General features: G+C 65.6%; 199 protein-coding genes, 1 rRNA gene and 4 pseudogenes (1 of these 204 running past the window's edge). 133 read left to right on the forward strand and 71 right to left on the reverse strand.

Annotated elements, in window-relative coordinates; genetic code table 11:
• Positions 1-214: ribosomal RNA gene (locus tag JFY56_RS11255) — 16S ribosomal RNA — on the reverse strand; the annotation flags it as partial.
• A 485-nt stretch (positions 215-699) separates the two neighbouring features.
• Positions 700-2,016, reverse strand: coding sequence for an MFS transporter (locus tag JFY56_RS11260; protein ID WP_208313760.1), 1,317 nt, complete (start codon positions 2,014-2,016; stop codon positions 700-702).
• Positions 2,017-2,271: 255 nt separating this feature from the next.
• Between JFY56_RS11260 and JFY56_RS11265 the strand changes: the two genes are divergently transcribed.
• On the forward strand, positions 2,272-2,676 hold the full coding sequence (locus JFY56_RS11265; protein WP_208313761.1) for an acyl-CoA thioesterase: 405 nt from the start codon (positions 2,272-2,274) through the stop codon (positions 2,674-2,676).
• 225 nt (positions 2,677-2,901) lie between these two features.
• On the opposite strand, the gene ahpF is transcribed toward JFY56_RS11265, so the two are convergent.
• Both ahpF and ahpC read right to left on the reverse strand, forming a co-directional pair.
• Complete coding sequence (gene ahpF, locus JFY56_RS11270) at positions 2,902-4,467, reverse strand: alkyl hydroperoxide reductase subunit F (protein ID WP_208313762.1); 1,566 nt, start codon at positions 4,465-4,467, stop codon at positions 2,902-2,904.
• A 144-nt stretch (positions 4,468-4,611) separates the two neighbouring features.
• Positions 4,612-5,175, reverse strand: a complete 564-nt coding sequence (ahpC, locus tag JFY56_RS11275) for an alkyl hydroperoxide reductase subunit C (protein ID WP_208313763.1) — start codon at positions 5,173-5,175, stop codon at positions 4,612-4,614.
• Between the two features lie 342 nt (positions 5,176-5,517).
• Here ahpC and phnC point away from each other — a divergent pair, with 342 nt between their 5' ends.
• From phnC to xdhC, 16 genes are all read left to right on the forward strand, one after another.
• On the forward strand, positions 5,518-6,327 hold the full coding sequence (phnC, locus tag JFY56_RS11280; protein WP_208313764.1) for a phosphonate ABC transporter ATP-binding protein: 810 nt from the start codon (positions 5,518-5,520) through the stop codon (positions 6,325-6,327).
• A 27-nt stretch (positions 6,328-6,354) separates the two neighbouring features.
• Positions 6,355-7,368 carry a phosphonate ABC transporter substrate-binding protein gene (gene phnD, locus JFY56_RS11285; RefSeq protein WP_208313765.1) on the forward strand — a complete coding sequence of 338 codons (1,014 nt, stop codon included), beginning with the start codon at positions 6,355-6,357 and terminating at the stop codon, positions 7,366-7,368.
• A gap of 10 nt (positions 7,369-7,378) precedes the next feature.
• The gene (gene phnE / locus JFY56_RS11290) at positions 7,379-8,176 is read left to right on the forward strand and encodes a phosphonate ABC transporter, permease protein PhnE (protein WP_208313766.1); all 798 of its coding nucleotides are present in this window, start codon (positions 7,379-7,381) and stop codon (positions 8,174-8,176) included.
• A 15-nt stretch (positions 8,177-8,191) separates the two neighbouring features.
• A complete protein-coding gene (phnF, locus tag JFY56_RS11295; protein WP_208313767.1) occupies positions 8,192-8,920 on the forward strand; it encodes a phosphonate metabolism transcriptional regulator PhnF in 729 nt (242 codons plus the stop codon).
• A complete protein-coding gene (phnG, locus tag JFY56_RS11300) occupies positions 8,917-9,351 on the forward strand; it encodes a phosphonate C-P lyase system protein PhnG (protein ID WP_208313768.1) in 435 nt (144 codons plus the stop codon). Before phnF ends, phnG begins: the two co-directional genes overlap by 4 nt.
• Positions 9,352-9,356: 5 nt before the next feature.
• The gene (gene phnH, locus JFY56_RS11305) at positions 9,357-9,962 is read left to right on the forward strand and encodes a phosphonate C-P lyase system protein PhnH (protein WP_208313769.1); all 606 of its coding nucleotides are present in this window, start codon (positions 9,357-9,359) and stop codon (positions 9,960-9,962) included.
• Positions 9,962-11,050, forward strand: coding sequence for a carbon-phosphorus lyase complex subunit PhnI (locus tag JFY56_RS11310; RefSeq protein ID WP_208313770.1), 1,089 nt, complete (start codon positions 9,962-9,964; stop codon positions 11,048-11,050). Before phnH ends, JFY56_RS11310 begins: the two co-directional genes overlap by 1 nt.
• Positions 11,047-11,886, forward strand: a complete 840-nt coding sequence (locus JFY56_RS11315) for an alpha-D-ribose 1-methylphosphonate 5-phosphate C-P-lyase PhnJ (RefSeq protein ID WP_208313771.1) — start codon at positions 11,047-11,049, stop codon at positions 11,884-11,886. Before JFY56_RS11310 ends, JFY56_RS11315 begins: the two co-directional genes overlap by 4 nt.
• A complete protein-coding gene (gene phnK, locus JFY56_RS11320; protein ID WP_208313772.1) occupies positions 11,883-12,674 on the forward strand; it encodes a phosphonate C-P lyase system protein PhnK in 792 nt (263 codons plus the stop codon). The genes JFY56_RS11315 and phnK overlap by 4 nt, the downstream gene beginning before the upstream one ends.
• 8 nt (positions 12,675-12,682) lie before the next feature.
• Positions 12,683-13,375 carry a phosphonate C-P lyase system protein PhnL gene (gene phnL, locus JFY56_RS11325; RefSeq protein WP_208313773.1) on the forward strand — a complete coding sequence of 231 codons (693 nt, stop codon included), beginning with the start codon at positions 12,683-12,685 and terminating at the stop codon, positions 13,373-13,375.
• Complete coding sequence (locus JFY56_RS11330; protein ID WP_208313774.1) at positions 13,372-14,514, forward strand: alpha-D-ribose 1-methylphosphonate 5-triphosphate diphosphatase; 1,143 nt, start codon at positions 13,372-13,374, stop codon at positions 14,512-14,514. The genes phnL and JFY56_RS11330 overlap by 4 nt, the downstream gene beginning before the upstream one ends.
• A 10-nt stretch (positions 14,515-14,524) precedes the next feature.
• A complete protein-coding gene (phnN, locus tag JFY56_RS11335; protein ID WP_208313775.1) occupies positions 14,525-15,091 on the forward strand; it encodes a ribose 1,5-bisphosphokinase in 567 nt (188 codons plus the stop codon).
• A complete protein-coding gene (gene phnP / locus JFY56_RS11340; RefSeq protein ID WP_208313776.1) occupies positions 15,088-15,852 on the forward strand; it encodes a phosphonate metabolism protein PhnP in 765 nt (254 codons plus the stop codon). The genes phnN and phnP overlap by 4 nt, the downstream gene beginning before the upstream one ends.
• 66 nt (positions 15,853-15,918) lie before the next feature.
• A complete protein-coding gene (gene xdhA / locus JFY56_RS11345; RefSeq protein WP_208313777.1) occupies positions 15,919-17,340 on the forward strand; it encodes a xanthine dehydrogenase small subunit in 1,422 nt (473 codons plus the stop codon).
• The gene (xdhB, locus tag JFY56_RS11350; RefSeq protein ID WP_236032552.1) at positions 17,333-19,966 is read left to right on the forward strand and encodes a xanthine dehydrogenase molybdopterin binding subunit; all 2,634 of its coding nucleotides are present in this window, start codon (positions 17,333-17,335) and stop codon (positions 19,964-19,966) included. Before xdhA ends, xdhB begins: the two co-directional genes overlap by 8 nt.
• Positions 19,963-20,829: a xanthine dehydrogenase accessory protein XdhC gene (xdhC, locus tag JFY56_RS11355; RefSeq protein WP_208313778.1), complete on the forward strand. Its 867-nt coding sequence runs from the start codon at positions 19,963-19,965 to the stop codon at positions 20,827-20,829. The genes xdhB and xdhC overlap by 4 nt, the downstream gene beginning before the upstream one ends.
• A gap of 514 nt (positions 20,830-21,343) precedes the next feature.
• On the opposite strand, the gene JFY56_RS11360 is transcribed toward xdhC, so the two are convergent.
• The 4 genes from JFY56_RS11360 to JFY56_RS11375 form a co-directional block, all read right to left on the reverse strand.
• Positions 21,344-21,934, reverse strand: coding sequence for an IMPACT family protein (locus JFY56_RS11360; RefSeq protein ID WP_208313779.1), 591 nt, complete (start codon positions 21,932-21,934; stop codon positions 21,344-21,346).
• A complete protein-coding gene (locus JFY56_RS11365; protein ID WP_236032610.1) occupies positions 21,931-22,584 on the reverse strand; it encodes a TetR/AcrR family transcriptional regulator in 654 nt (217 codons plus the stop codon). The genes JFY56_RS11360 and JFY56_RS11365 overlap by 4 nt, the downstream gene beginning before the upstream one ends.
• Before the next feature lie 226 nt (positions 22,585-22,810).
• On the reverse strand, positions 22,811-24,796 hold the full coding sequence (locus tag JFY56_RS11370; protein WP_208313781.1) for an alkyl/aryl-sulfatase: 1,986 nt from the start codon (positions 24,794-24,796) through the stop codon (positions 22,811-22,813).
• 136 nt (positions 24,797-24,932) lie between these two features.
• Positions 24,933-25,739, reverse strand: a complete 807-nt coding sequence (locus tag JFY56_RS11375; RefSeq protein WP_208313782.1) for an outer membrane protein OmpK — start codon at positions 25,737-25,739, stop codon at positions 24,933-24,935.
• Between the two features lie 474 nt (positions 25,740-26,213).
• On the opposite strand from JFY56_RS11375, the gene JFY56_RS11380 reads away from it, so the two are divergent.
• Positions 26,214-27,017, forward strand: a complete 804-nt coding sequence (locus JFY56_RS11380; RefSeq protein WP_208313783.1) for an AraC family transcriptional regulator — start codon at positions 26,214-26,216, stop codon at positions 27,015-27,017.
• Between the two features lie 284 nt (positions 27,018-27,301).
• Positions 27,302-28,660: an 8-oxoguanine deaminase gene (locus JFY56_RS11385; protein ID WP_208313784.1), complete on the forward strand. Its 1,359-nt coding sequence runs from the start codon at positions 27,302-27,304 to the stop codon at positions 28,658-28,660.
• Positions 28,661-28,783: 123 nt separating this feature from the next.
• On the opposite strand, the gene argE is transcribed toward JFY56_RS11385, so the two are convergent.
• From argE to prlC, 6 genes are all read right to left on the reverse strand, one after another.
• Positions 28,784-29,935: an acetylornithine deacetylase gene (argE, locus tag JFY56_RS11390; RefSeq protein WP_208313785.1), complete on the reverse strand. Its 1,152-nt coding sequence runs from the start codon at positions 29,933-29,935 to the stop codon at positions 28,784-28,786.
• Between the two features lie 229 nt (positions 29,936-30,164).
• The gene (locus JFY56_RS11395; protein WP_208313786.1) at positions 30,165-30,839 is read right to left on the reverse strand and encodes a DUF1028 domain-containing protein; all 675 of its coding nucleotides are present in this window, start codon (positions 30,837-30,839) and stop codon (positions 30,165-30,167) included.
• A gap of 9 nt (positions 30,840-30,848) precedes the next feature.
• The gene (locus JFY56_RS11400) at positions 30,849-31,271 is read right to left on the reverse strand and encodes a RidA family protein (RefSeq protein ID WP_208313787.1); all 423 of its coding nucleotides are present in this window, start codon (positions 31,269-31,271) and stop codon (positions 30,849-30,851) included.
• A 4-nt stretch (positions 31,272-31,275) separates the two neighbouring features.
• A complete protein-coding gene (locus JFY56_RS11405; protein WP_208313788.1) occupies positions 31,276-32,622 on the reverse strand; it encodes a flavin-containing monooxygenase in 1,347 nt (448 codons plus the stop codon).
• 398 nt (positions 32,623-33,020) lie between these two features.
• Positions 33,021-33,290, reverse strand: coding sequence for a YheV family putative zinc ribbon protein (locus JFY56_RS11410; protein ID WP_208313789.1), 270 nt, complete (start codon positions 33,288-33,290; stop codon positions 33,021-33,023).
• Positions 33,287-35,332 carry an oligopeptidase A gene (gene prlC, locus JFY56_RS11415; protein ID WP_208313790.1) on the reverse strand — a complete coding sequence of 682 codons (2,046 nt, stop codon included), beginning with the start codon at positions 35,330-35,332 and terminating at the stop codon, positions 33,287-33,289. The genes JFY56_RS11410 and prlC overlap by 4 nt, the downstream gene beginning before the upstream one ends.
• Before the next feature lie 77 nt (positions 35,333-35,409).
• On the opposite strand from prlC, the gene JFY56_RS11420 reads away from it, so the two are divergent.
• Complete coding sequence (locus tag JFY56_RS11420; RefSeq protein ID WP_208313791.1) at positions 35,410-35,946, forward strand: gamma carbonic anhydrase family protein; 537 nt, start codon at positions 35,410-35,412, stop codon at positions 35,944-35,946.
• A gap of 56 nt (positions 35,947-36,002) precedes the next feature.
• Here JFY56_RS11420 and JFY56_RS11425 read toward each other — a convergent pair whose 3' ends face one another.
• The gene (locus JFY56_RS11425) at positions 36,003-37,394 is read right to left on the reverse strand and encodes an alpha/beta hydrolase (protein ID WP_208313792.1); all 1,392 of its coding nucleotides are present in this window, start codon (positions 37,392-37,394) and stop codon (positions 36,003-36,005) included.
• Between the two features lie 560 nt (positions 37,395-37,954).
• On the opposite strand from JFY56_RS11425, the gene JFY56_RS11430 reads away from it, so the two are divergent.
• The 11 genes and pseudogenes from JFY56_RS11430 to JFY56_RS11480 all read left to right on the forward strand — a co-directional run bounded on the left by JFY56_RS11430 (position 37,955) and on the right by JFY56_RS11480 (position 49,451).
• Positions 37,955-41,359 carry an autotransporter outer membrane beta-barrel domain-containing protein gene (locus tag JFY56_RS11430; protein WP_208313793.1) on the forward strand — a complete coding sequence of 1,135 codons (3,405 nt, stop codon included), beginning with the start codon at positions 37,955-37,957 and terminating at the stop codon, positions 41,357-41,359.
• Positions 41,360-41,451: 92 nt separating this feature from the next.
• The gene (locus JFY56_RS11435) at positions 41,452-42,102 is read left to right on the forward strand and encodes an HAD family hydrolase (protein WP_208313794.1); all 651 of its coding nucleotides are present in this window, start codon (positions 41,452-41,454) and stop codon (positions 42,100-42,102) included.
• A 147-nt stretch (positions 42,103-42,249) separates the two neighbouring features.
• Positions 42,250-42,375 (forward strand): annotated as a pseudogene (locus JFY56_RS11440) (chemotaxis response regulator protein-glutamate methylesterase); the annotation flags it as partial.
• A 137-nt stretch (positions 42,376-42,512) separates the two neighbouring features.
• Positions 42,513-44,501 carry a biofilm regulation protein phosphatase SiaA gene (siaA, locus tag JFY56_RS11445; RefSeq protein WP_208313796.1) on the forward strand — a complete coding sequence of 663 codons (1,989 nt, stop codon included), beginning with the start codon at positions 42,513-42,515 and terminating at the stop codon, positions 44,499-44,501.
• A 9-nt stretch (positions 44,502-44,510) separates the two neighbouring features.
• Positions 44,511-45,053 carry a biofilm regulation protein kinase SiaB gene (gene siaB / locus JFY56_RS11450; RefSeq protein WP_208313801.1) on the forward strand — a complete coding sequence of 181 codons (543 nt, stop codon included), beginning with the start codon at positions 44,511-44,513 and terminating at the stop codon, positions 45,051-45,053.
• Positions 45,054-45,077: 24 nt separating this feature from the next.
• Positions 45,078-45,461 (forward strand): biofilm regulation phosphoprotein SiaC, encoded by a 384-nt coding sequence (gene siaC / locus JFY56_RS11455; protein WP_208313802.1) that lies wholly within the window; start codon positions 45,078-45,080, stop codon positions 45,459-45,461.
• Positions 45,458-46,261 carry a biofilm regulation diguanylate cyclase SiaD gene (siaD, locus tag JFY56_RS11460; protein WP_208313811.1) on the forward strand — a complete coding sequence of 268 codons (804 nt, stop codon included), beginning with the start codon at positions 45,458-45,460 and terminating at the stop codon, positions 46,259-46,261. Before siaC ends, siaD begins: the two co-directional genes overlap by 4 nt.
• 122 nt (positions 46,262-46,383) lie before the next feature.
• Positions 46,384-47,187, forward strand: a complete 804-nt coding sequence (locus tag JFY56_RS11465) for an NYN domain-containing protein (RefSeq protein ID WP_208313814.1) — start codon at positions 46,384-46,386, stop codon at positions 47,185-47,187.
• Between the two features lie 260 nt (positions 47,188-47,447).
• Positions 47,448-48,356 carry a 1,4-dihydroxy-2-naphthoate polyprenyltransferase gene (locus JFY56_RS11470; protein ID WP_208313815.1) on the forward strand — a complete coding sequence of 303 codons (909 nt, stop codon included), beginning with the start codon at positions 47,448-47,450 and terminating at the stop codon, positions 48,354-48,356.
• A 57-nt stretch (positions 48,357-48,413) separates the two neighbouring features.
• Positions 48,414-48,731, forward strand: coding sequence for a DUF2845 domain-containing protein (locus JFY56_RS11475; RefSeq protein ID WP_208313817.1), 318 nt, complete (start codon positions 48,414-48,416; stop codon positions 48,729-48,731).
• Between the two features lie 195 nt (positions 48,732-48,926).
• Complete coding sequence (locus tag JFY56_RS11480; protein ID WP_208313819.1) at positions 48,927-49,451, forward strand: REP-associated tyrosine transposase; 525 nt, start codon at positions 48,927-48,929, stop codon at positions 49,449-49,451.
• Positions 49,452-49,825: 374 nt separating this feature from the next.
• Here JFY56_RS11480 and JFY56_RS11485 read toward each other — a convergent pair whose 3' ends face one another.
• From JFY56_RS11485 to JFY56_RS11500, 4 genes are all read right to left on the reverse strand, one after another.
• On the reverse strand, positions 49,826-50,875 hold the full coding sequence (locus tag JFY56_RS11485; RefSeq protein ID WP_208313821.1) for an ABC transporter substrate-binding protein: 1,050 nt from the start codon (positions 50,873-50,875) through the stop codon (positions 49,826-49,828).
• Between the two features lie 197 nt (positions 50,876-51,072).
• A complete protein-coding gene (locus tag JFY56_RS11490; protein WP_208313822.1) occupies positions 51,073-52,569 on the reverse strand; it encodes a CoA-acylating methylmalonate-semialdehyde dehydrogenase in 1,497 nt (498 codons plus the stop codon).
• 115 nt (positions 52,570-52,684) lie between these two features.
• Entirely contained in the window at positions 52,685-52,972 is a 288-nt protein-coding gene (locus JFY56_RS11495; protein ID WP_208313824.1) for a cupin domain-containing protein, read from the reverse strand.
• Between the two features lies 1 nt (position 52,973).
• A complete protein-coding gene (locus tag JFY56_RS11500) occupies positions 52,974-54,320 on the reverse strand; it encodes an aspartate aminotransferase family protein (RefSeq protein WP_208313826.1) in 1,347 nt (448 codons plus the stop codon).
• Positions 54,321-54,451: 131 nt separating this feature from the next.
• On the opposite strand from JFY56_RS11500, the gene JFY56_RS11505 reads away from it, so the two are divergent.
• From JFY56_RS11505 to JFY56_RS11530, 6 genes are all read left to right on the forward strand, one after another.
• Positions 54,452-55,363: a LysR family transcriptional regulator gene (locus tag JFY56_RS11505; protein ID WP_208313828.1), complete on the forward strand. Its 912-nt coding sequence runs from the start codon at positions 54,452-54,454 to the stop codon at positions 55,361-55,363.
• Between the two features lie 193 nt (positions 55,364-55,556).
• The gene (locus tag JFY56_RS11510) at positions 55,557-57,152 is read left to right on the forward strand and encodes an inorganic phosphate transporter (RefSeq protein WP_408004406.1); all 1,596 of its coding nucleotides are present in this window, start codon (positions 55,557-55,559) and stop codon (positions 57,150-57,152) included.
• A 269-nt stretch (positions 57,153-57,421) separates the two neighbouring features.
• Positions 57,422-58,357 (forward strand): IS110 family RNA-guided transposase, encoded by a 936-nt coding sequence (locus tag JFY56_RS11515; protein ID WP_208313830.1) that lies wholly within the window; start codon positions 57,422-57,424, stop codon positions 58,355-58,357.
• Positions 58,358-58,558: 201 nt separating this feature from the next.
• Positions 58,559-59,617, forward strand: coding sequence for a PA0069 family radical SAM protein (locus JFY56_RS11520; protein WP_208313831.1), 1,059 nt, complete (start codon positions 58,559-58,561; stop codon positions 59,615-59,617).
• A 193-nt stretch (positions 59,618-59,810) separates the two neighbouring features.
• Positions 59,811-60,605, forward strand: coding sequence for an NUDIX hydrolase (locus JFY56_RS11525; protein WP_208313833.1), 795 nt, complete (start codon positions 59,811-59,813; stop codon positions 60,603-60,605).
• Between the two features lie 189 nt (positions 60,606-60,794).
• The gene (locus tag JFY56_RS11530) at positions 60,795-61,517 is read left to right on the forward strand and encodes a carbonic anhydrase (protein ID WP_208313835.1); all 723 of its coding nucleotides are present in this window, start codon (positions 60,795-60,797) and stop codon (positions 61,515-61,517) included.
• A gap of 159 nt (positions 61,518-61,676) precedes the next feature.
• Here JFY56_RS11530 and JFY56_RS11535 read toward each other — a convergent pair whose 3' ends face one another.
• The gene (locus JFY56_RS11535) at positions 61,677-62,315 is read right to left on the reverse strand and encodes a hypothetical protein (protein ID WP_208313837.1); all 639 of its coding nucleotides are present in this window, start codon (positions 62,313-62,315) and stop codon (positions 61,677-61,679) included.
• A 417-nt stretch (positions 62,316-62,732) separates the two neighbouring features.
• On the opposite strand from JFY56_RS11535, the gene coxB reads away from it, so the two are divergent.
• The 4 genes from coxB to JFY56_RS11555 all read left to right on the forward strand — a co-directional run bounded on the left by coxB (position 62,733) and on the right by JFY56_RS11555 (position 67,048).
• A complete protein-coding gene (coxB, locus tag JFY56_RS11540) occupies positions 62,733-63,857 on the forward strand; it encodes a cytochrome c oxidase subunit II (protein WP_208313839.1) in 1,125 nt (374 codons plus the stop codon).
• A gap of 10 nt (positions 63,858-63,867) precedes the next feature.
• Positions 63,868-65,469, forward strand: a complete 1,602-nt coding sequence (ctaD, locus tag JFY56_RS11545; protein ID WP_208313841.1) for a cytochrome c oxidase subunit I — start codon at positions 63,868-63,870, stop codon at positions 65,467-65,469.
• A gap of 99 nt (positions 65,470-65,568) precedes the next feature.
• On the forward strand, positions 65,569-66,123 hold the full coding sequence (locus tag JFY56_RS11550; RefSeq protein WP_208313843.1) for a cytochrome c oxidase assembly protein: 555 nt from the start codon (positions 65,569-65,571) through the stop codon (positions 66,121-66,123).
• A 31-nt stretch (positions 66,124-66,154) separates the two neighbouring features.
• Positions 66,155-67,048 carry a cytochrome c oxidase subunit 3 gene (locus JFY56_RS11555; RefSeq protein ID WP_208313845.1) on the forward strand — a complete coding sequence of 298 codons (894 nt, stop codon included), beginning with the start codon at positions 66,155-66,157 and terminating at the stop codon, positions 67,046-67,048.
• 158 nt (positions 67,049-67,206) lie between these two features.
• Here the strand turns inward: JFY56_RS11555 and JFY56_RS11560 are convergent, their stop codons facing one another.
• On the reverse strand, positions 67,207-67,416 hold the full coding sequence (locus JFY56_RS11560) for a twin transmembrane helix small protein (RefSeq protein WP_208313847.1): 210 nt from the start codon (positions 67,414-67,416) through the stop codon (positions 67,207-67,209).
• Positions 67,417-67,563: 147 nt separating this feature from the next.
• On the opposite strand from JFY56_RS11560, the gene JFY56_RS11565 reads away from it, so the two are divergent.
• The 15 genes from JFY56_RS11565 (at position 67,564) to JFY56_RS11635 (ending at position 81,356) form a co-directional block, all read left to right on the forward strand.
• The gene (locus tag JFY56_RS11565; protein ID WP_208313851.1) at positions 67,564-68,247 is read left to right on the forward strand and encodes an SURF1 family protein; all 684 of its coding nucleotides are present in this window, start codon (positions 67,564-67,566) and stop codon (positions 68,245-68,247) included.
• A complete protein-coding gene (locus JFY56_RS11570; protein ID WP_208313853.1) occupies positions 68,219-68,803 on the forward strand; it encodes a hypothetical protein in 585 nt (194 codons plus the stop codon). The genes JFY56_RS11565 and JFY56_RS11570 overlap by 29 nt, the downstream gene beginning before the upstream one ends.
• Before the next feature lie 103 nt (positions 68,804-68,906).
• A complete protein-coding gene (locus tag JFY56_RS11575) occupies positions 68,907-69,962 on the forward strand; it encodes a COX15/CtaA family protein (RefSeq protein ID WP_208313855.1) in 1,056 nt (351 codons plus the stop codon).
• Positions 69,963-70,018: 56 nt separating this feature from the next.
• Positions 70,019-70,921 (forward strand): heme o synthase, encoded by a 903-nt coding sequence (cyoE, locus tag JFY56_RS11580; protein WP_208313857.1) that lies wholly within the window; start codon positions 70,019-70,021, stop codon positions 70,919-70,921.
• Positions 70,922-71,083: 162 nt separating this feature from the next.
• Entirely contained in the window at positions 71,084-71,719 is a 636-nt protein-coding gene (locus JFY56_RS11585) for an SCO family protein (RefSeq protein ID WP_208313858.1), read from the forward strand.
• 624 nt (positions 71,720-72,343) lie between these two features.
• Entirely contained in the window at positions 72,344-73,462 is a 1,119-nt protein-coding gene (locus tag JFY56_RS11590) for a Re/Si-specific NAD(P)(+) transhydrogenase subunit alpha (protein ID WP_208313859.1), read from the forward strand.
• 68 nt (positions 73,463-73,530) lie between these two features.
• Positions 73,531-73,851 carry an NAD(P) transhydrogenase subunit alpha gene (locus JFY56_RS11595; protein ID WP_084311443.1) on the forward strand — a complete coding sequence of 107 codons (321 nt, stop codon included), beginning with the start codon at positions 73,531-73,533 and terminating at the stop codon, positions 73,849-73,851.
• Between the two features lies 1 nt (position 73,852).
• A complete protein-coding gene (locus JFY56_RS11600; RefSeq protein ID WP_208313861.1) occupies positions 73,853-75,304 on the forward strand; it encodes an NAD(P)(+) transhydrogenase (Re/Si-specific) subunit beta in 1,452 nt (483 codons plus the stop codon).
• A gap of 188 nt (positions 75,305-75,492) precedes the next feature.
• Complete coding sequence (locus JFY56_RS11605; RefSeq protein WP_208313863.1) at positions 75,493-76,989, forward strand: acetyl-CoA hydrolase/transferase family protein; 1,497 nt, start codon at positions 75,493-75,495, stop codon at positions 76,987-76,989.
• 489 nt (positions 76,990-77,478) lie between these two features.
• On the forward strand, positions 77,479-77,670 hold the full coding sequence (locus tag JFY56_RS11610; RefSeq protein WP_208313865.1) for a DUF1127 domain-containing protein: 192 nt from the start codon (positions 77,479-77,481) through the stop codon (positions 77,668-77,670).
• Between the two features lie 291 nt (positions 77,671-77,961).
• Entirely contained in the window at positions 77,962-78,171 is a 210-nt protein-coding gene (locus JFY56_RS11615) for a DUF1127 domain-containing protein (protein ID WP_208313867.1), read from the forward strand.
• An 89-nt stretch (positions 78,172-78,260) separates the two neighbouring features.
• The gene (locus JFY56_RS11620) at positions 78,261-78,578 is read left to right on the forward strand and encodes a DUF2388 domain-containing protein (RefSeq protein ID WP_208313868.1); all 318 of its coding nucleotides are present in this window, start codon (positions 78,261-78,263) and stop codon (positions 78,576-78,578) included.
• Positions 78,579-78,726: 148 nt separating this feature from the next.
• Complete coding sequence (locus JFY56_RS11625) at positions 78,727-79,029, forward strand: DUF2388 domain-containing protein (protein ID WP_208313870.1); 303 nt, start codon at positions 78,727-78,729, stop codon at positions 79,027-79,029.
• Between the two features lie 33 nt (positions 79,030-79,062).
• Positions 79,063-79,398, forward strand: coding sequence for a DUF2388 domain-containing protein (locus tag JFY56_RS11630; RefSeq protein ID WP_208313879.1), 336 nt, complete (start codon positions 79,063-79,065; stop codon positions 79,396-79,398).
• Positions 79,398-81,356, forward strand: a complete 1,959-nt coding sequence (locus tag JFY56_RS11635; protein WP_208314271.1) for a DUF7844 domain-containing protein — start codon at positions 79,398-79,400, stop codon at positions 81,354-81,356. The genes JFY56_RS11630 and JFY56_RS11635 overlap by 1 nt, the downstream gene beginning before the upstream one ends.
• A gap of 89 nt (positions 81,357-81,445) precedes the next feature.
• Here the strand turns inward: JFY56_RS11635 and JFY56_RS11640 are convergent, their stop codons facing one another.
• Positions 81,446-81,847 (reverse strand): GFA family protein, encoded by a 402-nt coding sequence (locus tag JFY56_RS11640; RefSeq protein WP_208313883.1) that lies wholly within the window; start codon positions 81,845-81,847, stop codon positions 81,446-81,448.
• 14 nt (positions 81,848-81,861) lie between these two features.
• Positions 81,862-82,620 carry a phytanoyl-CoA dioxygenase family protein gene (locus JFY56_RS11645; protein ID WP_208313885.1) on the reverse strand — a complete coding sequence of 253 codons (759 nt, stop codon included), beginning with the start codon at positions 82,618-82,620 and terminating at the stop codon, positions 81,862-81,864.
• 129 nt (positions 82,621-82,749) lie between these two features.
• On the opposite strand from JFY56_RS11645, the gene JFY56_RS11650 reads away from it, so the two are divergent.
• The 3 genes from JFY56_RS11650 to JFY56_RS11660 all read left to right on the forward strand — a co-directional run bounded on the left by JFY56_RS11650 (position 82,750) and on the right by JFY56_RS11660 (position 84,210).
• Positions 82,750-82,977 (forward strand): CopG family ribbon-helix-helix protein, encoded by a 228-nt coding sequence (locus JFY56_RS11650; protein WP_208313887.1) that lies wholly within the window; start codon positions 82,750-82,752, stop codon positions 82,975-82,977.
• On the forward strand, positions 82,974-83,255 hold the full coding sequence (locus tag JFY56_RS11655; protein WP_208313889.1) for a type II toxin-antitoxin system RelE/ParE family toxin: 282 nt from the start codon (positions 82,974-82,976) through the stop codon (positions 83,253-83,255). Before JFY56_RS11650 ends, JFY56_RS11655 begins: the two co-directional genes overlap by 4 nt.
• A gap of 280 nt (positions 83,256-83,535) precedes the next feature.
• Complete coding sequence (locus JFY56_RS11660) at positions 83,536-84,210, forward strand: RcnB family protein (RefSeq protein ID WP_208313891.1); 675 nt, start codon at positions 83,536-83,538, stop codon at positions 84,208-84,210.
• Positions 84,211-84,225: 15 nt separating this feature from the next.
• On the opposite strand, the gene JFY56_RS11665 is transcribed toward JFY56_RS11660, so the two are convergent.
• Complete coding sequence (locus JFY56_RS11665; protein ID WP_208313893.1) at positions 84,226-85,251, reverse strand: AraC family transcriptional regulator; 1,026 nt, start codon at positions 85,249-85,251, stop codon at positions 84,226-84,228.
• 122 nt (positions 85,252-85,373) lie between these two features.
• Between JFY56_RS11665 and JFY56_RS11670 the strand changes: the two genes are divergently transcribed.
• Positions 85,374-86,291, forward strand: a complete 918-nt coding sequence (locus JFY56_RS11670; RefSeq protein WP_208313895.1) for a LysR family transcriptional regulator — start codon at positions 85,374-85,376, stop codon at positions 86,289-86,291.
• A gap of 5 nt (positions 86,292-86,296) precedes the next feature.
• On the opposite strand, the gene JFY56_RS11675 is transcribed toward JFY56_RS11670, so the two are convergent.
• Positions 86,297-87,223 carry a LysR family transcriptional regulator gene (locus JFY56_RS11675; protein ID WP_208313897.1) on the reverse strand — a complete coding sequence of 309 codons (927 nt, stop codon included), beginning with the start codon at positions 87,221-87,223 and terminating at the stop codon, positions 86,297-86,299.
• A gap of 93 nt (positions 87,224-87,316) precedes the next feature.
• Between JFY56_RS11675 and JFY56_RS11680 the strand changes: the two genes are divergently transcribed.
• Complete coding sequence (locus JFY56_RS11680; protein ID WP_208313900.1) at positions 87,317-88,165, forward strand: AraC family transcriptional regulator; 849 nt, start codon at positions 87,317-87,319, stop codon at positions 88,163-88,165.
• A 90-nt stretch (positions 88,166-88,255) separates the two neighbouring features.
• Positions 88,256-89,800, forward strand: a complete 1,545-nt coding sequence (locus JFY56_RS11685) for a 3-hydroxyacyl-CoA dehydrogenase (RefSeq protein ID WP_208313901.1) — start codon at positions 88,256-88,258, stop codon at positions 89,798-89,800.
• A 125-nt stretch (positions 89,801-89,925) separates the two neighbouring features.
• Here JFY56_RS11685 and JFY56_RS11690 read toward each other — a convergent pair whose 3' ends face one another.
• The gene (locus JFY56_RS11690; protein ID WP_208313903.1) at positions 89,926-91,008 is read right to left on the reverse strand and encodes an aminopeptidase; all 1,083 of its coding nucleotides are present in this window, start codon (positions 91,006-91,008) and stop codon (positions 89,926-89,928) included.
• Positions 91,009-91,061: 53 nt separating this feature from the next.
• On the opposite strand from JFY56_RS11690, the pseudogene JFY56_RS11695 reads away from it, so the two are divergent.
• Positions 91,062-91,469: pseudogene (locus JFY56_RS11695) on the forward strand (PA0061/PA0062 family lipoprotein); the annotation flags it as partial.
• Positions 91,470-91,559: 90 nt separating this feature from the next.
• On the opposite strand, the gene JFY56_RS11700 reads toward JFY56_RS11695, so the two are convergent.
• The 5 genes from JFY56_RS11700 to JFY56_RS11720 form a co-directional block, all read right to left on the reverse strand.
• Positions 91,560-93,971, reverse strand: coding sequence for a spermine/spermidine synthase domain-containing protein (locus JFY56_RS11700; RefSeq protein WP_208313905.1), 2,412 nt, complete (start codon positions 93,969-93,971; stop codon positions 91,560-91,562).
• A 2-nt stretch (positions 93,972-93,973) separates the two neighbouring features.
• On the reverse strand, positions 93,974-94,717 hold the full coding sequence (locus JFY56_RS11705) for a protein-L-isoaspartate(D-aspartate) O-methyltransferase (RefSeq protein ID WP_208313907.1): 744 nt from the start codon (positions 94,715-94,717) through the stop codon (positions 93,974-93,976).
• A 173-nt stretch (positions 94,718-94,890) separates the two neighbouring features.
• Positions 94,891-96,216 (reverse strand): TolC family outer membrane protein, encoded by a 1,326-nt coding sequence (locus JFY56_RS11710; protein ID WP_208313909.1) that lies wholly within the window; start codon positions 96,214-96,216, stop codon positions 94,891-94,893.
• Position 96,217: 1 nt separating this feature from the next.
• Positions 96,218-97,555, reverse strand: a complete 1,338-nt coding sequence (locus tag JFY56_RS11715; protein WP_208313911.1) for an HlyD family type I secretion periplasmic adaptor subunit — start codon at positions 97,553-97,555, stop codon at positions 96,218-96,220.
• Between the two features lie 5 nt (positions 97,556-97,560).
• Complete coding sequence (locus tag JFY56_RS11720; RefSeq protein WP_328824864.1) at positions 97,561-99,309, reverse strand: type I secretion system permease/ATPase; 1,749 nt, start codon at positions 99,307-99,309, stop codon at positions 97,561-97,563.
• A gap of 705 nt (positions 99,310-100,014) precedes the next feature.
• Between JFY56_RS11720 and JFY56_RS11725 the strand changes: the two genes are divergently transcribed.
• Both JFY56_RS11725 and JFY56_RS11730 read left to right on the forward strand, forming a co-directional pair.
• Positions 100,015-110,598, forward strand: a complete 10,584-nt coding sequence (locus JFY56_RS11725) for a peroxidase family protein (protein WP_208313913.1) — start codon at positions 100,015-100,017, stop codon at positions 110,596-110,598.
• A gap of 114 nt (positions 110,599-110,712) precedes the next feature.
• Positions 110,713-111,156, forward strand: coding sequence for a PA0061/PA0062 family lipoprotein (locus JFY56_RS11730; protein WP_208313915.1), 444 nt, complete (start codon positions 110,713-110,715; stop codon positions 111,154-111,156).
• Positions 111,157-111,181: 25 nt separating this feature from the next.
• Here JFY56_RS11730 and JFY56_RS11735 read toward each other — a convergent pair whose 3' ends face one another.
• From JFY56_RS11735 to JFY56_RS11745, 3 genes are all read right to left on the reverse strand, one after another.
• Positions 111,182-111,415 carry a DUF1161 domain-containing protein gene (locus tag JFY56_RS11735; RefSeq protein ID WP_208313917.1) on the reverse strand — a complete coding sequence of 78 codons (234 nt, stop codon included), beginning with the start codon at positions 111,413-111,415 and terminating at the stop codon, positions 111,182-111,184.
• 138 nt (positions 111,416-111,553) lie between these two features.
• Complete coding sequence (locus JFY56_RS11740) at positions 111,554-111,769, reverse strand: dodecin (RefSeq protein WP_208313920.1); 216 nt, start codon at positions 111,767-111,769, stop codon at positions 111,554-111,556.
• Between the two features lie 86 nt (positions 111,770-111,855).
• Positions 111,856-112,743 (reverse strand): LysR family transcriptional regulator, encoded by an 888-nt coding sequence (locus tag JFY56_RS11745; RefSeq protein WP_208313922.1) that lies wholly within the window; start codon positions 112,741-112,743, stop codon positions 111,856-111,858.
• A 166-nt stretch (positions 112,744-112,909) separates the two neighbouring features.
• Here JFY56_RS11745 and trpB point away from each other — a divergent pair, with 166 nt between their 5' ends.
• From trpB to gloA2, 3 genes are all read left to right on the forward strand, one after another.
• Positions 112,910-114,118, forward strand: coding sequence for a tryptophan synthase subunit beta (gene trpB / locus JFY56_RS11750; RefSeq protein WP_208313924.1), 1,209 nt, complete (start codon positions 112,910-112,912; stop codon positions 114,116-114,118).
• Complete coding sequence (trpA, locus tag JFY56_RS11755) at positions 114,115-114,921, forward strand: tryptophan synthase subunit alpha (RefSeq protein ID WP_208313926.1); 807 nt, start codon at positions 114,115-114,117, stop codon at positions 114,919-114,921. Before trpB ends, trpA begins: the two co-directional genes overlap by 4 nt.
• Positions 114,922-115,011: 90 nt before the next feature.
• Entirely contained in the window at positions 115,012-115,395 is a 384-nt protein-coding gene (gene gloA2, locus JFY56_RS11760; protein ID WP_208313928.1) for an SMU1112c/YaeR family gloxylase I-like metalloprotein, read from the forward strand.
• Between the two features lie 84 nt (positions 115,396-115,479).
• Here the strand turns inward: gloA2 and JFY56_RS11765 are convergent, their stop codons facing one another.
• From JFY56_RS11765 to JFY56_RS11785, 5 genes are all read right to left on the reverse strand, one after another.
• Positions 115,480-117,852, reverse strand: coding sequence for a TonB-dependent siderophore receptor (locus tag JFY56_RS11765; protein ID WP_236032561.1), 2,373 nt, complete (start codon positions 117,850-117,852; stop codon positions 115,480-115,482).
• 169 nt (positions 117,853-118,021) lie between these two features.
• Positions 118,022-118,966 carry a FecR family protein gene (locus JFY56_RS11770; protein WP_208313933.1) on the reverse strand — a complete coding sequence of 315 codons (945 nt, stop codon included), beginning with the start codon at positions 118,964-118,966 and terminating at the stop codon, positions 118,022-118,024.
• Entirely contained in the window at positions 118,963-119,532 is a 570-nt protein-coding gene (locus tag JFY56_RS11775) for a sigma-70 family RNA polymerase sigma factor (protein ID WP_236032562.1), read from the reverse strand. Before JFY56_RS11775 ends, JFY56_RS11770 begins: the two co-directional genes overlap by 4 nt.
• Before the next feature lie 35 nt (positions 119,533-119,567).
• Entirely contained in the window at positions 119,568-119,930 is a 363-nt protein-coding gene (locus JFY56_RS11780) for a DOPA 4,5-dioxygenase family protein (RefSeq protein ID WP_208313935.1), read from the reverse strand.
• The gene (locus tag JFY56_RS11785; protein WP_208313937.1) at positions 119,927-120,841 is read right to left on the reverse strand and encodes a choline sulfate utilization transcriptional regulator; all 915 of its coding nucleotides are present in this window, start codon (positions 120,839-120,841) and stop codon (positions 119,927-119,929) included. Before JFY56_RS11785 ends, JFY56_RS11780 begins: the two co-directional genes overlap by 4 nt.
• A gap of 114 nt (positions 120,842-120,955) precedes the next feature.
• Between JFY56_RS11785 and betC the strand changes: the two genes are divergently transcribed.
• From betC to JFY56_RS11800, 3 genes are read left to right on the forward strand one after another with little or no spacing between them, the layout of a single operon-like run.
• Positions 120,956-122,464: a choline-sulfatase gene (betC, locus tag JFY56_RS11790; protein ID WP_208313939.1), complete on the forward strand. Its 1,509-nt coding sequence runs from the start codon at positions 120,956-120,958 to the stop codon at positions 122,462-122,464.
• Between the two features lie 24 nt (positions 122,465-122,488).
• Positions 122,489-123,412: a choline ABC transporter substrate-binding protein gene (locus JFY56_RS11795; protein ID WP_208313941.1), complete on the forward strand. Its 924-nt coding sequence runs from the start codon at positions 122,489-122,491 to the stop codon at positions 123,410-123,412.
• A 4-nt stretch (positions 123,413-123,416) separates the two neighbouring features.
• Positions 123,417-124,964 carry a SulP family inorganic anion transporter gene (locus JFY56_RS11800; protein WP_208313943.1) on the forward strand — a complete coding sequence of 516 codons (1,548 nt, stop codon included), beginning with the start codon at positions 123,417-123,419 and terminating at the stop codon, positions 124,962-124,964.
• Positions 124,965-125,023: 59 nt separating this feature from the next.
• Here JFY56_RS11800 and aroE read toward each other — a convergent pair whose 3' ends face one another.
• Positions 125,024-125,845, reverse strand: coding sequence for a shikimate dehydrogenase (gene aroE, locus JFY56_RS11805; RefSeq protein ID WP_208313944.1), 822 nt, complete (start codon positions 125,843-125,845; stop codon positions 125,024-125,026).
• Between the two features lie 124 nt (positions 125,846-125,969).
• Positions 125,970-126,884, reverse strand: a complete 915-nt coding sequence (hemF, locus tag JFY56_RS11810) for an oxygen-dependent coproporphyrinogen oxidase (protein ID WP_208313945.1) — start codon at positions 126,882-126,884, stop codon at positions 125,970-125,972.
• Between the two features lie 182 nt (positions 126,885-127,066).
• Here hemF and JFY56_RS11815 point away from each other — a divergent pair, with 182 nt between their 5' ends.
• Positions 127,067-128,044, forward strand: coding sequence for an NADPH:quinone reductase (locus tag JFY56_RS11815; RefSeq protein WP_208313946.1), 978 nt, complete (start codon positions 127,067-127,069; stop codon positions 128,042-128,044).
• Positions 128,045-128,200: 156 nt separating this feature from the next.
• Here the strand turns inward: JFY56_RS11815 and JFY56_RS11820 are convergent, their stop codons facing one another.
• The 3 genes from JFY56_RS11820 to JFY56_RS11830 all read right to left on the reverse strand — a co-directional run bounded on the left by JFY56_RS11820 (position 128,201) and on the right by JFY56_RS11830 (position 131,142).
• Positions 128,201-128,758 carry an L-threonylcarbamoyladenylate synthase gene (locus JFY56_RS11820; protein WP_208313948.1) on the reverse strand — a complete coding sequence of 186 codons (558 nt, stop codon included), beginning with the start codon at positions 128,756-128,758 and terminating at the stop codon, positions 128,201-128,203.
• Positions 128,759-128,800: 42 nt separating this feature from the next.
• Positions 128,801-129,892: a DNA-processing protein DprA gene (gene dprA, locus JFY56_RS11825; protein ID WP_208313949.1), complete on the reverse strand. Its 1,092-nt coding sequence runs from the start codon at positions 129,890-129,892 to the stop codon at positions 128,801-128,803.
• 224 nt (positions 129,893-130,116) lie between these two features.
• Positions 130,117-131,142, reverse strand: coding sequence for a LysM peptidoglycan-binding domain-containing protein (locus tag JFY56_RS11830; RefSeq protein WP_208313950.1), 1,026 nt, complete (start codon positions 131,140-131,142; stop codon positions 130,117-130,119).
• Positions 131,143-131,281: 139 nt separating this feature from the next.
• On the opposite strand from JFY56_RS11830, the gene def reads away from it, so the two are divergent.
• From def to JFY56_RS11855, 5 genes are all read left to right on the forward strand, one after another.
• Positions 131,282-131,788, forward strand: coding sequence for a peptide deformylase (gene def / locus JFY56_RS11835; protein ID WP_208313951.1), 507 nt, complete (start codon positions 131,282-131,284; stop codon positions 131,786-131,788).
• Between the two features lie 62 nt (positions 131,789-131,850).
• Positions 131,851-132,825: a methionyl-tRNA formyltransferase gene (fmt, locus tag JFY56_RS11840; protein WP_208313952.1), complete on the forward strand. Its 975-nt coding sequence runs from the start codon at positions 131,851-131,853 to the stop codon at positions 132,823-132,825.
• A complete protein-coding gene (gene rsmB, locus JFY56_RS11845; RefSeq protein WP_208313953.1) occupies positions 132,822-134,132 on the forward strand; it encodes a 16S rRNA (cytosine(967)-C(5))-methyltransferase RsmB in 1,311 nt (436 codons plus the stop codon). The genes fmt and rsmB overlap by 4 nt, the downstream gene beginning before the upstream one ends.
• A 54-nt stretch (positions 134,133-134,186) precedes the next feature.
• Positions 134,187-135,560 (forward strand): Trk system potassium transporter TrkA, encoded by a 1,374-nt coding sequence (gene trkA / locus JFY56_RS11850; protein ID WP_208313954.1) that lies wholly within the window; start codon positions 134,187-134,189, stop codon positions 135,558-135,560.
• Positions 135,561-135,684: 124 nt separating this feature from the next.
• Positions 135,685-135,999 (forward strand): tetratricopeptide repeat protein, encoded by a 315-nt coding sequence (locus JFY56_RS11855; protein ID WP_208313955.1) that lies wholly within the window; start codon positions 135,685-135,687, stop codon positions 135,997-135,999.
• 197 nt (positions 136,000-136,196) lie between these two features.
• Here JFY56_RS11855 and JFY56_RS11860 read toward each other — a convergent pair whose 3' ends face one another.
• From JFY56_RS11860 to JFY56_RS11890, 7 genes are all read right to left on the reverse strand, one after another.
• Entirely contained in the window at positions 136,197-136,847 is a 651-nt protein-coding gene (locus JFY56_RS11860) for a 7-cyano-7-deazaguanine/7-aminomethyl-7-deazaguanine transporter (protein ID WP_208313956.1), read from the reverse strand.
• A 268-nt stretch (positions 136,848-137,115) separates the two neighbouring features.
• The gene (locus tag JFY56_RS11865; RefSeq protein WP_208313957.1) at positions 137,116-139,587 is read right to left on the reverse strand and encodes a TonB-dependent siderophore receptor; all 2,472 of its coding nucleotides are present in this window, start codon (positions 139,585-139,587) and stop codon (positions 137,116-137,118) included.
• A 257-nt stretch (positions 139,588-139,844) separates the two neighbouring features.
• Positions 139,845-140,798: a FecR domain-containing protein gene (locus JFY56_RS11870; RefSeq protein WP_208313958.1), complete on the reverse strand. Its 954-nt coding sequence runs from the start codon at positions 140,796-140,798 to the stop codon at positions 139,845-139,847.
• A complete protein-coding gene (locus JFY56_RS11875) occupies positions 140,795-141,292 on the reverse strand; it encodes a sigma-70 family RNA polymerase sigma factor (protein ID WP_236032564.1) in 498 nt (165 codons plus the stop codon). The genes JFY56_RS11870 and JFY56_RS11875 overlap by 4 nt, the downstream gene beginning before the upstream one ends.
• A 110-nt stretch (positions 141,293-141,402) precedes the next feature.
• The gene (locus tag JFY56_RS11880; RefSeq protein ID WP_208313960.1) at positions 141,403-141,669 is read right to left on the reverse strand and encodes a PilZ domain-containing protein; all 267 of its coding nucleotides are present in this window, start codon (positions 141,667-141,669) and stop codon (positions 141,403-141,405) included.
• Between the two features lie 85 nt (positions 141,670-141,754).
• Complete coding sequence (locus tag JFY56_RS11885) at positions 141,755-142,642, reverse strand: lysophospholipid acyltransferase (protein WP_208313961.1); 888 nt, start codon at positions 142,640-142,642, stop codon at positions 141,755-141,757.
• A gap of 125 nt (positions 142,643-142,767) precedes the next feature.
• Positions 142,768-143,316, reverse strand: coding sequence for a DNA-3-methyladenine glycosylase I (locus JFY56_RS11890; protein ID WP_208313962.1), 549 nt, complete (start codon positions 143,314-143,316; stop codon positions 142,768-142,770).
• A 94-nt stretch (positions 143,317-143,410) separates the two neighbouring features.
• Between JFY56_RS11890 and glyQ the strand changes: the two genes are divergently transcribed.
• The 4 genes from glyQ to JFY56_RS11910 all read left to right on the forward strand — a co-directional run bounded on the left by glyQ (position 143,411) and on the right by JFY56_RS11910 (position 147,788).
• Positions 143,411-144,358, forward strand: a complete 948-nt coding sequence (glyQ, locus tag JFY56_RS11895; RefSeq protein WP_208313963.1) for a glycine--tRNA ligase subunit alpha — start codon at positions 143,411-143,413, stop codon at positions 144,356-144,358.
• Positions 144,358-146,412, forward strand: a complete 2,055-nt coding sequence (gene glyS / locus JFY56_RS11900) for a glycine--tRNA ligase subunit beta (RefSeq protein ID WP_208313964.1) — start codon at positions 144,358-144,360, stop codon at positions 146,410-146,412. The genes glyQ and glyS overlap by 1 nt, the downstream gene beginning before the upstream one ends.
• Positions 146,413-146,489: 77 nt before the next feature.
• Positions 146,490-147,020, forward strand: a complete 531-nt coding sequence (gmhB, locus tag JFY56_RS11905) for a D-glycero-beta-D-manno-heptose 1,7-bisphosphate 7-phosphatase (RefSeq protein WP_208313965.1) — start codon at positions 146,490-146,492, stop codon at positions 147,018-147,020.
• Positions 147,021-147,029: 9 nt separating this feature from the next.
• On the forward strand, positions 147,030-147,788 hold the full coding sequence (locus JFY56_RS11910; RefSeq protein WP_208313966.1) for a lysophospholipid acyltransferase family protein: 759 nt from the start codon (positions 147,030-147,032) through the stop codon (positions 147,786-147,788).
• A 791-nt stretch (positions 147,789-148,579) separates the two neighbouring features.
• Here JFY56_RS11910 and JFY56_RS11915 read toward each other — a convergent pair.
• The 7 genes and pseudogenes from JFY56_RS11915 to dnaA all read right to left on the reverse strand — a co-directional run.
• Positions 148,580-149,230, reverse strand: a pseudogene (locus tag JFY56_RS11915) (DEAD/DEAH box helicase); the annotation flags it as partial.
• Positions 149,231-149,263: 33 nt separating this feature from the next.
• Complete coding sequence (locus JFY56_RS11920; RefSeq protein ID WP_208313967.1) at positions 149,264-149,551, reverse strand: type II toxin-antitoxin system RelE family toxin; 288 nt, start codon at positions 149,549-149,551, stop codon at positions 149,264-149,266.
• Positions 149,541-149,780 carry a type II toxin-antitoxin system RelB/DinJ family antitoxin gene (locus tag JFY56_RS11925; protein ID WP_208313968.1) on the reverse strand — a complete coding sequence of 80 codons (240 nt, stop codon included), beginning with the start codon at positions 149,778-149,780 and terminating at the stop codon, positions 149,541-149,543. Before JFY56_RS11925 ends, JFY56_RS11920 begins: the two co-directional genes overlap by 11 nt.
• 422 nt (positions 149,781-150,202) lie before the next feature.
• Positions 150,203-152,623 carry a DNA topoisomerase (ATP-hydrolyzing) subunit B gene (gene gyrB / locus JFY56_RS11930; RefSeq protein ID WP_208313969.1) on the reverse strand — a complete coding sequence of 807 codons (2,421 nt, stop codon included), beginning with the start codon at positions 152,621-152,623 and terminating at the stop codon, positions 150,203-150,205.
• 3 nt (positions 152,624-152,626) lie between these two features.
• Positions 152,627-153,729: pseudogene (gene recF, locus JFY56_RS11935) on the reverse strand (DNA replication/repair protein RecF).
• Positions 153,730-153,739: 10 nt separating this feature from the next.
• Positions 153,740-154,846, reverse strand: a complete 1,107-nt coding sequence (gene dnaN, locus JFY56_RS11940; RefSeq protein WP_208313971.1) for a DNA polymerase III subunit beta — start codon at positions 154,844-154,846, stop codon at positions 153,740-153,742.
• Between the two features lie 37 nt (positions 154,847-154,883).
• The gene (gene dnaA, locus JFY56_RS11945) at positions 154,884-156,446 is read right to left on the reverse strand and encodes a chromosomal replication initiator protein DnaA (RefSeq protein WP_208313972.1); all 1,563 of its coding nucleotides are present in this window, start codon (positions 156,444-156,446) and stop codon (positions 154,884-154,886) included.
• 540 nt (positions 156,447-156,986) lie between these two features.
• Between dnaA and rpmH the strand changes: the two genes are divergently transcribed.
• From rpmH to JFY56_RS12050, 21 genes are all read left to right on the forward strand, one after another.
• Entirely contained in the window at positions 156,987-157,121 is a 135-nt protein-coding gene (gene rpmH / locus JFY56_RS11950; RefSeq protein ID WP_003100258.1) for a 50S ribosomal protein L34, read from the forward strand.
• 14 nt (positions 157,122-157,135) lie between these two features.
• Positions 157,136-157,543 (forward strand): ribonuclease P protein component, encoded by a 408-nt coding sequence (gene rnpA / locus JFY56_RS11955; protein ID WP_208313973.1) that lies wholly within the window; start codon positions 157,136-157,138, stop codon positions 157,541-157,543.
• Positions 157,536-157,784: a membrane protein insertion efficiency factor YidD gene (gene yidD / locus JFY56_RS11960; RefSeq protein ID WP_208313974.1), complete on the forward strand. Its 249-nt coding sequence runs from the start codon at positions 157,536-157,538 to the stop codon at positions 157,782-157,784. Before rnpA ends, yidD begins: the two co-directional genes overlap by 8 nt.
• 2 nt (positions 157,785-157,786) lie before the next feature.
• On the forward strand, positions 157,787-159,529 hold the full coding sequence (gene yidC, locus JFY56_RS11965; RefSeq protein WP_208313975.1) for a membrane protein insertase YidC: 1,743 nt from the start codon (positions 157,787-157,789) through the stop codon (positions 159,527-159,529).
• Between the two features lie 64 nt (positions 159,530-159,593).
• Positions 159,594-160,961 carry a tRNA uridine-5-carboxymethylaminomethyl(34) synthesis GTPase MnmE gene (gene mnmE, locus JFY56_RS11970; protein ID WP_208313976.1) on the forward strand — a complete coding sequence of 456 codons (1,368 nt, stop codon included), beginning with the start codon at positions 159,594-159,596 and terminating at the stop codon, positions 160,959-160,961.
• 561 nt (positions 160,962-161,522) lie between these two features.
• The gene (gene mnmG, locus JFY56_RS11975) at positions 161,523-163,415 is read left to right on the forward strand and encodes a tRNA uridine-5-carboxymethylaminomethyl(34) synthesis enzyme MnmG (RefSeq protein ID WP_208313977.1); all 1,893 of its coding nucleotides are present in this window, start codon (positions 161,523-161,525) and stop codon (positions 163,413-163,415) included.
• A complete protein-coding gene (gene rsmG, locus JFY56_RS11980; protein ID WP_208313978.1) occupies positions 163,415-164,065 on the forward strand; it encodes a 16S rRNA (guanine(527)-N(7))-methyltransferase RsmG in 651 nt (216 codons plus the stop codon). The genes mnmG and rsmG overlap by 1 nt, the downstream gene beginning before the upstream one ends.
• A gap of 18 nt (positions 164,066-164,083) precedes the next feature.
• The gene (locus JFY56_RS11985) at positions 164,084-164,872 is read left to right on the forward strand and encodes a ParA family protein (RefSeq protein ID WP_208313979.1); all 789 of its coding nucleotides are present in this window, start codon (positions 164,084-164,086) and stop codon (positions 164,870-164,872) included.
• Between the two features lie 17 nt (positions 164,873-164,889).
• Positions 164,890-165,762 carry a ParB/RepB/Spo0J family partition protein gene (locus JFY56_RS11990; RefSeq protein ID WP_208313980.1) on the forward strand — a complete coding sequence of 291 codons (873 nt, stop codon included), beginning with the start codon at positions 164,890-164,892 and terminating at the stop codon, positions 165,760-165,762.
• A gap of 150 nt (positions 165,763-165,912) precedes the next feature.
• Positions 165,913-166,320, forward strand: coding sequence for a F0F1 ATP synthase subunit I (locus tag JFY56_RS11995; protein WP_208313981.1), 408 nt, complete (start codon positions 165,913-165,915; stop codon positions 166,318-166,320).
• 16 nt (positions 166,321-166,336) lie between these two features.
• Positions 166,337-167,206, forward strand: a complete 870-nt coding sequence (gene atpB / locus JFY56_RS12000; RefSeq protein ID WP_208313982.1) for a F0F1 ATP synthase subunit A — start codon at positions 166,337-166,339, stop codon at positions 167,204-167,206.
• A 139-nt stretch (positions 167,207-167,345) separates the two neighbouring features.
• Positions 167,346-167,603 carry a F0F1 ATP synthase subunit C gene (gene atpE, locus JFY56_RS12005; RefSeq protein WP_003457994.1) on the forward strand — a complete coding sequence of 86 codons (258 nt, stop codon included), beginning with the start codon at positions 167,346-167,348 and terminating at the stop codon, positions 167,601-167,603.
• Between the two features lie 49 nt (positions 167,604-167,652).
• Positions 167,653-168,123 carry a F0F1 ATP synthase subunit B gene (locus tag JFY56_RS12010; protein ID WP_208313983.1) on the forward strand — a complete coding sequence of 157 codons (471 nt, stop codon included), beginning with the start codon at positions 167,653-167,655 and terminating at the stop codon, positions 168,121-168,123.
• An 11-nt stretch (positions 168,124-168,134) separates the two neighbouring features.
• On the forward strand, positions 168,135-168,671 hold the full coding sequence (locus JFY56_RS12015) for a F0F1 ATP synthase subunit delta (protein ID WP_208313984.1): 537 nt from the start codon (positions 168,135-168,137) through the stop codon (positions 168,669-168,671).
• 18 nt (positions 168,672-168,689) lie between these two features.
• Positions 168,690-170,234 (forward strand): F0F1 ATP synthase subunit alpha, encoded by a 1,545-nt coding sequence (gene atpA / locus JFY56_RS12020; protein WP_208313985.1) that lies wholly within the window; start codon positions 168,690-168,692, stop codon positions 170,232-170,234.
• A 52-nt stretch (positions 170,235-170,286) separates the two neighbouring features.
• Positions 170,287-171,147, forward strand: a complete 861-nt coding sequence (gene atpG, locus JFY56_RS12025; RefSeq protein ID WP_208313986.1) for a F0F1 ATP synthase subunit gamma — start codon at positions 170,287-170,289, stop codon at positions 171,145-171,147.
• A 30-nt stretch (positions 171,148-171,177) separates the two neighbouring features.
• Entirely contained in the window at positions 171,178-172,554 is a 1,377-nt protein-coding gene (gene atpD / locus JFY56_RS12030) for a F0F1 ATP synthase subunit beta (RefSeq protein WP_208313987.1), read from the forward strand.
• A gap of 81 nt (positions 172,555-172,635) precedes the next feature.
• Positions 172,636-173,052 carry a F0F1 ATP synthase subunit epsilon gene (locus tag JFY56_RS12035; protein WP_208313988.1) on the forward strand — a complete coding sequence of 139 codons (417 nt, stop codon included), beginning with the start codon at positions 172,636-172,638 and terminating at the stop codon, positions 173,050-173,052.
• A gap of 126 nt (positions 173,053-173,178) precedes the next feature.
• Complete coding sequence (glmU, locus tag JFY56_RS12040; protein WP_208313989.1) at positions 173,179-174,546, forward strand: bifunctional UDP-N-acetylglucosamine diphosphorylase/glucosamine-1-phosphate N-acetyltransferase GlmU; 1,368 nt, start codon at positions 173,179-173,181, stop codon at positions 174,544-174,546.
• Positions 174,547-174,735: 189 nt separating this feature from the next.
• Positions 174,736-175,320 (forward strand): MarC family protein, encoded by a 585-nt coding sequence (locus JFY56_RS12045; protein ID WP_208313990.1) that lies wholly within the window; start codon positions 174,736-174,738, stop codon positions 175,318-175,320.
• 15 nt (positions 175,321-175,335) lie between these two features.
• On the forward strand, positions 175,336-176,112 hold the full coding sequence (locus JFY56_RS12050; RefSeq protein WP_208313991.1) for an N-acetylmuramoyl-L-alanine amidase: 777 nt from the start codon (positions 175,336-175,338) through the stop codon (positions 176,110-176,112).
• Positions 176,113-176,117: 5 nt separating this feature from the next.
• Here the strand turns inward: JFY56_RS12050 and JFY56_RS12055 are convergent, their stop codons facing one another.
• Complete coding sequence (locus tag JFY56_RS12055; protein ID WP_236032640.1) at positions 176,118-177,908, reverse strand: ATP-binding protein; 1,791 nt, start codon at positions 177,906-177,908, stop codon at positions 176,118-176,120.
• Positions 177,909-177,910: 2 nt separating this feature from the next.
• Entirely contained in the window at positions 177,911-179,254 is a 1,344-nt protein-coding gene (gene algB / locus JFY56_RS12060) for a sigma-54-dependent response regulator transcription factor AlgB (protein WP_208313992.1), read from the reverse strand.
• Positions 179,255-179,547: 293 nt separating this feature from the next.
• On the opposite strand from algB, the gene JFY56_RS12065 reads away from it, so the two are divergent.
• Positions 179,548-179,709 (forward strand): DUF1328 domain-containing protein, encoded by a 162-nt coding sequence (locus JFY56_RS12065; RefSeq protein WP_208313993.1) that lies wholly within the window; start codon positions 179,548-179,550, stop codon positions 179,707-179,709.
• A gap of 405 nt (positions 179,710-180,114) precedes the next feature.
• Here the strand turns inward: JFY56_RS12065 and wrbA are convergent, their stop codons facing one another.
• A complete protein-coding gene (gene wrbA, locus JFY56_RS12070; protein WP_208313994.1) occupies positions 180,115-180,711 on the reverse strand; it encodes an NAD(P)H:quinone oxidoreductase in 597 nt (198 codons plus the stop codon).
• A gap of 304 nt (positions 180,712-181,015) precedes the next feature.
• On the opposite strand from wrbA, the gene gltP reads away from it, so the two are divergent.
• The 3 genes from gltP to JFY56_RS12085 all read left to right on the forward strand — a co-directional run bounded on the left by gltP (position 181,016) and on the right by JFY56_RS12085 (position 184,477).
• Positions 181,016-182,350, forward strand: coding sequence for a glutamate/aspartate:proton symporter GltP (gene gltP / locus JFY56_RS12075; protein WP_208313995.1), 1,335 nt, complete (start codon positions 181,016-181,018; stop codon positions 182,348-182,350).
• A gap of 200 nt (positions 182,351-182,550) precedes the next feature.
• Complete coding sequence (locus JFY56_RS12080; protein WP_208313996.1) at positions 182,551-183,780, forward strand: nucleoside recognition domain-containing protein; 1,230 nt, start codon at positions 182,551-182,553, stop codon at positions 183,778-183,780.
• A gap of 139 nt (positions 183,781-183,919) precedes the next feature.
• Entirely contained in the window at positions 183,920-184,477 is a 558-nt protein-coding gene (locus tag JFY56_RS12085; RefSeq protein WP_208313997.1) for a GNAT family N-acetyltransferase, read from the forward strand.
• 32 nt (positions 184,478-184,509) lie between these two features.
• Here the strand turns inward: JFY56_RS12085 and JFY56_RS12090 are convergent, their stop codons facing one another.
• From JFY56_RS12090 to JFY56_RS12105, 4 genes are all read right to left on the reverse strand, one after another.
• The gene (locus JFY56_RS12090; protein WP_208313998.1) at positions 184,510-185,880 is read right to left on the reverse strand and encodes a M16 family metallopeptidase; all 1,371 of its coding nucleotides are present in this window, start codon (positions 185,878-185,880) and stop codon (positions 184,510-184,512) included.
• A gap of 107 nt (positions 185,881-185,987) precedes the next feature.
• On the reverse strand, positions 185,988-187,754 hold the full coding sequence (locus JFY56_RS12095; protein ID WP_208313999.1) for a Na/Pi cotransporter family protein: 1,767 nt from the start codon (positions 187,752-187,754) through the stop codon (positions 185,988-185,990).
• A gap of 318 nt (positions 187,755-188,072) precedes the next feature.
• On the reverse strand, positions 188,073-188,834 hold the full coding sequence (locus tag JFY56_RS12100; RefSeq protein ID WP_208314000.1) for a TerC family protein: 762 nt from the start codon (positions 188,832-188,834) through the stop codon (positions 188,073-188,075).
• A gap of 15 nt (positions 188,835-188,849) precedes the next feature.
• Positions 188,850-190,154, reverse strand: coding sequence for a CitMHS family transporter (locus JFY56_RS12105; protein WP_208314001.1), 1,305 nt, complete (start codon positions 190,152-190,154; stop codon positions 188,850-188,852).
• 101 nt (positions 190,155-190,255) lie between these two features.
• Between JFY56_RS12105 and JFY56_RS12110 the strand changes: the two genes are divergently transcribed.
• A complete protein-coding gene (locus JFY56_RS12110; protein WP_208314002.1) occupies positions 190,256-190,573 on the forward strand; it encodes a hypothetical protein in 318 nt (105 codons plus the stop codon).
• A gap of 80 nt (positions 190,574-190,653) precedes the next feature.
• Here JFY56_RS12110 and JFY56_RS12115 read toward each other — a convergent pair whose 3' ends face one another.
• A complete protein-coding gene (locus JFY56_RS12115; protein WP_328824868.1) occupies positions 190,654-191,571 on the reverse strand; it encodes an AEC family transporter in 918 nt (305 codons plus the stop codon).
• Between the two features lie 644 nt (positions 191,572-192,215).
• On the opposite strand from JFY56_RS12115, the gene JFY56_RS12120 reads away from it, so the two are divergent.
• The 8 genes from JFY56_RS12120 to JFY56_RS12155 all read left to right on the forward strand — a co-directional run bounded on the left by JFY56_RS12120 (position 192,216) and on the right by JFY56_RS12155 (position 199,694).
• Positions 192,216-193,196, forward strand: a complete 981-nt coding sequence (locus JFY56_RS12120) for an ABC transporter substrate-binding protein (RefSeq protein WP_208314003.1) — start codon at positions 192,216-192,218, stop codon at positions 193,194-193,196.
• 12 nt (positions 193,197-193,208) lie between these two features.
• Positions 193,209-194,012 carry an ABC transporter permease gene (locus JFY56_RS12125; RefSeq protein ID WP_208314004.1) on the forward strand — a complete coding sequence of 268 codons (804 nt, stop codon included), beginning with the start codon at positions 193,209-193,211 and terminating at the stop codon, positions 194,010-194,012.
• Positions 194,000-194,830 (forward strand): ABC transporter ATP-binding protein, encoded by an 831-nt coding sequence (locus tag JFY56_RS12130; RefSeq protein ID WP_208314005.1) that lies wholly within the window; start codon positions 194,000-194,002, stop codon positions 194,828-194,830. Before JFY56_RS12125 ends, JFY56_RS12130 begins: the two co-directional genes overlap by 13 nt.
• Positions 194,831-195,043: 213 nt before the next feature.
• Positions 195,044-195,988 carry a choline ABC transporter substrate-binding protein gene (gene choX / locus JFY56_RS12135; RefSeq protein WP_208314006.1) on the forward strand — a complete coding sequence of 315 codons (945 nt, stop codon included), beginning with the start codon at positions 195,044-195,046 and terminating at the stop codon, positions 195,986-195,988.
• Between the two features lie 8 nt (positions 195,989-195,996).
• Positions 195,997-196,476, forward strand: coding sequence for a thioesterase family protein (locus tag JFY56_RS12140; protein WP_208314007.1), 480 nt, complete (start codon positions 195,997-195,999; stop codon positions 196,474-196,476).
• A 258-nt stretch (positions 196,477-196,734) separates the two neighbouring features.
• Entirely contained in the window at positions 196,735-196,983 is a 249-nt protein-coding gene (locus tag JFY56_RS12145) for a hypothetical protein (protein ID WP_208314008.1), read from the forward strand.
• A gap of 454 nt (positions 196,984-197,437) precedes the next feature.
• Positions 197,438-198,196, forward strand: coding sequence for a Slam-dependent surface lipoprotein (locus JFY56_RS12150; protein ID WP_208314009.1), 759 nt, complete (start codon positions 197,438-197,440; stop codon positions 198,194-198,196).
• Positions 198,197-198,278: 82 nt separating this feature from the next.
• Positions 198,279-199,694 carry a porin family protein gene (locus JFY56_RS12155; RefSeq protein ID WP_208314010.1) on the forward strand — a complete coding sequence of 472 codons (1,416 nt, stop codon included), beginning with the start codon at positions 198,279-198,281 and terminating at the stop codon, positions 199,692-199,694.
• Positions 199,695-199,768: 74 nt separating this feature from the next.
• Here the strand turns inward: JFY56_RS12155 and gbdR are convergent, their stop codons facing one another.
• Both gbdR and JFY56_RS12165 read right to left on the reverse strand, forming a co-directional pair.
• Positions 199,769-200,872: a choline metabolism transcriptional regulator GbdR gene (gene gbdR, locus JFY56_RS12160; protein ID WP_208314011.1), complete on the reverse strand. Its 1,104-nt coding sequence runs from the start codon at positions 200,870-200,872 to the stop codon at positions 199,769-199,771.
• A 388-nt stretch (positions 200,873-201,260) separates the two neighbouring features.
• Positions 201,261-202,637 carry an L-serine ammonia-lyase gene (locus JFY56_RS12165; RefSeq protein WP_208314012.1) on the reverse strand — a complete coding sequence of 459 codons (1,377 nt, stop codon included), beginning with the start codon at positions 202,635-202,637 and terminating at the stop codon, positions 201,261-201,263.
• A gap of 693 nt (positions 202,638-203,330) precedes the next feature.
• On the opposite strand from JFY56_RS12165, the gene JFY56_RS12170 reads away from it, so the two are divergent.
• From JFY56_RS12170 to choV, 3 genes are read left to right on the forward strand one after another with little or no spacing between them, the layout of a single operon-like run.
• A complete protein-coding gene (locus JFY56_RS12170) occupies positions 203,331-204,269 on the forward strand; it encodes a choline ABC transporter substrate-binding protein (protein ID WP_208314013.1) in 939 nt (312 codons plus the stop codon).
• A gap of 42 nt (positions 204,270-204,311) precedes the next feature.
• Positions 204,312-205,151 (forward strand): choline ABC transporter permease subunit, encoded by an 840-nt coding sequence (gene choW / locus JFY56_RS12175; RefSeq protein WP_208314014.1) that lies wholly within the window; start codon positions 204,312-204,314, stop codon positions 205,149-205,151.
• Between the two features lie 6 nt (positions 205,152-205,157).
• Positions 205,158-206,336 carry a choline ABC transporter ATP-binding protein gene (choV, locus tag JFY56_RS12180; protein ID WP_208314015.1) on the forward strand — a complete coding sequence of 393 codons (1,179 nt, stop codon included), beginning with the start codon at positions 205,158-205,160 and terminating at the stop codon, positions 206,334-206,336.
• A gap of 294 nt (positions 206,337-206,630) precedes the next feature.
• Here choV and JFY56_RS12185 read toward each other — a convergent pair whose 3' ends face one another.
• From JFY56_RS12185 to JFY56_RS12195, 3 genes are all read right to left on the reverse strand, one after another.
• Positions 206,631-207,473, reverse strand: a complete 843-nt coding sequence (locus JFY56_RS12185; protein ID WP_208314016.1) for a helix-turn-helix transcriptional regulator — start codon at positions 207,471-207,473, stop codon at positions 206,631-206,633.
• A 53-nt stretch (positions 207,474-207,526) separates the two neighbouring features.
• Positions 207,527-208,945, reverse strand: coding sequence for an aminotransferase (locus JFY56_RS12190; protein WP_208314017.1), 1,419 nt, complete (start codon positions 208,943-208,945; stop codon positions 207,527-207,529).
• Between the two features lie 174 nt (positions 208,946-209,119).
• Positions 209,120-210,214 (reverse strand): polyamine ABC transporter substrate-binding protein, encoded by a 1,095-nt coding sequence (locus JFY56_RS12195; protein WP_208314018.1) that lies wholly within the window; start codon positions 210,212-210,214, stop codon positions 209,120-209,122.
• 270 nt (positions 210,215-210,484) lie between these two features.
• Between JFY56_RS12195 and JFY56_RS12200 the strand changes: the two genes are divergently transcribed.
• The 15 genes from JFY56_RS12200 to JFY56_RS12270 form a co-directional block, all read left to right on the forward strand.
• Positions 210,485-211,132 carry a TetR family transcriptional regulator C-terminal domain-containing protein gene (locus JFY56_RS12200; protein WP_208314019.1) on the forward strand — a complete coding sequence of 216 codons (648 nt, stop codon included), beginning with the start codon at positions 210,485-210,487 and terminating at the stop codon, positions 211,130-211,132.
• Between the two features lie 93 nt (positions 211,133-211,225).
• Positions 211,226-211,963: a response regulator gene (locus JFY56_RS12205; RefSeq protein WP_208314020.1), complete on the forward strand. Its 738-nt coding sequence runs from the start codon at positions 211,226-211,228 to the stop codon at positions 211,961-211,963.
• A 2-nt stretch (positions 211,964-211,965) separates the two neighbouring features.
• Complete coding sequence (locus tag JFY56_RS12210) at positions 211,966-212,733, forward strand: substrate-binding periplasmic protein (protein ID WP_208314021.1); 768 nt, start codon at positions 211,966-211,968, stop codon at positions 212,731-212,733.
• Positions 212,730-214,967 carry an ATP-binding protein gene (locus JFY56_RS12215; RefSeq protein WP_208314022.1) on the forward strand — a complete coding sequence of 746 codons (2,238 nt, stop codon included), beginning with the start codon at positions 212,730-212,732 and terminating at the stop codon, positions 214,965-214,967. Before JFY56_RS12210 ends, JFY56_RS12215 begins: the two co-directional genes overlap by 4 nt.
• A gap of 265 nt (positions 214,968-215,232) precedes the next feature.
• Positions 215,233-216,636, forward strand: a complete 1,404-nt coding sequence (locus JFY56_RS12220; protein ID WP_208314023.1) for an amino acid permease — start codon at positions 215,233-215,235, stop codon at positions 216,634-216,636.
• A gap of 346 nt (positions 216,637-216,982) precedes the next feature.
• Complete coding sequence (locus tag JFY56_RS12225; protein WP_208314024.1) at positions 216,983-217,774, forward strand: enoyl-CoA hydratase/isomerase family protein; 792 nt, start codon at positions 216,983-216,985, stop codon at positions 217,772-217,774.
• Between the two features lie 4 nt (positions 217,775-217,778).
• Positions 217,779-218,939: an acyl-CoA dehydrogenase family protein gene (locus tag JFY56_RS12230; protein ID WP_208314025.1), complete on the forward strand. Its 1,161-nt coding sequence runs from the start codon at positions 217,779-217,781 to the stop codon at positions 218,937-218,939.
• Between the two features lie 146 nt (positions 218,940-219,085).
• Complete coding sequence (locus tag JFY56_RS12235) at positions 219,086-221,173, forward strand: acetate--CoA ligase family protein (protein ID WP_208314026.1); 2,088 nt, start codon at positions 219,086-219,088, stop codon at positions 221,171-221,173.
• A 111-nt stretch (positions 221,174-221,284) separates the two neighbouring features.
• Positions 221,285-222,988, forward strand: a complete 1,704-nt coding sequence (locus JFY56_RS12240) for a 5-guanidino-2-oxopentanoate decarboxylase (protein WP_408004401.1) — start codon at positions 221,285-221,287, stop codon at positions 222,986-222,988.
• An 88-nt stretch (positions 222,989-223,076) separates the two neighbouring features.
• Entirely contained in the window at positions 223,077-224,306 is a 1,230-nt protein-coding gene (gene alr / locus JFY56_RS12245; protein ID WP_208314028.1) for an alanine racemase, read from the forward strand.
• A 32-nt stretch (positions 224,307-224,338) separates the two neighbouring features.
• Positions 224,339-225,529: a pyridoxal phosphate-dependent aminotransferase gene (locus tag JFY56_RS12250; protein ID WP_208314029.1), complete on the forward strand. Its 1,191-nt coding sequence runs from the start codon at positions 224,339-224,341 to the stop codon at positions 225,527-225,529.
• Positions 225,522-226,940: an aldehyde dehydrogenase family protein gene (locus JFY56_RS12255; RefSeq protein ID WP_208314030.1), complete on the forward strand. Its 1,419-nt coding sequence runs from the start codon at positions 225,522-225,524 to the stop codon at positions 226,938-226,940. Before JFY56_RS12250 ends, JFY56_RS12255 begins: the two co-directional genes overlap by 8 nt.
• Positions 226,941-227,011: 71 nt before the next feature.
• A complete protein-coding gene (locus JFY56_RS12260) occupies positions 227,012-227,716 on the forward strand; it encodes an NAD(P)H-dependent oxidoreductase (protein ID WP_208314031.1) in 705 nt (234 codons plus the stop codon).
• Positions 227,717-228,209: 493 nt separating this feature from the next.
• On the forward strand, positions 228,210-229,145 hold the full coding sequence (locus tag JFY56_RS12265; protein ID WP_208314032.1) for a LysR family transcriptional regulator: 936 nt from the start codon (positions 228,210-228,212) through the stop codon (positions 229,143-229,145).
• A 214-nt stretch (positions 229,146-229,359) separates the two neighbouring features.
• Positions 229,360-229,388, forward strand: partial view of a hypothetical protein gene (locus tag JFY56_RS12270; protein WP_208314033.1) — the 5' end (the start) only. It continues 172 nt past the right edge of the window; 29 of the gene's 201 nt are visible here — the first part of the coding sequence; its start codon is at positions 229,360-229,362; its stop codon lies beyond the right edge, outside the window.

A 229,388-nucleotide genomic window follows, 5' to 3' on the forward strand; every position in this document is an offset into this window, starting at 1 on the left:
CGTGAGGTCCGAAGATCCCCCACTTTCTCCCGTAGGACGTATGCGGTATTAGCGTTCCTTTCGAAACGTTGTCCCCCACTACCAGGCAGATTCCTAGGCATTACTCACCCGTCCGCCGCTGAATCAGAGAGCAAGCTCCCTTCATCCGCTCGACTTGCATGTGTTAGGCCTGCCGCCAGCGTTCAATCTGAGCCATGATCAAACTCTTCAGTTCAATACTGCTTGGGTTTTGAGAAAACCCTAAACTTGGCTCAGCAATCGCAAAAAACTCTCGAATTCACGAGTGTTACTTGTGATGCTGATAATCTTGCGATCGATCAGTCTTAACTCACAAGCACCCACACGAATTGCTTGATTCAACTTGTTAAAGAGCAGTTGGTTGAGGCCTTCGCTTCAACCGAGGCGCGCATTCTACGCTAACCTCTTCGTCCGTCAAGCCTTATTTTTCGAAATTTTCGTTTCTACTCAATCGCTTGCGCCAAGGAGAAGATCGAAGCCTTCTCATCGGCGGGAGGCGCATTCTACAGCGGTCAATCTCGCTGTCAAGCCCCTCGCGGCACTTCACCCTCACTTCATTGCTGCTTAAGTGCTTGATTTTCAAGCTCTTTGCCGGCGTCGCCGTGAGAGTGGGGCGCATTATAGGGACTCAGAAAACTTCGTCAACGACTTTCTGAAGAATCCTGAAAATTATCCGATCGGTCAGCTTGCCATCGCATTGCGCAGCACACTTCTACGTTCCCGCCACAGCAGGTGAATGCCGATCAGCAGCCCCAGCAGGGACAGCGCAGCCACGTAGTAGGCCGGGCCCAGCGGGTCCTCCTTCATCAGCAGCGCCACCACCATGGGCGTAAGGCCGCCGAAGATGGCGTAGGCAAGGTTGTAGGAGAACGACAGGCCGCTGAAGCGCACCACCGCCGGGAAGGCATTCACCATGACGAAAGGCACCGCACCGACGATACCGACGCTCAGGCCGGTCAGCGCATACAGCGGGAACAGCCAGTCCGGATGAGCCTTCAGGCTGGTGTAGAAGGTCCAGGACATCACGCCCAGCAAGGTGCTGCCGATGATGAAGGTACGGCCGGCGCCAATGCGGTCGGCGATAAGCCCGGCAAGAATGCAGCCGCAGGTGAGGAAGACGATGGCCAGGCTGTTGGCCTTCAGGGAGGTGGCTGCATCGAAGCCATAGACGCTCTGCAGGACGGCCGGGGTCATGAGGATGACCACGACGATGGCGGCGGACAGCACCCACGTCAGCAGCATGGAAAGCACGATCGCCGGACGATGCTCGCGGAGCACCACGCCCAGCGGCACTTCCTCGGCGAGCTGCTTGCGCTGCTGCATCTCGGCGAACACCGGCGTCTCGTGCAGCCAGCGGCGCAGGTAGACGGAGAACAGGCCGAACACGCCACCGAGCAGGAACGGAATCCGCCAGGCATAGTCATGGACTTCTGCGGTAGAGAACAGACTGTTGATCGCCGTCGCCACCAGCGAGCCGATCAGGATGCCCGCCGTCAGGCCCGAGGTCAGGGTTCCACAGGCATACCCCACGTGACGCAACGGCACATGCTCGGCGACGAAGACCCAGGCGCCGGGAACCTCCCCGCCAATCGCCGCGCCCTGGACGATCCGCAGCACCAGCAGCAGCAATGGTGCCCAGATGCCGATCTGCGCGTAGGTCGGCAGCAGGCCCATGATCAGTGTCGGCACGGCCATGAGGAAGATGCTCAGGGTGAACATGCGCTTGCGGCCCAGCAGGTCGCCGAAGTGCGCCATGACGATGCCGCCCAGCGGGCGTGCCAGGTAGCCGGCGGCGAACAGGCCGAAGGTCTGCAGCTGGCGCAGCCATTCCGGCATGTCGGCGGGGAAGAACAGCTTGCCGACCACAGTGGCGAAGAATACGAAGATGATGAAGTCGTAGAACTCGAGCGCGCCGCCCAAGGCGGAAAGCGACAGGGTCTTGTAGTCGCTGCGGGTCAGCGGACGCGGCGACGCGGCGGGAGCATTCACGGAAGGCATGGCGGACGTTCTCGGCAGACTGTTGTTGTTCGGGCGGCCGGCGCCACAAGCAGCGGCCGCAAGTGCCGCACCATAGCAAACAGTGGGTCGAACCGGGAACGCTGGTGCACTCGGCGGTCGTCGCCTGCCGCGCACCTCTATATAATGTTGACTGCAACGTTAGAAAGCTGCCCCAAGGCATCGCGATGCCGACGTCTTGGGAGAGTTTTCCCATATAACGCTGCGAATACCTGTCAGGGCGAGAGGCCCTTCACCATGATCGATCTCGAACAAGAAGACCCCACCCCTCAGGGCGACCTGGCAATGCAGATGACTGCGCTGCCGCGAGAAACCAACGGCTTCGGCGACATCTTCGGCGGCTGGCTGGTTTCGCAGATGGACCTCGCCGGCACTGCCATGGCCAGCCGCATCGCCGGTGGCCGAGTGGCGACGGTGGCAGTCGACCGGATGGCATTCCTGGTCCCTGTCTCGGTCGGCGCGCAGCTTTCCTTCTATACGCAGACCAAGGAAGTCGGCCGCAGCTCGATCCGCATGCTGGTCGAGGTGTGGAGCGACGATCCGCTGTCCGCCGAATGGCGCAAGGTGACCGAGGCGCAGTTCGTGTTCGTTGCCATCGACGGCAGCGGACGGACCCGGCCGGTACCGCCGCGGCGGAGCTGAGCGCTCACGCCACTCAGCCCGGCGCAATGAAAAACGCCCGGCTCGCTTTTGCGGGCCGGGCGTTTTTGTTTGGTTCTGTTCGAAAAGTCGCCGAGCGAAGGTCAGGCTAGGCAAAAATCGGTGAGGAAGCGGAGTTTACGAGCTGTAAATGAGCATTCCGAACCGATTTTTAACGACGCATCACCGAGCGCAGGCAGTTTTCGTACAGAACCTAGCACAAGTTCATCAGGCTGGTGCGGAGGTGCGGATCAGGTGGTCGAAGGCGGAGAGCGACGCCTTGGCGCCTTCGCCGACCGCGATCACGATCTGCTTGTACGGTACGGTGGTCACGTCGCCGGCAGCGAACACGCCGGGGATGTTGGTCTGGCCCTTGGCATCGACGATGATCTCGCCGCGCGGGGTCAGCTCGACGGTGCCCTTGAGGAAGTCGCTGTTCGGCAGCAGGCCGATCTGCACGAAGATGCCTTCCAGATCGACGGTATGCAGCTCTTCGCTGTTGCGATCCCTGTAGACCAGGCCGTTGACCTTCTGCCCATCGCCCTTCACTTCGGTGGTCAGCGCGCTGGTGATCACCTTCACGTTCGGCATGCTGTGCAGCTTGCGTTGCAGCACGGCGTCGGCGCGCAGCTGGCTGTCGAACTCGATCAGCGTCACGTGGGCGACGATGCCGGCCAGGTCGATGGCCGCCTCGACGCCGGAGTTGCCGCCGCCGATCACCGCCACACGCTTGCCCTTGAACAGCGGACCGTCGCAGTGCGGGCAGAAGCACACGCCCTTGGCCTTGTATTCCTTCTCGCCCGGCACGCCCATTTCGCGCCAGCGGGCGCCGGTGGCAAGGATCACGGACTTGGCCTTCAGCGAGGCGCCGCTGGTGAATGTCACTTCGTGCAGCTCGCCGGGGTTCTTCGCCGGGATCAGCTTCTCGGCGGTCTGCAGGTTCATGATGTCGACTTCGTACTGCTTCACGTGCTCTTCGAGGGCACGGGCCAGTTTCGGGCCTTCGGTTTCCGGCACCGAGATGAAGTTCTCGATCGACATGGTGTCCAGCACCTGGCCGCCGAAACGCTCGACCGCAACGCCAGTGCGGATGCCTTTACGGGCTGCGTAGATAGCGGCGGAAGCGCCGGCCGGGCCACCGCCGACGACCAGTACGTCGAAGGCTGCCTTGGCACTCAGCTTCTCGGCGTCGCGGGCGGCGGCGCCGGTATCGATCTTGGCGAGGATCTCCTCCACGCCCATGCGGCCTGCACCGAACACTTCGCCGTTCAGGTAGATGCTCGGCACCGACATGACCTGGCGCTCTTCAACCTCTTTCTGGAACAGCGCGCCGTCGATGGCGACGTGGCGGATGTTCGGGTTGAGCACGGCCATCAGGTTCAGCGCCTGCACCACGTCCGGGCAGTTCTGGCAGGACAGCGAGAAATAGGTTTCGAACAGGAACTCGCCCCGGACACCCTTGATCTGCTCGATCACATCGGCGCCCAGCTTGGATGGGTGGCCGCCGACCTGCAGCAGCGCCAGCACCAGCGAGGTGAATTCGTGGCCCATGGGGATGCCGGCGAAACGCAGGCCGATATCCGCACCCGGGCGGTTCAGCGAGAAGGACGGGACGCGGGCGTCGCTGCCGTCTTCGCGCAGGGAAATCTTGTCGGTCAGACCGACGATGTCGTGCAGCAGTGCACTGAGTTCGCGGGATTTTGCGCCGTCATCGAGGGACGCAACGATCTCGAACGGCTGGGTGACCTTTTCGAGGTAGGCCTTCAACTGGGTCTTGAGATTGGCATCCAACATGATTCGCAGTTCCTTGAATTCAGACAAAGAGGTGCCCGCGGCGGCTGGAATCCAGCCGCCCTACACAAGTTCTCTACAAAAGAAAGTCGGGCTTTGTGTAGGGTGGATAGCCCCGCAGGGTTATCCACCGAGGAGGGGTGTTGCTTAGATCTTGCCTACGAGGTCCAGCGACGGGGCGATAGTCGCTTCGCCTTCCTTCCACTTGGCCGGGCAGACCTGACCCGGGTTGTTGGCAACGAACTGGGCAGCCTTCAGCTTGCGCAGGGTTTCGCTGACGTCACGGGCGATGGCGTTGTCGTGGATTTCGACGGTCTTGATCACGCCTTCCGGGTTGATCACGAAGGTGCCGCGCAGGGCCAGGCCTTCTTCCGGAATGTGCACGCCGAAGGCGTTGGTCAGTTGGTGGGTCGGGTCGCCGATCAGCGGGAACTGGGCCTTGCCAACGGCCGGCGAGGTTTCATGCCAGACCTTGTGGGAGAAGTGGGTATCGGTGGTCACGATGTAGACTTCGGCGCCCATCTTCTGGAATTCGGCGTAGTTGTCGGCGGCATCTTCAACTTCGGTCGGGCAGTTGAAGGTGAAAGCAGCCGGCATGAAGATCAGAACGGACCACTTGCCTTTCAGGTTCGCCTCGGTGACTTCGATGAACTCGCCGTTGTGGAAAGCAGCAGCCTTGAACGGTTGAACTTGAGTATTGATCAGGGACATCGGGTCGCTCCTAAGTGGGTTGATATCGAAGGGTTAGTAATCGACGGGGGCAACATTAACAACTATCAGCAATAAAGCCCCATTGATTTAAGGCATGACAGAAATTGCCTCCCTCTATCAGGCCGACAAGTGGCGTTAGAAATCCTGAATAACGATGACCGTTCGACGACAGAATCGCGACGGATGAGTTACAGCGGCCATCGCACCGCGAATCCACAGGGGCCGGAGCGCCGGTGGCCCGGCGCAGAGCGCATGGAGCGTCACGCAAACTTAATGGTCTAGACAATTCGGCGTCACAGGCGATGCCCAGACTCCTGCCCCAATGATTCGCAGGAGTACGCCATGTCCACCGTCATTCAGGTTTCCTCGCTGAGCAAAACATTCGGCAGCCGCCGCATGTTGCGCGACGTGACATTCAGCATCGGCGCCGGCGAGCGCGTCGCCCTGCTCGGCCCGTCCGGAGCCGGCAAGTCCACCCTGTTGCGCAGCCTGTCCGGGCTGACCGTGGCCGACCGCGGCAGCGATGTCCGGCTGCATGGCCGCACCGTGCAGCTGAACGGCCGCCTGCATGGCGCCTGCCGCGCCGAACGCTGCCGCACCGGCTACATCTTCCAGCAGTTCAACCTGGTCGGCCGCCTCAGCGTGCTGGGCAACGTGCTGCTCGGCTATCTCGGCCGCATCCCGCGCTGGCGGGCGCTGCTCGGCCAGTTCAGCGCCGAGGAGCGGCGCAAGGCGGAAGAGGCGCTGGAGCGCGTCGGCCTTTCCGGCTTCGGCGCGCAGCGCGCCAACACCCTCTCCGGCGGGCAGATGCAGCGCGTCGCCATCGCCCGCGCGCTGGTGCAGGAAGCCGACCTGATCCTCGCCGACGAACCCATTGCCTCCCTCGACCCGCACAGCGCCCGCGAAGTGATGGAGCTGCTGCAGCGCATCTGCGCCGAGGACGGCAAGACCCTGCTGGTCTCCCTGCATCAGGTCGACTACGCCCGCCGCTACTGCCAGCGCGCCCTCGCCCTGCGCGACGGCGAAGTGCTGTTCGACGGCCCCATCGCCGGCCTCGGCGATGCCTCGCTGGACGCCCTCTACAGCAAGCCCCGCGTCAGCACCCTGACTTTCCCCAACAGCGCACCGCTGGCGATTGCCGTCGGCGAATGAATCCAACGTTCCCTCAGGAGAACTTCCATGCGTAATTCTTGGCGCCCCCTGCTGCTCGCCGCCACCACCGTCATCGGCCTCGCCGGCGGCCCGCTGGCGCGGGCGAACGAAGCCCCGCTGAACTTCGGGATCATTTCCACCGAGGCCAGCCAGAACCAGGAAAGGCTCTGGAAACCCTTCCTCGCCGACATGTCCAAGGCCCTCGGCCGCGAAGTGAAGCCCTTCTACGCCACCGACTACGCCGGCGTGATCCAGGCCATGCGCTTCAACAAGGTGGATATCGCCTGGTACGGCAACAAGGCGGCGATGGAAGCGGTGGATCGCGCCGACGGTCAGGTGTTCGCCCAGACCGTGGCGGCCAATGGCGACCCGGGCTACTGGAGCCTGCTGCTGGTCAACAAGCAGAGCCCCTACCAGACCCTCGACGCCCTGCTCGCCGACGCCGGCAAGCTGACCTTCGGCAACGGCGACCCGAACTCCACCTCCGGCTACCTGGTGCCCGGCTACTACGTGTTCGCCCAGCGCAACCTCGACCCGAACAAGATCTTCAAGCGCACCCTCAACGCCAACCACGAAGCCAACGCCCTGTCGGTGGCCAACGGTCTGGTGGACGTCGCCACCTGCAACACCGAATCGCTGGAACGCCTGCAGATCACCCAGCCGGAGAAGGCCGCGAAGCTGCGCATCCTGTGGAAATCGCCGCTGATCCCGTCCGACCCGCTGGTCTGGCGCAAGGCCCTGCCGCAGGACCTGAAGCAGAAGGTGCAGGACTTCCTGTTCAGCTACGGCCGCGATGCCCACGAGAAGGAAGTGCTGAAGAACCTGCAGTGGTCGCGTCTGCAAGCCTCCGATGACGACCAGTTACTGCCGATCCGCCAGCTCGCGCTGTACCAGCAGCGCGGCAAGGTCGAAGGCGACGGCAGCCTGTCCGCCGCGGACAAGGCCCGCCAGCTGGAGGAAATCGACCAGCGCCTGAAGGCCATCGGCGAGCGCATGGAAACCCTCGGCAAGTCGGCGCCGCAAGCCGCCCAGGCCGGTTGAGGACGTGACGATGCAGAACGCCACTCCCCTCGACACTTCCCGCGAGCCGACCGGCAAGCCCGGCTGGCTCTCCCTGCTCGGCTGGGGCTCTGCCCTGGCCGTGCTCGGCTGGTCCTGGCAGGGCGCCGAAATCGCTCCGCTGACCCTGCTGAACAATGCCGGCAACATCGCCGAACTCGGCGCGGACTTCTTCCCGCCGAGCCTCGGCCACCTCGGCGACTACATACGACAGATGCTCGCGACCATCCAGTTGGCGATCTGGGGCACCCTGCTCGCCGTGCTGTTCGGCGTGCCCTGCGGCCTGCTCTGCGCGCAGAACATCGCGCCCTGGTGGATCAACCAGCCGGTGCGCCGGCTGATGGACGCCTGCCGGGCGATCAACGAACTGGTGTTCGCCATGCTGTTCGTCGTCGCCGTCGGCCTCGGTCCCTTCGCCGGCGTGCTGGCGCTGTTCATCCACACCACCGGGGTGCTGGCCAAACTGTTCTCCGAGCAGGTCGAGGCCATCGAGCCCGGCCCGGTGGAAGGCGTGCGCGCCACCGGCGCCGGCCGCCTGGAGGAAATCATCTACGGCGTACTGCCGCAGGTCCTGCCGCTGTGGATCTCGGTGAGCCTGTACCGCTTCGAGTCCAACCTGCGCTCGGCCACTGTGGTCGGCATGGTCGGCGCCGGCGGCATCGGCGTGGTGCTGTGGGAAACCATGCGCGCCTTCGACTACCGCGAGACCACCACCATCCTGCTGGTGATCATCGTCTCGGTCAGCGTTCTCGACCTGCTCTCGCAGCGCATCCGCAAACGTTTCATCTGATTTTCTGGAGCGCAAATGTCTAGACAAAACGGACCGCGGACGCGCTACCAGGAGCTGGCCGGCGTACTCGCCGACGAGGTGCGCCGCCACTACCGCCCCGGCGACCTGCTGCCGGCCGAGACGCGCCTGGCCTCGCGCTTCGCGGTGAACCGGCACACGGTGCGGCGGGCGATGGACGAGCTGGTCAACCTCGGCATGATCAGCCGCCATCCCGGTCGCGGCACCCAGGTCGTCGACCAGCGCCTGAGCTACGCCGTGCAAGCCACCAGCCAGGTGTCGAGCAACCTCGCCCAGCTCGGCCTGGCCAGCCGCACCGCATGCCTCGACCAGGGCCTGCAGCCGGCGCCGGCGGAGATCGCCGCCTGCTTCGGCCACGGCGAAGGCACGCCATTGCTGAAGGTCGACACCCTGCGCAGCAGCGACGACGAACCGCTGATCCTGCTGCGCCACTGGTTCGACCCGGCGCGCGTGCCGGACTGGACGCGCCACTACCAGGGCGGCTCCACCCGCGCCCTGCTGGAGTCGCGCTACGGCCTGGTGCTGCGCCGCCAGCGCGTGCGCATCCTCGCCTGCGAAGCCGGCCCGGACGAGGCCTATCGCCTGCGCTGCCCACGCGGCGCGGCCCTGCTGCAACTGCTCAGCGAGAACGTCGATGCCGCCGGCCGGCTGGTGGAAGTTTCCATCGGCCGCGCCCGCGGCGACCGCCTCACCTACCACTTCGAATTTCCCGAGGTACAGCCATGAATGACCGGCAACGCCGTCAGCGCGTGTTCGCCCTGACCCCGCGCGCCACCCTCGAACGGCACTGGCAGGCGCTCGCCCTGGACTGCCCGCACACCGCCCTGCGCGCGCCGGAGATCGGCCTGGCGATGCTGCGCGGACGCATCGGCGGCAACGGCCAGGCCTTCAACCTGGGCGAGATGACCATGGTCCGCGCCAGCGTCGCGCTGGCCGACGGCACCCTCGGCCACGGCTACGTCGCCGGCCGCGACCGCCGCCATGCCGAACTGATCGCCCTGCTCGATGCCTGCGCGCAGAAGCCCGAATGGGCGCCGCGCATCGAGCGGGAACTGCTGCAACCGCTGGAGGCCGAGCTGGCCGCGCGTCACGCCGAGGCGTCGCGCAAGGCCGCCGCCACCCGCGTGGACTTCTTCACCCTGGTCCGGGGGGACTGAACACCATGACCGACCTTTCACCCACGGCCTACTGGCCGGCCCTCGCCGATCCCGTGCTGGACGGCCAGCGCCTGTTCCGCCAACTGCTCGCCGCGCTCTCCGAGCCCGGCACCGTGCAGCAACTGGACGCCCCGCAACCGCCAGAAGACGGCTGCGGCGCAGCGCTCTGGGGCAGCCTGCTGGCGCTCTGCGATCCGGAAGTGAAGCTGTGCTTCGGCGAAGGGCTGGACTCGCCGAACCTGCGCGCCTCGCTGGCCTTCCACACTGGCGCGAAAAGCACCGCCGATTCGCGCCAGGCCGACTTCGCCGTGATCGACGCCGCCGCCCCCTTCGCCGCTGACGACTTCCGCCTCGGCGAGCCGATCGCCCCGGAACGCAGCACCACCCTGCTGGTGCGCGTCGAGCGACTGGACAGCGCGCCCGTCTGGCGCCTCAGCGGCCCCGGCATTCCCGGCGAACGCCATCTCGATATCGGCGCCTGTCATCCGAGCCTGCTCGCCGCCCTGCAAGCCAATAGCGACAGCTTCCCCTGCGGCCTGGACGTGTTCTTCGTCTGTGGCGACCGCGTGGTCGGCCTGCCGCGCTCAACCCGGATCGAGGAGGTGCGCTGATGTACGTCGCCGTCAAAGGGGGCGAAACGGCCATCGCCAACGCCCACCGCCTGCTCGCCGAACAACGCCGTGGCGACACCGAGCAGCCGCTGCTGAACGACGCCCAGGTGCGCGACCAGTTGCGTCTCGCCGTGGACCGGGTGATGAGCGAAGCCTCGCTGCACGATCCCGACCTCGCCGCCCTGGCCCTGCGCCAGGCCAGCGGCGACCTGGTGGAAGCCGCCTTCCTCCTGCGCGCCTACCGCACCACGCTGTCGCGGCTGGCCACCAGCCTGCCGCTGGATACCGCCAACATGCGCCTGGAGCGCCGCATCAGCGCGGTGTTCAAGGACATCCCCGGCGGCCAGGTGCTTGGCCCGACCTACGACTACAGCCACCGCCTGCTGGAATTCGCCCGCCTCGCCGAAGACCTGCCGCCGCCGGCGGAAGTCGCCGACCAGCCGCTGGAGCCCTGCCCGCCAATCCTCGAACTGCTGGATGCAGAGGGGCTGGTGGAACGCAACGCCGACGACGGCGCGGAGCCGTTCGACATCACCCTGGAGCCGCCGAGCTATCCGCCGCAGCGCGCCACCCGCCTGCAGATGCTGGCGCGCGCCGACGAGGGCTGGCTGCTCGCCCTCGGCTATTCCACCCAGCGCGGCTACGGACGCAACCACCCGTTCGCCGGCGAGATCCGCATGGGCGCGGTGGAAGTGGAGATCTACTCGGAAGAGCTGGGCATGCCGATCTGCATCGGCGAGGTCGAGCTGACCGAATGCCAGATGCTCAACCAGTTCGTCGGCAGCCGCGACCACGGCCCGCAGTTCACCCGCAGCTACGGCCTGACCTTCGGCCGCAACGAGCGCAAGAGCATGGCCATGGCGCTGGTCGACCGCTCGCTGCGCGCCGCCGAGTTGGGCGAGGAAATCGCCGGGCCGGCGCAGCAGCCGGAATTCGTCCTCGCCCACGCCGACAACATCGAGGCCTCCGGCTTCGTCTCCCACCTCAAGCTGCCGCACTACGTGGACTTCCAGGCCGAGCTCGACCTGCTGCGCCGTCTGCGCAGGGAGTTCCACACCGGCCGCGCCGCTGCCGAGGAGCAGCCATGACCGACTACAACTTCGCCTACCTCAACGAGCAGAGCAAACGCATGATCCGCCGCGCGCTGCTCAAGGCCGTGGCCATCCCCGGCTACCAGGTGCCCTTCGGCGGCCGCGAGATGCCCATGCCCTACGGCTGGGGCACCGGCGGCGTGCAGCTGACCGCCAGCCTGCTCGGCCCGGACGACGTGCTCAAGGTGATCGACCAGGGCGCCGACGACACCACCAACGCGGTCAGCATCCGCAACTTCTTCGCCCGCGTCGGCGACGGCATCGCCACCACCGAGAAGACCGCCGAGGCGACGCTGATCCAGACCCGCCACCGGATTCCGGAAACGCCGCTGCGCGCCGGGCAGATCCTGGTGTTCCAGGTGCCGATTCCCGAGCCGCTGCGCTTCATCGAGCCGCGCGACGAGGAAACCCGCGTGCTCCATGCGCTGGAGGAGTACGGAATCATGCACGTGAAGCTCTACGAGGACATCGCCCGCCACGGCCATATCGCCACCGCGTACGCCTACCCGGTGATCGTCGCCGGGCGCTACCTCACCGATCCCTCGCCGATTCCCAAGTTCGACAACCCGAAGCTGCACATGAACCCGGCGCTGCTGCTGTTCGGCGCCGGCCGCGAGAAGCGCCTGTACGCCATCCCGCCGTACACCGACGTGCGCAGCCTGGAGTTCGTCGACCACCCGTTCGAGATCCAGAGCTGGGAGGAACGCTGCGCGCTGTGCGGCAGCGACCACAGCTATCTCGACGAGGTGATCGTCGACGACGCCGGCGGGCGCATCCACGTCTGCTCCGATACCGACTACTGCCGTTCGCGCCACGAGGAAAGCCTGCAATGAAACTGCCCGACCTCGACTTCGCGCCGCTGCTCGAAGCGCGCGGCCTGACCCGCCTGTACGCGCCCGGCCAGGGCTGCGAGGCCATCGACTTCACCCTGCATGCCGGCGAAGTGCTGGGCATCGTCGGCGAATCCGGCTCCGGCAAGACCACCCTGCTGCGCCTGCTCGCCGGCCTGGAGCGTCCCGACGCCGGCCAGGTGGTCTACCACAGCGAGACGGAAGGCGAACTCGACCTGCACGCCCTGTCGGAAGCCCGCCGCCGCGCCCTGCTGCGCCTGGAATGGGGACTGGTGCGGCAGAACCCGCGCGACGGCCTGCGCCTGAACGTCTCCGCCGGCGGCAACATCGGCGAACGCCTGATGGCCCGCGGCGACCGCCATTACGGCGAGCTGCGCGAGACCGCCCAGCGCTGGATGCAGCAGGTGGAACTGGACCCGCAGCGCGTCGACGACGCCCCGGCGACCTTCTCCGGCGGCATGCAGCAGCGCCTGCAGATCGCCCGCACCCTGGTCACCCAGCCGCGCCTGGTGTTCATGGACGAGCCCACCGGCGGCCTCGACGTCTCGGTGCAGGCGCGCCTGCTCGACCTGATCCGCAATCTCGGCCGCGAGCTGAACCTGGCCGTGGTGCTGGTCACCCACGATCTCGCCGTCGCCCGCCTGCTCGCCCAGCGCCTGCTGGTGATGCGCCAGGGCCGGGTGATCGAGAGCGGCCTGACCGACCAGATCCTCGACGACCCGCAGCAGCCGTACACCCAGCTGCTGGTGTCTTCCGTCCTGACCCCGTGAGGTGCGCCGTGCCCCAACTCCGTCTCAGCGCCCACGCGCTGACCAAGAACTTCACCCTGCACGCCCAGGGCGGCCTGTGCATCGACGCCATGCCGCCGCTGTCCTTCGAACTGCACGCCGGCCAGTGCCAGGTGCTGCTCGGCCCCAGCGGCGCCGGCAAGAGCACCCTGCTCAAGCTGCTGCACGGCAACTACCGGCTCGAAGGCGGCAGCCTGACCCTGCACGCCGACAGCGGCAGCCTCGATCTCGCCACGCTGCCGGCGCACGCCTGGCCGCGCCTGCGCCGCGACTGCATCGGCTACGTCAGCCAGTTCCTCCGCGTGGTGCCGCGCGTATCCGCCCTCGAAGTGGTGATGGAGCCGCTGCTCGAACGCGGCGTCGATCCCGCCGAAGCCCATGCGCGGGCAATCGCCATGCTGCGCCGGCTGAACCTGCCGGAGCGCCTGTGGAGCCTGGCGCCGGGGACCTTCTCCGGCGGCGAGCAGCAGCGCGTCAACATCGCCCGCGGTTTCATCGCCGAGCTGCCGATCCTGCTGCTCGACGAACCCACCGCGTCCCTCGACGCCGCCAACCGCGAGGTGGTGATCGAGCTGATCGAGGCGGCCAAGGCCAGCGGCGCCGCCCTGCTCGGCATCTTCCACGACGAGGCGGTACGCGAGCGCGTCGCCGACGGCTACATCCTCCTGGAGTCCCGCACATGAAAGAGCAGATTCTCAGCAATGCCCGCCTGGTCCTCGACGAGCAGGTGGTGAACGGCAGCCTGGTGCTGCGCGACGGGCGCATCGCCGACATCGCCGAAGGCCCGAGCCGCCTGCCCGGCGCCGAGGACTGCGGCGGCGACTACCTGATGCCCGGCCTGATCGAACTGCATACCGACAACATGGAGAAGTACTTCCAGCCACGGCCGAAGGTCGCCTGGCCGCAGCGTTCGGCGGCCATGGCGCACGACGCGCAGATGGCCGCCAGCGGCATCACCACGGTGTTCGACGCGCTGTCCATCGGCGATATCGACGACAGCGGCATCCGCATCGAGATACTGCAACAGATGTGCGATGCGCTTACCGGCCTCGCCAGCCAGGGCCTGGCACGCATCGACCACCGCCTGCACCTGCGCTGCGAGCTGTGCCACCCGGACACCCTGACGCGCTTCCTGGCGCTGGCCGACCACCCGAAACTCGGACTGGTGTCGTTGATGGATCACGCGCCGGGGCAGCGCCAGTTCACCGACATCGCCCACTACCGCACCTACTACAAGGGCAAGTACCGCCTGAGCGACGAGGGCATCGAGGCATTCATCGTGCAGCGCCAGGCCGACAGCGCCCGCTACAGCGACAGCCATCGCCAGCGCATCGCCGAGGAAAGCCGCGTGCGCGGCCTGTCGCTGGCCAGCCATGACGACGCCACCGAGGCGCACATCGAGGAGAGCCACGCCCACGGCTGCCGCCTGGCGGAATTCCCGACCACCCTGGAAGCGGCCCGCGCGGCGCGGCGCAAGGGGCTGGCGGTGATCATGGGCGCGCCGAACATCATTCGCGGCGGCTCGCACTCCGGCAACGTCGCCGCCAGAGAACTGATGCGCGCAGGGCTGCTCGACGTGCTGTCCTCCGACTACTACCCGGCCAGCCTGCTCGACGCGGTGTTCGCCATCGCCCGCAGCGAGGGCGGCTACGACCTGCCGCGCGCCGTGGGCTGCGCCACCCACACTCCGGCCGAGGCGGTCGGCCTGCACGATCGCGGGCGCCTGGCCGCCGGCCTGCGCGGCGATCTGCTGCGGGTCGCGGAGGTCGACGGACAGCCGCTGCTGCGCCGGGTCTGGTCCGCCGGCAACGTGGTGCACTGAGGAGCGGCGCATGGGTTATCTGCTCTACCTGATGGGCGCCAGCGGGGTCGGCAAGGACAGCCTGCTGCGCGCCCTGCGCGAACGCGAACCCGGCTGGCCGGTGGCGCACCGCTACATCACCCGTTCCAGCGACCCCAGCGAGAACTGCGTGAGCCTGAGCGCGGCGGAATTCGCCTGGCGCCGCGAGGCCGGGCTGTTCAGCCTGCACTGGCAAGCGCACGGGCTGGACTACGGCATCGGCCGCGAAGTGGAGGGCTGGCTGGGCCACAGCGAACTGGTGATCTGCAACGGCAGTCGCCAACACCTGGCACAGGCGCGTCGACACTTCGGTGCGCGTCTGCTGCCATTGCTGGTGGAAGTCGATGCGGCAACGCTGCGCCAGCGCCTGTTGCAGCGCGGCCGCGAATCGACCGAACAGATCGAGGCACGCCTGGCCCGCCAGGCCGGCGAGCCGCTGGACGCGGGCCTGCTGCGCCATGACAACAGCGACGCGCTGGCCGAAAGCGCTGAGCGCCTGCACCAGCGGCTGCGCGGCTGGCTGGCCGAGGCGCGCGCCGAACGGGAGGAAACCGCATGAGCCAAGCGCCCAGCCTGCGCCTGCTCGGCACCGGCGATACCGCCCAGGTGCCGTGCTTCGGCTGCACCTGCCCGGCCTGCCAGCGCGCGCGCACGCTGGTCGGTTTTCGCCGCGAGGCCTGCAGTGCGGAGCTGGTCACCAGTGCCGGACGCTACCTGATCGACGCCGGCCGCCCGGACCTCACACAGCTGTACGACGGCGATCCACCGCAAGGCATCCTGCTCACCCACTACCACGTCGACCATGTGCAGGGCCTGTTCCACCTGCGCTGGGGCTTGGGTGAGAAGATCCCGGTGTTCGGCCCGAAGGACCCGCAAGGCTGCGCCGACCTGCACAAGCACCCCGGGCTGCTGCGCTTCGAGCCGGGGCTGAAGCCGTTCCAGAGCTTCGATCTGGGCGAAGTGCGCGTCACCCCCGTGCCGCTGCGGCACAGCCGGCCGACCCTCGGCTACTGCCTGGAAGGCCCCGGCCGGCGCATCGCCTATCTCACCGACACCCACGGCCTGCCGCCGGAAACCGAGCAGTTCCTGCGCCAGTGGAAGCCCCACGGCCTGCTGCTCGACGCCACCTTCGCGCCGGGCCAGGAGGCCTACAACCACAACGACGTGCCGCAGGCGCTGGAAATCATCGACCGCCTGCAACCCGCGCGCGCCTGGCTCACCCACGTCAGCCACGCGGTGGACGCCGCCGACATGGCCGGCAGCCTGGCACTGCCGCCGGGCGTGGAGCTGGCCCGGGACCTGCAAGTCATCTCGCTGTAGCACCACTGCATACGGCCGAGCGGGGCTACCCTTGAAGTAGACGGTCGCAACGGGATGACGCAGTAGATGATCCAGTTCCTGCTCGACGATGAATTGCACGAGGTCGATGGCCTGCCCCCGGAAACCAGCCTGCTCGACTACCTGCGCGGCCATCTCGGGCGCGTGGGCAGCAAGGAAGGCTGTGCCTCCGGCGATTGCGGCGCCTGCACGGTGGTGCTGGCCGAGCCTGACGGCGCGGGCCTGCGCTATCGGGCGGTGAACAGCTGCATCACCCTGCTCGGCGCGGCGCACGGGCGACAGGTGCTGACCGTGGAACACCTGGCCGGCGAGACGCTGCACCCGGTGCAGCAGGCGATGGTCGACTGCCACGGTTCGCAGTGCGGTTTCTGCACGCCGGGCATCGTCATGTCGCTGTTCGCCTGGCAGCACGCCGATCTGCCGCACGACCGCGAGACGGCGCTGACCGCGCTGTCCGGCAATCTCTGCCGCTGCACCGGCTACCGGCCGATCCTCGCCGCCGCCGAGCGGATCGCCTGCAGCGGCAAATCCGACCGCTTTACCGCCCATGAACGGGAAACCGCCGCCCGCCTGCACGCCCTGCCGGGTAGCGGCGCACTGGACTGCGGCGACCAGCACGCTTTCCTGCCCACGTCGCTGGACGAGCTGGACGCCCTGCTGGCGGCTTATCCACAGGCGCGGCTGATCGCCGGCGGCACCGACCTGGCGCTGGAGGCGACGCAGAACCTGCAGGGCTTCCCGCAACTGATCCACCTGGAACGCATCGCCGAACTGCAACGCCTGGAGCAGCACACCGACCACCTGCTGATCGGCGCCGCGCGGCCCTATGCCGACTGCCTGGAGGCGCTATCCGCCTATCCCACGGTCGCCACCCTGCTCGACCGCCTCGGCTCGCTGCAGATCCGCCAGCGCGGCACCCTCGGCGGCAATATCGCCAACGCCTCGCCCATCGGCGACATGCCGCCGCTGCTGCTGGCGCTGGATGCCACGTTGCTGTTGCGCCGCGCCGGACAGGTGCGGGAGGTCCCCATCGACGGCTTCTTCACCGGCTACCGGCGGAGCGTGCTGCAACCCCGCGAATACATCGAGGCGATCCGCATCCCGCGGCTGCGCGACGATCAGTTGCTGCGGGTGGACAAGATCAGCAAGCGCCGCGACGACGACATCTCCGCCGTCTGCATGGCGCTGCGCCTGGATCTCGACGACAACGGCACGGTGCGCGATGCGCGGCTGGCCTGCGGCGGCATGGCCGCCACGCCATTGCGCGGCCGGCGCACGGAAGCCGCACTGATTGGCCGGCCATTCGACAGCGCTGCCGTGGCTGCCGCCCAGGCCGCACTGGCGGAAGACTTCCAGCCCATCGACGACCTCCGCGCCAGCGCCGCCTATCGCCTGAAGGTGGCGCAGAACCTGCTGCGGCGTGCATTACTGGAATGGACTTCCCCCGCCGCGGAGGTACGCCATGCGTAGTCTTCCTCCCCTCGCCTCGAACGGCGGCGCCGTCGCCGCCCACAGCACCGGCGAAGCGCGTGCCCACGACAGCGCGGTGCTGCATGTCAGCGGCGCGGCGCGCTATGTGGACGACCTCGTCGAGCCGAGCGATGTGCTGTACGCGGCGGTCGGCCTGACCGGGATCGCCTGCGGCGCGATCCGCTCCCTCGACCTCGATGCGGTGAAGGCCGCGCCCGGCGTGGTCGCCGTGCTGACCCTCGACGATGTGCCCGGCCATACCGACATCGGCCCGGTATTTCCCGGCGATCCGCTGCTGGCCGGCGAGCGGGTGAAATACCACGGCCAGGCGCTGTTCGCCGTGGCCGCCGAATCGCAATTGCAGGCCCGCCGCGCCGCGCGGCTGGCGAAGGTGGAATACGCGGCGGAAACCCCGCTGCTCGACCCGTTGCAGGCCAAGGCGGAAGAACGCTTCGTGCGCCCGCCGCACCATATGCGCCGGGGCGATGCCGAAGCAGCCCTGAGCAATGCACCCCATGTGCTGGAAGCCAGCCAGCAGATCGGAGGGCAGGAACACTTCTACCTCGAAGGCCAGGTATCCATGGCCATCCCGCAGGAAGACGGCGGCATGCTGGTGCACACCTCCAGCCAGCATCCGAGCGAGGTGCAGAAGCTGGTGGCCGAGGTGCTGGCGATTCCGCTGGCGAAGGTCACCGTGGAAGTGCGGCGGATGGGCGGCGGCTTCGGCGGCAAGGAAACCCAGGCCGCGCCCTTCGCCTGCCTCGCCGCGCTGCTCGCACGCAAGACCGGCCGCGCGGTGAAGCTGCGCCTGCCGCGCGCCGACGACATGCGCCTGACCGGCAAGCGCCATCCGTTCTGCAATCGCTACCGGGTCGGCTTCGACGACGATGGCCGGCTGCTCGGCGCCGAGCTGGAAGTGGTCGGCAACTGCGGCCACTCGCCGGACCTCTCCGACGCCATCGTCGACCGCGCGATGTTCCACGCCGACAACGCCTACTTCATCCCCGACGTCGCCATCGCCGGTTACCGAAGCTTCACCAACTGCGTGTCGCACACCGCCTTCCGTGGCTTCGGCGGGCCGCAGGGGATGATGATCATCGAGCGCGCCATGGACGATATCGCCCGGGCTGTGGATAAAGACCCGCTGGATGTGCGCAAGCTCAATCTCTACGGCGGCCCGGGGCGCGACCTGACGCCCTATCACCAGCGCGTCGAACACAACCTGCTCGGCGAACTGATCGAGCGTCTGGAAACCAGCAGCGACTACCGCGCCCGACGCGAAGCGATCCGCACGTACAACGCCGCCAGCCCGGTGCTGAAGAAGGGGCTGGCGCTGACACCGGTGAAGTTCGGCATCAGCTTCACCGCCCAGCACCTTAACCAGGCCGGCGCGCTGATCCACCTGTACACCGACGGCAGCATCCAGCTGAACCACGGCGGCACGGAGATGGGCCAGGGCCTGTACATCAAGGTGGCGCAGGTGGTCGCCGAGGAATTCCAGGTGCCGCTGGAGCAGGTGACGATCACCGCCACGCGCACCGACAAGGTGCCAAACACCTCGCCCACCGCCGCCTCCAGCGGCACCGACCTGAACGGCATGGCCGCCCGCGACGCGGCGCGCACGCTGAAGCGGCGGCTGGCCGAGTTCCTTGCCGAGCGCGATGGCGTGCCGGTCGCCAGCGTGCGCTTCGAGCATGGCCAGGTGCGGGTCGGCGAGCACGCGCTGGGCTTCGCCGAGGCGATCCAGGCGGCCTATTTCGCCCGCATGCAGCTCTCCGCCACCGGCTTCTACCGCACCCCGAAAATCCACTACGACCGCGAGAAGGCCGAAGGCCGGCCGTTCTTCTATTTCGCCTTCGGCGCCGCGGTTTCCGAGGTGGAAGTGGACACCCTCACCGGCGAATACCGCCTGCTGCGCGCCGACATCCTGCATGACGTCGGCCGCAGCCTGAACCCCGCCATCGATATCGGCCAGATCGAGGGCGGCTTCATCCAGGGCATGGGCTGGCTGACCAGCGAGGAGCTGCGCTGGGATTCCGAGGGTCGCCTGCTTACCGTGGGCCCGGCGACCTACAAGATCCCGGCGGCCAGCGACGCACCGGAGGACTTCCGCGTGGCGCTGTTCGACCGGCCCAACGAGGAGGACAGCGTGTACCTGTCCAAGGCCGTCGGCGAGCCGCCGTTCATGCTCGCCATCTCGGTGTGGTCGGCGCTGCGCGATGCGATTGCCAGCCTGGCGGACTACCGGACGAGCCCGGACCTGGATACGCCGGCGACGCCGGAGAGGGTGTTCTGGGCGTGTGAGGCGGTGCGGGGGGCGTTCCCTCACCCTAACCCTCTCCCAGGGGGAGAGGGGACTGAGCGGAGCGGGAACGAAACGCCGCACTCCGCCGCCACCGCGGACAACTCCCTCTCCCTGCGGGAAAGGGCGGCTGCGGTACGGGCTCTCCCCTCTCACCCTAACCCTCTCCCACAGGGAGAGGGGACTGATCGGAGCAGGACTGAAACTCCGCACTCCGCCGCCATGCCAGACAACCCCCTCTCCCTCCGGGAGAGGGCAGGGGTGAGGGAACCGGCAGCTCCAGAACCACAATGTTCCACCAGCACCCCGGAGAACCCATCATGACCACCACCTGGATGGACGCCATCGCCCGCCTGCGCGACAGCGCCGAGCCCTACGTGCTGGTCACCGTGATCGGCGTGCAGGGCTCCACCCCGCGCGAGCCGGGCAGCAAGATGCTGGTCACTCCCGACACGACCTACGACACCATCGGCGGCGGCCATCTGGAGTTCGCCGCCATCGAACACGCCCGCCATTTGCTGCTGGCCGGCAAGGACGCGCAAAGCCTTGAGCACTTCCCCCTCGGCCCGCGTCTCGGCCAGTGCTGCGGCGGGCGCGCCAGCCTGTTGTTCGAATGCTTCGCCGCGCGCGGGCCGGAAGTGTTGCTGTTCGGCGCCGGCCATGTCGGCCGTGCGCTGGCGCCGCTGCTGGCCGGGCTGCCGCTGCGCCTGCAGTGGATCGACAGCCGCAGCGACGAATTCCCCGCGCAGATACCCGAAGGCGTGCGCATGCGCCTGCTCGACGAACCGCTGGAAGCCGTGGAAGACGCGGCACCGGGCAGCTACTTCCTGGTCATGACGCACAACCACCCGCTCGACTACGCCCTCGCCGAAGCGGTGCTCAAGCGCGGCGACGCCGGCTTCCTTGGCATGATCGGCTCGCGCACCAAGGCCGGGCGCTTCCGCATGCGCCTGGAACATCGCGGCTACCCGGCGGAAGCCATCGCGCAGATGCACTGCCCCATCGGCCTTTCCGAAGTGCCCGGCAAACGCCCGCTGGAAGTCGCCATCTCCATCGCCGGACAGGTGATCGCCCGCTACCACGCCGGCGCACCGCAGCGCGAAACGCGGGCCGGCGTGCAATGGCCGGCCTTGCGCAGCGAGCACGCCGACACGCTGGCGCTGCCTGCCATTCGTCGAGAAACCTGACCGAAAGGACAACAGTCCTGCCCTTTTTCACATGTCTATCAACAAACTTATCCACAGGAATGCAGGCCGGTTTTCTGGAAATTGGCCTGTATTCCGCCATTTTCATGGGGCAAAATGGCAACGCGATGGAATCCGTCCGAAGGCGCGCGCGGATATCTTTGGCCAACAGGATACCCACAGAATTTTCCTAAGCCGACAAGGGTGAAAAGCCGTAGCCTCCCCGGCTCCGGCAAAACACTCATAAACCGCTCAACGACGGTAGTTTCCGGCGTTTTTCAATTCGCCTTCATCAAAAAACCGACGCATACCTGCAACCCCGAATGTAGCTGGGTTACGGCCATTCACTCACAGACTTATCCACAAGCCGGAACGGCTATCCGGGGCGGCGCGTCAAGGCCCCGACAGGGTTCCACTGGCGAAAAATCAGCCAATTCGGCGCAATCGCGGTGGTTACTGGCGGAGCGCCAGGTGAGCACAGGTTATCCACAGATTGCTCAACAGCGGTCAGAGATCGTCAGTCGTCCAGCCGCTGCAGCACCGCGCGGCCACGGCTGAGGTCGGTGAGCAGGCGCTGCATCTCGTCCAGCCGGCTGGTGGGCAGGCTGAGCACCAGGCTTACGCCGTCGGCGCCGTAGACTTCCTCTTCGACGCTCGCCCCCAGCGCCAGCACCCGCGCCTTGAACAGCGCGTGTTCGGCGAAGGTGCAGGCGAAGGCGACGCGGCTGCTCGGCACCAGTTCGATGCGCGCGGCATCCTGCAGGCATTTCGCCGCGCAGCCGCCGTAGGCGCGGGCCAGGCCGCCGGTGCCGAGCTTGATGCCGCCGAACCAGCGACTGACCAGCACGGCCACGCGGTCCATGCCCTGCCCTTCGATGGCGGCGAGGATCGGCCGGCCGGCGGTGCCGCCGGGTTCGCCGTCGTCGCTGAAGCGGTATTGCGCGCCGAGCTTCCAGGCCCAGCAGTTGTGCCCGGCACTGGCGTCGCGGTGGGCGGCGAGGAAGGCGGCCGCCTCGGCCTCGCTGCCGATCGGCGCGGCAAGGCAGTGGAAGCGGCTCTTGCGGATTTCCTCCTGGTAGCCGGCGGGGCCGGCCAGGGTGAAGCTCATGGGCTGGCCGGCGGAGTCAGCCCGCAGCCCTTGAGAATGATGCGCACCAGGTTCTCGGTGGCGTCATCGAAGTCCTGTTTCGACATGCGCTTGCGGCCGGTCAGGAAGCCGATCTGGGTGGCGAAGTCGGCGTAGTGCTGCGTGCTGCCCCAGAGCATGAAGATCAGGTTGACCGGGTCCACCGGGTCCATCTTGCCGGCGGCGATCCAGGCTTCGAACACCCCGGCGCGGCCGCGGAACCAGCCGCGGTAGTCCTCGTTGAAGTGCGCGCTCAGGCATTCGCCGCCGCTGATGATCTCCATGGCGAAGATCCGCGAGGCCTGCGGCTGGCGGCGGGAGAATTCCATCTTGGCGCGGATGTAGGCGGCCAGCGCGGTGGCCGGGTCGTCGTCTGCGCTCAGGCTGTTGAAGGTGCTGTCCCAGAGTTCGAGGATGTTGGCCAGCACCGCGGTGTACAGGCCCAGCTTGCTGCTGAAGTAATAGTGCAGGTTGGCCTTGGGCAGGCCGACGCGCTGGGCGATGGTGTTCATGCTGGTGCCCTTGAAGCCGTGCTGGGCGAATTCCTGTTCGGCGGCTTCGAGGATCGCCTGCTCGTTCTTCTGGCGAATCCGTCCGGCGGGTTTGTCGAGGCTGTGCGCGGGCACCTGCAGTTTGCTCAAGGCGGGCGAACTCCTTATGTCAGTAGGCCTGCACTGATACCGCAAGTGGCGGGGGGCAGACAAGTCCGGCGCGGAGGGGGAGTACCCCCTCCCCCCGGCCACTCCCGTGAGAAACGTAGGATGGGTTGAGCTTGCGATACCCATGAATGCATCGAGACAGCATGGGTATCGCTTCGCTCAACCCATCCTACGTGTTACGTGCGCAGCCCTGCCTTGTTCAGGGTTCGACGATGTTGAACTGCGGGTTGAAGCTGTCGAGCAGGCCGAAGAATTCGCCGAGTTTCTTGCCGTCGCCGTCCAGCTTGACCGTGCCCTGCTTGATCGCGGTGGGCAGGTCGAGCTTGCGCGCGGCGATCTGGTCGAGGATGGGCTTGGTCAGCTTCACGGTGACATCGGCCTTCGGGTTGAGGCTGCCGACGCGCTGGGTCAGCACGCCGTTGCGCAGGGTCAGGGCGATGTCCTGCTTGAGGTCCTCGAACACCCAGTTGAGGGTCATGTCGTGGCCGACGGCCTTGTCGGTGTCCATGCGGATCGCCAGCAGTTCGAAGAACATCCCGGGAGTCAGCGCCCGGCCCATTTCCGATTTGCCGCGCGAGTCGTAGCTGGCCACGCCGTGGCGCAGCTCCATCGCCCCGGTCAGGTACATGTTGCGCCACAGGGCGTTCTCGGTCTGGTAGCCGAGCTGTTCCATGGCGTCCGCCTGCAGGGCGCGGGCGTCCTTGTTGGCCGGGTCGGCGAAGACCAGGTGGTTGCCCAGTTGCACGGCCCAGCGGTAGTCGCCCTTGTCGACGGCGGCGCGCATCTGCTTGAGCACGGCATCGGCGCCGCCCATGGCCTCGACGTAGCGCTTGCCGGTCTCGACCGGCGGGAACGGGTCGAGGTTGGCCGGGTTGCCGTCGTAGTAGCCGATGTAGCGCTGGTACACCGCGCGCAGGTTGGTCGCCAGCGAGCCGTAGTAGCTGCGGGTGTACCACTTGCTGTCGAGGTCGCCGGGCAGCTTCTCGACCTGCGCGGCGATTTCGTTCGGCGTCAGGCCCTTGTTCAGCAGGTTCAGCGCGCGGTTGTTGAGGAAGGCGTACATGTCGCGCTGGTCGGCCAGGTAGGTGCGCACCTTCTCGCCGCCCCAGACCGGCCAGTTGTGCTGCTGGATCAGCACGTCGGTGCGGTCGCCGTATTTCTCCAGGGCGGCATCGATGTAGCCGGCCCAGGCCTTGGCATCGCGCACTTCGGCGCCGCGCGGGGTGAGCAGGTTGTGCATCGCCGGCGGCGCATTGTCGGCGGTGTTCAAGACCTTGAACTGCGGCAGGTAGATGTTCATGTCCGAAGGCGCTTCGCTGCCCAGGGCGAGCTGGAATTCCAGTTCGACGCCGTCGACGGTGTGGCGCTCGAAGGTTTTTTCGATCACGACATTGGGCGCGACCAGGGTATTGGTGGCATTGGCCGTCCCGCTTTTCAGCAGACCGGCATCCACCTGGCCCTGGGCGTTGCGCGGCACGGGCGTGCCGGCCTGGTACTGTCCGCGGCGGGCCATCGCGGTGCCGGCGAAGATGTTTTCGCTGACGGCGTGTTCGAGGAAGCCGGACGGCGCGAAGACCTTCACCTTGCCGGACTTGACGTCGGCATCGTCGATGATGCCGCGCGCACCGCCGAAGTGGTCGATATGGCTGTGGCTGTAGACCACCGCGACGATCGGCTTCTTCGGCCGGTGCTGGTAGTACAGGTCGAGTGCCGCGCGGGCGGTTTCGGCGGTGGTCATCGTATCGATGAGCACCAGGCCGGTGTCGCCTTCAATGATGGTCATGTTCGCCGGATCGAGGCCGCGCACCTGGTAGAGCTTCGGCATGACCTCGAACAGGCCGGCGATGTTGTTCAGCTGGGCCTGACGCCACAGGCTGGGGTTGACCGTATCGGCGGCGTCCTTGTCGTTGAGGAACTGGTAGGCGCCCATGTCCCACACCACCTGGCCGTCGGCGTTCTTGATCTGGCCGGCGAACGGCGCGACCAGCCCGCGCTTGGCGGCTTCGAAGTCCTCGCGGTCGGCGAATGGCAGGCTCTTCAGCACTTCGGCGTTCTTCGCCGCGGTGACGGCGCTGGCCGGCTTGCTGTCCAGGCTCTCGGCGGCGAACAGCGGCTGGGCGAGGGTGGCGGCGATCAGGGTGGCGAGCAGCGTGCGACGCTGACTGGCGCGAATGAAGCGAGACATGGAGGACTCCTGTCGAATGTTCTTGTTGGTTGGCGTCGACCGATCAGCGTAGCTGGTGAGCGGTCGGCCCCGACAAGCTTCAGGAGTCAAAAAATGCGCAGGGATGGCCCCGCAGCACGCTGCGGGGCGGGAGCCGTCAGAAGTGGTACTTCACCAGGAGGCTCGCGGTGTTCTGGTCGGTGGTGAAGAACTGCGAATCCTGGATGCCGTACTTGTCCGACCAGTAGTCGTACTCGAAGCCGACGTACAGGTGCTTGGCCTCGTAGCCCATGGCCTTGCCGAGGTCGTACTTCACCTGCGGGTTGAAGTGCAGGTTGGCGTGGTAGTCGCTCTGGTTCGGGCGGCTGGAGCTGGCGTCCTTGTTGTTCACCACCCAGTCCATGAAGCCGTCGATGAGGATGTCGGAGTTGCCCATCGGGATGGTGTAGGACCACACCGGGGTGATCTGCCAGGCGCCGGACGGTACGCGGTTGCCGTCGGGCTTGCGGTAGTAGATGTTCAACTGGAAGAAGTCGAAGCCGGGAATCGCCAGGTCGAAGCCCGGGCCGAGCAGGTAGCTCTCGGTGTCGCCCTCGCCGAACTCGTAGGTGCCGGCCAGCAGCACGTCCTTGATCGGGCCGAAGGACAGGTCGGCGCCGCTGATCTTGCCGAAGCTCAGGCGCGGCTGGAACTCGCCGTAGTAGGTGTTCTTGCCGTTGAACGGGTCTTCCTCGCCGTTGTAGTTGATCTGGTCGAGGAAGAAGAACACATCGCCCCAGCTCCAGCCGCTCGCGCTCTCGAAGGTGAAGGTCTGCTGGATCGGCGGGTTGACCTTGAAGTTCTTGCCATACAGGTAGGTCAGGCTTTCGTTGTGCCACAGCAGCGGGCTGTCGGCCGCGGCACAGGCCTGGCCGGCGAATGCCAGCCCGCCGGCGAGCAGCAGGGGGGCGAGAGTGCGAGTCATGAATATCTCCTGGGATGCAGTGTTCTGTCTGGAACAGCAACCTGTCCGAAAAGTCAGGTTCGGCCAACAAAAGCAAGATCGGCGCCAACCATTGACCCGGAGGTCAGGTCTGCAGTTCTCGTATGTCTATTGCGCACAGGGCAACTGGCCGCCCCGCAAGCCTCGAAGGCTCTGGGGTGGCGATTTCCTGGACGATAGGACTGATCCTTATCCGGTCGGACAGGGCCGTCACGGTATAGCTACGGCAGGTCGCGCGGTCACACTGGATACACAATCAACTTGAGTTGATTAGAATCAACCTGTTTTGTGTATACAAATTATCTGTGAACTTTCTACACACCGCGAATCGCGGGTGCTGCGCGTTATTTCGGGCGCGCATGATGCCAGACTCAGGTTGCTTATTCACCTCCGCCGCAATTGAGCCGGGCCCCGGCGCCTGCCAGACTTTGCCGATCGACGACAACGACTCCCGACATGGCGATGAACGGACAGCCGCCCGAACTGCAACGCCTGATCCCGGCGCTGGAAAGCCTGCCACGGCCGGTCTATGCACGCGCCGAAAGCCTGCGCGCCGGCTCCTGGACCAGCCGTCACCATCACGCCTGGGTGCAGCTGTCCTATGCCATCAGCGGCGTGCTCGGCGTGCATACGGCCGAAGGCAGCTTCTTCGCCCCGCCGCAGCGGGCGATCTGGATACCCGCCTATCTCGACCATGAAGTGGTCACCTCGACCCGGGCGGAAATGCGCAGCCTCTACCTGCGCGACGACGCCTGCGCCTGGGCGCCGCAACGCTGCCGGGTGCTGGAAGTGACGCCGCTGGCCCGCGAGCTGATCAAGAGCTTCTGCGAGCTGCCGGTGGACTATCCGCAGGGCGACACGGCCGAAGAACGCCTGGTGCAGGTGCTGCTCGACCAGTTGCGCACCCTGCCGGAAGTCGCCTTCTCTCTGCCAATGCCACAGGAACCGCGCCTGCTGCAGCTGTGCCAGGCGCTGATCGACCAGCCCACCGCCAGCCTCACCCTCGGCGACTGGGCGCAACGCCTCGGCACCTCGGAAAAGACCCTGACCCGCCTGTTCCAGCGCGAAACCGGGATGAACTTCCGCCTCTGGCGGCAGCGCCAGCGGCTGCTCGCCTCGCTGGGCTCGCTGGAGTCCGGCGCCAGCGTTACCAGTGCGGCGCTGGATTGCGGGTACGACTCCACGTCGGCGTATATCGCGGCGTTCAAGGGGGTGTTCGGGTTTACGCCGGGGGAGTTGTTCAGGCAGCGGGCGGGGTGAACAGCTCCCTCACCCTAACCCTCTCCCGGAGGGAGAGGGGACTGTCCGGCGTCAGGCGAAACATTGTGCTCCCTAGCAAATCCATACGGCCCCCTCTCCCCCTGGGAGAGGGCTGGGGTGAGGGAATCCCTGACTACCCCAAAATCCGAACCACTGCTACGATGCCCCCACTTCGCCTCTCGCGAAGAACCTGGATCAGCAGACAGGGTGAACACTGAGCTGGCTCTCTCGATATCTGGAGCCGGCTCGCTCAAGTAGCGGCTCCGCCACTTGGAGGTTTCACCATGCCATCCCCCCGCCTCTGGCTGCGCAATCCCCTCGCCATCTTCACTGCCAACGGCCTCGACGCCCGTGGCGGCCTCGTCGTGCAGGACGGCCGCATCGTCGAACTGGTCGCCGCCGGCCAGCAGCCCGCAACTCCCTGCGAGCAGGTGTTCGACGCCAGCCAGCACGTGCTGACACCCGGCCTGATCAACACCCACCACCACTTCTACCAGACCCTCACCCGCGCCTGGGCGCCGGTGGTGAACCAGCCGCTGTTCCCCTGGCTGAAGACGCTCTATCCGGTGTGGGCACGCCTGACACCCGATCAGCTCGCCCTGGCCACCAAGGTCGCGCTGGCCGAGCTGCTGCTGTCCGGCTGCACCACGGCGGCGGACCATCACTACCTGTTCCCCGACGGCCTCGAACAGGCCATCGACGTGCAGGCCGGGGTGGTCGCCGAACTGGGCATGCGCGCCATGCTCACCCGTGGCTCGATGAGCCTCGGCGAAGCCGATGGCGGCCTGCCGCCGCAGCAGACCGTGCAGCGCGCCGAGACCATCCTCGACGACAGCGAAAGGCTGATCCGCGACTACCACCAGCGCGGCGACGGCGCCCAGGTGCAGATCGCCCTGGCGCCCTGCTCGCCGTTCTCGGTGACCCCGGAAATCATGCGCGCCAGCGCCGAACTCGCCGAACGCCACGACGTGCGCCTGCACACCCATCTGGCGGAAACCCTCGACGAGGAAGACTTCTGCCTGCAGCGCTTCGGCCAGCGCACCGTCGACTATCTCGACAGCGTCGGCTGGCTCGGCCCGCGCACGTGGCTGGCCCACGGCATCCACTTCAACGACGAGGAAATCCGCCGCCTCGGCGCCGCCGGCACCGGCATCAGCCACTGCCCCAGTTCGAACATGCGCCTGGCTTCCGGCATCTGCCCGACCCTGGCGCTGGAGAAAGCCGGCGCGCCGGTGGGCATCGGCGTGGACGGTTCGGCCTCGAACGACGCATCCAACATGATCCTGGAGGCGCGCCAGGCGCTGTACCTGCAGCGCCTGCGCTACGGCGCGGAAAAGGTCACCCCGGAAGTGGCGCTGGGCTGGGCGACCCGAGGCTCGGCGAAACTGCTCGGTCGCAGCGACATCGGCGAACTCGCCCCCGGCAAGCAGGCCGACCTGGCGCTGTTCAAGCTCGACGAACTGCGCTTCTCCGGCAGCCATGATCCGCTCTCCGCCCTGCTGCTGTGCGGCGCGGACAAAGCCGACCGGATTATGATCGGCGGCAAATGGCGGGTGGTGGATGGCGAGGTGGAAGGACTCGACCTCAAGGGATTGATCGCCGAGCACACCCAGGCGGCGCGCAAGCTGATCGGGACGTTGTGACGCACCGGCCCCGCGTAGGTTGGTGCTGAACGCAGTGAAGCCCAACGATGGCAATGTTGGGCTTCGCGTTGCTCAGCGCCAACCTACGGTGGGCACTGCAGCCCGTAGCGGCGGGCTCTGTGCTTAATCCCTCAGCCACTCCGCCAGCCGCGCCAGCATGGCGTCGCAGGCGGCGAGCTGTTCGAGGCTGACGAACTCGTCCGGCTTGTGGCCCTGGTCCATGCTGCCGGGGCCGCAGACCACGGTGGGGATGCCGGCCTGGTCGAACAGGCCGCCTTCGGTGCCGTAGGCCACGGTGCTGAAATCCCGCGAGCCGCTGAGCAGGGCGATCAATTCGGCGGCCTGGCTTTGCGGGCTGGTCGCCAGCCCCGGATAGGCGGACAGCGGGGTGAAGCGGATGTCGGTGTCGGCCTTGATCGCGCGCATCTTCGGCAGCAGTTCGGTTTCCGCGTAGTCGCGCAGTTCATCGGCGACCTGCTGCGGATCGTCGCTGGGCAGCGCGCGCACTTCGAAGTCGAACTGGCATTCGGCGGGCACGATGTTCAGCGCGCGTCCGCCGCCGATCACGCCGGTCTGCACCGTCGAATAGGGCGGATCGAAACGCGCATCGTGGCGCTCCGGCGCCGCCAGGCGCGTGCCGATTTCGCCGAGGCGGCCGATCAGTTTCGCCGCGTACTCGATGGCGTTCACGCCCTGCGGCGCGTAGGCCGAATGGCACGCAGCGCCATGCACCTGGCAGCGCATGGCGAGCTTGCCCTTGTGGCCGAGCACCGGCCTGAGTTCGGTGGGCTCGCCGATGATGCAGGCGATGGGTTTGTGTTCGCGATGCTCCAGCGCGGCGATCAGAGAACGCACGCCGAGGCAGCCGACCTCCTCGTCATAGGAGAACGCCAGGTGCACCGGCACCCGCAGCGGCTGGTCGAGGAACGCCGGCACCGCCGCCAGCACGCAGGCGATATAGCCCTTCATGTCCGCCGTGCCGCGACCGTAGAGGCGGCCGTCCTTTTCGGTCAGCTCGAAGGGCGGAACCGTCCATGCCTGACCGTCCACCGGCACCACGTCGGTATGCCCGGACAGGCACACGCCGCCGCGATCCTGCGGGCCGAGGGTGGCGAAGAGATTGGCCTTGCCGCCGTCGGTATCGAGGAACAGTTCGGCGTCCACGCCGAAGCCGGCGAGGTAGTCGCGGATGTATTCGATCAGCGCCAGGTTGGAGTTGCGGCTGACGGTGTCGAAGGCAATCAGGTGGGCGAGGATTTCGCGGCTGGTGGGCATGGATATCTCTCTCTAAGTGCCCGTAGGTTGGCGCTGAACGCAGTGAAGCCCAACATCGTCGCGGTGATGTTGGGCTTCGCAGGCTCAGCACCAACCTACGGGGCGTCGTCATCGTTCCCACGCTCCCGCGTGGGAATGCATCCATGGACGCTCCTGCGTCCGACACAGGTGACGCGGGAGCGTCACGGGCCGGGTTCCCACGAGGGAGCGTGGGAACCATGGCCTGACGTCACTCGTCGCCGGGCACGCCGTAGCTCGGTGCCTTGGTCGGATCGAGGGCGCGGGTGATGTAGTCCTGCATCTGCGGCTCGTAGTCGCGCCAGAGCTTGTCCAGCTCGCCGATGGGATCTTCCTCCGCCCAGTCGACGCGCAGGTCGACCACCGGCCAGACCAGATCGCCGACCACCTTCAGCGCCGCCGAATGCACCGGTCCGGCTTCGCCGCCGGCCGCCATGGCCGCGTGCATCGCCGCCAGCAGGCGATCCGCCAGGCAGCCGGAAGCGCTGTCGAAGGCAACGGTCATCGCCTCGATCACGCCCTGGGACGACAGCAGGTTACCCGCCGCCACGCAGTTCTCGCCGGCCACCGCATGGTTCACGCCGAGCGCTTCGCTGCCGGTGAACAGCGCGACGCCGCCGTTGTGGTCGATCACCGTGACCTGGCGGTACTGGCTGTAGCCATTGCTGGTCAGCGCCTTGTCCAGCGCGGCCAGCGGCGCCTGGCCGGCTTCCAGCAGGTCGAGGATCTGCGGACCGAGGGCCGGCAGGGTGACGTTCTGCGTGGCCACCGCGCCGACCCCGGCACGCAGCCAGGGACAGCGCGCACCGACGGCGATGCTGGACGAACTGATGGCGATACCGAGCTGGCCGGTTTCGGCGCAGCGGCCGACGATGGAGAAGGTCATGGGTGCTCCTTATTTATTCCAGTCGTCCGGAATAACGGCGATCACGTCAATTTCCATCAGCCACTGCGGCTGGCCGAGAGCCGATACCACCAGCCCGGTGGAGATCGGGAACACACCCTTCAGCCACTTGCCGACTTCCTGGTACACCGGCTCGCGGTAGCGCGGGTCGATCAGGTAGGTGGTGGTCTTGACGATATGCGACAGGTCGCTGCCGGCTTCTTCCAGCAGTTGCTTGACGTTCTTCATCGCCTGCTCGGCCTGCGCGCGCGGGTCGCCGAGGCCGACCAGCCGGCCTTCGAAATCGGTGCCGACCTGGCCGCGCACGTAGACGGTGTTGCCGGCGCGCACGGCCTGGCAGAGGTCGTTGTCCAGGGACTGGTTCGGGTAGGTGTCCTTGGTGTTGAACATGCGGATGCGGGTATGGGTAGGCATCGACTTACTCCCAGGATGCTGCTTTTTGAGTTTGCGATTCGGCGGCCTCGTCCTGGTGCTGCGAGGCGTCGCGGTAGGCGAGGTACTTGCGCTGCGTGGCGATATGGTCGGCAACGTGCTTGGCGTCGTGCCACACGCCCCAGATGAACGAGGAACCCCGGCGCGACAGCCACGGCAGGCCGACGAAGTACACGCCCGGTTCGCGGGACACGCCGCGCTGGTGCCTGGGCTTGCCCTTGTCGTCGAAGGCGTCGACCTGCAGCCAGCTGAAGTCGACGGCGTAGCCGGTCGCCCAGATGATCGAGGTGATGCCGGCCTCGGCCAGGTCCAGCTCGCGGATCGGATTGCGCACGCACTCCGCGTCCGGGTAGACCCTGCGCGCTTCCGGCTCTTCCGGCAGGTCCAGGCCGTTGCGGGCGATATAGGCATCGGCGGCATCGAGCAGCGCCAGGTAGTTTTCGTCGCCGAGCCTGAGGTTCTCGACCAGGTTGTCCTGGAAGGCGACCTTGCCGTCCGCGAATGCCTGGGTCAGGCCGACCAGGGTCATGCCCTCGTTGGCCAGCCGGCGGAAATCGATGGTCTCGCCGCCGCGCGCGCCGCTCACGGCGATGGTGACGTGCTCGCGGCCCGGCTGGACCTCTTCCGCATCCCACAGGCCGAGCACGCCCAGCCACCAGCAGAAGTCGCGGTTGCGGTAGGAGCGCGGCGGACGGTCATGGGCGCCGACCGAGAGGTAGACCTGCTTGCCGGCACGCATCAGTTCATCGGCGATCTGCACGCCGGACGAACCGGCCCCCACCACCAGCACGGCGCCTTCGGGCAGCTGCTGGGGGTTGTAGTAGTGGGCGGAGTGGATCTGGTAGAGCTTCTCGTCCTTCGGCGCGATCGCGGGGATCACCGGCTTCTGGAACGGGCCGGTGGCGGCGACCACGCGGTTGGCCTGGATCACGCCTTCGGAGGTTTCGATGGTGAAGCCCGGGCGGTCGGCATTGCGGACCACGCTCTTCACTTCCACGCCGGTACGTATGGGTGCGTCGAATTGTCTGGCATAGGTCTCGAAGTAGGCGGCTACCTGCTCTTTCGCCGGGAAGCCGTCCGGATCGATGTCGAATTCCATCCCCGGGAAGCGGTCGTGCCAGGCCGGGCCGTTGGCGACCAGCGAATCCCAGCGCCCGGTGCGCCAGGCTTCGGCGATGCGGTTGCGCTCCAGGACGAGGTGCGGAACCCCGAGCTTGGTCAGGTGCTCGCTCATGGCCACGCCGGCCTGACCGGCTCCGACGACAAGCGTATCTATTTCTTCGACGGTCCTGTCCGTGCGCTTCTGGAAGACGGTGCGATTCAGGTCGGTCATGGTTCGATTCCTCAGACTCTGATCATTGTTGTTCGGCTGTGGCGGCTAGCCATGAGGTGTTGGCCGCATTCTGTTCAGAGTCGGGAATTCGCGAAATTATGATTTTTGTAGTCGCTGGCTAGGGAAAAGCTGGTCGCCCGCAAAGCCCGCGGTTCGCGGGGCGGAAGGGGTGGGGTATAGGATTTTTGGTGGCAGGGGCGACAAATTGGATATGTCGCCGGGAGGGCATGGCGGGGATTTGTGTTGCCGCTGCCCTCACCCTAACCCTCTCCCGGTGGGAGAGGGGACTGTCTGGAGTTGGCGGTTGGCACCGCGTTCATCCCGATGCCGATCCGCCCCCTCTCCCTCCGGGAGAGGGCTGGGGTGAGGGAAAACGACGGCGGGGACTTTCAGGCCGCTTACTCCGTCGGCTTCTTCAACTTCGGATTGGGAAAGAACTGCACGCTCTGCACCTTCGGATCGGCCGGCTTCTTCAGGCCGCTGACGTTGACCCGCGTGGTCAGTTCCTTCGGCACCGACTGCCCCTGTGCATTCAGCGTGTCGGCGTAGCCGCAGGCCACGCACTGGCGGTGCGGCACGCCATCCTCGTCCCACATCTGGATCTTGTCCTGCTCGCTGCACGCCGGGCAGACCGCCCCGGCGATGAAGCGCTTCTTGCTGACGGTCATGCGGCCTCCTCCACCAGCCCGGAGTGGCGCAGCAGGGCGTCGATGGACGGTTCGCGACCGCGGAAGGCGACGAACAGCTGCATCGGTTCCTGCGAACCGCCGCGGGCCAGGATCGCCTCGCGGAAGGCCTTGCCGGTGGCCGGGTTGAACACGCCCTCTTCCTCGAAGCGCGAGAAGGCATCGGCGGACAGCACTTCGGCCCACTTGTAGCTGTAGTAACCGGCCGCGTAACCGCCGGCGAAGATGTGCGCGAAGCTGTTGGCGAAACGGTTGTAGGCCGGCGGACGCATCACCGCGACTTCATTGCGGATCGACTCCAGCACGTCCAGCACGCTGCGGCCGTCGCCGTGGGTGGCGTGCAGTTCGAAGTCGAACAGGGAGAACTCCAGCTGGCGGACCATCATCAGGCCGGACTGGAAGTTCTTCGCCGCCAGCATCTTCTCCAGGATGTCCTGCGGCAGCGGCGCGCCGGTCTCGTAATGGCCGGAGATCAGCGCCAGGCCTTCCGGCTCCCAGCACCAGTTCTCCATGAACTGGCTTGGCAGCTCCACCGCATCCCAGGCCACGCCGTTGATGCCGGAGGCGCCGGCCTGCTCGACGCGGGTCAGCAGGTGGTGCAGGCCGTGGCCGAATTCGTGGAACAGGGTGGTGACTTCGTCGTGGGTCAGCAGCGCCGGTTTGCCGCCGACCGCCGGGGTGAAGTTGCACACCAGGTAGGCGACCGGCGCCTGCAGGTTGCCGCTAACGGTGCGGCGACGGTCGCGGGCGCCGTCCATCCAGGCGCCGCCGCGCTTGTTGGCGCGGGCGTAGAGGTCGAAGTAGAAGCGGCCGACGTGCTGGCCGTTCTCCTGGATTTCGAACAGGCGCACTTCCGGGTTCCACGCCTCGAAATCGTTCAGTTCGCGAATCTGGATGCCGTAGAGCTTCTCGACGATGGCGAACAGGCCGCTGAGGACCTTATCCACCGGGAAATAGGCGCGCAGGGCTTCCTGCGACACGCTGTAGCGCGCTTCGCGCAGCTTCTCGCCGTAGAAACCGGAATCCCAGCTCGACAGGTCCGGGCAACCCTGTTCGACGGCGTAGGCCTTGAGCTGGTCGAGGTCCTGCTGGGCGAACGGCTTGCTGCGCACGGCGAGGTCGCGCAGGAAGTGCAGCACCTGCTCGGGCGTCTCGGCCATCTTGGTCGCCAGCGACAGTTCGGAGAAGCTGGAGTAGCCCAGCAGTTTCGCCAGCTCCTGGCGCAGGTCGAGAATTTCCTGCATCACCGGGCCGTTGTCGTTCTGCCCGGCATTCGGCCCCTGGTCGGAGGCGCGGGTGCAGTAGGCGGCGTAGACCTCTTCGCGCAGGGCGCGGTCTTCGGCGTAGGTCATCACCGCGAAGTAGCTGGGGAATTCCAGGGTGATCAGCCAGCCTTCCAGGCCCTTGGCTTCGGCGACGTGCTGCATCTGCGCCTTGGCCGAATCGGTCAGGCCGGCCAGCGCCGCTTCGTCGGTGACGTGCTTGGTCCACGCCTGGGTGGCGTCGAGCAACTGGTTGGAGAAGCGGCTGGACAGCTCGGACAGCCGCGCCTGGATTTCCGCATAACGCTTCTGCTGCTCCGCCGGCAGGTCGATGCCGGACAGGCGGAAGTCGCGCAGGGCGTGTTCGAGGATGGTCTTCTGCGCCACTTCGAAATTGGCGGCTGCGGGGCTGGCGGCCAGCGCCTCGTAGGCCTTGAACAGCTCGCGGTTCTGCCCCAGCTCGGTCCAGTAGGCGGACAGCAGCGGCAGGCAGCTTTCATAGGCTTCGCGCAGTTCGGCGCTGTTGCACACCGCGTTGAGGTGGCTCACCGGGCTCCAGGCCGCGCCGAGGCGATCATGCAGTTCGTCCATCGCCAGGACCAGACCGTCCCACGTAGGAGTTCCGTTCTGTTCGGCGAGGATGCGCGCAATTGCCGCGCGGTTGTCGGCAAGAATCTGCTCGATGGCCGGCTTCACATGTTCCGGACGGATGGCGGAGAAAGGCGGCAGATCGTACGACTGCAGAAGGGGATTCGCGCTCACGGTGACAACCTTGGCTGAGGAAACACGCGCTCATCTTAAATACAATCCGCGTCATCCGCAGCCTGAGAGAATCTATCGTGACCATTCGCACCTATAAGGGGAAAGCCCCGCAGCTCGGCGAACGTGTGTTCGTCGACCCCAGCGCCGTGCTGATCGGCGATATCGAGATCGGCGCCGACAGTTCGGTCTGGCCGCTGGTCACCATCCGCGGCGACATGCACCGCATCCGTATCGGCGCGCGCACCAGCATCCAGGACGGCAGCGTGCTGCACATCACCCACGCCGGCCCGTACAACCCGGACGGCTTCCCGCTGACCATCGGCGACGAGGTGACGGTCGGGCACAAGGTGCTGCTGCATGGCTGCACGCTGGGCAGCCGCATCCTGGTCGGCATGGGCAGCATCGTCATGGACGGCGCGGTGGTGGCGGACGAGGTGATCATCGGCGCCGGCAGCCTGGTGCCGCCGGGCAAGGTGCTGGAGAGCGGCTACCTGTACGTCGGCAGCCCGGTGAAGAAGGCCCGCCCGCTGACCGACAAGGAGCGCAGCTTCTTCAGCTATACGGCGGGGAACTACGTGAAGCTGAAGGACCAGCACATCGCCGAAGGCTACTGATCCTCCTGAAACGAAATTGCGCAGCCGAAGCTGCGCAATTCGTCAGGCGCTTGCCATCAGTCCAGACGGTTCCACTGTGGATAAGTCTGCCGTGCGCTGACCGGGTTGATGCGCTTGCTGATCCGCCGGCGCACCAGCGCGGTGGGCAGCGACCAGGGCGTCAACAGCACCTTGCAGGCCGAGGCCGCAGTCGGCGAGGCCATGCGCAGCAGGGTGTCGCGCCAGCCCACGGTGGCCCGCCAGACGGTCAGCGAGGCGGTTGCCACCTCTCCGACCGTGTGCAGAATCCTCCCGTTCTCGCCCGTCTCGTCGGCGATCTCGACGGTCCGGTCGACCTCCTCCTCCCCGCAGAATGCCATCGCCAGGGCGTCGCCGATGCGTTGCAGGGCGTCACGGCCGGCGCCGAGCACCGAGTCGAAGTTGAGGAAGCCGTGGAACTGCCCGGCATAGTGCAGCAACTCCACCGGCACACCGGCGTCGCGCAGGCGCACGGCATAGTCGATGCCCTGGTCGCGGATCGGGTCGAAACCGGCGGTGAGCACCACGGCCGGAGGCTGGCCGCTCAGGCCCTTGGCGCGGATCGGCGAGAAGCGCGGCTCGGAGAGGTCCAGCTCGTTCTTCGACTCTTCCAGCAGCGTGTCGATCATTTCCACGGCTTCGGCGGTCAGGAAGTAGCCGCCATTCACGTTCTCCTGGAACGAGGGATATTGCTCGATGGTATCCATCTTCAGATCGGTGGCCGGATAGACCAGCACCTGCATCTTCAGCGCGGTGCCACCGCGACGCACGTACTCCTGCGCCACCACCGCGGACAGGTTGCCGCCGGCGGAGTCGCCGCCCAGCGCCAGGCGGGTGGTATCGATGCCCAGCTCGCCGCCGTGCTCCTCCAACCAGAGCAGCGTGGCGAGGACATCCTCGCGGCTGGCGGTGAGGTCATGCTCCGGCGCCAGGCGGTAGCGCACCGCGACCACGATGCAGCCGGCGGCCAGGGCGACATTGCGGCAGATCGAATCGGCGGTGTCGAGGTCGCCGATGACGAAGCCGCCGCCGAAGCTCCAGAGGAAGGCCGGCAGGGGTTCTTCGAAGGTCTCGAACTGCGTGGCATGGGTCACGTCGACCGGGATGAAGACGCGCAGGGCGATCTTGCCGCCCGGGCCGTCGATCTCGCGCTCGATCACCGTCGGCACCACGGGTCTGCGGCCCAGCGACAGCGCGGCGGCGCGGAAGCCCTGGCGGACCATGTTCAGTTGCTTGGGAGTGACGCTGGTACTGGATGGACGCGGCGGCAGATTGAGGATTCGCAGGAATGCTCGTGCCTCGCGGTCGGGTTGTTCTGCGCGCAGCAGTTTTGGCAGACCGGCTGGATTGCGCAGGGGCTTGAGAGCAGGCACTGCGGCGATTTCCGGTTGTTCATTGTGGTTGGCTTTCTGGACGTTCTTATTATTCATTATTGGTATGTCCTTGATTTTAGAGCAGAAAATTCTTTCGAACTCAGCAACCAACGGTAGTTTGGCGGGTGGTTTGGCAATCCTCCTGACATCGCAGGTATCGATGTTTTTTCTGGGGCGGCGTTCTGCCGCAAACGGTCGATGGAGCAGGCACCATGGTGCCAATGTGTGAGCGGATTTGAACCGGCTGCGAGGTCAATCTGCCCACGAACTTTAGAAAGCGCTACCTAAAAAATGACTCGTCGCGGATTGTCGGGGAAAGCAGGCAGGGCGGGTGAAACCTGCCATGACGCTGCGGATTGACGGGCTGCACCCGCCCTCCAGACTGGTGACGGTTCCGCCCGCACCAATGCCTCGCCATCCCTGTGAAAGCGCCGGCCCACGCGGCGTCTACACTCCGAAGGTGGTTCGCGCGGGAGTTCGTCAACACCGTCCGGGAAAAGAATGCCGCGGTATGTGGCGCGACTCCGAAGGGGTGCTCGTCGGGATGTGGCGTGGCTATGCGAAATCGCTTTCCTTCCAGATTGCCAGGCATCGCACTGGCCCTCGGCGCCATGGCGATGACGCCCGCTGTCGTCCGCGCCGGCTGCGACAACCACGCCCCCGCCAGCGGCCAGACCGTCACCTGCAGCCCTGACGCGCCCAACCCCGATCCAGTACCCGTCCTGGCAGCTCCGGGCAGCAGCGATGTCACGGTCAACGTGCTGCCAGATGCGGCGATCAGCGTCGAAAACGACGACGGCATTCTGCTTCGCGAGCAGAGCCGCGCCAACAACGGCGGCACCATCACCACCCTGGGCGACGGCGCCATCGGGATGGAAGCGCTCGGCGACGCCAACGTGCTGAACAACTCGGGCACTATCGCGACAGCGGGCGACGCTGCACGCGGACTCAGCGTGTTCGGCGCAAACAACTCGCTGATCAATGCCGCTGGCGGGCGTATCACCACGCTCGGCGCCAACGCGAACGGCCTGCATGGCAACGGCGCCAGCAACACCCTGATCAACCACGGCAGCATCGACGTCTCGGGCGACAACGCCCACGGCATCACCGTCCTGGGAACCGTGGGCACGGTCAGCAACACCGGCACGATCACTTCGCACGACGGGCTCGGGGTCTTCACCTCCAGTGCCGTCAGCCTGTCCAACCGCGGCACGATCGTCAGCCAGCAGGCCACCGGCATCCTCGCCAACGGCGGCGCGACCATCGACAACGCCGGCTCGATCAGCGGGGGAAACATCGGCATCACCGTCGCCGGTGGCGGCGCCAGCATCGTCAACAGCGGCAGCATCGCCGGCCTGCGTGGCGCCGGGCTGGACCTGGACGATTTCGACAACAGCGTGGTCAATTCCGGGAACATCAGCAGCGGCAACGGCCGCACCGTGCAGTTCGGCCTCGGCAACGACCGCTTCACCATCACCGCCGGCAGCATCGACGGCAATGTGCTGATGGGCGACGGCAACGACTCCGTCACCCTGGCCGGCGGACAGATCAACGGCGATGTGGTGCTGGGCGCGGGGAACGACAGCGTGCGGCTGTTCACCGGGGCGATCCTCAACGGCACGCTCGACAGCAGCGGCGGCGGCATCGACAGCTTTGCCTTCGATGGCGACGGCAACGCCAGCTACGGCATCGCGCTGGGCGACTTCCAGAACATCGCCAAGGACGGCGCCGGCACCTGGGAGCTGACCGGCGCGACCGCGAGCGGCAGCGCACTGACGGTCTCGGCCGGCACGCTGATCCTGAGCGGCGCCACGCCCCACGTCGGCAGCACCACGATCAGCGGCGGCACCCTGCAGATCGGCAACGGCGGCACCACGGGCAGCGTGCCCGGCGACATCCTCAACGACGGCACGCTGGTGTTCGACCGCAGCGACGCCGTGACCTACGCCGGCACGATCAGCGGCAGCGGCTCGCTGACCAAGAACGGCGCGGGACTGCTGACGCTGACCGGCGACAACACCTACAGCGGGCTCACCACGATCAGCGGCGGAATCCTGCAACTCGGCGATGGCGGCACCAGCGGCAGCGTGGCCGGCGACATCGTCAACGACGCCGCGCTGGTGTTCGACCGCAGCGACGCCGTGACCTACGCCGGCGTGATCAGCGGCAGCGGCGCGCTGATCAAGAATGGCGCGGAACTGCTGGTGCTGGCCGGCAACAATACCTACAGCGGGCTCACCACGATCAACGGCGGAATCCTGCAACTCGGCGATGGCGGCGCCAGCGGCAGCGTGGCCGGGGACATCGCCAACGACGGCGCGCTGGTGTTCGACCGCAGCGACGCCGTGACCTATGCCGGCGCGATCGGCGGCAGCGGCTCGCTGACCAAGAACGGTGCTGGCGCCCTGACCCTGACCGGCGCCAGCACCTACAGCGGCACCACGACCGTGGCCAGCGGCGCGCTGATCGTCGACGGCAGCATCGCCGGCTCGGCGGTGACGGTGAACAGCGGCGCGCGCTTGGCCGGCGGCGGCACGCTGGGCGCCGCCTCGCTGGACTCGGGCAGCGTGATCGCCCCCGGCAATTCCATCGGCACGCTGACGGTGGCCGGCGATCTCTCCTTCGCTCCCGGCTCCCTCTACGAAGCGGAGATCGATCCGACCCTGCAGAGCGACCTGATCCGCGCTGGCGGCGCCGCGAGCATCGGCGGCGGCACGGTGCAGGCGCTGATGGCGCCCGGCCTCTACCCGCCGGGCAGGCGCTGGACCATCGTCGAGGCCGCCGGCGGCGTCGGCGGGACGTTCGACGCACTGACCGCTTCGCAGACCCTGCCCTTCGTCGACCTCACGCTGGCCTACGATCCGACCCACGTGTACATCGACTCGATACGCAACGATGCGCCCTTCGACAGCGTTGCCGACCCGGGCAACCAGGCCGCCGTCGCGGATGGCGTGGACAGCCTCGGCACCGGCAGCCCCGCCCACGATGCGGTGGCCGCTTCACCCGATGCCGCCAGCGCGCGGGTGGCCTTCGACGAGCTGTCCGGCGAGATACACGCCTCGACGAAAAGCGTGCTGATCGACACCAGCCGCTACCTGCGCGAGGCGACCACCCAGCGCATCCAGGCCACCCTCGGCGACCTCGGCACCACCCTGCCGCTCTCGCCCGACGGCCTGCAGGCGGCGGAACTGGCGACAGGCGACCGCGTGGCCGCCTGGCTCCAGGTGCTTGGCGCCTGGGGCAAACTGGACGACAACGATGCCGCCCGCACCAGGCACGACACCAGCGGCCTGCTGCTCGGAGTGGATGCGGCAGCCGGCGAAAACGGGCGGATCGGCGCGGTCAGCGGCTACAGCCGCATCGATTTCGACATCGACGACAAGGACTCCGACGGCCACAGCGACAATTACCATCTGGGATTCTACGGCGGCGCCCAGCTGGGGCCGTGGACCCTCAGCGGCGGCGCGGCCTACACCTGGCACGACGTGGAGACCCGGCGCAGCGTGTCGTTCCCGCTGATCGCCGAGCGCCTGTCCGCCGATTACGACGCCGCCACCGCGCAGATCTACGGCGAGGCCGCCTACCGCATCGACCGGGGCGACTACGCCCTCGAACCCTTCGCCAACCTCGCCTACGTCCATCTCGACAGCGACGCATTCAGCGAGAAAGGCGGCAGCGCCGCGCTTTCCGGCGACGACGCGACCAGCGAAGTCACCTACACCACCGCCGGCCTGCGCGCCGCCCGGCATATCGCCATGGGTCAGGCCGGCGCTCGCATCAGCGGCATGCTCGGCTGGCGGCATGCGTTTGGCGACGACACTCCCACCGCCGATCTGGCCTTCGCCGGAGGCCGCATCTTCGCCATCGACGGCGTGCCGGTCGCGAAGGATGCGCTGGCCCTGTCCGCCGGCCTGGATGTCGACGTTTCGGCCAACGCGACGCTCGGCGCCGCCTGGTCCGGACAGATCGCCGAGGATGCGCGGGATCATGCGCTGGCGGTGCGGTTGGCGATCCGGTTCTAGGCGTGTTGCCACATGCGTGCCATCGGGGTTCTGCGACTCCGCGCGGGCGAGCGGGTAGACTTGGGGCCTGCATTGATAGACGACCCCGCCTCATGAACTACCAGAACATCCTCTTCGACCTCGACGGCACCCTCACCGACCCGCGCGAAGGCATCACCCGCTCGATCCAGTACGCCCTCGGCAAGCTCGGCATCGACGAGCCGGACCTGGCGCAGCTGGAGCACTTCATCGGCCCGCCGCTGCTGCAGTGCTTCATGGCCACCTATGCCTTCGACGAGGCGCGTGCGTGGGAGGCGGTGAACCACTACCGCGAGCGCTTCAAGGACATCGGGTTGTACGAGAACCGCGTGTTCGAAGGCGTCGGCGAGCTGCTGGAACTGCTCGCCGGCCAGGGCCGCACTCTTTATATAGCGACCAGCAAACCGACCGTGTTCGCCATGGAGATCGCCCGCCACTTCGATTTCGGCCGGCACTTCAAGGTGATCTACGGCAGCGAACTGGACGGCACGCGCACCAACAAGGTCGATCTGCTCCGCCATCTGCTCGACGAGGAAGGCCTGGCGCCGGAACGCACGCTGATGATCGGCGACCGCAAGCACGACCTGATCGGCGCGCACCGCAATGGCCTGCGCGCGGCGGGTGTCGGCTACGGCTTCGGCAGCCGCGAGGAGCTGCTGGCGGAAAGCCCGGCGCACTACTTCGCCAGCCTGGGCGAGCTGCGTGAGGCGTTTGCCAACGGTTGAGCGGCATTTCGCGGGCTGCAATGCCCACCGTAGGTTGGCGCTGAGCAACGCGAAGCCCAACATCGCCATCGTTGGGCTTCACTGCGTTCAGCACCAACCTACGCGAATTCTGGCCCAGCCACGTAATTACGTAGGCCGCACGACAGTTGCTCCTACGGCATGCCGCGAGAGGCGGTGGAACTGGGGGCCGCCAGCGAGATTCTGCCGCTCGAACGGATAGCCGGCGCCCTACTTCATCAGGTACAACGTCGCGGCGGTGGAAATCGCGTCTAGAATAATGTCAACAAGATGGCGCCAAGATGCTGTCGTTTCGCCATCAAATTGCATTGCTTGCATAAAGATGCAACTGCACAATTGCGCTTTCGCCCAAAAAACCGGGACATTTCGGAAAAGGACTACGCGGGGAACGCATGGCGGCAAGATGGGGCTTGCGCGGTAAATCGGTAGTGGCACTTCTGCTCGCCTGCATTCTGGCGCTGGTGCCCGCGGTTCTGCTCGGATGGAAGGCGATGGAGGATATCCGTACCCACTTCGGCCTGGCCTACGCGAAGAACTTCACCCTGCTCAACCAGCAGAAGATTCTCGCGCCGGTCATCCGCGAACTGGCGCTGTCCCGGCGGCTGGCCGAGTCCGTGGTGACCCAGGACTGGTTGCTGGCGGAAAACGACCCGATGCGCCGCTCGCTGTTCTTCCGCGAGGCCGAGGGCTACCGCGCCGATCATCGCGAGTATTCCTACTTCGTCGTGGTCCACGCCTCCGGGCACTACTACTACAACGATTCCAGCGCGCCGCTGAGCAACATCCCGCGCTACACCCTGAGCCCCGACGACCCGCAGGATTCCTGGTACTTCGAGACGCTGAAGAGCGACCAGCCGTTCAACATCAACGTCAACTACGACGCCAAGCTGAAGGTCACCAAGGTCTGGTTCAACATGGTCGTGCGCGCCGGCAACGAGAAGATCGGCCTGGCCGGCGGCGCCCTCGACCTCACCGAATTCCTCGACCAGTTCATCTCCCGCCGCGAGGCCGGGGTGACCTCGATGATCATCGACGGCAGCGGCGCCATCCAGGCCCACCCGGACCCGAAGATGATCGCCTACAGCTCCGGCGCCAGCGGCAACGCCCAGCACAGCGTGTTCAACCTGCTCGGCAACGACCAGGAGCGCGACGAACTGCGTGCGGCCATGACCGGCGCCGGGGAGAAGCCCGGCGAAGTGCAGACCCTCTGGACCAGCATCGAGGGCAAGAAGCGCCTGCTGGCCATGGCCTACATCCCGCAGCTCGACTGGTACGTGCTCAGCGCCATCGACCTGCACGCCGCGCAGGTGCTCGACAGCCGCTGGCTGTGGGTGCTGATCGGCACCCTCGCCGGCCTGCTCGCGCTGCTCCTGCTCGGCTTCGCCTACACCGTCGACCTGCTGGTGCTGCGCCCGCTGCGTGGCCTCAAGCAGTCGGCCAAGGCGATCGCCGCCGGCCAGTACGACAACCCGCTGCCGTCGGCCAGCGGCGACGAGATCGGCGAGCTCTCGGCGGCCTTCTCCAGCATGGCCAACCAGATCCGCCGGCATACCGAGGACCTCGAAGACAAGGTGCGCCAGCGCACCCACGCGCTGGAGCAGGCCAACCGCGAGATGGCCGCCGCGCAGAAGAAGATCGGCGACTCCATCGACTACGCCAGCCTGATCCAGCGCGCCATCCTCCCCGACCGCCAGCTGCAGACCTCCCTTGGCGAGCACCATTTCGTCCTGTGGAAACCGCGCGACGTGGTCGGCGGCGACTTCTACATCTACCGCGAAGGCCGCCACGACAGCCTGATCGGCGTGGTCGACTGCGCCGGCCACGGCGTGCCCGGCGCGCTGATGACCATGCTCGCCCATGCGGCCATCGACCATGCCATCGACACCGTGCAGAGCCACGACCCGGCGGCGATCCTGCGCGAGACCGACCATGTGATGCGCGGCATGCTCAGCCAGGAGAGCGTCAGCCAGGCACTGGCGACCAACATGGATGCCGGCTTCGTCCGCGTCGACCACCAGGGCCAGCGCCTGCTGTTCTCCGGCGCGAAGATCTCGCTGTTCGCCAGCGACGGCGAGGAAGTCCGCGAATACAAGGGCGGCCGCCGCGCCATCGGCGACAAGCGCCAGGGCGACTACGAAGACATCGAGATCCCGCTGCAATCCGGCTGGACCTTCTACCTGTGCACCGACGGTTTCCTCGATCAGGCCGGCGGCGAGCATGGCTTCGGTTTCGGCAACAGCCGCTTCGCCGCCATGCTGCGCAATCACGCGCGCCTGCCGCTGGCCGAGCAGGCCCGGGTCTTCGCCGCGACACTCGCCGACTACCAGGGCGAACGGCCGCAGCGCGACGACATCACCATCCTGTCTTTCCGATTCGACTAGGGGTACTTCATGGAAACACCCGATCTGTTGGCCATGCGCGAGAGCTTCAATCGGCAACGCATCATGCTGTGCTTCAACGGCCCCATCTCGCGCAGCCTGATCGAGGAGATCGGCCACGCCCTGCGCAACTACATGCAGGCCGAACAGGCACACCCCAGCGAAGCGATGGACGTCTTCGCGGTGTACATCGAGATGACCCAGAACATCCGCCACTACGCCACCCAGCAGGGCTACAGCGACCACGACGCCTCCGCCACCGTGGCCATCTCGCGCAACGACGACGGCCACTACGTGGTCTCCGCCGGCAACCTGGTGGAACTCGCGGACGGCCAGCAACTGGTGCGCAGCATCGAAGGCATCGCCGGGCTCGACAAGGTCCAGCTCAAGGCCGCCTACAAGGAACAACTGCGCCGCCCGCGCGACGCCGAAGCCACCACCGGCGCCGGTCTCGGCCTGCTGGACATCGCCCGCAAGTCGAGCGCGCCGCTGCAGACCTCACTGAAAGAACAACCCGATGGCCGCGCATTCTTCAGCCTGCGCGCGGTGATCTGAACCAGGAATTCCAGGAACAACGTGATGAGCGAACTGACAATAACCGGTACCCAGTCCACCCCGTCGATCCATGGCGACTGGCAAGCCGGCATCCTCGCGATGCAAGGCGACTCGTATCCGGAGAACTCCTTCGAACTGTTCGGCCAGGTGATCGCCTGGGTGCAGCGCTACCTCGACGCCGACCGGCGTCCTCTGGAGCTCGACCTGCGCCTGCTGTACCTCAACACCAGTTCGATCAAGGCCATGATGGACATCTTCGACCTGCTCGAAGAGGCCCACCGCGCCGAGCGCAAGGTGCGCGTGACCTGGCACTACGACCGGCGCAACGAGCGCGTCGCCGAACTGGCCGAGGAGTTCCGCGAGGACTGCACCTTCCCCTTCATAATCCAGGCGTACGACGAGCCATGACCAATGACCGCGAGCTGGACCTGTTGATCGAGGAACTGCTGGCCGACCCGCAATACGAGGGTCACCCCCTGCGCGAGGCGCTGTACCTCAAGCACCAGCAATCCATGGACCAGCTCGCGCGCCTGGAACGCATCGCGCGCATCTCCGACGGCTACCAGTCGATGGCCCGCGAGCAGACCTACACCCTCTCCGAGCGCTATCACAAGCAACTGCGCCAGCTGGAAAAAGTCGCGCGGATCTCCGACCGCTACCAGGTCATGCTGCGCGACCTCAACGTCGCCCTGAAGGACGCCTCGACCCGCGACCCGCTGACCGGCATCGCCAACCGCCGCCTGCTGATGGAGCGCCTGCGCGAGGAAAGCGGACGCTCCCAGCGCAGCGGCGAAGGCTACGTGCTGGTGATGCTGGACATCGACTACTTCAAGCAGGTCAACGACACCTGGGGCCACGAGGTGGGCGACCGCCTGCTGGTGGAAATCGCCTGCGCCATGCAGGCCGCGCTGCGCCCGTACGACCTCTGCGGCCGCTGGGGCGGCGAGGAATTCCTCCTGCTGCTGCCGGGAACCGCCATGAACGACTCCCGCCAGGTCATCGACCGGGTGCGCGCCGACATCCGCGGCCTGAGCGTGCGCGTCGGCACCGAGATCCTCTCGGTCACCGCCAGCTTCGGCGTCGCCGAACACCAGCCCGGCGACAACTACTCGCAAACCCTCAACCGCGCCGACACCGCCCTGCTCGAAGCCAAGCGCAGCGGCCGCGACAAGTGCGTCTACAGCGAGCAGAGCACGGCGACGAAATAGGCCCGCGGCTGGGACTGACCGTAGGATGGGTCGAGCGCAGCGATACCCATCGCCAATTTCGCGGTATAGCGCCCCGGCACGATTCGCCTTAAGGTCAAGGCACAGCCCAGAAAGGACTTCCCATGGCCAGCAAACCATCCAGCTCCCGGCAACAGAAGCACCTCGCCGTGCTGATCGACGCCGACAACGCACCGGCGGCCATCGTCGAAGGCCTCTTCGAGGAAATCGCCAAGTACGGCATCGCCAGCGTCAAGCGCATCTACGGCGACTGGACCAAGCCCAACCTGGGCAAGTGGAAGCAGGTGCTGCTGGACCACTCGATCCAGCCGATGCAGCAGTTCGCCTACACCAGCGGCAAGAACGCCACCGACAGCGCGCTTATCATCGACGCCATGGACCTGCTCTACACCCGGCGTTTCGACGGCTTCTGCCTGGTCTCCAGCGACAGCGACTTCACCCGCCTGGCCGCGCGCCTGCGCGAGGAAGGGCTGACCGTCTACGGCTTCGGCGAGGAGAAGACGCCCAAGCCCTTCGTTTCGGCGTGCGACAAGTTCATCTACACCGAGATCCTCCGCGCGGTGGCGCCCGAGGCGCCGGTGGAACCGGTAGTCAACGACGGCAAGGCCGCCGCTGCCAACGAGCCCGCCAAGCCCGCCGGCAAACCCCGCCCGCAGAAGGTGCCGCTGGACTTCATCGCCCAGGTGCTGGACGACATCGCAGACGACGATGACGACTGGGTCCAGCTCGGCGTGCTCGGCCAGAACATCGGCAAACTGCGCCCAGCCTTCGACCCCCGGCTGTACGGCTTCAAGAAGCTCAGCGACCTGATCAAGGGCTACCCCAAACGCTTCGAACTGCAGGCCCGCGGCAGCAGCGCATCCGGCGGCAAGGATCTGTACGTGCGCAGCCTTTCCACCGCGAAGTAGCACGCAGAATGGGTTGAACACTGCGCTCAACCCATCCTACGGGCTGTACCTCAACACCAGAGATGATGGACATCTTCGACCTGCTCGAAACCAAGCGCAGCGGACGCGAAAAATGCGTGTTCAGCTACGACTGAAGCCCTCTGCTATGCATCGTTGGCGATAGCGGCCGCACCGGGAAACAGCCCCGATTGCCATCGGTCACTGGCTCCGCCGTGGCGCCGTGCAATCCTCCGCACCTCCCCCTTGCGGAGCTGAGCCTCATGCATACCGCTCGCATTCATCTCTGGCTGCAGAGCATACGCCCCGGCACCCTGCTGATGGCCTTCGCCACCGTGCTCGAAGGCACCGTACTGGCGGTCTGGCAGCAGGCGTTCGCGCCGTGGATCGCGTTGCTGGCCCTGCTCACCGCGACTTCGCTGCAAATCCTCACCAACCTGGCCAACGACTACGGTGACGTACTCAAGGGCTGTGACGCGGCGAAATCCATCGACATCCCGCGCGGCCTCCATACCGGGCAGATCACGCCCGCCCAGATGCGTCGCGCGCTATGGCTGTGTGCCGGACTCTGTGCGGCATTCGGTGGCGCCCTGGTAATCCTCGCCTGCCGCGAAGCCGACAGCATCCTCGGCTTCCTCCTGCTCGGCCTGTTGTCCATCGTCGCCGCGCTGACCTACACCCTTGGTCGCCATGCCTATGGCTACCTGGGGTTGGGCGACCTGTCGGTGCTGCTGTTCTTCGGCCATGTCGGCGTGATCGGCACCTGCTTCCTGCAATCCGGTCGCTTCGAAGCGGCCCTGCTGCTGCCGGCCACCGCCACCGGGCTGCTCGGCGTGGCACTGCTCAATGTGAACAACCTGCGCGACATCGAAAGCGACCCACTGAGCGGCAAGATCACTCTCGCCGTACGCCTGGGGCCAATGCTGGCTCGCTACTACCATGCGGCCGTACTGGCATGCGCCCTGCTCTGCCTAGGCCTGTTCGCCGCCTTCCACCTGCACGGCTGGGCGCGCTGGCTGTTCCTGCTCGCCGCGCCGATGCTCTATTCCCAGGCCCGCCACATCCTCCGCGAGCGCAGCGCCGACGCCATGCGGCCAATGCTGGGCAAGACCGTGCAGGCGGCGATGCTGACGCATATGCTGCTCGTCACGAGCGTCCTCCTCGGTGCCTGACCGTAAGAGCTCACCTTCATCCCAGCGCCTGCCAAACCCGAAACAGGTCGGATCAACATGCCCCGCATACTGCTCCTCAGCTTCACCATCCCGTTGTCGCTCACCCTCGTAGTCAGCGCCCAGGCCGGCACCATGCGTTGCGGCTCGCACCTGATCAACGAAGGCGACATGGCCGAGCAGGTCCTGGAAAAATGCGGCAATCCGGATGCTCGCGAAGTCCTCCCGGCGACGCCACCGCGCCGGGACAAGGACGGCAAGATCATCCCCGGCCGCGCCGAAATCCAGATCTGGACCTACGGCCCGCGCAACGGCGCCTACCGCGACCTGCGGTTTTTCGACGGCAAGCTGGGGGCGATCGGCATCCGCCGCAACTGAGACTGTAGGTTGGCGCTGAACGCAGTGAAGCCCAACATCTGCCGGATGTGGCACCGTTGGGCTTCGCTGCGCTCAGCGCCAACCTACGCATCGGAATGGCTCAGCCCCGTAGGATGGGTTGAGCACAGCGATCCCCATCACCCCCAACAACGCGGAACCACAGGACGTGGCTCCACTCATCGCAGGAAGCGACAAATGACCTCCTACCGCCGCGACCACACGCCCGGCGCCACCTGGTTCTTCACCCTCAACCTCGCCGACCGCCGCAGCCGGTTGCTGGCTGACCATATCGACCAGCTACGCGCCGCCTTCCGCTACACCATGGGCAGACATCCCTGGCGCATCGACGCCATCGTCATCCTGCCTGACCATATCCACGCCCTCTGCACACTGCCGGACAGCGACTACGCCCTGCGCTGGCGCCTGGTCAAAACCCATTTTTCCCGCAATTTGCCGTCTGGCGAACACGTATCCACCAGCCGCTTGCGCCGGGGCGAGCGCGGTATCTGGCAACGCCGCTACTGGGAACACCGCATCCGCGACGACGAGGACTTTGCCCGGCATGTGGACTACATCCACCACAATCCGCGCAAGCACGGATATGTCGAACGCGTGGCGGATTGGCCGTGGTCGTCGTTTCACCGTTATGTGCGGGAAGGGCTGTTGCTGGTGGATTGGGCGGGCGATGGCGATATGGGCGAGGCCGGGGAACGGCGGTGAGATTGTTGATGGGTATCGCTTCGCTCAACGCCATCCTACGGTGCAGCGGTTGATCTATTGCGGTGGATTGGGCGGGGGATGGAGATATGCGCGAGGCCGGGGAGCGGCGGTGAGATTGTCGATGGGTATCGCTGCGCTCAACGCCATCCTACGGTGCAGCGGTTGATCTATTGCGGTGGATTGGGCGGGCGATGGAGATATGCGCGAGACCGGGGAGCGGTGGTGAGATTGTCGATGGGTATCGCTTCGCTCAACGCCATCCTACGGGTACATAGAGCGACCTTGTAGGATGGGTCGGGACGCGCAGTCTGAGCGCAGCGATACCCATGCCGCGATAGGAAAAGGCCGGTCGCGAGACCGGCCTTCCCTTTGACTCAGCGCGCCGCCCAGGCGTTGAAGCGCTGTTCCAGTTGCTCGCCGTGGTCGGTCCAGAAGGCCACGTCCACGGGGATCTGCTGGGCGATGTTCTGCGGGGCGGTGGGGAGTTGGGCCACGCGTTTTTCGTCAAGCAGGTCCATGCCCTTGAGGTTGGCGGCGCCGTAGTCGATGCGCTGGGCGAAGCCTTTCTGCTGTGCGGGTTCGAGGGTGTAGCTGATGAACTGGCGGGTCAGGTCCTGTTGCGGCGCGCCCTTGGGGATGGCCCAGGAGTCGAATTCGTAGATGCCGCCGTTCCACACGATGTCCAGGCCGTACTGCTCGCGCTGCTGGGCGGAGAGGCGGCCGTTGTAGACGGAGCTCATGACCACGTCGCCGGCGGCGAGGAATTGCGGCGGCTGGGCGCCGGCCTCCCACCACTGGATGTACGGCTTGATCTGGTCGAGCTTGGCGAAGGCGCGGTCCTGGCCGGCCTGGGTGGCGAGCACCTGGTAGAGCTCTTCGTGCTTCACGCCGTCGGCGAGCAGGGCGAATTCCAGGGTGGACTTGGCCAGCTTGCGCAGGCCGCGCTTGCCGGGGAATTTCTCGACGTCCCAGAAATCGCTCCAGCCGGTGGGCGCGCTGGCAAGCTTGTTGCGGTTGTAGGCAAGCACCGTGGAGTAGACGAGGAAGCCAACGCCGCAGGGCTGGATGGCACCGGGAACGAAGTCCTCATCCTTCAGGCCGATCTGCGCCGGGTCGATCTCTTCGAACATGCCCTCGTCGCAGCCGCGGGCGAGCTCGGCGCCCTCCACCTCGACCACGTTCCAAGCAACGCTGCCGGTGCTCACCATGGCCTTGATCTTGGCCATCTCGCCATTGTACTCGCCGGATACCAGGCGGTTGCCGCTGCTTTGCTGCCAGGGGTTGTAGAAGGCCTGGACCTGGGCGTCCTTGTTGGCGCCGCCGAAGGAAATAACGGTGAGATCGGCCGCGAAGGCGGGGCTGGCGGCGGCCAGTGCGGTGGCCAGCCCGGAGGATAGTGCGGTGAGCTTGAGGATCTTGATCATTGTTGTTGTCTCCACGTTGCAGGTGTTGCTTCCATGAACTCGGGGTGCCGGCAAGGCCGGCGCTCGATGCATACGGTGGTTGGCCAGTTGACTGTCGAGGGCACGGCCAGGGCCCGTTCGGGTACGGTTCTCCGTCGATGTGCTGGTAAAAAGAAAAAAGGCATGGTCGGTAGCGACCATGCCTTTTTCAGTCAGCCTCAGCCGTTGCTGGGGAAGGCGAACTGCGCGGCTTCGTGTGTTGCGCGTTGTGGCCAGCGCTGGGTGATGGCCTTGCGCTTGGTGTAGAAGCGCACGCCGTCCGGGCCGTAGGCGTGGAGGTCGCCGAACAGCGAGCGCTTCCAGCCGCCGAAGCTGTGGTAGGCCACCGGGACCGGCAGCGGGACGTTGACGCCGACCATGCCGACTTCGATCTCGTCGCAGAACAGGCGGGCCGCTTCGCCGTCGCGGGTGAAGATGCAGGTGCCGTTGCCATATTCGTGGTCGTTGATCAGCTGCATGGCTTCTTCGAGGCTGTTCACGCGGACGATGCACAGCACCGGGCCGAAGATTTCTTCCTTGTAGATGCGCATGTCCGGGGTGACGCGGTCGAACAGGCAGCCGCCGAGGAAGAAGCCTTTCTCGTGGCCGTCGACCTTGAGGCCGCGGCCATCCACGACCAGTTGCGCGCCAGCGGCGACGCCGTCGTCGACGTAGCCGGTGACCTTCTGCTGGTGCGCCCTGGTGACCAGCGGGCCCATGTCCAGGCCGCAGGAGGTGCCGGCGCCGATCTTCAGGGCCTTGATCTGCGGAACGATCTTCGCCACCAGCGCATCGGCGATCTGGTCGCCCACGCAGACGGCCACGGAGATGGCCATGCAGCGCTCGCCGCAGGAGCCGTAGGCCGCGCCCATCAGCGCGCTGACGGCGTTGTCGAGGTCGGCGTCGGGCATCAGCACGGCGTGGTTCTTCGCGCCGCCCAGGGCCTGCACGCGCTTGCCGCGCCTGGTGCCTTCGGAATAGATGTACTCGGCGATCGGGGTCGAGCCGACGAAGCTCAGGGCCTTCACTTCCGGCGCCTCGATCAGCGCGTCCACGGCTTCCTTGTCGCCATGCACCACGTTCAGCACGCCCTTCGGCAGGCCGGCTTCCTGGAACAGTTCGGCGATCAGCAGGGTCGAGCTCGGGTCGCGCTCGGACGGCTTGAGGACGAAAGTGTTGCCGCAGGCGATGGCCAGCGGATACATCCACAGCGGGACCATCGCTGGGAAGTTGAACGGGGTGATGCCGGCGACCACGCCGATCGGCTGGAAGTCGCTCCAGGCGTCGATGTTCGGGCCGACGTTGCGGCTGTACTCGCCTTTCAGCAGTTCCGGCGCGGCGGTGGCGTACTCGACGTTCTCGATACCGCGCTTGAGCTCGCCGGCGGCGTCTTCGATGGTCTTGCCGTGCTCTTCGCTGATCAGTTTGACGATGCGTTGCTCATTGGCTTCGAGCAGTTGCTTGAAGCGGAACAGCACCTGCGCGCGCTTGGCCGGCGGGGTGTTGCGCCAGGCCGGGAAGGCGGCCTTGGCGGCATCGATGGCCTGCTGCACGGTCTCGCGGCTGGCCAGCGGGACCTGGTGGATGGCCTCGCCGGTGGACGGGTTGAAGACGTCGGTGGTGCGGCCGGTGTCGGCCAGCAGTTGGCCGTCGATCAGGTGCTTGATGGTGGTCATCGTTTGGATCTCGTCTCGCTGAATGGGGTTGGGGTGCGGGTTCGTTTGCCCTCACCCTAGCCCTCTCCCAGAGGGAGAGGGGACTGTCTGGTGTTGGGATTGGCTAAGTGCCGTCCTACTTGAGCTCGATCTCGATAAAGGCCACTTCGTGATCGCACGGGTTGATCACGTTGTGCTCGGTGCCGATCTGCCGCGTGTAGCTCTGGCCGAGGACCAGCGGCGCGCGCTTCTCGCCCTCGGGCGTTTCCAGCAGCAGTTCGCCGTTGGTCACCGGGACCACCACGTACTCCATTCCGTGGCGGTGCCAGCCGGTCTCGGCGCCGGGGGCGAAGCGCCACTCGGTGACCAGAACCTTGTCGTTGTCGATCTGTACCGTCGGTACGGCTTGCGGGCGCGCGCTCAACTCAGGCCACTCCGTTGAGGGCTTCGCCGACCGCGTCGAACAGGCGGTCCAGCTCTTCCGGCCTGGCGTTGAAGGTCGGGCCGAACTGCAGGGTGTCGCCGCCGAAGCGCACGTAGAAGCCGGCCTTCCACAGCGCCATGCCGGCCTCGAACGGACGCACGATGGCGTCGCCGTCGCGCGGGGCGATCTGCAGGGCGCCGGCCAGGCCGCAGTTGCGGATATCGACCACGTGTTTGGTGCCCTTCAGGCCGTGGATAGCCTTCTCGAAGTACGGCGCCAGCTCGGCGGACTGCTGCACCAGGTTGTCCTTCTCCAGGATGTCCAGGGCGGCGAGGCCGGCGGCGCAGGCGACCGGGTGCGCGGAGTAGGTGTAGCCGTGGGTGAACTCCACCGCGTACTCCGGCAGGTTCTGGTTCATGAAGGTGTCGTAGATTTCCTTGCTGGCGATCACCGCGCCCATCGGAATGGCGCCGTTGGTGACCTGCTTGGCGACGTTCATGATGTCCGGGGTGACGCCGAAGTATTCCGCGCCGGTGTTGCGACCCATGCGGCCGAAGGCGGTGATCACTTCGTCGAAGATCAGCAGGATGTTGTGCTGGTCGCAGATCTCGCGCAGACGTTGCAGATAGCCCTTCGGCGGCACCAGCACGCCGGCGGAACCGGACATCGGCTCGACGATCACCGCGGCGATGTTCGAGGCGTCATGCAGTTCGATCAGCTTGAGCAGTTCGTTGGCCAGCTCGACGCCGCCGGTCTCGGCCATGCCCTTGGTGAAGGCCATGCCTGGCTGCAGGGTGTGCGGCAGGTGGTCGACGTCCATCAGTTGGCCGAACATCTTGCGGTTGCCGCCGATACCGCCCAGCGCGGTGCCGGCGACGTTGACGCCGTGGTAGCCACGGGCGCGGCCGATCAGCTTGGTCTTCGCCGGCTGGCCTTTCAGGCGCCAGTAGGCGCGGGCCATCTTGATCGAGGTGTCGGCGCTCTCCGAGCCGGAGCCGGTGAAGAACACATGGTCGAGGGTGCCGGGAGTGAGCTGGGCGATCCTGTCGGCCAGTTGGAACGACAGCGGGTGGCCGTACTGGAAGCCCGGGGAGTAGTCGAGGGTGCCGAGCTGCCTGGCCACGGCTTCCTGGATTTCCTTGCGCGAGTGGCCGGCGCCGCAGGTCCACAGGCCGGAGAGGCTGTCGTAGATCCGGCGGCCCTGGTCGTCCACCAGCCAGCTGCCTTCGGCGGCGACGATGATCCGCGGGTCTTTCTGGAAGTTCCGGTTGGCGCTGAAGGGCATCCAGTGGGCGCGCAGGTTGAGTTCGCTGGCGACCGACGGGGTGACGTTGACGTGCTGGTTCATCGACAAGTCCTCGATGGCTTTCTTGTTGGGCTCCCGCGAGATGCGGCGAGGTGATGCGTCAAGATTGATCCTGAGTTAAGGTGAGTTAAAGCTCATTCTTCTCACGCTCAGTTTCGAATTGGTTAAACAAAATGGCGAAATCCCGTAGCCCCGGTCTGGGCCAGGTCAGCGACTTCGAAATCCGTCTGCTGCGCATCTTCAAGACCATCGTCGAGTGCGGCAGCTTCTCCGCCGCGGAAAGCACCCTGGGCATCAGCCGCTCGGCGATCAGCCTGCACATGGGCGATCTGGAAAAGCGCCTCGGCATGCGTCTGTGCCAGCGCGGCCGCGCCGGCTTCGCCCTGACCGACGAAGGGCGCGAGGTGTACCGCGCCACCCAGTCGCTGCTGGCGGCGCTGGAGGGCTTCCGCGCCGAGGTCAACGACCTGCACCGGCATCTGCGCGGCGAGCTGAACATCGGCATCATCAACAATCTGGTGACCCTGCCGCAGATGCGCATCACCCACGCCCTGCGCGCGCTCAAGGAGAGCGGGCCGGGGGTACGCATCAATATCGGCATGACCACGCCGAGCGAGATCGAGCTGGGCGTGCTCGACGGCCACCTGCACGTCGGCGTGGTGCCGCTGATCAGCCCGCTGTCCGGGCTGGAATATGCGCCGCTGTACGGCGAGCGCTCGCTGCTGTTCTGCAGCCGCGAGCATCCGCTGTTCGAGCGTGACGACGCGGACATCACGGTGGACGAGATTCTCGCCAGCGACGCGGTGGCGCCCAGCTACCGGCTGCCGGCCGAGGCACAGGATCGCCATCAGGAACTGAACAGCACCGCCGGCACCTCGGACCGCGAAGGGCTGGCCTTCCTTATTCTGACCGGGAGCTTCATCGGCTACCTGCCCGACCACTACGCCGCCGACTGGGTCGGCCAGGGGCGCATGCGCGCGCTGCAGCCGGAGCGCTTCCACTACGACATCCCGCTCACCGTGGTGACCCGCAAGGGGCGCCGGCCGAACCTGGTGCTGGAGCGCTTTCTCGAAGCGCTGGGGTGAGTCGATAGACCCTCTGGCAAGGTGGACTGTCGCAACGCCCGCGGGCAGCTAGGCTGTATGCATCGTTCAGGAGAACCGACCGTGACTGGACAGCCATTCCGCCAGCCCGCCCGCCGGACTTTGCCGATGATCCATTCACGCCAGCGCAGGGAGCCCGCCCACCGTGCTTGATCGATACGGCATGCTCGCGACGATGCGCGCCGCCCGCCTGACGCAGTTCCCGATCAGCCCGGTGCTGCGCGAGAAAGCCGGTCCCAAGGGCCGCGCCGTGTTCTTCCTGCTGCTCGGCGCCAGCCTGCTCTACGTCTTCGCCAGCCTGTTCGCCGACATGTTCGCCAGCGGCTCGGAAATCCGCCTCGGCCTGCCGCTGGTGGTGCTCAGCGTGGCGCTGCTGATCGCCCTCGGCTTCGAATTCATCAACGGCTTCCACGACACCGCCAACGCGGTGGCCACGGTGATCTACACCAACGCCCTGAAGCCGCGCATAGCGGTGGGCCTGTCCGGGTTCTTCAACTTCCTCGGCGTGCTGCTTTCCAGCGGCGCGGTGGCCTTCGCCATCGTCGCCCTGCTGCCGCTCGACCTGCTCCTGCAGGTCGACAGCAAGACCGGGCTGGCGATGATCTTCGCCCTGCTGATCGCCGCCATCCTGTGGAATCTCGGCACCTGGTGGCTGGGCCTGCCGGTTTCCTCGTCGCACACGCTGATCGGCTCGATCATCGGCATCAGCCTGGCGCACAGCGCCATGAACGGCCATTTCGGCATCAGCGGCGCGTCCTGGGCGCAACTGGTCAAGGTTGGCTACGCGCTGTTCCTCTCGCCGCTGGTGGGCTTCGCCGGCGCCGCCCTGCTGTTGCTGGCGCTGCGCCTGACGATCCGCAACCGCGCGCTGTACCGCGCCCCGGAAGGACGCACGCCGCCGCCCTGGTGGATTCGCGGGCTGCTGATCCTCACCTGCACCGGGGTGTCCTTTGCCCACGGTTCGAACGACGGGCAGAAGGGCATCGGCCTGATCATGCTGATCCTGATCGCCACCGCCCCGCTGGCCTTCGCCCTCGACCGTTCACAACCTGTGGAGCAGACCCGCCACCTGCTGGCCGTGGTGCGCGACGCCGAGCAGCAGCTGCGCCGCCTGGCCCCGCAGGCGCCGCCGGAAAATCCGGAAAGGGCGCTGCGCGACTACCAGCGCAGCGAAGTCGTCGCCCCCGAGCTGCTGCCGGCGCTGGTCGCGCAGTTGCACAGCATCGGCAAGCGCCTGGAGGAACACGGTAGCCTCGCGGAGGTGCCGGCGAAGGAAATTCAGGCGCTGCACAACGAGCTGTTCGTCAGCGTGGAAACCATCCGCCTGCTCGACCACACCGAGCAGCAGTTCGACGTGCACGCCTGGAGCGCCATGCAGGCGCTGCGCGACCAAGGCGAAACCGCCATCCGTTTCATTCCGCTGTGGGTCAAGGTCTCGGTGGCGCTGGCCCTCGGACTGGGCACCCTGGTGGGCTGGCGGCGCATCGTCACCACCGTCGGCGAAGGCATCGGCAAGCAGCCGATGAACTACGCCCAGGGCGCCTCCGCGCAGATGGTCGCCATGCTCACCATTGGCGCCGCCGACCTCTACGGCCTGCCGGTCTCGACCACCCAGGTGCTGTCCTCCGGCGTAGCCGGCAGCATGGTCGCCAACGGCAGCGGACTGCAGATGGCGACCATCCGCAACATGCTGGTGGCCTGGGTGCTGACCCTGCCGGCAGCCATCGGGCTGGCGGCGGGGTTGTTCTGGGTGTTCAGTTGGGTGTTGTAGATTGGGCCGGGCCCAAACGCTCTTCGTAGGAGCGCCCCATGGGCGCGATCGCGGGCATGGCCCGCTTGTGTCTGGAACCTTCGGTAGGATTCAAGGTGAGAGCGACGGGAGGCAAGCTGTAGGCCCGCGGTGTTCGCAGCACGTGTAGGAGCTCAAGCTGCCTCCCGCCGTCCTCTGACCAAAGCCCGAACAGTTGAACGAGTCATACCTCGAACCACAAGCGTGGGTAGTCAGAGTGCTCTCGCTGTGCAGTTTACGAGGGTTTGATCATGGCGTGTTGGGTGGGTATCGATGTGGCCAAGGACTCGCTAGCCGTGTGGCTGCGTCCACAAGGCAAGAGTTTCAGCGTTTCCAACAACGAACAAGGCTACCAGCAACTGCTGGCGCTTTTTGCCGAAGAGAAGCCCGGGCGTATTGTGCTGGAGGCTACCGGTGGCTATGAGCACGGCATCCTGTTCAGCCTGTCCCGTGCAGGCCACGTGGTATCTCGCCTGAATCCCACTCGGGTACGGGCTTTTGCTACGGCCATGGGCAAGCTGGCCAAGACCGACCCCATTGATGCGGCAGTACTGGCACATTTGGCTCAGACGCTGGAAGAAGCCCCCAGCACGGTGCCTTCGCCAGAGCGCGAGCGGCTGCGGGAACTGGTGCAACGCCGAGAGCAGTTGGTCAACCAGCGCGATGATGAACGCCGTCGTTTGCCTCAGGCCAGGGATCCCTTGGTTCGCCAATGCCTGGAAGACGCCATCAAGGCGCTGAAAGGAACGATCCGCAGCTATGACAAGGAAATCGCCAAGGCCATGAAGGCCGTGGATGCGGAACAGGCCCAGCAATTACGCCAAGTCAAAGGTGTAGGGCCGGTGACCGTGGCCGGGCTGTTGGCCTATCTGCCGGAGCTGGGACAACTGAACCGTCGCCAAATCGCCGCCTTGGTAGGCCTGGCGCCTTACAACAGCGATAGCGGCCAGAAGTCGGGGCAACGCCGAATCCGAGGAGGACGGGGCATGATCCGACGCATCCTGTACATGGCGACCTTATCGATCATCCGCTATCAGAAGGACTTCTCCCTTCGCTACCAAGGTCTGCGCCAGAGCGGCCGATGCGCCAAAGTCGCCCTGGTGGCCTGCATGCGTGTGCTCATCGTGCGGCTGAACGCCATGGTCAGGGACGGTACCTGCTGGAAAACAGATACCGTCCAACAGTGAAAGACAGTTGCTCCTACAGTCGGCCGGGGCAATGTCTTGTAGGAGCGAGCTCTGCTCGCGAACATCGGCACCGCAAAAGCTTCGCGAGCAGAGCTCCCTCCTACAGGGAAATCGCCATCGACCATCCGGCAGCTCCCTCTGGCTGTGGAAAACTCCGTGGATTACTGTATCCATATACAGTATTAATTTCGGAGCTTTCCCATGTCGGCCATCCTTCCGCCACGCGGCCGCGGCACCGCCAGCAATCCGCACAACCGCTATGCGCCGACCCGTTCGGTGCCTGTGGATAACGACTGGTACGACGAAGTCCCACCGGCCCGGCCCACCGAGGTGCGGCAGGAGATCGCCAAGACCATCATCGCCCGCAACCAGTCGCCGGATATTCCCTTCGACCGTTCGATCAATCCCTATCGCGGCTGCGAGCACGGCTGCATCTACTGCTACGCGCGGCCCAGCCACGCCTACTGGGACCTGTCGCCGGGCATCGACTTCGAGACCCGGCTGATCGCCAAGACCAACGCGGCGAATCTGCTGAAGCAGGAGCTGAGCAAGCCCGGCTACGTCTGCGCGCCGATCAACCTCGGCGCCAACACCGACCCGTACCAGCCGATCGAGCGCCAGCAGCGCCTGACCCGCCAGGTGCTGGAGGTGCTGCTGCGCTTCCGCCATCCGGTCACCATCGTCACCAAGGGCTCGCTGATCCTGCGCGACCTCGACCTGCTCGCCGAGCTGGCCAGCCGCCGGCTGGTGAAGGTGTTCATCAGCCTGACCACCCTCGACGACGAGCTGAAACGCATCCTCGAACCCCGCGCCGCCGCGCCGTCCGCACGCCTGCGGGCGATCCGCGTGCTGCGCGAACAGGGCATCCCGGTCGGCGTGCTGTGTTCGCCGATGATCCCGATGATCAACGACCGCGAACTGGAAAGCCTGCTGGAAGCCGCCCACGCCGCCGGGGCGCGCAGCGCCAACTACATGCTGCTGCGCCTGCCACGCGAGGTCGGGCCGCTGTTCGAGAAATGGCTCGAAGCCCACTATCCACAGCGCGCGGCGCATGTCATGAGCCTGATGCGCCAGTGCCGCGGCGGCGAGATCTACGACAGCCGCTTCGGCAAGCGCTTCAGCGGCGAAGGGCCATTCGCCGAGCTGCTGGCACGGCGTTTCGCAGTGGCTATGAAGCGCCTAGGGTTGGATCGGCGCGAGAGCACCACACTGGACTGCAGCGCCTTTGCGCCGCCGAATAGCCAGATGAGGCTGTTCTGACCGTAGGTTGGCGCTGAGCAACGCGAAGCCCAACATCGCCATCGTTGGGCTTCACTGCGTTCAGCACCAACCTACGCGAGTTCTGCCCCCCTACTCACGACATAATTCCAGACTTTGGCCGAATCGCCACCCATACCGGCCAAGGCCACGGATTAAGCTCGACAGACACCGACAAGAATAAAAAGGCACGCAGATGACCGACTCCCCCGTCCTTCCCCGTCCCGCCACCACCGTTCTCCTGCTGCGCCCGGCTCCGGGCGGCGTGGAGGTGTTCATGGTGGTGCGCAACCACGCGATCGATTTCTGTTCCGGTGCACTGGTGTTCCCCGGCGGCAAGCAGGAGCAGGCCGACAGCAATCCCGCCCTGCGCGCCCGCTGCAGCGGCGCGGAGCAGTGTTCGGACGAGGAGCTGGGCTTTCGCATCGCCGGTATCCGCGAGGCGTTCGAGGAGTGCGGGGTGCTGCTGGCACGCCGGCGCGGCGAGTCGGAGCTGCTCTCCGCCGCCCAACTGGCGCCCATCGTCGAGCGCTGGCGGCAGCGGCTGGACAGCGACACGGCCGATATCGCCGAGCTGGTGGAGGCCGAGGACCTGGAGCTGGCGGTGGACCTGATGGTGCCCTTCGCCCACTGGATCACCCCGGAGTTCATGGCCAAGCGCTTCGACACCTGGTTCTTCGCCGCCATGGCGCCAGCCGACCAGTTGGCCCTGCACGACGGCTCGGAGGCGGTCGACTCGCTGTGGATATCGCCCACCGCCGCGCTGGCCGAGGCGCAGGCAGGGCGGCGCACGCTGGTGCTCGCCACCGAGCAGAACCTGCGCCTGCTGAGCCAGGCGGACAGCGTCGAGCGGGCCCTGCAGGACGCCCGCGCACGGCAGATCGTCAGCGTGCAGCCGTGGGTCGAGGAGATCGGCGGTGTGCGTCACCTGCGCATCCGCGAGGATGCCGGCTATGCGATGAAGGCGGTCCCCCTGCGCGCCGGCATCTGAGCGCGCAACAGTCCCGACGGAGCGAAACCTGCATGGAAATCCGCCATGCAGCGTCGCCGTCCGTTCCTTTCCGCGATGGCGTGGCAGTTTCCACCATGCAGGCTGTCATTTATGCCCTGTATCTTTTTCCTAGGAGCAGAGCGTCAGCAAGCATAGGAAAATTCGACGATCACACATCGGGACGGAAAGATGAACGACAAGCAAGGCAACGACACTCTCAAGGAACCGGATAGCGCCGAGCTGGCTCTGCGGCAAATCGTCGAGGGCTTCCAGCGCTTCCGCCATGATGTCTTCCCGCAGCAGGAGGAACTCTTCAAGAAGCTCGCCACGGCGCAGAACCCGCTGGCGATGTTCATCACCTGCGCGGATTCGCGCATCGTCCCGGAGCTGATCACCCAGAGCTTGCCGGGCGACCTGTTCGTCACCCGCAATGTCGGCAACGTGGTGCCGCCCTACGGGCAGATGAACGGTGGCGTTTCCACCGCCATCGAGTTCGCGGTGATGGCGCTGGGCGTGCAGCACATCATCGTCTGCGGTCATTCCGACTGCGGCGCGATGAAGGCGGTGCTGAACCCGCAGGGCCTGGAAAGCATGCCGACGGTCAAGGCCTGGCTGCGCCATGCCGAGGTGGCGCGCACGGTGGTGGCGGAGAACTACCGCTGCGACTGCGGCAGCGACCAGCTGCACGTGCTCACCGAGGAAAACGTGGTGGCCCAGCTCGACCACCTGAAGACCCACCCGTCCGTGGCATCGCGCCTGGCCAGCGGCCAGCTGTTCATCCATGGCTGGGTGTATGACATCGAGACCAGCGAGATCAAGGCCTACGACGCGGAGCGCGGCTCCTTCCGGCCGCTCGACGGCGAAGGTCCGATTCCGATGGCGACGCCGCGGGCGCGGTATTCGGGGCAGTAAGGTTTCGGACTCGCGCGGGGTTTCCCTCACCCCTGCCCTCTCCCAGAGGGAGAGGGGGTTGCACGGAGTAGCCGGTATGCACGGAGTTCCACCTTTGCACGGACCGTCCCCTCTCCCTCCGGGAGAGGGTTAGGGTGAGGGGAGCCGGCCCCGCCATCCTCAGCGCAAATTCAACTCGATCCCCAACTGCCGCGACATGCACGGCCACTGCCGCCAGGCGCTGGCCACCTGCGGGTCGTTGAGGCGCGCGCGGTAGGCCTGCGCCGAGACCTTGGCGAACAGGCTGTCCTGCAGCATGACGCCGACCGCCTGGTGCACCGCGTCGTCCAGCTGGTTGGCGAAGGGTTCGCCGATCAGCTGGTGCACGACCAGGTTCGCCACCGTGGTGTCCAGCGGGATCAGCGGCTGGCCGAAGTGGGCGATGTAGCGGTCGTTCACCTCTTCCACCAGACGATGGGCCAGGTAGGCCTCGTCGAGCAGCGCGTCGAAGCCGTCGTGGCCGTTCAGCAGCGCCGGCGGGCTGAGGAAGAACTGCTCGGCCACGTTCAGCACCGGCGCGATCTGCGCCTCGATCCCGGCCTCGTGCGCCACGCTGTCCGCCGCTTCGAGGAACTCCGGCACCTGGTCGATGTAGGCGTGGACGAAGCGCGTCAGGACGCCGACGGTGTCGCCGGAGTCCATGGAGATGCTGGGGTGCAGCCGTTCCAGTTGGGACTGGATCAGCCGGGCCAGATGGCCGTGACTGGCCTCCAGCCGATGGGCGTTCTGGATCAGTTCGCGAAGCGCGGCGGTGTTCATGACAACTCCAAGACAACAAGATTTGGAAGAAGGACATTAGCCGGCGTCCGGCAGCGGCCTAAGACGAGATTTTCATAATCACCGTCCGCTTATGCCGAGCAGGCGACACCGGGTCGCAGCATCCTACCTGAAAGCCGCGCCAGCCGTGGCTTTGAGAGCATCATTCGGAATTGCGCGAAGCTTTTTTAAACTGAGTTGTTATGTCGCAGCCCGTGGCTATACTCGACCTTGACACCGAAAAACCTGATGGACCCGGCATGCCTTGCGCGCGCCGAGGGCTCGACGGTCAACGTTTCTGCTGTCTTGGCGGTCGTTTCCTTGGCTGTTGGTGACGTTCGGCGCTGAAGCCCCCTGGATCGGGGCTTTTTCGCGGAGCCGATTGCCGGCGGGATAAAAACAACGATAAGGGGAACCCGAATGTTGCGACATCCACGAGTCTGGATGGGCCTTCTTTTGCTCATGGCGTTCAGCCAGGCAAATGCCGCCTGGACGGTGAACATGGCGCCTGGTGCAACCGAGGTCAGCCGTTCCGTTTTCGATTTGCACATGACGATCTTCTGGATCTGCGTCGTGATCGGCGTACTGGTCTTCGGCGCGATGTTCTGGTCGATGATCGTCCACCGCCGTTCCACCGGGCAGCAGCCGGCGCATTTCCACGAGAGCACCACGGTGGAAATCCTCTGGACCATCGTGCCCTTCCTGATCCTGGTGGTGATGGCCGTGCCGGCCACCCGCACCCTGATCCACATGTACGACACCTCCGAGCCGGAGCTGGACATCCAGGTCACCGGCTACCAGTGGAAGTGGCAGTACAAGTACCTGGGCCAGGACGTGGAGTTCTTCAGCAACCTGGCGACGCCGCAGGACCAGATCCACAACAAGGCCGAGAAGAGCGAGCACTACCTGCTGGAGGTGGATAACCCATTGGTTATCCCGGCCGGGGTCAAGGTGCGCTTCCTGGTCACCGCCAGCGACGTGATCCACTCCTGGTGGGTGCCGGCCTTCGCGGTCAAGCGCGACGCCATCCCCGGCTTCGTCAACGAGGCCTGGACCAAGGTCGACAAGCCCGGCATCTACCGCGGCCAGTGCGCCGAGCTGTGCGGCAAGGACCACGGCTTCATGCCGGTGGTGGTCGACGTGAAATCCAAGCCTGACTTCGACAAGTGGCTGGCCACGCGCAAGGAAGAGGCGCTGAAGGAGAAGGAGCTGACCAGCAAGGAGTGGACCAGGGACGAGCTGTACGCCCGCGGCGACAAGGTCTACCACACCATCTGCGCCGCCTGTCACCAGCCGGAAGGCCAGGGCATGCCGCCGATGTTCCCGGCGATCAAGGGCTCGAAGGTCGCCACCGGGCCGAAGGACGGGCATCTGGACACCGTCTTCAACGGCAGGCAGGGCACCGCCATGGCCGCCTTCGGCAAGCAGCTCTCGGAAGTGGATATCGCCGCGGTGATCACTTACCAGCGCAACGCCTGGGGCAACAACGTCGGCGACATGGTCACACCGCAAGATGTGGTGGCCTTCAAGCAGAAACAACAATAAGGAGGCGGTGATGACTGCAGTTATCGAGCACCCCGAGCATACGCACGCCGTCGACCACCATCACGACCATGGCCCGGCCAAGGGTCTGATGCGCTGGATTCTGACCACCAACCACAAGGACATCGGCACGATGTACCTGTGGTTCAGCTTCGCCGCCTTTCTGCTGGGCGGCTCCTTCGCCATGGTGATCCGCGCCGAGCTGTTCCAGCCGGGCCTGCAGATCCTCCAGCCGGAGCTGTTCAACCAGATGACCACCATGCATGGCCTGGTGATGGTCTTCGGCGCGGTGATGCCGGCGTTCGTCGGCCTGGCCAACTGGATGGTGCCGATGATGATCGGCGCGCCGGACATGGCCCTGCCGCGGATGAACAACTTCAGCTTCTGGCTGCTGCCGGCGGCCTTCGGCCTGCTGGTCAGCACGCTGTTCATGCCCGGCGGCGGACCGAACTTCGGCTGGACCTTCTACGCGCCGCTGTCGACCACCTTCGCGCCACCCAGCGTGACCTTCTTCATCTTCGCCATCCACCTGATGGGCATGAGTTCGATCATGGGCGCGATCAACGTGGTCGCCACCATCCTCAACCTGCGCGCCCCGGGCATGACCCTGATGAAGATGCCGCTGTTCGTCTGGACCTGGCTGATCACCGCGTTCCTGCTGATCGCCGTGATGCCGGTGCTGGCGGGCTGCGTGACGATGATGCTGATGGACATCCACTTCGGCACCAGCTTCTTCAGCGCGGCCGGCGGCGGCGATCCGGTGCTGTTCCAGCACGTGTTCTGGTTCTTCGGCCACCCCGAGGTGTACATCATGATCCTGCCGGCCTTCGGGGCGGTCAGCGCAATCATCCCGGCGTTCAGCCGCAAGCCGCTGTTCGGCTACACCTCGATGGTCTACGCCACCGCGTCGATCGCCTTCCTCAGCTTCATCGTCTGGGCGCACCACATGTTCGTGGTCGGCATCCCGCTGGTCGGCGAGCTGTTCTTCATGTACGCCACCATGCTGATCGCCGTGCCCACCGGGGTGAAGGTGTTCAACTGGGCGTCGACCATGTGGCAGGGCTCGCTGACCTTCGAGGCGCCGATGCTGTTCGCCGTGGCCTTCGTCATCCTGTTCACCATCGGCGGCTTCTCCGGGCTGATGCTGGCCATCGCCCCGGCGGACTTCCAGTACCAGGACACCTACTTCGTGGTGGCGCACTTCCACTACGTGCTGGTGCCCGGCGCGATCTTCGGCATCTTCGCCTCGGCCTACTACTGGCTGCCGAAGTGGACCGGCCACATGTACGACGAGACGCTGGCCAAGCTGCACTTCTGGATGTCCTTCATCGGCATGAACCTGGCGTTCTTCCCGATGCACTTCGTCGGCCTGGCCGGCATGCCGCGGCGGATTCCGGACTACAACCTGCAGTTCGCCGACTTCAACATGGTCTCGTCGATCGGCGCCTTCATGTTCGGCACCACGCAGCTGCTGTTCCTGTTCATCGTCATCAAGTGCATCCGTGGCGGCAAGCCCGCGCCGGCCAAGCCGTGGGATGGCGCCGAAGGGCTGGAATGGACCGTGCCTTCGCCGGCGCCGTACCACACCTTCAGCGTTCCGCCGGAAGTGAAGTGATGTGCGCTTTCGTAGGAGCGGGCCATGCCCGCGAACATCGGCGACACAAGAGCTTCGCGGGCATGGCCCGCTCCTACGAAGAAAAGGAATAGGTGACCGATGAGCGACGACAGCATCGAAACCCGCAAACTGGTGACCCGGCTGGTGATCGCCGTGGTCGTCATGTTCGCCTTCGGCTTCGCCCTGGTGCCGCTCTACGACGTGATGTGCAAGGCGCTCGGCATCAACGGCAAGACTTCCGGGAGCGCCTGGCAGGCGGGTGCGCAGCAGGTCGACGAGGGGCGCGAGGTGAAGGTGCAGTTCGTCGCCAACAACAACATCGACATGGTCTGGGAGTTCGGGCCGAAGTCGGACCAACTGGTGGTCCATCCGGGCGCGGTGAACGAGATGGTCTTCGTCGCGCACAACCCGACCGACCGGCCGATGACCGCCCAGGCAGTGCCCAGCATCGCGCCCTCCTCCGCCGCCACCTACTTCCACAAGACCGAGTGCTTCTGCTTCACCCAGCAGGTGCTGAAACCCGGTGAGCGCATCGAGATGCCGGTGCGCTTCATCGTCGACCGCGACCTGCCGAAGGATGTGCGCCACCTGACTCTCGCTTACACGCTGTTCGACATCACCGCCCGCAAGCCACCGATCGCCAGCAACGACTGACAGGGCCAGGGCAGCAAGGAGAACAACAAGAATGACGACCCATCATCACGAGCACTACTACGTTCCGGCGCAGAGCAAGTGGCCGATCATCGCCACCGTCGGGATGCTGACCACCATGTTCGGCCTCGGCACCTGGATGAACGACATGAGCGCCGGACACGACAAGTCCAGCGGGCCGTGGATCTTCTTCGCCGGCGGGCTGATCATGGCCTACCTGCTGTTCGGCTGGTTCGGCAACGTGGTCAGGGAAAGCCGCTCCGGCCTCTACAGCGCGCAGATGGACCGCTCGTTCCGCTGGGGCATGAGCTGGTTCATCTTCTCCGAAGTGATGTTCTTCGCCGCCTTCTTCGGCGCGCTGTTCTACGTGCGCAACTTCTCCGTGCCGTGGCTCGGCGGCGAGGGCGGGCACGCCATCTCGCACATGCTCTGGCCGAACTTCCAGGCCGAGTGGCCGCTGCTGAACACTCCGGACCCGAAACTCTTCCCGCCGCCGAAGGGCATTATCGAGGCGTGGCACCTGCCGCTGATCAACACCATCCTGCTGGTCAGTTCGAGCTTCACCGTCACCTTCGCCCACCATGCGCTGAAGAAAAACCACCGCGGCCCGCTGAAGGCCTGGCTGGCGCTGACCATCCTGCTCGGCGCGACCTTCCTGGTGCTGCAAGCCTACGAGTACCACGAGGCCTACACCGAACTGGGCCTGACCCTCGGCTCGGGCATCTACGGCGCGACCTTCTTCATGCTCACCGGCTTCCACGGCGCCCACGTGACCATGGGCACGATCATCCTCGCGGTGATGCTGGTGCGCATCCTGCGCGGCCACTTCGACGCCGACCACCACTTCGGCTTCGAGGCGGGCGCCTGGTACTGGCACTTCGTGGATGTGGTGTGGATCGGCCTGTTCGTCTTCGTGTACGTGGTTTGACGCGTGTGGCGGGTGCAACCCGCCACCGATTTCAGATGCAGGGTGGAAAACCACGTAGGTTGGCGCTGAACGCAGTGAAGCCCAACGATGGCAATGTTGGGCTTCGCAAGCTCAGCCCAACCTACGAAAGCAGGACGTGGCGAGTCAGGGAAGAAAGATCAGAAATGCCAGGGCGCCGCGCTGGTCAGTTGGCCGGAGTAGAAGCCCCAGACGATTAGGCCGAGGGTCAGGGCCGTGAGGGTGACGCGCACAGTCAGCGCATTGACCACCCGCGAGCCATGGCCTTCGTCCTTGACCAGGTAGAACAGGCCACTGAACAGACTGATGACGGTGGCCAGCAGTAACAGGACGATCGCAGCCTTGAGCATCGCGTGATTCCTTCGCTGAGAAGTTGGGGTAGGGGGAATACCTTGCAGTATAGCCAGCACGCATTCGGCAAACGCGAGCCCCGCAGCAGCAGGGCCTCCCGGGCAGTCTTCCGCCCGGGGCTGGCGCCTACCCTGGTGGTCCTCGCAATGCTGCCGTTGCTGATCGCGCTGGGCTTCTGGCAACTCTCCCGCGCCGAGGAAAAACGCCACCTGCTGGCCGCCTTCGAGGCGCGCCGTGAAGCCGCCCCGCAACCCGTCGCCGTCCTCCCGCAGATGAACGATCCGGCCTATGTGCGGGTCCGCCTGCAGGGCCGCTTCGACGCCGAACACACCCTGCTGCTGGACAACCGCACGCGCAACGGCAAGGCCGGCGTGGAAGTCCTGCAGCCCTTCCACGACCAGGCCAGCGGTCTCTGGCTGCTGGTCAACCGCGGCTGGGTCGCCTGGCCCGACCGCCGCATCCCGCCGGCTTTCGACACCCCGCAGCAGACCCTGCAACTGGACGCCTGGGCCTACGTCGCCCCGCCAGGCGGCCTGCACCTGGCCGACAGCGCCAGCGATGCCTGGCCGCGCCTGCTGACGCGGATCGACCCCGCCGCCATCTGGGCCCAACTCGGCCGCAGCGGCCTGCCGCTGGAACTGCGCCTGGATGCGGGCGCCGCCTCTTTCGATACCGGCTGGCCGGTGGTGGCCATGCCGGCGGAACGTCATACCGGCTACGCGGTGCAGTGGTTCGCCCTGGCCGCCGCGCTGCTCGCTCTCTACCTCTACCTCGGAATCCGTCGCGCACGGGAGAACAACAATGAGCACCCCCAGCATGACCCTGAATGAAACCCCATCCCGCCGCCGCGGCCGCCTGCAACTGCTGGCCCTGCTCGGCGTGGCAGTCGTGCCAATGATCCTCGCCACCTCGATGTACAAGCTGAATTTCTGGGTGCCGGACAACCGCAGCCACCACGGCGAGCTGATCGGCACCGGGCAGACCCCCGCCGATCTGGGCGTGCAGGGCGATTCCGCCGGCGAGCACTGGCAACTGCTGGTGACCGCCCCCGCCGCCTGCGCCGCGGACTGCCAGCAACTGGTCTACCTGGCGCGGCAGATCAACATCGGCCTCGGCCGCGAAGCCACCCGCGCCGAACACGCGCTGGCCGCCGCCGAGGCGCTGCCGGCCGACTTCCAGGCCACGCTGGACAAGGACTATCCGGCCCTGCAGCGCTACGGCCTCGACCCGGCCGCGCACGCCAAGGTGGTCAAGCAGGGCACCGCGCCGCAGCTGTGGATCGTCGACCCGCACGGCAACCTGGTGCTGCGCTACCCCGCCGGCACCGACGGCAAGGCGGTGCTCAAGGACCTGCAGCACCTGCTGAAGCTCTCGAATATCGGCTGACCGTAGGGCGGGTGAAACCCGCCAATGACATCCCGGGCAAGGCGGGTTTCACCCGCCCTACAGAACTACGACCCGACCAGAACAACAAAAACGGGGGCGATGAATGACTCAAGCGAAACGCAAACCCGGCTTCTACTTCGCGCTGCTGGCTACCGTGCTGGCCGTCGTCGTCGTGCTGCTCGGCGCCTACACCCGCCTGACCCACGCCGGCCTCGGCTGCCCGGACTGGCCGGGCTGCTACGGCTTCATTCATGTGCCGAGCAGCGAAGCGCAACTGGCCCACGCCGAGATGCACTTCCCCGAAACGCCGGTGGAAGCGCAGAAAGGCTGGAACGAGATGATCCACCGCTACTTCGCCGGCGCGCTCGGCCTGCTGATCCTCGGCCTCGCCGTGCACGCACTGGTCCGTCGCGGCCGCGATGGCCAGCCGCTGAAGCTGCCGCTGCTGCTGCTCGGCGTGGTGATCGCCCAGGCCGCCTTCGGCATGTGGACGGTGACCCTCAAGCTCTGGCCGCAGGTGGTCACCGCGCACCTGCTCGGCGGCTTCACCACCCTCGCCCTGCTGTTCCTGCTCAGCCTGCGCCTGTCCGGCGCCCTGCCCGCCCTCGCCTTGCCCCGCTCGCTGCGCGCCATGGCCGCTGCCGCGCTGGCGCTGGTGATCGGACAGATCGCCCTGGGCGGCTGGGTCAGCAGCAACTATGCGGCGGTCGCCTGCATCGACCTGCCGACCTGCCACGGCGAATGGTGGCCGGCGATGGACTTCGCCAACGGCTTCCACCTGACCCAGCACATCGGTCCGAACTACCTCGGCGGCCAGCTCGACAGCGACGCGCGCACCGCCATCCACGTGACCCACCGCCTCGGCGCGCTGTGCGTGACCCTGGCGCTGCTGGCGCTCGGCTGGCAGCTCTGGCGCAACCGCCTCGGCGCCCTCGCCGGCCTGTTGCTGGCCGCGCTGGCGGTGCAGATCGGCCTGGGCATGAGCAACGTGCTGTTCCACCTGCCGCTACCGGTGGCGGTGGCGCACAACGGCGGCGGCGCCCTGCTGCTGCTGGTACTGGTGCTGGTGAATTACCGGGTGCGCGCCGTTTCCACCGAAGCCGCCAGACATGCCGCGCACCGGCTGGACTGCCCGGTCGCTTATCCATCGCAAGGCTGAATATTCCCGACTCGCTGCCGCACGGCGGGAAACCATAACGCAACGGAGATACGCATATGGCCACCATCCTCAGCACTGCAAGCCAGGCCGGCTGGCGCGACTATCTGGAGCTGACCAAACCCAGGGTCGTGCTGCTGATGCTGATCACCTCGCTGATCGGCATGCTGCTGGCGACCAAGACCGGCGTGAGCTGGCAGGTCCTGCTGTTCGGCAACCTCGGCATCGCCCTCTGCGCCGGAGCGGCGGCGGCGGTCAATCATGTGGTGGACCGGCGCATCGACTCGATCATGGCGCGCACCCACAAGCGCCCGATCGCCGTCGGCCGCGTCTCGCCGCCGGCCGCGCTGGGCTTCGCCCTGGTGCTGGCGCTGGCCGGGATGGCCATCCTGATGGTGTTCACCAACCAGTTGACCGCCTGGCTGACCCTGGCCTCGCTGCTCGGCTACGCGGCGCTCTACACCGGCTTCCTGAAGCGCGCCACGCCGCAGAACATCGTCATCGGCGGCCTCGCCGGCGCCGCCCCGCCGCTGCTCGGCTGGGTCGCGGTGACCGGACAGATGTCCGCCGAGCCGCTGCTGCTGGTGCTGATCATCTTCGCCTGGACCCCGCCGCACTTCTGGGCGCTGTGCCTGCACCGCAAGGACGAGTACGCCAAGGCCGATATCCCGATGCTGCCGGTGACCCACGGCGAGCGTTACACCAAGTTGCACATCCTGCTCTATACGCTGGTGCTGTTCGCCGTTAGCCTGATGCCGTTCGCCATCCACATGAGCGGGCTGATCTACCTGCTGGCCGCGCTGGCCCTCGGCGCACGCTTCCTCGACTGGGCCTGGGCGCTGTACCTGGACAGCCGGCCGCATGCGGCGATCAAGACCTTCAAGTACTCTATCGTCTACCTGTTCCTGCTGTTCATCGCCCTGCTGGTGGACCATTACCTGCCGCTTACGCTCGTATCGTGACGGCGCCGATCCGAAAATGCAGGACGGAGACGCAGGGTGGATGGCGCTCTTCCATCCGCCATTTCGGGGCCGCATGCGCGGCCATGGTGGATCGATGGAGCGTGATCCACCCTACGGCCCACGCCAACCTTCTGGAAAGACACCTGATTCCACGAGAACTCCATGACCCGAGTTAACAAGACCGTCTTCGTCCTCATCACCGTCATCGCGCTGATCCTCGGCCTGACCCTGCACAAGGTGCTCACCTCGCAGCAGAAACTCGATCCGACGGTGCTGCTGGATGCCGGTATCGTCATGCTCGCACAGCCGCGCAGCATGCCGTCGCTGCAGTTCCAGGACCAGGACGGCAAGCCCTTCGACACCGCCAGCATGAAAGGCCGCTGGCACGTGCTGTTCTTCGGCTACACCTTCTGCCCGGACGTCTGCCCCACCACCCTGGCGCAACTGCGCGAGCTGAAGGGCAAGCTGCCGCCGGAAGTGCGCGACCAGCTGCAGGTGGTGCTGGTCAGCGTCGACCCGCATCGCGACACGCCGGCACGCCTGAAGGAGTACCTCAACTTCTTCGACGCCGGCTTCCAGGGCATCACCGCCCCCGACGAGACCATCCTCAAGCTCAGCAACGCCATGAGCATCCCGTACATCCCGGCCGACACCAGCAAACCCAACTACACCGTCGACCACAGCGGCAACCTGGTGCTGATCGGTCCCGACGGCAACCAGCAGGGTTTCATCCGCGCACCGCTGAACAACGCCAAGCTGAGCGCCCAGTTGCCCAACCTGATCGTCCCGAAAAGCTGAGCCGAAGGGTCGAATCTGTCCGTTTTGCCCATGCTTCTGTCGTAATTATGTAAACGGCCACCCTCGGGTGGCCGTTTTTTTTCCACATCTCTGGCTCTCCCATTGGCGAATTCCCCATTCGCCCACGCCGTACGCCATCGCCTCGAATACCGCGAAAAGCCTCGTCGCAAAGCCTTTCCGGGCAATTTCCTGACCCGGTAGTCAATGTTAAATATTTGCTACAGCCTCATACCGCATAAGTACTAACTGATATTCCATATTAAAAACATTAATTAACACCTATAGCTGCGCCTAAGGCAGGATTGACAAGCCTCTCGCCGGGTCTTGGGGGGTTCTGATAGGCGGTCATTCACCATCGGGATGCTGTAACCCGTGGTTGGCGGATTCTGTCAGACTCGTTTTTCAGAGTCTGGGAGTGCCGCACCGGCGACAAAACGCGCAGTCCGTTCGTGACTTGTAGTGCCGGTTCAGTATCGCTCCAGAACGTCTTCTGACCTTGCGACTCGATTGCACGATATCGCTTTCCCTGCCCCGTGCAGGACGCGCTATCCGCAGCCCGTTCGACATCCCGACCCGCCAACGCAGCGGGCCGGATTACCCAACGATCACGCAGGAGATTTGCGAGTGCAGATCGGTGTCCCCCTCGAGACCCAAGCCGGTGAAACTCGGGTTGCCGCTACCCCGGAAACCGTCAAGAAACTGATCGGTCAGGGTCATCAGGTAATCGTGCAGAGCGGTGCCGGCGTCAACGCCAGCCAGCCTGACAGTGCCTATGAAGCCGTTGGCGCGAAGATCGGCAGCGCTGCCGAAGCCTTCGGTGCCGAACTGGTGCTGAAAGTGGTTGCCCCCAACGAAGCCGAGCTGGCTCAGATGAAGCCCAATGCCGTCCTCATCGGCATGCTCAACCCGTTCAACAACGAGAACAACGCCCGCATGGCCGAAGCCGGCATCACCGCCTTCGCCCTCGAGGCCGCGCCGCGTACTTCCCGCGCGCAGAGCCTGGACGTGCTGTCCTCGCAGGCCAACATCGCCGGCTACAAGGCCGTGATGGTCGCCGCCAACCATTACCCGCGCTTCATGCCGATGCTGATGACCGCCGCCGGTACTGTTAAGGCCGCCCGCGTGCTGATCCTCGGCGCCGGTGTTGCCGGCCTGCAGGCCATCGCCACCGCCAAGCGTCTTGGCGCGGTGATCGAGGCCTCGGACGTACGTCCGGCCGTTAAGGAGCAGATCGAGTCCCTGGGCGCCAAGTTCGTCGACGTTCCCTACGAGACCGACGAAGAGCGCGAGTGCGCCGAAGGCGTTGGCGGTTACGCCCGCCCGATGCCGCAATCCTGGATGGAGCGTCAGGCCAAGGCCGTTCACGAACGCGCCAAACAGGCCGACATCGTGATCACCACCGCACTGATCCCGGGCCGCAAGGCACCGACCCTGCTGCATGAAGCGACCGTCGCGGAAATGAAGCCGGGCTCCGTGGTCATCGACCTGGCTGCTGCCCAGGGCGGCAACTGCCCGCTGACCGAGGCCGAACAGGTCGTGATCAAGCACGGCGTGACCATCGTCGGCTACAGCAACCTGGCCTCCATGGTTCCGGCTGACGCCTCGGCCCTGTATGCACGCAACCTGCTCGACTTCCTCAAGCTGACCCTGACCGCCGAAGGCTTCAAGGTCAATCTGGAAGACGACATCGTGGCCGCCTGCCTGATGTGCTGCGACAAGCAAGTCGTGCGCAAGAACGGCTGATACCACGCAGCACTACTATATAAGTACGCGCCGGGCACCAACCCGGCCCTCAATTCCGGTGAAAGACGATGGAAGAAATGCTGATCTCCCATGGGATCTACAACCTGATCATCTTCGTGCTGGCCGTGTACGTCGGCTACCACGTGGTCTGGAACGTAACCCCTGCCCTGCACACCCCGCTGATGGCCGTGACCAACGCCATCTCCGCGATCGTGATCGTCGGCGCCATGCTGGCCGCCGCACTGACCGTCACCCCGCTGGGCAAGGTCATGGGCACCCTGGCTGTCGCGCTGGCCGCGGTTAACGTGTTCGGTGGCTTCCTGGTCACCCGCCGCATGCTGGAAATGTTCAAGAAGAAAGCCCCGAAGGCCCAGGCGGAGAAACACTGACATGAGCATGAACCTGGTCACCCTCCTCTACCTTGTCGCCTCGGTGTGCTTCATCCAGGCGCTCAAGGGCCTGTCGCACCCGACCACTTCGCGCCAGGGCAACGCCTTCGGCATGATCGGCATGGGCATCGCCATCGTCACCACCGTGTTCCTGGTCTTCAAGCTGGCTGCCCAGTTGGGCGAGGGCGGTAACGCCGCCACTGGCCTGGGCTACGTGCTGGTCGGCCTGCTGATCGGCGGCACCGCCGGCTCGATCATGGCCAAGCGCGTCGAAATGACCAAGATGCCGGAACTGGTCGCCTTCATGCACAGCATGATCGGTCTGGCCGCCGTGTTCATCGCCGTTGCCGCTGTGGTCGAACCGCAGTCCCTGGGCATCGTGCAGCACCTCGGCGACAGCATCCCGACCGGCAACCGCCTGGAGCTGTTCCTCGGCGCGGCCATCGGTGCCATCACCTTCTCCGGTTCGGTGATCGCCTTCGGCAAGCTGTCCGGCAAGTACAAGTTCCGCCTGTTCCAGGGTGCTCCGGTGCAGTTCGCCGGCCAGCACATGCTGAACCTGGTACTTGGCCTGGCCACCCTGGGCCTGGGCCTGGTGTTCATGTTCACCGGCAACCTGACCGCCTTCGCCGCCATGCTGGCTCTGTCCTTCGTGCTCGGCGTGCTGATCATCATCCCGATCGGCGGCGCCGACATGCCGGTGGTTGTGTCGATGCTGAACTCCTACTCCGGCTGGGCCGCGGCAGGTATCGGCTTCTCGCTGAACAACTCGATGCTGATCATCGCCGGTTCGCTGGTAGGTTCCTCGGGTGCGATTCTGTCCTACATCATGTGCAAGGCCATGAACCGCTCGTTCTTCAACGTCATCCTCGGTGGCTTCGGTGCCGAAGCTGACGCGGGTCCGGCTGCTGGTTCGAAAGAGCAGCGTCCGGTGAAGTCCGGCTCCTCCGACGATGCCTCGTTCCTGCTGACCAACGCCGACAGCGTGATCATCGTTCCGGGCTACGGCCTGGCGGTAGCCCGCGCCCAGCACGCGCTGATGGAACTGGCCGAGAAGCTGACCCATCGCGGTGTGACCGTGAAGTTCGCCATCCACCCGGTTGCCGGCCGTATGCCGGGCCACATGAACGTCCTGCTGGCCGAGGCCGAAGTGCCTTACGAGCAGGTGTTCGAGATGGAAGACATCAACTCCGAGTTCGGTCAGACCGACGTGGTCCTGGTCCTCGGCGCCAACGACGTGGTCAACCCGGCCGCCAAGAACGATCCGAAATCGCCGATCGCCGGCATGCCGATCCTCGAGGCGTACAAGGCCAAGACCGTCATCGTCAACAAGCGCTCCATGGCCAGCGGTTACGCCGGTCTGGACAACGAACTGTTCTACCTGGACAAGACCATGATGGTCTTCGGCGACGCCAAGAAAGTCATCGAAGACATGGTCAAGGCAGTCGACTAAGTTCCTCTGCGCTCCACAAGACACCGGCCTCGTGCCGGTGTCTTGCTTTCTGACAACGGAACAGTCCTACATCTTTGGTAGTAAGAAGCTAACTGTAGCGGCGATTTTTCGACCTAGGTCTAAGGGCGAAAAATCCTCCAGTCCCTAGACTGGCCGCTTCGTACTTCCTGCTGCCCGAGGTTTCATCCATGTTCCGTGATCGTGTGCGTATGCCCTCCCTGCTCGACAAGGTGATGAGCGCAGCCGAAGCCGCCGCCTTGATCGAGGACGGCATGACCGTCGGCATGAGCGGTTTCACCCGCGCCGGCGAAGCCAAGGCGGTGCCCACCGCACTGGCCGAGCGCGCCCGCCGGCAACCGCTGCGCATCAGCCTGATGACCGGCGCCAGCCTCGGCAACGACCTCGACAAACAGCTCACCGAAGCCGGCGTGCTGGCCCGGCGCATGCCGTTCCAGGTCGACAGCACCCTGCGCAAGGCGATCAACGCCGGCGAGGTGATGTTCATCGACCAGCACCTCTCGGAAACCGTCGAGCAACTGCGCAACCACCAGCTCAAGCTGCCGGACATCGCAGTGATCGAGGCGGTCGCCATCACCGAGCAGGGCCACATCGTGCCGACCACCTCGGTGGGCAACTCGGCCAGCTTCGCGATCTTCGCGAAGAAGGTGATCGTCGAGATCAACACCGCGCACAACCCGAATCTCGAAGGCCTGCACGACATCTACATCCCGACCTACCGCCCGACCCGCACGCCGATCCCGCTGGTGAAGGCGGACGACCGCATCGGCAGCACCGCCATCCCGATCGACCCGGCGAAGATCGTCGCCATCGTCCACACCGAACAGGCGGACTCGCCCTCCACCGTGCTGCCGCCGGACGACGAGACCCAGGCCATCGCCAACCACCTGATCGACTTCTTCAAGCGCGAAGTGGATGCCGGGCGCATGGGCAAGAACCTCGGCCCGCTGCAGGCCGGCATCGGCAGCATCGCCAACGCCGTGATGTGCGGGCTGATCGAGTCGCCGTTCGAAGACCTGACCATGTACTCCGAAGTGCTGCAGGACTCGACCTTCGACCTGATCGACGCCGGCAAGCTGCGTTTCGCCTCGGGCAGCTCGATCACCCTGTCGCCGCGCCGCAACGCCGACGTGTTCGGCAACCTGGAGCGCTACAAGGACAAGCTGGTACTGCGCCCGCAGGAAATCTCCAACCACCCGGAAGTGGTGCGCCGGCTGGGCATCATCGGCATCAACACGGCGCTGGAATTCGACATCTACGGCAACGTCAACTCCACCCACGTCGGCGGCACCAGGATGATGAACGGCATCGGCGGCTCCGGCGATTTCGCCCGCAATGCGCACCTGGCGGTGTTCGTCACCAAGTCCATCGCCAAGGGCGGCAGCATCTCCAGCGTGGTGCCGATGGTCAGCCACGTCGACCACACCGAGCATGACGTGGACATCCTGGTCACCGAAATCGGCCTCGCCGACCTGCGCGGCCTGGCCCCGCGCGAACGCGCCCGGGCGATCATCGACAACTGTGTGCATCCGTCCTATCGCGACGCCCTGAACAGCTACTTCGAAGCCGCCTGCAAGCGCGGCGGCCATACCCCGCACATCCTGCGCGAAGCGATGGCCTGGCACATCAACCTGGAAGAGAACGGGCATATGCTGGCTGCGGGGTGACAAGAGACCACTCCTACGGGCTGCAATGCCCACCGTAGGTTGGCGCTGAGCAACGCGAAGCCCAACATCGCCATCGTTGGGCTTCACTGCGTTCAGCACCAACCTACGCGGGTTATGGCCCAGCCACGTACACGTAGTTGCGTAGGAGCCACTCCCAGGAAAATGCCCCACAAGGCTGGACATCCTGAGAGAAACCCCGTAAAAAACAGCTTCGAACAGTTTTTTCTTCCGCTACAACTGTTCCTCCCCAAGCCGTCGCAATCGTCGGCAGCCCCGGTAAAACCCCTCCCACCGACCGCAACGTGCACCACCACAGTGCGCGGCGATACAGTTCGCCCTGAAAAAGACCATAACAGTTCATTCAAACAGATCGCTGACCACGCACAATTCTGTACAACTGTTACTGTCCCGGTTGACCAAATAGTCAGATCATATGCGCCAACAACCTTGCAACCTGATTACTCGCCACAAGCGGGAAGGATCAACATCATGGGACGTACCCTCGTTTCCTCCACCACTCAAAGCCATTCCAGCCACAGCCTCGTAACCACCGTACGCATGTGGCGCCGCCGTGTAGCCAGCCGCCGTCAACTGGCTCGCCTGGACCCGCGCCTGCTCGCCGACGCCGGCATCAGTGAAGCCCAGCGCTTCGCCGAGCTGAGCAAGCCCTTCTGGCGCTAAGCCAGGCAACAGTTTCGCGTCGACCAGAACAGACGCAAACTGTACCGGTAGTGCCTGCGGCCGCTCTTCCCCGAGCGGCCGAGGGCGAACGAATCCGGCACTCCCCTCCCCGCTTCTCCTTCTCTCGACTCCCGCAACACAGTAGGCACCAAAAGCAACAGCACAGTTGCGCTGCCTGACCGACTGTACCAGCTCAATTTCCCCTCGCTGCCTCTGCCCGCCTCATCGCCCCAATGCGAGTCTGGACACTCCACTCTCCACCCCCACCGTGGAAGAAAAGAGGTCATCGCCATGGAGCTCAAGCTTGTTGCAACCTACCCCGCCCCCCCGCTGAACGCCCCGCGCCGCCTGGCGAGCACACTGTTCCGCCTGCTGCACCAGTGGCGGCAGAACGCTCGCACACGCCGGCAACTGGCCGAGCTCGACGCCCGCCTGCTGAGCGACATCGGCATCAGCCACAGCGATCGCCAGGAAGAAATCTCGAAACCGTTCTGGCGCTGAACGGCTGGTGGCCCGCCCTACTCTTGGCTAGGCTGTGCGGAAGGTCGGCACGTCAGCCGCGCCACTTTCGTCTACCTGGAGTACTCAACATGAGTCGTTTGCGCCTATTGGGTGTCGTCGCGTTACTGACTTGCGCCAGCAGCGCCTTCGCTACCAGCTTCGTCTACACCACCGACATGACGGTACGCGCCACCGGTTCCACTTCCGACGCCACCAGCGGCATCAGCAATTCGTTCAAGGACGACAAGATCGTCCTGGAAGCCCGCGATGACGCCGCCAGCTTCGTCGCCAGCCAGGGCGAAATCCGCGGCGCGCACCTGGAAGCCGCGTTCAAGCACATCCGCGGCAAGCTGCCGACCCTGGCAGCGGACGACCTGCAACTGGCGAAGGCCATCCTGACCATCTGATTCCATCCCGCCCGGACCTTCAGGTCCGGGCACATTCTTTCCGCCTTCCGACAGCATTGCCGGAAGCGCCAGCGCACGCCTTCCACTGGCCGTCTACGCGGCATTCCGTTAGCCTTGGCGACCTTCATTTCCGATCGCCAACAGCACCATGCGCGCCCTGCTTCCCAGCCTCGTACTCCTTTGCCTGGCCACCCCGGCCGCAGCCTTCGACCTGACCACCCAACTCGGTGTCGGCACCACCTACGCAACCAGCGACGTCAGCAGCCGGCCGTTCGAGAAACGCCTGCTGGACGCAGCCCGCGACGATGCCGCCAGCTTCGTCGCCAGCGATGGCCAGTTGCGCGGTGCGCAGCTCGAACAGGCGCTGCACTGGCTGCGCCACGAGCACCCGGACCTTGCGGCGAACGATCGGGAACTGGCCGAAGCCATCCTTGCCCAAGTAACTGAGTGAGCAGCATCGCTGTATTTTCTGGAGACTCACCCCATGCAACTCGTTTCGCTTTCCCGCAAATCCCTCGTCATCGGCCTGCTGCTCGCCGCCTGCGCCGGCAGCGCCCAGGCCAACTCGGTGATCCGCCTGTTCAACATCACCACCAACGCCATTGGCCGCAGCGTCGACTTCACCTCCGACACCACCACTTCCATCCGCGATATGAAGATCGTCGTCGAAGCCCGTGACGACGCGGCCAGCTTCGTCGCCAGCGACGGCGCCATCCGCGGCGCGCAACTGGAAGCCGCATTCCACGCGCTGCGCGAGCAGGTGCCGGAAGCGCGCGAAGCCAGCGACCAGGCTCTGGCCGAAGCCATCCTCGCCCTGTGATCCGCCCCGGCTGCCGCTGGCTCGCGGCCATCGCCCTGCTCATCGCCGGCAGCAGCCACGCCGGGCTCCGCCTGGAGCTGAGCAGCGACAGCCTGAATGCAGCGCAACGCCAGGCCAGCCAGCAACTGCTGGACGAAGCGCTGCGCGAACTGCCGGCGAAGTTCGTCGACGACCTCGACCGCCGCGTCGAGGTCGAGTGGAGTGACGACCTGCCCAGCGATGCCATGGGCCGCGCCCTGCGACCCAACGCCATCGCCCTGAACAGCCGCCATCTGCCGGCGCTGGCCGATGGCAGCGCGGCAACGCAGCAGACCGGCCGCAGCCACGGCACCCTGCGCCGCGAGCTGCTCGCCACCCTGCTCCACGAACTAACCCACCTGTACGACCGCGCGCGCCTGTGGACGCCCGCCGAGGCAAGCCTGATCCGCCGCTGCACCCAGCGCGAAAACAGCATCGGCCGCGCCGGCGAACCCGGCGAGTGCCGCGGGCAGATCGCGCGCCGCTTCACCCTGTCCGACGACCCGCGCCTGCTCGATATCGCCGGCTGGCCGCAGTACGCCGGCAAGCGTGGCGGGCGCGAGGCGCACAACCGCTTCATCCTGCGCAGCCCGGACAGCTACGAACTGAGCAACCCGCGCGAGTTCGTCGCGGTGAACATGGAGTACTTCCTCCTCGACCCGAGCTACGCCTGCCGGCGCCCGGCGCTCTACCGCTACTACGCCGCGCGCTTCGGCGAGCCGGCGCAGCGTGCCGAATGCCCGGCCAGCTTCGCCTTCCTCAACGCCGGCCGCGACTTCGGTCGCCAGCCGCTGGGCCAGCTCGATCCGGAACGGGTCTACTCGGTCGACTACCTGCTCGCCGAGGCCAACGACGAACTGGTCAGCCGCTGGGGCCACGCCATGCTGCGCGTCGTCGTCTGCGCCCCCGGACGCCCGCGCGGCCCGGACTGCCGGCTGGATCTCGACCAGCACCTGGTGCTGTCCTACCGCGCCTTCGTCGGCGACCTGCAACTCTCCAGCTGGGACGGCCTGACCGGCGCCTATCCGTCGCGGCTGTTCGTCCTGCCGCTGTCCCAGGTGATCGAGGAATACACCAAGATCGAGCTGCGCAGCCTGGTCTCGATCCCGCTCAAGCTTGATCGCAAGGAAATCACCGAACTGGTCGAGCGCGCCGCGCAAAGCCACTGGAGCTACGACGGCAACTACTACTTCATCTCCAACAACTGCGCGGTGGAAACCCTCAAGCTGCTGCGCAGCGGGCTGCCCGACCCGCGCCTGCAGGACCTCGACAGCATCACCCCGTACGGCGTGCTGGAGCTGATGGAAAACCGCGGGATGGCCGATTCCAGTGTGCTCGCCGATCCCAGGGAAGCCTTGCGCCAGGGTTACCGCTTCGACTCCTTCCGCGACCGCTACCAGGCGATGTTCGACGTGCTCAGGAAGCGCCTCGACGTGCCGCAGAAGCGCGTGGAGGACTGGCTCGCCCTCCCCGCCAGCGAACGCCGCGACTGGTTCCCCCGGGCCGACCTGCGCGCCAGCGCCGCCCTGCTGCTGCTGGAACAGGCCTCGCTGCGCCGCCAGTTGCTGCTTGCCCAGGATGAGCTGAAACGCCTCTACCTCGGCCACCGCGACGACAGCGCCGCCAACCCGCAACTGGCCAAGGCCGGCAAGACGCTGCAGCAGATCCTCGACGACAGCGGCTTCCTCAGCCGCCCGGCGGAACTGCTCGACGGCGGCTACGGCCTGCCCCAGGCCGGCGAATCGGCGCGCCTGGAACTGCAGACCAAGGCCCGCCAGACCCGCCTGCGCCAGCTCAGCGACTCCCTCGAACACGACGTCCGCGCCCTGCTCGAACCCGGCCGCCGCGACGAACTGGAAGCCATCGAAGCAAACCTCAAGCAGCTCGCCAAACACCTGCGCGAACTGCACAAGGCCGCAGGCGGCCTGGAACTCCCCTGATTGAAGCGGCTGCGGCTGCAACGTAGGTTGGTGCTGAACGCAGTGAAGCCCAACGTCGGCAATGTTGGGCTTCGCGGGCTCAGCCCAACCTACAACCGCTCCTCGCCCTCTTCGGGCAGATGCGGGTCCAAGCGTAGCCATGGCAGCCGGCTCTTCACCCAGATGTGGCGGGCGGGCGGCGTGTTTTCCGGGTGATCGAGCGTGGCGATGGTGATGTCGAGGGTGTCCGGATAGCGATCCGAGCGGAACACCAGCTGGGCGCCGCAGTTGCCGCAGAAATAGCGCGTGCAGCCCGGCGTCGAGTGGTACTCGGCTGGCGTCCCGGCCAGCCAGCGGAACGCCGTGGCCGGCACCGTCGCCCAGGTCACCACGATGCCGCCGGTGGTGCGCCGGCAGATCGCGCAATGGCAATGCGCGGTGTCGTCCAGCAGCGCGTCGACCTGATAGCGCAGCGCGCCGCAATGGCAGCCGCCCTCATGCACTTCCGCCATGTCCACCTCCCGTCTCAGTCGTATTCCGCCGCCTCATGGTCGCCGAGCAGCCGGCGCTGGCGCGGCGTGCAGGCGGCGATCACCTCGGGATTGAAGTACCACTGCAGGTAAGGCGAGAACTTCTGCGCCACCATGCGCCGCCCATAGTGCACCTGCAGCATGTAGCGCGTGCGATCCGCCGTGCGATTGCGACTGCCGGCGTGCCAGACGTCGCTGCGGAAGAACAGCGCATCGCCGGCCCTGCACAGCACCGGCTCGGCCTTGTGCCCCTGCCACTCGTACTCGTCCGGCAGCGGCGCGCGGCCGGAGCGGTGGCTGCCGGAGAGCATCAGGGTAGGGCAGAGATCGGCGTCGATATCGTCGAGATAGATCTGCGCCGTGCAGATGAACATCGGCAACTCGAAGCCCGGATCGGCGAGCAGGGCAGGGGGCAACTGGATCGGCAGGTAATCCAGGTGCATGTCCGCGCCGATGAATCCCGGATGGCAACGCCAGGCCGTCTGGCCGATCACATGGCAATCGTCGCCGAGCGCCGCTTCGGCCAGCTCGATCAGCCCCGGCAGGTCGAGATAGGGCAGCCACAGGGGAGAGCGGTTGAACACGCATTTGTAGTGATCGACCAGCCCCGTGTAGTCCCAATGCAACGGCTGCAGGGCATCGATGGCCTGGCGCAGTTCCGCGATCTGTGCGGCCTCCAGCACGCCGGACAGCAGTGCATGACCCTGCTCGTACAGGGCTCGCAATCGTAGTGCCGTCGCTTCAACCACACCCATGTCGCCCCTCCCGCCCAGCAGCCTGCATCCAGTGTATTCGCGGTCGTGACGGAGCGGATTTGCCCGCCTTCGTATACATCTGTCATCATTGTAAACACTGTATACACCGTAAACGTAAGTGCTCAGAAAATGACCACCGTGATCTCTTTCCGCGCCGATGACGCCCTTGCCGCGGCGCTGGACGAACTGGCCCGCGCCACCCACCGGGACCGCCCGTATCACCTGCGCCAGGCCCTGGCGCAGTACCTGGAACGCCAGAGCTGGCACGTCGCGGCCATCGATGAAGGGCTGGCGGACGCCAATGCCGGGCGCCTGCTGGAGCACGCCGAGATCGAAGGCAAGTGGGGGCTGGCATGAGTCTGCTATGGACCCACAAGGCGGCCGCCGACCTCGACGGCATCTATGACCACTACGTGGTGCTGATCGGCCCGGAAAAGGCGCTGAAGGCCATCCAGGACATCGTCGGCCAGGTCAGGCCGCTGCAGGACCCGGCCCTTGGCAGCAGCGGCAAGCCCAGCGAGGTGCCGGGCGTGAGGGAGCTGGAGATCGAACGCTGGCCATTCGTGACCGCATTCCGGGTCAAGGGTCGCAATGTGGAAATCCTGCGGGTGGATCGTGTGGAAAACCAGGCCTGAAAGTGGGTACACGGTTACAAGATATTTCAGACTATTGACTTCTTATTAATGATTAAAATCCATTCGTTTTGACTGAAAATAAATCATCAGCCGAATAGCGACTGTGTATCAGGTAATTGTTCGATTAATGACTGATTGACCGAAAGGCAATCGACCGTATCTCCCCCAAATCCCCCATTTCCGGGCCGGCGCCTTCCGACCGCCGCCCCGGAACTTTTCCTTTTCGCGCCACTCAGTTGATCGGCAAATCCCCTGAATCCGGGCCCTCGCCTCGATGAGCATGCGCAACCGAATTTCCCGCACCGCGTTCTGTTTATCCCTGTTCCTCTCCCCCATCACTGTCCTCGCCTGGAACGGCGACGACGGCCAGCGCCAGCAATGGCAGGCCGAACAGCAGCGGCAATGGCAGGAACGCCAACGCCAGCAGCAGGAGCAGCAAAGGCAACAGCAGGAACAACAGCGTCAGCGCCAGGAAGAACAGCACCGTCGGCGTGAAGAGCAGCAGCGCCAGGCAGCCGAGCGGCACCGGCAGGAAGACGAGCGCCGGCGCCAGGAGCAGTGGCAACATCAGGCCCGGGAGCAGCAGCAGCGCCAGGAACAGCAACGCCGCTGGCAGGAAGAGCAACGCCAGGCGTCGGAACGCGAACGTCGCTGGCAGGAAGAACAGCGCCGGCAGCGCGAGGACGACTGGCGGCGCCGGGAAGAAGCGCGGCGTCACCAGTACGAGCAGCAACGTCGCTGGGAAGAGGCGAACTACCGTCGCCAGGACCAGCGCCGCCGCTGGTCGGTGGGCCAGCATGTGCCGTGGGACTACAGCCGCAGCCACTACCTGCGCAACTGGCGCGCCCACGACCTGCCGCATCCGGGCCGTGGCCGGCAATGGCTGAAGACGGACAGCGCCTACCTGCTGGTGGACAACTCCAGCGGCAAGGTCCGCCGGGTCATCCGCCGCTGATTCCTACGCCGGCGCCTATGCGCCGGGCCGGTCCCGCCAGGCACCCGGTGTGCAGTCATGCCAGCGGACGAAGGCGCGGGAAAAGCTCTGCAGGTCGCCGTAACCGAGCAGGTCGGTGATTTCCGCCAGGCCGAGGCCGGGCTCCGCGAGCAGGTCGAGCGCCCGGTAGCGGCGGTATTCGTCGACCAGCTCGCTGTAACGCCAGCCCTGCGCCAGCAGGCGCCGGGCGGCGGTACGTTCGGTCAGGTGACGGGCGCTGCAGAAGGACTGGAAGCTGGCGCCGGCCGGCAACTCGCGGGCAATATGGTCGCAGGCGTCCTCCAGCAGGGTGGCCTGGGTGCTGCAGCGCGCCTGTTCCAGCAGGCCGACCAGCGTGCTCTCCAGCATCGGACTCGCCGGCACCAGCTCGCGGCTGAACAGTTGCGGGTCGAGGCGGATGGCGATGTCCGGCTCGCCCCAGTGCACCGGCGCGCCCAGCGCCTCGCGGTAGATCGCGGCGGAGGGCGGTTCGGCGCCGGGCAGGGCGATCGACAGGATCGGGTCGAGATTGCTGCCGCCAAAGCGCAGCTTGCGCCGCAGCAGGTTGCAGATCCCGGCCAGCGTGTAGTCGCGTGCCTGCAACGGGCAGCGCAGCGTGCCCTGTTCCAGCAGCAGCAGTTCCACGCCCGCGCCATCGCTGCGCAGCTCGGCGCGCAGGTGGCCGCTGAAGAACGGGAAATACTCGATGAAATAGGCGCAGGCCGCCTGCAGGCTCGGCGCCACTTCGCACAGGTAGGTCATGCCGTTGGTCTGGGTGGAGGCGAAGCGCCGCGCACGCAGGCCGATATGCGCCTCGCCGGCGGCCGTCCCGGCGAGGGCCCAGAAGCGCCGGGAAAGGAACAGCGGCACGCGCACGAACGGCGTGCGCAACTCGAACAGGCTGCGGCGGAAGCGTTCCTCGATGCTTGCCTGCGCCACCCCGCGCCCGAGCAGTTCCTCGATGACCGGAAGAAGAATCGGCGCGTAGAACGCATTGCTCGGCGGGTGATCGTTTTTTGTCATGTGTGGCTGAAAGCCCTGGCGCCCACTCGGGATAGGCTGGCCGACCTTACGAAATGCGCCCGCCAAGGGCAAGGACGGAGCGGGGAGGGCGCAAGCCGCTTGCCGACCGGGGAGACGCCATCGTGCTCGATCTACGCGAACTCGACCTCAACATGCTGCTGGCCTTCGACGCCATCTACGCCCAGCTCAGCATCACCCGCGCGGCGGCAGTCATGGGCCTCTCGCAACCGGCGATGAGCAACGCCCTGCGCCGGCTGCGCAATCTCTGCGGCGACCCGCTGTTCGTCAAATCGCACCTCGGCGTCACCCCGACCCTCGCCGCGCATCGCCTGTCCGAACATGTGCGCGGCGCGCTCGACGGCCTGCGCGAAGGCCTCTCGCAGATGCCGGCGATGCACCACCAGGAGCCGCAGCGGCCGCTGCGCATCAGCTGCCTGGACTGCTTCCAGCCGCTGCTGCTGGATATCCTGCTGGCCCCGGGCGAGCAGGAATGGCAGGTGCGCTTCTACCAGAGCCGCCGCCGCGATGCCCTGCAGGAGCTGGGCAACGGCAAGCTCGACCTGCTGATCGACATCGACCAGCAGGTGTCCCTGCAGTCCGGCCTGCGCAAGCTGCCGCTGCTCAACGACCACTACGTGTTCGCCTACGGCGCCGGCCTGGAGCAGCCGCCACGGACGCTCGCCGATTACCTGCGGCTGCCGCAGGTGCAGGTTTCCAGCCGCCGCGAAGGGCTCAGCCCGGTCGATCTCGAACTGGGCCTGAAGGGCATGCGCCGCAACATCGCGACCACCGTGCAGAGTCCGCTGGCGGCGCGCCTGATCGCCGACCGCCAGCCCCTCGGCCTGACCCTGCCGAGCCGCGTCGCCACGGTGCTCGGCCTGCGCCAGGCGCCCTTGCCGCTGGAGCGCCCGGTGCCGCTGGAACTCTGTCTGTACGTGGAAAACCACTATCGCTTCGAGCGCGGCATGGAGCGCGCGCTGGCGCAGATCCAGAAGGCCTTCGCGGAGCGTCCGCAACCGCTCATGCAACGCGAAGCCTGATCCGCCTAGCCCGCGTCCCGGGCGAGCAGGCGCCGGTCGCTGGCCAGCAGCACCTCGATCATCGTCCGCGCCGCCGGCGACAGGCTGTAGCCGGCCCGGCTGACGATGCCGTACTGCAGGCGCAGCGCCGCTTCGGCCGGGGGGATGTCGACGATGCGCAGGCGCACCAGCTCGCCACGCTGGATGAGCTCGTCCACCGCCTCCATGGGCGCCATGCCGGTCCCGTCCGAACTGCTCACCACGCGCAGGGCCACGTCGAACTGGGAGCATTCCACATCCATCTGGAAGTCCGCCTGCCCGGCGATCTCCGCGAGAATCCTGCGCGGCACGTCCGGCAGGCGCACGCCGATGCGCGGATAGCCGAGCAGGTCGGCCAGCCTGATCTGTGGCAGGGCGGTCAGCGGATGGCCCTGGCGGCAGAAGAAGCAGCCGCCGCGATAGCCGAGCAGTTGCACGCGATAGTTCTCATCGCTGGAGAACGTTCGCGCATCGCCGACGAAGAACTCGATCTGTTCTTCCTGCAGATGTTGCGCCGCCTGCGCCCAGTCCTCCACCCGGAACGCCACGCGGATCGCCGGGTGCGCCCCGACGAAGGCCGCCAGCGCCTCGGGAATCAGGCGCTGGGCGGGGAACGGGCCGCTGGAGAAACGCAGCTCGCCGGCGGTCAGTCCCTCGAACTGGTCCAGCTCGTTGCGCAGCGAACGGGAAGCCGCCAGCAGGCGCCGGGCATGCTGCAGCACCAGCTCGCCCTGGGCGGTCAGGCTGAACTCGCGGCTGCCGCGGTCGACCAGGATGCAGCCGAGGTTGCGCTCCAGCATCTGGATGCTGCGGCTGAACGCCGACTGGCTGAGGCCGACCGTATCCGCCGCGCGCTGGAAGTTGCGTAGCTCGGCCAGCGCGACGAAATGCCTGAATTGGCGGAGCTCGCTCATGCGTGTCTCGCATCGGTCAAATGAGTTAAATGCATTTGATGAATACTAGCTGAAGCTGGTTAAGTGAGCCCTTCCTGCCAAAGGGCCACCTCCATGCCGCAGTCGCTGTTCAGCTCCAGCGCATTCGTCAGCACCGTCCTGCTGCACGCCGATCGTTTCGGCATCGCGGCGGGCGAGCTGCGTCGGCGCGCCGGGATCGGCCAGGAGCTGCTGGCGGACCAGGGCGCGCATCTGCCCGCCGCGCAATTGCAGAAACTCTGGGCGGAATGCGAACTGGCCAGCGGCGACCCGCGCTTCGGCTGCGAAATGGCCGGGGACATCGGCACCCATTGCACCCAGGGCCTGAACATCCTCGCCGACTCGGCGCCGACCCTGGGCGACAGCCTGCGTTGCGTCGGCGCCTACCTGCCGCTGCTGACCAACTGCCTCGGCCTGCGCCTGACCGAAGAGGGCGAGCAGGCCATTCTCGAAGTGCTGCCGGCGCTGCCCGACCAGCATCACTTCGGTCTCGACGCCGCGCTGATGCGGCTGGTCCATGGCAACGCCCGGCGCACCGGCCTGGCGCCGCGCGAGCTGTTCAGCGAGGTGCGCACGCGGCCGAACCAGCGCTGCGCCGAGCTGTTCGCCGCGCTCGGCATTCCCACCCGCCACGGCGCCACCCCCTGCCTGGTCATGCCCCGCGCCCTGCTGCAACGCCCGCTGGCCGGCGCCAACGAGTTCCTTCACCAGAGCCTGCGCCAGGTATGGCAACGGGCGCTGGACGGCCGCCACCGGCACGACGGCGAGAACCTGCAACTGGCGCGCCTGTGGCTGAAGTCCTCCGACGACTCGGTCGAGCGCATCGCCGAGCGGGTCGGCTACCGCCAGCCGGGCAACTTCATCCGCGCCTTCCGCAAGGAATTCGGCATCACTCCCAAACAGTTCCGCCTGAGCCACTGCTGATCGCCACACGCAACGACACAACTGGCACGCCACGTTGCGAGTACCTCGACTAACTTTGATTCAGGATCGTTCGACGAGGATTGCCGTGCCATGCAACGCACATCCCTTCCGCAACCGCCGTCCTTCACCCGCATCGGCGTGATCGGGGCCGGCGTCATGGGCCGCGGCATCGCCCAGTTGTTCGCCAGCGCTGGCCTGCCGGTGCGCCTGTACGACAGCCGCGCGGAAAGCATCCAGCAGGCACTGGACCTCAATCGCCAGTTCTTCGAGCAGGTCGCCGCGCGCAACGGGCTCGGCGACGACGTGATCGCCGCCGCCCCGCAGCGCCTGCAGGCGGCGCACAGCCTCGACGAGCTGCACGACTGCGACCTGCTGATCGAAACCATCGTCGAGGACCTCGGCGCCAAGCAGTCGCTGTTCGCCGAGCTGGAAGCGCGGGTCGCGCCGGATGCGGTGCTGGCCAGCAACACCTCGTCGCTGTCGATCAGCCGCATCGCGCGCAAGTGCAAGAATCCGCGGCGCGTCGCCGGCCTGCACTTCTTCAATCCGGTGCCGCTGATGCGCATCGTCGAGGTGGTGCGCGGCGAACGCACCGACGACTCGGTGATCGCCCGCCTGGCGCTGCTCGCCGAGCAGGTCGGGCACTTCCCGGCGGTCACCGCCGACAGCCCCGGGCTGATCGTCACCCATGCCGGCCGCGCGTTCAGCAGCGAGGCGCTGCGCATCCTCGCCGAAGGCATCGCCACGCCGGCGCAGGTCGACCGCATCCTGCGCGACTGCGCGGGCTTCCGCATGGGGCCGTTCGAACTGCTCGACCTCGCCGGGCTGGATATCGTCCACACGGTGATGGAGTCGCTTTACCAGCAGTTCTACCAGGACCCGCGCTACATGCCGTCGCCGCTCGCCGCGCAGCGGGTCGCCGCCGGGCTGTTCGGGCGCAAGAGCGGGGAGGGCTTCTACCGCTACCAGGACGGCCTGGCCCTGCTCGATCCGGAACCGCTGCCGGCGCCGGTGCTGCTCAACCGGCCGTTCTGGCTGGACAGCCAGGACCCCGAGCTGCGCCATCGCATCGGCAGCCTGCTGAACCAGGCCGGCGTGGTGCTGGAAAGCAGCGAGGCGCCGTCGTCGCGGGCGATCTGCCTGGTGACGCCGATGGGCGAAGACGCCAGCACCTGCATCGACGCCCTCGACCTGCCGCCGGAACGCAGCCTGGCGCTGGAAACCTTCACCGAACTCGAACACCGTCGCGTGCTGATGCGCCAGCCGGCGCTCGACCCGGCGCTGGAGACCCAGGCCCGGCAGGCGCTGGGCAGCGACGGCGTGCCGGTGGAGGTGATCAACGACTCGCCCGGCTTCATCGCCCAGCGGGTGATCGCCAACATCGTCAATTTCGGCTGCGAGATCGTCCAGCGCGGCATCACCACGCCGGTCACCCTCGACCGCGCGGTGCAGATCGCCCTCGGCTATCCGTTCGGCCCACTGGCGTTCGGCGAGCACTACGGCGCGGCGCGCATCCTCACCATCCTCCAGGGCCTGCAGTCCTGCTACAGCGAGCCACGCTACCGGCCGAGCCCGTGGCTGCGGCGGCGGGTGCAGCTTGATCTGCCCCTGCATTGCCCGGATGCAGCGGAGTAGGAGCGGAGCGCCCCATGAGCACGATCGCGGGGCGGGTGATTGCCAGTTCGTAGGTTGGCGCTGAGCGCAGCGAAGCCCAACATCTTTCGAACGCGGCACCGTTGGGCTTCGTACCTCAGCCCAACCTACGGCGCTCTATCCGCCACCAGACGTTCCAGTGCCTGCTGGCGCTGCACACGGGGCAGGGCGGCGAGTTTTTCGACCCGCGCATGGAACGCCACCCAGTTGCCGCCGAGCTGCTGGAAAAGGGCAGCAAAGGCCGGCACCCACTGGTCGTAGAGGCCGAACGGCAGGACCTTGGCGTTGTTCAGCGGCCCCTCGATCCAGCCATCGAACGCCGACTTGCCGCCCCAGCGGCGCTCGCGCAGTTCTCGGTATTCGCGGCGCAGGCGGTCGAACTCGGCGGCCTTGCCGGCGCGCAGTTCGGCCTCCGGGCGGCCGCTGGCGTAGAGCGTCTGCAGGCGTTCGCGAGTATCCAGCACCAGGCGGGTGAGCGCTTCGCGCTGCTCGACCAGCAGGCTGCGTTCGTCCGCCAGCCCCTGCGCCTCACGCCAGCGCCGCCCGCCCTCGCGTTCGACGAAGGAGGCATAGGATTCGTTGAAGGCAGTGTCGTCGGGCAGGTAGAAGCGCTGGTGCGCCAGCTCGTGGAAGATCGTCTCGGCGAGGCGCTGGTCGCCCCAGCGCAGCATGCTGCTGAGGATCGGGTCGTCGAACCAGCCGAGTGTCGAGTAGGCCTCGACGCCGCCGACGAAGACGTCCATGCCCTGCCCCTGCAGCCGCCGCGCCTCGGTTCGGGCGGCCGCTTCGCTGTAGTAGCCGCGATAGGCCACGCAGCCAGCGATGGGGAAGCAGTGGGTCAGCGGCTGCAGCGACAGCTCCGGCGCGGCGAACACGTTCCACACCACATAGGGCCGCTGGATGTCGCTGTACAGGCGGTAGCTGCGGTTGTCCGGCAGCCCCAACTCGGCGCTGGCGAACGTCCGTGCCTCCTGCGCCAGACGCAGGCGCTGGCGCAGCGTGGCGTCCTCCGTGGGGTCGGCGATCACCTCGGCCACCGGCTCGCGGGAGGTCAGCAGGTGCAACTGGCCGCTGGCGAGCTGGCCGTAGTAACCGACGCTGGAACAACCGCTCAGCGCCAACAGCGCCAGCCAGGGAACCCAGCGGGGTGCGCGGATGTCGAGTATCGGAATAGATGAAAGGGCTGGCATGCCGCCGAACATAGCACAGCCCCCCGCCCACACTTTCACTGCCCGGAGTCCCCATGCGCTCGATGCTGATCGCCGCCAGCCTGCTCGTCCTGAGCGGCTGTTCCATGCTGCTGCCGACCCCCGATCCGAACCGCGCCTGGGTCGACCTCGACACCGACGGCCAGAGCGACCTCGCGGCGATGAAGGTGGACGGCAAGGAATGGCCCAGCCCACGCTATTTCGAGGTCGACCCGGGCCAGCACGAGCTGGGCGTGCGCTACCAGTTCCAGGTCGACCCGACCAACATCGGCAGCGGAACCACCTCGCCGCTGTGGCGCGACTGCGCGCTTACGGTGAAATACCCGGATTTCAACGCCGGCCAGCGCTATCGCCTGGAGACCGGCGCCGTCGGATTCCGCCCATGGATGAAGCTGTATGACGCGCAGGCCAAGGTCGTCGCCCGGGGCAAGGAGCGGGGCTGCGACGGCCCGCAGTCGGACAATACGGCGGACACCGGCAAGCCCGCTCACGAATGGCTTCCCGTCAAATGGCCGTCCTGGTTGCCGCGCCTCTCAGGGAAAGGCGAGGCCAGCCAGGACATACAGAACTAGCGCCAGCAGCAACACCACGGTGAAGCCCAGGTGGATCGCCAGCAGGGTCGCGAGCACGGCGGCCACCACCGATACGCAGGCGTTGACGCCCCAGGCGATGGGCACCAGCGCTTCGGCGCGTGCTGAAACGCGCCCGAGCCCGAGCGGAAACGGCATGCCCATGGCGAACGCCAGCGGCGCGACCAGCGCGGCGCAGACGGCGAACCGGCCTAGCGTCGGCACCGGCGCCAGCAGCTGGAACAGCGGCGGCAGCACGGCCAGGTAGAGCAGGGCGAGCGCGCAGATCGCCAGCACCGGCCGCACCAGCGGATGCCGGAGCGCTGCGCCGGCCTGCAGCCGCGCGGAATAGCGGCTGCCGAGCCCGGCGAAGATCAGGAACGCGCTCAGGGTCACCGCCACCGAGTACAGCGGGTGGCTGAGGAACAGGGTGAATTTCTGGATGAAGGCGATCTCGACGAACATGAAGGCCAGCCCGATGGCGGCGAAGTAGGCCACCACGCGCAGCTCGAACCGGCCCGCGCCTGCGCCGGGCGAACGCCGCTGGCGATGCCGCGCCACCCATAGCGGCAACAGGATCAGCGCGACCGCTGCCACGCTGGCCTGCAACAGCGTGGCGATCAGCACCGGATAGCCCCACTCCAGCATCGACAGGCTGCCCTGCGCCTTCAGCGCCAGCAGTTCCGGCAGCGAGCGCCATTTGAAGAAGTGGAAGAAGTACGGCCGGTCGTCCGTGGTCGGGCGCACGTCGAACTTGTAGCGCGCCAGGAACCCTTCACGGTCGCCGGACAGCAGGGCCTGCGCCGCATCGAAGAAATACGGCTGGTCGAGCAGGTTGTAGCGGTTGGCTTGCGCGGCGGTCATGCCGGGGTAATAGGCGAGATCGAAGGAGCGCTCCCGGCAGAACGCCTGCAGCGCAGCGACGTCGGCGGCACTGAAGTCGCGGTTGCCGACCAGCAGCGTCGCAGTCTTCCAGCCGCGGATCATGACGATGCGGCGGGCCGCGCTGGTCTTTCCGTCGCGTTCGATAGCTTCTGCGGCGGTGGCCAGCAGCCGGGGAATATCGCGCGGCGGCAGGGTGATCCAGCGGGTGATCGCCAGCAGGCCGCCGGGGGCGAGATGGCGCAGGTATTCCGCGAGGGCTTCCTCCGTGTACAGGTAGTTCTCCGACAGCGCATGCAGGCCGCCCGAGGCCGTGCCGAAGGAGTCCAGCAGGGCGATCTGGATCAGGTCGTACGGCTCGCGGCGCGACGCCACCAGCCCGCGCGCCTCGCCGATCAGCACGCGGACGTTCGGCGCGCTGTAGGGCCGGCCGGAGAAGTCGGCAAATTGACGCTGGACCAGATCGATCACCTGCGGATTCAGCTCGATGGCATCCACCGCGCGGGCGCCGTGGTAGAGCGCCTGCAGCACGTCGGTGCCGGCGCCGCTGCCGAGCACCAGCACGCGGGGCTGGCGCAGCAGGTGGTAGGGCAGCGCCGAGGTCAGGTAGTCGAGATAGGCGAGCGGCTCGCGGCGGCCGTCGTAGCGGTTCAGCGCGGAAAGGCCGTCGCCGTCGGTGAAGATCGCCAGTTGCGCGGGCGGCTCCAGGGTCGCGTTGAGGCTGAGGCCCGGCGCGTGGCGCAGGGGAATGGTCGGGCTGTCGACCACCGTCAGCAGGCCCAGCGGGCTCCAGGCCTCGGCTATCGCGCGGGCATCCTTGATGCGCAGGGTCTGGCTCAGCTCCTTGTACTCGGAGGGCGCCAGGGCGATCCAGCGTTCGGGCACGCCGGCCGGCAGCACGACGGCCAGCGCCAACAGCGCCGCCGCGAGCTTACGCCGGTGCCATCCGCAGGCCAGCGCCCCGGCGGCGATGCCGGTGCCGCCCAGCAGGCGCAGCGCATCGACGGGAGTCAGGACGAACAGCGCGACGACGATCGCCAGGCTGCCGATGCCGGCGCCGAGGATGTCGAAGGCGTAGATGCGGTGGATCTGCTCCTGGAAGCAGGTGAAGGTCAGGCAGATGCACAGCGCCGCACAGAAGAACGGCACGAACAGCAGCAGGTAGATCCACAGCAGGCGCAGCGGCTGTCGCGCGTCCCAGACGATCTCCAGCGGATTGAACGGGACGTGCTGGGCCAGCGTGAAGCAGGCGATGGCGCTCAGCCCGAACAGCACCGCGCCGGCCATGAACACGCCGTGGAAGCGCGGCACCAGCACGCGCTGCGCCAGCGCCACGGCGGTGCCGGCCGCGCCATAGCCGAGCAGCGCGACGCTGATCATCATGTAGGCGAAGTGGTGCCACTGGATGATCGACAGCAGCCGCAGCAACAACACTTCGTACCCCAGCGCGGAAGCCGACAGCAGCGCCATGGCGAGCAATGGCGGCGCATGCATGCTCAGCGGCCCCCGAGCAGCGGCACGAAGCGCACCGGCAGCACCTGGCGGGTGGAAAGGCTGCCGTCGTTGGCCTTTTCGATCAACAGCAGGTACTGGGTCATGAACGGCGCGCCGACCGGGATCACCATCCGCCCGCCGGCCTTGAGCTGCGCGATCAGCGGCGGCGGGACATGGCTGGCAGCGGCGGTGACGAGGATGGCGTCGTACGGACCGTGCTCCGGCCAGCCGTAGTAGCCGTCGCCCAGGCGCGCCTGCACGTTGGCATAGCCCAGCCGGGTAATGCGCTCCCCGGCCTGGATCGCCAGCGGCTCGATGATCTCCATCGTGTACACCGCCTGCGCCAGCTCGGCGAGGATCGCCGCCTGGTAGCCCGAGCCGGTGCCGATTTCGAGCACCACGTCGCTGGGCTCGACCTGCGCCAGGTCGGTCATCAGGGCGACGATGTAGGGTTGGGAGATGGTCTGGCCGTGGCCGATCGGCAGCGGCCGGTTTTCATAGGCGTAGGGTGTCTCGTCGGGCGGCACGAAGCGGTGGCGCGGCACCCTGGCCATGGCGGCCATCACCGGCGCAGCGAACTCGGCCCGGCCGGTCTCGTCGCGGGTGACGGCGGACATCGCGGCGATCTCCCGGACCATGGCCTCGCGCAACGGCGTGAACGCGTCGTCGGCACGCAGGCCGGCGGATGCCAGCGCCAGGGCGATGGCAGGCGCCAGGATACGCATCAGGAGCGTCACCGGCTTCACGATGGCTCCTCCGGCTGGGGAACAGTCGAATCGTATGGCCGGTGGGCAGGGGCAGCAAGGATATCCGTAGGTTGGCGCTGAGCGCAGCGAAGCCCAACACCGGCACGCATCGGGGCAAAATCGTTGGGCTTCGCAAGCTCAGCCCAACCTACAAAGCCAGCCCAACCCACAGTTTACGGTCTGACCTCCCGCTCCGCGGTCAGGTAGCCGTTCGCCAGCGCGATATCGTCATCGCCCAGGCTGCCCACCGAGGCCGCCAGGCGCAGGCGGGAGACCAGGTAGCGCAGCTTGGCTTCGAACAGGTCGCGGCGGGCGGTGTAGTACTGCTCCTCGGCGTTGAGGATGTCCACGTTGGTCCGCGTGCCGGCCTGGAAGCCCTTGCGGCTGGACTCGATCGACTTCTGGCTGGAGCGCACCGCCGTCTCCAACGCGCGGATGCGGGCGGCGCCGCTCTGCACGCCGTGGAATTCGCGGGTGGTGCCGGAGAGCACTTCCTCGCGGGAGGCGTTCAGGTCCTCTTCGGCCTTGTCGCGGTTGGCCACCGCCTGGCGCGACTGGGCGCTGACCGCGCCGCCACTGTAGATCGGGATGTTCAATTCGAGGCCGACCGAGCCATAGCGGTTCTTCTGGTCGATGGTGGAGATGGTCTCGCTCTTGCCGTAGGTGTAGCCGGCGACGAAGTCCAGCGTCGGCCAGTGACCGGCCCTGGCCTTCTTCGCCTCCTCCTCGGCGACCGACACGCTGTAGCGGCTGGCGCGAATGGCGGGGTTGTCGACCTTGGCGCGGACCAGCCAGTCCTGCAGGTTGTCCGGCTGCAGCGGCGGGGTATGGAAGTCCTCGTGCAGGCTGGAGAGGCTTTCCGGCAGCACGCCGAGGTATTCCTGCAGCAGCCGGCGCGCCACCAGCAGGTTGTCCTCCGCCTCGATCAGTTCGGCCTGGGCCAGGTCGCGCCGCGCTATCGCGTCGTCGACATCCGTAAGCGTGCCCTCGCCCAGCTGCTGGCTGCGGGCGGCGAGGTCGTACTGTTCCTCGAAGGCCTTCAGCTTCGCTTTCGCCAGCTCGATCGACTCGCGCGCCAGCAGCACGTTGAAGTAGCGCCCGGCGAGGCTGATCGCCGCTTCCTGGCGCTTGCTGTCGAACACCGCGTTGCTGTACTCGGTGCGGTGGTCGCCCTGACGGTACTCGGCCATCTTGCGCTTGTCGAACACGGTCTGGCGCAGGCGCAGGGCGGTGCCGTAGGAGCCGTAGTCGAGGTCGTTGTCGATATTGCCCTGCTCCTGGGTGCCGTTGACCTCGTTGTCGTAGGCCGTGGCGTTGATCTGCGGAAGCAGCGGTGCCTTGCCCAGCGTGCGGTACTCCTGCCCGGCCTCCTTCTCGTGTACGGCCGACTGGTAGATCGGTCCCTGGTACTGCAGGAGATCCCAGGCCTCCTTGAGGTCCATCGCTCCCACAGGCAGGGCAACTCCTGCCAGACAAGCCAGGACGCATCCTCTCGCCATTTCATTGCTCCTTGAACGAACTGTCGACCCGGTCCAGCAGCGGTTTCAGCAGGTAGCTCAGCAGGTTGCGCTCGCCGGTCTTGATGGTGACGCTGGCCGGCATGCCGGGGCGGATGCGGTTGGCGCCGAGCTTGTCCATGCCCTCCGGGGTCACCTCGATCTGCGCGAGGTAGAACGGCTGCTTGCTCTGCTCGTCGATCAGGCGGTCGGCCGAGACGGTCAGCACGCGGCCGGGGATGTTCGGCGTCTGCGCGTGGTTGAAGGCCGGGAAGGAGATATCCACCGGCAGCCCCGGGACCATCTTGTCGATGGCCTGCACCGGGATGTTGGCGTCGACCTGCAGCGGTTCGTTGTCCGGCACGATGTCCATGATCTTCGCCCCGGACTGGATCACCCCGCCGATGGTGGCGATGCTCAGGCTCTGCACCACGCCATCGATAGGCGAGCGGATCGAGGTGTGGGTGACTTCGTAGTCCAGCGAGCGCAGGCGGTCGGCCAGGCTGTCGCTTTCCTTGCGCACGTCGGTGAGCTGCGATTCTACTTCCTTGAGGTAGTCGTGCCGGCGCTGGAGGATGCGCAGTTTCAGTTCGGTCACCTGGCTGCGCACCCGGGCGATGTTGTTGATGTTCTCCGCCTGGCCGGCGTTCAGCTCGGCGGCGCTGCGCTCCAGTTCGAGCATGCGGTTGCGCGGGATGTAGCCTTCCGCGGCGAGAGTGCGGGTGCCGGCCAGCTGTTCCTGCAGGAACCTGGCCTGGGTAGCACGCGCGCCATAGACCTGCTGCAGGCCCTTGACCTGGGTTTCGGCGGCGGCCTGGGTTTCCTCGAGAATGCTCAGCTCGCCGGCCAGTGCGGCGCGACGGGTATCGAGCAGGCGCTGCTGCAGCTCCATGGCCTCGTCCAGGCGCGGGTCGCCCCGGTAGCGGGCGAGCGCGGGATCGAACGCCACCTCGTCGTGGCCATCGCGCTCGGCCTCCAGGCGGCTTTCCACCGTCTTGCTGACGATGTATTGCGCACCCACCACACCCTGTTCGGCGATGGCCCGGGTCGCATCCAGGCGCACCAGTTCCTGGCCCTTGCGCACGGCATCGCCCTCGCGCACCAGGATCGCCTCGACGGTGCCGCCGGTGAGGTGCTGCACGGTCTTGCGGTTGCTGGTCACCTTCACCGTGGCGGTGGCGACCACGCCGGCATCCAGCGGCGCCATCCAGGACCACATGAGGAAGCCGCCGAAGCCGGCGAGCACCAGCCAGATGCCCCAGCGGGCCGGCTTGCCGGTGTCGATATCGACCACCACCTGCTGGGCGGGGAACGGCGATTCCTTACGTTCGACGAGATGCATGGCCGTCACTCCCTGCCACTGGCGCTGGCGCTAACGGGGGCCACCGCGTGCGGGCCGGCGGCCATGACGTTGGCCTGGCGCAGGGTGGCGAACACTTCGTCGCGGGTGCCGCACAGCTGCACACAGCCGTCGCGCAGCATCAGCACCTTGTCGACCAGCCCGAGCACGGTCGGGCGATGGGAAATCAGCACCGAGGTGGCGCCGCGCCGCTTGAGGTCGGCCAGCGCGTCGACCAGCGCCTTCTCGCCGACGTCGTCGAGGTTGGCGTTCGGCTCGTCGAGCACCACCAGCGACGGCTCGCCGTACAGCGCGCGGGCCAGGGCGATGCGCTGCTTCTGCCCGCCGGAGAGCGGGCTGCCGTCGATGCCGAGCACGGTGTCGTAGCCCTGCGGGAAGCGCAGGATCATGTCGTGCACGCCGGCGGACCGGGCCGCGCTGATCACCGCTTCGCTGTCGATTTCGCCGAAGCGCGCGATGTTCTCGGCGATGGTCCCTTCGAACAGTTCGACGTCCTGTGGCAGGTAGCCGAGCCATGGGCCGAGTTCGGCCTTGTTCCAGGTGAACACGTCGGCGCCGTCCAGGCGCACCTTGCCGGCCTGGGTCGGCCACACGCCGACCAGCAGGCGGGCGAGGGTGGACTTGCCGGAGGCCGACGGACCGATCACGCCGAGGCATTCGCCGGGCGCCAGGCCGAAGCTCACGCCATGCAGGATGCCGACGCTGGTGCCCGGTGCGCCGGCATGCGCGCCTTCCACCGAGAGCGCGCCGAGCGGGCGGGTGAGCGGCATGGTCGGCGGCCGTTCCGGGTATTCGGTGAGCATATTGTTCAGCCGGCCCCAGGCCATGCGGCAGCCGAGCAGCTGCTTCCAGCTGGCGATCACCTGCTCCACCGGCGCCAGCGCGCGACCGGTGAGGATCGAGCAGGCGATCATCATGCCGGCGGTGATCTCGCCCTTGATCGCCAGCAGCGCGCCGGCGCCAAGGATCAGCGACTGCAGGGTGATGCGCACGAAACGCCCGACGCCGCTGATGTAGGCCGCGCGGTCGGAGGCCAGGGTCTGCCGTTCGAGGATGCGCAGGTGGCCCTTGTACCAGCGGCGGCTGATCGCCGGCAGCATGCCCATCGCCTCGATCACCTCGGCGTTGCGCAGGTTGTTGTTGGCGTAGATGCCGGATTCCTGCGCCGCCTGGTTGGCCTCGGCGAGCGGCTTGCGCGTGGTGACTTCGGTGAGCACGGCCAGGCACACCAGGATCAGCGAGCCGATCAGGGTGATCAGCGCCAGGATCGGGTGGATCAGGTAGGTGACCAGCAGGTAGACCGGCGTCCACGGCGCGTCGAAGAACGCGAACAGCGCATTGCCGGTGAGGAACTGGCGCACCTGCGACAGATCCTGCAGGGCCTGCGCCGGATTTCCGCCGGCACGGCTGAGGTTGCGCTCGAAGGCGGCAGTGAAGATGCGCTGGTTGAGCTCCATGTCCAGGCGGTTGCCGACCCGGATCAGCACGCGCGCGCGGGCGATCTCCAGCAGCGCCATCAGCATGTACAGGCCGCACACCAGGACGGTCAGCATCAGCAGTGTGGTGACGTTGCTGCTGACCAGGGCGCGGTCGTAGACCTGCATCATGTACACCGCCGGCACCAGCATCAGCAGGTTGACCACGCCGCTGAACGCGCCCAGCGAGTAGAAGGTACGCCGCAGACGGAACAGCACGTCTGACAGTTCGGACCGAAGGGAGGAAATCTTGGCTGTCACGGTGTCCACCTCGGGCAGTTGGCAGACTGTTGGGGCGTGTCGCACGGGCTTCAGGAGGCGGGGGGAACGCTCGCTGCTGCGCCGTACAACCCGGTTGCCAGGCGAGCGTTCTTTTTGGGGAATTGTGTCGCTTGCCTGAAACAGGAGCGTAGGAGATGAGTGTCAATCCGGCGATACACCGCCAATGCCAAAGATCGGGAAAAGCCGAATTTTTGACGATTAAAATTCTTTCAAAACAATAACTTAATGCCTATCAATCCGTTCGTCGGCTGACCTGACACAAATTTGACACTCCCGGGTGGGGATACTTAAGTCTAATTACCGACCCACCCAAGGGGATAAACCCCCATTTGTGGGGACGTACACCAGGCCCCCGAACGGAGACTCAGTATGGGCGGCACATCGACCTCCAGCCAGACAAGGCAGCCCTTCCGGGAGCTGTTCTTGCCCCCCAGGTTCCACGGGCCGCCGGGAACTTGACCCGGCTCGCTGAGCGTTCCAGCCCAGACCCGGCATAAAGCGGACACCACTTCCAACACCTGCCGTTCGCGACAGGCGCGGGATTTCTTCGGCCTTCGCTTTTCCAGCCCGGCATAGCAGCTCAAACGCCTGGCCTTCGCAATCGATCCACCCCCCGGCTGTGCCCGCTTGGCGCGGCCCGGGCCTTGTCTTCCGTGCGTATTGTCCGATTGAGGAAAACAACAAATGGCCAATTTCAACAAAGCCGACCTGGAGTTCATTCTTCAGCAAATCTTCATCGCCGAGGCCCATTCGAATGGGGAGGATCTCGCCAACCTGCTGCCCAACGCCCAGGTGCCCTTCGGCCTGCGCACGGTGGATGGCAGCTACAACAACCTGCTGGATGGGCAGAGCGCCTTCGGCGCCGCCGACGGCCTGTTCCCACGCCTGCTCGACCCGGTGTTCCGCCCGGCAGAGAACGCTACCTTCGACCCTGACGGTCCCGGCCCGCAGACCGCCGGCAGCCCCACCTCCTACCAGCAGACCAGCGGCGCGGTGTTCGACTCGCAGCCGCGCACCATCAGCAACCTGATCGCCGACCAGACCGCCAATAACCCGGCGGCGATCGCCGCCAATGGCGGCGCGCCGAGCATCACCAGTCCCGGCCTCGACGGCATTTTCGGCACCGACGACGACCGCGAGGTGTTCTTCATCCCCAACGAATCTCCCGACGAAGGCCTGAGCGCCGGCTTCAACTCATGGATGACCTTCTTCGGCCAGTTCTTCGACCACGGCCTCGACCTGGTGACCAAGAGCAGCACCGATGTGATCTTCATCCCGCTGAAGGCTGACGACCCACTGGTGGCCGGCGCCGACGGCGTGTTCAACACCGCCGACGACCTGGCGCCGAACCTGCGCTTCATGGTGGTCTCCCGCGCCACCAACCAGCCCGGACCGGACGGCCAACTGGGCACCGCCGACGATATCCACGAGCACACCAACACCACCTCGCCCTTCGTCGACCAGAACCAGACCTACAGCTCGCACCCGTCGCACCAGGTGTTCCTCCGCGAGTACGTACTGGTGGATGGCAAACCGGTGGCTACCGGCAATCTGATTACCAACCGCGACCTGGGCGTCGATGGAATCTTCGGCACGGATGACGACGTCGAGATCGGCGGCATGGCCACCTGGGCGGTGGTCAAGGCGCAGGCCCGCGACATCCTCGGGATCAACCTGACCGATGCCGACGTATTCAACGTGCCGCTGCTGGCGACCGACCCCTACGGCAACTTCATCAAGGGCGACAACGGCTTCCCGCTGGTGGTGATGAACGACAACTCGCTGGTCGAAGGCAACCCCGGCGCGCCGGTCAGCCTGGCCAATGCCGTGCACACCGGTCACGCCTTCCTCGACGATATCGCCCACAACGCGGCGCCCACCGCCGGCCTGGTAGCCGATGGCGACGATGTGGTGAACAGCGGCCCGCTGGCCGCCGGCACCTACGACAACGAGCTGCTCGACGCGCACTACATCGCCGGTGACGGCCGGGTCAACGAGAACATCGGCCTGACCACCGTGCACCACGTGTTCCACTCCGAACACAACCGTCTGGTCGAGCAGTCCAAGCAGACCATCCTCGCCTCCAACGACCTGGCTTTCCTCAACCAGTGGCTGCTCGAACCGGTCGGCGCGCTGCCGCAGAACCAGACCCAGCTCGATGCCCTGGTGTGGAACGGCGAGCGCCTGTTCCAGGCCGCCAAGTTCGGCACCGAGATGCAGTACCAGCACCTGGTGTTCGAGGAATTCGCCCGCACCATCCAGCCGCAGATCGACGAGTTCCTCGCGCCGAACGGCTATGACACCACCATCGATCCGTCGATCGTCGCCGAGTTCGCCCACACGGTGTACCGCTTCGGCCACTCGATGCTGACCGAGACCATCGATCGCTACGACGAGAACTTCATCAACAGCGAAATCGGCCTGATCGAGGCGTTCCTCAACCCGCTGGCCTTCGCCGCCAGCGGCGCCAATCCGGATGCGGCGGCCGGCGCCATCGTCCGTGGCCTGACCCGGCAGACGGGCAACGAGATCGACGAATTCGTCACCGAGGCGCTGCGCAACAACTTGCTCGGCCTGCCGCTCGACCTGCCGGCGATCAACATCGCCCGCGGCCGCGACGCCGGCATCCCGTCGCTGAACCAGGCGCGCCGCGAGTTCTTCGAGATGACCGGCGACAACCAGCTCAGGCCGTACACCAGCTGGGCGGACTTCGCCGCACATCTGAAGCATCCGGAATCGCTGATCAACTTCATCGCCGCCTACGGCACCCACAGCAGCATCCTCAACGCCAGCACCCTGGAAGGCAAACGCGCGGCAGCCCTGCTGCTGGTGCTGGGCGGCGGTAATGCGCCTGAGGACCGGCTGGACTTCCTCAACAGCACCGGCGTCTACACCAGCCTGACAAATGGCGTCACCACCACCGGCCTGGATTCGGTGGACTTCTGGATCGGCGGCCTGGCCGAAGTGAAGATGCCGTTCGGCGGCATGCTCGGCTCGACCTTCAACTTCGTCTTCGAGACCCAGTTGGAGGCCCTGCAGAACGGCGACCGCTTCTACTACCTGGCGCGCACCGCCGGGATGAACTTCGGCACCGAGCTGGAGAACAACTCGTTCGCCAAGCTGATCATGCTCAATACCGATGCCACCCACCTGTCGAACACCGTCTTCCAGACTCCGACCTTCACTCTCGAGGTCGATCAGGACCGGCAGTTCAATGCCGGTCTGGGCGGTGACGACCCCACCGGCGGCATCACCATCAATGGCGTGGAAATCACGCCGCTGGTGATCCGCGACAACCCGGAAACCGTTGGGCCGGACAGCAACTACCTGCGCTATACCGGCGGCGACCACGTGGTGATGGGCGGCACCGACGGCAACGACGTGATCGTCTCCGGAGCGGGCGACGACACCGTCTGGGGCGACGCCGGCAATGACCGCCTGGAAGGCGGCGCCGGCAATGACGCGGTGCTCGGCGGCGACGGCGACGACATCATCACCGACATGTTCGGCGACAACCGCATGGAAGGCGGCGCCGGCAACGACGTGATCGCGGTTGGCAGCATGGAGGCCGGCGGTGCCGGCAACCTGATCCTCGGCGGCGATGGGCAGGACTTCATCATCGTCACCGAAGATATCGCCACCATCTTCGGCGGCCAGGGCGACGACTTCATTCTCAGCCCGAAAACCAGCCTGCCGCCCACCGGCAACGAGGGCGACGACTGGATCGAAATGGGCACCCAGGACGGCGCGCCTGGCGACAACTTCGCCCCGCTGCTGACCGACGAGATCGCCGGTAACGATATCTTCGTCGGCGGCCCCGGCTTCGACGAAATGATCGGCGAAGGCGGCGACGACATCTTTGTCGGCAGCGATGCCCAGGACAAGATGGAAGGCATGTCCGGCTTCGACTGGGTCACCCACAAGAACGACAAGGTCGGCGTCACCGTCGACCTGACCCTGGCCGTCCTGGCGCAGCCGCACGGCAATGCGCCGAACCAGAACGGCGGGCTGTTCCAGCCGGTCGGCGCCTCGCCGGCCTCTATCCTCGACCGCTTCGACGAGGTGGAAGGCGTATCCGGCTCGCGCTTCGGCGACATCATCCGCGGCGACAACGTCAATGCCGAGACCATCCTCAACCATGGCGGCGCCACCGGCAGCGCGCTGACCAACGTCGACCTGATCAGGGGGCTGCGCGCATTGCTGCAGGAGGCAGGACTGCCTGACGATGGCTTCGCCACCGGCAACATCCTCCTCGGTGGCGACGGCAGCGACATCATCGAAGGCCGTGGCGGCGACGACCTGATCGACGGCGACAAGTGGCTGAACGTGCGCATTGCCGTCTATGCGGCGGGCGACACCAACCATACCGGTCCGGAGATCCGCAGCTTCAACAGCATGACCGAGATGATCCCGTTCATGCTCAGCGGCGAAATCAATCCCGGCCAGCTCAAGGCCGTGCGCGAAATCCTGCCGGGGACATCGACCGGTGGCGCCGCCTACGACACGGCGGTGTTCTCCGGCATCCGCGACAACTACACCATCACCAACCGCGGCAACGGCGTGTACACGGTCACCGACAACGTCGGCGACGACGGCTCCGATACCCTGGTGAATATCGAACGGCTGCAGTTCTCCGACGTGAGCGTGGAACTGGCCGGCGGCAACGCCTCGCCGACGGGCCGGCCGACCATCTCCGACTCGACCCCCGGCAACCCGATCAGGGTGGGCGACACCCTCACCGTATCGATGGCCGGCGTGCGCGATGCCGACAACATCACCGGCAGCAACCCGAACGGCAACGTCAACGCCAACAGCTCGGTGAGCTACATCTGGCAGGTGGAAAGGGACGCCGGCACCGGCGTGTTCGAGGACATCATCCTGCTGCCGGCCGGCGACCTGGCCTTCCAGAGCGCCGATGGCACCAAGTTCCGCGTGACCTCCGATCTCGCCGGCCTGAACCTGCGGGTCAAGGCGATCTACCAGGACGGCCACGGCACCTCCGAGATGGTCTTCTCGCAGCCCACCGGTACCGTGCAGGGAAGCGGGGACGAAACGCCGATCGCGCATACACCGGTGGTCGATGGCACCACCAGTGGCGATGGCTTCCAGATGGTCCGTTCGGACCTCAACTTCATCCTCGACCAGATCCGCATCGCCGAGGCCCACGCCCGTGGCGAGGACCTGCTCTCGCTGCTGCCGAACATCCGCGTCGCCTATGGCCTGCGCACGGTGGACGGGTCGTTCAACAACCTGTTCCAGCAGAACGGCATCGACAACACCGAGTTCGGCGCGGCCGACAACACCTTCCCGCGGGTGGCCACGCCGAACTTCCAGGATGCCGAAGACACGACGTTCGACCCTGACGGCCCCGGCCCGCAGACCGCTGGCAGCTCCACCTCCTATCAGCAGACCAGCGGCTTCGTCTTCGACTCGCAGCCGCGCACCATCAGCAACCTGCTGGTCGACCAGACGGCCAATAACCCGGCAGCCTATGCGAAGGCCTACGATGTGGGGGCCGATGGCCTGATCGGCACTGCCGACGACGAGCTCAAGGAAGGCGTACAGATCGTCAAGAGCCCGGGCCTGGACGGCCAGTTCGGCACCGACGACGACAAGGACGTGTTCCTCTTCCCGAACGTCGCCCCGGACGAAGGCCTGTCGGCTCCGTTCAACGCCTGGATGACCTTCTTCGGCCAGTTCTTCGACCACGGCCTCGACCTGGTCACCAAGGGCGGTTCCGGCACCGTGTTCATTCCGCTGCAGCCGGACGATCCGCTGTACGTGGAGGGCGCGCCGACCAACTTCATGGTGCTGACCCGCGCCACCAACCAGCCGGGACCGGACGGCATCCTGGGCACTGCCGACGACATCCACGAGCACACCAACACCACCTCGCCGTTCGTCGACCAGAACCAGACCTACAGCTCGCACCCGTCGCACCAGGTATTCCTGCGCGAGTACGTGCTGGTGGATGGCAAACCGGTGGCCACCGGCAATCTGATTACCAACCGCGACCCAGGCCCGGACGGCGACTACTACACCTCTGACGACATACCGGTCGGCGGCATGGCCACCTGGGCGGTGATCAAGGCGCAGGCCCGCGAACTCCTCGGCATCAACCTGACCGACGCCGACGTGGGCAACATCCCGCTGCTGGCGACCGACGCCTACGGCAACTTCATCAAGAACCCGGCCACCGGCTTCCCGCAGGTGGTGGTGCGCATCGGCAACGGCAACGACGGCATCGCCGGCACCGCGGACGATGTGACCCAGCTGCAGTCGGGCACGCCGGATAATCCGCTGAGCCTGACCAACGCGGTACGCACCGGCCACGCCTTCCTCGACGATATCGCCCACAACGCGGTGCCGGTGCTCAGCGGCGGCGTGCTGCAGCCCGACGCCGATACCGACGTCGGCAACGCAGTGCCGGTCGGCCCCGGCGGCAACAACCTGCAGTACGACAATGAACTGCTGGACAAGCACTACATCGCCGGCGACGGCCGGGTCAACGAGAACATCGGCCTGACCGCGGTGCACCACGTGTTCCACTCCGAGCACAACCGTCTGGTCGAGCAGACCAAGCAGACCGTGCTCACTTCCGGCGACCTGAACTTCATCAACGAGTGGCTGTTGGAACCGATCGATTCGCTGAGCGACCTGAGCGGGCCGCTGGTATGGAACGGCGAGCGTCTGTTCCAGACCGCCAAGTTCGGCACCGAAATGCAGTACCAGCACCTGGTGTTCGAGGAGTTCGCGCGGACCATCCAGCCGAACATCGACCTGTTCTTCGCGCCGACCCAGGTCTACGACGTCGATCTGGATGCCTCGATCGTCGCCGAGTTCGCCCACACGGTGTACCGCTTCGGCCACTCGATGCTGACCGAGACGGTCGATCGCTTCACCAGTGACTTCAATGTGGTGAGCGCCAACCCGGAAAACCCGGACGAGCAGATGGGCCTGATCGCGGCCTTCCTCAACCCGCTGGCCTTCGCCGCCAGCGGCACGAATCCGGACGATGCCGCCGGCGCCATCGTGCGCGGGGTGACCCGCCAGGCCGGCAACGAGATCGACGAGTTCGTCACCGAGGCGCTGCGCAACAATCTGCTCGGTCTGCCGCTCGACCTCGCCGCGATCAACATCGCCCGTGGCCGCGATACCGGTGTCCCGACGCTGAACGCCGTGCGCCGGGAAATCTTCAGCCAGACCGGCGACACGCAGCTCAAGCCGTACCTGAGCTGGGCCGACCTGGTGCTGCACCTGAAGCATCCGGAGTCGCTGATCAACTTCATCGCCGCCTACGGCACGCACCAGACCATCCTCGACGCCACCACCCTGGTGGACAAGCGCGCCGCGGCACTGGCCCTGGTGCTGGGCGGCGACGATGCGCCGGCCGACCGCCTGGCCTTCCTCAACAGCACGGGAGCCTGGGCCAACGGCGCCAATGGCGTGACCATCACCGGCGTGGATGCCATCGACCTGTGGATCGGCGGCCTGGCCGAGGCGAAAACCCCGTTCGGCGGCATGCTCGGCTCGACCTTCAACTTCGTGTTCGAGAACCAGTTGGAGAAACTGCAGGACGGCGACCGCTTCTACTACCTGGAGCGCACCGCCGGCCTGTCGATGAACGCCGAGCTGGAGAGCAACTCGTTCGCCAAGATGATCATGGCCAACACCAACGCCATCCACCTGCCGGGCGTGGTGTTCACGACACCCGGCTGGACCCTGGAGGTCAACCAGGCGCTGCAGCACACCGGCCTGGGCGTCGCCGGCCGCGACGACCCGGACGGCGTGAGCCGCGACAACCCGAATACCGCCGGCCCGGACGACAACTTCCTGCAGTACACCGGCGGCGAGCACGTGGTGCTGGGCGGCACCAACAACGCCGACATCCTGATCGCCGGCGATGGCGACGACACCATCTGGGGCGACGGCGGCGACGACCGTATCGAGGGTGGCAACGGCAACGACCAGATCCGTGGCGGTGCCGGCGACGACATCATCACCGACACCGGCGGCGACGATAACATCCAGGGTGGCGACGGCAACGACGTGATCCACGGCGGCAACGGCATCAACCTGGTGATGGGCGGCTTCGGCAACGACTTCATCATCACCGGCGAGGACGCCTCCGAGGCCATCGGCGGCCAGGGCAACGACTTCATCCTGGGCAGCAAGGCCAACGAACAGGACATGGGCAACGAAGGCGACGACTGGATCGAGAAGGGCACCTCGGACGGCGCCCCCGGCGATAACTTCGATCCGCTCGGCAACGACCCGGTCATCGGCAACGATGTCTACATCGGCGGCGGCGAGAACGACAAGTTCAACGGCGAAGGCGGCGACGACATCATGGTCGGCAGCGCCGGCATGGGTAACCGCTACATCGGCAGCTCCGGCTTCGACTGGGCGACCTTCAAGAACGATGACCGCGGCGTCACCATCGACATGAGCGACCGCTTCTTCAACGTGCCGCCGCAACCCGGCTCCGGCGCCTCGGTGCTGGCGCGCTTCGACGCGGTGGAAGGCCTGTCCGGTTCGCACCACGGCGACTTCCTGCGCGGCGACAGCGTCGATGCAGCCGCCATCCGCACCGCCGGTGCCTATGGCAGCGTGCTGACCAACATCGACCTGATCGACGGCCTGCGCGAATTCCTCGGCGACGGGGTGCAGTTCTTCGATGGCGGCAACATCATCCTCGGCGGCGATGGCGGCGACCTGCTCGAAGGCCGCGGCGGCGACGATCTGATCGACGGCGACAAGTGGCTGAACGTGCGCATCAGCGTGCGCGCCAACCGCGATGGCACCGGCCCGGAGATCGCCAGCTTCGACAGCATGGAACCGATGGTGCCGCTCATGCTCAACGGCACCTACAACCCGGGGCAACTGGTGATCGTGCGGGAAATCCTCGACGGCAATCCGGGCTACGACACCGTGCTGTTCACCGGGCTCAGGGACCAGTACACCATCGAGATCGATGACAACGGCACCTTCGATGACACCAGTGACGACATCATCACGGTGACCGACAGCATCGTCGGCCGCGACGGCACCGACCGCCTGACCGGCATCGAGCGCCTGCAGTTCTCCGATGCCGCCGTCGAGATCCCCGGAAGCGCCAGCAACCAGGGTCCGACCGGCGGGCTGGCGATCCTCGACGCCGTCAGCGGCCTGCGCGACAACACCCCGGTACTCGGCCAACTGCTGCGGGTTTCCGCCACTCCGGCACACGACGCGGACAACGTCAGCGCCAGCAACCCGACCGGCACCATCACCGGACCGGTGAGCTACTTCTGGCAGGTCGAAACCGTCCCCGGCTCGGGCATCTATGAAGACATCACCTTCTTCGATGCCGGTGAAGTGTCCTGGGCGCTGGGCGAAACCTTCCGCGTCACCGAGGATGTGGCCGGGCTGAACATCCGCGTGCGGGCGGTCTACAAGGACGCCAACGGCACGCTGGAGATCATCCACTCGGTCGGCAACCAGGATCCCAACGGCGAACCGACCATCGACATCGGCGACGGTGTGCCGGTGGTAGGACAGGTGCTGACTGCGTCGATCGCCGGCCTCAGCGATCCGGACGGCGTCAACGCGGCCACTGTCAGCCTGCAATGGCAGGTACTCGACGATGATCTGGAGTTCGTCGACATCAATGGCGCCACCGGTGAGCAGTTCACCGTGACCCAGGACCAGGTCGGCCGGCAGATTCGCGTGGTGGCCAACTTCGTCGACAACTTCGGCACTCCGGAAAGCGCCGCCTCGCTGCCGACCCAGCAGGTCGACGCCGACCCGACCGGCGCACCGGTCATCGAGGGCCTGGCGGCGCAAGGCCAGGTGCTGACCGCTGACACCGGCAATATCGACGACGCCGATTTCATCTTCAGCAACTTCAGCTTCCAGTGGCAGGAAAGCAGCGACGGGGTGACCTTCACCAATATCGGCGGCGCGACCGGCGAAACCCTGGCCCTCGGCCAGGCACACGTCGGCAAGCAGGTCCAGGTGGTGGTCAGCTATACCGATGGGCTGGGCATCGTCGAGACAGTGACCTCCGCTCCAACTGTGGCGGTGGCGAATGTCAATGACGCGCCCACCGGTGCGCCGACAGTCACTGGCACGGCGCGGAGAGGTCAGGTGCTGACGGCGCAGACCGCCGGTATCGCTGACCTCGATGGACTGGGTGCTCTCAACTACCGGTGGCAGATGTCGACAACTGGCGGCACTTTCATCGACATCGCTGGCGCAAACGCGGCATCCCTCACCCTGGCCCAGGCCCAGGTTGGCCAGCGTGTGCAGCTCGTGGTCACCTTCGTCGACGGCGGCGGTACCGAGGAGACTCTGGTTTCCGGCCCAACGGCGATAGTGGGAGACGTATTGAACGGTACAGCGGGCAACGACACCCTGATTGGCAATGTGGGTGACGACTTGCTCAATGGGCTGGGTGGAGATGACATCCTCGCTGGTGGCCTGGGGGATGACACCATGGCCGGCGGCACCGGCAATGACAACTACGAGGTGACTGAGATAGGCGATGTCGTGGTCGAGTCCGCCGGCGAAGGCATCGATACCGTGTTTGCCAGGCTCTCCAACCACACTCTCGGAGCGAACGTGGAATCGCTGGTTTACGTCGGTACGGGTAACTTCACCGGCATCGGCAACGCCTTGAACAACTATATGCTGGGAGGCAGCGGCAACGACATCCTCGCTGGGGGGGCGGGGGCCGATACCATGGTCGGTGGCGCCGGCAATGACAGCTATGAAGTGACCGATGTCGGCGATGTCGTGGTCGAGGGCGCCAACGAGGGATACGACGCCGTGTGGACCACGCTCTCCAGCTACACCCTCGGGGCAAACGTGGAGGCGCTGATATACGCCGGTTCGGGCAACTTCACCGGCAACGGCAATGAGTTGAACAACTACCTGCTCGGCGGTGCCGGCAACGACGTCCTGGATGGCGGCGCCGGCAATGATGTAATCGTAGGTGGAGCCGGCAACGACACGATGAACGCCAGCCTTGGCGATGACATCTTCGTGTTCAGCGCCCCCGGCTTCGGCGCCGACCGCATCCTCGGCTTCGATGCCGTCGCCGCTGGTGGCCAGGACCGCCTGGATATCTCCGGTCTCGGAATCACCGCAGCGACCTTCGCCAGCAGCGTGCAGATCAATGCCGCGGGCGCCGACACACTCATCAACATTGGCGCCGACTCGATCCGTCTGGTCGGTGTGACCGATGCCACCAGTGTGAACGCGTCGGACTTCATCCTCGCGACCTGATCCAACTCCAACCAGACCGGGGCGCCTGCGGGCGCCCCTTCTTTTTGGCTCTCCGCCCCTGCCCGCTTCATCGGAGTATGCTGATCGGATCCCGGCCGCCCCGTGGAGTCCGCCATGCGCACCCCCGCCTGCATCCCGCTATTCACCCTCCTGCTCGCCGCCTGCGCCAGCCCGTTGCCGAAGCACGACCCGAACATGGCCTGGGTCGAGCTCTACACCACGCCGGCCAACTCCCTGCTGGCCGAGCGCCTGGACGGCAAGACCCTGCGCGACGGGCGCTATTTCCAGGTGAGTCCGGGCAAGCATGAGCTGCAGGTGCGCTTCCGCTACGAGCTGGCCGGTGGCGGCGGTGGCGGGCGAATGGGCATGGGCGATGGCGGCGGCACGGAGCTGACCTGCCTGGTCGACGTGGTCTACGACCAGTTCGCCGCCGGCCAGCGCTATCGCCTGGAGCTGCGCCCGCAACTGCAGAGCGCGCTGGCGCTGCTGACCGATCAGAATGGAACGCTGGTGGCGAAGACCGACTTCCAGGGGCAGGTCAACTGCCTGATCTTCTGAGAGCCTGTTTACGATCTGCTGCGCTTCAGTTGCCGTTCTTCTGGTAGATGATTTTCTTCGTGCCGCCTTCGCAGCTGCCGACCACCATGTTCGGGTCCTTCACCTCGGCGTTCGGCACGATCTCCAGGGTGTAGGAGGTCACCCCGGCCGCCTGAATCTTCGCCTCGATCTCGGCCTTCAGCTCTTCGCACGGCTTGGTGGCGGCCCAGGTCGGCGTCGCCAGCGTCGCGGCCATGGCCGCGAGGATTACCCATCTCATGACATTCCCTCGTGTCAGCCCCCGACTGGGGCATGTATTCCATGGCGATAGACAATGCGGAAGCCGCCAAGTGCCGTGCCTGGCGCACCTTCTCCCCTCGCGGGAGAAGGCTGTGGGAGAGGGCGAGCTGCCAGCGCGTCAGCTATTGGCGATCTTGAAGCCGACCTTCAGCGTCACCTGATAGTGCCCGACCGCGCCGTTCTCGATGTGCCCGCGGGTATCCACCACCTCGAACCATTCCAGGTTGTGCACCGACTTCGCCGCCTCGGCCAGCGCGTTGCTGATCGCATCCTCGATGCTGGTGCGCGAGGAGCCGACCAGTTCGATCTTCTTGTAGGTGTGGTGATTCGACATGCCTGCCTTTCCTCCATTGGGTACCGCCGGCGCGGTTTGCCGGGTGCTCTATCGACAGTAGTCGAGCGCCAGCAATCTGCCAGCGCTCAGTGCGCCAGCTCATTGCGCAGCCATCCCGCCAGCCGCGCCGCGCGGCGATCGGGCAACCGCGCCGGCACCCACAGGGCCAGCCGCGCATGGGTCTCGACGAAGCCCCAGGGCGCGGCCAGGCGGCCGGCGGCGAGGTCGTCGGCGACCAGTGCCTGCGGGGCGATGGCCACGCCGAGGCCGGCGACGGCGGCTTCCAGCAGGTAATAAAGGTGCTCGAAGCCCTGGCCGGTCTTCAGCGCGCCGACATCCAGTCCGCTGGCGTTCGCCCATTCCGGCCACGCCTGTGGACGCGAGGTGGTGTGCAGCAGCGCCTCGCCCAGCAGCACTCCCGCCGGCGCTGTGGATAACTCCGCAAAGCGCGCATGGCGCGGGCTGAGCACCGGGCCGATACGCTCGACGGCCAGCTCGAATACCTGCATGTCCGCCGGCCAAGGCGGCTCGGCGAACCACAGGGTGGCGTCGAGCCCGGCGCGGCGCGGGTCCAGTTCCTCGCTGGCGGAAAGCTGCAGGCGCAGGTCCGGCAGCTCACGATTGAGTCGATCCAGACGCGGGATGAACCAGCGCGCCAGCAGGCTGCCCGGACAGCCGAGGACGAATGGCGCGTTATCCCCGGATTGCCGGCGAAGCTCGACACAGACACCGCGCAGGCGCTCGAAGCTGTCGCTGGCCACTTCGCCCAGGCGAACGCCGGCATCGGTGAGTTTTACGCCACGCCCGTCCTTGACGAACAACGCCAGCCCCAGCTCTTCCTCCAACTGGCGAATCTGCCGGCTGATCGCCCCGTGGGTCACGCTCAGCTCGTCTGCCGCCGCGCTCATGCTGCCGAGGCGGGCAGCGGCTTCGAAGGCGCGCAGAGCATTGAGGGGAGGGAGGTCGCGGCTCATGGCATTCCATCCGTGAGTTTTCCTGACAGGTCATGGCGATCTTATCGCTTTTCTCGCCCACTCCACAGCCGTATCCTCAGTCCATACCTTGTAGGAGCGCCCCATGAGCGCGAAAAGCATCGCGGGCATGGCCCGCTCCTACACCGAATCAGACAGGAGCACTCCCATGTCCACACTGCGCACCGGCCCAGACGCCAAAGGCCTGTTCGGCAGCTTCGGCGGCCAGTACGTCGCCGAAACCCTGATGCCGCTGATCCATGACCTGGCCCGCGAATACGAAAAGGCCAAGGACGACCCGGCATTCATCGAGGAACTCGCCTACTTCCAGCGCGACTACGTCGGCCGCCCGAGCCCGCTGTACTTCGCCGAGCGCCTGACCGAGCACTTCGGCGGCGCGAAGATCTACCTCAAGCGCGAAGAGCTGAACCACACCGGCGCGCACAAGATCAACAACTGCATCGGCCAGATCCTCCTGGCCAAGCGCATGGGCAAGCAGCGCATCATCGCCGAGACCGGCGCCGGCATGCACGGCGTGGCCACCGCCACCGTGGCGGCGCGCTTCGGCATGCAGTGCGTGGTCTACATGGGCACCACCGACATCGACCGCCAGCAGGCCAACGTCTTCCGCATGAAGCTGCTGGGCGCCGAGGTGATCCCGGTCACCGCCGGCACCGGCACCCTGAAGGACGCGATGAACGAAGCCCTGCGCGACTGGGTGACCAACGTCCACGACACCTTCTACCTGATCGGCACCGTGGCCGGCCCGCACCCGTACCCGGCGATGGTCCGCGACTTCCAGGCCGTGATCGGCAAGGAAACCCGCGAGCAGCTGGCCGAGAAGGAAGGCCGCCTGCCCGACTCGCTGGTCGCCTGCATCGGCGGCGGCTCCAACGCCATGGGCCTGTTCCACCCGTTCCTCGATGACACCAGCGTGCAGATCATCGGCGTCGAAGCCGCCGGCCATGGCATCGAAACCGGCAAGCACGCGGCCAGCCTGAACGGCGGCGTACCGGGCGTGCTGCACGGCAACCGCACCTTCCTGCTGCAGGACGACGACGGCCAGATCATCGACGCCCACTCGATCTCCGCCGGCCTCGACTACCCCGGCATCGGCCCGGAACACGCCTGGCTGAATGACATCGGCCGCGTCGAGTACACCTCGATCACCGACCACGAGGCGCTGGAAGCCTTCCACATCTGCTGCCGCCTGGAAGGCATCATCCCGGCGCTGGAGTCGTCCCACGCGCTGGCCGAAGCTTTCAAGCGCGCGCCGAAACTGCCGAAGGACCACCTGATGGTGATCAACCTGTCCGGCCGGGGCGACAAGGACATGCAGACCGTAATGCACCACATGCAACAGGAGCAGAAAGCATGAGCCGCCTGCAGACCCGCTTCGCCGAACTGAAACAGCAGAACCGCGCCGCCCTGGTGACCTTCGTCACCGCCGGCGACCCGAACTACGACGCCTCCCTGGCGATCCTCAAGGGCCTGCCGGAAGCCGGCGCCGACGTGATCGAACTGGGCATGCCGTTCACCGACCCGATGGCCGACGGCCCGGCGATCCAGCTGGCGAACATCCGCGCGCTGGCCGGCAAGCAGAACCTGGCGAAGACGCTGCAGATGGTCCGCGAATTCCGCACCGGCAACAGCGAAACGCCGCTGGTACTGATGGGCTACTTCAATCCGATCCACTACTACGGCGTCGACCGCTTCATCGCCGACGCCAAGGAAGCCGGCGTGGACGGCCTGATCGTGGTCGACGTGCCGCCGGAGCACAACGAAGACCTCTGCCACCCGGCCCAGGCCGCCGGCATCGACTTCATCCGCCTGACCACCCCGACCACCGACGACCAGCGCCTGCCGACCGTGCTCGAAGGCAGCTCCGGCTTCGTCTACTACGTCTCCGTGGCCGGCGTCACCGGCGCCGGCGCGGCGACCCTGGACCACGTGGAAGAAGCGGTCGCGCGACTGCGCCGCCATACCGACCTGCCGGTCGCCATCGGCTTCGGCATCCGCACCCCGGAACACGCGGCGAACATCGCCCGCCTGGCCGACGGCGTGGTGGTCGGCTCGGCGCTGGTCGACCAGATAGCCAATGCCGCCAGCGACGCACAGGCGGTGGAAGGCGTGCTCGGACTGTGCCGCAAGCTGGCCGAGGGCGTGCGCAACGCGCGTTGAGACCGATGGGTATCGCTTCGCTCAACGCCATCCTACGGTCCGGTAGGATGGGTTGAGCGAAGCGATACCCATGCTGTTCCCGGAGAGCCCATGAACCTCCACAGCATCCACCACATCGCCCTGATCTGCTCCGACTACCCGCGCTCGAAGCACTTCTACACCGAGGTGCTGGGCCTGCGCGTGATCGCCGAGACCTACCGCGAATCCCGCGACTCGTGGAAGCTCGACCTGGCGCTGGGCGACGCGCAACTGGAGCTGTTCTCCTTCCCCGGTGCGCCGTCGCGCCCGTCGTATCCGGAAGCGCAGGGGCTGCGCCATCTGGCCTTCGCCGTGGATGACCTCGACACCGCCATCGCCCACCTCGAAGCCCACGGCGTGCGCTGCGAGCCGATCCGCGAAGACGAACTGACCGGCAAGCGCTTTACCTTCTTCGCCGACCCGGATGATTTGCCGCTGGAGCTCTACGAGCGCTGAGGATCACGCTCCACCGATCATGTGGCGGGTTTCACCCGCCCTACGTCCGGAGTCCCCGTAGGGCGGGTGAAACCCGCCGCAACCTCAATACTCCATGCTCCACCCCAGGGTGAAGGTGCGTCCGCGCCCCTGGTAGTCGTACAGGTACGCCGGGCCGTAGGTCGGCGAGTAGAACAGCGTCGCGCGCTGGCCCCAGACGGTGCTGTACTGCTTGTCGAACAGGTTCTGGATGCCGGCGCTGAAGGTGCCGAAGCCGGTGCGGCGTTCGCCCAGCAGGTCGAAGGTGGTGTAGCCGTCGATCTCGTGGTCGGCGTCGTCCTTCAGGTCGAACGCGTGGTTGCCCTGCAGGCGCGCGCTGTACTGGTCGTCGCTCCAGCCGACGAACGCGGTGGACTTGGAGAGCGAGGCATAGCGCGCGTCGCGCTTGATCCAGTCGCCGTCGGCGTCCTCTTCCTCGGAGCGCACCAGGTGCAGGGTGGTGCCGGCCTGCCAGCCGTTCTGGAAGTAGCGGGACACCGCGCCCTCGAAGCCGAAGTCGCGGCTCTTCTTGTCGTCCACGTCGATGGTCAGGGTGGCGCTGTCGACGTTGATCACCTTGTCCGACCAGATGTAGTACAGCGCCGCCTGTGCCTGCCAGTCGCTGTCGGCGTAGCGCCAGCCGGTCTCGACCTGGCGGCTCTTGATGCCCGCCAGCGGGTTGTCATCGACGCTCAGGCCGGGCTTGCCGTAGTACTTGGCCGGGTCGGGCAGGTCGAAGCCCTCGCTGTAGTTACCCCACAGCTGGTGGCCGTTCCTGAAGTCGTAGATCGCGCCGAGGTTGTACAGGTTGACCTGGTAGTCGTTGCTGCCGCCTTTCGCCGTCTTGAAGTCATCCACCTCGACGTCCGCCTTCTGGTGCCGCGCGCCGGTGGAGACGGTGAGGTTGTCGGTCGCCTGCCAGTCCAGCTGGCCGTAGAACGACAGGGTGTCGACCACATAGCTCGGGTAGCGCGGCGCGCTGCTGGCGGTGACCAGGTCGAGACCGCCGCTCTCCGAGGAGATGCGCTGGTCGAAGGTCTTCTGCTCGGCGTTGAAGCGCTCGTGGTCGAAGTCCAGGCCGTAGGTGAACTTCAGGCTGTCCCACTGCTTGCTGAACAGGCCCTTCATGCCGCTGACCTCGAAGTTCTGCTGCGAGGCAGCGAAGTACACGCCGTTCACCCCGGCCGGCGAGCCGGCGTTGTAGTAGGGAAAGGGATAGAAGTTGTCGTCTTCCTTGCGGTAGTAGCCCTGCAGGTAGAAGTCCTGGCCGAGCAGCTCGCCGTGGTGGTAGTTGGCGTTGACCAGCGTGCGCCGGGTGCGCGGCTCCAGGTCCATGTCCAGGCCGCTGCGCAGCTCGGCGTCTTCCAGGTTGGACGGCGCGCGGTAGTTCAGGTTGGGAAAGTGGATGCCGGTGCTGCCGTCGTTGCCGGAGTCGTAGTACTGCGCCAGCAGGTCGAGGCTCTGCACGTCGCTGAATTGCAGGGTCAGGTTGCCGAGCACGTCGACGGTGCGGTTGTACTGCAGGTCGGTCTGGGTGTTGTCGATGAAGATCTGCTCGCCGGCGCCGTCGTAGAACGCCTCGTTCTTCTCCGCGGAAACCCCGAGCCGTCCGCTGACCCGCTCGTTGCCGCCGGCAACCGACTGCGCCGCGCGGGTGGCGAGGTCGTCGCTGTTGTTGAAGCCGGAGGTGGCGCTCAGCTGACTCTCGAATTGCGCCGCACCGGGCGCACCCTTCTTGGTGATGATGTTGATGATGCCGCCGGTGGCGCCGCCGCCGTAGATGGCGCTGGCGCCGGAGAGCACCTCGATGCGCTCGACGTTGAACGGCGAGATGCTGTCGAACTGCCGCGACAGCCCGCGCGAGCTGTTCTGGCTGACGCCGTCGATCATCACCAGCACGTTGCGGCCGCGCATGTTCTGGCCGTAGTTGGTGCGTCCCTCCGGCGCCAGGTCGAGGCCGGGGACCAGCTTGCCGAGGGCTTCCTTGAGGCTGACGCCGGTGTCCAGCTGTTCGCGCAACTGCTCCTTCTCGACCACCCAGACGGTGCCGGGGATCGCGCTGATTTCGGTGGGAGTCCGCGCGGCCACGGTGATCTGCATCGGTGCCATGTTCAGCGCACCGGAGTCGTCGCTGCGGCGTTGCAGCACCACGGTGCGTTCGTCGCTGAACGACCAGCTCATGCCGCTGCCGGCGAGCAGGGTGTCCAGCGCTTCCTCCAGGGTGTAGCGGCCGTCGATGCCGGCGCTCTGCAGGCCCTGGACATCCTCGGAGCTGAACATCAGGTGCACGCCGGCCTGGTCGGCGAACTGGGTCAGGGCGCTGTCGAGGCTGCGCGGAGCGATGTGCAGTTCGACGCTGTCGGTGGCAGCGGCCAGGGCCAGCGGGGCGCCGCCGAGCATGGCGACGAGGAGCAGGGCGCGGGGAAAGCGGGGAGTCATGCGGGGGGATTCCATATCGAGGCACGTAATGCGAATTCTTCGCGTTCATGCCTACGACGAAACAGGTGCGCGAACCTTGCAGTGGAAAGTGGAAAAATTTGTAGGGCGGGTGCAACCCGCCATTGCGGTGCCATGCATGTGGCGGGTTGCACCCGCCCTACGCCAGCGGTCAGCCGCGCGGCGCGGGACGGATCAGCACCAGCCACGGCAACCGTGTCACCGTCACCGGCTGCAACCGCTCCAACGTCTTCAGCAACGCATCCGGATCATCGAGATCGAACACCCCGCTGACCTTGTGCTGGCGCAGCGCGTCATCGGTCAGCAGGATGCGTTCCGGCAGATAGCGTTCAAGTTCCGCCAGTACATCGCCCAACGGCCGCTGGTTGAAGATCAGCTTGCCGCGCTGCCAGGCGCTGGCGCTGTCCAGGTCCAGCGGCTGTACCGCCGCCGGCTCCGGGGTGCGCTCGTCGAGGCTGAGGCGCTGGCCGGCGCTCAGGCGCAGCGGCTGGCTGGCGGCCTTGCTCACCTGTACCACGCCCTCGGTGACGTCGACGCGGGTCTGGGCGCCGCGTGCGTCGACATCGAAGCGCGTGCCGACCGCCATCACCTCGGTGTCCCCGGCGCGCACGATGAATGGCCGCTGCGGGTCTTTGGCGACCTCGAACAGCGCCTCGCCGGCATGCAGCGCCAGCCGCCGTTCGCCTGTGGAAAAGTCCACGGACAGCGCGCTGCCACTGTTCAGCCAGACGCGGCTTCCGTCGGCCAGCTCGATGCTGCGGCGCTCGCCGACGCGGGTGGCGTAGTCGGCATACACACCGGCCAGCGGGCGCGGCAGCGCGACGACGGCCAGCACGGCAACGCAGGCCGCCACGGCGCCCGCCAGCAGCAGGCGACGACTCCTGCGCACAGGAGCGACGAACTGCGCGGCATTGCGCGTCTCGGGCAGCGCGCCCCACAGCGCCTCGGCCTCACGTGCAGCGTTCTCATGCGCCGCACTCTGGCCGCGCCATTCGTTGAAGGCCATGCGCTCGGCGGCCGTGGCGCGCCCGGAATGCAGATGCACCAGCCGTTCGATGGCCTGGTCGGCGAGCATGTCGTGATCCAGATGGCTCATGCGTCGGCCTCCTGCCGCAGCCAGTCCCGGCAATGGCGCATGGCCTGGACGATGTATTTGCCGACCATGCTTTCCGATACACCCAGCCGTTCGGCGATCTGCGCGTGGGTCAGACCCTCCAGGCGGTTCAGCAGCAATGCCTCGCGCGCCTTCGGCGGCAGGGCGTCGAGCGCCGCGTCGAGGCCTTCCAGCGCCTCGCGGGCGAGCAGGCGGCGCTCCAGGCTGGCGGCCGGGTCGCTGACTTCATTGGCGGCGTCTTCCTGCACGTGCAGTTCGGCCAGGCGGCCTTCGCGGCGCAGGTTGTCGATGGCGATGTTGCCGGCGACGCGGAACAGGTAGGCGCGCGGATCGTCCACTCCGGCATCTTCCGGCTGCGCGGCGAGGCGCAGCCAGGTGTCCTGGGCGACGTCGGCGGCGCGCTGGTTGTCGCCCAGACGACGGGCGAGGAAGCGCATCAGGTCCGCGTAGTGCGCCTGGAAGCTCTGCAGGAGGGAGGAGGTGGCGAAGCGCCGCATGATGCCCCGAATGCCCGGCAGCCACAGTGCCGGCTGGTAAAAGGCCGGCAAGGATACACATAGTCGAGAATGATTATCAAACAGCATCAGAGATCGTATTCCACCGGCCCTTCGCTCAGCACGCCGAGATCCAGCGGCCGCACCGCGCCCATCCAGATCGCACGGTCGCGATGATCCACCAGGTCGTTGCCGGTGATCGGGTGCACCAGCACCACCAGCCCGTCGCGATGCAGCGCCAGCCACGGCACCAGCTCGGCGAACACCTGCGGGCGGAAAGCCAGCTGGCAGCTCCAGTCCGGATGCGGCCCGACCGGGCGCTGGTGCACGCGGCCCATCTTCAGCTCGAAGCGTTGCGCCGCTTCCTCGCAGAGTTCGCGGGCCTGCTCCAGGGTGTCGGCGTCGAAGTACACGTGGGCGTGGTAGCCGTGGATGTGCGGGGTCGGTTTCATGGCGATCGGGTTTCCATGCTGAGTTCGGCCTGCAGCCAGTCGACGAAGCGCTGCACCAGCCGCTGGCGGCGCTTGCGCTCGGGCAGCACGGCGTAATAACCGAAGTTCGACTCGGCGTGCTCGGCGATGACCTTGCACAGTAGCCCCTGCTCCAGCAGCTCGTCGACCAGATGCCGCCAGCCGATGGCCACGCCATGCCCGGCGATGGCCGCCTGGATCAGCAGGGTGTAGTTGTCGAAGCGCAGGCCGGCCGCTTCCGGCGCCTGTTCGATGCCCAGCGCGCGGAACAGTCCCGGCCAGTCGAACCAGCGGCTGTGCCCCTCGGGCTTCAGGTGCAGCATCGGCAAGCGCGCCAGCTCGGCCTTCGCCAGCGGCAGCGAGCGGCCTTCCAGCAGGCGCGGGCTGCACACCGGGAAGACCTCCTCGCTGAACAGGCGCAGCGCCTCGCCATGCTTGAAGCGCCCGTCGCCGAAGGCGATGGCCACGTCGATGTCGCCGCGCAGGGTGGTCGGGCTGCGTTCGCTGCTGATCAGGCCGACATCCAGGTTCGGATTGGCCTGGCGAAAGCGCGGCAGGCGCGGCATCAGCCAGTAGGCGGCGAAGGCGAAGTCGGTGGCGACCTGCAGCACCTCATGGGACTCGCGGGCGGTGACCGCCGCCACGCCGGCGTCGATCTCCGCCAGCCCGGCCTGCACATGGCGCTGCAGCAACTGGCCGCTGTCGGTGAGGACGATGCCGCGATGCACGCGGTCGAACAGGCGCACGCCGAGCAGCTTCTCCAGGCGCTTGATCTGCTGGCTGACCGCCGGCTGGGTGGTGCCCAACTCGCTGGCGGCGCCGGTGAAGCTGAGCAACCGTGCGGCCGAGTCGAACACCCGCAGCAGTTCCAGCGGAAGGTTCAACGTATCCATAAGCCAGCATTATCCGAAGCATGTTTCGCCATGCGCTTTACCCTCGTCCGGTGCGGGAAGAAACTCGACGTCAGCACTATCCCATAACAATTCCACATAGGATAAGCCTGAGCCATGAAGCGTCCCAACATCCTCTTCATCATGGCCGACCAGATGGCCGCCCCGCTGCTGCCGCTGCACGACGCCAATTCGCCGATCCGCATGCCGAACCTGTCGCGCCTCGCCGAGCAGGCCGTGGTGTTCGACTCGGCCTACTGCAACAGCCCGCTGTGCGCGCCCTCGCGCTTCACCCTGGTCAGCGGCCAACTGCCGACGAAGATCGGCGCCTGGGACAACGCCGCCGACTTCCCCGCCGACATCCCCACCTACGCCCACTACCTGCGCCGCCTCGGCTACCGCACGGCGCTGTCCGGCAAGATGCACTTCTGCGGCCCGGACCAGCTGCACGGCTACGAGGAACGCCTGACCAGCGACATCTACCCGGCCGACTACGGCTGGGCGGTGAACTGGGACGAGCCGGAGGTGCGCCCGAGCTGGTACCACAACATGTCCTCGGTGCTGCAGGCCGGGCCCTGCGTGCGCACCAACCAGCTGGATTTCGACGAGGAAGTGGTGTTCAAGGCGCGCCAGTACCTCTACGACCACGTGCGGGTGAGCGCCGAGCAGCCGTTCTGCCTGACCGTGTCGCTGACCCATCCGCACGATCCCTACACCATCCCGCGCGAGTACTGGGACCTGTACCGCGACGAGGACATCCCGTTGCCACAGATCGAGCTGGCGCAGGACGAGCAGGACCCGCACTCGCAGCGCCTGCTCAAGGTCGTCGACCTGTGGGACAAGCCGCTGCCTGTGGACAAGATCCGCGACGCCCGCCGCGCCTACTTCGGCGCCTGCAGCTACGTCGACGCGCAGATCGGCGCGCTGCTGAAGACCCTGGAGGAATGCGGCCTGGCCGACGACACGCTGATCGTGTTCTCCGGCGACCACGGCGACATGCTTGGCGAACGCGGCCTCTGGTACAAGATGCACTGGTTCGAGATGGCCGCCCGCGTGCCGCTGCTGATCCACGCGCCCCGGCGCTTCGCCGCGCGCCGGGTGAGCGAGTCGGTGTCCACCCTCGACCTGCTGCCGACTTTCGTGGAACTGGCCGGCGGCACGCTCGACGCCAGTCTGCCGCTGGACGGCCGCTCGCTGCTGCCGCATCTGCAGGGCGAAGGCGGGCACGACGAAGTGATCGGCGAATACACCGCCGAAGGCACCGTCAGCCCGCTGATGATGATCCGCCGCGGCGACTTCAAGTTCGTCTATTCGGAACAGGACCCGTGCCTGCTGTTCGACCTGCGCAACGACCCGCGCGAACTGGAAAACCTCGCCGGGTCGCCGGAGCATTGCCAGCTGTTCGCCGACTTCCTCGCCGAGGCCCGCGCGCGCTGGGATATCCCGGCGATCAGCCGGCAGGTGCTGGCCAGCCAGCGCCGCCGCCGCTTCGTCGCCGACGCGCTGAGCCGTGGCAACCTGACCAGTTGGGACCACCAGCCCTTCGTCGATGCCAGCCAGCAGTACATGCGCAACCATATCGACCTGGACGACCTGGAGCGCCGCGCGCGTTATCCACAACCCTGACCCACTGCCGAGGAGATACGCCGCATGAAAACGCTGCACGCACTGCTGCTGGCCGGCGCCGTCGCGCTGGCCAGCCACACCGCCCAGGCCGAGGACGAGACCTGCGCCACCGTGCGCCTGGCCGATCCGGGCTGGAGCGACATCGCCGTGACCAACGGCATCGCCAGCTTCCTGCTCGACAGCCTGGGCTACAAGGCGCGGATCGACACCCTCGCCGTGCCGATCATCTACGGCGGGCTGCGCGACGGCCAGGTCGACGCCTTCCTCGGCAACTGGATGCCGGCGCAGCAGGACTACCACGACAAGTTCATCGCCAGCGGCCAGGTCGAGCGCCTGGCGGAGAACCTGCAGGGCACCGAATTCACCCTCGCCGTGCCGACCTATGTGTGGAACGGCGGGGTGAAGAGCTTCGACGATCTCGCCCGGCACGCCGACCAGTTCCGCAGCAAGGTCTACGGCATCGGCTCCGGCGCGCCGGCCAACCAGTCGATCCAGAAGATGATCGCCGGCAACGAATTCGGCCTCGGCGACTGGAAGCTGGTGGAGTCCGGCGAGCAGGCGATGCTCGCCGAGGTCGGCCGGGCGGTGAAGCACCAGCGCTGGATCGTCTTCCTCGGCTGGACGCCGCACCCGATGAACGTGCGCTACGACATGAAGTACCTGTCCGGCGGCGACAAGTACTTCGGCACCAGCGGCAGCGTCTACACCGTGACCCGCAAGGGCTACGCGCAGCAATGCCCGAACAGCGGCCGGCTGCTGGCCAACCTGGCCTTCGACCTGAACATGGAGAACACCATCATGGCCAGTGCGGTGGAGAGCAAGACCAGCAATGCCGAGGCCGCGCGGGCGTGGCTGAAGGCCAATCCGCAGGTGCTCGGCAAATGGCTGGACGGCGTGAAGACCCGCGACGGCAGCGACGCGCTGGCCGCCGTACAGGCGAAGCTCTGACGCGATGCGCCGCCTGCTGCCGTTCCTCGACTGGCTGCCCGGGCTTTCCGGGCGCGCCGTCGGCAAGGATGCCTGGGTCGGCCTGAGCGGCGCCGTGCTGGCGCTGCCGCAGTCGATGGCCTACGCGCTGATCGCCGGGCTGCCGGCGGAATACGGGCTGTACGCGGCGATGCTGCCGGTGATCGTCGCCTGCCTGTGGGGCTCGTCGCGGCACCTGATCGGCGGGCCGACGGCGGCGATCTCGGTGGTGCTGCTGGCCGCCGTCGCACCGCTGGCAACCCCCGGCAGCGGCGAATACGTGCAACTGGTGCTGCTGCTGACCTTCCTCGCCGGGCTGTTCCAGTGGCTGCTCGGCATCCTGCGCTTCGGCGTGCTGGTGAATTTCGTCTCGCATTCGGTGGTGCTCGGCTTCACCTGCGGCGCCGCGCTGGTGATCGCCATCGGGCAGATGCCCTATCTGCTGGGCATCGAGTCGGGCGGGCAGGGCACCGCGCTGGACAGCGCCTGGGCGCTGCTGCAACGGCTTTCCGACTTCGACGGGGAATCGCTGGCGGTGGGGCTGGTGAGTCTTTTGGTGAGTCTGCTGGTGCGCTGTCTGCGGCCACGCTGGCCGGCGCTGCTGATCGGCCTGCTGTGCGCCAGCCTGCTGGTCTGGGCGTTGCCTTCCGTATTCGGCGATGTCGCGCGGGTGCAGGCATTCAGCAGTGCGCTGCCGCCGTTCAGCCCGCTGTCGTTCGACTTCGCCCGCACCCTGCAACTGCTACCGGCCGCCGTCGCCTGCGGCATGCTCGGGCTGGTCACCAGCCTGTCCATCGCCCGCTCGCTGGCCACGCGCAGCGGGCAATCCCTGGACGCCAATCAGGAAGTGCGCGCGCAGGGACTGTCCAACCTGATCGGCCCGTGGTTCTCCGGGACCCTGTCGGCGGGCTCCTTCACCCGCTCCGGGCTGAACCTCGATGCCGGCGCCAGCTCGCCGCTGGCCGGAGTGTTCTCGGCGCTGTGGGTGGCCGTGCTGGCCGTGGCCGGCAGCGAGCTGATCACGCATATCCCGCTGCCGGCGATGGCTGGCGGCATCCTGCTGATCGCCTGGGGGCTGATGGATCGTCCGGCGCTTCGTGCGCTATGGAAGGGCAGCCGCGCGGAATTCCTGGTGATGGCGCTGACCGCCACGGCGACCCTGCTGCTGCCGCTGCAGAGCGCGATCTACGCCGGGGTGCTGGCGTCGCTGTTCTTCTACCTGAAACGCACCTCGCAACCGCGCGTGCAGCGCTGGGAGGGCGCGGAGGAAGAGGTGCTGCGGGTGGAGGGCTCGATCTTCTTCGGCGCCTGCGACTACCTGCAACGGCTGATGCAGCGCAGCCAGGGCCAGCGGCTGGTGCTGGATGCGCACCATGTGAACTTCATCGACTTCGCCGGCGCCCGCATGCTCCACCAGGAAGCCCGCCGCCTCGCCGGGGAGGGACGGCGCCTGGTCCTGCGTCATGCGCGGCCGCAGGTGATAGCGGAGCTGGCGAAGCAGGCGGGGGAAGGGGAAGGGATCGTCTTCGAGTAGGGCGGGTGCAACCCGCCACATCGCACCACGGCATTGGCGGGTTGCACCCGCCCTACGGGTCAGGCGGCGAGTTGCCGGCGCATCTCTGCCAGAACCGGCGCCGAATCCGGGCGCACGCCGCGCCAGAGGAAGAACGCCTCGGCGGCCTGCTCGACCAGCATGCCCAGCCCATCGATGCAGCCCGCCGCGCCATGCTCGGCGGCCCAGCGGTTGAAGGCGGTGGCTTCCTTGCCGTACATCATGTCGTAGCAGACCGTGTGGCCGGGACGGATCAGCGCCGGGTCGATGGGCGGCAGCTCGCCGGCCAGGCTGGCCGAGGTGCCGTTGACGATCACGTCGAAGGGCTCGTCGCGCAGGTCGAATCCGCAGGCACGCACCTCGCCGATATCGGCGAATTCCTGCGCCAGTTGCCCGGCCTTTTCCACCGTGCGGTTGGCCACCACCAGCGCAGCGGGGCGTTCGCCGAGGAAGGGTTCGAGAATCCCGCGCACCGCTCCGCCGGCGCCCAGCACCAGTACACGCTTGCCAGTCAGCGCCACGCCGTTGTTCACCGTCAGGTCGCGGGTCAGGCCGGCGCCGTCGGTGTTGTCGCCGAGCAGGCTGCCATCGGCGCGCTTCATCAGGGTGTTCACCGCGCCGGCGCGGCGGGCGCGCTCGCTCAGCTCGGTCGCCAGGCGGTAGGCGTCTTCCTTGAACGGCACGGTGACATTGGCGCCCATGCCAGCCTCAAAGAAGGCGCGGGCGGCCCCGGCGAAATCGTCCAGCGGCGCCAGCACGGCCTCGTAGGTCAGCGCCTGGCCGGTCTGCTCGGCGAACAGGCGGTGGATCAGCGGCGACTTGCTGTGGCCGATGGGATTGCCGAAGACGCAGTAGCGGTCCATGGAAGAAATCCTTGAACGATGAAATTTTTCTGGGGAATTGATGGGTATCGCTTCGCTCAACCCATCCTACGGGTGTACAGGATGACCTTGTAGGATGGGTTGAGCGAAGCGATACCCATGCGGTTCAAACGCCCGCGAGCCAGTCCCGATCCTTGAGGAAATACTCGGTCAGCCGCGCCTCCTCGCTCCCCGGCTCGGGCTTCCAGTCATAACCCCAGCGCACCATCGGCGGCAGCGACATGAGGATCGACTCGGTGCGCCCGCCGGACTGCAGGCCGAACAGGGTGCCGCGGTCGTAGACCAGGTTGAACTCGACGTAGCGGCCGCGGCGGAACGCCTGGAACTCGCGCTGCGCCTCGGTGTACGGGGTGTTCTTGCGGCGCTGGACGATCGGCAGATAGGCCTCGATGTAGGCGTCGCCGATGGCGCGCAGGAAGGCGAAGCTGGTGTCGAAGTCCCACTCGTTGAGGTCGTCGAAGAACAGGCCGCCAATGCCGCGCGGCTCGCTGCGGTGCTTGAGGTAGAAGTAGCGGTCGCACCAGTCCTTGAAGCGCGGGTAGACGTCCTCGCCGAACGGCGCGCAGGCGGCGCGGGCGACCTTGTGCCAATGCACGCAGTCTTCCTCGTGGGCGTAGTAGGGGGTCAGGTCGAAACCGCCGCCGAACCACCAGACCGGCGGCTCGCCTTCCTTCTCGGCGATGAAGAAGCGCACGTTGGCGTGGGAGGTCGGCACGTGCGGGTTGCGCGGGTGGATCACCAGCGACACGCCGAGCGCCTGGAAGCCGCGCCCGGCCAGCTCCGGACGGTGCGCGCTGGCCGACGGCGGCAGGCCGGCGCCGAACACATGGGAGAAGTTCACCCCGCCTTTCTCGACCAGCGTGCCATCGGCGATCACCCGGGTACGTCCGCCACCGCCGGCCGGCCGCTGCCAGGCGTCCTCGACGAAACGGGCGCTGCCGTCTTCGGCTTCGAGGGCGGCGCAGATGCGGTCTTGCAGGTCGAGCAGGTAGGCCTTTACGGCTTCGATACGATCTGTCACGGGAATCACCTTGGCGAGCGGGAAAGCCACGCGGCCCGTGGGCTGCGGCTGAGAGCCGGAAAGCATACCACCGTCCAGAAGAATCCTGAGCTTGACGCCGATCAACTGGCCGGCTTCGATGAAAGTCTTTTCCCAGACAGATGCCGGCCTTTTCGGCACCTGACGCATTGCAGGAGATCGACATGGCCAAGCGTATCCAGTTCGCCCGCACCGGCGGCCCGGAAGTCCTCGAATACACGGATTACCAGCCGGCCGAGCCGGGTCCGCAGGAAGTCCGCGTGCGCAACCGCGCCATCGGCCTGAACTTCATCGACACCTACTTCCGCAGCGGCCTGTATCCCGCGCCGGCGCTGCCTTCCGGGCTCGGCACCGAGGGCGCCGGCGAAGTGGAGGCGGTGGGCAGCGCAGTCACCGCCTTCAAGGTCGGCGACCGCGTCGCCTACGCCACCGGCCCGCTCGGCGCCTACAGCGAGCTGCATGTGCTGCCGGCGGCCACTCTGGTCAAGCTGCCGGATGCCATCAGCTTCGAAACGGCCGCGGCGGCGATGCTCAAGGGCCTCACCGTGCAGTACCTGCTGCGCCAGACCTACAACGCCCAGCCGGGGCAGACCGTGCTCTGGCACGCGGCGGCCGGCGGCGTCGGGCTGATCGCCTGCCAGTGGGCGAAGGCATTGGGCGTGCACCTGATCGGCACCGTCAGCTCGCCGGAAAAGGCCGAGCTGGCCAAGTCCCACGGCGCCTGGGCGACCATCGACTACAGCCGCGAGAACGTGGCGGAGCGGGTGCTGGAACTCACCGACGGGAAGAAATGCCCGGTGGTCTACGACTCGGTAGGCAAGGACACCTGGCCGATCTCGTTGGACTGCGCGGCGCCGCGCGGACTCATCGTCAGCTTCGGTAACGCCTCCGGGCCGGTGGACGGGGTCAACCTCGGCATCCTCGCGCAGAAGGGCTCGCTGTACGTCACCCGGCCGACCCTGTTCGGCTACGCCAACACTCCGGAACGCCTGCAGGCGATGGCCGACGACCTGTTCGGCATGATCACCTCGGGCAAGGTGAAGGTGGAGATCAACCAGCGCTTCGCCCTTGCCGACGCGGCCAAGGCGCAGGTGGAGCTGGCGAGCCGGCGGACCACGGGGTCGACCATCCTGCTGCCGTAACGCCCCTGCACTACGGCGTGCCGGGCTGCTTCGTAGGTTGGCGCTGAGCTTGCGAAGCCCAACGGTGCCACGGCCGGCGGATGTTGGGCTTCGCTGCGCTCAGCACCAACCTACGTCCCGATCGGTTCCGCGCTCCCGTGAGGGAACGATGATCACTTAAGCCGGGCGCACCACCTCGCCGGTGACCAGGTCGCGAATCAGGCTGGGATTGCGCCGTCCTCCCAGGGCGCCGCCGAGCACGCCGTCCAGTTCGTCGTGGAAGTACTGCTCGATGCGCAGGCGGGTGCGCGCGGCCGGGCGGCCGGCGGGGTTGGCGGAGGTCGAGACCAGCGGACCGGTCAGCGCGCACAGTTCGCGCACCAGCGGATGCTCGCTGACGCGCAGGGCAACGCTGTCGTGCTGGCCGGTGATCCACTCGGGCAGGCGCCCCTGGTGCGGCACCAGCCAGGTGTTCGGCCCCGGCCAGCTGGAGGCGAGCTTGTCCTGCCAGGCTTCGGGCAGGTCTTCGAGGAGGAAGTCGAACTGGCGGATATTGTCGGCGACCAGGATCAGGCCCTTTTCCACCGGGCGCGCCTTGATGGCCAGCAGACGGTAGACCGCGTCGGAGTTCCACGGGTCGCAGCCGAGGCCCCATACCGCTTCGGTGGGATAGGCGATCACGCCGCCTTCGCGCACTACCTTGGCCATGCGCTGAACGCGCCAACTGCTGATCATCGAACCACTCCACGGTGAACAAGTGGGCGGCAGTTTACTTTTTCAGCAGGCGCGATGCATCCAGAGGCCTGCCTCGCAGGCCACCAGCCCGTCCAGCTCCAGTTCGGTGAGCGCCACCAGCACCTCCGGCAGGCTCCAGCCGCTGCCTGCCGCCAGCGCCTCGCAGCTCTGCGGGGCGGCGCGCAGCAGGTCGAGGATGGGATGCCGGACCTCGCGGGCAGCCGGCGCGGGCGCCAGGTTCTGCCAGCCGCGCAGGCTGGCCAGGATATCGTCGACGCTTTCCACCAGCGTCGCGCCCTGGCGGATCAGTTCATGGCAGCCACGGGCGCCGGGATGGTGGATCGAACCGGGAATGGCGAACACCTCGCGGCCCTGCTCGGCCGCCAGCCGCGCGGTGATCAGCGAGCCGCTGGACGGACTGGCTTCCACCACCAGCACGCCCAGCGACAGGCCGCTGATGATTCGGTTGCGCCGCGGGAAGTTTGCCGACTGCGGCGGGCAGTCCAGCGGCAGTTCGGAAACCAGCGCGCCGCCCTCGGCGACGATCCGCTGCGCCAGTCCCTTGTGCCGCTGTGGATAAATCCGCTCCAGACCGGTGCCCAGTACCGCCACCGTCCGCCCGCCGGCGTCCAGCGCGCCGAGGTGGGCGGCACCGTCGATGCCCAGCGCCAGCCCGCTGGCGATGCTGAAGCCGCCGCCGGCCAGGCTGCGGGCGAAGGCATGGGCGCAGTCCAGGCCGGGACGGCTGGCGCGGCGGCTGCCGACCATGGCCAGTTGCGGCTGTTCGAGCAGCGCGCGGGAGCCGGCGACGAACAGCAGCGGCGGGGCATCCGCCAGTTCGGCGAGCAGGGCGGGGTAGTCGGGGTCGTCCCACATCAGCAGGTGGTTCTGCGTCGCCTCCAGCCAGCGCAAGACGCGATGCGCCTGTTCCCGTACCTCGGCACTGCGCCGTTGTTCGGCGGATTCCATGCGCAATCCCAGCGAGCGCCACGCGGAGGCCGGCGCGCTCAGCGCAGCCGATGCCGAGCCGAAGGCAGCGAGCAGCTTGCGGAAGCGGCGCGGCCCCAGTTCCGGCAGGGCGTGCAGGCGCAGGCGCGCTTCCAGTTCGGCGGGTGAAATTCGTTCGGTGGACATGGCGGGCTCCTCGCAGAAGCCCCGGAATATGCCGGCCGACGTCTCGCAGCAGCTGTCAGTCCCTTCCGAAAGAGGTAAAGGTGCTTCGCGGGTTATCGGAGAACGCAGGTAGGGCGGATGCAACCCGCCAATCCGGAGGTGCCATGGCGGGTTGCACCCGGCCTGCAGATGGACCAAAGAAAAACCCGCCGAAGCGGGTTTTTCCTGAGCGGGCGGCGCTCAACTCACGGGTTGCGCACCTTGTCCTCGACCTCCAGCGAACGGTTGGCGGTCAGCACCAGGCCGTAGCTGAGGCGGTTATAGGTGCGGAAGATCATCACCAGGCCGGAGCGCTCGTCCGGAATCTTCACCAGGTCGTCGGTCACGCGGTCGCGCACCGTCTCGCCGAGCTTGTAGATCGCCAGCACGTTGCCTTCCGCCAGCCCGTCGCGCGCACCCTTGTCGATGGTGACCACATCGTACTTGCCGATCTGCGTCACGCCGCGCGGTACGTCGATGATGGTGCCGTTGATCTGGGTACTCGGCTCGCTGGGAACGAAGGTCGAGTTGACCGCGCGCTCCTCGGTGGGGAACAGGCGGTCGCCCGGGCGCACTTCCTGGGTGGTGCGGGTCAGGCTGAGGGTGGCGACGTCACCTTCCCTGGCCACCACGTTGGCGCTGCCGATATCCATGGCGTCGATGCCGAGCACCTCGTCGGTGTCCGGGTCCACGTAGACCTTGGCCTGGCGGAAGATGCCGTAGTTGCCTTCTTCGGCCAGCGAATTGCCGCGGGCGTAGGCGCGGTCGCCGGCGCCGCTGACCACCCGCTCGGAATCGCCGGCGATCACGTGGGGCGCGCTGGTGAAATCGCCGTCACTCTCGACGATGCGGTTGGACAGCAGGAAGGCGTTGATCTTTTCCAGCGGAATGGTCGGGATCGATTCGGCGATCGGCTCGCTGCGTACCCGCGGCGACAGCTTGATGGTGCCGTGGGAGGCGCCGCGGTTGAGCACCAGGCGCGGCTGGCCGTCGATGTAGACGAGGTTGAGGACGTCGCCGGGATAGATCAGGTGCGGGTTCTGGATCTGCGGATTCACATGCCAGATTTCCGGCCATTTCCACGGTTTTGTCAGGAATTTGCCGGAGATGTCCCAAAGGGTGTCGCCCTTGACCACCGTGTAGCGCTCCGGATGACCTTCCCTGAGTTGCACGGCAGCCTGCGCCACGCCGCCCGCTGCCAGCAGCAGCAGGGCGATGAGTGTTTTCCTCATGCGGTGAATCCCTTTATTATGTATACACATGAAACGCCTGGAAGCCGCCCCATTCGTGCTTTCCAGCCGCTTTTTCGATGCTGCTCATCATGTTAGCAGCCGGTTTCGACTATATCGCACAAGTGCATCACAAACGCATATGGCTATTCTGAACATTCTCGAATTCCCCGATCCGCGTCTGCGCACGATCGCCAAGCCCGTCGAGGTGGTCGATGACGCCGTGCGCCAGCTGATCGACGACATGTTCGAGACGATGTACGAAGCCCCCGGTATCGGCCTCGCCGCCACCCAGGTGAACGTGCACAAGCGCATCGTCGTCATGGATCTGTCCGAGGACAAGTCCGAGCCTCGGGTGTTCATCAACCCCGAGTTCGAATCGCTGACCGAACAGATGGATCAGTACCAGGAAGGCTGCCTGTCGGTGCCCGGCTTCTACGAGAACGTCGACCGCCCGCAGAAGGTGAAGATCAAGGCGCTGGACCGCGACGGCAAACCGTTCGAGGAAATCGCCGAAGGTCTGCTCGCAGTGTGCATCCAGCACGAATGCGACCACCTCAACGGCAAGCTGTTCGTCGACTACCTGTCCAGCCTCAAGCGCGACCGGATCAAGAAGAAGCTGGAAAAGCAGCACCGCCAGCGCGCCTGATCCCCACATTTCTAAAGGCTTGCTCCGGCAAGCCTTTTTTCTTTTAGCGAGTAGAAGCCCGCATGAGCCAAGCATTGCGCATCGTCTTCGCCGGTACCCCGGAATTCGCCGCCGAGCATCTGAAAGCCCTGCTCGACACCCCGCACCGGATCGTCGCCGTCTACACCCAGCCGGACCGCCCGGCCGGCCGCGGGCAGAAGCTGATGCCCAGCCCGGTGAAGAAGCTAGCGCTGGAACACGGCCTGCCGGTGCTGCAGCCGCCGACCCTGCGCGATCCCGCCGCCCAGGCGGAACTGGCCGCGCTCAAGCCGGACCTGATGGTGGTGGTCGCCTACGGCCTGATCCTGCCGCAGGTGGTGCTCGACATCCCGCGCCTCGGCTGCATCAACAGTCACGCCTCGCTGCTGCCGCGCTGGCGCGGCGCCGCGCCGATCCAGCGCGCGGTGGAGGCGGGCGACGCGGAAAGCGGCGTCACGGTGATGCAGATGGAAGCCGGCCTCGATACCGGGCCGATGCTGCTCAAGGTCACCACGCCGATCTCCGCCGAAGACACTGGCGGCAGCCTGCATGACCGCCTCGCCCAGATGGGCCCGCAAGCCGTGGTGCAGGCCATCGCCGGCCTGGCCGAAGGCACGCTGCAGGGCGAAGTGCAGGACGACAGCCTCGCCACCTACGCACACAAGCTGAACAAGGACGAGGCGCGCATCGACTGGTCGCGCCCGGCCGTTGAGCTGGAACGGCTGGTGCGAGCCTTCGACCCGTGGCCGACCTGCCACACCACGCTGAACGGCGAGCCGCTGAAAGTCTGGGGCGCGCAGTTGGCCGACGGCCGCGGCGAACCCGGCAGGATCCTCGACGCCAGCCGCGACGGCCTGCTGGTCGCCTGCGGTGACGGCGCGCTGCGCCTGACCCGCCTGCAACTGCCGGGCGGCAAGCCGCTGGCCTTCGCCGACCTGTTCAACAGCCGTCGCGAACAGTTCGCCGCCGGCCTGATTCTTGGTCAACAGGCTCTTGGTCCACAGGAGCCGGGCCAATGAACACCAGCCCCCGCCTCGCCGCCGCCCGCGCGCTGGCCGCCGTACTGGCCGGCCGCGCCTCGCTGGGCAGCTCGCTGCCGGCGCAACTGGAGCAGGTCGCCCCGCGCGACCGCGGCCTGACCCAGGAGCTGGCCTTCGGCGCCGCGCGCTGGCAGCCGCGTCTGTCCGCGCTCGCTGCACGCTTGCTGCAGAAGCCGTTCAAGGCCGGCGACCGCGACGTCGAGGCGCTGCTGCTGGTCGGCCTGTACCAGTTGCTCTACACGCGCATCCCGCCGCACGCCGCCATCGGCGAAACCGTGGGCTGCGCCGACAAGCTGAAGAAGGGCTGGGCCAAGGGCCTGCTCAACGCCGTGCTGCGCCGCGCGCAGCGCGAGGGCGAAGGGCTGCTGGCCGATGTCGACCGCGATCCCGCCGCGCGCCTGGCGCATCCGCGCTGGCTGCAGAAGGCGCTGAAACAGGCCTGGCCCGAGCAGTTCGAAGCGATCTGCGCGGCGAACAACGCCCATCCACCGATGATCCTGCGGGTCAACCGCCGCCACGGCACGCGCGATGACTATCTCGCCGAACTGCTGCGCGTCGGTATCGACGCCAGCGCCTGTGCCTACAGCCGCGACGGCATCCTGCTCGCCCTGCCGTGCGACGTACGCGAGCTGCCGGGCTTCGCCGAAGGCCGGGTGAGCGTGCAGGACGAGGCCGCGCAACTGGCCGCCGACCTGCTCGAACTGGCCCCCGGCCAACGCGTGCTGGACGCCTGCTGCGCGCCCGGCGGCAAGACCTGCCACCTGCTGGAAGCCGAACCGGCACTGGCCGGGGTGGTCGCCGTCGACCTGGAAGAATCGCGCCTGGTCCGCGTGCGCGAGAACCTTGAGCGGCTGAATCTGAACGCCCAGCTGATCGCCGCCGACGCCCGCGACACCGCCGCCTGGTGGGACGGCAAGCCGTTCCAGCGCATCCTCCTCGACGCCCCGTGCTCGGCCACCGGGGTGATCCGCCGCCATCCGGACATCAAGCTGACCCGCACCGCCGACGACATCGCCGCGCTGGCGCAATTGCAGGGCGAACTGCTCGACGCGCTGTGGCCGACGCTGGAAGTGGGCGGTGTACTGGTCTACGCGACCTGCTCGGTGATGCCGCAGGAAAACACCGGCACCCTCGACGCCTTCCTCGCCCGTACGCCAGGCGCGCGCGAACTGGATCTGGCCGGCCCCTGGGGCATCAAGCAGCCGCACGGCCGCCAGTTGCTGCCGCAGGATGACGGACACGACGGTTTTTACTACGCGAAATTGATCAAGATTTCTGCACGCTAGCGTCGCCGCGCGATAATTGTCGGCACCAGCCTGAATCGGGAAACCCGCGCTTCCATGAAAATCATCATCCTCGGTGCCGGCCAGGTCGGCGGCACACTGGCAGAACACCTCGCCAGCGAAGCCAACGACATCACCGTGGTCGACACCGATGGCGAGCGCCTGCGCGACCTCGGCGACCGCCTGGACATCCGCACCGTGCACGGCAAGGCCTCGTACCCCACGGTGCTGCGCCAGGCCGGCGCCGACGATGCCGACATGCTGGTGGCGGTGACCAACAGCGACGAGGTGAATATGATCGCCTGCCAGGTCGCCTACACCCTGTTCAACACGCCGACGCGCATCGCCCGGGTGCGCGAGGCGGCCTACCTGACCCGCGCCGGCCTGTTCGACAACGAGGCCATCCCGGTCGACGTGCTGATCAGCCCCGAGCAGGTGGTCACCAACTACATCAAGCGCCTGATCGAGTATCCCGGCTCACTGCAGGTGATCGACTTCGCCGACGGCAAGGCCCAGCTGGTCGGCATCCGCGCCTACTACGGCGGCCCGCTGGTCGGCCAGGAACTGCGGCAGATCCGCGAGCACATGCCCAACGCCGATACCCGCGTGGCGGCGATCTACCGGCGCAACCGGCCGATCATCCCCAAGGGCGACACCCTGATCGAGGCCGACGACGAAGTGTTCTTCATCGCCGCCAAGGCCCACATCCGCGGGGTGATGGGCGAGATGCGCCGGCTGGAGGACAGCTACAAGCGGATCATCATCGCCGGCGGCGGCAACATCGGCGAACGCCTCGCCGAGGCCATCGAGAACCGCTACCAGGTGAAGATCATCGAGCGCAATCCGGCGCGCTGCCGGCACCTCTCGGAAACCCTGGACAACAGCATCGTCCTCCAGGGCAGCGCCTCCGACCGCGACCTGCTGGTGGAGGAGAACATCGGCGACGCCGACCTGTTCCTCGCCCTGACCAACGACGACGAGGCGAACATCATGTCCTCGCTGCTGGCCAAGCGGCTCGGCGCGCGCAAGGTGATGACCCTCATCAACAACCCGGCCTACGTCGACCTGGTGCAGGGCGGCGACATCGACATCGCCATCAGCCCGCAGCTGGCCACCATCGGCACCCTGCTGACCCACGTGCGCCGCGGCGACGTGGAGAGCGTGCACTCGCTGCGGCGCGGCGCGGCGGAGGCCATCGAGGTGATCGCCCACGGCGACTCCAAGTCGAGCAAGGTCATCGGCCGCCCGCTCAGCGAGGTAAACCTGCCGCCGGGCACCACCATCGGCGCGGTGATCCGCGGCGACGACGTGCTGATCGCGCACAGTGAGACGGTCGTCGAGTCGGGCGACCACGTGATCCTCTTCGTGGTCGACAAGCGCCGCATCCGCGAGGTGGAGAAGCTGTTCCAGGCGGGGCTGACGTTCTTCTAGGTTGGAGTCGGTGGGGGCGTCGACAGTGCGTAGGTTGGCGCTGAACGCAGTGAAGCCCAACATTTGCCATCGCCCCTCCATAGTTGGGCTTCGCGGGCTCAGCGCCAACCTACGGGAGACTTACATGCTTGAAGGTTTGGAAAAGATGCTCGCCAAGGGTGTGGATAACCCGCTGCTGCGCTTTGGCCTGGGCAAGGGTTACCTGGATGCCGGCGATGCAGCGCGGGCTGTCGAGCACCTGCGCCGCTGCGTAGAGCAGGACCCGAAGTATTCCGCCGCCTGGAAGCTGCTGGGCAAGGCACTGCAAGCCAGCGGCGACCCCAACGGCGCCCGCCAGGCCTGGACCGACGGCATCGCCGCGGCGCAGGCGCATGGGGACAAGCAGGCGGAGAAGGAGATGACGGTGTTTCTGCGCAAGCTGGACAAGGGCAGAAGCTGAACCGTAGGGCGGGTGCAACCCGCCACCGCGAAACGGCGGGTTGCACCCGCCCTACAGTTACGACGGACGCCTCGGCGTAGGGTGGACGTCGTTTTTCACGTCCACCATCCCAGCTCCGCTCCCTCAGAGCACCTCCACCGCCACCGCATCCACCGCCGCCCTGGCGCTCGACACGATCTCGTCCGCTTCCGCACGAATCAGGCGAGGGCGGGGCGGGCGGTCAGGCGTTTGAGTATCGCGTTCAGCAGCACGCCATAAAGCGGCACGAAGAGGATCAGGCTGACCGCCAGCTTGACGCCGTAGTCCACCGTGGCGATCTCCACCCAGTGCTCGGCCATGAACGGGTTGTCGCTGCGCCAGAAGGCGATGGAGAAGAAGGCGAAGGTATCCAGCAGATTGCCGGCGATGGTCGAGACCACCGGGGCGATCCACCATTGGGCGAGCTTGCGCAGGCGGTCGAAAACCTGGATATCGAGGATCTGCCCGAGGGCGTAGGCGAGGAAGCTGGCCAGCGAGATGCGCGCAACGAAGGTGTTGAACTCCGCCAGCGCGCCGACGCCACGGAAGGCGCCTTCCTGGAACAGCACCGAGACCACGTAGGACACCGCCAGCACCGGCAGCATGACCCGGGCGATCACCAGCCGCGCCGGCCCCTTGCCGAGCAGGCGTACGGTGAGGTCGGTGGCGAGGAAGATGAACGGGAAGCTGAACGCACCCCAGGTGGTCTGCCAGCCGAACAGGGTCATGGGCAACTGCACCAGGTAGTTGCTGGCGATGATGATGAGGATGTGGAAGGCGATCAGGCCGGCGAGTGCGCCGCGCCGTGCCGCCGGGGAAAAGGCTGACATGCGATGTCCTTTTTGCGTGATGGGGTGAGGGAACCCATGCCAACGGGATGCCGGGCGGCGCGCATTCTAGCGGAGAACGGACCTGGAAGTCAGGTTTATTGTGCGTTTTTTGTTCAGCACGGCTGCGATCCTGCAGGAGCCAGGCAGTACCGTAGGGTGGAAATCGCGAAGCATTTCCACCGGTTCGTAGCCGTAGGTTGGCGCTGAACGCAGTGAAGCCCAACACCGGCAATGTTGGGCTTCGCAAGCTCAGCGCCAACCTACATATTCAGAAGCGGTACTGGCCGGTCAGCAGGACGTTGCGCGGTTCGCCGTAGTAGCCGCCGTAGAAGGTGGTATCCAGCGCGCTGAAGTACTTCTTGTCGAACAGGTTGTTGACGTTGACGGTCGCGCTCAGTTGCTCGGTGAACTGGTAGCGGCTCATCAGGTCGACCACTGTGTACTGCTCCTGCTTGGCCTTGGCGGTGATGCCGCCCAGGTCGAACGGTGCCTCGGTGAAGTGGATGCCGCTCTGCCAGCGGGCGCCGCCGCCGACGGTCAGCTGGTTCCACTCGCCGGGCAGGCGGTAGGTGGTCCACAGCTTGACCATCTCCGCCGGCGCCACGGTGTTGATCCGCTCGCCCTCGGCATCCTTGGTGACGCTGTGGCTGTAGCTGGCGATGAGGTTCCAGCCCGGCATCAGCTCACCGCTCGCCTCCAGGTCGTAGCCCTTGGTCTTGGCGCCCTGCACCGCACGGAAGGCCGGCTCGTCGATGGTCCCGGGGACGATCTGGCCGGGATCTGCCTCGGCGAGGTTGTCCTGCTTGGTCTCGTAGTAGGCCACGGCGGTGTTCAGCAGGCCGCCGAAGAACTCGCTCTTCAGGCCGACTTCGTAGCTGTCGCCTTCAAGTGGCTCCAGCGTCGAACCACTGGCGTCGCGCTCGCTCTGCGGGCGGAAGATGCTGGTGTAGCTGGCATACACCGAATGCTGTTCGGTGAGGTCGTAGACCACGCCGGCGTAGGGCGTGAACTGGCCGCTTTCCTTCAGGCGGGTGGTGCTGCTGAAGGGCTGGAAGTCCGGCACCACGAAGTCCAGCGAGGATTTTTCCTTATAGTCGCTGACTCGCCCGCCGAGGATCACCGACAGCTCGTCGGTGGGCTTCAGGCGGGTGGCGAGGTAGACGCCGTGCTGATAGATCAGGGTGTCGTTGTCCATCAGCTTGCCCTGGGAGATGGGCTTCGGCGTGTCGTTGTTCCAGGTGTAGATGTTCACCTCGCGCCCTTCGAGATCGTCGAGGTCGGGGTCGTTGTGGTCGTCGAACCTGGACCAGTTGTAGCCCAGCACCAGTTCGTGCTGACGGCCGAACAGCTGGAACGGGCCCTGGGCCATCAGGTCGACGCCGGTCTGCTTCTGCCAGCCGCTGCCGTTGCCGCCGAACAGGCGCACGCCGTCGCCGGTCTCGCGGTCGGGAAAGCCCCAGCTCGCCGAGGCCAGGGTGTAGTCGCGCTTGCTGTACATCTGGTTGACCGCCAGCTTCAGCGTCCAGTCGTCGAACAGGCGCTGCTCCAGCGAGTAGAAGGTGTTCACGGTGTCCTGGTCGCGATGGCTCCAGCGCGCGGCCGGGTTGAACGAGCGTGAGAAGTCGGTCTGCGAGCCGTCGCTGTAGAAGATCGGGAAGCTGCCGTAGGAGACGCCCTGCGGCGCGTACTTCTGGTAGTCGACGCCGAGGGTGAGCAGGGTGCTGTCGGTGAGGTCGGCTTCGATGATGCCGTAGTAGACCTGCTTTTCCTGCTCGTAGTAATCGACGTAGCTGTTGTTGGTCTGGTAGGCGCCGACGGCGCGGCCGCGCAGCTTGCCGCTGTCGTTGAGCGGGCCGGAGACATCCACCTCGGTGCGGTACAGGTCCCAGGAGCCGAGGCCGCCGCTGACGTAGCCCTGGAAGCTGTCGGTGGGACGCTTGCGCACCAGGTTGACGGTGCCGGACGGATCGCCGGCGCCGGTGAGCAGGCCGCTGGCGCCGCGCAGCACTTCCACGCGGTCGTAGATCGCCATGTCCGCCAGGCTCTGCGGGGTGGCAGTGGTGCCGGGCATCAGGGTGGTGGGGATGCCGTCGAACTGGAAGCTTTCGATCGCATAGCCGCGCGACCAGATGTTGAAGCGTTCGCTGTCGTAGTGCTGCACGGACAGGCCGGGAGTCTGTTCGAGCACGGCGGTGAGGCTGTTGAGGCCCTGGTCTTCCATGCGCTGGCGGGTCATCACGCTGACCGTCTGCGGCGTCTCGCGCAGCGACAGGTTCAGCTTGGTCGAGTTGCTGGTCGAGCCGACCGTGTAGGAGTCGGTGCTTTCGCTGGGCACGTTGGCGGCCAGCCCGGAGACGGTGGTGGCTTCCATTTCCAGCAGCGACGCGCGCGGCGCCAGCACCAGGGTGTAGCTGCCGTCGGCCTCGCGGCTGGCCTGCAGGCCGCTGCCGCGCAGCAGGCGGTCCAGCGCCTCGTCCGTGGTGTAGCTGCCCTGCAGACCCGCGCTGCGCTTGCCGGCGGTCAGCCCGGCGTCCACCGAGAGCAGCACGCCGGACTCGCTGGCGAAGCGGTTGAGCGCCTGGTCGAGGCTGCCGGCCGGAATGGCGTACTGGCGCTGCTGGCTGGCCGCGCTGGCGGCCTGGGAGGGGAGGGGGGCGAGCAGCAGCGGCGCGCTGCCCAGCAGGCCGGCGAACACGGCAAGGGCAAGGCGCGTGGGACGGGTGGTCGGTGCGTGGGGCATTCCGGAAGGTCCTCTTGAGAATGCTTCGAGTTGATCGTTCAAGAGGTATCCCGGACGAGTCGGGGAAACCGACAGTGCTTTGGAAAGATTTTTTTGATGGTGGAATACCCACCTTTCCGCCCGCGACGATCCCTGTAGGAGCCAGCTTGCTGGCGATCAACGGCGCCCACCGGCCACACCATTGCCTGATTGATGCTCCGGATCGCCAGCAAGCTGGCTCCTACACGAAAGCCCACCTCGGGCGACAATCCTCGGAGTCAGGCGCGGTGTTCCACTGTCACCCAGTAGCGCGTCCGATAGCTCACCCGCACCGGCAGCGAACGCTCCAGGGCGGCGAGGATACGGTCGGTGTCGGCCAGCGGGAATACGCCGGTGAGCAGCAGTTCGGCCGCATCGTCGGAGCAGCGCAGCAGGCCGGGGCGATGGCGCGCCAGTTCGGCGAGGAACTGCCCCAGCGGTTGCCGCTCGGCGACCAGCCGGCCTTCGCTCCAGGCGCAGGCGTTGGCGTCGGCAGTCTGCAGCAGGCCAAGGCGGTCGGCGTCGAACCACAGCCGCTGTCCCGCCTTCAGCCGGGTGCCGCTGACATGGCGCGGGCGGATTTCCACTTCGCCCTGGTAGAGGTCGACGCGGCTGCCGCCGTCCAGCTCGCGCACGGCGAAGCGGGTGCCGAGGGCCTGGATATCGCCGGCAGCGGTCTCGACGATCAGCGGGCGCACCGGATCCTGTCCGCTGCGCAGGAGGATTTCCCCGGAGAGCAGGCGGATACGGCGTTCGAGGGCGCCGAAACGAATATCCACCGCGGTGCCGCTGTTCAGGTCCAGCAGGCTGCCGTCGTCCAGGCGCAGGTGACGGCGGTCGCCCTTGGCGGTGCGCTGGTCGGCGAAGGTTTCCCGCCACGGCAGCTCGGTCGACAGGTAGCCGCTGGCGCCAACCGCCAGCATCCATCCGGTCAGCTTGAGGAACTGCCGACGACGCTGGTCCGGCTGCTCGCTGAGCACCGCCCGTGCGGTCGCCGCGGGCACGCCGGCGAGGGTGCCCTGCAGGTGCTGCAGGCGTTGCCAGACGCGGCGATGTTCCGGGTCGGCGGCATGCCAGGCGTGGAACGCCTTGCGCTGCACGGCGTCCATTTCGCCGCTCCAGTGCAGCATCAGCCATTCGCTGGCCTGTTCGACGACGGCCGGGGGCACTGGCATTTCATGCTTGGCGTTCATGCGTCGTAGAGCACCTGGTAGCAGCTCTGGATGGCGCGGATCATGTACTTCTGCACCGAGCTGACGCTGACCTGCAGGCGCTCGGCGATCTGCCCGTAGCCGAGCCCTTCGAACTGCGACATGAGGAAGGCGGCGCGTACCCTGGCCGGCATGCGGTCGAGCATGGCGTCGATCTGCATCAGGGTTTCCAGGATCATCGCGCGCTCTTCCAGCGACGGGGATTCCGGCTCGGGCAGGTGGGCGATGCTGTCCAGGTAGGCGCGCTCGATGCGCTGCCGGCGCCACTGGTCGATGACCAGGTTGCGGGCGATCTGCACCAGGTAGCTGCGGCCTTCCTGCTGGCCGGGCATGCGGCCGGAAACCAGCAGGCGGAGAAAGGTGTCGTGGGCGATGTCGGCGGCATGTTCGCGGTCGCCGAGACGCTGACGCAGCCAGCCTTTCAGCCAGCCGTGATGATCGACGTAGAGCTGCCGCAGAATATCCTTCGCGCCCATCGAAGCCTGCATGGTCCACCGCCACAATTGATAAGAATTATCATTTACCCCATTGGCGGGGGACTATACGGGCGGCGGTTGCCTGCGGCAAGAGCGAATCGGGCGCTGCTTCAGCCTTTGTCGACGAAGCGCAATCCGGCGCCTTCGGCGTCGGTGCGGGTGACCTCCATCTCCAGCACCGGCGCTTCCACCGGCAGGTCCTGTATCTGCCCTCTGACGCGGGTGCCGATGGCCAGGCTGGCGAGGTTGGGATTGTGGACATAGACCCCGCCTTCGGAGAGGTCGCGGGTCTGGCCGATCAGTACGCCGGAGCTCGGGTGGCTGATGCTGATCCGGCATATCATCGAGGTGCGTGGGTACTTGCGCTGATTGGCCATGGCGGAGCTCGTTCAACAGTCGGCTATGTCGAGGATATCGGCAGGCGGCGGCCTCCCTGAAGGGCCGCACGCCTCGGGGAAGGAATCAGTACCAGCGAGCCTCGCCTTCCGGGCGCTTCTTGAAGCGCTTCATGGTCCACATGTACTGGCTGGGCCAAGTGCGCACATAGCGCTCGACGACCTTGCTCATGGCCGCCACCGAGGTCTTCGCGTCGGTGCTGTACATTTCCTCCGGCGCCGCTTCGAAGATCACCTTGAAACCGGAACCGTCCTCCAGGCGCAGCGAGTGGATGAACACACCCTGGGCCTTTCCGCCAGCGAGCATGCCGGCGACGAACTTGCTGGTCAGCGCCTGGGTGCCGCAGAAGGGCACGAAGAAACCGGCACTTTCGGAAGGCTCCGGATCGGCCGGAATACCCACGGCACCACCCCGGCGAACCTCCTTGATGACGCTGAGGATGCCTTCCTTGGTCGACGGCGCGACACGGTTGCCGAGCTGCACGCGCTGCTTCTGCAACAGTTCGTCCACCGCCTTCAGCTTCGGCGGGCGGTAGAAGATGATCGGCTTGCACAGGCTGCAGTAGTAGTGGTTGAGCACTTCCCAGTTGCCCAGGTGACTGGTGATGCCCACCACACCCTTGCCGGAAGCCAGTGCAGCGTGGATCACGTCCAGACCCTCGACCTCGCGGATCAGGTCGATGGAACGCTGGGCCGGCCAGATCCATGCGCAGGCGCTTTCGGTGAAGGTCCGGCCGGTGTCCATCAGCGTGCGCCGCAGCAGATCGTCGAGTGCGGCTTCGTCCAGCTCGGGGAAGCACTTGCTCAGATTGATCCGCGCCACCTCGCGGGAACGGTTCGGCACCTTCCACATCATCCAGCCGATCGCCGCACCGGTCTTCTGCACCGCCCGCCACGGCAGCAGGGCGAACAGGCGCAATGCGCCGACTACCACTGCACCTTTGAACTTCTCCACGGAAATTCCCCCAGATTGAAAGGGAGCTAGTTTAACCGGTCGGGAGCCGTAGGGCGGGTGCAACCCGCCGGGATTGGGAATGGCGGGTTGCACCCGCCCTACGAAATTTGTTCCACGTGGAACACTCAGCTCAATTGCGCATACCGATCGCAGTCGACGGTGTGGTCCATCACCATCCCGCTGGCCTGCATGAACGCATAGCAGATGGTCGGCCCGACGAAGGTGAAGCCGGCCTTCTTCAACGCCTTGCTCATCGCCTCGGCCTCCGGTGTCACCGCCGGCACGTCGCCGCGACCGCTGAAGTGGTTGATCTTCGGTTCACCGCCGACGAACGACCAGAGCAGTTCGACCGGGTCCGGATGAGCCAGCCAGGCGCGGGCGTTCTGCCGTGCAGCCTTGAGTTTGGCAAAGTTGCGGATGATGCCGGGGTCCTGCATGCGCTCCTCGATCTCCTCGTCGCTCATCCGCGCCACGCGCTCGACGTCGAAGCCGAACAGCACCTCTCGGTAGCGCTGGCGCTTCTTCAGCACGGTGATCCATGACAGCCCGGCCTGGAATCCCTCCAGCAGCAGGAGTTCGAACAGCGCCTGCGGATCGCGCTGCGGCACGCCCCATTCGGTGTCGTGGTAGTCGATGTACAGCGGATCGTCGTTGCACCAGAAGCAGCGTGGCATAAGGCTTTCCGTATGGTCGGGCGGGGGAGTGGGGAGTCCCGCACATGGGGTATACTCCGGCGTTTTACGTCGAATCCCAGCACAGGTGAAATCCGTGAGCCAGACTACGCCCGCCGTGCGCACCTTCCAAGACCTGATCCTTGCCTTGCAACAGTACTGGGCAGAGCAGGGTTGCGTGGTGCTGCAGCCCTACGACATGGAAGTAGGCGCCGGCACCTTCCACACCGCCACCTTCCTCCGCGCCATCGGCCCGGAAACCTGGAACGCCGCCTACGTGCAGCCGAGCCGCCGTCCCACCGATGGCCGCTACGGCGAGAACCCGAACCGCCTGCAGCACTACTACCAGTTCCAGGTCGTGCTGAAGCCGAACCCGGAAAACTTCCAGGAACTGTACCTCGGCTCGCTGAAGGCCATCGGCATCGACCCGCTGGTCCACGACATCCGCTTCGTCGAGGACAACTGGGAATCGCCGACCCTCGGCGCCTGGGGCCTGGGCTGGGAGATCTGGCTGAACGGCATGGAAGTGACCCAGTTCACCTACTTCCAGCAGGTCGGCGGCATCGAGTGCTACCCGGTCACCGGCGAGATCACCTACGGTCTGGAACGCCTGGCCATGTATATCCAGGGCGTCGACTCGGTGTACGACCTGATCTGGGCTGACGGCCCCTTCGGCAAGGTCACCTATGGCGATGTGTTCCACCAGAACGAGGTGGAGCAGTCGACCTACAACTTCGAGCACGCCAACGTGCCGAAGCTGTTCGAGCTGTTCGACTTCTACGAGAGCGAAGCCAACCGCCTGATCGAGCTGGAGCTGCCGCTGCCGACCTACGAGATGGTCCTCAAGGCCTCCCACACCTTCAACCTGCTGGACGCCCGCCGCGCCATCTCGGTGACCGAACGCCAGCGCTACATCCTGCGCGTCCGCACCCTGGCCCGTAACGTGGCGCAGAGCTACCTGCAGGCCCGCGCGCGCCTCGGCTTCCCGATGGCCACCGCCGAACTGCGTGACGAAGTACTGGCCAAGCTGAAGGAGGCCGAATAATGAGCGCGAAGGATTTCCTGGTTGAACTGGGCACCGAAGAGCTGCCACCGAAAGCGCTGAAGAGCCTCGGCGAAGCCTTCCTTGCCGGTATCGAGAAGGGTCTGAAAGCCGCCGGCCTCGGCTATGCCGCCGCCCGCTGCTACGCCGCTCCGCGTCGCCTAGCCGTGCAGATCGACCAGCTCGCCGTGCAGCAGCCGGACCGCAGCGTGAACCTCGACGGCCCGCCGCTGCAGGCCGCGTTCGACGCCAACGGCAACCCGACCCCGGCTGCCCTCGGCTTCGCCAAGAAGTGCGGCGTCGACCTGGAGCTGATCGACAAGAGCGGTCCGAAGCTGAAGTTCAGCCAGACCATCGCCGGCCAGCCGGCCGTCGGCCTGCTGCCGGGCATCGTCGAAGCCTCGCTGAACGAGCTGCCGATTCCCAAGCGAATGCGCTGGGCCGCGCGCCGCGACGAGTTCGTCCGTCCGACCCAGTGGCTGGTGATGCTGTTCGGTAACGACGTGGTCGACTGCGAGATCCTTGCGCAGAAGGCCGGTCGCGAGTCCCGCGGCCACCGCTTCCACAATCCGGACAACGTGCTGATCACCAGTCCGGCCAACTATCTGGAAGACCTGCGCAGCGCCCACGTGCTGGCCGACTTCGCCGAGCGCCGCGAGCTGATTTCCAAACGCGTAGCCGAACTGGCGGCGGAGCAGAAGGGCACCGCCATCGTCCCGCCGGCGCTGCTCGACGAAGTGACCGCGCTGGTCGAGTGGCCGGTCCCGCTGGTCTGCTCCTTCGAGGAGCGCTTCCTCGCCGTGCCGCAGGAAGCCCTGATCACCACCATGCAGGACAACCAGAAGTACTTCTGCCTGCTGGACGCCAACGGCAAGCTGCTGCCGCGCTTCATCACCGTGACCAACGTGCAGAGCAAGGCGCCGGAGCACATCGTCTCCGGTAACGAGAAGGTCGTGCGTCCGCGCCTGACCGACGCCGAGTTCTTCTTCAAGCAGGACAAGAAGCAGCCGCTGGATCAGTTCAACGAGCGCCTGAAGAACGTGGTGTTCCAGGCCCAGCTCGGTACCGTGTACGAGAAGGCCGAGCGGGTTTCCGCCCTGGCCGCGTTCATCGCCGAACGCATTGGCGGTGTCGCTACCAATGCCGCGCGTGCCGGCATCCTCTCCAAGTGCGACCTGGCCACCGAGATGGTCGGCGAGTTCCCGGAGATGCAGGGCATCGCCGGCTACTACTACGCGACCGCCGGCGGTGAAGCGGAAGACGTCGCCCTGGCGCTGAACGAGCAGTACATGCCGCGCGGCGCCGGCGCCGAGCTGCCGACCACCCTGACCGGCGCTGCCGTGGCGGTGGCCGACAAGCTCGACACCCTGGTCGGCATCTTCGGCATCGGCATGCTGCCCACCGGCAGCAAGGACCCGTACGCCCTGCGTCGCGCCGCCCTCGGCGTGCTGCGCATCCTGATCGAGAAGCAGCTCGACCTCGACCTGGCCCAGGCTCTGGACTTCGCCATCGCCCAGTACGGCGACAAGGTGAAGGCCGCCGGCCTCGCCGAGCAGGTGCAGGACTTCGTCTTCGACCGCCTGCGTGCGCGTTACGAGGACGAAGGCGTGGACGTCGCCGTGTACCAGGCCGTGCGCGCGCTGAAGCCGACCGCGCCGCTGGACTTCGACCAGCGCGTGCAGGCCGTGCAGGCCTTCCGTCAGTTGCCGGAAGCCGAAGCCCTGGCCGCCGCCAACAAGCGCGTGTCGAACATCCTGGCCAAGGCTGAAGGCGAGGTTCCTGCCTCGGTGAACGCCGGCCTGCTCTCCGAGTCCGCCGAGAAGGCCCTGGGCAGCGCCGTGGCGACTGCCGAAGGCGAAGCCGCTCCGCTGGCCGCTGCACGCGACTATCGCACCGCCCTGGCCCGCCTGGCGGCCCTGCGTGCGCCGGTGGATGCGTTCTTCGACGAGGTACTGGTCAACGCCGACGACAGCGCCGTCCGCGCCAACCGCTACGCGCTGCTGGCCAAGCTGCGTGGGCTGTTCCTCGGCGTGGCGGATATCTCGCTGCTGGGCTGATCGACCACGGCAAGCCGGAAGCCCGACGCGGTTCGCCGTTGCGGGTTTCCGGCTTTTCCATTTCTGGCATTGGACCAATGAAACTACTGATCCTCGACCGCGACGGCGTCATCAATCTCGACTCCGACGAGTACATCAAGTCCCTCGACGAGTGGATTCCCATCCCCAGCGCCATCGCCGCCATCGCCCGCCTGAGCAGGGCCGGCTGGACCGTGGCGGTGGCCACCAACCAGTCCGGTATCGCCCGCGGCTACTACGACCTGGCGACGCTGGAGAGCATGCACGCGCGCCTGCGCCAACTGGTGGCGGAGCAGGGCGGCGAAGTCGGCCTGATCGTCCATTGCCCGCACGGGCCGGACGACGGCTGCGATTGCCGCAAACCGAAGCCGGGCATGCTGCAGCGGATCGGCGAGCATTACGGCATACCGCTCGCCGGTGTATGGTTCGTTGGCGACAGCCGGGGTGACCTCGACGCTGCCCTGGCCGTCGATTGTCAGCCCGTGCTGGTAAAAACCGGCAAGGGCCAACGTACCCTGGAGAAGCCCTTGCCGGAGGGCACCCTGGTATTCGACGATCTCGCCGCGGTCGCCACCCACTTACTGACCTGAGGATTTCCAGTGCAGGCCATCAGAACCGTTCTTTACTACCTGCTGCTGTCCATCAGCGCGTTCGTCTGGGGCACTCTCAGCATCTTCATCGCCCCGCTGCTGCCGTTCCGCGCGCGCTACCGCTTCGTCGTGCAGACCTGGTGCCGCTTCGCCGTCTGGCTGACCCGGGTCATGGTCAACGTACGTTACGAAGTGCGCGGCGTGGAGAACATTCCGGAGCGCCCCTGCGTGATCCTCTCCAACCACCAGAGCACCTGGGAGACCTTCTTCCTTTCCGGCTACTTCGAGCCGCTGAGCCAGGTGCTCAAGCGCGAGCTGCTGTTCGTGCCGTTCTTCGGCTGGGCGCTGGCGCTGCTCAAGCCGATCGCCATCGATCGCAGCCAGCCCAAGGTGGCGCTCAAGCAACTGGCCAAGCAGGGCCATGAACGCCTGCAGCAGGGTGCCTGGGTGCTGATCTTCCCGGAAGGCACGCGCATCCCCGCCGGCGAGCCGGCCAAGTTCTCCCGCGGCGGTTCGGCATTGGCGGTGAACGCCAGCCTGCCGGTGCTGCCCATCGCACACAACGCCGGCCGTTTCTGGCCGAAGAACGGCTGGGCCAAGCACCCGGGCACCATCCAGGTCGTCATCGGCCCGCTGATGCAGCCGCAGGGCGAGGGTCCGCGCGCCATCGCCGAGCTCAACCAGCGTGCCGAGAACTGGGTCAACGATACCCTGCGCGGCATGGGCGAACTGCCCGCGGTGGAGACGCTGGTGGCGAAGGCTTCCTGATTCTCCAGGCACAAAAACAGAAGGGCCCGAAAGGGCCCTTTTTGTTTTTCGCGAGTGATCGGGGGTTGCAGGTAGGGCGGGTAGGGCGGGTGAAACCCGCCGCAATACCGCCGCGCTTTGGCGGGTTGCACCCGCCCTACGGAGCAGGAGCGCAAAGGAAAAACGATCTGGTTGGGTGGCCTGCAGAACCAGACCGCCAGAAAGCACTGAGGGGAGCCGAAGCTCCCCTCAAATAATCACTGCTTTGTTCTTCTTGTTGATCGACTTGTTGTTGTTGTTATCGATCCGACCCCATCCGGGGTTTCAAAGGCAAACGTATTTTTTTGGATGTTGGCATTGCCGTCGTCACCAGGTGACTCGATCGAAGCCAGAGCTACTTCAGTAGTCTTGTTCTTCTTCGCTCGACCGCCGGGATAAACCCGGAACCGCAAACCCGCTCCAAAAAAATATGTTTGCTTCTTCTCTGGCCTGTTGTTTTTGTAGTTGTCAGAGTCGAAATGCTTTTTTGTTGGTGCGTTATTGTTCTTGTTGTGTCGTCTATAAAGCACTCTGCGTGCCAACTTTTAAATATACTTTAAAATCAATAACTTAGTATTTCGGCCTGATCTCAAGAGCCTCGATTTGGGGCGCTACCTGTTTCCTTCCCACCCGGCCACGCTACCCGCAGGTAACACCCTGCTACATCTCCCACCCCCACCTCTGCCGGTAACAACCGCTTTTTACCTGGCCCGGCGCTGCTGCTTTCCCGTACGTCGAAGGTCTCTCCATCCGTCGCCGACTTCGAGGGCTTGTCAGTCCCGCGGCAGAAGCTCCATAGCGCTGGATGGATCAGCAAACCCATATCCCATAGCCTTGTAACCAGCCTGGCGCTTGCTCCACATGCGCAGCAACGCCGGGTGCCCGGAGTCAATGAAATCAATGATGCGAACATCCGCCTTGTCCGCATGCTCCCGATGCAGACGGCCTGCATACTGCTGAAGGGTACCCTTCCAGGAAACCGGCATGGCCAGAACCAAGGTATCCAGAGCTGGATGATCAAAACCCTCGCCGACCAATTTTCCTGTTGCCAGGATCACCCGCGGCGCATCAGGTGGTAATACAGCCAACTCGCCGATAAGCGCGGTGCGTTGCTTCTTGGACAGCCGCCCATGCAAGGTGAACAGATTACGAACCCTCCCGACCAGTTTCTCCTCAATGGAGCTGAGATGATCTGTTCGCTCAGTCAGCAGCAGGATCTTTCGCCCCTGGCCAAAAGCCGCTTCGACCTCGGCAACAATTTTGTCTGTTCGCTCCGTGTCGCTGCACACCTGCATGAAGACATCCTGGATACCGGCACCACCAGGCATGACGATGGGGCGAAGCAACCACTGCGGCACCACGACCAAATCAGCTGGAGCACTCTCGGGCCGAGCCGCTGTATGGCGAATAGGCCCGCATTGCATTGAAGCCAGACTCTACCTGACACAGACAAGCGACTACTTGAGCCGCTCGGCAGCCTTACGGTACACCTGCTCACGCTCTCGCCGATCCACCGCCACTACAAACACTACGACTTCGTGGTCGATTACCTGGTAAACCAACCGGTAGCCACTACTACGCAACTTGATCTTGTAGCAGTCCGGTAGCGAATGGAGGCGGTTGGCCTCGATGCGTGGATTGACCAGCACCTCCGCAAGCTTTTTCTTGAACTGCTGGCGAATGGTATCCCCCAGCTTTTGCCACTCCTTCAGTGCCCGCGCATCGAATTCAAGGCTATAGGTCATCCAGCGCAACCTTTACGCGCTGGGGAGCGGCCAGGCGCTCGCGAACCGTGGCGATGAGAGCCTCATCTTCTTCGGTCATCAGCACTGGGCGAAAAGGCAGCTGACCACGCTCGGCCACATACTGCAGGGCTTGGCGCATCAGCTCGGAAGGAGTGACGCCGAGCCTTTCTAGTTCACGGTAAGCCCGGACTTTAAGCTCGTCGTCGATACGGATATTGATGGAGGCCATGGCAACTGACACCTGTAATGACATTCGTCATTACGATGGCATCCCTGCGGCTGTTTGGCAACCAGTCCGTGACCAGAGAGCTGAGAATAGGCGTACAAGCTACTTCTCAAGCCAGCGATATAAGGCATCCACCACATAGTCATGCGCTCAGAACCAGGCGTATTCCGGGCACAAAAACCATGAAGCCTCAATGAATTCAACCTTCAACAGGATGAAGAAACAGCCGGAATCGTTGAGGAGTACAAGACCAAGCATCGCCTCACGGAAGCCTTCTTGGTTGACTGGCAAGCCACTCAGTAACTCTTCCAGCACTCAGCAAAAAGCCCCTGCTGATTAGGCATCAGCAGGGGCTTCGACTTTCATGCTACTGGCCAATAACTTTGGCCGAAAGAGCAAATAACTTTTCCCACCTACAGTCAGGATCAGACGTCCAGGTTGGATACTGCCAGGGCGTTGCTTTCGATGAAGTCGCGGCGCGGTTCCACGGCGTCGCCCATCAGCGTGTTGAACAGCTGGTCGGCGGCGATGGCGTCCTCGATGGTCACCTTGAGCATGCGGCGGACGTTCGGGTCCATGGTGGTTTCCCACAGCTGCTCCGGGTTCATCTCGCCCAGTCCTTTGTAGCGCTGGATGGTGTGGCGCTTGGTGGTTTCGTTCATCAGCCACTCCAGCGCTTCCTTGAAGCTGCCGACCGGCTTCTTGCGCTCGCCACGCTGTACGTAGGCGCCTTCCTCGAGCAGATTGTTCAGTTGATCGCCGAGGGAGGTGACGCTGCGGTAGTCGTTGCTGGCGAAGAAGTCGCGGTTGAAGGTGACATAGCTGGACAGGCCGTGGGCGACCATTTCCACCTCGGGCAGCCACAGGTGGCGCTCGCGGTCTTCGCGCAGGCTGGCCTTGTAGGTCAGGCCGGACTTCTCAGCGCCCTTCAGGCGCGCTTCGAAACGCTCCAGCCAGGCGCGCATGGCGGCCTCGTCACCCAGCTGCTCTTCGCTGATGCGCGGCAGGTAGACCAGGTGCTCGGTCAGGTCCTGCGGGTATACGCGCGAGAGGCGGGCGAGGGTGCGCATCACACCACGGTACTCGTTGACCAGCTTCTCCAGCGCCTCGCCGGACAGGCCCGGGGCGCCTTCGTTGACGTGCAGGCTGGCGTCCTCCAGGGCCGACTGGGTCATGTATTCCTCCATGGCCACGTCGTCCTTGATGTACTGCTCCTGCTTGCCTCGCTTCACCTTGTACAGCGGCGGCTGGGCGATATAGATGTAGCCGCGCTCGACCAGCTCCGGCAGCTGACGGAAGAAGAAGGTCAGCAGCAGGGTACGGATGTGCGAACCGTCAACGTCGGCATCGGTCATGATGATGATGTTGTGGTAGCGCAGCTTGTCGATGTTGTATTCCTCGCGGCCAATACCGCAGCCCAGCGCGGTGATCAGGGTGCCGACCTCCTGGGAGGAAAGCATCTTGTCGAAGCGCGCCTTCTCCACGTTGAGGATCTTGCCCTTCAGCGGGAGGATCGCCTGGGTCTTGCGGTTGCGGCCCTGCTTGGCAGAACCGCCCGCGGAGTCACCTTCCACGATGTACAGTTCGGAGAGGGCGGGGTCCTTCTCCTGGCAGTCGGCAAGCTTGCCGGGCAGGCCGGCGATATCCAGCGCGCCCTTGCGGCGGGTCATTTCGCGGGCCTTGCGCGCGGCCTCGCGGGCACGGGCGGCGTCGATCATCTTGCCGACGACGGCCTTGGCCTCGTTGGGATTCTCCAGCAGGAAGTCGGCGAAGTGCTTGCCCATTTCCTGTTCCACCGCGGTCTTCACCTCGGAGGAGACCAGCTTGTCCTTGGTCTGCGAGCTGAATTTCGGGTCCGGTACCTTCACCGAGATGATCGCGGTCAGGCCTTCGCGGGCATCGTCACCGGTGGTGGCGATCTTGTACTTCTTCGCCAGGCCCTCGGATTCGATGTAGTTGTTCAGGTGACGGGTGAGGGCGGAGCGGAAGCCCGCCAGGTGGGTACCTCCGTCGCGCTGCGGGATGTTGTTGGTGAAGCAGAGGATGTTCTCGTTGAAGCTGTCGTTCCACTGCAGGGCGACTTCCACGCCCACGCCGTCCTCTTCACGCTGAATGTTGAAGTGGAAGACCTGGTTCACCGCGTTCTTGTTGGTGTTCAGGTATTCGACGAATGCGCGCAGACCACCTTCGTACTTGAACAGCTCTTCCTTGCCGGCACGCTCATCCTTCAGCACGATGCCCACGCCGGAGTTGAGGAACGACAGCTCGCGGATGCGCTTGGCCAGGATGTCCCAGCTGAAGTGAATGTTGTGGAAGGTTTCCGGGGAGGGCTTGAAGTGGACCTCCGTGCCGGAGCCTTCGGTATCGCCTACCGGGCGCAGCGGGAACTGCGGAACGCCGTGGTGATAGATCTGCTCCCAGACCTTGCCTTCACGACGAATGGTCAGCCGCAGCTCGTGGGAGAGGGCATTCACCACCGACACGCCCACGCCGTGCAAACCACCGGAGACCTTGTAGCTATTGTCGTCGAACTTACCGCCGGCGTGCAGCACGGTCATGATGACCTCGGCGGCAGAAACCCCTTCTTCCTTGTGGATATCCACCGGAATGCCGCGGCCGTTGTCACGTACGGTGATCGACTCATCGGTGTGAATAGTGATGGAAATTTCGCTGCAGAAGCCTGCCAACGCCTCGTCAATGGAGTTGTCCACCACTTCGAAGACCATGTGGTGCAGACCGGTGCCATCGTCCGTGTCACCAATGTACATGCCCGGACGCTTGCGCACCGCGTCCAGTCCCTTCAGCACCTTGATGCTGGAAGAGTCGTACGTGTTGTTCTCGCTCATTCTTCACTCCCGATGGTAGTGTCCTGAGAGACTCTTCCATGTTCCACGTGGAACATGGATACCGGCGTTTCCGTTCGCCAGCCGTCCTTCAATAGTTGCGGGTCCACGCAGGTGATGAATACCTGGCAACCCAGATCTTCAAGCAATCGACACAACGAGCGTCGATGCTTCTCGTCCAGTTCCGAGGGCAGATCGTCCACCAGGTAGACGCATTGCCCGCGTTTGGCTTGATTGATCAGATGTCCCTGGGCGATGCGCAGGGCGCAGACCACCAGTTTCTGCTGCCCCCGCGACAGGATTTCTGCCGCGTTGTGTCCGTCCAGGCGAATTCTCAGATCCGCTCTTTGTGGTCCAGCCTGGGTATGTCCCATCTGCTGGTCACGCAGCAGGCTGCTGGTCAAAACTTCGTTCAGGCCGCGGTCCTTGTCCCAACCGCGGTAATAGCTGAGCGTCAGCCCCTCCAGTTGGATGAGCTCCGCCAACGTGTTCTCGAAGATCGGCTTGAGCGCCTGGATATAGGACCGCCGATAGGCGTCGATTTCATCGCTCGCGTTGCATAATTCGCGGTCCCAGGCGGCCTGCAAAGCACCGTCCATTTTACCATGCCGGAGCCATGAGTTCCGCTGGCGCAGCGCCTGCTGCAAGCGTTGCCAGGCCTGCATGAAGCGCTGTTCCACGTGGAACACTCCCCAGTCGAGGAACTGCCGGCGAATCTTCGGCGCTCCCTCCAGCAAACGAAAACTGTCCGGGTTGATCAGCTGTAGCGGCAGCGTTTCCGCCAGTTGCGCCGTACTCCTTGCATTCTGCCCGTCGATACGGATCTGGAACTCGCCATCACGATCACGGGAAACACCAAGGCCGCTGGAGAAGCCATTGGACAGCAGGACCTGGCCGAAAACCGTGCAGGTCGGCTGTTCGTACTGGATGACCGGTTGCAGACGCGCACTACGGAAGGAGCGAGCCAGACCCAACAGGTGAATGGCTTCGAGCACGCTGGTCTTGCCGCTGCCGTTTTCGCCGTAGAGGATGTTGATGCGGGGAGAGGGGGAGAAGGTCACCGGGTGCAGGTTGCGCACCGCGGTGACCGAAACGCGGGTCAGGGACATTCAGTCAGCGTCAGAGCCGCATCGGCATGACGACATAGGCGGAGTCGTCGTTGTCGGCTTCCTGCAGCAGGGCGCTGCTGTTGGCATCGGACAGGATCATGCGTACCTGGTCGGTGCCCATCACGCCCAGCACATCGAGCAGGTAGCTGACGTTGAAGCCGATCTCCAGGGCGCTGCCGTTGTAGTCGACCTGCACTTCCTCTTCCGCTTCCTCCTGCTCCGGGTTGTTCGCCTGGATCTTCAGCAGGCCGCTGGAGAGTTGCAGGCGGATGCCGCGGTACTTCTCGTTCGACAGGATCGCGGTGCGGCTGAACGCTTCGCGCAGCATCTGACGCTCACCCACCACCAGCTTGTCGCCGCCTTTCGGAACGACACGCTCGTAGTCCGGGAACTTGCCATCGACCAGCTTCGAGGTGAAGGTGAACTCGCCAGTGGTGGCGCGGATATGATGCTGGCCGAGCACGATGCTGACCTCACCATCCTGATCGGTAAGCAGACGCGCCAGTTCCAGGATGCCCTTGCGCGGTACGATGACCTGGTGGCGATCCTGATGCTGCGGCACCGCGCCTTCCAGCGAGCACATCGCCAGGCGATGGCCGTCGGTGGCCACTGCACGCAGGACTCCGCCGCTGACTTCCAGCAGCATGCCATTCAGGTAGTAGCGCACATCCTGCTGGGCCATGGCGAAGCTGGTGCGGTCGATCAGGCGGCGCAGCTTGCTCTGGCCGAGGCTGAAGGTCAGCGAACCCGGGCCTTCCTCGACGGTCGGGAAGTCGTTCGCCGGCAGCGTGGACAGGGTGAAGCGGCTACGACCGGCCTTCACCACCAGCTTCTGCTCGTCGACACGGATATCGACCAGCGCATCGCTGGGCAGGCTCTTGCAGATGTCCATCAGCTTGCGCGCCGGAACGGTGATCTCGCCCGGCTCGGCAGCGTCTTCGAGCGTCACGCGGCCAACCAGTTCGACTTCGAGGTCGGTACCGGTCAGCGACAACTGCTGGCCTTCCACGACCAGCAGGACGTTGGAAAGAACCGGCAGCGTCTGGCGGCGTTCCACGACGCCAGCGACCAGTTGCAGGGGTTTCAACAGAGCTTCGCGTTGAATTGTGAAATGCATGGTCTAGTCCCTTGCCTCATGGGGCTGCGGTGCGGCCTCAGGTGGTCAGCGTACGCAGCAGGTTCTTGTAGTCCTCGCGGATGTCCGCGTCGGATTCCTTAAGTTGAGCGATCTTGCGGCAAGCATGCAACACCGTGGTGTGGTCACGGCCGCCGAAGGCGACGCCGATCTCCGGCAGGCTGTGGTTGGTCAGCTCCTTGGAGAGCGCCATGGCCACCTGGCGCGGACGAGCCACCGAGCGCGAACGGCGCTTGGACAGCAGATCGGCGATCTTGATCTTGTAGTACTCGGCGACGGTGCGCTGGATGTTGTCGATGCTGACCAGCTTGTCCTGCAGCGCCAACAGATCCTTCAGCGATTCGCGGATCAGTTCGATGGTGATCGGCCGGCCCATGAAGTGCGAATGGGCGATGACCCGCTTCAGCGCGCCTTCCAGTTCGCGCACGTTGGAACGAATGCGCTGGGCGATGAAGAACGCGGCATCGTGCGGCAGGTCGACCTTGGCCTGCTCGGCCTTCTTCATCAGGATCGCCACCCGGGTTTCCAGTTCCGGCGGCTCGACCGCGACGGTCAGGCCCCAGCCGAAGCGCGACTTCAGGCGCTCTTCCAGGCCTTCGATCTCCTTCGGATAACGGTCACTGGTGAGAATCACCTGCTGGCCGCCTTCGAGCAGGGCGTTGAAGGTGTGGAAGAACTCTTCCTGGGAGCGTTCCTTGCGCGCGAAGAACTGGATGTCGTCGATCAGCAGCGCATCCACCGAACGGTAGAAACGCTTGAATTCGTTGATGGCGTTCAGCTGCAGGGCCTTCACCATGTCGGCGACGAAGCGTTCCGAATGCAGGTAGACCACCTTGGCATTCGGATTCTTCTTCAGTAGATGGTTGCCCACCGCGTGCATCAGGTGAGTCTTGCCGAGGCCGACGCCGCCATAGAGGAACAGCGGGTTGTAACCATGCTTCAGGTTATCCGCCACCTGCCAGGCGGCGGCGCGCGCCAGCTGGTTCGACTTGCCTTCGACGAAGTTCTCGAAGGTGAAGGTGCGGTTGAGATAGCTGGTGTGCTTGAGCGCGCCTTCGACCTGCACGTTGCGTTCGGTGCGAACAGCCGGGGCCGTTACCGGCGGCAATGCCGCGGCTGCCAGCGGATCGATGCCCGGTGCGGACTCGTCGAGGTCGGCGATCGCCTGCTGCATCCCCAGTTGCATCTGCGGATGCACGGTCGGCTGAACCTCTTCCACAGGCGGCGGAACAATCGCCACTCGCGGCTGCACGACCGGTGCGGAAACCGGAGCAGGTGCCTGCGCGACCGGCTGGCCATGGCTTTGCGGTACCAGGGCGGGACGCGGGGTCCGGCTGCGGCGGCTGCCTATTAATAAGGAAAGCGCAGGAATCTGACCATTGCCCCGCTCGCCAAGCAGTTCGAGCAGGCGGCCCATGTATTTTTCATTCACCCAGTCCAGCACGAAACGATTGGGCGCGTAGACACGCAGCTCCTCTCCTTCGGCCTCGACCTGCAACGGACGGATCCAGGTGTTGAATTGCTGAGTCGGCAGCTCATCGCGGAGAAGCTCCACGCACTGCTGCCAAAGTTCCACGGACACGAATAGCCCCCAAGGTAGGAAAGCGTGGAGCGAAAAAACAAGCCGCCATTGTATCCCCACCGAGAAGACTTATCCACATGAGAAACGTGCTCCTCAGCAAGCAAAATCAAGACCTTAATGAATCCCACAGCGCGACAGAAAAGCGCATTGAGTGTTGTGGATAAAGCCTGTATGCCCTTGTTGCCAAGCCTGGCGGCAATCCTGTGGAAAAAACCTCTGTGGATAAAGAGCGAAACAATCCCCAGCTTTTCAGCGGGGGATTCACAGCCGCGACACAGCCTCCGGACAGCTTTGTGAAATCCTGGAAAGCCCATGGAACCGGGTCCTGGAGTGGTTATCCACAGATTGCGGCCTGCCTAACATTCACAAACATAACCAGCTTTTTAAAAGAGTTTCGTTTCCTGCTTTATCTATCTGCGGGACTGATTTGTATCCCGGGTTGGCTGGAAATTGACCTGCCGCGGCGTTTTCTCTAGAATCGCCCGTCTCTTTAAACGGGGTCACTGCGACCTCAAGTCGTCACTACCCAGGTACTGCATCATGAAACGCACTTTCCAACCCAGCACCCTCAAGCGCGCTCGCGTCCACGGTTTCCGCGCTCGCATGGCCACCAAGAACGGCCGTCAGGTCCTGTCGCGTCGTCGCGCCAAGGGCCGCAAGCGTCTGACCGTCTGATTTGCCTGACACAGGTGGTGAGTCGAGACTTCAGCCGGGATAAGCGTCTACTGACAGCCCGGCACTTCACAGCAGTCTTCGACTCTCCCACCGCCAAGGTTCCCGGCAAGCACGTCCTGCTGCTGGCGCGCGAAAACGATCTCGATCACCCCCGTCTAGGTCTGGTGATCGGCAAGAAGAACGTCAAGCTCGCCGTCGAGCGCAACCGCCTCAAACGCATCATCCGCGAGTCGTTCCGTCACCACCAGGAAGCCCTGGCCGGGATGGATATCGTGATCATCGCGCGCAGAGGCCTGGGCGACCTGGAGAATCCCGAGCTGCACCAGCAGTTCGGCAAGCTCTGGAAACGCCTGCTGCGCAATCGACCCCGCCCGGAAACCGACGGTGAATCCCCGGGAGGGTCCGACAGATCCCATGCGTAAACTGGCGCTACTACTGATCCAGTTTTACCGATACGCCATCAGCCCCATGATGGCCAGGCACTGTCGCTTCCACCCAAGCTGTTCCTGCTACGCGTATGAAGCCATCGAAAGCCATGGCCTCATGCGCGGCGGCTGGCTGACCCTGCGTCGACTGGGTCGCTGCCATCCCTGGCATCCCGGTGGCTACGATCCTGTACCGCCCGCCAAATCCAAGCCCTGCCCTTCCTCGATGGCCGAGTAACCATGGACATTCAACGCTCGATCCTAATCGTCGCCCTTGCAGTCGTGTCCTATATGCTGGTTCTCCAGTGGAACAAGGACTACGGTCAGCCCGAACTGCCGGCGCAAACCGCTTCCGTCAGCACCAGCCAGGGACTGCCGGACACTTCGGTGCCCGCTGCCGGCAGTGCCGATGTACCGACCGCACAGGCTTCCAGCCCCGGTCTTCCGAGCGAACAAACCGCCGCTGCCACCAGCAGCCAGCTGATCCAGGTGAAAACCGACGTACTCAGCCTGGCGATCGATCCGCGCGGTGGCGACGTCGTCAAACTGGGTCTGCTGCAGTATCCGCTGCGCCAGGATCGCCCCGACGTACCGTTCCCGCTGTTCGAAAGCGACCAGCAGCGCACCTACCTGGCCCAAAGCGGCCTGACCGGCGCCAACGGCCCGGACGCCAACCGCGACGGCCGTCCCCTGTACAACAGCGCGCAGCGCAGCTACCAGCTGGCCGACGGCCAGGACCAACTGGTGGTGGACCTCAGCTACAGCAGCAACGGCGTCAACTACATCAAGCGCTTCACCTTCCATCGCGGCCTGAAGACCGACTGCAGCGAGAAGGAAAAGGCGCAGAAGAAGATCGAGTGCATCAACGCCAATGCCTATCAGGTTGGCGTCACCTACCTGATCGACAACCAGAGCGCTCAGCCCTGGACCGGCAACCTGTTCGCCCAGCTCAAGCGCGACAGCAGCGCCGATCCGTCCTCGACCACCGCGACCGGCGTTTCCACCTACCTCGGTGCAGCCGTCTGGACCCCCGAGAAGCCCTACCTGAAAGTGTCCCCCAAGGACATGGACAAGGAGCAGTTCAAGGAATCCGTGCAGGGTGGCTGGGTCGCCTGGCTGCAGCACTACTTCGTGACCGCCTGGGTTCCGACCAAGGGTGAAACCCACCAGGTCATGACCCGCAAGGACAGCCAGGGCAACTACATCGTCGGTTTCACCGGCCCCAACCTGACCGTCGCGCCAGGCAGCAAGACCGAAACCAGCGCCGTGCTGTATGCCGGTCCCAAGCTGCAGAGCCACCTGAAGGAACTCTCGCCAGGCCTGGAACTGACCGTCGACTATGGCTGGCTGTGGTTCATCGCCCAACCGATCTTCTGGCTGCTGCAACATATCCACAGCCTGCTCGGTAACTGGGGCTGGTCGATCATCCTGCTGACCGTGGTCATCAAGCTGGCCTTCTTCCCGCTTTCCGCCGCCAGCTACCGCTCGATGGCACGCATGCGCGCGGTATCGCCGAAGATGCAGGCGATCAAGGAGCAGCACGGCGACGATCGCCAGAAGATGTCCCAGGCGATGATGGAGCTGTACAAGAAGGAGAAGATCAATCCGCTGGGCGGCTGTCTGCCGATCCTGGTGCAGATGCCGGTATTCCTCTCCCTCTACTGGGTACTCCTGGAAAGCGTCGAGATGCGCCAGTCCCCGTGGCTGGGCTGGATCACCGACCTCGCGGTGAAGGATCCGTTCTTCATCCTGCCGATCATCATGGGCGCCACCATGCTGATCCAGCAGATGCTCAACCCGACTCCGCCGGACCCGATGCAGGCCAAGGTGATGAAAATGATGCCGATCATCTTCACCTTCTTCTTCCTCTGGTTCCCGGCCGGCCTGGTGCTGTACTGGGTGGTGAACAACGTCTTGTCGATCGCCCAGCAGTGGTACATTACCCGGCAGATCGAAGGGGCAGCGAGCAAGGCATCGGCCTGATCGCCCAACCAGCCAAACGTCAGAACGCCCCCTCGTGGGGCGTTCTGCTATCTGGAGTCGCGCAATGAATGCAGCCCGTGAAACTATCGCCGCTGTAGCCACCGCCCAGGGACGCGGCGGCGTGGGCATCGTCAGGGTATCCGGGCCGCGCGCCCGGGCCATGGCCATCACCCTGAGCGGCCGCGAGCCGCAACCCCGGTATGCTCACTACGGCCCCTTCTACGCCGACGACGGCGAGGAGATCGACGAAGGCCTGCTGCTGTTCTTCCCCGGCCCCAACTCCTTCACCGGCGAAGACGTGCTCGAACTGCAGGGCCATGGCGGCCCGGTGGTGATGGACATGCTGCTGCAGCGCTGCCTCGAACTGGGCGCGCGCCAGGCCCGTCCGGGAGAGTTCAGCGAGCGCGCCTTCCTCAACGACAAGCTCGACCTCGCCCAGGCCGAGGCGATTGCCGACCTCATCGAGGCCAGTTCCACCCAGGCCGCACGCAACGCATTGCGTTCGCTGCAGGGCGAATTCTCCCGCCGGGTGCACAGCCTGACCGACAAGCTGATCCAGCTGCGCATGTACGTCGAAGCGGCCATCGATTTCCCCGAGGAAGAGATCGACTTTCTCGCCGATGGCCATGTGCTGAGCCAACTCGACGCGGTACACAGCGAGCTGGCGGCAGTCCTGCGCGAAGCCGGCCAGGGCGCATTGCTGCGCGACGGCATGACGGTGGTCATCGCCGGCAGGCCGAATGCCGGCAAATCCAGCCTGCTGAATGCCCTCGCCGGGCGCGAAGCCGCCATCGTCACTGACATCGCCGGCACCACGCGGGACGTCCTGCGCGAACATATCCACATCGACGGCATGCCCCTGCGCGTGGTGGATACCGCCGGATTGCGCAGCACCGACGACCATGTGGAAAAGATCGGCGTGGAACGCGCCCTGAAGGCCATTGGCGAGGCGGACCGCGTGCTGCTGGTGGTCGACTCCACTGCGCCCGAAGCGAGCGATCCGTTCGCCCTCTGGCCGGAGTTCCTCGACGAGCGGCCGGACCCGGCACGAGTCACCCTGATCCGCAACAAGGCCGACTTATCCACAAATACTGTCGGCATCGAGGAAAGCGCCGACGGCCACGTCACCCTCAGCCTATCGGCGCGTTCCGGAGATGGCCTGGATCTGCTGCGCGAACACCTGAAAGCCTGCATGGGCTTCGAACAGACCGCGGAAAGCAGCTTCAGCGCCCGCCGCCGTCACCTGGAAGCCCTGCGCCATGCCGGCGATCATCTCGAGCACGGCCGCGCCCAGCTGACCCTCAGCGGCGCCGGCGAACTGCTTGCCGAGGATCTGCGCCTGGCCCAGCAGTCCCTGGGCGAGATCACTGGCGCCTTCACCCCCGACGATCTCCTCGGTCGCATCTTCTCCAGCTTCTGCATCGGCAAGTGATTCGTCCACAGGCTGCCTTCGGTCTGTGGATCGCTCCTACCTGATTTCTCGCCGCAAAAGAGCCGCCTGACCGGCCTTGGCCGGCCTCCCCTCGCGCTTTTTTCCACACCGCATCAGCACCCGAATAGCCCGCTATTCGGGCGTTTCAGCGCATCCGCAGATTACTCCACAAGCATTCCTGAGCCCTGTGTAAAACTCACGTATAGCCAGGTACACAACCCGTGCCGTTCTCTGTTGATAAAACCACCTGTTGATAAGTACCCAATCAATCCACAGGTTGCAAACCGGCAGTCCCCTGCTTCCGGACATCTTCGCCACAGGGTTTTAAAACGCTGTACATCACAAGCAGCAAGGGATACAGAGAACTATCCACAGAAATCATCGACACCATACATAAACACAAGCTCTAAAAAGATTTAAAAAATTCCTTTCTCTATTTTCTATAGAAGCTTGAAAGCGACACCTGGCTATTTTTTGTCCAGGCGCCTTCAATCGAAGGGGCTTAGCCCCTATACTGTCCGGCTCTCTGATTTCCCTTACTCGACAGGCACGAGGTGCGTGGTGGATTTCCCTTCCCGTTTTGACGTGATCGTGATCGGCGGTGGCCATGCCGGCACTGAGGCCGCGCTGGCGGCTGCACGCATGGGGGTGAAGACCCTGCTGCTCACCCACAATGTGGAGACCCTCGGCCAGATGAGCTGCAACCCGGCCATCGGCGGCATCGGCAAGAGCCATCTGGTCAAGGAAATCGATGCGCTCGGCGGGGCAATGGCCCATGCCACCGACAAGGGCGGCATCCAGTTCCGCATCCTGAACAGCCGCAAGGGCCCGGCAGTCCGCGCGACTCGTGCACAGGCCGACCGTATTCTCTACAAGGCGGCGATCCGCGAGATCCTGGAGAACCAGCCCAACCTGTGGATATTCCAGCAAGCCTGCGACGATCTGATCGTCGAGCAGGACCAGGTACGTGGTGTGGTTACCCAGATGGGCCTGAAATTCCAGGCTGACAATGTGGTCCTCACCGCCGGCACCTTCCTCGGTGGACTTATCCACATCGGCCTGCAGAACTACTCCGGCGGTCGCGCCGGTGATCCGCCGGCCATCGCGCTGGCGAAACGTCTGCGCGAGTTGCCGCTGCGTGTCGGCCGCCTGAAGACCGGCACACCGCCACGCATCGACGGCCGTACCGTGGATTTCTCGGTGATGACCGAACAGCCGGGCGATACCCCGACGCCGGTGATGTCGTTCCTTGGCTCGCAGGCCGAGCATCCGCGCCAGGTCAGTTGCTGGATCACCCACACCAACGCGCGTACCCACGAGATCATCGCCTCGAACCTCGACCGTTCGCCGATGTACTCCGGCGTGATCGAAGGCATCGGCCCGCGTTACTGCCCGTCGATCGAGGACAAGATTCATCGCTTCGCCGACAAGGACAGCCATCAGGTCTTCCTCGAACCGGAAGGCCTGACCACCCATGAGCTGTATCCGAACGGCATATCCACGTCCCTGCCGTTCGACGTGCAGCTGGATATCGTCCGCTCCATCCGCGGCATGGAGAACGCACACATCGTTCGTCCCGGCTACGCCATCGAATACGACTACTTCGATCCGCGCGACCTCAAGTACAGCCTGGAGACCAAGGTCATCGGCGGCCTGTTCTTCGCCGGCCAGATCAATGGCACCACCGGCTACGAAGAAGCCGGCGCCCAGGGTCTGCTCGCCGGCACCAACGCCGCTCTGCGCGCGCAGGGCCGCGACAGCTGGTGCCCGCGTCGCGACGAGGCCTACATCGGCGTACTGGTCGACGATCTGATCACCCTCGGCACCCAGGAGCCGTATCGCATGTTCACTTCGCGCGCCGAGTACCGGCTGATCCTGCGCGAAGACAACGCCGACCTGCGCCTGACCGAAAAGGGCCGCGAGCTCGGTCTGGTCGACGACCGGCGCTGGGCGGCCTTCGAAGCCAAGCGCGAAGGCATCGAGCGGGAAGAACAGCGCCTGAAGAGTACCTGGGTCCGCCCGAACACCCCGCAGGGCGATGCCATCGCCGAGCGTTTCGGTACGCCGCTGGCCCATGAGTACAACCTGCTCAACCTGCTCAGCCGTCCGGAGATCGACTACGCCAGCCTCGCCGAAATCACCGGCGTCGGCGCCGAGGACCCGCAGGTCGCCGAGCAGGTGGAGATCCGCACCAAGTACGCCGGCTATATCGACCGCCAGCAGGAAGAGATCGAGCGTCTGCGCGCCAGCGAGGACACCCGACTGCCTGTGGATATCGACTATTCCGCCATTTCCGGCCTGTCCAAGGAAATCCAGCACAAGCTGGCCCAGGCCCGCCCGGAAACGCTCGGCCAGGCCGGCCGGATTCCCGGCGTCACCCCGGCGGCCATTTCCCTGTTGCTTATCCACCTGAAGAAACGTTCTTCCGGACGCCAACTGGAGCAAAGCGCCTGATGTCCCAGGTAACCCAACGCCATGCCGAGGAGCTCGCGCGTGGCGCGGCGGCGCTCGGCGTACAACTCGATACGATGCGCCAGGACCGGCTCCTGGCCTATCTGGATCTGCTGGCCAAATGGAACAAGGCCTACAACCTGACGGCGGTGCGCGATGTCGACGAAATGGTTTCGCGCCACCTGCTCGACAGCCTGAGCATCGTTCCGCATTTCGTGGCGGCTGGCGGCGAGCGTTGGCTGGATGTCGGCAGCGGTGGCGGCATGCCGGGCATTCCGCTGGCCATCCTGTTCCCGGAGAAGCAGCTGACCCTGCTCGACAGCAACGGCAAGAAGACTCGCTTCCTGACCCAGGTGAAGCTCGAACTCAAGCTGGATAACCTCGAAGTTATCCACAGCCGGGTCGAGGCGTTCCAGCCAATGCTGCCGTTCAACGGCATCGTCTCCCGGGCATTCAGCAGTCTCGGGGACTTCTGCAGCTGGACCGGCCATCTCGGCGACAACGAAACTCGCTGGCTGGCGATGAAAGGCCTGTACCCCGAGGACGAACTGACGGCACTCCCGGAAGAATTCCGGGTCGAAGCCGAGCACGCTCTGACGGTTCCAGGTTGCCAAGGCCAGCGCCATCTGCTGATACTGCGCCGCACGGCATGACGGGGAGTGGGGGAAATCATGGCTAAGGTATTCGCGATCGCCAATCAGAAGGGCGGCGTGGGCAAGACCACTACCTGCATCAATCTCGCGGCTTCGCTGGTTGCAACCAAGCGCCGCGTACTGCTGATCGACCTCGATCCACAGGGCAACGCGACCACCGGCAGCGGTGTGGATAAGTTGACCCTGGAGCACTCCATCTACGACGTGCTGACCGGCGAATGCAGCCTGGTCGATGCGATGCAGTTCTCCGAGCACGGCGGTTATCAACTGCTGCCGTCCAACCGCGACCTCACCGCGGCGGAAGTCGTCCTGCTGGACATGGAGATGAAGGAACACCGCCTGCGCCAGGCGCTCGCTCCGGTCCGCGAGAACTACGACTACATCCTCATCGACTGTCCGCCGTCGCTGTCGATGCTGACCGTCAACGCACTGTCCGCCTCCGACGGCGTGATCATTCCCATGCAGTGCGAGTACTACGCGCTGGAAGGCCTCACCGACCTGATCAACAGCATCCAGCGCATCGGCGAGCGTCTCAATCCGGCGCTGAAGATCGAAGGCCTGCTGCGCACCATGTACGACCCGCGCATCAGCCTGACCAACGACGTCAGCAACCAGTTGCAGGAACACTTCGGCGACAAGCTCTACACCACGGTGATCCCGCGCAACGTGCGGCTGGCCGAGGCGCCCAGCTTCGGCATGCCGGCGCTGGTCTACGACAAGAACTCCCGCGGTGCCATCGCCTACCTGGCGCTGGCCGGCGAACTGGCGCGCCGTCAGCGCGCTTCTCGCAGCACCGCCCCGGCATAAGGAACAAGGAACCCCGCATGGCCCTGAAGAAACGAGGTCTCGGACGCGGGCTGGATGCCCTGCTCAGCGGCTCCAGCGCCGCCGCCCTGCAGGAAGAGGCGGCGCAGGTGGATGCCCGCGAACTCCAGCACCTGCCACTCGACGTGATCCAGCGCGGCAAGTACCAGCCGCGCCGGGACATGGACCCGCAGGCCCTCGAGGAACTCGCCCTGTCGATCAAGGCGCAGGGCGTGATGCAGCCCATCGTGGTGCGGCCGATCGACAAGGGTCGCTACGAGATCATCGCCGGCGAGCGCCGCTGGCGCGCCAGCCAGCAGGCCGGCCTGGAGAAGATTCCGGCGCTGGTGCGCGAAGTCCCCGACGAGGCTGCCATCGCCATGGCGCTGATCGAGAACATCCAGCGCGAGGACCTCAATCCGCTCGAGGAAGCCAACGCGCTGCAGCGCCTGCAGCAGGAGTTCCAGCTCACCCAGCAGCAGGTAGCCGATGCAGTCGGCAAGTCGCGGGTCAGCATCGCCAACCTGCTGCGCCTGATCGCCCTGCCCGAGGAAGTGAAGACCCTGCTCTCCCACGGCGACCTGGAAATGGGACATGCCCGTGCGCTGCTGGGTTTGCCGGTCGAAAGGCAGGTTGAAGGTGCGCGACATGTTGTCGCACGCGGTCTGACTGTGCGGCAGACAGAAGCCCTCGTACGCCACTGGCTGAATGCGGCTGAAGAACCTGTCAGAACGGTCAAGAGCGATCCCGACATCAGCCGCCTGGAGCAGCGCCTGGCTGAGCGTCTTGGGGCTCCCGTGCAAATTCGTCATGGCCAGAAGGGCAAGGGCCAGTTGGTGATCCGCTACAACTCGCTCGACGAGTTGCAAGGGGTTCTCGCTCACATTCGTTGATACAAAGCGGCCTGTAGCGATGGTCGGAAAACACTACCCGGCGGTTGAACGGGTATGTTCCCCCGCCTATACTTCGGCGCGCAATTTTGTCGGCACAAAGTATGCCAAGTTATTGATTTGCGAAGCCGACACCAGAGGACTGTGAGCCAGATGGAAACCCGCACGCCGAACCGCCTGCCCTTCCATCACCAACCGGCTTCGCGCCTGTTGCTCGTCCAGCTGGTGGTGGTGCTTTTCGCTGCGGCAGTCCTCTGGTTGTCCCGGGGAACGGTTGCTGGTTACTCGGCCTTGCTAGGTGGCCTGATCGCCTGGCTGCCGAATCTGTATTTCGCGTACAAGGCGTTCCGTTACAGCGGCGCGCGATCGGCCCGCCTGATCGTTCGCTCGTTCTACGCGGGTGAAGCTGGAAAACTGATTCTGACAGCAGTGCTGTTCGCACTGGTGTTCGTGGGAGTGAAGCCAATCGAGGCATTGTCCCTGTTTGGCGTCTACCTTCTGACCCTCATGGTCAGCTGGTGTGCACCCCTGTTGATGAGAAACACATTTACAAGACCTTAGAGCGATTGAGGCAAACATGGCAGCAGAAAGCGCTTCGGGTTACATCCAGCACCACTTGCAGAACCTGACCTTCGGTCGTCTGCCCAGCGGTGATTGGGGGTTCGCCCACACAGCCGAGCAAGCCAAGGAAATGGGCTTCTGGGCATTCCACGTCGATACCCTGGGCTGGTCCGTATTCCTCGGCCTGGTATTCATCTTCCTTTTCCGCATGGCAGCCAAGAAGGCAACCAGCGGTCAGCCTGGCGGCCTGCAGAACTTCGTAGAAGTGATGGTCGAGTTCGTCGATGGCAGTGTGAAGGACACCTTCCACGGCCGTAACCCGCTGATCGCCCCGCTGGCCCTGACCGTGTTCGTCTGGATCTTCCTGATGAACCTGATGGACCTGGTGCCGGTCGACTTCCTGCCGCTTCTGGCCGCGAAGATCACCGGCAACGAGCACCTGTTCTTCCGCGTGGTTTCCACCACCGACCCGAACGCCACCTTCGGCATGGCCATCTCGGTGTTCGCCCTGATCATCTTCTACAGCATCAAGGTCAAGGGCATCAGCGGCTTCCTCGGCGAACTGACCCTGCATCCGTTCCACAGCAGCAACATGCTGGTGCAGATCATCCTGATCCCGGTGAACTTCCTGCTGGAGTTCGTGACTCTGATCGCCAAACCGGTGTCTCTGGCACTGCGTCTGTTCGGCAACATGTACGCCGGCGAGCTGATCTTCATCCTCATCGCCGTGATGTTCGGCAGCGGCCTGCTGTGGCTTGGCGGCATGGGGGTAGTGCTGAACTGGGCGTGGGCGGTGTTCCACATCCTGATCATCACCCTGCAGGCGTTCATCTTCATGATGCTGACCATCGTCTACCTGTCGATGGCGCACGAAGACAGCCACTGATACCTCGGTTCTGATGAACCCCTTTCGCGAGGAAGGGGTTGCCCGAACGGGCGGGAGGGGAAATCCCCTCTGCTGAAAGAAAGTTTCACTTAACTTGCTTCAACCTTTAACCAACACGACAAAAAAGTCGGGAGGAAAAATGGAAACTGTAGTTGGACTCACTGCTATCGCCGTTGCTCTGCTGATTGGTCTGGGCGCTCTGGGTACCGCTATCGGCTTCGGCCTGCTGGGCGGCAAATTCCTGGAAGGCGCTGCTCGTCAGCCGGAAATGGTTCCGATGCTGCAGGTGAAAATGTTCATCGTCGCCGGTCTGCTCGACGCCGTGACCATGATCGGTGTTGGTATCGCGCTGTTCTTCACCTTCGCTAACCCGTTCATTGCTCAGGTAGCCCAGTAATTCCCGGCTACCGGGAATTGGACTGACAACGAACGAGCGAGGTGTTGGCGTGAACATTAATGCAACTCTGATCGGCCAGGCCATTGCGTTCGCCATCTTCGTCATCTTCTGCATGAAGTTTGTATGGCCTCCGGTCATCGCGGCTCTGCAGGAGCGTCAGAAGAAGATTGCCGACGGCCTTGATGCTGCCAACCGTGCGGCTCGCGATCTGGAGCTGGCCCATGAGAAAGCGGGTCAGCAACTGCGCGAAGCCAAGGCACAGGCGGCTGAAATCGTCGAGCAAGCGAAAAAACGCGCTAACCAGATCGTCGATGAAGCCCGCGAACAGGCCCATGCCGAAGGCGAACGCCTGAAGGCCCAGGCCCAGGCGCAAATCGAACAGGAAATCAACAGCGTCAAAGACGCCCTGCGTGCCCAAGTGGGTGCCCTGGCTGTCAGCGGTGCCGAGAAGATCCTGGGCGCTTCGATCGACGCCAATGCGCACCAGCAGCTGGTTGATCGACTGGCCGCCGAGATCTAAGCGAGGGCGATATGGCAGAACTGACCACGTTGGCCCGTCCTTACGCGAAGGCGGCTTTCGAGTACGCGCATGCCCACCAGCAACTGGCCGAATGGTCCGTTGCGCTGGGCGTGGTGGCCGCAGTGTCGCAGGACGACACCGTGCGCCAGCTGCTCAAAGAGCCTCAGCTGACCGCGGCGACCAAGGCTGAAAGCCTGATCGAGGTTTGTGGCGACAAGCTCATCGCTTCGTCCCAGAACTTCATCCGGACAGTGGCTGAAAACAAACGGCTCGACCTGCTGCCGACCATCACCGAGATGTTCGAACAGCTGAAGGCCGAGCAGGAAAAACTGGTTGAGGTCGAGGTCACTAGCGCCTTCGCCCTGAGCCAGGAACAGCAGGACAAACTCGCCAAGGCCCTCAGCGCCCGGCTCAGTCGCGAAGTGCGGCTACATGCGTCGGAAGACGCGAGCCTGATCGGCGGCGTGGTGATCCGCGCCGGTGACTTGGTAATCGATGGCTCGGTTAGCGGCAAGCTCGCGAAACTGGCCGAAGCGTTGAAATCTTGAGTTTGAAGGGGCAGCGGCATGCAGCAACTCAATCCTTCCGAAATTAGTGAAATCATCAAGGGGCGCATCGAGAAACTCGATGTAGCCTCGCAAGCGCGCAACGAAGGCACCATCGTCAGTGTGTCCGACGGTATCGTGCGCATCTTCGGTCTGGCCGACGTCATGTACGGCGAAATGATCGAGTTCCCGGGCGGCGTCTACGGTATGGCGCTGAACCTGGAGCAGGACTCCGTTGGTGCCGTGGTTCTGGGTGAATACCAGGGCCTGAAAGAAGGCATGAATGCCAAGTGCACCGGCCGCATCCTGGAAGTACCGGTTGGTCCGGAACTGCTGGGTCGCGTCGTCGACGCACTGGGCAACCCGATCGATGGCAAAGGCCCGATCGATGCCAAGGCTACCGACGCCATCGAGAAAGTCGCCCCGGGCGTGATCTGGCGTAAGTCGGTCGATCAGCCGGTACAGACCGGCTACAAGGCCGTCGATGCGATGATCCCGATCGGCCGTGGCCAGCGCGAGCTGATCATCGGTGACCGTCAGATCGGCAAGACCGCCCTGGCTGTCGACGCGATCATCAACCAGAAAGACAGCGGCATTAAGTGCGTGTACGTGGCTATCGGTCAGAAGCAATCGACCATCGCCAACGTCGTGCGCAAGCTGGAAGAGAACGGCGCCCTGGCCAACACCATCGTGGTCGTTGCCAGTGCTTCCGAATCGGCAGCCCTGCAATACCTGGCTCCGTACTCCGGCTGCACCATGGGCGAATACTTCCGCGACCGCGGTGAAGACGCCCTGATCATCTATGATGACCTGTCCAAGCAGGCCGTTGCCTACCGCCAGATCTCCCTGCTGCTGCGCCGTCCGCCGGGCCGCGAAGCGTATCCGGGCGACGTGTTCTATCTCCACAGCCGTCTGCTGGAGCGCGCTTCCCGTGTTTCCGAAGAGTACGTCGAGAAGTTCACCAATGGCGCCGTGACTGGCAAGACCGGTTCCCTGACCGCTCTGCCGATCATCGAAACCCAGGCTGGCGACGTTTCCGCGTTCGTTCCGACCAACGTGATCTCCATCACCGACGGTCAGATCTTCCTGGAAACCGCAATGTTCAACTCGGGCATCCGTCCGGCGGTCAACGCCGGTATCTCGGTATCCCGTGTTGGTGGCGCGGCCCAGACCAAGATCATCAAGAAGCTGTCCGGTGGTATCCGTACCGCTCTGGCTCAGTACCGCGAGCTGGCGGCCTTCGCCCAATTCGCTTCCGACCTGGACGAAGCCACTCGCAAGCAGCTGGACCATGGTCAGCGCGTTACCGAACTGATGAAGCAGAAGCAGTACGCGCCGATGTCCATCGCGGACATGTCCCTGTCGCTGTACGCAGCTGAACGCGGCTACCTGACTGATGTGGACGTCACCAAGGTTGGTGCTTTCGAGCAGGCCCTGATCGCCTACTTCAACCGTGATAACGCCGCACTGATGGCGAAGATCAACGAGAAGGGCGACTTCAACGACGAAATCGACGCTGGCCTCAAAGCCGGTATCGAGAAGTTCAAGGCCACCCAAACCTGGTAAGCCGCAGCGGGGGCCTTCACAGGCCCCCGCCTGCTAACCCGATAGGTGTCAAATGGCAGGCGCAAAAGAGATTCGCAGCAAGATTGCGAGCATCAAAAGCACGCAAAAGATCACCAATGCCATGAACAAGGTGGCGACCAGCAAGATGCGCAAGGCTCAAGCGCGCATGGCTGCTGGCCGTCCCTATGCCGAGCGCATTCGTCAGGTGATCGGCCATCTGGCCAACGCCAACCCGGAGTATCGCCATCCGTTCATGGTCGAGCGCGAAGTCAAGCGCGTCGGCTATATCGTGGTGAGTTCCGACCGTGGCCTGGCCGGCGGCCTGAACATCAACCTGTTCAAGGCGCTCGTGAAAGACATGAGTGCCAAGCGCGAGCAAGGCGTGGACATCGATCTGTGCGTGATCGGTTCGAAAGGTGCGTCCTTCTTCAAGAACTATGGCGGCAACGTAGTCGCAGCCATCAGTCACCTTGGCGAGGAGCCGTCGATCAACGACCTGATCGGTAGCGTGAAGGTCATGCTCGACGCATACCTGGACGGCCGTATCGACCGCCTGTATGTGGTTTCCAACAAGTTCGTCAACACCATGACGCAGAAGCCGACCGTGGAACAGCTGGTTCCGCTGGTGGCCGATGACAACGCGGACCTGAAGCATCACTGGGACTACCTCTACGAACCCGATGCCAAGGCCCTTCTGGATGGCCTGCTGGTTCGCTACGTGGAATCCCAGGTTTACCAGGCCGTGGTTGAGAACAACGCCTGTGAGCAGGCGGCCCGGATGATTGCAATGAAGAACGCTACCGACAACGCCGGCGAGCTGATCAGCGAACTGCAGCTGATCTACAACAAGGCGCGTCAGGCGGCGATCACCCAGGAAATCTCGGAAATCGTCGGCGGCGCTGCCGCGGTGTAAGAACAGGTTCAAAATTCAGAGGAACCAGACATGAGTAGCGGACGTATCGTTCAAATCATCGGCGCCGTAATCGACGTGGAATTCCCGCGCGATGCAGTGCCGAACATCTATGAAGCCCTGAAGGTCCAGGGCGTCGAAACCACCCTGGAAGTTCAGCAGCAGCTGGGCGACGGCGTGGTTCGTTCCATTGCGATGGGTTCCACCGAAGGCCTCAAGCGTGGCCTGGGCGTGGACAGCACCGGCGCAGCCATCTCCGTACCGGTCGGTAAAGCGACCCTGGGCCGGATCATGGACGTACTGGGCAACCCGATCGACGAAGCCGGTCCCATCGGCGAAGAAGAGCGCTGGGGTATCCACCGCGAAGCTCCCTCCTATGCCGATCAGGCCGGCGGTAACGACCTGCTGGAAACCGGCATCAAGGTAATCGACCTGGTCTGCCCGTTCGCCAAGGGCGGTAAGGTCGGTCTGTTCGGTGGCGCCGGTGTAGGCAAGACCGTGAACATGATGGAGCTGATCCGTAACATCGCCATCGAGCACAGCGGTTATTCCGTGTTCGCTGGTGTGGGCGAGCGTACTCGTGAGGGTAACGACTTCTACCACGAGATGAAGGACTCCAACGTACTGGACAAGGTAGCCCTGGTTTACGGCCAGATGAACGAGCCGCCGGGCAACCGTCTGCGCGTTGCACTGACCGGCCTGACCATGGCCGAGAAGTTCCGTGACGAAGGCCGTGACGTACTGTTGTTCATCGACAACATCTACCGTTACACCCTCGCCGGTACCGAAGTGTCCGCACTGCTGGGCCGTATGCCGTCCGCAGTAGGTTATCAGCCGACCCTGGCCGAAGAGATGGGCGTTCTGCAGGAGCGCATCACCTCCACCAAGAAAGGCTCGATCACCTCGATCCAGGCCGTATACGTACCTGCGGATGACCTGACCGACCCGTCCCCGGCGACCACCTTCGCCCACCTGGACGCGACCGTCGTACTGTCCCGTGACATCGCCTCGCTGGGTATCTACCCGGCCGTGGACCCGCTGGACTCGACCTCCCGTCAGCTGGACCCGCTGGTGATCGGTCAGGAGCACTACGACACCGCTCGTGGCGTGCAGTACGTTCTGCAGCGCTACAAGGAACTGAAAGACATCATCGCGATCCTCGGCATGGACGAACTGTCCGAAGCCGACAAACTGCTGGTGGCCCGCGCTCGTAAGATCCAGCGCTTCCTGTCCCAGCCGTTCTTCGTGGCCGAAGTCTTCACCGGTTCCCCGGGCAAGTACGTTTCCCTGAAGGACACCATCGCTGGCTTCAAGGGCATCCTCAACGGCGACTATGACCACCTGCCGGAGCAGGCGTTCTACATGGTCGGCGGCATCGAAGAAGCCATCGAGAAAGCGAAGAAGATGTGATCCCTGCGCCCGGCAACGGGCGCTTACCAGGCCGCATGAAGCCTTCGGGCTTCCATGTGGCCGGTTACGAGAGGCAAGGGTATGGCTATTACAGTCCACTGCGACATCGTCAGCGCCGAAGGGGAAATCTTCTCCGGTCTGGTCGAGCTGGTCGTTGCGCACGGCTCCCTTGGTGATCTGGGTATCGCCATGGGCCACGCGCCGCTGCTCACCGAGCTGAAGCCGGGTCCGATCCGTCTGGTCAAGCAGGGTGGCGAGCAAGAGGTGTTCTACATCTCCGGTGGCTTCCTGGAAGTCCAGCCGAACATGGTGAAGGTTCTCGCCGACACCGTGATTCGCGCCAGCGACCTCGACGAAGCGGCTGCCCAGACCGCCCTGAAGGAAGCCGAGAAGGCTCTGAGCCACAAGGGCTCCGAGTTCGACTACGGCTCCGCTGCAGCCCGTCTGGCCGAAGCCGCAGCCCAGCTGCGTACCGTCCAGCAGATCCGCAGGAAGTAAGCGGCTGAGTCGGCGCGGAAGCCCGAGGGCTTCAGCGACAAATTGGAAAAGGGTAGCCTTGGCTACCCTTTTTCTTTTTCCACTTCGCGGGTTTTCCCGTACATACCAGGAACGGTCCTTTTCCCCATGTCCCTAGAAGTCGTCATCCTCGCTGCCGGTCAGGGCACGCGTATGCGTTCGGCGCTGCCGAAGGTTCTTCATCCCATCGCCGGCAAACCGATGCTGGCCCATGTGATCGATACTGCGCGCAAGCTGCATCCCCAGCGCATTCACGTGGTGATCGGACATGGTGCGGAGCGGGTTCGCGAGAGTCTGCAGGCGGACGACCTCAACTTCGTGCTGCAGGCCGAACAGCTCGGCACCGGCCACGCGGTGGCCCAGGCGCTGCCGTTCCTAGAGGCCGACAAGGTGCTGATCCTCTACGGCGATGTGCCGCTGATCGAGCAACCGACCCTGGAGCGCCTGTTGCAGGAGTCCACGCTGCTGCAACTGGCCCTGCTCACCGTCGAGCTGGCCGATCCTACCGGCTACGGACGCATCCTGCGTGACGACAATGGCGAAGTACGCGCCATCGTCGAGCAGAAGGACGCGACGCCTGAGCAACGTGCGATTCGCGAGGGCAACACCGGCATTCTCGCCGTTCCGCGCGAACGTCTGGCCGGTTGGCTGGGGCGTCTGTCCAACCAGAATGCCCAGGGCGAGTACTACCTCACCGATGTCATCGCCATGGCCGTGGCTGATGGCCTGCGCGTGGCGACCGCCCAGCCGCAGGATGCCATGGAAGTACAAGGCGCCAACGATCGCCTGCAGCTTTCCGAGCTGGAGCGCCATCACCAGCAGCGCATCGCCCGCCGCCTGATGGCCCAGGGCGTGACCCTGCTCGATCCGGCGCGCTTCGATGTGCGCGGCGAGGTGAGCGTCGGCCGGGATGTGCAGATCGACATCAACGTGATCCTTGAAGGCAAGGTGGTGATCGAGGACGAGGTTTCCATCGGCCCGAACTGCGTGATCAGGGACAGCACCCTGCGTCGGGGCGCCGTCATCAAGGCCAACAGCCACCTGGAAGGTGCTGTGGTCGGCGAAGGTGCCGATGTCGGTCCGTTCGCGCGCCTGCGTCCCGGCAGCGTGCTGGAGCAGCGCGCGCATGTGGGTAACTTCGTCGAGCTGAAGAACGCGCATCTGAACGACGGCGTGAAGGTCGGCCACCTGACCTACCTGGGCGACACCGAAGTCGGCAAGGACACCAACATCGGCGCCGGCACCATTACCTGCAACTACGACGGGGCCAACAAGTTCCGTACGGTGATCGGCGAGAATGCCTTCATCGGCTCCAACAGCTCTCTCGTCGCGCCTGTGGAAATCGGTGCCGGAGCCACGACTGGCGCGGGCTCGACCATTACCAGCGATGTGCCGGCGAACACCCTGGCGGTGGGCCGCGGCAAACAGCGGGTGATCGAGGGCTGGAAGCGCCCGGAAAAGATCAGGAAGCCCTGATGCACGGAGCGGTTCGCCTGCCAGGCCGGCGGACCGCTTTCCTGTCAGATGGCCGCCTTCTTGTGGATATCTTCTATCCTCAAGGTCGAACCAGGAAGCGTTCGGCTCGCCAACGTATTCACAGGGCTTATCCACAGCCCTGCAAACCCGGCGCAATGACGCCGGGGCTTTTCACCGGAGTCCAGGGACATGCTTGGCGTTGCCATCCTGATCTTTCTGATCACTGACCCGTTCGGCAACATCGCCGTATTCCTTGCCGCGCTGAAGTCGGTGCCCGCAGAGCGACGCCTGAAGGTAGCGCTGCGCGAACTGCTGCTCGCCCTCGGCCTGCTGCTGCTGTTCCTGACCCTCGGCGAACACATCCTCACCGGGCTCGGCCTGTCGCGGGAAGCCACCGGGATCGCCGGCGGGATCATCCTGTTCGTCGTCGCCATGCGCCTGATCTTCCCGACGCCCCAGGGCGTGCTCGGCGACATGCCGGACAACGAACCGCTGCTGGTGCCGCTGGCCACCCCGGCGGTGGCGGGGCCGTCGGCGCTGGCGATGCTGATCACCCTGCGCACTACCTACACTGGTCCCTTGTGGGAGCTTTACCTGGCGGTGATCCTGGCCTGGGCGGCAACGGCGCTGATCCTCCTGCAGGCATCGTTCCTCCAGCGCTTCCTCGGGCCGCGCGGCCTGACCGCGGTGGAGCGCCTGGCCGGCATGTTGCTGATCATGCTCAGTGTCAACATGCTCCTCGAGAACCTGCGTAGCGTCCTGCACATCAGCTGATCCACGGGAGCCGACATGCGTCATCTGTTCGTTGCCCTCGCCGCATTGCTACTCGTCGGTTGCGCCGACAAGGGGCTGCGCATCGACACCTCGCACGTCGCGGTCAGCCAGGACAGCCGCGTGCAGTACGTGGTCATCCACTACACCTCGACCAACCAGGCGCGCTCGCTGTCCCTGCTGACCCACGCTGAAGTGAGCGCCCACTACCTGATCGGCAACGACCCGCCGACCATCTACCAACTGGTCGACGAGAACCGCCGGGCCTGGCACGCCGGCGCCAGCGAGTGGCAGGGTCGTACCTGGCTGAACGCCACCTCGATCGGCATCGAGCTGGTCAATCCCGGCTATCGCGAGACACCGGACGGGCGCATCTGGGCGCCATACCCGGACGCGCAGATCGACGCGCTGATCCTGCTGCTCAAGGACATCGTCAAGCGCCAGGGCATCACCCCCGACCACATCCTCGGCCACAGCGACATCGCCCCGCAGCGCAAGGTCGATCCGGGGCCGTTGTTCCCCTGGAAGCGCCTGGCCGATGCCGGACTTATCCACTGGCCGAAACCGGCCGATGTGCTGCGTCATCTCGCCGAGCTGAAAGGGCAGTTGCCGAGCGCGGGCTGGTTCCAGCAGGAACTCGCCCGGCATGGCTATGCGATACCGCAGAACGGGCAACTGGACCAGGCGACGCGCAACGTGATCGCCGCCTTCCAGATGCGCTACCGGCAGCAACTGTTCGACGGCCAGCCGGATCTGGAAACCGCGGCCCTGCTGCTGGCCGTCCCCACATCCTGAGGACGTCAGGTTAGCGGCAGCGAGATGGAAAAGCGGGTGCCCTTGCCCGGCTGCGAGCGCACGCTGATGCGCCCGCCGTGCAGTTGCACGATCTCCTTGCACAGCGCCAGCCCAAGCCCCGCCCCGCCTTTCTTGTGGCCGACCTGGACGAAAGGTTCGAAGATCCGTCCCTGCTGGCTGTAGGGAATGCCTTCGCCCGAGTCTTCCACGGCGATGGCCAGGCGCTCGCCCTGGCGCAGGGCCTGGATGCGGATCTCGCCGCCCGATGGGGTGTGCCGCAGGGCGTTGCCCAGCAGGTTGTCGAGTACCCGCTCGATCTGCAGGTGATCGAGGTTGAGGTTGGGCAGCGTGTCGTCGGCGTCGAGTTCCAGGCGGATCTCGCGGCTTTCGGCCTGCTCGGCGAAGCGCTTGCGGACTTCGCCAAGCAGCTCCGGCACCTGGCACGGCTGCAGTTCGAGCTTCTGCAGGCCGCTCTGGTAGCGCGAGAAGTTCAGCAGGTCGTTGATCAGCCGGACCAGCCGGTGCATTTCCTCGTCGACCGTCTGCATCAGGTCCTGCTCGCGGGATTCGGCGGGAAACTTCAGGCGCTCCTGCAGCAGGCCGAAGGCCATGTGCATGCCGGTCACCGGTGTGCGCAACTCGTGGGAAGCCCGCAGGACGAACTCGCTGCGCACGCGCTCGAAGTTGCGCTGCTCGGTGACGTCGCGAACCACCATCACCGCGCCGATGTTGCGTCCATCGTCATGGGTCACGGCGGTCATGCTCCAGGCCAGCAGACGGGTTTCGCCGTCGATCTCCACCGTCAGGTCCTCCGGCGTGCCCTCCTGGGTGCCGCCGCGCAGTACGTGCAGGGTCGTCTCGGCCAGATCCGGGTTGTCGAGGATGCTGCCGAGTTCGCGTCCCTGCGGATCGCCCTGGGAGAACAGCTGCCGGATGGCGACCGGATTGGCGTGTTCGACCCGGCCCATGCGGTCGAGTATCACCAGGCCGTCGTTGATGCTGTCGAGCACCGCCTGCAGGCGCTTGCGCCCCTGGTCGAGGGCTTCGATGTTGGTCGCCTTGTACTGGCGCAGCGCCTCGGCCATCAGGCCGAAACGGCGGATCAGCGAGGCCATCTCCGCCACGGTGGAAATCGGCAGGGTGACGTCGAAATCGCCCTGGCCGATCTTGTCCGCCGCCTTCGCCATGGTCTCGATGGGCGCACCGAAGCGACGGGCGATGCTGTGCGCGGTGACGAAACCGATCAGCAGGATGGCGATGCCGACGATGCCCAGCAGCCCGGCGCTCAGCCAGGCGCGGTTGCGCGATTGCCGTTCGCTGCTGGCGATGTTCTGGAACGCATATTCGGACAACGCCTGCAGTCGGCCACGGAGAAGATCGAGGCCGCGGCTGAGTTCGTCGTCATCCAGCAGGTTCGGGTGCGGCAGGCCCGCCAGCGTCGCATCCTCCATGAAGGAGCGGCTGGCCCGGTCGATTTCGGCGTAGAGCTGCCGCTCCGTTTCGTTCTGCGCCTGCCCGCTGCCCTGTTCGAGGGCCGTGCGGAACTGCTCCTGGGCACTGGCGAGGCGGGCCGGGTTCGGCTTCTCGCTGAGGATCACCACCAGCTGGTCGCCCAGCGCCTGGCGCAGGCGCTGGCTGATCTCGATGGTGGCGAAGTTCTGCGCAATACCCTTTTCCTGATCCCGCCCCATCTGCACGACGCTGAACAGCCCGAGCAGCAGCCCCAGCAGAGCGACCGTTATCAGCGCCGAGATGCTGAGGAACAGCCGCGTGCGCAGGGTCATCGGGATGGGCAGGTTCACAGGTTGTACTGTTTGCGCTTGCGGTAGAGGGTGGAAGTATCGATCCCGAGGATCTTGGCCGCCTGATCCAGGGTGGCGCTGGTGGCCATCACCGCGGAGATGTGCGCCCTCTCCAGTTCCTCCAGGCTGAGCGGTTCGCCGATACGCGGCGCATTGTTGCCGTCCTGTTCCTGCAGTCCGAGATGTTCGCTGTCGATGATCTCCTGATTGCAGATGATGCTCGCGCGTTCGATGACGTTTCGCAGCTCACGAACATTGCCGGGCCAGCCGTACTGGCGCAGCGTGTTGCGGGCCTCTTCGCTGAAGCCACGGGCCGGCCGGCCGTATTCCTTGACGAAGCGGGCGAGGAAGCGCTCGGCCAGGCCGAGGATGTCTTCGCTGCGTTCGCGCAGGGGCGGCAGGTTGAGGACGATGACGTTCAGGCGATACAGCAGGTCCTCGCGGAACTGCCCCTGGGCGACCATCGCCGCCAGGTCGCGGTTGGTCGCGGCGAGGATGCGCACGTCGGCGTGACGGGTCACCGGGTCGCCCACCCGCTCGTATTCCTTGTCCTGGATGAAGCGCAACAGCTTGGGCTGCAGGGGCAGCGGGAAGTCGCCGATCTCGTCGAGGAACAGGGTGCCGCCGTCGGCCTGGCTGATGCGCCCCAGGGTGTTCTCGGTGGCGCCGGTGAAAGCGCCACGGCTGTGGCCGAACAGCTCGCTTTCCATCAGTTCGGCGCTGAGCGACGGGCAGTTGATGGTCACGCAGGCCTTCTTCGCGCGCTTGCTCCAGCCGTGGATCGCCCGCGCCAGCTCGCCCTTGCCGGAGCCGGACTCGCCGAGGATGAGGATGTTGGCATCGGTGGAGGCCACCTGCCGCGCGGTTTCGAGAACCGCGGTCATGGCCGGGCTCTGCGATTCGAGCACGCCATTCTGCTGGCGCATTTCGCCTTCCAGTGCCTCGATGCGCGCGGTCAGCTGGCGCACTTCCAGTTGCTTGGCGGCGGCCAGTCGCAGCTGATCGGGACTGCACGGCTTGATCAGGTAGTCGGCGGCGCCGGCCTGCATGGCGTCCACCGCCGTATCCACCGCCGAGTGCGCGGTGATGATCACCACGCGCATCCATGGCGCCTGGATGCGCATCCGCGCCAGCACGTCCAGGCCGTTGTCCTCGCCGAGGCGCAGGTCGAGGAAGCACAGGTCGAACACCTGGCGTTGCAGCAGGGCATCGGCCTGGGCGGCACTGCTGGCGGTGGCGACGCTGTAGCCTTCGTCCTCCAGGCAGTAGCGGAAGGAACGCAAAATCGCAGCCTCGTCGTCGACCAGAAGAATTCGTCCCTGCTGCTCAGTTGGTTCCATTCGGGTGGTTCCTCGTCTTTTTTCCTTGGTTGTTTCTTAGTCAAAGAAAATTCGTGCAAGTTGCAGGTAAGAGGCGCCAGCGGAAAGCGGAGGAAAACCACGGGGAAAGATTGCAAAACGCACGACCGACAGAGAGGAATCGTGCAGGATGCGTCCCGGGTGTTTTTGTTAAGTAGTTGATTGAAAAGTAAAAACTCAAGGTCAAACAGATGGCATGCGGTGTGCGTCGAAAAGCACAAGGGAGCGACCTGCGGTTTCGCTCCAGTTCGAAAGCGCAGAAGAGGAGAAACCCCATGCTGAGCTGGGCACTGACATTCCTGATCATCGCAATCATTGCCGGCGTACTTGGTTTCGCAGGTATCGCCGGCACCGCGGCGGGTATCGCCAAGATTCTCTTCGTGTTGTTCCTGGTGCTGTTCATCGTCTCCTTCATCATGGGGCGGCGCAGTGGCTAGGCCTTGCAAATACGGCACGACAATTGCCTGAAATAATCCAGCAGAGGCTGGAACGAAACATGGAGCAGCCCGGTCGGATGACGGGCGCACGGCCAGGGGGCCGGGACGCTCTGGATGATGTCGGTCCGGAGCGACCCAGGGGTACAGGGGGTACCTCCGCTACGGCGGGCCGGGCCGGGAGAAAGGCCGCGACGGAGTCCACGCATCAGCGTGTTCGCACGGTGCCGCGTGGACTCCGAAGGGCCTGAATCCGCAACGGATCAGGCACCATGTTCCTTCCTGCAAGCCTGTCGTACGCACTCCATCCCGATTCCCCACTGGCAGCGTTTCCTCCACCAGTACTGCGGAATATTTCCCGTTCCCGTCAGCGGCCAGGACCAGCGCCTGTGGATATCTCGCGCCGCCTCATTGCTGACGGACGGTCAGCCCCGCCACGTGTTCGCCCTGGAAACGCGCCAGGGCCAGTTCCTTCTCGCTTGGCTGGCGCGAGCCATCCGCGCCGGCGATGGTCGCCGCGCCGTACGGCGAGCCGGCTCGCAGTTCGCTGATATCAGTCAATTCCGGCGCGCTGTAGGGCAGTCCTACAATCACCATCCCGTGATGCGCCAGGGTGTGCCAGAAGGATGTGATGGTGGTTTCGCCACCGCCGCCGGTTCCGGTGGAGGTGAACACGCTGGCGAACTTGCCGATCAGCGCACCCTTTACCCACAGGCCGCCGGTCTGGTCGAGGAAGGTGCGCATCTGCCCGGCCATGTTGCCGAAGCGGGTGGGCGAACCGAACAGGATCGCATCGTAGTCCGCCAGTTCCTGCGCGCTTGCCACCGGAGCCTTCTGGTCGAGCTTCGCACCGGCATTGCGGGCGATGTCCTCGGGCATGGTTTCCGGCACGCGCTTGATGGTCACTTCGACGCCGGGAACCTTGCGGGCACCTTCAGCCACGGCTTCGGCCATGCGTTCGATATGTCCGTACATCGAGTAGTACAGGACCAGGATCTTCTTCATCGGGAGCTCCTCCTTATCAGGGACGACAGCCAGTGACGGCCGGACTGTTCCAGCCTAGACGGCTTTCCATGCCTCCGCGCAAGCGGGCTCCAGCCCGGCAACCCATGCCGGAAATCAACTCTGGATGAAGCTGGAACCATGGTTTTGTTTGCTTTTCCCTATGCCGATTACGCATGGGGTAGCCATTTAAGGCATTAGACGCAGGAGGAGGGCGTATGAATGATTGCGCCCTTTTTTCGCTGGCCGCGGGCACTCCGCCGGCACAGCGGACTCCCGGCTTCCACAAGAATCAAGGGTGACTCACATGGGCAAATCCAAGCTCAGCCTGGCCTGGCAGATCGTCATCGGTCTGTTCGTCGGTATCGCGCTCGGCGCCGTACTCCACAACATCGATGCGGCCGACAAGGCCTGGTGGATCGGCAATATCCTGCAGCCGGCCGGCGACATCTTCATCCGCCTGATCAAGATGATCGTGGTACCGATCGTGATCGCCTCGCTGGTGGTCGGCATCGCCGGCATGGGCGACGCGAAGAAGCTCGGCCGCATCGGTCTGAAGACCATCCTCTACTTCGAGATCATCACCACCGTCGCCATCGTCGTCGGCCTGCTGCTGGCCAACGTGTTCCAGCCCGGCGCCGGCATCGACATGAGCACCCTGGGTACTGTGGATATCTCCCAGTACAAGCAGACCGCCCAGGAGGTGCAGCACGATCACGCGCTGATCGCCACCATCCTCAACCTGATCCCGTCGAACATCTTCGCCGCCATGGCGCGTGGCGAGATGCTGCCGATCATCTTCTTCTCGGTGATGTTCGGCCTCGGCCTGTCGTCCCTGCCGGCGCCGACCCGCGAGCCGCTGGTGAAGATGTTCCAGGGCGTCGCCGAAGCGATGTTCCGCGTCACCCACATGATCATGTGCTACGCGCCCATCGGCGTGTTCGCGCTGATCGCGGTGACCGTCGCCAACTTCGGCTTCGCCTCGCTGCTGCCGCTGGCCAAGCTGGTGGTGCTGGTGTACTTCGCCATCGCCTTCTTCGCCTTCATGGTCCTTGGCCTGGTGGCGCGCCTGTTCGGCTTCTCGATCACCCGGCTGATGCGCATATTCAAGGATGAGCTGGTGCTGGCCTATTCCACCGCCAGCTCCGAGACCGTGCTGCCGCGCATCATCGAGAAGATGGAGGCCTACGGCGCGCCCAAGGCGGTCAGCAGCTTCGTGGTGCCCACCGGTTATTCCTTCAACCTCGACGGCTCGACCCTGTACCAGAGCATCGCGGCGATCTTCATCGCCCAGCTGTATGGCATCGACCTGTCGATCGGCCAGCAGATCATGCTGGTGCTGACCCTGATGGTGACCTCCAAGGGCATCGCCGGCGTGCCGGGCGTGTCCTTCGTGGTGCTGCTGGCGACTCTCGGCAGCGTCGGCATCCCGCTGGAAGGCCTGGCCTTCATCGCCGGCGTGGACCGCATCATGGACATGGCGCGCACCGCGCTGAACGTGATCGGCAACGCGCTGGCCGTGCTGGTCGTGTCGAAGTGGGAAGGCGTCTACGACCAGAAGAAGGGCGAGCGCTTCTGGGCCGCCGTGCAGCAAGGCAACACGGAAGAGCTGCTGGAAGGCAACAAGAGTGCAGCGATGTAGGTTGGTGCTGAGCTTGCGAAGCCCAACGGTGCAACGGTTCGGCAGATGTTGGGCTTCGCTGCGCTCAGCGCCAACCTACGCTCCTACGCTGCGATAAGTTATCCACAAGGCCCCGGCATTGTCCGGGGCCTTGGCGTTTCTGGCGCCGGGGCGGTCCGGGCCGCTATCATCCGGGCCATTCGCAATGGGGGAAAGGAATCATGCTCAACGGCCTCTGGCTGAGCTTTTTCGTGGTCGCCGCGGTGACGGCGCTGGCGCGCTGGCTGCTCGGTGGCGAGGCGACGGTGTTCGCCGCCATGGTGGAAAGCCTGTTCGCCATGGCCAAGCTGTCGGTCGAAGTGATGGTCCTGCTGTTCGGCACCCTGACCCTCTGGCTCGGCTTCCTGCGCATCGCCGAGAAGGCCGGCCTGGTGGACGCGCTGGCGCGGCTGCTGGGACCGCTGTTCCGCCGGTTGATGCCGGAAGTGCCGGCCGGCCACCCGGCCATCGGCCTGATCACCCTCAACTTCGCCGCCAACGGCCTGGGCCTGGACAACGCCGCCACTCCCATCGGCCTCAAGGCGATGAAGGCCCTGCAGGAGCTCAACCCGAGCCAGAACACGGCGAGCAACGCGCAGATCCTCTTCCTCGTGCTCAACGCCTCGTCGCTGACCCTGCTGCCGGTGACCATCTTCATGTACCGCGCACAGCAGGGGGCGCCCGACCCGACCCTGGTGTTCCTGCCGATCCTCCTGGCCACCAGCGCCTCGACCCTCGCTGGCCTGCTCTCGGTGGCCGTGGTGCAGCGCTTGCGCCTGTGGGACCCGGTGGTGCTGGCCTATCTGATCCCCGGCGCGCTGCTGCTCGGCGCCTTCATGGCGCTGCTCGCCGGCATGTCTTCCGTCGCGCTGGCGCACCTCTCCTCGCTGCTCGGCAACCTGACCCTGTTCAGCCTGATCGTGCTGTTCCTGGTCCTCGGCAGGCTGAAGAAGGTGCCGGTCTACGAAACCTTCATCGACGGCGCCAAGGAAGGCTTCGACGTCGCCAGGAACCTGTTGCCCTATCTGGTGGCGATGCTCTGCGCGGTCGGCGTGCTGCGCTCTTCCGGGGCACTGGAAGGAGTGCTCGACGGCCTGCGCTGGGCGGCCGAGGGGTTCGGCTGGGATACCCGCTTCGTCGACGCCCTGCCCACCGCGCTGGTCAAGCCGTTCTCCGGCAGCGCCGCGCGCGCCATGCTGCTGGAAACCATGCAGAACCACGGTGTGGACAGTTTCCCGGCGCTGCTGGCGGCCACCGTCCAGGGCAGTACTGAAACCACTTTCTATGTGCTGGCGGTGTACTTCGGTGCCGTCGGTATCCAGCGTGCGCGACATGCGGTGGGCTGTGCGCTGCTCGCCGACCTGGCCGGGGTGCTGGCCTCCATTGCGGTGTGCTACTGGTTCTTCGGCTGATGGCATATCTGCCAAAGATGGCGAATATCCTGTCGGACAGGCGGTTAGCCGGAGCGGTTTGACGTCAGTCAACGGGGGCCGGCGAGGGGAAGCGTACAAAGGTGGAATTCAAATCCCACTACCCCTTTGGAGGCACATCATGCCGACTAGCCAAGCCAACGCAGTAGCCGAAAAGTTCGCCGCTGTATCGGGCGATCATTGGATCGAAGAACTCGACGACGGCAGTCACGTTCTGATCCGTCCACTGCGTGCGGAAGACCGTGATCGCGAGCGGGATTTCCTCAATCGCCTGTCCCCGGTCACCCGTCGCCTGCGTTTCCAGGGCGAGGTCAAGGTCAGCGAATCGCTGCTCGACCACCTGATGAATGTGGATTACGCGCACTCCATGGCGTTCATCGCCCTGGTGCACGACGATGGCGAGCTGCGCGAGATCGGTGTGAGCCGTTATGCGGATACCGGTGACGGGCGCGAGTGCGAATGCGCGGTGACCATCGCCGACGACTGGCAGCGGCTTGGCCTGGACCTGGCACTGATGCGTCATCTGATCGACGTGGCGCGGCGCAACGGCTTCGAGCAGATGGTCTCCTACGATTCCGCAGCCGATGCGCGCATGCGTGAACTGGCCGGCAAGCTTGGCTTCCACGCGGTGCTCAACCCGCACGATGCCTGCCAGGTGACCCGCTGCCTGGAGCTGTAACGGCCGTCAGCCCTTCCTCCTTCCTGCGCCGCTCAAGTCCGGCGGCGCAGTCCCAGCCAGAGCAATCCCCCACCCAGAAATACCGCCGCGCCTCCCAACGGATAGGCCATGTCGTCATCCAGCAGCGGTTTCTCGATGCGCAGATAACCTTCGTTCCCGAATAGCTGCTGCGCGACCTTGTTCGCCTCTTTCAGGCTGACCCGGGCGAGACGCAGGTCCTCGTTGGGGAACTGGCCGTTGTCGTAGTCGCCCAGCGCTCCCCAGTAATAATCGGCCAGCGTCGCATTGCTCGGCGTGCTCCAGCCCAGTTGCGCCCGCGCCGCGCGCTTGATGCGGTAGAAGCGCTGCGGGTCCAGACCGTGCTGGCGGATGTCGTCCACCACCTTGCGCAGAGCCGCTTCGGTGGCCGGCTGGTCGCTCCGATCGACATCCGCGTTCAGGCTGAGGAAGCCCTGGTTGGCCCACGCCGTGCGTTCGCTCCACGGACCGTAGGACAGACCCCGGCGTACCCGCAGTTCGGCATACAGGGTGTCGTCGAGATAGGACTGCAGCAGCGTCAGGGCCGAACCGTCGGCATTCTCCGGCTCGGGGAAGATCCAGTGCACCACCGCGCTTTCGCCGAACAGCCCCTTGGTCAGGGTACGGCGCCGTTCCGCCGTGCCTTTCATGGCGGGCAATTCGCGGCGCTCCGGGGTGGCGTGGTCGGGCAGGCGGCCGAAGGTGCGGTTCAGGTAGAGCGGCAGGTTGCGGTCGATGTCGCCGACCACGATCAGCGTCATGTTCTCCGGTACGTACCAGTCCTTGCGCAGCTGCTCCAGTTGCGCCTGACTGAGGTTATCCACAGGCGGGCGCTCCGGGCAGGCCAGCCCGAGTTCCACGGCCAGCTGTTCCTGCCCGGCACGGGAGATGTTCTGGTGATCCAGCCAGCGCTGCAGGTGGGAGTAGCGGCCGCCTTCCTCGCGTTCGAGGACCTGCCTGGCCGAGGCGATCTTCTGCGCATCCAGCTGGGTTCGGGTGATCGCCTGCAGCAGCAGGTCGAACACCTGGCGCTGGCTGCTGGCTGGCGCCTCGATGACGAAGGCGGTATCGCCTTCGCTGGTGAAGGCGTTCCACTGCCCGCCGAGGCCCTGCATGCGCGCTTCCAGATTGGCCTCGTCGCCGCCGTCCAGACCGCTGAAGAACAGGTGCTCCATCAGGTGCGGCAGCTGGCGTTCCTTGCACGGGAAGTCGGAGAAGCCGACGCCGACGATCAGGCGGATCGACACATGGCCGCGCACGCGGGTTGGCTTGAGGACCATGCCCATGCCGTTTTCCATCTGCAAGGCGGCCACTGTCGAGCGCGAATCCGCCTGCGACCAGGAACCGAACGACAGCAACAGCAGGGGGACCAGCAACCAACGCATGAGCAATGCCTGAAAAACGAAGCCGAACAAGGATAGCGGACTGCCAGCCACGAACCTACCGCCATCCGGCTCCCCGGGCTATCGCCTTTGGTCGATAGGCCGTCAGTTCAGGAGGCGTCCCGGGCCGGGCTGTGGATAACTTCATGGTCGGCGAACGCGCCGGTTTTCCTCTCCGCCGGTGGCTCGCCGAAGTCGGCTGCCTCGCGCTCCTCCCGCTCCATATCCGCCAGCTCGTCGAGCAGTTCGTCGCTGTCCTTGCCGGCGGATTCCGGGTGCTCCATCACCGCGTAGGCGATGGCGCAGAACAGCGAGTTCAGGCGCTTCATGTCGCTGATCAGGTCGAGGTGCAGCGAGCTGGTCTCGATGCTCTGCACCACCTGCTGGCGCAGGCGTTCGACATGGGAATGGGCGAAGCGCCGTTCCTGCAGGCGGAAGCGCTGCTTGGCCCGGCGCAGGCGTTTGGCGCCTTCCTGGTCGCCGTTGAGGAACACCGACAGGCTCAGGCGCAGGTTGCTCACCAGTTGCGCATGCAGGGCGCTGATTTCCTCCAGGCCGTTGCGCGAGAACGAGCGGCTGCGCGAGGTCTTCTTGTCCTGGATGGCGCCGAGCATGTGCTCGATGATGTCGCCGGCCTGCTCCAGGTTGATCGTCAGTTCGATCACCTCCGCCCAGCGCTGGCTGTCGCGCTCGCCGAGGTCCTCGCGCGGCATGCGCGCCAGGTACAGCTTGATCCCCGTGTGCAGGGCGTCGACATCGTCGCCGAGCTTGCGGATCTGCTTGGCGATCAGCGCGTCGCCGTTGTGGATAACCTGCGGCAGGTAATTCAGCATCTGCTCGACGATGTCGCCCATGCGCAGGGTTTCGCGCACCGCGTTGACCAGCGCCAGGCTCGGCGTGTCCAGCGCCGCTGGGTCAAGATGGCGCGGGCGCGCGGTGGTCTCGGGAGTTTCCCGGTCGGGCATGACCAGCGTGCAGAAGCGCGCCATGTGGTGGGTCAGCGGCAGGCAGGCGAGGCAGCGCACGGCGTTGTACAGCACGTGGAAGGCGATCACCAGTTCCTGGGTGCGGAACGGCCAGCCGTCCACCCACTTGGCCAGCGGCCCCACCAGCGGCAACGCCAGGGCGCAGCCGGCGAGCTTGAACAGCAGGCTGCCGAGGGCCACGCGGCGGCCGGCGGCGTTCTGCGAGGCCGAGCTGATCAGCGCGACGATGCCGCTGCCGAGGTTGGCGCCGATCACCAGGCACAGCGCGACTTTCAGCGAGATCACCTTGGACGTCGCCAGGGTCGCGGCGAGCAGCACGGCGGCCAGGCTGGAATAGGAAATCATGGCGAACAGCGCGCCGGTCAGGGCGTCCAGCATCACATCGCCGGTGAGGCTGGAGAACAGCACCTTGACCCCCTTGGCCTGGGTCATCGGCGTGGCGGCGGCGACGATCAGCTGCAGGGCGAGGATGATCAGACCGAGGCCGATGAACACCCGGCCGAGCTGGCCGAGGCGCGTCTGCTTGCGGGTCAGGAAGAGGATCACGCCGAAGAAGATCAGCAGCGGCGACAGCCACGACAGGTCGAGGGTCAGCACCCGCGCCATCAGCGCGGTGCCGACGTCGGCGCCGAGCATGATCGCCAGCGCCGGGGACAACGCCATCAGGCCGGTGGCGACGAAGGAGGTGACCAGCAGGGCGGTGGCGTTGCTGCTCTGCACCAGGGCGGTGACGCCGATGCCGGCGGCGAAGGCCAGCGGTCGTCGCTGCACGCTGTGGCTGAGCACGCGGCGCAGGTTGGCGCCGTAGACGCGGAGGATGCCGGTGCGGACGATATGGGTGCCCCATACCAGCAGCGCCACGGCGGAGAGCAGATCGAGCAGTTTCAGCATGGCGAGCCCCCCTCGCTTCCGTGGCGCTTCACTCCCATAGGCGGCAATGAAGCGACGACGGTCAGGCTGAATGTCATCCAGATGTCATATTCAGACCCCGGAAACGCGCAAGGATTCGCCAAGCGCCTGATCCATCAGGGTCTTTTTTGCATTCCCTGATCTTGAGTTAAGCGCGCCCGGGCGATTTCGCCCGCGTTGTGGATAACTTTTTGACGTCAGGGAGGGCGGCGGGCGTCACCATGGCGACGGATATCCGGCGCCGGCGACGAAGGAAGGAAGGGAAAACCGCGCGACGCACCGGCGCCGCGCGGGGAGCGATCATTCGCCGATGATGTCCTTGCGCAGCTTCACCGGCTCGACTTCCTTGCGGCGCAGCGCGGTGCGCATGCGGATGTTCAGCGCTTCCACCCCGAGCGAGAAGGCCATGGCGAAGTAGACGTAGCCCTTCGGCACGTGGACCTCGAAGGCTTCGGCGATCAGCACGGTGCCGACCACGATGAGGAACGACAGGGCAAGCATCTTCAGCGACGGGTGCTTGTCGATGAAGTCGCTGATGGCGCCGGCGCAGAGCATCATCACCAGCACCGCGACGACGATCGCCGCGACCATCACCGGCACGTTGGAGACCATGCCCACCGCGGTGATCACCGAGTCCAGCGAGAACACGATGTCGATGATGGCGATCTGGATGATGGTGCCGACGAAGCCGCCCATCATGCTCTTCGGCTCACCCTCGGTCTCGTCCTCGCCTTCCAGGCCGTGGTAGATCTCGGTGCTGCTTTTCCACAGGAGGAACAGGCCGCCAAAGAACAGGATCAGATCGCGCCCGGAGATGCCCTGGCCGAAGACGTGGAACAGGTCGGCGGTCAGGCGCATCACCCAGGTGATCGACAGCAGCAGCAGGATGCGCGTGACCATCGCCAGCGCCAGCCCGAAGAAGCGCGTGCGCGGCTGCATGTGCCTGGGCATGCGGCCGACCAGGATGGAAATCATGATGATGTTGTCGATGCCGAGGACGATTTCCAGGGCGGTCAGGGTGAAGAACGCAATCCAGATTTCAGGGCTGGTCAGCCATTCCATTTGAGTCTTACTCGATCAGTCGTTGAACAGGGGGAATTGGCCGAGCAGCAGGGCCGCGGCCATGATTGCCAGGCACACCAGCACGGCCCACTTGAGGGTGAAGCGCTGGTGGTCGCCGAAATCGACCTTGGCCAGCCCCACCAGCAGGTAGGTGGACGGCACCAGCGGGCTGAGCAGGTGCACCGGCTGGCCGACGATGGAGGCGCGGGCCATTTCCACCGGGGTGATGCCGTACTGCGCGGCGGCTTGGGAGAGTACCGGGAGTACGCCGTAGTAGAAAGCGTCATTCGACATGAAGAAGGTGAACGGCATGCTCACCAGCGCGGTGATGGTCGCCAGGTACGGCCCCATGGACGGCGGGATCACTGCCAGCAGGGACTTGGACATGGCCTCGACCATGCCGGTGCCGGAGAGGATGCCGGTGAACACGCCGGCGGCGAAGATCAGCGAGACCACCGCCAGGACGTTCTCGGCGTGGGCGGCGATGCGCTTCTTTTGCTCGATGATGCAGGGATAGTTCACGATCATCGCGATACCGAAGGCGATCATGAAGAGTACCGGCATCGGCAGCAGGCCCGCGATGAGAGTGCCCATCAGGACGATGGTGAGGGCGCCGTTGAACCACAGCAGGTGCGGGCGGCAGGCGTCCGGATGCTGGGAGACGCTGACGTCGGCCATCGTCACGTCATCGGTGGGCAGGTGCAGTTCGCCGAGGCGGACGCGCTCGCGTTTGCCGTAGACCCAGGCGAGGGCGAAGATCGCCGCGATGCCGGCGAGCATGGCCGGGATCATCGGCACGAAGATGTCCGCCGGATCGACATGCAGCGCGCTGGCCGCACGGGCGGTGGGGCCGCCCCAGGGAGTCATGTTCAGCACGCCGCTGGAGAGCATGATCAGGCAGGCCATCAGCAGCGGGCTCATGCCCAGGCGGCTGTACAGCGGCAGCACGGCGGCCACGCAGATCATGTAGGTGGTCGAGCCGTCGCCATCCAGCGAGACGATCATCGCCAGCGCGGCGGTGCCCAGCGACACCTTCAGCGGGTCGCCCTTCACCAGGCGCAGGATCTTGCGCACCGCCGGGTCGAACAGCCCGGAGTCGATCATGATGGCGAAGTAGAGGATGGCGAACATCAGCATCACGCCGGTGGGGGCGAGGGTGCGGATGCCGTCGAGCATCATCGGGCCGAGGCCGGCGGCGAAACCGCCGAGAATGCCGAAGGTGATGGGAACCAGGATCAGGGCGATCAGCGCGGACAGGCGCCTGGTCATGATCAGGAACATGAAGGTCGCCACCATGGCGAAGGCAAGCAGGGTCAGCATGGGGATAACTCCGTGATGCGGCGGACGGCGGGGACGGTCAGCGGATGCTGTGGATAACGCCGGTCGGCATGGACGGAGCGCAGGCGGGTACGGAACGGAACATGGCGATCACCATTGTTGTTGTTGTGCGAAAGCGCCGCTCGGATGGCGACATGGTGCGGATGCTAGGCGGTCAAGCTTTCAGCAAGCTTTCGCGGGGATTACCGGTGATCGTGAAGGGATGTGGGGGCCTGGAGCGGCGGGAGATTTTTGTAGGAGCCAGCTTGCTGGCGATCCCGGAGTCAACGGCAACTACGGAGCAGCCGGCTGACTTGATCGCCAGCAAGCTGGCTCCTACAGGGACGTGCCCGTCTGCGATCTATACCCTTGCCGGGATTGCCATTGATGGGTATCGCAAGCTCAACCCATCCTACGGGTAGTTCCCGCCATCAAGGCGTTCCGGTCTGCAGCTCGTAGGATGGGTTGAGCGCAGCGATACCCATGCGGGTAGTTCCCAGGGTCAGGTCGTTCCGCTCTGCAGCAGCCAAAGAATGCCGAGCAGGCTGGCGCCGGAGAGCAGCGTCTGCAGGGTGATGATGCCCGCCATCAGGTGGCTGTCGCCGCCGAGCTGGCGGGTCAGCACGTAGGCGGTCGGGGCGGTGGGCAGGGCGAAGAACAGCACGAGAACCGCGCTCTCCATCGGCGGCAGGCCCAGTGTCCGGGCGATGGCGAAGGCCAGCAGCGGCATGCCGAGCAGGCGTATCGCGCAGTTCCAGCCCAGCGCCGGCAGCTCGGCACGCAACTCCTTCGGCTGCAGCGCCGCGCCGACGCAGAGCAGGCCGAGCGGCAGGCTGGCGGCGGCGAGCAGGTTCAGCAGCCGTTCGCTGCCGCCGTCCAGGTGGAAGCCGGCCAGGTTGAGCAGGGCGCCGGCGAGGCAGGCGAGGATCAGCGGGTTGCGCAGGATCGGCAGCAAAAGTGCGCGGACGCTGTGGCCGCCTTCGGCGCTCAGCGCCCACACCGACATCACGTTTACCGTCGGCACCATCAGCGCCAGCATCAGCGCGGACAGGGTCAGCCCCGGTTTGCCATAGATGCTGCCGACCGCCGCCAGGCCCAGGTAGGTATTGAAGCGCAGCACGCCCTGGGCGATGGCGCCGAAGCGTGCGGCGCTCCAGCCGCGCAGGCGTTTTATCCACAGCAGCGCCAGCCAGGCGATGCCCAGCCCGAGCATCACCGCCAGCGCCTGCCGGGCCAGCCCGGGATCGTGCAGCGGCGCGTTGGCCAGGCTGCTGAACAGCAGGGCGGGGAACAGGATGAAGTAGTTGAGACGCTCGGCTGCCGGCCAGAACGCTTCGCCGGGGAAGCCTGTGCGACGCATTGCATGGCCGCCGATGATCAGCGCGAAGAGCGGCCAGAGGGCCTGGAATAGAGCGGTCACGGATGCCCCGGGATGGTGAGCGAGGGGAGATATTGCCGGGGTGAAGGGACGGGCGGCAAGGGTTGTGGATAACCTGGCGTATCGGACATCCGTAGGAGCAACGGTCTTGCATCCTGCGTAACTACGTGGCTGGGCAAGAACTCGCGTAGGTTGGTGCTGAACGCAGTGAAGCCCAACGATGGCGATGTTGGGCTTCGCGTTGCTCAGCGCCAACCTACGGTGGGCATTGCAGCCCGTAGGAGCGCCCCTCATCGCGGCTGCTCAGCGCCGCAACCTCCCACCCCCGAAATGCCCACCACCCCACTGCCTCTGGGTCTGGCTGAAGCGCTGCTGGCCAATCTGCCGCGACTGGCGTTGCACATCCAACTGGTTCTGCAGGTTGCTGCTGGTGGCGGGTTGCACCCGCCCTACTCGACTGCCGTCGCCAAGCCAGCTTTTCCCTATGTCCCGACCACATATTTAATATTTTTCCGCTCCCCGCGCTTCCGCCACCATCGCCTCCACCACGTGCCGCGTGCCGCCCCCGACGGGCCAGGGTCCGCAGAGTCCCGAGCCGCGCACGTTCCGGTGAGATGAAATCCTCCGGCCTTCTGGCCACTGCCGCAGTAATCCAATAACAAGCCCAACGGCTGTGGGAGTGCTTCATGATCAAGTCCCTTGCGCGCTTTACCCGTCCCCTTGTGTTCTCCGTTCTTGCCGCTGCCGCCGCCTCCGGTGCGCAGGCCGGCACCCTGACCATCGGCCATACCACCTGGGTCGGCTACGGCACCCTGTACCTCGCCCGCGACCTGGGCTACTTCAAGGAACAGGGCCTCGACCTGAAGCTCACCACCATCGAGGAAGCGGCGATGTACATGGCCGCGCAGGCCTCCGGTGAGATCCAGGGCTCGGCTTCCACCATCGACGAAATCCTCAAGTACCGCCCGAGCTTCTGCTTCAAGGCGGTCGCCGCGCTGGACGACAGCCACGGCGGCGACGGCGTGCTGGTGGGCAAGGAGGTCAACTCCCTGGCCGAACTGAAGGGCAAGGAAGTGGCGGTCAACGAAGGCTCCGTGTCGCAGTTCTGGCTGTCCTACCTGCTCAAGCACGCCGGCATGTCGATGGACGACATCAACGTGCAGAACATGACTGCCGACGATGCCGCCACCGCCTTCATCTCCGGTCGCGTGCCCGCCGCCGTGACCTGGGAGCCGCACCTGTCGCTGGTGCGCCAGAAGCAGCAGGGCAAGGTGCTGGTGGACAGTACGACCACTCCCGGCGTGATCGTCGACGTGGTGGCGCTCAACTGCGACGTCATCGAGAAGCAGCCGGAAGACGTCAAGGCGCTGGTGAACGGCCTGTACAAGGCGGTGCAGTTCACCAAGGAGAACCCGGAGAAGGCCTACGAGATCATGGCCAAGGGCGTCGGCGGCTACCTGTCCGATCCGAAGGAACTGGCCAGCGCCGCGCAGGGCGTGCGCTTCTACGACCAGGCCATGAGCGAAAAACTGCTCGGCACCCCCGGCAAGCCCGGTGAGGCCAAGGGCCTGATCCGCCTGGCCAACGAGACCTGGAGCGGCCTGCAGGGCAAGCGCTTCGAAGTGACCTACGACGAGCTCGTCGATCCCCGTTTCGTCACCCAGTAAGCGGAGGCTGTCATGGCTAGATCGCAATCCTGGCTCAGCCGCTGCCTGACGCCGAAGGTCGACCTGCCGTTCCGGCTGGTCTGGTCCGCCGGCGCCATCTGCTGGCTGCTGGTGTTCGGCCTGTGGGCCGGGCTTTCCTACGGCGGCGTGGTGCCGTCGATGTTCCTCCCGACTCCCGGCGCAGTACTCGACGCCGGGGTGCGCCTGGCCGGCGACGGCACGCTCGGCAAGCATGTGCTGGCCAGCGTCGAGGTGGTGCTGATCGGCTTCATCGTCTCCTCGCTGGTCGCCGTGCCGCTGGGGCTGCTGATGGGCAGCTACCGCATCGTGCAGGCGTTCCTCGAACCGCTGGTGAACTTCATCCGCTACCTGCCGGTGACCTCCTTCGTGCCGCTGTTCATCCTGTGGATCGGCATCGGCCTGGAGCAGCGGGTCACGGTGATCATCTTCGGCGTGTTCTTCCAGCAGCTGGTGATGATCGCCGACGTGTCGCGCGGCGTCGCCAAGGACCTGGTGAACGCCTCCTACACCCTCGGCTGCAACCGCCGCAACGTGGTCCTGCACGTGCTCGGCCCGGCGTCGCTGCCCGGTGTGCTGGATACCCTGCGGGTGACCCTGGGCTGGGCCTGGACCTACCTGGTGGTGGCCGAACTGGTCGCCGCATCCAGCGGCCTCGGCTACATCAGCCTGAAGGCGATGCGCGGCTTCCAGGTGGACGTGATCTTCCTCGCCATCGCCATCATTGGCCTGCTCGGGCTGATCACCGATCAACTGTTCCGCTTCATTCGACTGAAGGTGGCCTCATGGGCGCAGTAGCAGCTATGCGAAACGACGCGGCAGTCGCCGCCAAGGCAGCGCAACCGGCCCGGCTGCGCGTGGAAGAAGTCAGCCTGCGCTACCGCACGCCGGACGGCGGCACCTTCGCCGCGCTGGAGAAGGTTTCCTTCGAGGTGCCGGACCAGCAGTTCGCGGTGATCGTCGGCCCGTCCGGTTGCGGCAAGTCGAGCCTGCTCTACCTCACCGCCGGGCTGGCGGAGCCGACCGAGGGCGACATCTACGTCGGCGGCCAGCGCGTCGAAGGACCGGGACCGGATCGCGGCATGGTGTTCCAGAGCTACACGCTGTTCCCCTGGCTCAACGTGCGCGACAACATCGAGTTCGGCCTCAAGCGCCGCGGCCTGCCGGCTGGCGAGCGCAAGGAGATCGTCGAGCACTACCTCGACGAGGTCGGCCTGACGCGCTTCGCCGGCAATTATCCGAAGCAGCTCTCCGGCGGCATGATGCAGCGCGTGGCGATTGCCCGCGCGCTGGCCAACGACCCGCAGATCCTGCTGATGGACGAACCCTTCGGCGCCCTCGACAGCCAGACCCGCATGCAGATGCAGAAGCTGTTGCTGAACGTGTGGGACCACAGCAAGAAGACCGTGGTGTTCGTCACCCACGACATCGACGAGGCGATCCTGCTCGGCGACCGCGTCTACGTGATGGGCGCGCGGCCGGGGCGGATCAAGCGCATCCTCGACGTACCCATCGACCGCCCGCGCTCGCTGGACATGGTGATGGACCGCTCGTTCATCGACATGAAGCGCGAGATCCTCGGGCTGCTCCACGACGATCTGGAAGAGGCGCACTGAGACGGGATGGCGGTACCGCCGCGCCGGTTCCGTAGGTTGGCGCTGAGCGCAGCGAAGCCCAACGACCGTTGTTGGGCTTCGTACTCGTAGGATGGGTTGAGCTTGCGATACCCATCATTCGCGACATCCATCTGGGCGATGGGTATCGCTTCGCTCAACCCATCCTACGGGACCTCCGGTCTACTCTCTCTGCATAGTCTTGAGGGAGTGACCATGAAGCGATCCATCGTCGTGCTCGCCTGCGCGGTGCTCCTGTTTTCCGGCAGCGCCGCCGCCGAGCAGGACACCTGCCGCAACGTGCGCATGGGCCTGGTCAGCTGGACCGACGTGATCGCCACCAGCGCCATCGCCGATGTGCTGCTGCAGGGCCTCGGCTATCAGGTCAAGCAGACCCGCGCCGCCCAGCAGATCATCTTCTCCGGCCTGCGCGACGACCGCCTGGATGTGTTCCTCGGCTACTGGAGCCCGCTGATGGACAACAACATCCGGCCCTTCGTCGAGAAGCGCCAGGTGCGCGTGCTGGACCGGCCGAGCCTTCCCGACGCCCAGGCCACCCTTGCGGTGCCGGACTATGTCTACGCGGGCGGGCTGCGCACCTTCGCCGATATCGCCAAATACCAGGACCAGCTCGACGGCAAAATCTACGGCATCGAACCCGGCACCGGGGCGAACAAGGGCATCAACCGGATAATCGCCGAGAACCGCTTCGGCCTCGGCCAGTTCCGCCTGGTCGAATCCGGCGAGGCCGGCATGCTCACCGCCGTGCGGCGGGCGATCAAACGGCAGGACTGGATCGTGTTCTTCGGCTGGAAACCGCATCCGATGAACCTCGACATCCCCATGAACTACCTCTCCGGCAGCGAGGGCGTCTACGGCCCCGACGAAGGGCGGGCGACCGTCTCGGTGGTCACCGCGCCGGACTACGCGCAGCGCTGCCCCAACGTCGAACGCCTGCTGAACAACCTGACCTTCAGCGCCGAGCAGGAAAGCCGGCTGATGGCGCCGATCATGGCCCGCGAGGCGCCGGAGAAGGTCGCCCGCGACTGGCTGCAGGCGCATCCCGAAGACCTCGAACGCTGGCTCGACGGCGTGACCACCTTCGATGGGCAGGATGGCCGCGCAGCCGTGCGAAACTCGCTCGACCAGACCACGGATTGAAGAGCCCCATGCCAGCCCTGAAAACCTTCGAAACCCCGATCCTCGCCGAATGGACCGACTACAACCGGCACATGCGCGATTCCAATTACCTGCTGCTGTTCAGCGAGGCCACCGACGCGCTGATGGATTACATCGGCCTGGACAGCGCCGCCCGCGAGGCCAGCGGCAACTCGCTGTTCACCCTGGAAGTGCACCTCAACTACCTGCATGAGGTGAAGGAGGGCGAGCGCGTGGAAGTGCGCACGCAACTGCTCGACCACGACAGCAAGCGCCTGCACATCTTCCACAGCCTGCATCGCGCCGGAGAGGCACAGGCGCTGGCGGTCAGCGAGCAGATGCTGCTGCACGTGCGCATGGACGGACCACGGGCGACGCCGTTCGAGGGCGAGCTGCTGGAGCGGGTGAAGGCGCTGGCCGAGGCGCATCGGGAGCTGCCGAGGCCGGAACATGTGGGGCGGGTGATCGGCCTGCCGAAGCACGCGGGATAGGCGGATAAAAAAAATCCCCTGGCACGCCCGACGCGTGACAGGGGACAAGCGAGCCGGTCTGGGCTCTCAGTGTGTGCCCCGGCCCACTTCGCAGTGGACCTTCGATGGAATGCATTGTGCGCACTCCGCGGGAATCCTGATTAGTTGAAAGCGACCTGATCATGCCTGCACCGGACATTCCGACACCCGGACGCTTGTCGCCCCGCGGCGCTGTTACCAGAATCGACTCAGCACCCATGCAGCCACGGAGATACCGCGATGATGCACGCAGATCTGATCGACCAGGACGACTTCCGCGAGCGCCTGCAAGCGCTGGGCTACCACATGCCGGCCGACGCGACGCCGGAACAGGCCTGCGAACTCGCCGTACGCGGCCTGACCCCGGAGCGCTCGCTGGCGCTGCGCCGGCTGGTGGAGGAAATGCTCGGCGGCAACGCGACCCTGCTGCCGGCGGTACGCGAGGCGATTTCCCGGCAGTTGCTGCCGGCGCTGGTGCCGCGGCCCTGAATGCCGGGGCGCTGGAGAGTACGGAGGCTCGTCGAAATCGTGAGTTCTCTGGACATATCTGCTAGCGCAGCCATGGCAGTCCTCGCCCGTCCGTAGGACGCGGCGTTGAGCGAGTGTCAATGAAAGAGGGAGGCATGAGCCTCCCTTTTTCATTAGTGCGAACTGTGAAGTATTTTGCGAGTCGGGAAATTGAAAAATTAATATCTTCTTATCGAAACTTGCGGCACTAAAGAAGTATTTGAGATTTTAGTAGCTAATATAAACCTGTCTCATTTCCTTGTTTTTGATCGTCCTTATGGATTGTGGGAAAAGTAATTTCTGCATGCCAGAAATCCCTAATTTCACGAAATCCCCTTGATGCCAGCCCTTTGCGGAATGAATATTCCGCCTTCGTTGCCTTTGGGATATAAGGTGGCGAAGATTAATAATATTTATATATTAATTGGGCGTATTTATGAGAAATAAATTGGTTCAGGGGAGTAAGCTGGCGGTTCTTGGATTCGCCATTTGTCTGGCAATGGGTTGTTCGTCGGGCGGTGGTCATCATTTCGGTGGTGATGTTTCGAAATCTGATGAGCCCTCCAAGGGTACTGATAATTCCAGTGGTTCCAACCCGACTGGCGGTACTGACAAAATCGCTGCGAGTGGTGCGACTGCCGGTACTGCTTCCGCTCAGACTTATGTTACTCCCACCGGGGTTACTTATACTCTCCCGGGAGTTTCTGGCGTTATGCTGGTAGCTAATGCAAATGGCACAATTGATTATGGCAGTAACGGTGCTAACGGTTACGCACGCTATGGCACATGGTATTCGACTGCACACACTACCACTGAATACTTCTATACGGGCGAGAACCCCACGCAAGGGGATCAGATCCCCGCTGCGGGTACGGCTACATATGTCGGAAAGGCAATTCGCAACAATACTCCCAATGGAACCCCGGTATCGAATGGAACTGCGTCCGTAAGTTTCAACGTGGACTTTGCCGCCAAGACCATCAATGGCGCAACCGAAGAGCGCACCGGGTTCAACAAGGTTTCCATGACCGGAAATCTCAGTGGTGGCGGATTCAATGGTAACGCCACCTCTGGCGCTGCCAAAGGAACCTTCACCGGACATTTCTATGGCGCTGATGCCGCCGAGCTGGCTGGCATGGCGACTTTCTCCGGCGATGCCACGCAGAACATCGCCTTTGGTGCTGTAAAGCAATAAGCCGAACTACGGCGTGAAATGAGAGGGGTAAAGAAAAACTCTTTCCCCTCTTATTTTTTTGGTTAGAGAATTACGTTCCTTCATGAAAGTACATCGCAACGCGGCTTATCTGGTTTTGTCATTCCCGCTGCTTGCCTTCGGCGTCACTCCAGAAAATACTCCGATTTCCGCCAGCATCGATATTCACCCGGAAGATCACAGGGCGGAAGAAGTCCCGAAGCCTGCCACCAATCAGATTGTGACCAATGCGGAACTGAAGAATGACCCGGCATTGGCCGCACGCTTCCTCAATCAGGCGGTCGAAGATGGGCAATGGGAAGTCATCCGCAATATCCTGCCGATATACCGCAGCTCTCCACAGCATGACCCGATATTGCTGGCCTACGCCGAAGGCGTATTGGCACGGCACGATGGCGACTACGAAAAGGCCATTGCGTTGTACCGTACAGCACTTTCGGCTAGACCGGAACTAACGCGCATGCGACTGGACCTGGCCAGGATGCTTTTCGAAAACCGTCAATATGATGCGGCGCGCTTTCAATTCGAAAAGGCCAGAGCGGAGCATCTGCCCGATGCGGTATTGGCGAATGTGCAGAGTTATCTGGATGCTATCGATCATGCCGATACCTGGGGTGGCTCGATCGACCTGAGCTATCTGAACGACGATAACATCAACAATGCTTCGAGCAGCAAATATATAGACATCGGCGAAAGCAGGTTCGTTCGTAATGCGAATGCATATCCCCAGAAGGGACATGGACTGTATTACAACGGATCGCTGCAACGAGATTTCCCTCTGGCTGACCATCATAGCTTGCGAATCCAGGAGCAACTGACTGGAAAAAGCTACTGGGATAATCACGACTACGACGACATCATCACACGGAGCTACCTGGGGTACTCATACTCGAATGCCCGTCAGCGTTTTTCTTTACTGCCATTTTATGAAAACCGTTGGTACGGTACAGAGCCATATTCATCCGGTGGCGGGTTGCGTACGGAATACAGCCACCGTCTCTCATCGAACTGGCAATCCAGCAGCGCGCTGGAATACCAACGCCTGCACTATGACAATACCCGCTACAGTTATCTCGATGGTCACAACCTGTTGTTCTCCACAACCCTCGGTTATGCCTTCAGCAGCCGGTTAGCTCTGTATGCAGGCGTTGACTTCGGTGAGCAGCATACCCGTTACGATTCGGAGACTAACCGCCTGGCCGGTGGGCGATTGGGATTCGAGGCGGAACTTCCATTTGGGTTTTCCACTTCACTGCTTGTCGGAGCGCTCACTCGGAAATATGTGGGTGAGAGCGATATTTTCTCTACCCGGCGCAGGGACCTGGAGGAGAACTATCTCGTCTCGCTTTGGCATCGCGACCTTTACTTCTGGGGAGTAATGCCAAAGCTGAACCTCTCCTACCGGAAGGTGGATAGCAATATCGACTTTTATAGCTACGACCAGCAGAGAGTCTTCTTGAGTATGACTCGCGCGTTCTGATCCGGAAGTAGCAAGCTGCCATAAGGAAAGAAGGGAGGCTTGAGGCCTCCCTTCTAATTTCCGGCTTCCGAGCCTTACACCCTCACGCTGGCAAAGGTCGACTCGCCCTGCGCCTGGCTCAGCGCCGAGACTGCCGAGGAGTGCGGCATGTGCGCCAGGTCCTGCGGGATCGGCATCAGCACGGCCGGCTGGTGCAGCGGTTGGCCCTGGCGTTCGTCGCGTGGCGGGATGCCGAAGTATTCGCGGTAGCACTTGGAGAAGTGCGGGGTGGAGACGAAGCCGCATACCGACGCCACTTCGATGATCGACATCGAGGTCTGCTTGAGCAGCTGGCGCGCGCGGATCAGGCGCAGTTTCAGGTAGTAGCGCGACGGCGAGCAGTGCAGGTACTTCTGGAACAGCCGCTCCAGCTGGCGCCGCGAGACGTTGACGTAGACCGCCAGTTCGTCGAGGTCGATCGGCTCTTCCAGGTTGGCTTCCATCAGCGCGACGATTTCCTGCAGCTTCGGCTGATTGGTGCCGAGCATGTGCTTGAGCGGCACGCGCTGGTGGTCCTGCTCGTTGCGGATGCGCTCGTAGATGAACATCTCGGAGATCGCCGCCGACAGCTCGCGGCCGTGCTCGCGGCCGATCAGGTGCAGCATCATGTCCATCGGCGCGGTGCCGCCGGAGGAGGTGCAGCGGTTGCGGTCGATGGAGAACAGGCGGGTGCTCATGGCCACCCGCGGGAAGGCTTCCTGCATCGCCGCCAGGCATTCCCAGTGCACGCTGCAGTCGTAGCCGTCGAGCAGGCCGGCGCGGGCCAGCGCCCAGCTGCCGGTGCACACGGCGCCAAGACGGCGGCCGAGGCGCGCCTGGGTCTGCAGGAAGGTGATGTGTTCGCGGGCGACGCTGCGCTGGATGCCGACGCCGCCGACGACGATCAGGGTATCCAGTGGCGGCGCGCTGTCGCAGCTGGCGTCCGGGGTGATCTGCAGGCCGTCGCTGGCCCAGACCTGGCGGCCGTCCAGGCTCAGGGTGTGCCAGCGGTAGAGTTCGCGTCCGGAAAGATGGTTGGCCATGCGCAGCGGTTCCACCGCCGAGGCCAGGGAGATCAGGGTGAAGTTGTCCAGCAGCAGGAAGCCGATGGACTGCGGAGCTCGGTTTTGGTTGGGTACTCCGGCATTGAATGCATTCATTTCTGTCTCCTCACGCTAGTCACGTGCCCTCGGGCATTTTTCTTATGTTTTTTATAGGAACGTTCGGAAAGCTCCGAGCATTCATTCTCTAGAGCAAGGCAAATGTCGTGCCTATATTGACTGATTGTTCAATTAAAAAAGAGGAAGGCCCGTGATTGACGCTTTTGAGAACACAGAAGCGACCTTTCGAATGTCGCAAATGCCCTATTGATAGGCGGGTATGGGCATTTTCGTAGCACCGCCGATGGGGTAGCGGTGGGGTGGTGTGCTGAGAATGGTAACGGGTGAGGTAGCACCCGTTACGGGTATTTCTTCCTTTTATGACCAATTGGTCACGATGTCGTGTTCCAGAATGTGGCGTCGCTTCCGGCGCGTGGTCCAAATGCGATCAGCACTCGATGAGGCTGACCGCGAGGCCGCCGCGCGAGGTTTCCTTGTACTTGTCGTGCATGTCGGCGCCGGTGTCGCGCATGGTGCGGATCACCTGGTCCAGCGAGATGAAGTGCTCGCCGTTGCCGCGCAGGGCCATCTGTGCGGCGTTGATCGCCTTCACCGCGGCGATGGCGTTGCGCTCGATGCACGGTACCTGCACCAGCCCGCCGACCGGGTCGCAGGTCAGCCCGAGGTTGTGTTCCAGGCCGATCTCGGCGGCGTTCTCCACCTGCGCCGGGCTGGCGCCGAGCACTTCGGCGAGGCCGGCGGCGGCCATCGCGCAGGCCGAACCGACCTCGCCCTGGCAACCGACCTCGGCGCCGGAGATGGACGCGTTCTTCTTGCAGAGGATGCCCACGGCTGCCGCAGCGAGGAAGAAATCCACCACATCGCTTTCGCCGGCATCCGGATTGAAGCGCATGTAGTAGTGCAAGACTGCCGGGATGATCCCCGCCGCGCCATTGGTGGGCGCGGTGACCATGCGCCCGCCGGCGGCGTTTTCCTCGTTCACCGCGAGGGCGAACAGGTTGACCCATTCCATCGCACTCAGGGTCGAGCCAATCACGTTGGGCTTGCCGATTTCCTTGAGGTTGCGATGCAGCTTGGCCGCGCGGCGCTGCACATTCAGCCCGCCGGGGAGGATGCCCTCCTCTTTCAGGCCGTTGTTCACGCAGTCCTGCATGGCCCGCCAGATCGTCATCAGGCCGCTGCGGATATCGGTCTCGCTGCGCCACATGCGCTCGTTGGCCAGCATCAGCTCCGACACGCGCAGGTTGTGGCGGCGGCAGAGGGTCAGCAGTTCGGCGGCACTGTTGAAGTCGTAGGGCAGGGCGGTGTGGTCCTGGTCGAGGGAACCGGAGGCGGCCTGCTCCTCATCGACGACGAAGCCGCCGCCGATGGAGTAATAGGTATCGCGGTGCAGTGCGCCGTCGCCTTCGTAGGCGATCAGCGTCATCGCATTCGGGTGGTACGGCAGGTTCTCTTCCAGCAGACGCATGTCGCGCACCCAGTCGAAGGGGATGCGGCGTTCGCCGGCCAGGTTCAGTTCGCCGCTATTGAGCAATTCACTCATGCGCGGGGCGATCTGCGAGGGATCGATGCGGTCCGGCCATTCGCCCATCAGGCCCATGATCGTCGCGCGGTCGGTGCCGTGGCCGACGCCGGTGGCCGACAGCGAGCCGTACAGACGGACTTCGACGCGGCTGATCCGGCCGAGCAGCTGGCGCTCGCGCAGGGCGCCGGCGAACAGCGCGGCGGCGCGCATCGGGCCGACGGTATGCGAGCTGGACGGGCCGATACCGATCTTGAAAAGGTCGAACACACTGATAGCCATGCCGGCCTCCGGAAGAGCCTGAAGTGGGAGCGGAAACGTCCCTGTGTCCGCGTTGCCGACATCTTCTGTGGTTCGTGGCCAGGGGAATCGTCCGCTACCGACTTGGTCTTATCCAAAAACGCCGCGCTGTTCGCGTAGGAGCCAGCTTGCTGGCGATCAACTGTGCCCACCGGCCATACCCGCGCCTGATTGATGCTCCGGATCGCCAGCAAGCTGGCTCCTACAAAAAGCGCACCGGTGCCATCGATCAAACGCAGGAGCGTCCCCGGATGGGTTACCACGCGGGAGCGTGGGAACCATAAACCCTACGTGAGATATCGGGCCCGGCGCGGAACTCGCACGTCCCTCGTGCGTCTGCACTACAGCGGGTGCAACCCCGGCCAACGCTGTACCCCTGGGCAGACTATCTTGATGAATGGCCCTGCCGATTCGCGTCGCTCTCTGACAAAAACGCCGCTCAGAAGTCGCAGCAGCGGGTCAGTGGACCCGGATGCGACACCGCTGGTGCTGGATGCGACTTCGCCTGCACTGGTTGCGACGCCCCCGGTAGGCGACGGATTTTTCCTGCTCCATGATCGTTTCCGAATCGACAAGAAAGGGGCCTGCAGTCCGGTGGTCCCACTTACAAAAGTTCAGTCCACCGCTCCCGCCAATGGATGCGCTGGAACTCTCGCCCTGCAGAGGAGTTCGCTCATGAAAGGTCGCAAGTCCTTGCTGCTGGTAATGTCCCTTTGCGCATCCGTGGCGGCCCAGGCCGCGGAACCCGAGTCGTGCGGTACGGTGCGCTTCTCCGATGTCGGCTGGACCGATATCACGGTCACCACGGCCACCACCCGCCAGGTCCTGGAGTCGCTGGGCTACAAGACCAGGATGAACATGCTGTCGGTGCCGGTGACCTACAAATCGCTGGCGAACAAGGACCTCGACGTGTTCCTCGGCAACTGGATGCCGAGCATGGCCAACGACATCAAGCCCTACGCCGACGCCGGCACCGTCGAGACGGTGCGCGCCAACCTCGAAGGCGCCAAGTACACCCTCGCCGTTCCGCAGCACGTGTATGACGCCGGCCTGAAAAGCTTCGCCGACATCACCAAGTTCGCCGACAAGCTCGGCAGCAAGATCTACGGCATAGAACCGGGCAACGACGGCAACCGCCTGGTGCAGAGCATGATCGACAAGAACGCCTTCGACCTCGGCAAGTTCAAGCTGGTCGAGTCGAGCGAGGCGGGCATGTTGTCCCAGGTCGAGCGCGCCCAGCGCCGCGAGCAGTGGGTGGTGTTCCTCGGCTGGGAACCGCACCCGATGAATACCCGCTTCAAGATGCAGTACCTGGAGGGCGGCGACGACTTCTTCGGCCCCAACTACGGTGGCGCCACCATCTATACCAACGTGCGCAAAGGCTACGTGGAGGAGTGCCCGAACGTCGGCCAGTTGTTGAAGAACCTTACCTTCACCCTCGACATGGAGAACAAGCTGATGGATGCCGTGCTCAACGGGAACAAGAAGCCCGAAGAGGCGGCGAAAGCGTGGTTGAAGGATCACCCGGAGTTGCTCGATGCCTGGCTCGCCGGGGTCACCACCCGGGACGGCAAGCCGGCGGTTGAAGCTGCCAAGCTGGCCTTTGCCAAGTGATTGGCGAAGGTCGTTTCCTTAAGCACTCGATGGGCCCGCAATATGTTCCTGACTGATCACAAGCTTCCCCTCGGGGACCAGATCGCCTCCTTCGTCGACTGGCTCACCCAACATGGTTCCGCGTTCTTCGACAAGGTGTCGGATACCCTGGAATTCCTCATCCACGGCGTGACCGGCAGCCTGCTGTGGTTCAACCCGCTGGTGCTGATCGCCCTGCTGGTCGTGCTGGTGCATTTCATCCAGCGCAGCGTCGGTCTCACGCTGTTCGCCGCCGCCTCCCTGCTGCTGATCCTCAACCTCGGCTACTGGCAGGAAACCATGGAGACCCTGGCCCAGGTCATCTTCGCCACCCTGGTGTGCATCGCCGTCGGCGTGCCGCTGGGGATCGTCGCCGCGCACAAGCCCTGGTTCTACACCGGCTTGCGGCCGCTGCTGGACCTGATGCAGACGGTGCCGACCTTCGTCTACCTGATCCCCACCCTGACCCTGTTCGGCCTCGGCGTGGTTCCGGGCCTGATCTCCACGGTGATCTTCGCCATCGCCGCGCCTATCCGCCTGACCTGCCTGGGCATCCAGGACGTGCCGGCGGAGCTGATGGACGCCGGCAAGGCCTTCGGCTGCTCGCGCTGGCAACTGCTTAGCCGCATCGAACTGCCGCACGCCATGCCGAGCATCGCCGCTGGTGTCACCCAATGCATCATGTTGTCCCTGTCGATGGTGGTAATCGCCGCCCTGGTGGGTGCCGACGGCCTCGGCAAGCCGGTGGTCAACGCGCTCAACACCGCGGATATTTCCCTCGGCTTCGAGGCCGGCCTGGCCATTGTCCTGCTCGCCATCCTGCTCGACCGGGTGTGCAAGCAACGCTCGCTGCGGGGGAGGTAAGCACTTATGTCAGCGATTCGATTCGAACACGTCGATGTGATCTTCGGCGCCAACACCAGGGAAGCCATCCGCCTGCTCGACCAGGGCATGGGCCGCGAGGAAATCCTCAAGCGCACCGGCCAGGTACTCGGGGTAGAGGATGCCAACCTGGATGTGAACCGCGGCGAGATCTGCGTGATGATGGGCCTCTCCGGCTCCGGCAAGTCCAGCCTGCTGCGCTGCATCAACGGGCTCAACAAGGTCAGTCGCGGCAAGCTGCTGATCGAGCACGAAGGCCAGCAGGTGGACATCGCCAACTGCTCGCCGGCGACCCTCAAGGCCATGCGCACCAAGCGCATCGCCATGGTGTTCCAGAAGTTCGCCCTGATGCCCTGGCTGACCGTCGCCGAGAACGTCGGTTTCGGCCTGGAAATGCAGGGCCGCCCGGCCAACGAGCGGAAGAAGCTGGTCGACGAGAAACTGGAACTGGTCGGCCTGTCGCAATGGCGCGACAAGCGCCCGGACTCGCTCTCCGGCGGCATGCAGCAGCGCGTCGGCCTGGCCCGCGCGCTGGCGATGGATGGCGACATCCTGCTGATGGACGAACCCTTCTCCGCGCTGGACCCGCTGATCCGCCAGCAACTGCAGGACGAACTGCTGGTGCTGCAACGGCAACTGCACAAGACCATCGTCTTCGTCAGCCACGACCTCGACGAGGCGCTGAAGATCGGCACGCGCATCGCGATCATGAAGGACGGCCGCATCATCCAGCACGGCAAGCCCGAGGAAATCGTGCTCAGCCCGGCGGACGACTACGTGCGCACCTTCGTCGCGCATACCAACCCGCTCAACGTGCTCTGCGGTTCGAGCCTGATGCGCGGCCTCGATCAGTGCCGCCACGTGGCCGGCGAAGTCTGCGTCGACCAGGGCCGCGACTGCTGGCTGGGCCTGACCGAAGGCAACCAGATCAAGACCGCGCGCCAGGGCAGCAACATCATCGACCTGCAACGCTGGCAACCGGGCGACCCGGTGGAACGGCTCAAGCACGAGCCGACCGTGGTCGACGTCAGCATCCGCATGCGCGACGCCCTGCAGATCCGCTACCAGACCGGCCACAAGCTGGTCCTGCAGGAGCAGAACCGCGTGGTCGGCGTGCTGGGGGACAGCGAGCTGTACCACGCGCTGCTGGGCAAGAATATGGGCTGATGTTTTTCAGGTGATTGGGAGCGCCGGGGTTCGAGAGGACCTCGGCGTTTTCGTTATTGGTCCCGGTCATGCGTAGGGTGGATCACGCTCCATCGATCCACCATGGCCGCGCATGCGGCCCCGCAATGGTGGATGGAAGAGCGCCATCCACCCTACGGTTGCGTCAGCCAGTCGATGCAATTCGTAGGATGGGTTGAGCGAAGCGATACCCATCGAAACGGACGCGGAGTGTCGGTCTGTAGGGCGGGTGCAACCCGCCGATCCCCCGTGTCGGAATGGCGGGTTTCACCCGCCCTACGGCTGCGTCAACCAATCGATGAACAATGAAAACAGCTCCGCCTGCGAGCTGATCTCCAGCTTGGTGTAGAGGTGCTTGCGATGCATGCGCACCGTCTCCGGGGAGATATCCAGCACCCGCGCGCTGGACTTCACCGAGTGGCCGCGCAGCAGCAGGTGGGCGATCTCGCGTTCGCGTTCGGTCAGGCGGTCGCTGCCGAAGTTCATGAACGCCGCGCGGATATGCTGGTTCAGCCCCGTAAGCGGCGCCTGGGCGGTTGCGCAGTCGCCGGCCAGGCAGCGTTCCAGGCCGCTGCTGCGGTCGAACTGCCGGCACAGCTCGCGCACCAGCGGCAGGGCGCTGCGCAGCAGGTCCTGCTGCTCGGTGCTGAAGCGTGCGCCACTGCGGCCCTGGTAGACGCACAGCGACAGCTTGCGCTGCTCGTCGAGGTCGACGATGTAGTGGCTGTCTTCCACCGAGCCGCACTTGAGGTAGTAGGTCTTGTAGTACTCGCTGCTGAAGAAGTCGTCCGGGGCGATCTCCGCCAGCGGATAGAAGCCCTCGGCGAGGCCGTCCTCCAGCGCCAGGCAGAACGGGTCGAGCATGTAGCCGCGGGCGTAGTAGCGCTCGGTGAGCGGCTCGCGGTACGCCTCGGGAATGCCGCGCTGGTAGAGGTGGCGCGGCGCCTGGCCCTTGCATTCGAGGCCGAACAGCATCGATTCGATCGGCACCAGCCGGATCAGTGCCTCGGCCAGATGCGCCGGGAAATCCGCCTCGGCGACACCGGCCATGGCGCGCGCCAGCCCCGCATGCCAGGCATGCAGGGCCGGGGTGGGAACAACTGCTTGGGATTCGCTCATGCCCGGCAGTCTAGCGACCGTCCCGGGCTGCCGCAAAACCGCCGGACGGGCCATCAGTTGCCGCTGTAGTCGCCGCTCCAGCGCAGGTCGTCGGCCGCTTCGAGGATCGACTCGCGCAGCTTCTCGACGATCTCGTCGACCTGCTCGCGGGTGATGGTCAGCGGCGGCGACATCACGTTGAGGTGCACGATGGGCCGCACCAGCAGGCCTTTCTCCTGGGCGCGCAGGTGGATCTTCTCGCCGATGTTCAGCTCCTCGGGGAACAGCGTCTTGCTGCGCTTGTCGGCGACGAACTCGACGCAGGCCATCAGTCGCTGGCAACGCACGTCACCCACCAGCGGGAGGTCCGCCAGGGTGCGCAGGCGTTCCTCGAAGTAGGCGCCGACGTCTTCCACGTGGGCCAGCAGGTTTTCCCGCTGGATGATCTCGATGTTCTTCAGCGCCGCCACGCAGCTCACTGGATGCCCGCTGTAGGTGAAGCCGTGGCTGAAGCAGCGGCCCTGGTTCGGCTCGCCGATCACCTTCCAGATACGGTCGGAGAAGATGCACGCGCCCAGCGGCAGGTAGCCGGAAGTCAGGCCCTTGGCGGTGGTGATGATGTCCGGCTGCATGCCGAACACGTCCTCGGAGGCGAAGAAGGCGCCGAGACGGCCGAAGGAGGTCACCACCTCGTCGGCGACGTAGAGCACGTCGTACTTCTGGCAGATCGCCCACATGCGCTGGTGATAGCCGAGCGGCGGCACGATCACCCCGCCGGAGCCCATGATCGGCTCGGCGAAGAACGCCGCGACCTTGTCGACGCCCAGTTCGAGGATCTTGTCCTCGAACTCCTGCACGAGGAATTCGAGGAAGTCCGCGCTGGTCATGCCCTCCGGCGCGCGGTACGGGTTGGGGCAGGAGATGTGGTGGATGTTGTCCTTGAGGAAGTCGAACTCTGCCGGGTGGTCGGCGACCTTGCCGCCGAGGGACATGGTGAGGAAGGTCGAGCCGTGGTAGGCGTTCACGCGGCTGATGATGTGCTTCTTCCCGTGTTTGCCGCGGCAGTTCTGGTAGTACTGGATCAGCCGGTAGGCGGTATCCACGGCGGTCGAGCCGCCGGTGGTGAGGAACACGTGCTCGAGGTCGCCCGGCGCCAGTTCGGCGAGCTTCTCGCAGAGCTGGATGGCGGTGACGTTGGCCATGTCGCAGAACGGGTTGGAGTAGGCCAGCTGGCGCACCTGCTCGGCGATGGCGTCGGCCATTTCCGCGCGGCCCAGGCCGATGTTGGTGCACCACATGCCGCCCACCGCGTCGAGGTAGCGGCGGCCATGGGTGTCGTAGATGTACGCGCCTTCGCCCGCGGCGATGTTCAGCGCACCGTTCTCGCGGTGGTCGTCGAACACGTGGTAGCCGTGCATGTAGTGGGCCTTGTCGGCGGCGACCAGCTGCTCGTCGTTGAACTGGGCGAAGAAGGCTGGGGTTGGGGTGGTCATATGGGGTGCCTCTGCATTCCTGATGTTCTGATCGTGGGCCGTTACCCTCACCCCAGCCCTCTCCCAGAGGGAGAGGGGGTGACAGTGCCAGCCATGAAACTCCAGAGCAGCCCTTCACGCCTTGTCGGTCCCCTCTCCCCTTGGGAGAGGGTTAGGGTGAGGGCGGCCCGCTCCTTACGTCCCCGTCTTCACCGCATTCCAGGTCCGGGTGATCAGCCGCGTGGCCTTCGGGTCCTGCACCTTCTGGGTGAACAGGCGCGCGCGGATGCCGGCATCCGGATAGATCGCCGGGTTGTCGCGCACCTCGGCGGTGAGCAGCGGGGCGGCGGCGGCGTTGCTGTTGGCATAGCGGATGTAGTCGCTGACCTCGGCGGCCACCTTCGGCTGCAGCATGTATTCGATGAACTTGTGGGCGTTGGCCACGTGCGGGGCGTCAGCCGGGATGTAGAAGTCGTCGAACCAGATCAGCGAGCCTTCCTTCGGCACGAAGTAGTCCAGCTTCACCTTGGCCCCGGCCTCGTCGGCGCGGGCCTGGGCGGTGGCGTAGTCGCCGGACCAGGTCATCGCCATGCACTGGTCGCCGTTGGCCAGGCCGTTGAGGTAGCTGGTTGAGTCGAACTTGCGGATGTACGGACGGATCGACTGCAGCAGGTTTTGCGCGGCCTTCAGGTCTTCCGGCGCGGCGCTGTTCGGATCGCGCTTCAGGTAGGCGAGGGCCAGCGGAATGACGTCGGTGGGCGAGTCGATGATGGTCACGCCGCAGTCGGCGAATTTCGAAACCACCGCGGGATCGAACAGCATTGCCAGCGAGCCGATGGGCGCATCGGGCATGCGCTGCCTGATCTTGTCGACGTTGTAGGTGATGCCGTTGCTGCCCCAGGTGTAGGGCGCCGAGTACTGCACGCCCGGATCGTAGTGGTCGAGGTGCTTGAGCACTTCCGGGTCGAGGTTGCTCCAGCTCGGCAGCTTCGACTTGTCCAGCGCCTGGAACACCCCGGCCTTGAGCAGCGGCGGCACCAGGGCGGCGTTGAGCACCACCAGGTCGTAGCCGGAACGCCCGGGCAGCAGCTTGCCCTGCACGGTTTCGTAGGAGTCGAAGGTGTCGTAGACCACCTTGATGCCGGTGGCCTTCTCGAACCCGGCGATGGTGTGTTCGCCGATGTAGTCGGTCCAGTTGTAGAGGTGGAGGGTGTTGTCGTTGGCGGCGAAGCCTATCGCCGGCACGGCCGCCAGTGCCGTGCTGAGTACTGCCGCAAGGGTGGTGCGCATGTCAGTCCCGCCTGTTGTTGTTTTCTGGGGACACTCTGGGCCGGCGGCGGGAGCGGGGGTATTCCCCGAATGGGTGGGGTGCCTCGGAACGCCGCAACATCGCTCCCACGCTCCTGCGTGGGAGCGCGACGCCTTGGACGCTCCGCGTCCGGACGCAGGAGCGTCCATGGATGCATTCCCACGCGGAGCGTTGGAACGATTTCGTGCAGCTCTTCCCTCTTGCTGCACAATCGTTCAAATTCTCCCTCTTCCCCGAACGGAGCCCCCGGCATGAACCAGGAAGTCCGCTTTTCCCGACTGGAACCCGAGCAGCGCAAGGCGCTGCTGATCGAGGCGACGTTGACCTGCCTGAAGCAGCATGGCTTCCAGGGCGCGTCGATCCGCAAGATCTGCGCCGAGGCGGGCGTGTCGGTGGGGCTGATCAGCCACCACTACAGCGGCAAGGACGAACTAGTCGCCGAGGCTTACCGGGCGATCACCGGGCGGGTCATGCAGTTGCTGCGCGAGGCCATCGCCGAAGCGGCGCCGGGTGCGCGGGCGCGGTTGTCGGCGTTCTTCCGCGCGTCGTTCTCCGCCGAACTGCTCGACCCGCAGCTGCTGGAAGCCTGGCTGGCGTTCTGGGGCGCGGTGAAGACCGCCGAGGCGATCAATGAAGCCCACGACCACTCCTACGGCGAATACCGCACCGTGCTGGCGCAGACCCTCGGCCAGCTCGCCGACGAGGGGGGCTGGCAGGACTTCGACGCCGATCTCGCCGCCATCAGCCTCAGCGCGCTGCTCGATGGACTCTGGCTGGAGTCAGGGCTGAACCCCAGCACCTTCACCCCGGAGCAGGGTGTGCAGATCTGCGAAGCCTGGGTCGATGGCCTGCAGGCCGGCGGGCGGCAGCGCTTCTGCAAGTCGCCGGCCGGTTGTTGATCGATTGTTCAGCGCTGGTTAACCTGCAGCAGCAGTAGGACCCCGTCCTACGACTCACCTATTCCAATAAGAAATTCCCCACAGGGTAGTGCGATGGCCCCCCGTGTACTGATCGTCGATGACGATCCGCTGATTCGCGAACTCCTACAGGCCTACCTCGTCGAGGAAGGCTACGACGTGCTCTGCGCCGACACCGCCGAGCAGGCCGAGACCTGCCTGGCCGAGGCCGAGCGCGGCGAGCAACCGATCGACCTGGTGATGCTCGACATCCGCCTGCCCGGCAAGGACGGCCTGACCCTGACCCGCGAGCTGCGCGTGCGCTCGGAGGTCGGCATCATCCTCATCACCGGGCGCAACGACGACATCGACCGCATCGTCGGCCTCGAATGCGGCGCCGATGACTACGTGAGCAAGCCGGTCAACCCGCGCGAGCTGGTGTCGCGGGCGAAGAACCTGATCCGCCGCGTGCGCCATGCCCGCAGCACACCCGCCGCCAGCGCCCCGGCGCGCTTCAATCACAAGCGCTTCGCCCACTGGCTGCTGGACGTCGACCGCCGCCGCCTGATCGACAGCGACGGCAGCGAAACCCCGCTGACCCACGGCGAGTTCCAGCTGCTCGGCGTGTTCCTGCGCAACGCCGGCCACACCCTCAACCGCGACCAGTTGATGGACCAGATCCGCAACCGCGAGTGGCTGCCCAACGACCGCTCCATCGACGTGCTGGTCGGCCGCCTGCGCCGCAAGCTGCGCGACGATCCCGCCGAGCCGCAGCTGATCATCACCATCCACGGCGCCGGCTACCTGTTCACCGCTCCAGCCAGCGACGCATAAGAATGCGCTGGCTGATGCTGCTGGGCCTGCTGCTGAGCGTCCTCGTGCAGGCCGGCGAGCGCATCCGCTACTGCGATCACCCGGTGTACCCGCCGATCTCCTGGAGCGACGGCCAGCAGATGCGCGGGCTGGCGCCGGAGGTGGTGCGCGCGGTGTTCGGCGAACTGGGCTACGAGGTGGAGATCGTCACCCTCGGCAACTGGAAGCGCTGCCTGCTGGATGCCGCCGCCGGCCGCGTCGACGCGGTGCTGGCCTACCGCACGCCGCAGCGCGACGACGGCCTGCTGTTTTCCAACGTGCCGGTGCTGCGCGAGGAAGTGGCGATCTTCTACAACCGCAAGCACCCGGTGCGCTTCCGCCAGCTCGACGACCTCGCCCGCTACCGTGGCGGCCAGCTGTTCGGCGAGAGCTACGGGCCGGACTTCGACCGCTTCGTCGCCAGCCACGACAATATCGAATGGGTGTCCACCAGCCGGCAGAACTTCGGCAAGCTGGTCCGCCAGCGCATCGACTTCATCGTTCATGAGCGGCGTACCGGGCGGCTGTTCGCCGAACAGCTGGCCGGCGGCGAAGATATCCGCGCGCTGCCGACGCCGCTAACCGTCGACTACCTGCGCATCGCCGTGTCGCGCCATTCGCCGCTGGCCGCGCGGATGGCGGAGATCGATGCGGCGCTGCAACGGCGCGTCGACGACGGCAGCATCGCGCACTGGCTGGATGCCAGCGAAGCCGGCTACCGCGTCATGCTCGACGGCGGGGTGCCGCGATGAAACTGCCCGGCGGGCTGGCGCGGCGCCTGCTGCTGCGTGTGCTGGTGTTCAGCCTGTGTTTCACCGTGCTGGCCAGCGCGGTGCAGCTGTACTTCGAATATCGCCGCGAGATGCGCGACATCGAGGCGCGCCTGGAGCTGATCCGCGTCGGCTACCTGGCCAGCTTCGAGCGCAGCCTGTGGGACCTCAACCAGGAGCAGTTGAACGTGCAACTGCACGGCCTGGTCGACTTCCCGGACATCGCCCGCGCCAGCCTGCGCAGCGCCGACTTCAACCTGGTCCAGGGCGACGAGCGCGGCCGCGGCCCCTTGCGCGTCGAACGCTTCCCGCTGAGCTACCAGCCGCCGCAGGGCGAGCGCCGGCAGCTCGGCGAGCTGGAAATCGCCATCGACCTCGGCGGCGTCTACCGGCGGCTGTGGCAGGGCGGGCTGAGCAACCTGCTGTGGATGGGCGTGTTCCTCTGCGGCCTGGCGGTGGCGCTGAGCTGGCTGTTCCACAGCCTGGTCACCCGCCACCTGCGGGTGATGGCGGACTTCGTGCGCAGCATGACCGGCGGCGACCTGCAGACCGCGCTGCAGTTGAACAAGCACGAGCGCGCCGAACAGGACGAGATCGACACCGTGGCCCACGCGCTGGACGACATGCGCCAGGCGATCCGCGCCGACCTGCGCCGCCGCGAGGCCGACCGCGTGGCCCTGCAGCACAAGCGCGACGAACTGCAACGCAGGGTCGAACGGCGCACCGCCAGCCTGCAGCGCGCCAAGGAAGAGGCCGAGGCGGCCAACCGCGCCAAGACGCGCTTCCTCGCCACCATGAGTCACGAGATCCGCACACCGCTCAACGGCATCCTCGGCATGGCCGAACTGCTGCGCGGCGCGCCGCTCGGCGAGCAGGACCGGCGCCGGCTGCAGGCGCTGTCGAATGCCGGCGAAGGGCTGCTGGCGATCCTCAACGAGGTGCTCAGCTTCGCCAGGCTGGAGGACGGCGCCAGCCAGCCGGAGGCTGTGGATTTCTCCCTGCGCCAGCTGCTCGACGACGTGCTCACCCTGCTCGAACCGCGCGCCGCGGAGAACGGCACCTGCCTGCGCCTGCGCATCGATCCGCAGGTGCATGACGCCTGCCGTGGCGCCGAACAGTTCCTGCGCCAGGTGCTGAGCAACCTGGTGGCCAACGCGGTGAAGTTCACCGAGGAAGGCGAGGTGCGGCTGGAAGTGACTCTGCTGGAGTCGCCGGACGAGCGCCAGCGCCTGCGCTTCGCCGTGATCGACAACGGCATCGGCATTCCCGAGGCGATGCAGGCGAAGATCTTCCAGCGCTTCACCCAGGCCAGCGAGGAAGTCGCGCGGCGCTACGGCGGCACCGGCCTCGGCCTGGCGATCAGCAAGCGGCTGGTGGAGGCCATGGGCGGCTGCATCGGCGTCGAGAGCCGCGAAGGCGAGGGCAGCACCTTCTGGTTCGAAGTGGAGCTGGCGCCGGGGCAGGCTGCGCCGGTCGCAGAACCCGCGTCGACGGTCGCCATAAAACCGCTGGATATCCTGCTGGTGGAAGACGTCGCGCTGAACCGCGAGGTGGCGCAGGGTCTGCTGGAGCGCGATGGCCATCGCGTCAGCCTGGCCGAGGATGCCGAACCGGCGCTGCTGGCGTGCCGCGCGCGGCGCTTCGACCTGATCCTGCTCGACATGCACCTGCCCGGCCTCGGCGGCATCGAGCTGTGCCAGACCATCCGCAAGCAGGCCGAAGGACGCAACCGCGACACGCCGATCCTGGCCTTCACCGCCAACGTGCTGCCGGGCATGGTCCGCCGCTATTTCGACGCGGGCATGCAGGGCGTGCTGGGCAAACCGCTGCGCCTGGAAGAACTGCGCCGGGCGCTGGCAGGTGTGAATGAGCCGCCAGTGCCGGTAACGGATGACGGCCCGCTGGACTCGCAGGTGCTGGCGACCCACCGCCAGTTGCTCGGCGAACACAAGCTCGGCGAACTGCTGGCCAGCCTGCGGCGGTTGCTCGATGAGCAACTGCCGATGCTCGACGAGGCCCTGCGCCATGACGACCCGACGGAGGTGGCCAATATTGCCCATCGCCTGGCGGGGAGCTGCCAGTCCATGGGCCTGCGGGCGCTGGGCGGGTGCCTGCGCGAGCTGGAGAACGCCGCGCTGGCCGGGGAGGAGCTGGCGGGGTGGGCGGAGCGGGTAGAGCAGCGTCGTGTGGAGGCGCTGCGGGCACTGGACTCGTAGGGCGGGTGCAACCCGCCACATCGGCGATGGCGGGTTGCACCCGCCCTACCAAGGCGCCTCGCTGAGCCCCTAACCCAACTCCCAATACAAAATCCTTACGACTTTTTACATCTTCGATCCCAACGTTCAACGGCTCCTTACATCCCCTTCCAATAATCCGGTGGCATCCGTGCACGAGACACGGCCTCTGACTGATTGGAGACAACAATAATGAGCCGTCACGTCCATCCTGCCTCTGTCGCCCTCCGAATCCTGGAGGTGCGCCATGTCTGAATCGCAGGACAAAATCCAGCTCACCCGCGCCCTGAAAAGCCGCCACATCTTCATGCTCTCCCTCGGAGGGGTGATCGGCACCGGCCTGTTCATGGGCTCGGGTGTCACCATCAACCAGGGTGGCCCGATGGGGGCGATCCTCGCCTATCTGGTCGCCGGCCTGCTGATGTACCTGGTGATGGTCTGCCTCGGTGAACTCTCCGTGCAGATGCCGGTATCCGGCTCCTTCCAGGCCCACGCCACGCGCTTCATTGGTCCCGCCACCGGTTTCATGATCGGCTGGGTGTACTGGATGAGCTGGGCTTCCACCGTCGGCCTGGAGTTCACCGCCGCCGGCATGCTGATGACCCGCTGGTTCCCCGACGTGCCGATCTGGATCTGGTCGGGCTTCTTCGTGGTCGTGCTGTTCTCGCTGAACGCCCTGGCCACCCGCGCCTTCGGCGAGGCCGAGTACTGGTTCTCGGGGATCAAGGTGGCTGCGATCCTGGGGTTCATCGTGGTCGGCGTGCTGGTGATCTTCGGCGGCATCGAGCTGAAGAGCGGCGAGCCGGCGCCGTTGATGTCCAACCTGATCGGCGACTCGGTGTTCCCCAACGGCTTGTCCGCGGTGTTCGCGGTGATGATGACGGTGGTCTACGCCTTCCAGGGCTGCGAGATCATGGGCGTCGCCGCCGGCGAGACCGACCAGCCGGAGAAGAGCATCCCGCGCGCCGTGCGCAACGTGGTGTTCCGCGTGCTGATCTTCTACGTGCTGGCCATCGCCGTGCTGTCGGCCATCATCCCGTGGCAGCAGGCCGGGCTGATGGAAAGCCCGTTCGTGCAGGTGTTCGACATGGTCGGCATTCCCTACGCGGCGGACCTGATGAACTTCGTCATCCTCACCGCGATCCTCTCGGTGGGTAACTCCGGCCTGTACGCCTCGACCCGCATCCTCTGGGCGATGTCCAAGACCGGCATGGCGCCGAAGGGTCTGTCCAAGCTGAGCGCCCGTGGCGTGCCGCTCTATGCGCTGCTGATCACCCTGGCCTTCGCCCTGCTGTCGCTGCTGACCAGCGTGGTCGCCGCCGACACCCTGTTCATGGTGCTGATGGCGGTGAGCGGCATGTCCGGCACCGTGACCTGGATCGTCATCGCCTATGCGCAGTACCGCTTCCGCCGCGAGCACATGGCCAAGGGCGGCACCGTGGCCGACCTGAAGTACTCCGCGCCGCTGTTCCCGATCATCCCGCTGGCCTGCATCGCGATCTGCTGCTCGCTGTTCGTCTTCCTCGCCATGGACCCGACCCAGCGTCCGTCGCTGTACTGGGGCTTCGGCTTCATCTCCGCCTGCTACCTGGCGTACTACACGTTGAAGCGCAAGCGTCCGCAGGTGGCCGTCGAGGCAGCAGCGGGTTGAGTTCGTCCCGCCCCACCCAACGCCCCGGCCACTCTGGGGCGTTTTAGTTCGTAGGTTGGCGCTGAGCGCAGCGAAGCCCAACGGTGCCACGGTCGGCGGATGTTGGGCTTCGCTGCGCTCAGCCCAACCTACGGAGCAGCCTGATCGATTGTTCGAAGTTGTAACAACGGCGCTTGCCGGTTCTCCATCGATGCTGCGCAAGCCCCGTGGCATCGGCCCTGGAGCCATCCGCAACAACCGTTACAAGCCCCCTTTCGGGTGCATTGCCGCCTTACTGAACACTTGTTTAGTATTGCCTCCAATGCTTCACCAACCTCACCACAAGTGACAACAACACGAGGGCAGCATGACTCACGTTTCTTCTCTCTCCAGCCGGGTCGAAGGCGGCATCGCCTGGATCACCCTGAACCGCCCGGAACAGCGCAACGCGCTGGACGTTCCCACCCTGAAGGCCCTGCATGCCCAGCTCGATGCCTGTGCCACCGACCCCGCCGTGCGCGTGGTGGTGCTGACCGGTAGCGGCCGCAGTTTCTGCGCCGGAGCCGATCTTGCCGAATGGGCCGAGGCGGAAGCCCGTGGCGAGCTGGAAACCTACGGCTGGACCGAAACCGCCCACGCCCTGATGGGCCGCCTGCACAGCCTGGACAAGCCGACCATCGCCGCCGTCAACGGCACCGCCGTCGGCGCCGGGATGGACCTGACGCTCTGCTGCGACTTCCGCATCGCCGGCGCCTCGGCACGCTTCAAGGCCGGCTACACCGGCATGGCCTACTGCCCGGACGCCGGCGCCAGCTGGCACCTGCCGCGTCTGATCGGCAGCGAAGCGGCCAAGCGCCTGCTGTTCCTCGACGAGCTGTGGAACGCCGAGCGCGCCCTGGCCGCCGGCCTGGTCGGCGAAGTGGTCGCCGATGAGCAACTGCTCGCCAGCGTCGCCGAATTCGCCGCGCGCCTGGCCGCCGGCCCGACCTTCGCCTTCGCCCAGACCAAGCGCCTGATTCGCGATGGCGCCAACCGCTCGCTGACCCAGCAGCTGGAAGCCGAACAGGCCGCCGGGCTGCTCTGCGGTCGCAGCGAAGATGCCGCCGAAGCGCTGCGCGCCGTGGCGGAAAAACGTTCCCCCAACTTCACCGGCAGGTAATCCCATGGACTTCCAACTGACCCAGGAACAGGAAATGCTCGTCGAGGCGGTCAAGGCCTTCGTCGAGAAGGAACTGCTGCCCTACGAGGAAGAAGTGGACCGCGCCGATGCGGTATCGCCGGAGCTGGCCGCGCAGATTCGCGGCAAGGCCATCGCCGCCGGTTTCTACGCCTTCAACATGCCCGAGGAAGTCGGCGGCGGCAGCCTCGACTACCTGTCCCAGGCGCTGATCGAGCGTGAGCTGTCGAAAGTCTCCTGGGCGCTGCACGTGTTCGTCGCGCGCCCGTCGAAGATCCTCATGGCCTGCAAGGGCGACCAGATCAACGACTACCTGCTGCCCGTCGTGCAGGGCGAGAAGATCGACTGCTTCGCCCTCACCGAGCCGGGCGCCGGTTCCGACGCCAACTCGATCAAGACCCGTGCCGCCCGTGACGGTGACGAATTCGTCATCAATGGCAGCAAGCACTTCATCAGCCATGCCGGCCACGCCGACTTCGCCATCGTCTTCGCGGTGACCGACACCTACGAGCACAACGGCAAGAAGCGCAACGCCGTGACCGCCTTCCTGGTCGACAAGGGCACTCCCGGCATGACCATCCGCCGTGGCCCGAAATGCGTGAGCAACCGCGGCTACCACACCTACGAGATGTTCTTCGACGACTGCCGCGTACCGGCCTCGAAAGTCCTCGGCGAAGTCGGCAAGGGCTGGGAAGTGGCCAACGCCTGGCTGACTGCCGGCCGCGTGATGGTTGCCGCCAACTGCGTCGGCCAGGCCCAGCGCGCGCTGGACGTATCCCTGCAATGGGCGGCCGACCGCAAGCAGTTCGGCCAGGCGATCGGCACCTACCAGGGCATCTCCTTCAAGCTCGCCGACATGGCCACGCAAATCCGCGCCGCCGAGCTGATCACCCTGCACACCGCCTGGAAGATGGACCAGGGCACGATGACCGACGGCGAGGCCGGCATGGCCAAACTGTTCGCCAGCGAGACGCTGGGCAAGGTCGCCGACGAAGCGGTGCAGATCTTCGGCGGCATGGGCCTGATGGACGAAGGCCCGGTGGAGCGCATCTGGCGCAACGCGCGGATCGAGCGGATCTGGGAAGGCACCTCGGAAATCCAGCGCCACATCATCTCCCGCGAACTGCTGCGGCCGTTGCTGCGTTGACACCTTTTCACCCCTCTCCCTCTGGGGCGAAGAGGCACGCTTTTGGAAGCATCGCTTCCGGTGCCGATGAGCGCCTGAGCGCGAAGCGATCAGGCCGGGGCGCGGAGCGGGGCTGGGGTGAGGGCAAACCTATGCCGAGATCCGATATGAACAGAGAAAACCTCCAGCGCCTGCTGGCGCCGAAACACCTCGCCTTCATCGGCGGCCGCAGCATGGCCCGCGCCCTCAAGCGCTGCGCCGAGGGCGGCTTCAAGGGCGAAATGTGGCTGGCCAATCCGCAGCACGACGAGCTGGAAGGCGTGCCCTGCGTACGCAGCGTCGCCGACCTGCCGGCTGGTCCGGATGCCGTATTCATCGCCACCAACCGTGAGCTGACTGTCAGCGCCGTCGCCGAACTGGCGGAGAAGGGCGCGGGCGGTGCCATCTGCTACGCCTCCGGCTACGCCGAAACCGGCGAGGAAGGCGAGGCCCTGCAGAAGCGTCTGCTGGAAGCGGCCGGCGACATGGCCCTGCTCGGGCCGAACTGCTACGGCCTGCTCGACTACCTGCACGGCGCCGCGCTGTGGCCGGTGGCCCATGGCGGCCATATCGTCGAGAAAGGCGTGGCGGTGCTGACCCAGAGCGGCAACTTCGCCTACAACGTCTCGATGAGCGACCGCTCGCTGCCGGTGGCCTACATGGCTTCGGTCGGCAACCAGGCACAGCTGGGCGTCGCCGAACTGATGGACGTGCTGCTCGACGAGCCGCGCGTCACTGCCATCGGCCTGCACCTGGAAGGCCTGAAGAACGTCCCCGGCTTCGCCCGCGCCGCCTACAAGGCGCTGCAGAAGGGCATCCCGGTGATCGCCCTGAAGACCGGCGTTTCCGAGATCGGCGCCGAACTGGCGCTCAGCCACACCAGTTCGCTGGCCGGCTCCGATGCGTTGTACGACGCGCTGTTCGACCGCCTCGGCGTGATCCGCGTGAGCGGCCCGGTCAGCTTCATGGAAACCCTCAAGGCCGCCGCCTGCGGCAACCTGCCGGCCGGCCCGAGCCTGGCCGCGCTGGCCTGCTCCGGTGGCGACGCCGGGCTGATCGCCGACTACGCCGAACGCAACGGCCTGCCGCTGCCCAAGCTGGTCGACGCGCAGCGCGCCGAACTGGCCGAGGTGCTGCCGGACTACGCCAACATCGCCAACCCGCTGGACTTCACCACCGCCATCTGGGGCGACGGCCCGGCGCTGCAGAAGATGCTCGACAGCGCCCTGCGCACGCCGGCCGACGCCGCGCTGCTGGTGCTCGACTACCCCGGCGAGGAAACCGGCGAACGCGCGCAGTGCGATCTGCTGCTGGAGCTGTACTGCGCCGCGCTGAAGCGCCACGACAAGGTCGGCTTCATCGCCTCGGCCTTCCCCGAACTGCTGCCGGCCCATGCCCGCGAGCTGCTGCACAGCCACGGCGTCGCTGCCTTGCAAGGTGTGGAAGACGGCCTCGCCGCCTGGGGCCGCATCGCCCATTACCGCCAGCGCCGCGAAGCCCTGCTGGAGCGTGGCGAAGCAGCCCGCGTGCCGCTCTGCCCGCTGGCGCTGGACGGCCAGGGCCGGCTGCTCGACGAGTGGCAATCCAAGCAGGCGCTGAAGCCCTTCGGCGTACCGCTGCCCGCTGCCGTCCTGACCACTCCGGGACAGGCCCGCGAGGCGGCCGTCGATCTCGGCTTCCCGCTGGTGCTCAAGGCGGTCAGCGCTGACCTGCCGCACAAGACCGAAGCCGGCGGCGTGATGCTCAACCTGCGCAACGAGGCCGCGCTGGAAGCGGCGCTGCTGACCATGCGCGAGAACCTTGCCCGCCATGCGCCCCAGGTCGCCTTCGACCAGGTGCTGCTGGAACGCATGGCCACCCCGCCGCTGGCCGAGCTGATCGTCGGTATCAAGCGCGAGCCCGGCTTCGGCCTGGCGCTGGTGATCGGCGCCGGCGGCATCCTCGTCGAGCTGCTCAAGGACAGCCGCAGCCTGCTGCTGCCGACCACCGACGCGGCGATCCGCGATGCCCTGCTGAGCCTGCGCAGCGCGCCGCTGCTCACCGGCTTCCGTGGCCGCCCGGCGGTGGACCTGGACGCGCTGGTGGAAGCTGTCCGCGCGGTCGCCGACTACGCCTGCGAACACGTCGATTCGCTGCTGGAACTGGATGTGAACCCGCTGCTGGCCTGCGCCGATGGCGCGGTGGCGGTGGATGCGCTGATCCGTATCGCTGAATGACAGACCTGGGCTTTGCATCGTCGCGATGCTTCCCCCTCACCCTAACCCTCTCCCTCGGGGAGAGGGGACTTTCCGGAGCGGCCGGCTGGCACGGTATGTCCGTCCACGCCAATGCGCCCCCTCTCCCTCCGGGAGAGGGCTGGGGTGAGGGAGCCGCAACGCCGATGCTCCCATAAGGCAACGCACAAGATTCGAGGAATGACCATGCAGAACAACAAAAACCTCACCGGCGGCCAGGCACTCGTCCGCCTGCTCGCCAACTACGGCGTCGACACCGTCTTCGGCATTCCCGGCGTGCACACCCTGGAGCTCTATCGCGGTCTGCCCGGCAGCGGCATCCGCCATGTGCTGACCCGTCACGAGCAGGGCGCCGGCTTCATGGCCGATGGCTACGCTCGCGTCAGCGGCAAGCCGGGCGTGTGCTTCGTCATCACCGGCCCGGGCGTGACCAACGCCGCCACCGCCATCGGCCAGGCCTACGCCGACTCGGTGCCGATGCTGGTGATTTCCAGCGTCAACCACACCGCCAGCCTCGGCAAGGGCTGGGGGTGCCTGCACGAAACCCAGGACCAGCGCGCCATGACCGCGCCGATCACCGCCTTCTCGGCTGTCGCCTTGAGCGCGGAGGATCTGCCCGAGCTGATCGCCCGCGCCTACGCCGTGTTCGACAGCGAGCGTCCGCGCCCTGTGCATATCTCCGTTCCGCTGGACGTGCTCGCCGCCCCGGTGGCCCGCGACTGGAGCGCTGAAGTGGTCCGCCGTCCGGGTCGTGGCCCGGCATCGTCCACAGCCATCCAGCAGGCTGTGGATAAACTCGCCGCCGCGAAGAAGCCGATGATCATCGCTGGTGGCGGCGCCCTGCATGCCGCCGAGGCGCTGGCCGCGCTCAGCGAACAACTGGCCGCGCCGCTGTTCACCAGCGTCGCCGGCAAGGGCCTGCTGCCGCCGCAGGCGCCGCTGAATGCCGGTTCGACCCTGTGCACCCAGGCTGGTTGGGACATGATCGCCGAGGCCGATGTGGTTCTCGCGGTCGGCACCGAAATGGCCGACACCGACTTCTGGCGCGAGCGCCTACCGCTGAATGGCGAGCTGATCCGCATCGACATCGATTCGCGCAAGTTCAACGATTTCTATCCCTGCAGCGTGGCGCTGCACGGCGACGCGCAGGCCAGCGTAGACGCACTGCTGGCCGGGCTGAAGTTATCCACACGCGATGCCACGACCGCGCAGCAACGGGTTGCCCAGCTGAAAGCGCAACTGGAAGCCAGCCATGCGCCGCTGCAACTTATCCACAAGTCGATTCTCGAACGCATCGCCAATGCGCTGCCGGACAACGCCTTCATCAGCAGCGACATGACCCAGCTGGCCTATACCGGCAACTACCTGTTCCCCAGCAAGGCCCCGCGCGGCTGGCTGCACCCGACCGGCTACGGCACCCTCGGCTACGGCGTGCCGGCCGGCATCGGCGCCAAGTTCGGCGCGCCCGAGCGTCCCGGCCTGGTGCTGGTCGGTGACGGCGGCTTCCTCTACACCGCGCAGGAACTGGCGACCGCCGTGGAAGAGCTGGACAGCCCGCTGGTGGTGCTGCTGTGGAACAACGATGCGCTGGGGCAGATCCGCGACGACATGATCGGCCTCGACATCGAGCCGATCGGCGTGCTGCCGCGCAACCCGGACTTCGCCCTGCTGGCCAGGGCCTATGGCTGCACCGTGCGCCAGCCGCAGAACCTCGACGCGCTGGAAAGCGACCTGCGCGAAGGTTTTGCACAGCCCGGCGTCACCCTGATCGAACTGAAACACGCCTGCGCCCATTGATCGGGCGAGCCCGCCTCCCTGCCAGTCGCGGGGCGGCGCAACTGCACAACAAGGAGGCCGTAAGGTCGCCGTTACAGGAGATACAACCATGCCTTTCAGCCGTTCTCTGCTCGCCCTGTCCCTCGGTCTCGTGCTCTGGCAAGGCCAGGCCCACGCGGCGCCGCCGATGTCGCTGGACAACGGCACGTCGCAACTGACCGCGCAGGTCAGCAACGCCTGGGTGGAAATCAACAAGGCCGCCTTCGAGCACAACATCCGCACCCTGCAGGCGGAACTCGGCGGCAAGTCGAAGCTGTGCGCGGTGCTCAAGGCGGACGCCTACGGCCACGGCATCGGCCTGCTGATGCCGTCGGTGATCGCCATGGACGTGCCCTGCGTCGCCGTCGCCAGCAACGAGGAGGCGCGGGTGGTTCGCGCCAGCGGCTTCAAGGGCGAACTGGTGCGGGTGCGCACCGGCACCCTGGACGAGATCGAGGATGCACTGCAGTACAACGTCGAAGAGATGGTCGGCAACGCTGAATTCGCCCGCCAGGCGGGTGAGCTCGCTGAACGCCACGGCCGCAAGCTGCGCGTGCACATCGCGCTGAACTCCAGCGGCATGAGCCGCAACGGCCTGGAGATGGAAAGCGAGCAGGGCCGCCGCGACGCCGTCGCCGTTACGAAGGACAAGAACCTCGACGTGGTGGCGATCATGACCCACTACGCGGTGGAGGAGCGCGAGGACGTGCTCAAGGGGCTGGCCGCCTTCAACCGGCAGGCCGACTGGCTGATCAAGGAAGCCGGGCTGGATCGCAGCAAGCTGACCCTGCACACCGCCAACTCCTTCGCCACCCTGGAAGTGCCCGAGGCGCGCCTGGACATGGTGCGTACCGGCGGTGCGCTGTTCGGCGACACCGTGGTCACCCGCACCGAGTACAAGCGGGTGATGCAGTTCAAGTCCCACGTGGCCTCGGTGAACGCCTATCCGGCGGGCAACAGCGTCGGCTACGACCGCACCTTCACCCTCAATCGCGAGTCGCGGCTGGCCAACATCACCGTCGGCTACTCCGACGGCTACCGCCGGGTATTCACCAACAAGGCCCATGTGCTGATCGACGGCCACCGCGTGCCGGTGGTGGGCAAGGTCTCGATGAACACCCTGATGGTCGACGTCACCGACTTCCCGGACGTGAAGGCCGGCGACGAGGTGGTGCTGTTCGGCAAGCAGGGCGGCAGCGAGATCGCCCAGAGCGAGATGGAAGACATCAATGGCGCGCTGCTGGCCGACCTGTACACGGTCTGGGGCAGCGCCAACCCGAAAGTGCTGGTCGAGCAATAGCTCGCCAGCCCAGCGTTCCGAGGAGGTACCCGATGCGCTACTCCCACCTTACCCAACGCATAGCCGGCGACGGCGCCGCAGCCTGGGATATCCACTACCGCGCCCTGGCGCGCCTGGAGCAGGGCGACGACATCCTGCTGCTGTCGGTCGGCGATCCGGATTTCGACACACCGCAGCCCATCGTGCAGGCGGCTGTGGATAGTTTGCGTGCCGGCGCCACCCACTACGCCGACGTCAGCGGCAAGCGCGCGCTGCGCGAAGCCATCGCCGCTCGCCACCAGCAGCGCAGCGGCCAGGCGGTGGACGCCGACCAGGTGATCGTGCTCTCCGGCGCCCAGTGCGCGCTCTACGCGGTGGCCCAGTGCGTGCTGAATCCGGGCGACGAGGTGATCGTCGCCGAGCCGATGTACGTCACCTACGAGGCGGTGTTCGGTGCTTGCGGCGCCACCGTGGTTCCGGTGCCGGTGCGTTCCGAGCATGGCTTCCGCGTGCAGGCCGAGGACGTCGCCGCGCGCATCACCCCGCGCACCCGCGCGCTGGCGCTGAACAGCCCGCACAACCCGTCCGGCGCCAGCCTGCCGCGCGCCACCTGGGAAGCGCTGGCCGACCTGTGCATAACTCACGACCTGTGGATGATTTCCGACGAGGTCTACAGCGAGCTGCTGTTCGACGGTGAACACATCAGCCCGGCCAGCCTGCCGGGCATGGCCGAGCGCACCGCGACCATCAACAGCCTGTCGAAATCCCATGCCATGACCGGCTGGCGCGTGGGCTGGGTGGTCGGCCCGGCGGAACTCGCCGCGCACCTGGGCAACCTGGCGCTGTGCATGCTCTACGGCTCGCCGGACTTCATCCAGGACGCCGCCGTGGTCGCGCTGGAAGCCGACCTGCCGGAGCTGGAAGCGATGCGCGAGGCCTACCGCCAGCGCCGCGACCTGGTCCTCGACTGCCTGCAGGGCTGCCCCGGCCTGCGCGCGCTGCGCCCGGACGGCGGCATGTTCGTGATGGTGGATATCCGCGCCACCGGCCTTTCCGCCGGGGCGTTCGCCGATGTGCTGCTGGATCGCCACGGCGTCTCGGTCCTCGCCGGCGAAGCCTTCGGCCCCAGCGCCGCCGGGCATATCCGCCTCGGCCTGGTACATGACGAAGCGCCGCTGCGCGATGCCTGCCAGCGCATCGCCGCCTGCGCCGCCGAACTGATGAAGGAGAAGCGCTATGCATGAGCGCCGCCAGTTGTACATCGACGGTGCCTGGGTGGCGCCGGTCGGCAGCGGCCTGGCCGAGGTGGTGAACCCGGCCACTGAAGAGGTCATCGACCACGTGCCGCTGGGCGACGAGCAGGACGTGAACCGCGCGGTGGATGCCGCGCGCCGCGCCTTCGCCGGCTGGTCGCGGACGCCTTCCAGCGTGCGTGCTGGCTACATCCGTGCCCTCGCCGACGAGCTGAAGCGCCGCGCCGAGGAGATGGCCGCGCTGATCACCGCCGAACTGGGCATGCCGGTGCAGTGGTGCCGCATGGTGCAGGTCGACGGGCCGATCGAGGGGCTGGAAAGCTACGTCGAGCTGGCCGCGCGGATGGACGAGGTGCGCGAGGTCGGCAATTCGCTGGTGGTGAAGGAGCCGGTCGGCGTGTGCGCCTTCATCAATCCGTGGAACTACCCGCTGCATCAGCTGATCGGCAAGCTGGCCCCGGCGCTGGCCGCCGGCTGCACGGTGGTCTGCAAGCCGAGCCAGGACACCCCGCTGCACGCCTTCCTGCTCGCCGAGATGATCGACACCATCGGCCTGCCGGCCGGGGTGTTCAACCTGGTCAGCGGACCGGGCTCGAAGGTCGGCGAGGCGCTGTCCCGTCACCCGGACGTGGACATGGTTTCCTTCACCGGCTCGACCACCGCCGGCGTGCGCGTCGCCCAGGCGGCGGCGCCGAGCGTGAAGCGCGTGTGCCTGGAGCTGGGCGGCAAGTCGCCGTTCCTGATCTCCGCCGATGCCGACCTGGCCGCCGCCGTGCGCCATGGCGTGCAGGACGTGATGATCAACTCGGGGCAGACCTGCACCGCGCTGACCCGCATGCTGCTGCCCGCCAGCCGCTACGAGGAAGCCGTGGAAATCGCCCGTGCGGAAACCCTGGCCCTGAAGCTCGGCGACCCGCTGGACCCGGCCAGCTTCCTCGGCCCGATGTGCTCGGCCAGCCAGCGTCGCACCGTGCTCGACTACATCCGCATCGGCGAGGAGGAGGGTGCACGGCTGGTCTGCGGCGGCATCGAACGCCCGGCCGATCTGGAACGCGGCTACTATGTGCGGCCGACCCTGTTCGCCGCTGTGGATAACTCCATGCGCATCGCCCATGAGGAAATCTTCGGCCCGGTACTCTGCCTGATCCCGTACAAGGACGAAGCCGATGCCCTGCGCATCGCCAACGACACGCCGTTCGGCCTGTCCAGCGCGGTCTGGGCCGGCGACCGCGAGCACGGCCTGCGACTGGCGCGGCAGATGCGCGCCGGCCAGTGCTTCCTCAACGGCGGCGCATTCAACTATCGTGCACCGTTCGGTGGCTACAAGCAGTCCGGCAACGGCCGCGAATGGGGCGAGGAAGGTCTCGCCGAATTCGTCGAGCACAAGGCCATCCAGATCTGACATTGACCCCCTCTCCCCCGGGAGAGGGCAGGGGTGAGGGGAGTTCCCGCTCCGATACTGCAGGAAAAGACATGAACGTACTGATCGTCCACGCCCACAACGAACCACGGTCCTTCTCCACCGCCCTGTGCAAGCTGGCGCAGGAAACCCTGCAGGGGCAGGGCCACGAAGTGCAGGTCTCCGACCTCTACGCGATGAACTGGAACCCGGTGGCCAGTGCCGAGGACTTCGCCGAACGCGCCAACCCGGACTACCTGGTCTACGCCCTGGAACAGCGCGAAGGGGTGAAGAGCGGGAACATCGCCGCGGACATCCAGCAGGAGCTGGACAAGCTGCTGTGGGCCGACCTGGTGATCTTCAACTTCCCGATCTACTGGTTCTCCGCCCCGGCCATCCTCAAGGGCTGGTTCGACCGTGTGCTGGTGTCTGGCGTCTGCTACGGCGGCAAGCGCTTCTACGACCAGGGCGGCCTGGCGGGCAAGAAGGCGCTGGTAACGGTGACCCTCGGCGGCCGCGACCACATGTTCGGCGACGGCGCCATCCACGGCCCGCTGGAAGACATGCTGCGGCCGATCCTGCGCGGCACCCTGGCCTACACCGGCATGCAGGTGCTGCCGCCCTTCATCGCCTGGCACGTGCCCTACATCAGCAACGACGCCCGCGAGGGCTTCCTGCGTGACTACCAGGCTCGCCTGCAGAATCTCGACGGCGACAAGCCGCTGGAATTCGTGCGGCTGGACCAGTTCGACGAGCGCCTGTACCCGCTGCCGCGCTGAGCGTAGGAGCAACTACGTGGCTGGGCCAGAACTCGCGTAGGTTGGTGCTGAACGCAGTGAAGCCCAACGATGGCGGTGTTGGGTATTGCAGCCTTGTAGGAGCGGGCCATGCCCGCGAAAATCCGTGCCGCGTCATTTCGCGGGCATGGCCCGCTCCTACAGGTGTCGCCTATCGAGTCGTAGGATGGGTTGAGCGAAGCGATACCCATGCGGTTGTGGATGATGGGTATCGAAATCCTACGTGGCGTCGCATTTGCGGTAGGGCGGGTGCAACCCGCCAATCACACACAAATCGACGGCAAACAGGAAAGAAATCGGTCGCTACAGCCGGGAATTGCATGCGTGAGGGATGGCTGCTCGCTGGTGTGCCAGCAGCCTGACGATGGACAGGGTGTTGCCCAGCGCTGCTGCAGCGACCTGGCGCCAGTTTAGGCAGCAACAATGCAGGAATAATCCACCTATACTGCGAATCAGTTTTGCAGGGTAGGCAACAATGGACACGTTACACGGAATGCGCACCTTCGCCCGGGTGGTCGATGCTGGCAGTTTCACGGCAGCGGCCAATGCCCTCGGGCTTTCCACCGCACAGGTTTCCCGCATCGTTTCGGACCTGGAATCGCACCTCCAGGCACGCCTGCTGCACCGCACCACCCGGCGTCTGGCGCTGACCGAGACCGGCGAGCGCTACCTGCAGCGCTGCCGGCAGATCATCGGCGAAGTGGATGAGGCAGAAGCAGAGGCCAGCGGCGCGCACCTGCGCCCGCGCGGGCGATTGCGCGTGCACTCGCTGACCGGCCTCGGCCAGCAGCACCTGATCCCGCTGATCTCGCGCTATTGCGAGCTGTACCCCGAGGTCAACGTCGAGCTGACCCTGGCCCAGCGCCAGCCGGACATCCTCGAGGAAGGCCAGGACGTGGTGATCACCCGCGATCGCGAACTGCCCGACTCGGAATACGTCGCCCAGACCCTCGGCACCATCTACAGCGTGCTCTGCGCCAGCCCCGGCTACCTGCAGAAACGCGGCATCCCGCGCAGCGTCGAGGACCTGCACGAGCACCAGTGCCTGCGCCTGCTCGACCCGACCTTCCCGGAAGGCTGGGAATTCGACGAGGGCCGCGAGGAAAGCGTGATCCGCCCGCGCGACACCTTCATGGTCAACGTCGCCGAGGCCCTGGCCGGCGCCGCCCGGGCCGGCATGGGCATCTGCCTGCTGCCCAGCTACGTGGCCGCTCCGGCGCTGCGTCACCGGGCGCTGGTGCGGGTGTTGCCGGAGCATCGGCTGCACGTACGACAGATCTTCGCCCTGTATCCGTCGCGGCGCTTTCTCGACGCGAAGATCCGCACCTGGGTGGAATTCCTCAAGGAAGAACTGCCGAAAGCCTTCGCCGATGACGAAAAGGTGCTGAACCACCAGTCCAACTGGGCCTGATGCCAGCAGGAGCCAGTTGCCGGGGCGATAGCCCTGTTTCAGATGTGGACATGATGGCACTCGCTCGACAGCCGGCTGGCTTTTACAAAGAGCGGAACTCAATTGTTGCCTTTAAGGCAACGCTCTATTGGTTGGCTGGCTATTTTTCCTACCACTGTTACGCAATAACCTTTCTTCAACCCGGCCAATCGGGTGTTAAGAGAGGATTTCCACCATGTCTCGTACTACTTGTGCTGCCGCCCT

Origin of the sequence: Pseudomonas schmalbachii (genome assembly GCF_017589465.1) — a bacterium.
GTDB lineage: Bacteria > Pseudomonadota > Gammaproteobacteria > Pseudomonadales > Pseudomonadaceae > Pseudomonas > Pseudomonas schmalbachii.

What these genes read in the sequence shown, in the direction of transcription:
- JFY56_RS11995 (WP_208313981.1), top strand. Translation starts at nt 165,913, where the DNA reads ATGGAAACCCGCACGCCGAACCGCCTGCCCTTCCATCACCAACCGGCT.
- JFY56_RS11740 (WP_208313920.1), bottom strand. Translation starts at nt 111,769, where the DNA reads ATGTCGAATCACCACACCTACAAGAAGATCGAACTGGTCGGCTCCTCG.
- JFY56_RS12065 (WP_208313993.1), top strand. Translation starts at nt 179,548, where the DNA reads ATGCTGAGCTGGGCACTGACATTCCTGATCATCGCAATCATTGCCGGC.
- JFY56_RS11820 (WP_208313948.1), bottom strand. Translation starts at nt 128,758, where the DNA reads ATGATCAGCAGTTGGCGCGTTCAGCGCATGGCCAAGGTAGTGCGCGAA.
- JFY56_RS11595 (WP_084311443.1), top strand. Translation starts at nt 73,531, where the DNA reads ATGGAAGAAATGCTGATCTCCCATGGGATCTACAACCTGATCATCTTC.
- JFY56_RS12200 (WP_208314019.1), top strand. Translation starts at nt 210,485, where the DNA reads ATGAACCAGGAAGTCCGCTTTTCCCGACTGGAACCCGAGCAGCGCAAG.
- phnG (WP_208313768.1), top strand. Translation starts at nt 8,917, where the DNA reads ATGAATGACCGGCAACGCCGTCAGCGCGTGTTCGCCCTGACCCCGCGC.
- JFY56_RS11880 (WP_208313960.1), bottom strand. Translation starts at nt 141,669, where the DNA reads ATGGCCAATCAGCGCAAGTACCCACGCACCTCGATGATATGCCGGATC.
- JFY56_RS11560 (WP_208313847.1), bottom strand. Translation starts at nt 67,416, where the DNA reads ATGCTCAAGGCTGCGATCGTCCTGTTACTGCTGGCCACCGTCATCAGT.
- JFY56_RS11925 (WP_208313968.1), bottom strand. Translation starts at nt 149,780, where the DNA reads ATGGCCTCCATCAATATCCGTATCGACGACGAGCTTAAAGTCCGGGCT.
- JFY56_RS11525 (WP_208313833.1), top strand. Translation starts at nt 59,811, where the DNA reads ATGACCGACTCCCCCGTCCTTCCCCGTCCCGCCACCACCGTTCTCCTG.
- JFY56_RS11715 (WP_208313911.1), bottom strand. Translation starts at nt 97,555, where the DNA reads ATGCATCTCGTCGAACGTAAGGAATCGCCGTTCCCCGCCCAGCAGGTG.
- JFY56_RS11610 (WP_208313865.1), top strand. Translation starts at nt 77,479, where the DNA reads ATGGGACGTACCCTCGTTTCCTCCACCACTCAAAGCCATTCCAGCCAC.
- JFY56_RS11785 (WP_208313937.1), bottom strand. Translation starts at nt 120,841, where the DNA reads ATGGATACGTTGAACCTTCCGCTGGAACTGCTGCGGGTGTTCGACTCG.
- JFY56_RS11410 (WP_208313789.1), bottom strand. Translation starts at nt 33,290, where the DNA reads ATGACCGTCAGCAAGAAGCGCTTCATCGCCGGGGCGGTCTGCCCGGCG.
- alr (WP_208314028.1), top strand. Translation starts at nt 223,077, where the DNA reads ATGCCTTTCAGCCGTTCTCTGCTCGCCCTGTCCCTCGGTCTCGTGCTC.
- phnN (WP_208313775.1), top strand. Translation starts at nt 14,525, where the DNA reads ATGGGTTATCTGCTCTACCTGATGGGCGCCAGCGGGGTCGGCAAGGAC.
- trpA (WP_208313926.1), top strand. Translation starts at nt 114,115, where the DNA reads ATGAGCCGCCTGCAGACCCGCTTCGCCGAACTGAAACAGCAGAACCGC.
- JFY56_RS11625 (WP_208313870.1), top strand. Translation starts at nt 78,727, where the DNA reads ATGCGCGCCCTGCTTCCCAGCCTCGTACTCCTTTGCCTGGCCACCCCG.
- JFY56_RS11385 (WP_208313784.1), top strand. Translation starts at nt 27,302, where the DNA reads ATGCCATCCCCCCGCCTCTGGCTGCGCAATCCCCTCGCCATCTTCACT.
- JFY56_RS12225 (WP_208314024.1), top strand. Translation starts at nt 216,983, where the DNA reads ATGACTCACGTTTCTTCTCTCTCCAGCCGGGTCGAAGGCGGCATCGCC.
- JFY56_RS11565 (WP_208313851.1), top strand. Translation starts at nt 67,564, where the DNA reads ATGCTGCCGTTGCTGATCGCGCTGGGCTTCTGGCAACTCTCCCGCGCC.
- JFY56_RS11585 (WP_208313858.1), top strand. Translation starts at nt 71,084, where the DNA reads ATGACCCGAGTTAACAAGACCGTCTTCGTCCTCATCACCGTCATCGCG.
- JFY56_RS11380 (WP_208313783.1), top strand. Translation starts at nt 26,214, where the DNA reads ATGGCGATGAACGGACAGCCGCCCGAACTGCAACGCCTGATCCCGGCG.
- JFY56_RS11600 (WP_208313861.1), top strand. Translation starts at nt 73,853, where the DNA reads ATGAGCATGAACCTGGTCACCCTCCTCTACCTTGTCGCCTCGGTGTGC.
- gltP (WP_208313995.1), top strand. Translation starts at nt 181,016, where the DNA reads ATGGGCAAATCCAAGCTCAGCCTGGCCTGGCAGATCGTCATCGGTCTG.
- JFY56_RS11480 (WP_208313819.1), top strand. Translation starts at nt 48,927, where the DNA reads ATGACCTCCTACCGCCGCGACCACACGCCCGGCGCCACCTGGTTCTTC.
- JFY56_RS12165 (WP_208314012.1), bottom strand. Translation starts at nt 202,637, where the DNA reads ATGGCTATCAGTGTGTTCGACCTTTTCAAGATCGGTATCGGCCCGTCC.
- trpB (WP_208313924.1), top strand. Translation starts at nt 112,910, where the DNA reads ATGTCCACACTGCGCACCGGCCCAGACGCCAAAGGCCTGTTCGGCAGC.
- JFY56_RS12150 (WP_208314009.1), top strand. Translation starts at nt 197,438, where the DNA reads ATGAGAAATAAATTGGTTCAGGGGAGTAAGCTGGCGGTTCTTGGATTC.
- JFY56_RS11735 (WP_208313917.1), bottom strand. Translation starts at nt 111,415, where the DNA reads ATGAGATGGGTAATCCTCGCGGCCATGGCCGCGACGCTGGCGACGCCG.
- JFY56_RS12105 (WP_208314001.1), bottom strand. Translation starts at nt 190,154, where the DNA reads ATGCTGACCCTGCTTGCCTTCGCCATGGTGGCGACCTTCATGTTCCTG.
- JFY56_RS11865 (WP_208313957.1), bottom strand. Translation starts at nt 139,587, where the DNA reads ATGCCCCACGCACCGACCACCCGTCCCACGCGCCTTGCCCTTGCCGTG.
- JFY56_RS11510 (WP_408004406.1), top strand. Translation starts at nt 55,557, where the DNA reads ATGCGCGCCGCCCGCCTGACGCAGTTCCCGATCAGCCCGGTGCTGCGC.
- atpG (WP_208313986.1), top strand. Translation starts at nt 170,287, where the DNA reads ATGGCAGGCGCAAAAGAGATTCGCAGCAAGATTGCGAGCATCAAAAGC.
- JFY56_RS11890 (WP_208313962.1), bottom strand. Translation starts at nt 143,316, where the DNA reads ATGCCACGCTGCTTCTGGTGCAACGACGATCCGCTGTACATCGACTAC.
- JFY56_RS11645 (WP_208313885.1), bottom strand. Translation starts at nt 82,620, where the DNA reads ATGGGTGTGGTTGAAGCGACGGCACTACGATTGCGAGCCCTGTACGAG.
- JFY56_RS11405 (WP_208313788.1), bottom strand. Translation starts at nt 32,622, where the DNA reads ATGACCGACCTGAATCGCACCGTCTTCCAGAAGCGCACGGACAGGACC.
- JFY56_RS11620 (WP_208313868.1), top strand. Translation starts at nt 78,261, where the DNA reads ATGAGTCGTTTGCGCCTATTGGGTGTCGTCGCGTTACTGACTTGCGCC.
- JFY56_RS11570 (WP_208313853.1), top strand. Translation starts at nt 68,219, where the DNA reads ATGAGCACCCCCAGCATGACCCTGAATGAAACCCCATCCCGCCGCCGC.
- gyrB (WP_208313969.1), bottom strand. Translation starts at nt 152,623, where the DNA reads ATGAGCGAGAACAACACGTACGACTCTTCCAGCATCAAGGTGCTGAAG.
- rpmH (WP_003100258.1), top strand. Translation starts at nt 156,987, where the DNA reads ATGAAACGCACTTTCCAACCCAGCACCCTCAAGCGCGCTCGCGTCCAC.
- JFY56_RS11800 (WP_208313943.1), top strand. Translation starts at nt 123,417, where the DNA reads ATGCGCCGCCTGCTGCCGTTCCTCGACTGGCTGCCCGGGCTTTCCGGG.
- xdhC (WP_208313778.1), top strand. Translation starts at nt 19,963, where the DNA reads ATGACCACCACCTGGATGGACGCCATCGCCCGCCTGCGCGACAGCGCC.
- JFY56_RS12095 (WP_208313999.1), bottom strand. Translation starts at nt 187,754, where the DNA reads ATGCTGAAACTGCTCGATCTGCTCTCCGCCGTGGCGCTGCTGGTATGG.
- JFY56_RS11575 (WP_208313855.1), top strand. Translation starts at nt 68,907, where the DNA reads ATGACTCAAGCGAAACGCAAACCCGGCTTCTACTTCGCGCTGCTGGCT.
- JFY56_RS11535 (WP_208313837.1), bottom strand. Translation starts at nt 62,315, where the DNA reads ATGAACACCGCCGCGCTTCGCGAACTGATCCAGAACGCCCATCGGCTG.
- JFY56_RS11675 (WP_208313897.1), bottom strand. Translation starts at nt 87,223, where the DNA reads ATGAGCGAGCTCCGCCAATTCAGGCATTTCGTCGCGCTGGCCGAGCTA.
- JFY56_RS12185 (WP_208314016.1), bottom strand. Translation starts at nt 207,473, where the DNA reads ATGAGCGAATCCCAAGCAGTTGTTCCCACCCCGGCCCTGCATGCCTGG.
- ahpC (WP_208313763.1), bottom strand. Translation starts at nt 5,175, where the DNA reads ATGTCCCTGATCAATACTCAAGTTCAACCGTTCAAGGCTGCTGCTTTC.
- JFY56_RS11745 (WP_208313922.1), bottom strand. Translation starts at nt 112,743, where the DNA reads ATGAGCCGCGACCTCCCTCCCCTCAATGCTCTGCGCGCCTTCGAAGCC.
- JFY56_RS11640 (WP_208313883.1), bottom strand. Translation starts at nt 81,847, where the DNA reads ATGGCGGAAGTGCATGAGGGCGGCTGCCATTGCGGCGCGCTGCGCTAT.
- JFY56_RS11870 (WP_208313958.1), bottom strand. Translation starts at nt 140,798, where the DNA reads ATGAACGCCAAGCATGAAATGCCAGTGCCCCCGGCCGTCGTCGAACAG.
- argE (WP_208313785.1), bottom strand. Translation starts at nt 29,935, where the DNA reads ATGCCCACCAGCCGCGAAATCCTCGCCCACCTGATTGCCTTCGACACC.
- JFY56_RS11860 (WP_208313956.1), bottom strand. Translation starts at nt 136,847, where the DNA reads ATGTCAGCCTTTTCCCCGGCGGCACGGCGCGGCGCACTCGCCGGCCTG.
- JFY56_RS12155 (WP_208314010.1), top strand. Translation starts at nt 198,279, where the DNA reads ATGAAAGTACATCGCAACGCGGCTTATCTGGTTTTGTCATTCCCGCTG.
- JFY56_RS11795 (WP_208313941.1), top strand. Translation starts at nt 122,489, where the DNA reads ATGAAAACGCTGCACGCACTGCTGCTGGCCGGCGCCGTCGCGCTGGCC.
- JFY56_RS12265 (WP_208314032.1), top strand. Translation starts at nt 228,210, where the DNA reads ATGGACACGTTACACGGAATGCGCACCTTCGCCCGGGTGGTCGATGCT.
- JFY56_RS11555 (WP_208313845.1), top strand. Translation starts at nt 66,155, where the DNA reads ATGACGACCCATCATCACGAGCACTACTACGTTCCGGCGCAGAGCAAG.
- JFY56_RS11475 (WP_208313817.1), top strand. Translation starts at nt 48,414, where the DNA reads ATGCCCCGCATACTGCTCCTCAGCTTCACCATCCCGTTGTCGCTCACC.
- choW (WP_208314014.1), top strand. Translation starts at nt 204,312, where the DNA reads ATGTTCCTGACTGATCACAAGCTTCCCCTCGGGGACCAGATCGCCTCC.
- JFY56_RS11815 (WP_208313946.1), top strand. Translation starts at nt 127,067, where the DNA reads ATGGCCAAGCGTATCCAGTTCGCCCGCACCGGCGGCCCGGAAGTCCTC.
- JFY56_RS11700 (WP_208313905.1), bottom strand. Translation starts at nt 93,971, where the DNA reads ATGCATGCGCCGCCATTGCTCGCCATGGCGCTGCTGTCGGCTTCCGCG.
- JFY56_RS12250 (WP_208314029.1), top strand. Translation starts at nt 224,339, where the DNA reads ATGCGCTACTCCCACCTTACCCAACGCATAGCCGGCGACGGCGCCGCA.
- JFY56_RS12145 (WP_208314008.1), top strand. Translation starts at nt 196,735, where the DNA reads ATGATGCACGCAGATCTGATCGACCAGGACGACTTCCGCGAGCGCCTG.
- JFY56_RS11515 (WP_208313830.1), top strand. Translation starts at nt 57,422, where the DNA reads ATGGCGTGTTGGGTGGGTATCGATGTGGCCAAGGACTCGCTAGCCGTG.
- JFY56_RS11830 (WP_208313950.1), bottom strand. Translation starts at nt 131,142, where the DNA reads ATGAGGAAAACACTCATCGCCCTGCTGCTGCTGGCAGCGGGCGGCGTG.
- JFY56_RS11330 (WP_208313774.1), top strand. Translation starts at nt 13,372, where the DNA reads ATGAAAGAGCAGATTCTCAGCAATGCCCGCCTGGTCCTCGACGAGCAG.
- siaD (WP_208313811.1), top strand. Translation starts at nt 45,458, where the DNA reads ATGACCAATGACCGCGAGCTGGACCTGTTGATCGAGGAACTGCTGGCC.
- def (WP_208313951.1), top strand. Translation starts at nt 131,282, where the DNA reads ATGGCTATTCTGAACATTCTCGAATTCCCCGATCCGCGTCTGCGCACG.
- JFY56_RS12120 (WP_208314003.1), top strand. Translation starts at nt 192,216, where the DNA reads ATGATCAAGTCCCTTGCGCGCTTTACCCGTCCCCTTGTGTTCTCCGTT.
- siaB (WP_208313801.1), top strand. Translation starts at nt 44,511, where the DNA reads ATGGAAACACCCGATCTGTTGGCCATGCGCGAGAGCTTCAATCGGCAA.
- phnE (WP_208313766.1), top strand. Translation starts at nt 7,379, where the DNA reads ATGCAGAACGCCACTCCCCTCGACACTTCCCGCGAGCCGACCGGCAAG.
- JFY56_RS12220 (WP_208314023.1), top strand. Translation starts at nt 215,233, where the DNA reads ATGTCTGAATCGCAGGACAAAATCCAGCTCACCCGCGCCCTGAAAAGC.
- phnP (WP_208313776.1), top strand. Translation starts at nt 15,088, where the DNA reads ATGAGCCAAGCGCCCAGCCTGCGCCTGCTCGGCACCGGCGATACCGCC.
- siaC (WP_208313802.1), top strand. Translation starts at nt 45,078, where the DNA reads ATGAGCGAACTGACAATAACCGGTACCCAGTCCACCCCGTCGATCCAT.
- JFY56_RS11500 (WP_208313826.1), bottom strand. Translation starts at nt 54,320, where the DNA reads ATGAACCAGCACGTCAACGTCACCCCGTCGGTCGCCAGCGAACTCAAC.
- JFY56_RS12110 (WP_208314002.1), top strand. Translation starts at nt 190,256, where the DNA reads ATGGCGATCACCATTGTTGTTGTTGTGCGAAAGCGCCGCTCGGATGGC.
- JFY56_RS12015 (WP_208313984.1), top strand. Translation starts at nt 168,135, where the DNA reads ATGGCAGAACTGACCACGTTGGCCCGTCCTTACGCGAAGGCGGCTTTC.
- JFY56_RS11375 (WP_208313782.1), bottom strand. Translation starts at nt 25,739, where the DNA reads ATGACTCGCACTCTCGCCCCCCTGCTGCTCGCCGGCGGGCTGGCATTC.
- algB (WP_208313992.1), bottom strand. Translation starts at nt 179,254, where the DNA reads ATGGAACCAACTGAGCAGCAGGGACGAATTCTTCTGGTCGACGACGAG.
- JFY56_RS12050 (WP_208313991.1), top strand. Translation starts at nt 175,336, where the DNA reads ATGCGTCATCTGTTCGTTGCCCTCGCCGCATTGCTACTCGTCGGTTGC.
- JFY56_RS11875 (WP_236032564.1), bottom strand. Translation starts at nt 141,292, where the DNA reads ATGGGCGCGAAGGATATTCTGCGGCAGCTCTACGTCGATCATCACGGC.
- rsmG (WP_208313978.1), top strand. Translation starts at nt 163,415, where the DNA reads ATGTCCCAGGTAACCCAACGCCATGCCGAGGAGCTCGCGCGTGGCGCG.
- JFY56_RS11710 (WP_208313909.1), bottom strand. Translation starts at nt 96,216, where the DNA reads ATGGCGAGAGGATGCGTCCTGGCTTGTCTGGCAGGAGTTGCCCTGCCT.
- JFY56_RS11630 (WP_208313879.1), top strand. Translation starts at nt 79,063, where the DNA reads ATGCAACTCGTTTCGCTTTCCCGCAAATCCCTCGTCATCGGCCTGCTG.
- JFY56_RS11315 (WP_208313771.1), top strand. Translation starts at nt 11,047, where the DNA reads ATGACCGACTACAACTTCGCCTACCTCAACGAGCAGAGCAAACGCATG.
- JFY56_RS12035 (WP_208313988.1), top strand. Translation starts at nt 172,636, where the DNA reads ATGGCTATTACAGTCCACTGCGACATCGTCAGCGCCGAAGGGGAAATC.
- JFY56_RS12210 (WP_208314021.1), top strand. Translation starts at nt 211,966, where the DNA reads ATGCGCTGGCTGATGCTGCTGGGCCTGCTGCTGAGCGTCCTCGTGCAG.
- phnC (WP_208313764.1), top strand. Translation starts at nt 5,518, where the DNA reads ATGTCCACCGTCATTCAGGTTTCCTCGCTGAGCAAAACATTCGGCAGC.
- glyS (WP_208313964.1), top strand. Translation starts at nt 144,358, where the DNA reads ATGAGCGCGAAGGATTTCCTGGTTGAACTGGGCACCGAAGAGCTGCCA.
- coxB (WP_208313839.1), top strand. Translation starts at nt 62,733, where the DNA reads ATGTTGCGACATCCACGAGTCTGGATGGGCCTTCTTTTGCTCATGGCG.
- trkA (WP_208313954.1), top strand. Translation starts at nt 134,187, where the DNA reads ATGAAAATCATCATCCTCGGTGCCGGCCAGGTCGGCGGCACACTGGCA.
- JFY56_RS11730 (WP_208313915.1), top strand. Translation starts at nt 110,713, where the DNA reads ATGCGCACCCCCGCCTGCATCCCGCTATTCACCCTCCTGCTCGCCGCC.
- fmt (WP_208313952.1), top strand. Translation starts at nt 131,851, where the DNA reads ATGAGCCAAGCATTGCGCATCGTCTTCGCCGGTACCCCGGAATTCGCC.
- JFY56_RS12230 (WP_208314025.1), top strand. Translation starts at nt 217,779, where the DNA reads ATGGACTTCCAACTGACCCAGGAACAGGAAATGCTCGTCGAGGCGGTC.
- JFY56_RS12240 (WP_408004401.1), top strand. Translation starts at nt 221,285, where the DNA reads ATGCGCCCCCTCTCCCTCCGGGAGAGGGCTGGGGTGAGGGAGCCGCAA.
- JFY56_RS11685 (WP_208313901.1), top strand. Translation starts at nt 88,256, where the DNA reads ATGCAACGCACATCCCTTCCGCAACCGCCGTCCTTCACCCGCATCGGC.
- JFY56_RS12190 (WP_208314017.1), bottom strand. Translation starts at nt 208,945, where the DNA reads ATGACCACCCCAACCCCAGCCTTCTTCGCCCAGTTCAACGACGAGCAG.
- JFY56_RS12195 (WP_208314018.1), bottom strand. Translation starts at nt 210,214, where the DNA reads ATGCGCACCACCCTTGCGGCAGTACTCAGCACGGCACTGGCGGCCGTG.
- rsmB (WP_208313953.1), top strand. Translation starts at nt 132,822, where the DNA reads ATGAACACCAGCCCCCGCCTCGCCGCCGCCCGCGCGCTGGCCGCCGTA.
- JFY56_RS11855 (WP_208313955.1), top strand. Translation starts at nt 135,685, where the DNA reads ATGCTTGAAGGTTTGGAAAAGATGCTCGCCAAGGGTGTGGATAACCCG.
- JFY56_RS11425 (WP_208313792.1), bottom strand. Translation starts at nt 37,394, where the DNA reads ATGAATAATAAGAACGTCCAGAAAGCCAACCACAATGAACAACCGGAA.
- JFY56_RS11990 (WP_208313980.1), top strand. Translation starts at nt 164,890, where the DNA reads ATGGCCCTGAAGAAACGAGGTCTCGGACGCGGGCTGGATGCCCTGCTC.
- JFY56_RS11655 (WP_208313889.1), top strand. Translation starts at nt 82,974, where the DNA reads ATGAGTCTGCTATGGACCCACAAGGCGGCCGCCGACCTCGACGGCATC.
- choX (WP_208314006.1), top strand. Translation starts at nt 195,044, where the DNA reads ATGAAGCGATCCATCGTCGTGCTCGCCTGCGCGGTGCTCCTGTTTTCC.
- ctaD (WP_208313841.1), top strand. Translation starts at nt 63,868, where the DNA reads ATGACTGCAGTTATCGAGCACCCCGAGCATACGCACGCCGTCGACCAC.
- JFY56_RS12255 (WP_208314030.1), top strand. Translation starts at nt 225,522, where the DNA reads ATGCATGAGCGCCGCCAGTTGTACATCGACGGTGCCTGGGTGGCGCCG.
- JFY56_RS11430 (WP_208313793.1), top strand. Translation starts at nt 37,955, where the DNA reads ATGACGCCCGCTGTCGTCCGCGCCGGCTGCGACAACCACGCCCCCGCC.
- JFY56_RS11985 (WP_208313979.1), top strand. Translation starts at nt 164,084, where the DNA reads ATGGCTAAGGTATTCGCGATCGCCAATCAGAAGGGCGGCGTGGGCAAG.
- JFY56_RS12085 (WP_208313997.1), top strand. Translation starts at nt 183,920, where the DNA reads ATGCCGACTAGCCAAGCCAACGCAGTAGCCGAAAAGTTCGCCGCTGTA.
- gbdR (WP_208314011.1), bottom strand. Translation starts at nt 200,872, where the DNA reads ATGAATGCATTCAATGCCGGAGTACCCAACCAAAACCGAGCTCCGCAG.
- JFY56_RS11485 (WP_208313821.1), bottom strand. Translation starts at nt 50,875, where the DNA reads ATGATCAAGATCCTCAAGCTCACCGCACTATCCTCCGGGCTGGCCACC.
- choV (WP_208314015.1), top strand. Translation starts at nt 205,158, where the DNA reads ATGTCAGCGATTCGATTCGAACACGTCGATGTGATCTTCGGCGCCAAC.
- xdhB (WP_236032552.1), top strand. Translation starts at nt 17,333, where the DNA reads ATGCGTAGTCTTCCTCCCCTCGCCTCGAACGGCGGCGCCGTCGCCGCC.
- JFY56_RS11550 (WP_208313843.1), top strand. Translation starts at nt 65,569, where the DNA reads ATGAGCGACGACAGCATCGAAACCCGCAAACTGGTGACCCGGCTGGTG.
- JFY56_RS11395 (WP_208313786.1), bottom strand. Translation starts at nt 30,839, where the DNA reads ATGACCTTCTCCATCGTCGGCCGCTGCGCCGAAACCGGCCAGCTCGGT.
- dnaN (WP_208313971.1), bottom strand. Translation starts at nt 154,846, where the DNA reads ATGCATTTCACAATTCAACGCGAAGCTCTGTTGAAACCCCTGCAACTG.
- JFY56_RS11370 (WP_208313781.1), bottom strand. Translation starts at nt 24,796, where the DNA reads ATGTCTCGCTTCATTCGCGCCAGTCAGCGTCGCACGCTGCTCGCCACC.
- xdhA (WP_208313777.1), top strand. Translation starts at nt 15,919, where the DNA reads ATGATCCAGTTCCTGCTCGACGATGAATTGCACGAGGTCGATGGCCTG.
- atpD (WP_208313987.1), top strand. Translation starts at nt 171,178, where the DNA reads ATGAGTAGCGGACGTATCGTTCAAATCATCGGCGCCGTAATCGACGTG.
- glmU (WP_208313989.1), top strand. Translation starts at nt 173,179, where the DNA reads ATGTCCCTAGAAGTCGTCATCCTCGCTGCCGGTCAGGGCACGCGTATG.
- JFY56_RS11520 (WP_208313831.1), top strand. Translation starts at nt 58,559, where the DNA reads ATGTCGGCCATCCTTCCGCCACGCGGCCGCGGCACCGCCAGCAATCCG.
- atpA (WP_208313985.1), top strand. Translation starts at nt 168,690, where the DNA reads ATGCAGCAACTCAATCCTTCCGAAATTAGTGAAATCATCAAGGGGCGC.
- JFY56_RS12260 (WP_208314031.1), top strand. Translation starts at nt 227,012, where the DNA reads ATGAACGTACTGATCGTCCACGCCCACAACGAACCACGGTCCTTCTCC.
- JFY56_RS12100 (WP_208314000.1), bottom strand. Translation starts at nt 188,834, where the DNA reads ATGGAATGGCTGACCAGCCCTGAAATCTGGATTGCGTTCTTCACCCTG.
- JFY56_RS11265 (WP_208313761.1), top strand. Translation starts at nt 2,272, where the DNA reads ATGATCGATCTCGAACAAGAAGACCCCACCCCTCAGGGCGACCTGGCA.
- gmhB (WP_208313965.1), top strand. Translation starts at nt 146,490, where the DNA reads ATGAAACTACTGATCCTCGACCGCGACGGCGTCATCAATCTCGACTCC.
- dprA (WP_208313949.1), bottom strand. Translation starts at nt 129,892, where the DNA reads ATGTCCACCGAACGAATTTCACCCGCCGAACTGGAAGCGCGCCTGCGC.
- atpE (WP_003457994.1), top strand. Translation starts at nt 167,346, where the DNA reads ATGGAAACTGTAGTTGGACTCACTGCTATCGCCGTTGCTCTGCTGATT.
- JFY56_RS11615 (WP_208313867.1), top strand. Translation starts at nt 77,962, where the DNA reads ATGGAGCTCAAGCTTGTTGCAACCTACCCCGCCCCCCCGCTGAACGCC.
- JFY56_RS11470 (WP_208313815.1), top strand. Translation starts at nt 47,448, where the DNA reads ATGCATACCGCTCGCATTCATCTCTGGCTGCAGAGCATACGCCCCGGC.
- JFY56_RS11530 (WP_208313835.1), top strand. Translation starts at nt 60,795, where the DNA reads ATGAACGACAAGCAAGGCAACGACACTCTCAAGGAACCGGATAGCGCC.
- yidC (WP_208313975.1), top strand. Translation starts at nt 157,787, where the DNA reads ATGGACATTCAACGCTCGATCCTAATCGTCGCCCTTGCAGTCGTGTCC.
- gloA2 (WP_208313928.1), top strand. Translation starts at nt 115,012, where the DNA reads ATGAACCTCCACAGCATCCACCACATCGCCCTGATCTGCTCCGACTAC.
- JFY56_RS11465 (WP_208313814.1), top strand. Translation starts at nt 46,384, where the DNA reads ATGGCCAGCAAACCATCCAGCTCCCGGCAACAGAAGCACCTCGCCGTG.
- JFY56_RS11310 (WP_208313770.1), top strand. Translation starts at nt 9,962, where the DNA reads ATGTACGTCGCCGTCAAAGGGGGCGAAACGGCCATCGCCAACGCCCAC.
- JFY56_RS11690 (WP_208313903.1), bottom strand. Translation starts at nt 91,008, where the DNA reads ATGCCAGCCCTTTCATCTATTCCGATACTCGACATCCGCGCACCCCGC.
- JFY56_RS12215 (WP_208314022.1), top strand. Translation starts at nt 212,730, where the DNA reads ATGAAACTGCCCGGCGGGCTGGCGCGGCGCCTGCTGCTGCGTGTGCTG.
- betC (WP_208313939.1), top strand. Translation starts at nt 120,956, where the DNA reads ATGAAGCGTCCCAACATCCTCTTCATCATGGCCGACCAGATGGCCGCC.
- JFY56_RS11400 (WP_208313787.1), bottom strand. Translation starts at nt 31,271, where the DNA reads ATGCCTACCCATACCCGCATCCGCATGTTCAACACCAAGGACACCTAC.
- JFY56_RS12080 (WP_208313996.1), top strand. Translation starts at nt 182,551, where the DNA reads ATGCTCAACGGCCTCTGGCTGAGCTTTTTCGTGGTCGCCGCGGTGACG.
- JFY56_RS12090 (WP_208313998.1), bottom strand. Translation starts at nt 185,880, where the DNA reads ATGCGTTGGTTGCTGGTCCCCCTGCTGTTGCTGTCGTTCGGTTCCTGG.
- cyoE (WP_208313857.1), top strand. Translation starts at nt 70,019, where the DNA reads ATGGCCACCATCCTCAGCACTGCAAGCCAGGCCGGCTGGCGCGACTAT.
- JFY56_RS12125 (WP_208314004.1), top strand. Translation starts at nt 193,209, where the DNA reads ATGGCTAGATCGCAATCCTGGCTCAGCCGCTGCCTGACGCCGAAGGTC.
- JFY56_RS12045 (WP_208313990.1), top strand. Translation starts at nt 174,736, where the DNA reads ATGCTTGGCGTTGCCATCCTGATCTTTCTGATCACTGACCCGTTCGGC.
- JFY56_RS12130 (WP_208314005.1), top strand. Translation starts at nt 194,000, where the DNA reads ATGGGCGCAGTAGCAGCTATGCGAAACGACGCGGCAGTCGCCGCCAAG.
- JFY56_RS11780 (WP_208313935.1), bottom strand. Translation starts at nt 119,930, where the DNA reads ATGAAACCGACCCCGCACATCCACGGCTACCACGCCCACGTGTACTTC.
- JFY56_RS11680 (WP_208313900.1), top strand. Translation starts at nt 87,317, where the DNA reads ATGCCGCAGTCGCTGTTCAGCTCCAGCGCATTCGTCAGCACCGTCCTG.
- mnmE (WP_208313976.1), top strand. Translation starts at nt 159,594, where the DNA reads ATGAATGCAGCCCGTGAAACTATCGCCGCTGTAGCCACCGCCCAGGGA.
- JFY56_RS11605 (WP_208313863.1), top strand. Translation starts at nt 75,493, where the DNA reads ATGTTCCGTGATCGTGTGCGTATGCCCTCCCTGCTCGACAAGGTGATG.
- aroE (WP_208313944.1), bottom strand. Translation starts at nt 125,845, where the DNA reads ATGGACCGCTACTGCGTCTTCGGCAATCCCATCGGCCACAGCAAGTCG.
- JFY56_RS11435 (WP_208313794.1), top strand. Translation starts at nt 41,452, where the DNA reads ATGAACTACCAGAACATCCTCTTCGACCTCGACGGCACCCTCACCGAC.
- phnH (WP_208313769.1), top strand. Translation starts at nt 9,357, where the DNA reads ATGACCGACCTTTCACCCACGGCCTACTGGCCGGCCCTCGCCGATCCC.
- JFY56_RS11765 (WP_236032561.1), bottom strand. Translation starts at nt 117,852, where the DNA reads ATGACTCCCCGCTTTCCCCGCGCCCTGCTCCTCGTCGCCATGCTCGGC.
- JFY56_RS11650 (WP_208313887.1), top strand. Translation starts at nt 82,750, where the DNA reads ATGACCACCGTGATCTCTTTCCGCGCCGATGACGCCCTTGCCGCGGCG.
- phnK (WP_208313772.1), top strand. Translation starts at nt 11,883, where the DNA reads ATGAAACTGCCCGACCTCGACTTCGCGCCGCTGCTCGAAGCGCGCGGC.
- JFY56_RS11725 (WP_208313913.1), top strand. Translation starts at nt 100,015, where the DNA reads ATGGCCAATTTCAACAAAGCCGACCTGGAGTTCATTCTTCAGCAAATC.
- phnD (WP_208313765.1), top strand. Translation starts at nt 6,355, where the DNA reads ATGCGTAATTCTTGGCGCCCCCTGCTGCTCGCCGCCACCACCGTCATC.
- JFY56_RS11490 (WP_208313822.1), bottom strand. Translation starts at nt 52,569, where the DNA reads ATGACCACCATCAAGCACCTGATCGACGGCCAACTGCTGGCCGACACC.
- JFY56_RS11260 (WP_208313760.1), bottom strand. Translation starts at nt 2,016, where the DNA reads ATGCCTTCCGTGAATGCTCCCGCCGCGTCGCCGCGTCCGCTGACCCGC.
- JFY56_RS11920 (WP_208313967.1), bottom strand. Translation starts at nt 149,551, where the DNA reads ATGACCTATAGCCTTGAATTCGATGCGCGGGCACTGAAGGAGTGGCAA.
- JFY56_RS11360 (WP_208313779.1), bottom strand. Translation starts at nt 21,934, where the DNA reads ATGAGCTTCACCCTGGCCGGCCCCGCCGGCTACCAGGAGGAAATCCGC.
- JFY56_RS11770 (WP_208313933.1), bottom strand. Translation starts at nt 118,966, where the DNA reads ATGAGCCATCTGGATCACGACATGCTCGCCGACCAGGCCATCGAACGG.
- JFY56_RS11660 (WP_208313891.1), top strand. Translation starts at nt 83,536, where the DNA reads ATGCGCAACCGAATTTCCCGCACCGCGTTCTGTTTATCCCTGTTCCTC.
- ahpF (WP_208313762.1), bottom strand. Translation starts at nt 4,467, where the DNA reads ATGTTGGATGCCAATCTCAAGACCCAGTTGAAGGCCTACCTCGAAAAG.
- yidD (WP_208313974.1), top strand. Translation starts at nt 157,536, where the DNA reads ATGCGTAAACTGGCGCTACTACTGATCCAGTTTTACCGATACGCCATC.
- JFY56_RS12205 (WP_208314020.1), top strand. Translation starts at nt 211,226, where the DNA reads ATGGCCCCCCGTGTACTGATCGTCGATGACGATCCGCTGATTCGCGAA.
- atpB (WP_208313982.1), top strand. Translation starts at nt 166,337, where the DNA reads ATGGCAGCAGAAAGCGCTTCGGGTTACATCCAGCACCACTTGCAGAAC.
- siaA (WP_208313796.1), top strand. Translation starts at nt 42,513, where the DNA reads ATGGCGGCAAGATGGGGCTTGCGCGGTAAATCGGTAGTGGCACTTCTG.
- JFY56_RS12235 (WP_208314026.1), top strand. Translation starts at nt 219,086, where the DNA reads ATGAACAGAGAAAACCTCCAGCGCCTGCTGGCGCCGAAACACCTCGCC.
- phnF (WP_208313767.1), top strand. Translation starts at nt 8,192, where the DNA reads ATGTCTAGACAAAACGGACCGCGGACGCGCTACCAGGAGCTGGCCGGC.
- JFY56_RS12170 (WP_208314013.1), top strand. Translation starts at nt 203,331, where the DNA reads ATGAAAGGTCGCAAGTCCTTGCTGCTGGTAATGTCCCTTTGCGCATCC.
- JFY56_RS11505 (WP_208313828.1), top strand. Translation starts at nt 54,452, where the DNA reads ATGGCGAAATCCCGTAGCCCCGGTCTGGGCCAGGTCAGCGACTTCGAA.
- wrbA (WP_208313994.1), bottom strand. Translation starts at nt 180,711, where the DNA reads ATGAAGAAGATCCTGGTCCTGTACTACTCGATGTACGGACATATCGAA.
- JFY56_RS12140 (WP_208314007.1), top strand. Translation starts at nt 195,997, where the DNA reads ATGCCAGCCCTGAAAACCTTCGAAACCCCGATCCTCGCCGAATGGACC.
- JFY56_RS11665 (WP_208313893.1), bottom strand. Translation starts at nt 85,251, where the DNA reads ATGACAAAAAACGATCACCCGCCGAGCAATGCGTTCTACGCGCCGATT.